Origin of the sequence: Pontibacter populi, from assembly GCF_019336435.1 — a bacterium.
GTDB lineage: Bacteria > Bacteroidota > Bacteroidia > Cytophagales > Hymenobacteraceae > Pontibacter > Pontibacter humidus.
Genome location: NZ_JAHWXQ010000001.1, coordinates 173,015 through 403,700 on the forward strand (window position 1 = coordinate 173,015; position 230,686 = coordinate 403,700).

A 230,686-nucleotide genomic window follows, 5' to 3' on the forward strand; every position below is an offset into this window, starting at 1 on the left:
CCTACTCTCGCTCATAACAGACGGGCAACCGGAGTTGGTGGTAGAATTGAATGCCGAAGATCCATACATGCCCTTCCCTGTGAAAGACCTGCTGGCACCTGCGGCTGTATACCTGGCCACAGGCGGCGATATTGAGGTGCTGGGCGAGCGCACGTTCAACATCCGGCAGTTGCTTAATCGCCAGTTGCGCCTCAACGACCATTCCATTACCGGCCATGTCATACACGTGGACCGCTACGGAAACCTTATTACAAACATAACCCGCGACAGCGTAGATACCATCGCCCATGGCAGAACTTTTACTATACATTTTGGCCGCGAAACAATAGGCCGCATCCACCCCAACTATAGCCACATCGACGATGGCGAATGCTGCTGTATTTTTAACTCGCTGAACCAACTCTGCATCGGCATTAACAAAGGCCACGCCGCAGAGCTGTTAGGTCTGGGCTTCGACTCGCAGATAGACGTGCGCTTTTACCCGGGGAGTTAATTAGTTTTGAATTTTGATTGAGTGAATGAGTGAATAAAATTTAGCATTTTTGAGAGTTTCCCTTTCTGAAATATAAATTCCTAATTTTACCATTCACTCAATCACTCATACACTCATTCAAAATTATGTTAATTCGCATCGTCAGGATGACATTTCATCCGGAGAAGACCGGGGGATTTTTAGAGATATTCCGTACTTCTAAAGACAAGATCCGTGCTTTTGAAGGCTGCAACCACGTAGAGCTTCTGCAGGACCTGAACCACCCCAACGTGTACAGTACTTATAGTTTGTGGGATTCCGAAGAACACCTGAATAATTATCGCGACTCCGAGCTTTTCGGGCAGGTCTGGAAAGCCACAAAAGCGCTTTTTGCTGATAAGCCACAGGCCTGGTCGAATGTACAGGTAGCACTATAATCCTAAAAGACCTGGCAGTGTGCGCAGCTCCTGCTAGTGTTATGGGTTGATAGTATTGTTCTGTCATTTCGAACGAAGAGAGAAATCTATCTCAGCTTATAGTTTGTTACTCCTCTACTTGAACCAAGCCTTACTTTCAAATATCCTCTACTCCTGGGAGCTCTACTCACTTATCGATCTATAGTTTTCTTTGGTGCCCTCACGGCCGGGAGGCCTCGTCTTCGGGCATCGCGCTGCTGCTTTCTTGCTATCCTCGTGCCTCGGATTGCCTGGCGGCACCGCAACAAAGCAAAGGCGCTCAACCCAAAGACTGAGATAAACTTGATAGCTATAGTTTTAACTGGCAAGCTTCGAGTTTGATCGTGGTGATAGTTCCGTAGGGACAGGTAAACCTGTCCTGCTCTTAGCCTATAACTGTAGAACAATAGTTTAGAAATTGATAAAAGCAGTAATTGTCCCTTTGAGGGAACTACAGGGGCGTTAAAACTGCAACTATAAAACTATAATCCTAGCTATAGTAGCAGCCAAAATTCCCCTCTTGGGAGGGGCAGGGGTGGGTTAAAACGTCAACAATGAAAATGTTTACAGGACTATAGTAAAGGCCTTACCTCCCTTCTACCAAGATCCTTTCAGGATGACAGATGGAAGAGCAAGAAAAAACTCCACGCCTTAGATAAGAAGGAGCTAGGGGTGGTTTGATCAACAGTAACTATAGAACTATAACACCAACTAGCAGGGCCTGCCCACACTTGACGATCTCAGACATCGAATTAAACAAACTATAGCCTTTTGCTGTACCTTTGTACAGACAAGCCACATGCTTTTATCTCTGTAGATAAAGGCTAACTAAAACCTGACGCATGAATTACTTCGAGTTTTATAACATACCGGAAAGCTTTATGGCTGATGAGAAAGCGATAAAAGCAAAATATTATCAGCTAAGCCGCGAGTATCACCCGGACTTTTACGCAAACGAAACACCTGAAAAACAACAGGAAATTCTGCAGCTCTCTACCCAGAACACCAACGCTTACCGCACCCTCTCTGACCAGGACTTACGCATGCAGTACATTTTAAAAGAGCATGGCCTGTTGGAAGAAGGTGGTAAGAACGAGCTTCCGGGCGGATTCCTGATGGAAATGATGGAGATAAACGAAGAGCTGATGGAACTGGAATTCGATTTTGATGCAGCTAAGTTTCACCAGATAAGCGAACAAACCATAGGTATAGTTGCCCAACTCGACAACGACATTTTGCCGGTGCTGCAGCGCTACCCTGAACTACACGGCATTACCAAAGACGAGGCCCTGGATGAAGTGAAAACCTACTATCTAAAGAAAAAATATTTGTTGCGTATTCAGGAAACATTATCTAAGTTTGCAACCCGTTCCTGATAGAGGAATGGCCATTTTAGTTCGACCCTAGCTCTGGGCATTACCAAACCAAAGCTAAGAACTAACAAGCCCAGATGGCGGAATTGGTAGACGCGTTGGTCTCAAACACCAATAACTTCGGTTGTGCCGGTTCGACCCCGGCTCTGGGTACTCTTAAACTATAAAAAGCCTTGCAGATGAATATTTGCAAGGCTTTTTTGTTTTAGGGGAACGGTGTAATGGACGGAATTCTACTTTGAAACTGTAACGGAGGGCATGAACTAAATTAGTTTTATAAAAGATATTCTGACACATAAAGCTATTTTAATGCACAACCTTATATTTTGATTCTGCTAGATGATTGAAGCTTCCATAAAAAATAAAGTTCATTTTCTTGTGCAGAGGGTTTTGCTATTAATTTGATGATATCATCACTAATAGACTTTGCAAACCCGAATCCACCAATAGAAGCAACAACTGCATCTATGTTCGATGGTAAAATACCGGAATAAAGACTAGCAGATACATAAGTTGATGCCAGAAGAACATTTGACTTGATATTACCCCACAATAACTTCTTATTATGCTTAAGAGTCATATTTATCCTATTAAGCTCAGGTCGTATCTCATCATTATATATGTCCTTTGCTTCAACTTCACTTAAGGCTATATTCTTTGTTAGTTTGTTAACCTTGTCTCTATAAACTTCAAATGCCTCTCCCTCATTCTGCCTGAGTTGAAGCAATTTAGTCAGACTCACATCATTAATAAATGGAACAAGATGATTTATGCTTTGTAAAACCCTAGACCTTTGAGAAGTTTCACTGGAAGCATGGAATCTATCATTCAAGAGACTCGACATTTCAATATCAAATTCTCTGTTAGTTAAAATATTAGCAGAATAGTACCTTGAGTAAAAGTTTTGAATGTACAGGTTATCTGATAAGGGAACAAGAAAATCATATAACACCCCCGACTCTTTAATAACATCCGGTGTCAATTTTATTTTTTCACCTATTATTTTGATTCTTTTTAATGGGTTTGGAATGTAGTGTACAAAAGAAATAACTATAGGGTGATCTAAAAAATCAGTCTTACTAGAAATTTCAATGCATTTTTCACCACTTCTACTTAAGAATAAAGAGAAGTCAAGGTTTTCCAAAACATAGTCTACAATTATATCTTCAATTGCTTGACTGTTGTATTCGACAACATCTAAGTACTGTTTTTGAAATTTCTTATAGCAGTCTTGGCAGTGATGTACAGTAGACTTTGTGAACTCAAAAATACCTGATCTAAAAAGAGGCATTAGAGCATATATGGTTAAGAAACTATTACAAATATTGTCTCTGGACTTTAGATCAAATGATTTATAGTGAACATATCGGATGAATGGATTCTGGATGTAAACAGTATCAGCGTAAAGAATAGCGTTCCTAGCTAAATTATGTACAGCCTGAAAACTGCATTCAAAACTCGAACAAGGAAAAGCAACCCCACTAAGAGTTGAGTTTGCTACAAAGTTGAATCCTGTGTTTTGTTTTTCTATAGGATCTGAGTTGTTTACCGCAAGATTAAAAGTTTCAATTAGCTTACATAAGAAATCATCCTCCGCATCCATTATTAAACTGTAGAACTCTTTACTATAAACATTAAGACTATCAATGATTTCCTCTAAATACCTCATGGTGCTTTGCCAATTTCTTGATGACTGCTCATCATTATAAGTTGATATATTGGCAATAATATATGCAAAAGTACCGGGATTAGCCGGTTCTTTTTATTAAGATTCCTCTATCATAAATCGAGCGGAATATTTCTCGCAGTTTGACAGTAAAGAAAGTAGTCAATTTGATTTAATACTCATGATCCTGCTCAATAAGTTTGCTGCTCATCTGAAAATTCAATTCTCAAGCTATTCCAGCCATTGTTGGTGTTATCACCAATAATCCATCTACTCTGCTGATTTCACTTGCTGGTGAAAACAGCAAGGTCAATAACAAATTCCGAGCGGAACTAAGGCTTTTGTTGCAGCACACCCAAACACGAACAACCTATAAACATAAGAGCCACTGAATTTCAGTGGCTCTTATGTTTATAGGTTGGTATTTCTTTATAGTTCTAGATTCGACTCTGTACGCTAACTATACAACCTAATTCGCCTTTGCAGGCAACATCAACTCAAACTCCTTGCCTTGAGCTATGGTTAGGGCATAGTCTTTTATCCAGGGGTTGTAGAGGCGCAGGGTTTTATAGTTGGTGCCTTGCTGCAGCGCGTAGGCAGGCAGGTCAGTAATAGTGGAGGTAACTTTAACTGTGCGTGTTGGCAGTGGCTGGTAGCCCTCCCCTGCCGGCAGTTCAAACCTATATTTCTGCGGGTTGCCCAATACTTCTTTTAAGGCCAGAATGCGGAACATGTACCGTGAGGTCTCGTCGTTCAGGTAGAGATCATAGTAATTCTCTACGCCCTGTTGTTGCAGTGCGCGGTCCAGGCCGCCCATGCCCCGGTTATAAGAGGCCGCTGCGTTGGTCCAGGAACCAAAGCGGTTCTTCGCACTTTTCAGGTATTTAACCGCTGCCAGGGTGGCTTTACGCACATGGAAGCGCTCGTCCACTTCACTGTTAACGATAAGGCCGTAGCCACGGGCAGTATCGGGCATAAGCTGCCAGAAACCTGCTGCCCCAGCCGGTGAGGTTACCTGACCAAACAAGCTTTCGGCAAGCGCCAGGTAAATAAAGTCTTCGGGGATGTCGTTTTCTTTCAGGAGCGTTTTTATCTCAGGCTCGTAGCGCTGCATGCGCTTCAGGCCGAGCAAGGTGGTAGCGTGCAGGTAAGAGTTCACCAGAAGCTCACGATCCAGTCGTTCTGCCACATCGGGCACGTGCAATGGTACCGGTTCGCCGGCAAAACTTAGTGTGGTAGGCACAACCGGAGACCTGATCACAGTTGTATTATTAACCTCCTCTGCCGAAGCCAGCTTATTGCTACCAGCCGTAATTAGCTGCTGCTGACTAAACAGCTGCAGTCCAACCACTATAATAAGTGTGATAGCAATATATTTCCACTTCTGTTGTACCATAGCTTCCTCCTTCTCTCTTCAGACTATTTGTTAAAACGCCCTCCTTAAATTAGTAAAAATTGCAGACCAATCAAAGAGACAACGTCAGAACGAGCTCAACAGTACTTTTATAACTTAAGTTGCCTGATTCAATTTAAGGGTTTCGATTTCGCAGCTTAAACTTACCCAAAACCCCACTCTGGTAGAGCTGTATACTTTTCTTTGCTGTAACTATTTGCTAGCGCGGGTTTGTAACCCGTGTTTTTAGTATGGAGTCGGATTTGTAATCCTACTGGGCCAGAGGCCCTGACTATAGTTCGACACGAGCGAGGACGCTCGCGCCATAAACGATAATTCAAAAGAGTAAAACAGCCCTGCTCTCAAAAGGGGGAGTCTAATACTTATGCTCCTATCCCTGCAACTTTTCAGTTATTTCCTCAATCAGCTCATCGCTCCACTTGCCGGCTATAGTTTCAAATTCAGCAGGTGTCCAGCGTTGCAGGTATTCTTTCTCGAGCCAGGTAGTATTCTTATCATGGCCTATAGTATAACTGTTGTGTTCCAGCTTAAAAAGCAGATCTTTGGTAATATCAAACGGTTCTGCGCCCGGTTTATTAAAACCTTCTAGCCTGATCTTTAAACCCAGGTTCTGGATATTCCCGTTCTCTACCGATACCTCCTTCTCATTATCTGAGGGGTCTTTGGTCCAGGTATCGAGCAGGCGTTCCAGGGTAAAGTTTTCGAACAGCTCTATAACAGGCGCAATATTATTATGGATGTGCTGCCCCAGTGCAGGAAGTACATCATTGTATAGTTGCTGAATTGCTTTTTTATCGCGGGTAGGGCGTTCTTCCATGGCTTTGATCTGATGTTTTAGTAGAATTAAATAAGCTTATACGCGCTCTACCACTATGTAACGAGCCGAGTAACCATTGCTTTTGTACAGTAACTGCAGTGCCGAAACAAACGACCTGTCAGCGGGAAAGTAGGATGAGGAGTGATGCATGGGCTCAAGGTAATTTTTATACCCGCCCGGGTTATTACGTTGCAGGTAAGTGCGTACTTCTTTTTCCTGCACTTCGGTCAGCGCTTTTGCCAGCACCACACGCTGTAAATACCGCCTCCCGGTCTGCATACTCTGGTAATCCGGGAACGCATAAAGCTTATAGTAAGCGCTAAGTTTTACGGAGTTCATAGCAACTGAAACGGCAGCACCCGGTTTTGCCGGGCAAGTATAGTTGGGGTGTTTACTTTAAATAAATGCGGAAAACAGAACCTTTGCCCAGTTCGCTCTCAAATTCTATACGCCCGTCGCAGTTATCTACAATGCGCTTTACAATGGCCAGGCCCACGCCGGTCCCATCTACATGCGAGTGCAGGCGCTTGAACATATCAAATATTTTACCCTGATCTTCTTTTTTAAGGCCGAGGCCGTTATCCTGTACCGTCAGCAATACACCTTCTTCAGTAGGCGAAGTAGATATCTTTACCTCGGGTTTACGGTTCGGGGAGCTATACTTTATAGAATTTGAAACCAGGTTATAGATGATGCTGCGCAGGTTCTTCTTGGAAAACAACATTTCCGGTGCCTCCGAAAAATCGTCAACTATAGTTGCTTCATACCCTTTTATCAGGTCTTTGATGTTCAGCTTTACATCATCCAGTATTTCTTTAAAGTGGGCCTTGTCTTTTCCGTCGGCCTCTTCATACTGCACTTTGGCAACTTCTGTCAGGTCCAGCAAGGTGTTTTTAAAGCGACGCACCGAGTCATTGATCATGTTCAGGATCGGTGTCACATCCGATAGTTCAAGGCTCTTTTCCTGCAGCGTTTCGTGCAGCGCTTTCATCAGGCCTTCTATGTTATTGATAGGTGCTTTCAGGTCGTGTGAGGCGGTGTAAACAAAGTTATCAAGGTCTTTATTTACACGGGTAAGCTCCTTGGTACGCTCTTTCACGCGCTCTTCCAGTTCCTGGTTTATCTCTAGGGTACGCTTATTTACTTTTTCAAGCTCTTTCTTCTGCAGGTAAAACTTCACGAAGGTAGATACCTTGGCTTTTGTAATGTACGGGTGCAGCGGCTTGAAAAGGAAATCGACAGCACCAGCTTCAAAGCCTTCAATTACGTGCGCATCCTGCTCGTTTATGGCCGTTACAAATATGATCGGAATATCCCTTGTTTTGGAAATATCACGCAGGAAACGTGCTACTTCATACCCGTTCATGCCGGGCATCTGTACGTCCAGCAGTATCAGGGCCAGTTCTTCCTGTAACGCAATTTTCAGGGCCTCTTCGCCGGAGTTGGCAAAAAGGTAAGTGATATGCTCATCTTCCTTAGAAAGTAAACTCTCCAGGCTAACCAGGTTTTCCGCCTTGTCATCCACTAACAGAATCTTTACCTGATGCAAGCCAGATTCTAAAGCCAGAGGAGTAAGATGTTCGTCAGTGATCATGTAAGGAAAGTAAAAATGCTTGTATTTGCTCTAAGTTCATGACAGTGCAGCCGGGTATACTTTCAATAGCTGCTAAAGGCATGATTTTAATTTCGGCCTCGTTAGGATCCTGCGCAATAGTTTTACCTTGTTTTTCAAAGATATACTTTAATCCTGAACTTCCGTCTTTACTGGCGCCACTTAATAGGATACCTATTGTGTTATGGGCAAACACATCGGCAGCACTTGTAAAGGTAACATCTATCGACGGCCGTGAATAATTCTCCAGTTCAGAGTCGTCCAGCGAAAAGGTATGGTCTTTTTCCAGCAGTACATGGTAGTTGGAGGGTGCCAGGTATACATGGCCCGGTTGTAGCATTTCCTTCTCCTCTACCTCTACTGCTTTCAGGGCAATTTTATGCTTAAATACATCCTGCAGGTTGCCATCATGGTTCCGTAACCGGTGCAGCACCAGTACTATGGGTATGCTGTAGTTGGCCGGCAGCGCCTTCAGTATAGTTACAGAAGCCTGAATTCCGCCCCAGGAGCCGCCTATTACAATAACTTTAGACGATGTTTCCATCAGTTGATCTTGCGGTAAATCCGGTTATTCTTGTCTACAAAATTATAGTTGCTGCTGATCTCCGACATGGCCAGGGTCTCTTTTTTACCAAGCGCCAGGTAGCCTAAGCTCACCATGCTCTCATCAAAAAGTTTGAACACCCGCTCCTGCAGTTCCCGGTTAAAGTATATCAGCACGTTGCGGCAAAGGATCAGGTGAAATTCATTAAAAGAGAAATCAGTGGCCAGGTTATGCGGGTAGATGATCACATTTTTCACCAGTGATGAGTCGAACTTTACACTGCCATAGTTGCTGCTATAGTAGCTCGAAAACTCCTGCCTGCCACCGGCTGCATAGTAACCCGACGTATAAGCTGGCATGTTGGCTGCCGAAAATATACCTGCTTTTGCCTGTTTCAGCACTTTCTGGTTTATATCGGTCGCGTAGATTTTGGTGCGTTCCAGCAGCCCTTCTTCTTTTAAAAGTATAGCCAGCGAGAAAAGCTCCTCACCGGTAGAGCAGCCCGCATCCCAGATCTTAATAAACGGATACGTTGAAAGTATGGGCAAAACGTTTTCGCGCAACGACAGGAAGAACGACGGGTCGCGGAACATTTCAGTCACGTTCACAGTGATCTCCTGCAAAAAATTCTCAAAGAAATAGCTATCCAAAAACAGCTCTTTCCGCAGGGCTTCCATCGAGGTCAAGTGCTTATGGCTCAGAAAACGTTTTATCCTGCGATACACCGATGCCCGCGCATATCCATTGAAATCATACCCGTACTGCGTATGTATCTCTTTGATAAGCTCTTCTACGTCCTGCTCAAAACGCGCTTCGTTCTCAAGCTTCATACAGCCATACCCGCATTAAGGTGAGTAACTTGTCGGTATCTACTGGTTTTGGTATGTAATCGGAGGCGCCTGCTTCCAGGCACTTCTCTTTGTCTTCTTTCATGGCTTTCGCGGTAAGCGCAATTATTGGCAGCTGCTTAAAACGAGAGATCGCCCTGATTCGTTTTGTTGCTTCTATACCGTCCATTTCCGGCATCATCACATCCATCAGTACCATGTCAATCCCTTTCTCTGCTTCCAGTTTCTCGATAGCCTCTTTGCCATCGTAGGCCACCACTACCTCCATGCCGTGTAGTTCCAGCAGGCTGCTCAGCGAGTAAATGTTACGTACATCGTCATCTACTACCAGCACTTTTTTATCGCGCAGCACCTCTTCCGGCACGTGCAGCTTCATCTTAAACTCCTTGCCCGACGGCAGCTTCTGGTTCACCTTGTGCAGGAACAGCTGTACTTCATCCAGCAAACGCAGGTAAGAGTATTCGTTTTTAATGATGATCGTGTTGGCGAACTCCTTCAGGGCGGTTTCCTCTTCCTCGTTCAGGTCTTTGCCCGAATAAATGATGATCGGAATATCAGAAAGACCAGTTTGCGATTTGATCTTCTTCATCCAGTCATAGCCTTTCATGCCCGGCAGGTTCAGGTCAAGTATAATACAGTCCACTTTCTGCTTGGCCAGTATCTGTTCTGCCTCTTCCGCCGAGTAAGCTGAAGTAGATTTAAGGCCATGCGCCAGCAACAGTTCAGATACAGCCCGGTTCTCTATCTCGTTATCTTCCACGATCAGGATATTCTCGATAGATGCTCCGGATGTAGACGAAATGGTGGTGAACGCCTTGTTAAGCATTTCCAGCGTTACCGGCTTTGGCAGATACTCTTCGTTGTTGCCATGTTCGCCTATCACTTCTTTGTCGTAAGCCGACATGACGTGCACGTTTATGTGGCGCAGCTCCTTATCTTCCCGCACCTGTCGCAGCACATCCCAACCATTTATATCCGGCAACTGAATGTCGAGCAGCATGGCATCAGGCTTTGCCTGGCGGGCCAGTTTCAGGCCATCGTTTCCGGTATAAGCCTGGTGCACTTTAAAGTTCTTGGCCACCGCAAAGTCAGCCAGAATATCGCTGAAGCCTTTGTCGTCTTCCACGATCAGTACCGAGATCTCTTTGTTGTCTTTCTGGTCTATTTTATGGAACATCTGGCTGATGCCGCCTATTCTGCCATCCGGTTTTTGTGACGGTGCATTTATTTCCGGCTGCCTGCTTGTAGTTTGTTGTTTTGCATCTGTGCCTACCGGTGTTTTAGGAAGGTATAGCGTAAAGGTGCTGCCTTTGCCCGGCTCACTTTCAAGTATAACTTCGCCGCCAAGTAAGGTTGCCAGCTCTTTGCTTATAGTTAGTCCCAGACCAGTTCCACCATACTTGCGTGTAGTAGATGTATCAGCCTGCTGGAATGCCTCGAACACGACATCCTGTTTCTCTTTTGCTATGCCTATCCCTGTATCGCGTACCGCAAAGGCTACAATATCAGTTTGCTCGCGCAGGTACTCCGACCTGAATTTAGGCCTGCTTGTAACCGGGTAAATGGCCAGTTCCACTTCGCCACCCTGTTCGGTAAATTTCATGGCATTGCCGATGAAATTCTTCAGGATCTGCTCTAACCGGAAACGGTCTGTAACTATAGTTTCAAAGCTGCCTGGTGTAAAGGTCTCTTTAAAATGGATCTTCTTTTTGGCAGCCATTTCGCGGAAAAGTGGCTCCATCGAGATATTTTCCAGTTTCACCTCATCCGTTTCCAGCTTAATCATACCCGACTCGATCTTAGACAGGTCCAGTATCTCGTTTATCAGTTTCAGCAGGTCGTTACCGGAACGGTGAATGATCTGTGCATGGTCGATCTGCTTGGTAGATAAGGTATTCTCGGTATTATCGGCAAGCAGCCTGGAAAGTATAAGTATACTGTTTAGCGGCGTACGTAATTCATGGCTCATGTTGGCCAGGAAATCGCTCTTATACTTACTCACCGTTTCTACCTGCTGTATTTTCAGCTCTATTGCTTCACGAGCGTCTTCCAGGGCTTTGTTTTTTGCGGCAAGAGATTCGTACTGTTCTTCCAGCAATTGTGCCTTCTCTTCCAGTTCGGCATTCTTTTCCTGCAGCTCTTCCTGGTTCACACGCAGCTCTTCTTCCGACGCTTTGAGTTCGGCATTCAGCTGGCGTAGTTCTTCCTGCTGTGTTTCCAGTTCTTCGGCCTGGTTTTGTGTTTCGTAAAGCAGTTCCTGGGTTTGCAGGTGGGCTTTCAAAGTAAAGATCAGTACTGAAATGCGCTCGGAGGCAGAGTCCAGCAGGCGACGTTTCACCTCGTTGTAAGCCTGACGGGAGGCAAGCTCCAATGCTCCGACCAGGGTATTGCCAAAGTAGAGCGGTAGAATTATTACCGTAGCCGGTTCGATGTCTGAAAGGCCAGTTCGGATGCGCAGGTATTCCTCCGGCACCTGCTCCAGCACTTTTACTTTTCGCTCCTTAACTGCCTGCCCTACTTTGCCAATGCCAATCTCGAAAGATGGAAGCTGGTCTTTGTGCTGCTGCACTCCATACCCGGCAACCGGCTGTAGTTTGCCTGCATCGTTGTGCAGGTATAGTACACCCGCGTCAGAATCGGTATAGTTGCAGAGATAGGACAGCGCAAGCGATGACACTCTTTCCAGGGAATCCTCGCCACCCATCAGGTTACTAAGCTCGGCTACACCGGTCAGTACCCAGTTACGGTTGGCATTTTCGGTGGTAAAGCGTTGCAGGTTATCCTTCATGTCTCTGATGGCATAACTCAGCACATCCTCCTCGCTCTGCACGGCTACTTCCACATCGTACCTGCCTTGCCCGATGGCCTGCGCCACCTGCGATAGCGAAACCGTTTTATTCAGTACACCCCGGAAAGACGAAGCGACACTTCCGATCTCATCCTTGCTGTGAATATCTATAGTTACATCAGTAGCGCCGAGCTTAATGCGGTCGGCAGCGGTTTTAAGTACAGAGAGCGCGTTTGAAATAAGATTGATGATGTAAAAAGAAAGAAATCCTGTAAGACCGAGTATAAGCAGCATCCCGATTACCAGCAAGGTCATGGTTCGCTCTCTCTGAACGATTTCCTGATTTACCTGTTCCTTAATCCTGCTAATGAGCTGCATCTCTGCTACCCTAAGATCTTCTATGCTTCGGGTAAATAAATTGAAGGTGGCTGTGTTGCTATAGTTCGCCAGGTCAAGATCAGGAGTCTCTTCGATATCCTGCACTATTCCTAACACTTTTTTATAGTTCTCAGAAGCCATAATCTTTTGCACATCAGCTAAAGAAGTTGCATCCGCATACCTTGCAAATTCTTCCAGAGACGTTTCATAAAATGTGTACTGGCTGTGCAATTGTGCAAAGTTCTTGTAAGAAAATCCATTCTCCTGAATAGCCATCATCAAAAGGCTTCTGATCCGGGCCAGTTGTATCTTGGCCTCCGCCAAATCCCTGAAGCTTGTCAGCTGCTTACCGATCGCAACATTACGCACCCCTCCTGCATTCGCATCCATCCTGCTCAGAAAGTCGAAGATCAAACTGGTAGAGTACTGCCTGAAATCTGCAACATCCAGTGTCTTTTGATCCAGGTCATTACGGTATTTTCTGATATCATCCAGTTTAGACAGCTCGGGCAGCATTAAGCCTGAAGCCAGTAAAAACTCTTTCAGGTCGCGTTCTGCTGCATCTGTTAACTGTCGTTGTGACTTTGCCTCAACCAGGAAGGCAGCATCGCCACTGGCTGCTACCAGAATGCGCGCCCGCTCCTTCTGAAAAGCATGTATCAGTGTCGATATTTTTTCAGACTTCTCCAGCTGTATGGCTTCCTGCTTCAGCTGTTCATTCTCATCTATTTCAGTGCGAATGGTAGTAACGACAAAGTATATAAGCGGAAATAACAACAGGGAAAGCAGCAGCAACAGCTTATCTCTGATCTTTAAATTTCTAAGGATGTTCATCTAATAAGATTATGTTCAGGCTTAAGGGAGTAACGGACCTGCAAATTAGGAAAATGTACTCATAAACTTTCAATATTTAGATTTATAGCATTTGAAATGACAGGATAAAGTAATTTAAAACCTTTGCCGAAGGCAACTTGCTATATAGTGCTGTTAATGCCTTTAATGTAGCCTTAACCGTTGTTGTAGGTTTTTAGGGAAAGTACCTACTATAAATTAGCCTGAACTTTCCTTGTGCATAAGTTACAAAGCTGTTGATCTATAGATTCTGGTTTTTTGTTTCTGAAGTCAGCCCATTTTTGTTCTCCAAGAATAGTATAAGTCATTTTAGTTTACTCCCCATAGGTTTTAATACGCTTACCTACAGGCAACTCTCCTATACCAATTTTTATTTTTATAATACAATTTTTTAAATCACACCCTTTTCTAAAGCGTATTCTACTATAAGCGCTTAAGAGCTAAACACCTCATTATCAGTCGATAATCCACCAGGCTTAACTGCAGCACCGGCAGGAGCAACACGTTTGATCACTTTAATAACCAAAAACAGTTTACAGCTATGAATAAAAAATTACCTTTTTGGCTAGGGCTTTTACTTTGTTTTAGTAGCCTTACAGTATCGGCACAACAAGTTACCGAAGAATGGGCAAAGCTCTATGACAGGCAGGACAGCCTCCTTGACAATGCAGTTGATATCGCAGTGGACGCAGCTGGCAACAGCTACGTTATTGGTACAAGCAACAGTTCCGGTTCTGAAAGACGCAACATTGTCACGATCAAGTATTCCCCAACCGGTGAGGAACTATGGGTACAAGCATACGAAGATGACAGTTTAAATCAGACAGAAGCCTTAGCTATCGCTATTGACAATTCCGGTGGCGTCTACGTCATTGGGTACACATATCAGGAAGCCGGCTACGTCAACTACAACTATATTACTATACGCTACGATGCTTCTACAGGGAAGCAGACCTGGGTTCGAATTTTAGATACCCGAGGCAATGATGAAGACATAATCATGCCTGGAGCAGACATTGCCATAGATAATAAAGGGAGCGTCTACGTTAGTTATTCAGTGATGAAAACCTATGGCGAGGATTACGATTACGCTACCGCACACCTTGAAGCTGCAACAGGTAAAGAAATCTGGACTAGCTATTATGATTTGAATAAAGGCTTTGATTCACCAACAGCTATAGTTGTAGACAATGCTGGTGGAGTATATGTTACAGGCAATAGTTGGAGTGAAGATGAAGAGGCCGTTATAAGCACAGTCCGCTACAATGCAGTCTCAGGAAAAGAGGATTGGACAACACAATTAGACAAAAGCTTTCAGTATACAACAGGCAAGTCCATTGCTATCGACAATAATGGCAATGTATATGTTACAGGCAATAGCGGTGGACGATTGGTTCTTGCTCGTTATGAGGCAACAACAGGCGAAGAGAAATGGGTCAGATTCTATGAAGGCGCTCTTCCCAATGCGATCGCTGTAGATGATCAGGGTGGCATCTATGTAACTGGTTATGGAAACGCCGGACACTCAAGCGAAAGCTATGTTACTATTCGATTCGACATGGGTTCGGGCGAAAAGGAATGGGTCAGCTACTTTGAGAATAGTAATGGGTATGGTGAAGCAGTTGATATTGCAGTTGACAATGCCGGAGGTGTATATGTTACTGGCTTTACGAAGGGCGACTATAACTATTTTAATGATTATGATTATACGACTGTTCGCTACGCAGCTGCTACAGGCGAAGAGATCTGGGCTAAACAATACAAAGAAGGCAATAGATCAGACATACCAGTAGCCCTTGGCATCGACAATCTTAGAGGGGTGTTCGTTGCTGGTACCAGTGATAAAGGATACGCCACTATACGTTACAATGCTACTACTGGAGAGCAAGCATGGGTTGCACGGCACAGCACTATAGGTAGCCAAAATGATGCAGCTATAGCTGTTACCATAGATAATGAAGGCAACAGCTACATTACAGGTACTAGCTCAGAAACTATTGTTACGGTTAAGTACTCTCCGGAGGGTGAGCAATTATGGGCAAAAGTTTATGATAAAGGCTTTATTAACATTGCTCATGCTATAGCCGTTGACAACAAAGGCGGCGTTTATGTCACGGGTTATATGAATGACTGGACCAGCATAGATGACTCTAACTTCATTACTATCCGGTACGACGCAGAGACTGGCAATGAGAGCTGGGCAAATCGCTACAATGGCTTGGTAGGAAGCTTCGCAAGTGACGAAGCCATAGCTGTAGCCGTTGATACCAGTGGTGGCGTTTACATATTAGGCAATAGCACAAGTGGAGATAATTCTAATTCAGAGTTCGCTGCTATCCGGTATGATGCAATCTCAGGAGAGCAGGTATGGGTCAAACGCTATAACAATGCTGTAGCCGCAGACATTGTAGCTAACAATAAAGGAGGTGTCTTCGTGACTGGCTATAGCTATGCTGATGCCGGGACAGATTATGTCACTGTACGCTACAATGCCTCAGACGGTACCCAGAATTGGGCAAGCCGCTACAATGGAGCAAATAGCTATAGCGATAACAAGGCTGTTGCTATTTCAACTGATAAGCAGGGCAATATCTTTGTTACCGGTAGCAGTGGAAACGTGAACAGCGAAGATGATTACGCAACCATTCGCTATGCCGCAACAAATGGCAAAGAGGTATGGGTTAGCAGATATAAAGGAGAAGATAACAGCAGCTACAATGCCATAGGCATAGCTGTAGACGATCAAGGCGGCGTGTACGTTACCGGTAACAGTTTTGAGTTGCTGCCTGATTATGACACAGATTATGTTACTGTACGGTATAATGCTGCCACCGGGGAGCAGGATTGGGTAAGGAACTTTGAAGGGGAAAGCAACAGCTATGTAAAAGCAATTGCTGTTGATAACCGAGGTGGGGTGTATGTTACTGGTTTCAGTTTTGTTGAGAACTATAGCAGCAGAGTATTTACTACCCTTAAATATAATGCTTACGATGGCACCCAACTCTGGAACGCACAAACAGAGGGTCCTGAAGACGAAGCAAGAGACCTGGCTCTCGATCCGGCAGGCAATGTCATTGTTACAGGCTACAGTTACGACACAAAAACCGGAACCGGTGGGGATTTCCTAACCATCAAGTACAGCCAGAGCCCCTGTCCTGCTTTAGTGGACGCAGCCATTCAGGGCACAACTACAGTTGCCGTGAAGACCAAAGGTTCCACTTATTCCCTTTCAGATTCCAATGACACTTCCTTTGCCTGGCTCATCACCAGTTCCGATGGCTCTGATTACACGAGCTTTACCGGCCAGGGTACTAACACCATCAAAGTCAACTGGTCTTCTGATCCTGATATGTATAAGCTGAGCGTGGCTTATGGAGGTGAGGCGCGTTGTCCTGCTAAAGATACTACGCTTTACGTGCACGTGTATGATCCGGCCGCAGGTTTTGTCACCGGAGGAGGCTGGATTAAATCACCGACCAACATCGATTACGAATTTATGCAGAAAGGCACCAAGGCCTACTTTGGCCTGATGACTAAGTACAAGAAAGGGGAAGCCAATGCGCTGCAGGGCGAAACGCAGCTACTGCTTGAGAATGGCTCATTCTATTTCAGGAGCATTTCCCAGCAGGCCCGTACATTGGTCATCTCCGGCAATCAGGCCTTTTACCGCGGAACCGGCCTAGTGACTTACCTGAAAGAGAATGGTGAGACGGTGACTGATCCGAGGAAGTTCATGTTCCTGGTAGCAGCCACCGACGGGCAGCTCGACAATTCCAAAGAGCCGGACCGGTTGCGCATACTCGTGTGTGAAATACAGCAAGACGGCACCCGGGGTAAAGTAGTGTATGACAATCAATCTGCCTGTGGATCAGGTGACCTGGATGAAAACGAGGAAGCCTGCTCTACGATCGGCGGGGGCAACATCATCATTCACCGCAATGGCGTGAAAAACGTGAACAGCCAGGCGGCTCTTACAGCTGCTATGCCAGAGCAGGTGGGATTGCAGGCATACCCTACTGCCTTCAGTGACCGCACTACCCTGGCCTTTACCAGCGGAGAGGATGGTGAATATACGCTCGAACTTTACGATATGAAAGGAGCACTGATCAAAGGTATTGCTGCTGGATCTTCCCAAACAGGACAGCACTACCAGCACGAGCTTCACGCAGCAGAACTGCCAAAAGGTATGTACTTAGTGCGCCTTACCAGTGGCAGCACCCTACAGACGGTAAAGCTGGTAGTTCAGAAATAAATAAGTTTATAAGCGAAAGCCAACTAACAAAAACAGGGGCCGCTAAAAATAGCGGCCCCTGTTTTTGTTAGTGCAATACTGGACAGACTACCTGCCAAAATCGTCCTGTACGCGTACAATATCATCTTCATCTGATGGGTTTGTTCCATCCGTGTGCTGCCAGATCTCGGCCAGCACGCCCCAGCCATTCAGGCCAACCAGGCGGTGGCGTTCGCCTTGTTTCAGTTTTATCTGGTCGCCGGTTTGCAGAGTTCTCAGTTCGCCTTCTTCATCGGTCTGGCTGGTTACAACACCTACAGTTCCCTGCGTTACTTTCCATATCTCAGCTCTGCGGTGATGGTACTGCCACGATAATCTTTTCTCAGGAGCTACAACCAGCATCTTAGGGCTCAGTTTACCCGAGATTCGCAGCTCATCCACAGACATTCCATCAAAGTAGGTATCTGCAAATCGTTGTGCCTGGCTTTCATCAATTACAAAAAATCCACCCCATGGGCGGGTTTGGTCTTCTTTATCTATTGTAAAGCCTTTATCCTTAAGTTCTTGCTGTATTTTACTAAACACGTTTGACTTATCCTCTTCTTCCGTCACCATGAAGTCTATATTATTAATCTCGCGCGTATCCATAGTTATTAAGTTAGAAATATATGAATACTGTGATACCAAAGAAATGTTACTGCAAAATTCTTATAATAAATTTATATAGTAACTACAAAAATAAGCAATAAACAGGTTTTGCCAATCCTAAATCACACCTTCTCCAGCGCTGCCTTGCCAGATAACTGATGAACCAGCAGAACAGAAACAGAAAAGAGGGCAACTGCTACTACCTGGTGTAGCACTCCTAAGGAAACCGGCACAGCTAAAATCAATGTGGCAATGCCCAAACCCATCTGTACCAAAATAGCCAGGACTAATATGTTCATTAGTTGTTTTGATTTTTGCTGCAGCTTTTCAGCCCGGCTGCGATACCAGAAGTAAATTACACTTAAGAGCACAACTATAGCTACCCACCGGTGTATGAACTGTACCGTAACACCATTATCCAGAAAATTGAAAAACGTAAGCTCACCTTTTAAATAAGACGGGAAGAACTCCCCGCCCATAAGCGGATAGGTGTTAAACGAAAAACCAGCTTTCAGGCCTGCCACAAAAGCACCCAACACAATTTGGATAAGAACTGCTGCCAACACTACTTTGGCAACTATAGTCAGGTTGCCGGGAACATAGCGCCTTTTGTCCATCGTAAGATCTGCTATGGTCCAGAGGATGACACCTATTAAAGTTAGGGCCAGTAACAGGTGTGCAGCCAGGCGGTAGTGGCTTACATGCGGATTTTCGCTCAGACCACTTTTTACCATTACCCAGCCCATCAGTCCCTGGGCCATGCCAAGCAATAAAATAAACAGCAGCCTCCCGAACAACCACCCGGTGAGTTGCTTTTTGGCGAAGAAATAGAGGAACGGAACTATAAATACCAGCCCTGTAGTACGCCCCAGCAAGCGGTGCACATACTCCCACCAGAAAATATTTTTAAACCCTGCCAGGTCCATGTTATAGTTTAATTTCTGGTACTCAGGAAATTGCTTGTACTTTTCGAAAGCCACCAGCCAGGCCTGTTCGTTTAGGGGTGGCAGCGTACCCGATATTACATTCCACTCCACTATAGATAAGCCCGAACCGGTTAGCCGGGTAATGCCACCGATAACCACCATGGCCAGTATCAGGAGCACGCCGCTCATCAGCCACCAAACTATAGCCGGATTGTATTTTGTCTGTTGCATAGGTCTTGAATAAATCGGGTAAAGGTGTTTAAATATTTTCCCCTCACATATGACGTAAGTCATTCCTGAAATAAATTTAATAGCTGGTAACCGTGCTCCGCCTATAGTTCATTGTTACACATACATGCTGATGACGAAACAATTCTGCGCGTTTTTTGTAACTTGTGCTGAATTACAGAGTACCTGCGGGTGCTCGGCTACACTTACTTTCTACTATTTATGACTAACAAGATATTGAGAACCGGAAAGGTAACCGGTCTGGCGGCTGTGCTCGCCCTGGCAAGCTGCACCTCTACCACCACGCAGCAATCGCAGCAAAACACTACTGCTATGGAACAGAAGAAAGCGGAAACCAACCCACTTTTAAAGGAGTGGACAGGACCTTACGGTGGCGTACCAGCCTTCGATAAGATGAGCCTGGCAGACCTGAAGCCGGCAATGGAAAAAGGCATGGCCCTTAACCTGGCTGAGATAGAGGCAATTGCCAACAACCCCGCTCCTGCTACTTTCGAGAATACGATCGAAGCCATGGAACGTGCCGGCGAAGAACTGAACAGAGCTTTTACCTACTATGGCATCTGGAGCAGCAACGTATCGTCTCCGGAGTTCAGAGCAATACAGGCTGAAATGGCGCCTAAAATATCAGAGTTTAGCTCTAAGATATCTCAGAACGAAAAACTGTTTCAGCGCATAAAAACAGTTTACGATAACGCCCAGAAAAACCCATTACCGGCAGACCAGCAGCGTGTAGTACAGTTAGTGTATGAGAACTTTGCCATGGAAGGTGCCGACCTGAGCCCGGAAGCAAAGAAGCGTTATGCTGAGATCAACAAAGAGCTTTCGTCGCTGTATACTGCCTTCGGAAATAACACCCTGGCCGATGAAGAGAACTATGTAACCTACCTTACCAAAGACCAGCTGAAAGGCTTACCGGAGTCGTTTGTAAAATCGGCAGCTAAAGCTGCGGCTGACCGCGGACAGGAAGGCAAATATGCCGTGCTGAATACCCGTTCATCTATGGACCAGTTCCTGACCTATTCGGATGAGCGTGCCCTGCGTGAAAAAGTATGGAATACCTACTACTCGCGTGGCGATAACGGTGATGCAACTGACAACAACCAGAACATAGCCAAAATACTGAAGCTGCGTAATGAACGCGTGAAGCTGATGGGCTACGACAACTATGCGGAATGGCGCCTGCAAAACCGTATGGCAAAAAACCCTGAAAACGCTATGGCCCTGATGAATGCCGTTTGGCCTGCTGCCATTGCCCGCGTGAAGGAAGAAGTAGCTGATATGCAGAAAGTAGCCAACGCTACCAGCAAAACCAAGATAACGATAGCTCCCTGGGATTACCGCTACTACGCCGAGAAAGTGCGCAAGCAGAAGTATGACCTGAACTCTGACGAAGTAAAGCAGTACCTGGAACTGGGCAACCTGACGCAAGCGATGTTCTTTACAGCAGGCGAGTTGTTCAACTTTAAATTTACCCCAGTAGAGGAAGGAAAAGTTCCTGTTTTCCAGGAGGATGTGAAAGTATGGGAAGTAACCGATAAAACGACCGGCGAGCATATCGGGCTTTGGTATTTAGATCCGTTTGCACGCCAGGGCAAGCGCTCAGGTGCCTGGGCGACAACTTACCGTGCACACACAACTTTTGATGGCAAGAAAACAGTATTGGCATCAAACAACTCAAACTTTGTAAAGCCTGCACCGGGCGAGCCTGTGCTGGTATCATGGGATGATGCGACTACGTTCTTCCACGAGTTTGGCCATGCGCTGCACTTCCTGTCTGCTAACGTAAAATACCCGACCCTTAACAGTGGCGTAAGAGATTACACCGAGTTCCAGTCGCAGTTACTGGAGCGTTGGTTATCTACTGATAAGGTGATCAACCAGTTCCTGAAGCACCACGAAACAGGCAAGCCGATGCCTGCCGACCTGGTAGCTAAGATCAAGAAAGCAGCTACATTTAACCAGGGTTTTGAAACGACAGAGTACCTGGCTTCTGCTATCATGGACATGAAACTGCACCTGGCTGACCCGAACGGCTTAGACCCTGATAAGTTTGAACGTGAAACACTTGCTGCCATGAAGATGCCGAAAGAAGTAGTGATGCGTCACCGTACGCCACACTTCGGACACGTATTCTCTGGCGAAGGTTATGCAACTGGCTACTATGGTTACCTGTGGGCTGATGTGTTGACTTCTGATGCTTCTGAAGCCTTTGAAGAAGCACCAGGCGGATTCTATGATAAAGAAGTGGCTGCAAAACTGGTGAAATACCTGTTTGCCCCACGCAACTCTATGGACCCTGCCGAGGCGTACAGATTATTCCGTGGCCGTGATGCTAAAATTGATGCCCTGATGCGTGACCGTGGTTTCCCGGTTCCTTCGGAGAGCTCAAAGAAATAGCAAACCTAACCTATAAAAAGGCCCTGCAGACTGACGTTTGCAGGGCCTTTTGCTTATAAACAGCAACTATAGTTTTGCTTTTATATGATCTAGAGTTATGACCTGAGCCAGACCAAAGCAGTATCGTAGTCGGTAAAGACTTCGTGTTGTGTTACACCCAAGCGTTCATAATGAGATTGTGCACGTTCGGTAAAATCAGTTAAGGTAAGCTGTGTGCTACTGAAATCTTCGGGTAAATACACCGCTATTTTCTTTATGTCGGCTTCCGCCGCCAATGGAGGCCAACTGTTCTCCACCCATTCCCGCTCCTGCGAGGTGATAATATAGATTTCCTCATCATCTATGAGCCAGTTTTTTACATTATTCCCGACAGAATATTTTAACCCCCACAGGAATATTTCTTTACGCTCTTCAAAGTCTATTTGCCGTTCCCATTTGATGATCAGGATATTAGAGTCATCCAGCAGAATAGTGACAAAATCGTTCTTTAATACCTCAGTAACTATTCTTGTATTTTTTGATGCACCCATAGGTAATTGACTACGTTTACCATGAAATTACAAGGATTAACCTAAAACAAAACAAATTACCATCTTTAATTTCTGCAAATTATTTTTCTAACGCTTTTGCGGTTAAGTACTATTCTTTACAAAGTATGCTTAAGCTGATATAGGGGCATATAATTACTGCTACAGTGCAGATGCGCTGATTTCAAAAGTTGGACGAATATTGAATTGAAGGTAGTGCTCGGCAATTAAAATTACAGGTCAAACATTTCTACCAGATTTATCTGGGAGATATAAGGCTCCAGTGCTCTTTTGCTTTCGTAGCCACGCACCAGGCTTATGTATTCTGTTTTGGGATTATACCAGATCTCTGCAAAAAAACTACCTACATCGTAAAGCGCAATCCGGTACCCTCGCCTGCCACGGAAAGCCAGGAAATTGCCGAGCTCCCAGATAATTTCAAGCCTTGCTGCTGAAGAGTGTGTATTGAATTGGCTAAGGGTCATATAGGTATCATACGTAAGGCGCAAGAAAGCTATTGCTCTATATAGCTATAGTTTCTGGTTAAACTCTAAAAATCAGCCAAAACCCACGATTCCGGGCTGTTTAAGCTATGTCCGGAGCAAGGCAGTACGTGCTTTGTTAGCAGGCTATAGTTTGAGGCATACCTGGTAGCTGCTACCGCTAAACATGATAGGCAAAGTTAAGACAGCAGGATTTACATTAAGTAAACAAACCCTCTGCTGAAAACGGGAAAGGCCTTATCTTTGCACTCCGATAAACTATAACCAATGGCGCTTACCAAGATCTGCAAACACTTCACCGACCTGACCAACACCGAACTATACGACATGCTACGTTTGCGCAGCGATGTATTTGTAGTAGAACAAAACTGCGTTTTCTTGGATTTGGATGACAAGGACCAGCAATGTTACCATTTGTTATTTTACGATGACCAAACTATAGTTGCCTGTTCGCGCCTGGTGCCTCCCGGCATTAGTTACCCTGAAATATCGATAGGCCGGATAGTAACCAGTATGGCAGTGCGTGGCACGGGTATGGGCAAACTGTTGGTAGATTTTTCGATTGAAGAATGCCGCAGGCTTTTCGGGAACGGACCGATAAAAATTGGGGCGCAACTATACGCTAAAAAGTTTTACGAGAGCTTCGGTTTTGTGCAGAGCAGCGATGTATACGACGAGGATGGCATTGACCACATTAAAATGATCCTGGCATAACTATAGTTCTATAGCTACCGGCTTATCTAAAAAATATCTACTGCGTAATAACGCTCTTTCGGACTTCCAAGTCCGAAAGCTACCTGCCGGGGATTTCCTAATCTCCGAGATGCGGAAAACGCGGACCAAGAAGTCCGCATCAGACTAAACTTCGGACACAGATGTTCGAAACAGCAATTTAGCAGCTTTTGCATGACTCCCGCCGTTGTTGGTGTCTTCGCCAACAACTATACTTTCACCGAAGGTGCTTGCTGGTGAAAACACGCGGCAAGGGCATCCTCTTCGGTTTTAAAACCCTAAACAGGTTCGTTCTATAGTTACCGGTTTATCTAAAACTCGGCTGATGCGTAAATCTACATCTCTAAACTACTTAATTATGGATGTAAAGATCGTACACGAAGAAAAATACCAGCAGTTTACAGCAACCCTGGAAGGCGACGAAGAAGCAGAACTGGCGTACGCCAAACCATCAGAGAAAGAAATAGATTTTACCCATACCTACGTACCCGAGTCGGCGCGTGGGAAAGGCATTGCCCAGCAACTGATAGAGGAAGGGCTTTGCTTTGCCCGGGACAATGGGCTGCTGGTAACTGCCACCTGCCCGGTTGTGGCGAAGTATATTTCTAAAAATGAACAACATAAAGACCTGCTGAAGAAGCAACTATAGTTTTGTATTACTATTTAGAAAAGGCTATATTTCAAGGGTAATGCCAGTTCATAACTCCCTATGAAAACTTCTTTGCTTTGCCTTCTGGCTTTGATTGCACTCTTATTAAGCAGTTGCCATACTCAAACCGACGATTTTATCAGTAAAAATTGCCCCGGCTCTTGCACTGTCATCAAAGGCACCCTTACTACCGATGGCCGAACCAAACCACTGGCTGGTGTAAAACTGGAGGTACAATGGCACGAAGGCGACATGTTTTCCAGCATCAGACGTCGTAAAGCTATAACCACAACCGATGCCAGCGGCAATTATGAGCTCCGCTTTTTGCTGCGCGATGATGAATTGCCCAGTACTTATCCAGATAATGGCTCTTTTACAGTAAAGGCGCATATTAACCTCGAAAACTACCTTAACTGCTCAGGGGGCAATATTTTGCTGAGAACATACGACCTGAAACGCGACACAACTATAACTTTTGACTATTTACTTCCGCAGAAAGCATTTGTAGAGATCCAGGCAAATAACCTGCAGGCCAAACAACAAGATGACTTTATGTGGACAGAATTTTTATCTGATGCTCCCTGCACTACTGTTGTATCCTGGTACACCTCAGATACAAAACAAATCATTCCTATAGCTGCGAACCAGCCGGTTATCATCCGGACCACTAAACGAAAAAGCGGAGTTGAGACTGTAACCGAGGAGGTGATTACATTGGCTCCGGGCAAGACCTTTAACTATGAGTATACCTTCTGATGCTGCTCCGTATGAAAACAACATTTCTTTACCTGCTGCTCTTTTTTATAGTTTTTAAGGCAACGGCACAATCAGATTCTTCTGCTCACACTTCTCAAATAAGAGTTTATTTTGGGGGTGCCTTTCCAAAAGGTGATTTCCAGAGTTCTGATTTTGAAGACACCTATACACCTTTCGCTATGTCGGGCCCACTGATGCAGGTTAGTTACGCAAAAGCTATAGGCAGAAATTTATATGGCGGAGCTACTTTAGGCCTGCGCATAAATGCCATGGACCTTGACAAATTTGCTGAGGAGAATGACGAACTGGTATTAAGTAAAAAGAGCAGACCATGGCAATCCGTGTTTACGCTCGCAGATGCGGAATACCGGTTTAATTTAACGGATGGTTACTTTTTTGTAAAAGGCTCGGCGGGTGCCGCCTTGAATCGCTCAGCCTCTTTACACGTCGAAACTACGTATGGAACTATAGCCCAAGCTGCCGATAAAAATACTGCTTTTGCATATGGGGCAAGCACCGGCCTTTTTGCCAATTTTGATAAGTTTGAACTGGGTTTCGAAACCGGTATCCTTTCCACCAGGCCTGAATTTAAATTTACAGACGCGCAAGGCAGATCAACCAACTATAAACTGTCGATGACAACTATAAACCTCGGCATTTTCGGGGCTTTTAGCTTTTAACCATCCTTTACTCCGATTTCTCTACTTTGTGGCCTCCAAACTCGTTGCGCAAAGCTGCTACCACTTTCCCGGAGAATGTATCTGCTTCGTAAGAGCGGTAGCGCATTAACACTGAAAGAGCAATGACCGGCGTCGGCACCTGCATATCCAGGGCAGTTTCTAACGTCCACTTTCCTTCCCCGGACGAGTGCATGATGCCTTTTATAGTTGACAGGTCGGGGTCTTTGCTGAAAGCATTCTCTACCAGTTCCATCAGCCAGCTGCGCAACACTGAGCCATGGTTCCAGACACGCGCCACTTCTTTATAATCCAGCCCGAAATCGCTTTTATGAAGTACTTCGAAGCCTTCGGCAATGGCCTGCATCATGCCATATTCTACCCCGTTGTGCACCATCTTCACAAAATGCCCGCTCCCCGATTTGCCTGTATACAAATAACCTTTCTCCACCGAAATATCCCTGAAAATCTGCTCTACATAGGCAAAAGCATCCGGGTCGCCGCCTACCATGGTACAGGCTCCGTTTCGTGCACCACTTAGTCCGCCGCTGGTGCCGCAGTCCAGTAAATGTATCTGCTGATTTTTAAGTTGCTCTGCCCGAACTATAGTTTGTTTAAAGTTGGAGTTACCGCCATCAATAATAATGTCGTTGGGTTGCAGATGGGGCAGCAGTTGCGTTATCACAGCATCTACAGGCTCGCCGGCGGGCACCATTATCCAGATCGCCTTCCGACCTGTCAGTTTCTGAGCAACTTCGGGTATGGTGTAGGCCGGTAGTATTCCTTCAGCCTCCGCTTTATCCATCGTTTCAGGATTAATGTCGTAAGCAACAACCTGGTGTTGGTGGTCACGGAGATTCAGGGCCAGGTTATAGCCCATTTTACCTAACCCGATCAGTCCTATCTGCATACTATTTCAATTTAAATTCAACTATAAATCTTACTCGCAATACGGTGCTATGGTTCATTTCTCAGGTCATCCAGCTGGCTGAAAGTACTTTTCAGTGTCGGATACAGGTCCTCGAAAACTCTATAACTTTTCTGATAGCGCAGGTGGTTGTTAGTGTTGGGTGTGTAGGTTTTGGTTATAGTTACAAGTTGGGCCGCATCTTCCAGCTTTTCTATTTTACCTAAAGCATATAAGCCAACTATAGCTGCGCCAAAAGCAGAACTTTCGTAGGTTTCGGTCAGGCAAACTTCTTTGTTAAAAACATCGGCTAGCATCTGCACCCATAGCTCTGACCGGGATAAACCACCGTTGGCAAATACCTTACTAACAGAACCTGTTACCTGCTCGAGCGCTTTAGTTACACTATACATGTTAAATGTAATGCCTTCCAGTAGTGCCCGAACGAAATGCGCCCGCGTGTGGCCAGGCCGAATGCCAATAAAACAGGCGCTTGCACTGGCATCCCAAACCGGTGCTCGTTCGCCCAGCAAGTAAGGCAGGAATAACAAGCCATCGGCACCAGCAGGTACCGTGGCAGCTTCGTTGCAGAGCAATGCATATGGATCTTTGTTGTGACTTTTAGCAGTAGCCGTTTCAGAACTGTAAAAGGTATCCCGGAACCATTGCAGCACCACTCCCCCATTATTTACAGCGCCGCCCAGCACATAATGTTCCGGGGTGAGTATGTAACTGAAAATGCGTTGCAGTTTGTCGGTGGCAGGTTGTTTGGCCATAACACGCACAGCTCCACTTGTACCTATTGTAATGGTGATGTGCCCGTCATCCATAGCGTTAGATCCTAAATTTGCCAGGCAGCCATCGTTCGCACCAACAATAAACGGAATATTGTCGGGCAGATTTAGCCGGGTTTTGTAGACTGGTCTGAGTTTATAGTTGCTGTGTGTAACAGGTACCGGATCTGATAATTGCTGGGGTGATATGCCGGCAACCTGCAGCGAAGGCTGGTGCCATGTCAGGTCGAAAATATTAAAAAGCCCCGTTGCAGAAGCCACCGAATAATCAACTATAAACTCCCCGAAAAGCTTGTACCATACATACTCTTTTATGCCTATAAAACGGGTCGCTCTGGCAAACAGCTCCGGCCTTTGTTCGCGGAGCCAAACTAGTTTGGGCAACACCGACATCGGGTGAATAGGCGTACCAGTGTGCAGGTAAATTTCATAGCCGGCTTCGCTTTGCTTTAATTTTTCTGCCTGTATTTTGCTGCGGGTATCGGCCCAGGTAATGCTATTGGTAAGCAGGTTATTTTCCGCATCCAGCACAATTAAACTATGCATGGCGCTACTAAAACTTACGCCGGTCAAACTATAACCTGCCAGCCTCAGCTTCTCCACTATAACCTGGAGGGTTTGCAGCACCACCTCAAAAATCTGCTCCGGGTCCTGCTCGGCATAACTTGGTTGTGAACTATAGATCGGATACTCCACGGCATACTGAAACAGCAGCTTGCCATCTATACCAAAAGCAACTGCCTTGGTGCTGGTTGTTCCAATATCAACTCCGATTATAGTTTCCTGCTGCATATAGCGGTGCGTGTTAAGCTTGGTCTACGCAGTTGCTGCTATAAGTTATAGGTTACTTTCCGCCAGCTCCGGAAAAATATTTTCGAATTTGCTTTACTATTTATTTCTATCATCGTAATATTACAATAAGAAAGAGATGCAATGGGAATAACTAAGACTGAAGCCTTTAAAGCAGCAGACCTAACGCTGGCAGCCTACGCCAAAGCACTGGCTCACCCGGCACGGGTGGCCATTCTGCGCATTTTGCTGGAGCGCAGTTCATGCATCTGCGGCGATATAGTGGATGAGCTTCCGCTGTCGCAGTCTACAGTATCGCAGCATTTAAAAGAACTGAAAGAAGCTGGGCTGATAAAAGGCGACATTGACGGCAAAAAAGTGTGCTACTGTATTGATGAGAACGCCTGGAAACACGCCCAGTTGCTGATGCAGAAAATGTTTGCCAGCTATACTTCATGCGGCACCAGCTGCTGTTAAAAAATTTGATCTGATTGATCGTAAAATACCGATAAAACTTAATTTTGAAGACCATGAATAACGCAGAAGAATTAAAGAAAATAGTAAAGGACAAGTACAGTGAGATTGCCCTACAAAGCAAAGAGCAAAACGAAGCATCGTGTTGTGGCGCCACTGGCTGCGGCACCGTAGACTACGCCATTTTTGCTGATAACTATACCGAGCTCGAAGGCTATAACCCGGATGCTGATTTGGGTTTAGGATGCGGCGTACCTACCGAGTTTGCACAGATCAAAAAAGGCGATGTGGTGCTGGATTTAGGTTCGGGTGCCGGTAACGACTGCTTTGTAGCCCGCGCTATAGTTGGCGAAACCGGTAAGGTGATCGGGGTAGATATGACGGAAGCCATGATCGCCAAAGCCCGCGACAATGCCGAAAAGCTGAACTTTAATAACGTGGAGTTCCGCCAGGGCGAGATTGAGGACCTGCCTTTAGCTGCCAATCGCGTTGATGTGGTGATCAGTAACTGTGTATTAAACCTGGTACCGAATAAGCAGAAAGCCTTTGCCGAAACGTATCGTGTATTGAAGCCGGGTGGCCATTTCAGCATTTCGGATGTGGTATTGGCAGGCGACTTGCCAGCCGGCCTGGTGAATGATGCTGAGATGTATGCCGGTTGTGTTTCAGGCGCTATTCAGAAAGAAGAATACCTGGACATTATCCGCAAAGCTGGTTTTGAGAACGTGGTTGTGCAGAAAGAGAAAGCGATACAGTTGCCAGATGAGATCCTGAAAGATTACCTGAGTGAGGAGGGCATAAAGCAGTTCAGAGAGAGCAATACCGGCATTTTCAGCATCACAGTTTACGGCGACAAACCTGCTGAAGCTGCCTGCTGCGCTCCGGGCTCTGGGTGCTGCTAATAGTTTTATAAGTTGCTGGCGCGAGCTTGCAGCTCGTGCTAAACTATAGTTGGGCCACTGGCCCGGTTGAATTCAAACTCAACACCATAAAAAGACACGAGCTGCAAGCTCGCGCCAGCAAATTACGTGACCAAAACCTAAACTATAATACACCTTTACACCCAACGATGGAACACTGCGCACCAGCCCATAACCGGAAAAAACTAGGCTTTTTAGACCGCTACCTTACGCTCTGGATCTTTTTAGCGATGCTGATCGGTGTGGCGATGGGTTATTTTTTACCTGATAGTTCCTACTACATTAACTCACTCTCCAGCGGTACAACCAACATCCCGATCGCCGTTGGTCTGATCTTGATGATGTACCCCCCGCTCGCCAAGGTAAACTATAGGTTGCTGCCAAAAGTGTTCGGGAATGTAAAAGTGATCGGGTTGTCGCTGCTGCTGAACTGGGTGATCGGGCCACTGCTGATGTTTGTTTTGGCCATTACCTTTCTGCGCGACTACCCGGAGTACATGACAGGCCTTATTCTTATTGGCCTGGCACGTTGCATTGCCATGGTTTTGGTCTGGAATGACCTGGCCGACGGCAGTCGCGAATATGCTGCCGGACTGGTTGCGCTTAACAGTATTTTTCAGGTGTTCCTGTATAGCTTCTATGCATGGTTGTTCATTACCATACTGCCACCGTTTTTTGGTTTCGAAGGCGCTATAGTTGATATCTCGATTGCGGTTATTGCCGAAAGCGTCGCCATCTACTTAGGTATTCCTTTTCTGTTGGGTATGATGAGTCGCGTTATACTAGTGCCCCTGAAAGGACAGGAATGGTATCAAACTAAATTCTTACCTGCCATCTCCCCTATCACCCTTATCGCGCTGTTGTTTACTATAGTGGTAATGTTCAGTTTAAAAGGTGAGCTGATTGTAACAATTCCGTTTGATGTGCTGCGCATTGCGGTGCCGCTGGTGATCTACTTTGCCGTCATGTTTTTGGTAAGTTTTATAGTTGGGAAGGCTGCCGGCGCCAATTACTCAGAGAATGCTTCGGTAGCTTTTACGGCAGCCGGCAACAACTTTGAGCTGGCTATTGCGGTGGCTATCGCGGTGTTTGGGCTTAACTCCGGCCAGGCATTTGCTGGTGTGGTAGGCCCGTTAGTGGAAGTACCGGCACTTATTGCCCTAGTAAATGTGGCTTTCTGGCTGCGCCGAAAATTATACACAAAAAACCTTACCAAAGAAACCGCATGAGCCTGCTACCAAAACTTGCCGAAACCACTAAAACCCTTGAAGCCACCTTTTCAGAAATCCCGGCAGAACGAAAAGAGGTTTTAAAGCAGTTGGCAAACTATATCAAAGCGAAAAAAGAAGCCGCACAAACTATAAGCTTAGTGTTCATCTGTACCCATAACTCACGCCGTAGCCACATGGCGCAACTATGGGCACAGGCCGCTGCTGCCAACTATAACATCAACAATATAACTACTTTTTCCGGAGGCACTGAGGCAACGGCTTTTTACCCAGCTGCCGTACAGGCCATGCAGGAAATTGGTTTTGAGATAGAGAAATCCGAAGCTACTGTAAATCCAAAGTATAAAGTAAACTATAGTTTTGATGAACCAACTATAGAAGCCTGGTCGAAACGGTTTGATGATGCAGCTAACCCGGCATCGAATTTCTGCGCGATCATGACCTGCTCTGATGCTGACGAGAATTGCCCGTTTGTGCCAGGTGTGGGAAAACGCATTGCTATTACTTACAACGACCCAAAAGCATCAGATAACACAGCACAGCAAGCCGAAATCTACAGGGAACGTGCCCTGCAGATCGGCCTCGAAATGCTGTTTTCTTTCAGCCAGGTATCAGCAAAATAAACGTTTAGTCGATTTCTTTAATGATGATCTTGCCATCCGGCGAGCGCTTCTCTATTTCGTCGGGGTTACCGGTACGGAAAGTGGCGATGGCTTGCTTATCTTCATAAAGGGTTAAAATTCTGTCTGATAAACTATAAGAGGTCACACGCTCCAGCATCCGCATAAATTCGGTTTCCTGCTCCATGTCCGGGCACATCATCCGTGTAGATCCCAGGTTCGAGAACGTTAGCGAACTTCCGGAAAGCGTATACTTCCCGAAAAAATTATTACAGCCACTAAAGCCTTTTACATCATTCTCGTTTTCCTGTAACCTAAGGTAGGCTGTATGGGTGTTATTGGGCGCCTGCGGGCTCTCCCCATCCATTGATAGCAACATCCAGTAAGCATCCAGTATGGTTTCTGTTTCGGTCTGCGGATCGGCGGGGCTGGCTGTTTTGCAACCATACAGCCACATTAAAATCAGCAAAATCAGGTAGTAGATTTTTTTCATCGCATCTGGTTTAGATTTTCAAACAAATAGAAATACGCCCGCAACTCAATTGCGGGCGTATTTAGTAGTTCATCTTATTTAAAGGCCAAAGCTTTCGTTGCTATATCCAGTGATCGGCGACGACTTGGAATAGTCGGGCCCGGAACGTCGGCTGCGGTTTGAACGGGTATTAAAGCGATCACTGTCACTCTCGGAATGGTCGCTTACATATGCCCGGTTTGAAGAATACAGGCCACTGGCATAAGTATCACGGTCTGAACCGGCATCTACTATACGGCCGCTGTAACGGAAGTCTTCCTTGTCTTCATCAAAATCGTACGCATTCGATGGTCTGATGTCGCCTCTGTAATCGTTCTCTGAGCTATCAGGAATTCTGCCACGGTCGTGATGGATATCGGTTAGTTCATGGCTATAGTTGCGGCGCTCGTCCTGTCCGAATTCGCTGTAGCGTCTGCCGTGTCCCGGGTTCTGGTAGCTGTTTTCCTGGCGGGCATAGCGGCGGTTTCCGGCTACATCGTAATTAGAACTATAAGGGAGTCCGCTTCTGTAATCCTGCCCTTCATTGCTGCGGTTTCGGTAGTCCTTGTTCCGGTATTCTTCACTTCTATAGTCGTTGGTGCGGTAGGTGTCTCCGCTGCTGTAGCCGTGGCTTTGCTTAAAGTGGCTATCATCGCCGTAGCGGTAATGGTCGTCGCGGTTACGGTGTGTGCGGTTATAATTATCGTTATAGTTTCCGGCTCCGTACCCACCTACTGGCCCCTGGCTGAAATCGTTAAAGTCAGGGCGTTGCTGCATGCGTACATTGCCATGTCCATAGTTACTATCGTGTATGCCGTAATAGTTTCCGCGCTGGCTGTAACTTTCGTTACCTCTGCCCTGGCTACCATAATCATCAAACTGGTTATAGTTTCGGTCGTTATAATGCTCGTTTCTTTCCATAGTATTATGCTAGTTTAGTTTTACTTCCTTTATAAACGAGCTACAGCCGGCAGTGTTAGGTTTCCGGCAACAATCCATTCAGTATACATGCTTTTTCAGGGGTTAAGGCCTATCAAATTTTGACACTGTCTGTTAGTTTATGCTTTGGTTTATAGTTGCGGTTTTAACCTGCTCTTGCGGGGAGAGGGGTTTTGGCTGTTACTATAGTTGAAGTTGTCGTTTTATAGTTGGCGTGGCCCAACCACCCCTAACCCCTCCTTGTCTAAGGCGGGGAGCTTTAAGCCTTTGCTATAGTTTGATATGCTGTTTCATTGGCAGTGTTTTGACCCACCCCTCCCGAGAGGGGAATTGCTGCTATAGCTATAGTTGGTACCTATAGTTTTATAGTTAGGGTCTTAACACCCCTGTAGTCCCCTCAAGGGGACAATTCTGCTAAAGCGATAGTTTACGCTAAAGTTCTATAGTGCATGATAAGGGCAGGTTTACCTGTCCCTACGGAACTATAGCCACGATAAATCTCGAAGCTTACCGATTCAAATCAACAATAACTTGAGCTATGAGAAACTTCTCAGTCTTTGGGTTGAGCGCCTTTGATTTGTTGCGGTGGCACAGCCAGCCCGAGGCATGAGGATAGCAAGAAAGCAGCAGCACGATGCCCAAAGACGAGGCCTCCCGGCCGTGAGGGCACCAAAGCTGGATTGAAACGATAGGCTCTTAGAGCTCCCAGAATTAGAAGTAACTATGAAAGAAAAGCTTGTTTCGAATTGTAAAAGACTTCAACTATAAGCCAAGATAGATTTCTCACGATGTTCGAAATGACAAAAGAGAAGTTATAGAACATATAAGTTCCCTCGGCTTCACCCGAAACTCATCATTAAAAACCAATAGAAATCAACTCATTGCAGTTTAAATCGCTTTTTTTCTGCTAAAACACCACCTGCTTATAAGTAGTAACGTAAAAGCCGAAACTGCATACCTCAATATCGTTAATTCTTACACGAATCCTTACACGCACTTATGGAAATTGCTCTTGTGCTATCACTTCTGGTACTAGCTATCGTGCTGTTTGCTACGGAAAAACTCTCCGTTGAAATCGTAACGCTGCTTCTCTTGATTGTGCTGGCAAGTGCACGCGTTATTACTCCCGAAGAGGCTTTTGCCGGCTTCAGCAGTGATTTTATCATCATCATCGCCTCCGTTTTTATTATAAGTGCTGCCCTCGAAGAGACCGGTATCCTGGATTTCACAATTGTACGGATGGCGGAGCTGGCCAAGAAAAGTAGAGGCCTGATGCTGTTTACGATCATGTTCATAACAGGACTGGTTTCAGCATTTATGAATAACACCACCGTTACTGCCATGTTTATTACCCCGCTGGTAGGCCTGAGCAAACGGATAAATGTAAATGCCTCTAAATTGCTAATGCCCTTGGCGTATGCAGCAATACTTGGCGGAACCTGTACCCTCATAGGCACTTCAACCAACATAGCAGTAAGTGGTTACATAGCCAAAGCCGGTTTGGACCCAATCGGGATGTTCGAGATCACTGGTATCGGGTTGGTTATTTTTATAGTTGGTATAATATATATGATGACCATCGGCCAACGCATGTTACCTGATAACTCCGACCAGGAGCTGACCGAAGAATATAAACTGCAGAAATACCTCACCGAGATCATTGTAATGAAGGATTCGCCACTGGTTGGCCAACTGGTCTTCGCCTCGGACCTTACCGCCCTTCATTTCAGAATTCTGAATATTATCCGTTATAATGAGAACTTTCTGCCCGATTTCAGGACGCGTATTGAGGAAAAAGATGTACTGTTGGTAGAGGGAGATCTGGACAACCTGATGAAGGTAAAGGAGACGAAAGGCATTGAAATAATGGCAGATGTGATCCTTGAAAAAGACCTTCAGACTGAAAGCATTCGCCTGGCCGAGCTTATGATTCCGCGGCAGTCTAACCTGATCAACAAGACGGTGAAAGAAGTTAACTTTCTGCAGCGGTTTGGACTGGTTGTAATTGCTATTTCGCGCCATGGTGAAACCTTGCGTTCTAAAATAGGAAGCATAAGCCTGCAACTCGGCGACATACTGCTGGTGCAGGGCGCGGCCGAACGCTTAAATCAGCTCCGGTCATCAAGCAACGTTGCGCTCCTCGACGAATTTGAACCATTGCTGTTCAAGAAACGGAAAGGCTCACTTGTCATTACCGTCTTTTTACTGGCCATCCTTCTAGGGACAACCAAAATACTTCCGCTCTCCATCGCATTTCTGATGGCAGCCATAGCCTGTATTGTGTTTCGTTGCATCAGTACCGAAAAAGCATACGGTGCTATTGACTGGCGCCTGCTGATACTGATAGGTGGCATGACAGCCTTTGGTACAGCCATGGAAAATTCGGGTGCTGCCGACCTGCTTGCCAAAGGTATAGTTGATATAATGGGTCCGATCGGAAAAATGGCGGTGCTGGCAGGCTTTGTTGTATTAACGGTTATTCTTACACAACCTATGTCTAACGCGGCTGCAGCCCTGGTTATAGTTCCGGTTGCTCTGCGGGCAGCTATCGAGCTGCAATCAGACCCGAGAACGTTTGCCATTGCCATTATGCTGTCAGCTTCCATATCGCTGGTTACGCCTTTTGAGCCGGCGTGTATACTTGTTTACAGCCCCGGCAAATACCGCTTTATGGATTTTATAAAGATAGGTTCGCCGCTTACCTTACTGCTTCTGGCTGTTATACTTTTACTTGTACCGGTTTTCTGGCCTTTGTAACTGCTGCCAGGCATCTAATTGAACATATAGCGTGATGAAAACGATAACAAAAGCTTTGCCACTGGTGCTGCTGCTTGCCAGCAGTTGCGGCCCTAAAAACGAAGAAGTTACCCAGGAACAGGTAGAGACCCAACAACCCCACGAAGCACTGGATACGATAGCCAATACCCGTAAAGATGGGGTTAAAACAGACGGAACCGACAGCGCAGAGGCTTTCCCGCTTCCTTAGCAGGTTATAGCGTTATTGGTTTGCAGAATACTTTAGGGGAGAAACAGAAAACTGCCTGGCGCAAACTCCAATGCAAAAACGCTGAGCAGCAGAACTAAACTATAGTTAGAGGTAGAAATATTCAGGGTATCTCCTGAAAAGGAAAATGAGGAGTGATACGCCGGATACTCCAGCCACACCCAGCCAGAACGTTAGAAATCCAGCCCGCCTTGCCAGCGCTTTGTCGCGCTCTTTAAGCAACAGGTAACTACAGCTCAGCTGCAGCAGGTACAAAATCAAGGCAATCATCAGGCTAACAAACCAGAATGCAGAAATCCTGATCAGGAACAGGAAGGGCACTTTATTTTCGAGCAGATGCGGCAGGCGATGCTCCCTTATAACAAAATAAGAAGCAAGGCACAGCAAAAGGCAAGCATATACCAACAGAAGCAACCTGTTACTTTCAATCAGTCTCCGCATGTACGGGTAAGTCTAGTAGTTCAGAAATGCTTGGGCATCTTTTTTGATATGATCCCGGGTAAGGCCATCTTTCACGCCTGTCGATATTTTACGGACCAGCACGCCGACCACAGCCTTCTTAAAACCGAGCCTCGTAGCCATGTGTATACAAAAATCCATCTCCGCCTCATCAACTATACCATCGGCCAGCATCATCTCCACCATGTCGTAAATCTGGTCGAAACGTTCGGAGTCGTTGCTGGGTAGTTGCGGCAAAACTTTAGAGCTGTCTGCCAGCAGATTTTTCACTTCGCTGGCACGCATGCCATGTTTGGTACCAATAGCAATAATAAAGTTTATTTCAGCCGGATCTATGTGACCATCTATTTTGGCCAGCGCTCCCAGGTTTGTGATGTGGCTTTTTAACTTTTTTGTTTCTTCACTTTCAAAAAAACCAAACATAGATTGCCTATTTATTAAAATTATTAAGTTGCCCGATCTGGGGTTCTTTTGTACTTTTTTTCACAGTTACACTGCTTTTCTACAGCCCGGACCACCATGTGGATTTGCATGCCGCTATTACATACGGTTTTCTATATTTAACAGATAAAGTTTTTTATTTTTTTTAATTTCCTGCACTTCTGTGTTACTTGCTTATTCCTATACGGGTATAGCAATTATTACCCCGCAGGATCAAAATTTTATATTCTCATAGTACATTTCAATGAAAAAGATAGCAGTATTTACCTCCGGAGGCGACTCACCAGGCATGAACGCCTGCGTGCGTGCAGTGGTGCGCTCAGCAATTTATCACGGTCTGGAAATTTACGGCATCAGGCGCGGTTACAACGGTATGATCAAAGGAGATATCTTTAAAATGGAGTCATCTACCGTTAGTAACATTATTCAGCGTGGCGGTACCATCTTAAAATCGGCCCGTAGTAAAGATTTTCCGACCAAAGAAGGCAGACAACAGGCTTACGAGCAGTTACAGAAATTTGGCATAGAGGGCTTAATAGCCATAGGCGGCGACGGTACTTTTACCGGTGCCAATACTTTTTATGAAGAGTACGGCATACCAACTATAGGCGCCCCGGGAACGATAGATAACGACCTGTACGGCACTGATTATACCATTGGTTATGACACAGCCGTAAACACAGCCATATACGCCATAGATAAAATACGCGACACGGCAGATAGCCACGAACGTGTGTTTTTTGTGGAGGTGATGGGCCGCGACTCTGGTTATATTGCCATACCATGCGCTGTTGGCGGAGGTGCTGAAATTGTGATGATTCCTGAGACCAAAACAACTATAGAGAAAGTGGTAGATGCCCTGCAAACAGGCTGGAGCAGGTCTAAAACGTCTTTTATAGTTATAGTTGCTGAAGGCGATGAAGAAGGAACTGCCGTTGAAATAGCTGCAAAAGTACAAAAAGCATTACCTCAGATGGACGCCCGTGTAACGATACTGGGACACGTACAGCGTGGTGGCGCCCCAACTGCTGCCGACAGAATGCTGGCCAGCCAGTTAGGCATTGCCTGCGTTGAGGGGTTATTGCAGGGCCGCGCCTGTGAGATGGCCGGCATCATGAATTCAGAACTGGTTTATACCCCCTTTATAGATACTATCACCAAAACAAAAGCTCTTAACCCCAACTTTAGCCGTATGATCGACATATTGTCAGTTTAGGAGTTAAAGAGTTTATGAGTTAGAAAGTTAGAAAGTTAGAAAAGTATAAGTTAGAAAGTTGAAAGTCCTCACAGCGTTTTGCAGACCTGTGAGGACTTTCTTTTTTTATGGATTGAAGTATACAGTTTCTCTCTGCAAAATGGAAAGCTAACGCAAGAACTTAGCCCAAAATCTTAAATCGTTACCCCTGTAACTCTCTAACTCCTAAACTCCCAAACTCTTCAACTTCTTAACTTTCCAACTATAAAGCTAACTATCTCTTCCCACTGTTGCGGATGGAACCAGGTATATTCGTCCGGATGCTTGGTAAACCAGGTGAGCTGACGTTTGGCGTAGCGCCGGCTGTTGCGTTTTAGTAATCTTACAGCTTCCTCCCAGTCATATTTACCTTCCAGGCAATCGAATATCTCTTTGTAGCCTACCGTTTGCAAGGCATTATGTGTACGGAAAGGGTACAGGGCTTTAGCTTCCTCCAGTAAACCTTGCTGCAACATCTGGTCCATGCGTTGGTCTATGCGGTCGTATAGTTCCTGCCGGTCGCGGGTAAGACCAATTTTTATAATTTTAAATGGCCGTGTAGTTTTGTCCCATTTACGGAACGACGAATAAGGCTGCCCGCTCGACAGGCAAACTTCCAGTGCCCGGACCACACGTTGCGGATTTGCTTTATCCACCTGGTTATAGTACTCAGGATCAAGTGATTTTAGGTGATTTACTAATGGCTCCAACCCTTCTGATTCCAGTTTAGCCGTTAGTTTTGCCCGTATGGCCGGGTCGGTTTCCGGCATTTCGTCCATTCCTTCGCACAGGGCCCGCACATACAAACCGGAGCCACCTGTAACTATAACTACATCGTGTTCCTTAAAAAGAGTATTCAATAACTGTAACGCATCCTGTTCATAAGCACCGGCATTGTATTCTTCGGCTATCGAGTGCGAGTTTACAAAATGGTGTGGTACGCCTTGCTGCTCTTCTATAGTTGGTTTGGCCGTACCAATTTGCATCTCCTTGTAAAACTGCCGCGAGTCCGCGGACACAACTTCTGTACTGAAATGAGCAGCCAGGTTTACGCACAGGTCTGTTTTACCTACTGCCGTTGGTCCCACTACTACAACTACAAACTTATCTTTACCCATACTTAGCATTTTGCTCTGTGCCCAGAATTTTATAATTTCACTTATTTAGCTAAGCCATGTATCAGGGCAGGCCAAACTATAGCTTGGAACAGAAATACGCAATTGTTCTGTTTCTTTTGTAAAATTATCGCTAAAATCGTAAAATGTGTAAAGGAGTATTTTTAGTACTTAAGTTCTTACTCCCGTACTTTACAAAATTGTTATAATGCCATATATCCCTAACAGGCAATTATCTGAACACCTGCCATTACAGGCTAATTCGCTTTTACAGCTGCTGGTGCAACTAACCAGGCCCACACATGGCGTGTTGATAGCCTCACCGGACGGGTTGGTGCTGGCTGCTAATGCCGCAGCTTCGCTTTTCTCCCCGGCATCCGATGCTTATAAAGCAAGCCGGAACCTTTCAGATCTGTTAGGCATACCATCAAAAAAGCTTACAACACAAACTTCGGGCAAAGTTGCTACCAGTAGCCAAAGATATACTTACACTATAAAGCAGGTTCAGTTCGAGCGGGCAAAGTTCGTTTATGCTGAGCTTGTCCCTTATGAAGAAGAAGTATCGCGGGTAGAGATAGATGACGACAGCTACCATAACGTGTTTGAAAACAGTACCGAACCGCTTTTTATTTTAGATGAAGAAGGCACTTTTGTGGATATCAACAACAAGGGCCTGAGCATAATAGATCAACAAAAAAGTAATTTAGTTGGCCAGACAGTTTACAGCAGTTTTAAGCTTAACCTGTTTGAACGCGTGGCCCTAAAAGGACAACTGCAGCAAACTATGGCCGGCGAGCCACAAAAGTTTGAGTGGTGGATACAGGACAAAACCCATGAACTGTTGCCCATCGAAATTTCCCTTCGCAAAGGCTTGTTCAAAGGCCAGGAAATGATCTTCGGTTCAGCTAAGAACCTGTATGAAGTAGTTGGTACGGAGCAGGACGTTCGCTTCCGTAACCACCAGCTGGAATTTGTAAACAACCTGATCACAAACCTTTCGAATACGGGCAGCCAGCAGGATGTGCTGAAATATACGCTGGATGAACTGCTGGAGAAAAGCGATATAACCTACGGCTGCGTTTATACCTATAACCAGGCAACAGGTACTGCAGAACTGGTATATTCGGCAGGTAGCATGGAGCATACGCCCCTGCACCCTACCCTGCCAATTAGCCCCGAACTGGCAGCACAGCTTACCACTGACAGACGCAGAACGATAGCTGAACTTACCAGAACTCTTTCGAAGCAGTTTGACCATGAAATGACAATTGTACCGGTCACTACTGACGAAAGATTACTTGCACTCTTAATGGTATGGCCGGAAGGCGGTTCAAACATAACACAATCTTTCCTGTCGTTGTTAGACTTTGTTGGCACCGCTATCGGCAACTATATATCCAGGCACGAGCTCATATTACAGCTCTCGCACAGCGAAGACAAATACAAAATGCTGTTCGATTCTGCATACGATGCCATTCTGTTGTTTAAGGACGGGAATGTTGTGGACTGTAATGAAAAGGCGCTTCAGTTTTTCAGGTGCAGGCGCGAAGACCTGGTAAGTGCTACCCCAATGGATTTCTCTCCCGAGTACCAGCCGGATGGCAGCCACTCCGGCGAAAAAACCGCCCGGCTCATGGAACAGGTTTTAACCACGGGAACGCCTATTACTTTTGAATGGAGAAACATACGCAAAGACGGCACACCGGCAGACGCTGAGATAAACCTGAACCGCATACTAATAGACGGTGAATACTATGTTCAGGCATTTAAGCGCGATATAACCCAGCGTAAGCAGGCCTTACAGGCCAAACGCCGGGAAGAAGTAGCAGAGGAGTCGATGGCTCAATTCCGGGACTTCCTGGAAAAAGTAAACATGATTTACTATAGCCTGGATGTGAACGGTAACATTGTTTTTGCCAACGATTTTTTCCTGAAATATGTGGAATATGAACGTGAAGAGCTGTTTGGTCAGAACTTTTACGAGCTATTAGTCCCAAAACCGGAACAAAAACAACGCATTCAGGATTTTAAAAACTCGCTTTCCACCCGCCATTTAAACGCTTATTACGAGCGTAACCTGGTTACCAAATCCGGGCAGCTGAAGACCATCCGCTGGAACTGCATGCTGGAATACGGCCCAGACGGCGAAGTAACCGGCATAACCAGCGTTGGCAAAGACATGACCGACAAGCGTATTGCAATGGAGGCCCTGAAGGATAACAAAATACGCCTGCAGGACCTTTTCGACAACGCGCACGACCTTATCCAGAATACATCCGTCGACAATAAATTCATCTTTGTTAACAAAGCCTGGAAAGAACGGCTGGGTTACAACGATGAAGATATTGAATCGCTGACGCTGAACGACATAGTGCACCCTTACTATAAGGCAAAGCTAATTTACCAGCTGCGCAATTTGTATAAGGGAGAAAATGTAAACAAAATAGAAACCGTTTTCCTGACAAAGGCAGGTAAGCCGGTGCACCTTATTGGTAGTATTACCTGTAGCTGGCAGGACGACCGGCCAGTGGCCACGCGCGCCATTCTGCACGACATTACCGATCGTATAAAAGCTGAGCGCTTACAGAAAGTGTACTATAGTATAGCTAACCTGGCTATCAGCAGTAAAGACTTAAACTCGCTTTATAGTGCCATTCACCGGGAGCTGAGCAAGATCATCGAAACGCGGAATATCTATATTGCGCTCTGCGATCAGGATTACCGCTTCCTGAACTTTGTCTACCTCGTTGACCAGTATATTGATAAGACGTCTCAATCGCATCCACGCCGTCCGTTCTCAAGAGGCTTGTCAGAATACATTATTGAGACCGGTAAGCCGCTTTACATGCAGCAACAGGAACTGCTTGACCTGGCGCAGCGTGAAAACCTTAGTATACAAGGTGCTATTCCTGAAGTAATACTTTGTTCTCCGCTGGCAATCGGCGATCGTATTATTGGTGTTATTACCCTGCAGGATTACCAGAACCCGGATGCTTATGTGCATACTGACATCGAAATTCTGCACTTTATATCGAACCAGGTAGCCCTTGCCATTGAGCGTAAGCGCAACGAGGAACAGATAAATAACCAGAACGCCAAGTTAAATGCAATTTTCGAGAGTGGCACCCACCACATGTGGACCCTTAACAAGAATTTCGAACTGACATCCTTCAACCGCAATTTTGCCGCTACTTTTGAGAAAAGAACAGACAGAACGCTCGGGCTTTTCGACAGTTTGGGCGAAAGCCATCTCATAGACCATCACGAGTTTAGCTTCGGGTTCTGGCAGGAAAAGTATACAAAAGCATTTGCAGGAAATCCGCAGCATTTTGAAGTGCATCTACGCGATCCTGAATCGTGGCGAGAAGTGTTCCTGAACCCGATTTACCTGGAAGACGGCACTTTTGAAGAGGTATCGGCGATAGCGCTTGATATAACAGACAAGAAAAAGTCTCAGTTGGCGCTTGTACAAAACGAAGAGAAATTCCGACACATTTTCGAATCTTTCCAGGATATCTACTACCGCACTTCGCTGAACGGGCCGCTGGAACTTGTGAGCCCATCGGTTAAACAGGTGCTGGGATATACTGAAGAAGAAGTGCTGGGCAAAGACATTACGTTCCTCTATGTGTACCCTGAAGAAAGGCAGCGCATGCAGCAGTTTGTCAAGGACCAGAAAATTATCCGGGACTACGAGATACAAATGTTCCGGAAAGATGGAACACAGATAACAGTGCTGGCCGATGCCCGCCTGATGTATGATAAGGATAATAAACCTGTTGCACTGGAGGGTGTGATACGCGACGTAACAGAACTGAAACGTACACAGCTGGAATTACTGCAGGCCAAAGAAGAAGCCGAAAACCTCCTAAAAGCTAAAACACAATTCCTGGCCAACATGAGCCACGAGTTGCGCACACCTATGAATGGTATCATAGGCATGATAGACCTGCTTACTCACATCAATACCGATCCGGAACAGCAGGAATACATTGACACGTTGCGCAAGTCCTCGGATGCGCTGCTGGCCATTCTTAACGATATACTGGACCTGAGCAAGATACAGGCAGGTAAACTGGTATTACATGAGAGTAGTGTGGATCTGCATGATACACTGGGTAAAATACACTCGCTGTTTGCAAACAGGGCGCAGCAAAAAGACCTTTACTTTACCTATAACATTTCGCCGGAAACGCCACGTTACGTTTTAACCGACGAAACCAGGTTACTGCAGGTATTATCGAACCTTACATCTAATGCCATTAAGTTTACAAATGCAGGTGAGGTAAGCATAACTGTCGACAGCCAGCTTTTAGACAAAAAGACACAGGAATACATGCTGCACGTGCGCGTGAAAGATTCGGGTATAGGCATTAGCCCGGAAGATCAGGCTCTACTTTTCACTGACTTTACGCAGCTCGATAACTCCTCTACCAAAACATTTGGCGGCACTGGCCTGGGGCTTGCCATATCACGGCAGCTAACCAGTATTATGGGTGGCGAGATCGGGGTTGAGTCAAAAGCGAATGATGGCAGTACCTTCTGGTTTAAGATACGGGTACACAAAGCAGGTGAGGCCGCTGTGGCGGAGCAGCAGCTGCGCCTGAAAGAGCTGAACGCAGAGGTTGAAGTACTCAAGAACAGCCCGTATGTGCTGCTGGTGGATGATAACCAGATTAACCAGAAAGTGGCCCAGAAACAACTGGAGCGCCTGAATTGCCGCACCGACATTGCCTCTAATGGTTATGAAGCAATAGAGCTGGCTACCTCTAACAACTATAACATCATCTTTATGGATATACAAATGCCGGAGATGGATGGTGTGACAGCAACAAAACATATAAAAGGTATCCTGGAAGATGACTGCCCTCCTATTATTGCCATGACGGCTTACTCTATGAAAGATGATGCCGATAAGTTTATGGGACAGGGTATGGATGATTATGTATCGAAGCCGGTTAAGAGCAAGGACCTGCTAACGGTAATAAACAAATGGGAACGCTCTGATTGGTATGCTGCAGAAACTATAGAAGAGCCGCCGGTAACCACCGAAACTATAGCATCTGAAGAGGAAGCAACGGATGTAGACGTACAAGATATTATAAATAAAGAGGTTGCAGAGCAGCTGAAGCAAATAGGTGGCGAAGCCTTTACCATACAATTGTATGAGGAGTTTGAACAGGAAGCCGCTGAATTGCTGGAGGAAGCCAAAAAAGACCTGCATGCACAACATTACAAGAGTATTTTAAGTACATTGCATCAGCTAAAAGGTACCGGCTTTACGCTTGGCATAAATAAGCTTGCCGAACTGGCCAAACTACTGGAGCACGATATAAAGCAGGAGAAGTTTGAAAGCGTGGCCGAAAACTTCGAAAAGCTGCTCGAACAATACGAAAACTATCGAAAATCATATAAAGAAATCATCATCTAACCCACTATGGCAGAGACCAAAACAATCTTGATAGCAGAGGATAGCTCTGTTATTCTGAACCTGACAAAAAAGATCCTGGAACTGCAGAACTATAAGATCCTGACCGCGAAGAACGGTGGCGAAGTGATCAAAACCGTAGAAAACAACAAGATCGACGCGATCCTGATGGACCTTAACATTCCGATCAAAAATGGTATGGAATGTACCCGTGAGATCCGCGCCAGCAAGAATAAAGATATCGCTACTATTCCGATTATAGCAGTTACCGGTAACGCCAACAACTATAGCATGGAAGACTTTAAGGAAGCTGGCATAAATGCCTACCTGCCTAAGCCACTGGACTTTGATATGCTGGTACAAACCGTAAAAGAGTACACTGCCAAGTAAATGGAGCTGAAGTACACGCGGCCTTTTTTAAACAAGCTGGAGGATATTTTTGCAGAGTCGGACTTTGTGCTGCGTTATGAGAAAGGCAATTTTAAAGCCGGCTATTGTGTGCTGAAGGATATGAAAGTAGCTGTGGTAAATAAATACTATAGCCTGGAGGGCAAAGTAAACTGCCTTTATGATATTCTGCGCGCTATTGCTTTGGATGAGACCCGCCTGAGCGATAAGAACCGGCAACTATATCACGATATCCGAAATCACGACAAAAGTAATTGAAAGTAACACTGTTAGGTACGGGAACCTCGCAGGGTGTACCTGTGATCGGGTGCCACTGCGAGGTTTGCCGTTCTGTAGATTACCGCGATAACCGCCTGCGGGTATCGGTACACCTGCAGGTAAACGGCAAAAGCTTTATCATCGATTCCGGGCCCGACTTCCGGCAGCAGGCCTTGCGCGAACGTATCCGCACCTTAGATGCCCTTATCTTTACCCACGAACACAAAGACCATACCGCCGGCCTCGACGATATTCGTGCCTATAATTTCAGTCAGCACAAAGACATGCCGCTATATGGCGAGGAGCGTGTATTGGAGCAACTGAAGCGGGAGTTCGCCTATATCTTTTCAGGAGTTCAGTATCCGGGCATTCCAAGAGTGCAGCTTAATCCAATCTCAGAAGAGCCTTTCGAGATAGAAGGCGTCGAGTTTATCCCGATTCGGGTAAAGCATTACAAACTGCCTGTACTTGGTTTTAGAGTAGGCGATTTCACCTACATTACCGATGCCAATTTTATTTCGGAAGAAGAAATGGATAAGGTACGGGGCTCAAAAGTTATAGTACTGGGCGCGCTGCGTAAAGAACCACATATCTCCCACTTCTCGCTGCAGGAAGCCATCGATGTACTGACCGAACTAAAGCCTGAGAGAGCATACCTCACCCACATCAGTCACCTGATGGGTCTGCACCACGAAGTAGAACTGGAACTCCCTGACTTTATACGCCTCGGCTACGATGGCCTTCAGATTGAGCTATAGTTTATAGTTAATTTTAGACTATTTGATTTTTTGACAAAAGACAAAAGACATTTAGCGTAAGAAATTCAAACTATAAATTCCGTCCTTTGTCTTTGGTCTACATCTCCTTTGTCACAACTACATGCATCAGAACTACCACTTTTTACAGCATCTATCAGTACGGCTTCGTCAGGAGTTGATCGGGAAAGAGATCGTGACCTGTTTCAGCCAGAACAAAGACGAGCTGGTAATTGGTTTTGCTAATGGAAGCAAGGAATTTTATATACGCGCCGGCTTAATGGCACACTTTTCAGCACTTTCTTTTCCGGATGATTTTAAGCGGGCGCGGGCCAACAGTGTGAACCTGTTTAAGCAGATGATCGGGCAAAAGGTGTTGGATGTGGTACAGCACCTGAATGAACGTAGCTTTTATTTAAAGCTAACAGATGATATGCTGCTGCTTTTTAAGCTTTTTGGTAATCGGTCTAATATCGTTTTGTACCAGCATGGCGAGTCGCTGCACCTGTTTCATAAAAAGTTTGCCGCCGATGCGGAGCTAAACCCACTGGAAATGGATCGCCAGTTGCCTCAAAACTTTGCAGCTTTTACAGAAGCACAGGGCAACCTGCGCAAACTATACCCAACTTTCGGAGAATTACCAACCGATTATTTAGAACAGCAAAACTATAGTTTGGCCACCTTAGATGAAAAATGGGAACTGGTACAACAGGTGTTGGAACAACTCGATAACCCGGAAGCGTTTTACATTATTCGCTACAAAGGCAAGCTCAGGCTATCACTTTTGGAATTAGGCGAAGTGGTTTATAGTTACCCTGACCCGCTGGAAGCCCTGAACAACTATAGCCGCCTCTATTTATCAGAGACCGGTTTTTCGCAGCAGTATGAACAGGCCAAACAGCAACTCACCAAAAAGCTGAACGGATCGCAAACAGTGCTGGAACAAGCTACGCAGCAATTACAGGAAATGCGCCATAACCGCTCATATTCCCAGACGGCTGATATCTTAATGGCCAACCTGACTAACATTCCGCCACAGGCCGAAGAAGTTACGCTTTATGATTTTTATACCGACCAGCAGCGCACGTTTAAGTTAAAGCGAAACGAATCACCACAAAAGCACGCTGAGAAACTATACCGCAAAGCCAAAAACCAGCACCTCGAAATTCAGCAACTCGAAGAGAAAGCCGAGCGCAAAATGGAAGAGATCATCCTGCTGGAATCTGCCCTGCAAGCCTTAGCCGAAGTAGAGAACTATAAGGCACTGAAACTATACCTGCGCGACCACGCGCACCTGCTATCTTCGAAACAACAGGCCCAGCAGCAATCGCCGTTCCGGGTTTTCGAGACGGAAGGTTACAAGATACTGGTAGGCAAAAGCTCGCAGAACAACGACGAATTAACGCAGCGCCATACTTATAAAGATGATTTATGGCTGCATGCCAAAGATGTGTCGGGCTCGCACGTTGTTATAAAGCACCAGGCTGGTAAAACTATACCAACTACGGTTCTGGAGAAAGCCGCACAATTGGCAGCTTATTACTCTAAACGCAAGCAGGATTCGCTTTGCCCGGTGATCTATACACCTAAGAAATGGGTTCGGAAAGCGAAAGGTGCTCCGGCTGGTTCGGTTATAGTTGAGCGTGAAAAAGTGTTGCTGGTAAAACCCGAAAACCCTTTCGAGAAAAGAAAATAGCCGTAACTCGTTAAAGCTACGGCTATTGTAAAGTGCGCGCGGGGAGATTCGAACTCCCACACCCGAAGGCACCACCCCCTCAAGATGGCGTGTCTACCAATTTCACCACGTGCGCAGGTAAAAGGTGGATGCAAAAGTAAACACCTGCCCTCATATATGCAAATCGCATTATAAGATAAATCAACAGCTTTTTCACACTCCTTTATAAAAACTTCAACCTCCAACCGGAAACTAATTCTATAGTTTAAATCCTATTTAAACACTTCTTAAAAGCCTATTTGTGTTTGCTTTTTTAAAACCTCTCAGTAATGTCTGAATTTTAGAACTATTTTGTTCTGAACGGTTGTTGCAAATCAAGCACACAGTTTATCAGGGTGTTTCATAAATAAAAGTTCGGCAGCAACACGTCGTAATGTTAGGACTTTTCAGAGGCAGTACGTAACTTTAAAGCGGAACCATTGCACGGATCTCCGAAGTAGCACAAAGGTAAAAGTACAAAAGAACATATGAGTATAGCGATAAAAGGATTAACTAAAGCATTTGGCAAGAAGCAGGTGCTGCAGGAACTGGACCTGACTATAGAGAGCGGTCAATGCTATTGTTTGTTAGGCAAAAACGGGGTTGGTAAAAGTACTTTCCTGAATGCTATACTCGATCTGATTCAGCCGGATAAAGGCTCGGTTGAACTATACGGCAAAGGCTACAGCGATAATCACCTGGCTGTAAAGCAAAACCTGGGCGCTTTGTGCGAAGATAACCCGCTGATAGAAGAATTTACCGGCCTCGAATACCTGAACTTTGTATCTAAACTATACAACCTGCCAACCGCAGAGGCTGAAGAGCGCATAAAAAGCCTGACCAACTATTTCTTTACAGACCAGGAGTCGCTGCACAAAAACATTGCGGGCTACTCTACTGGCATGAAGAAAAAGATTGGCATTGTGGCTGCCATCCTGCACAAACCACAGGTTTTAATACTGGACGAACCATTTACCGGCCTCGACCCTATTGCAGCGCAATTGCTGGTAAAACTGATCCGCAGCTATTCTACTCCTAACCGCGTAGTGCTGATCTCATCGCATGACCTGAACTATGTAGAGCGCATTGCCACACACATTGGCGTATTAAACGACGGCCAGCTGATGTACAACGGCTCGCTGCAGGAGTTTACCATGAACGGCGAAAACCTGATAGACCAGGCGCTTTTCCAGTTGCTTACCCCGCACCACCAAACCGCCGAAGCCGACTTCGAGTGGATGTTGAATTAAGTTAGAAAGTTTAGAAGTTAAAAGTTAGAAAGTAAATTATACTTCTAACTCGTAATTCGAGACTCGTAACTCATAACTCAAATAAATGGATTTAGTACTGTTCTCGCTTAGGGCAAGGCTTAACGGATTTTTCAGACAGAATAAACTACAGCGTGTACTGCTGCTGGGCGGTGGCATTGTGTTGTCAGGTTTTTATGGCTGGTTGTTTTCGTACATGCTGGAGCAGGCGCAGAACGGTGGCGACACAAGCGTTACTGAAGTAATCCGGTATATTAACCTGTTTGTGCTGGGCATTACAATTATCCGTGGCTTTTTTCCGGCGTATGTACCTAAACTGGACCTTATCCCGCGTCTTTATCCTATAAAACCACTAAAACGTTTCTGGGTAGAATTACCGGTCGAGCTTTTCTCTCCGTTTAACTTTGTGCTGGTTAACTTCCTGTTTTTACTCTTTATCCTGTCGCCGAGCTATACGTTTATGTATCTGTTGCAGAGCATAATTGTGTTACTGACAGCGCATGTTACCAAGCGGTCGTTACAGGTGTTGGTAGAACGTAAAATGCGCTGGCTGCACCTGAATTTTATTTCTGCGGCTGTGCTGGCTGCTGCTTTTGTGGCGCTGCAGGCAAGGTTACCAATGTATATCCCCGCAAATGGCTGGATGGAGCTGGTTGTGCATTTAGCATCTTTAGGTGCTTTCCTGGGGGCCAACTATTTCCTGGAACTGGCTGCCATGGAGCCTAAACGCAAGGTAGTAAACTATAGCCACAACAAACATCGCAGCCTGAGCTGGCGCTTATTTAAAAACTCGAAGCAGGCCCGTCAGCTATTACTTTTCGGCATTGCGCTTAAGCTTATCATTCTAGCTGCCGATGCTGCTGTATTTACGGCAAAAGGCATTCATATATACGACAAGAACTTAACGATCTGGATCTTTTTTGGCCCGGCCATCATCTACAGTTATGTATTTAATAATGTGTGGGGATTTTACAAGAACCTGTGGTTAACGGTAGAGCGCACAAGTGGCAGCGCTAAAGATTTCTTTAAAGCCAGCCTTATTCCGTTGCGTGTCCCGTTGCTGATAGATGCTGCGCTGCTAGCTGCTTATATCGCTTTCTTTAACCACGAAGATGCTGTTTTCCTGGTGTTGATGTATGCTGCTTCGGTATTGGTACTTACACCGCTTGGTATACTTGCTTCGTTTGTTAGCCCTAAGGTTGTTAAGGGCAGCATGATGAGCTTCAGTGCTAAAACATCATACCTGTATAACATGCTGTCGCTGCTGCTGGTAGGCTTACTACTGTTGCCATTGTTGCATCCGTTGCTGTATATATTATACCCTGTGTTGATAGCTGTTGCTGTATTTGCCATGATAGCTGTGCTACGGGAAAGCCGACGGTATAAATATGAGCTTTTCGGTAAGCTGTTTAAGGTAGACGCCTAACTATAAATTATAAAAAGAGCCCCTGCAGAAACAGCAGGGGCTCTTTTCGTTTACAGCTAACTGTGTTTAAACTATAGCATAACCCCAAACTATAGTTGGCGGATTATTCTATCCATCTATCCTGAAAATCTTATTTATCTTTGCAACTATAGCCAGAGCATAGAATTAAAATGAAAGATAAAGTAGTATTGATCACGGGTGGTACTTCGGGTATTGGCAAGGCATGTGCATTTGCATTTGGCAAAGCCGGTGCTAAAGTAGCTGTATCGGGCCGTAACCAACAGAACCTGGACCAGACAAGCCAGGAACTGAGCGCAGCCGGAATTAAAAATGTAGCCATTAACGCCGATGTAAGCAAAGAAGCTGACTGCCTGCGCATGGTACAGGAAACGGTAGATCGCTTTGGTAAACTGGATGTGTTGATCAATAATGCCGGTATTTCGATGCGCGCTCTTTTTGAGGACCTGGACCTGGACGTGATCCGCAAGGTGATGGACATTAACTTCTGGGGTACGGTGTATACGACCAAGTTTGCTCTGCCTTACATTATGGCTGCCAGAGGCTCTGTTATCGGTATTTCATCTATAGCCGGTTACCGTGGATTGCCTGCCCGTACCGGTTACTCAGCCTCTAAATTTGCCATGCACGGCTTCCTGGAAACACTTCGCACCGAGATGCTGCACAAAGGAGTTCATGTGCTAATTGCCTGCCCTGGTTTTACAGCGTCAAATATCCGCAATACGGCATTGGCAGCGAACGGCCAGCAACAAGGCGAATCGCCGCGCGACGAAGGAAATATGATGACAGCTGAAGAAGTAGCAGACCAGATACTGAAAGCAACTATAAAGCGCAAACGTGACCTTGTGATGACGTTCCAGGGCAAACTTACTGTATTCCTTAACAAGTGGCTGCCCGGCCTTACAGATAAGCTTGTATACAATGTAATGGCTAAAGAGAAGGATTCGCCACTGAAATAGATTGCGACGAAAGACAGTTTGACAAAGGACAAAAGATGTGGTTTTAAATCAACGTCTTTTGTCCTTTGTCATTAAGTCCTTCATCATAAATCAAGGCAACTGGAGTAGGTTATTCTTACGGATATAGGCGGTCTCCCCTTTCCATTTTATCTCGTACCAGATATCCTTTTCGCCGGTAACGGGCACTTTGTGGCCCTGCGAAACGGTGGCAACCCAGTTTGCGCCCGCCGAAGGTGCCGACATAATGGCGACCTGGTCGTTTTTAATGATTCCCCCGCGGCCCAGGTTCAGGAAATTGATGTAGTAGAGTATGAACAGCAGGTACAGCACAAAGCCGGTTTTGAAGGTACCGGTAAACTTATGCCCTTTCCGCCAGCTTACCACCATAACGGTTACGGTTACCACGGCAGCAAGCAGCATCAGCTCCAGAATACGCATATAGTACTTGCTGAATTGGGTTTTGAAGAACTGCAGGTCGTTGTATTCATAGCCACTCAGGCGATGTGCCTGTGCCAGTTCCTCCATCTTTTTAAGTACCGACCGGCTGGGTTGCTTGGTATAGAACAGGTGCAGGTAATACATAGCGCCGGTGTAATCGCGCAGGCCTTCTTTAATATAGGCCATCTTCAACAACATTTGCGGAGAGTAACGCTGCTCTTTTTCCAGGATTTGCTCGTATAAAGTTAGCGCTTCGGTATAATGCTGCCGCTGAAACAAAGAATCTGCTTTGGCATATGTAATTTTATGTTCCTGACTATAAGCTGGTTTAAAAAACGAGAGCAAAAAAACGACTAAAAAGACAGATATTTTAAAACAAAGATTTTGCATTTAACCAGATTGCTGTTACTTTTGCATCGCAATTAAGGGGAACGTCCCTTAGCAATGCAAGTTAATAAAAAGATTCTGTAGCTCAGCTGGTAGAGCAATACACTTTTAATGTATGGGTCCTGGGTTCGAATCCCAGCGGGATCACAAAAAATGCGAGAGCCTTTTCTGAACGAGAAGGCTTTTCGTTTCTAATACATCAGCAGGATGTGTTAAAATAAAAATATAGAATTTAGTTTGATATTCTAAACTAAGATTCTAATTTTGCACTCCCATTTAAGGGAAACAAGTAGTACCGATTCTGTAGCTCAGCTGGTAGAGCAATACACTTTTAATGTATGGGTCCTGGGTTCGAATCCCAGCGGGATCACAAGATAGAAAGCCACTCCTAACCGAGTGGCTTTTTTGTTTTTAACTGTTTGTATTCTCTGGTTAGGTTGACCTACACATTCTCCTCTCAAAAGACTTTCTGTTGGTGCTATAGTGGGAGGTAAAGTTTTATAATTGGTGTAATCCAATCACCCTAGCCCCATCCTTATCTAAGGCGGGGAGCTTTTCACTACTCTACTTTCCGTTATCGTTTTATAGTTGCAGTATTAACCCACCCCTACCCCTCCCAAGAGGGGAGTTTCGGCTATTGCTTAGTTTGAGCTACAGTTGTATAGTCCGCGTGATAACACCACAGTAACCCCCTCAAGGGGACAATTGCTGCTACTGCCTTTACGTTCTGTCATTTCGACTAGCGGGAGAAATCTGAATTAGCTAAAATACAGCCCACGAGCAGGACAGGTTTACCTGCCCCTTAGAAACTATAAACAAGATAAGGCTACAGAACTATAGCTTATCAAGTAAGCTATAGTTTTGCTATCGAATTGATCTCAGTCTTTGGGTTGAGCGCCTTTTGATTTGTTGCGGTGCCGTCAGGCAATCCGAGGCACGAGGATAGCAAGAAAGCAGCAGCGCGATGCCCGAAGACGGGCCTCCCGGCCATGAGGGCACCAAAGTCAACTATAGAACAGTAGGTGAGTAAAGCTCCCAGGATTAAAGTAACTGTAAAAGAAAAGGCTCGGTTAGAGTAGTAGAAAAGTAAACTATCAGCTGAGATAGATTTCTCACTGCGTTCGAAATGACAAAGAAGCACTTTAAGATTCGTAAGATCTCTCGATCGACGCTTGGCATGATAACTATAGATAACTGTAGCTCAAACGCTAGCAGGAGCTGCGCACACTGCTAGGTCTACTGCATCAATAACTCCCATTATACTTCCTTACAAACCACTCTACAGTAATCAAAACCAACAATACAAAGAACAGCCACTTCATATCTACAATATCCCGGATATCTTCAGTGCTGTCGATAATTGGTTTATAATTGGCTTTTAGAATATCCTGCTCCAGCTGATCTAGTGTACCGGGGAAGTATAGGTTAGATCCGGTATTGCTGGCGAGTTGGTAAAGCAGGTTATGGTCGGCTACAGCGTGTAAAGCTTCGAGTTGCAGTTCTTCCACTATAAACTCACCCTTATCCTGCTGCAATGCTCCATTTATGCGGGCAGTAGCTGAGTAGGTATAGCGCCCGCCGGGTAAGGTTCCGATATTTACGCCCGCCTGGTTCTCTCCGTTAGCAAACGTGAACGACTTTGTCTGCCCTGCTTCGTCTGTTATCTTCAAAGTAATGTTCTGCCCGTAGATCGGCTCTAAGGCTTCGTTGTAGGCTTCGGCTTCAAAACTGATTTCATCGTTGCTGGTGTAGTCGTTTTGGGAAGGGTAAACGTTCAGGCGCTTCTTGTTGCGTGGCGCACTTAGCAGCTGTACCAGGTTTGTGATGAGCTTATCATACACAACAGGATTCTGGTTATTGGCCGCCTCAGCAATGCGCCATTGCCAGGTTCCGGAAGCAAGCAAGGTAGCATTACGGGTGTTGCCGGCTGTTTGTATGGTTAGTAATGGTTTAGTAGTTTTTACGCGGCCAACCTGCTGGTATAGTACGGTCTCAGTGTTTGGTGCCAGTTGGTAATCCCCGAAAGGTACAGAGGCAGGCGGGTATTGCTGCAACCGCTCTGATGCTTCGTCAGCCACTTTAAACGTGCTGAAATTCGGGTTGATAGCGGTAGTTACTTCGTCTGCTTGTCCGGTTGTACTAACTCTTACACCGGCATTTAATTTATTGAAATCCTGTATATCGCTTTGCGGGCCCAGAATATAAAGGCTCGGAATATTTTTCTGCCGCACTAATCGCAGCGCAGCGTCACCACCGGCTGTTCTGCCTGGCAACTGGTGCAGAATAGCTACATCATAATCCAGCTGTTTCAGCTGCGTTAAACCGGGTATAAACAGTTCGGTTTCGTAGTTCTCGTTGGTTTCGATGGCGGCTCGCAGGGCATTAATATCCGGGTGTGGAGCAGCGGCGGCAATCAGTATTTTTATCTTGCCTTTTACTACATCAATATAAGCATGTTTGGTGTTGTTGATAGCTGTAAACTCCCCTTGCTGCGGCATCACCTCCACTTCGTAATGGCGTTTACCCAAGCCACCCGCCATCACCTGGAACGGCACCTGCTGTACAGCCTGCCCTTTTTTTAGAGCTATAGTTTTATGGTCAATGGGTTTGCCATTTTCTTTCAACGTAACTGCTACTGTCTGACCATCAAAACCGCGTTGTTCCAACTCCGCTTCCAGCGGAAAACGATTGCCACTATAGGTTACTTTATTGTAACGCAACGATGCCAGCACAATATCCTTTTTAGTAACGGTATCGCCGACTGCTACTGGGTAAATGCTATAGTTATAGTTGGCGTAAGTTGGTGAGATTCCCTGGTTTACAATACCGTCGGAGAGCAACACGACACCTGCCAGGTTCTGGTTACTATAGTCGTTGCGGATGTTTTGCAACAGCTGACTCAGGTTGGTTACTGGTGATGTAAACTGTAGTTGTTCGAGTGTTTGCGGTTTGGTGGTATCGCTAAGGGTTCGTATTTCAGTTTCGTAGCCGGCGTCCTGAAGTTTGGAAACTATAGTTTGCAGTTTCGCCTGTGCCTGCTGCAGTTGCGCAGAGTCAGAGAATAACTTTACGGACTGCGAGTTATCCATCGCAAAAACTATAGTTGGCTTTATAGTTGTGTTGGATATATAACGCACCATCGGCCCCAGCAACAGGAAGCACAAAAAGCTCACTACCAGGAACCGTACCGCCGCTAAACTATAGTTGATCTGCTTAGGCCACGGCGCACGCTTGCTATACAGTAGCCACGCATACAGCGCGCCCACAGCCAGACAGGCAACTATAAGCCAGGGAGAATAAGTGGTTATAAGTCGGAAACTGTTCAAATTGATAACTATGAATTATGAATGCTGAGTTAGGAATGCTTGTACGGCTGCTCGTTAAAATCAACGCGCCCGAATTTAATTTTTGTACCAATAATATCAACAGATTTAATAGACCCGGTTATTGTTACGCTGCTCGAGTTATAGTTTACAGTGGTCAGGCCCGGGCCAAACCAAATAGCAAACCACTTTAAATACCAATTAGTGGATTCAAGCATTACTTCTTCAACTTGCTCTGCAACTATACGCATGCCGTTCTTTTGCAGCACCGCAACAACCCAACCTGCTACCAGCGCCGGATCATCAATAGCCGTAATGGTAAACGTTTGCTTACGGGCAGTGTAGGTACCAACAATAGCATTTATACTTGGATAAAGCGCAAATAGCAACCCAACTGACTGCAGGTAATCTTTCACCGGGGATCCGAAATCAAAGATCAGGTAACAAGCCACCACTGGAATCAGCATCAACCCGAGGTTAAAACCAAATAATTTAATGAAAGTCTTTAGCCTAGGGTGATCAGTATAAGTCTGGATCTTCATGAGCTGATATAGTTATGTTGGTCGCATAATTCCAACTCAATATAAAACAAAAAGACCAATGCTGCTAACGATGACGTTAGCAGCATTGGTCTTTCTATAGTTATCACGAATCAGAAATTAATTCAGAATTCGTAATTCATCATTCCTAATTCTTAGGTCAGCATACCGCCATCTACCTGCAACACCTGGCCGGTAATGTAGGATGATTGGTCAGAAGCCAGGAACACAGCACAGTTTGCTACATCTTCCGGGGTACCGCCACGCTTTAACGGAATTGCCTTTCTCCACTCATCTACTACTTTCTGGTCCAGCTCGCCGGTCATTTCGGTTTCGATAAAGCCTGGAGCAATAGCGTTGCAGCGAATATTACGTGAGCCCAGCTCCAGCGCAACTGATTTTGTAAAGCCAATGCTACCAGCTTTAGAAGCCGCATAGTTTGCTTGGCCCGCGTTGCCTTTAATACCTACCACCGATGTAATATTGATGATAGAGCCATACTTGGCGCGCATCATGTGCTTGGTGGCACCCTTGGTCAGGTTAAAAACAGACTTCAGATTGGTGTTGATCACCGCATCCCACTGGTCCTCGGTCATGCGCATCAGCAATCCGTCGCGGGTAATACCTGCGTTGTTTACCAGGATATCGATCTTGCCGAAATCAGCTACCACATCTTCGATCAGTTTATCAGCCTGCGCGATGTCAGAAGCATCGGAGCGATAGCCTTTTGCTTTTCCACCGTTGGCAGTCAGCTCCTGCTCCAGGGCCTGGCCTTTTTCAACACTTGATAAATAGGTAAATGCTACCTGCGCGCCTTCTTCCACAAATTTCTGTGCAATGGCACGACCTATTCCTTTTGATGCCCCGGTTACCAGAGCTATTTTTCCTTCTAATGCTTTCATAAGCTCCAAAGTTATAAAAGATTTTTTAATGGAATGTCACCACTTCCGAGAAGGCCTTTAAAAGAACCTTAAATTACTGAACTATAGCTACATAGCAAAACAACTACATAAGTATAGTGCAATCAGACTTTACAACAAGTACAACTTAAATACCATATCTACTATATAAAAATTCATTGTAACTCATTTATAATCTGATTATTGTATTGCCAGTAATTTTTATTTCTATGGTTTAAGCCATATTTTCGTATCGATTTTTCAACCAAAGGCCACAGTAATGTTCAAACGTAGTATCGGATTAGCTATCTTGGTAGCTGTATCCCTGCTCGTGTTTTTCACGGTAGTTCAAAACCTGACTTTCGAGAAAGCCAGTGCTCACAGTAAACCAAACCCGGTAGCCAAGTCTGCCCCGGAACCCAACGTAAAAGCGCCTGCTCCCATCGTTTACGGCATTCCAACCGACTCCCTGGAGATTGTAGAAGCTACTGTCAAGCGTGGCGAAAACCTCTCGGAAATACTTGACAACTATAACGTTTCGCTGACTACCATTTCGGACCTGGCTAAAAAATCGAAACCTGTATTTAATGTGCGTCGCATTAGTGCCAACCGCAACTATACCATTCTGCACCTGCCCGACTCCGGCAAAACCGCCCAGTATTTTATTTATGAGCCCAGCGAAACCGAGTATGTGATCTATGACCTTCGGAAAGAACTGAATGTAACGCTGGAGAAACGCAAAATTGATACCGTTGAAAGAGCCATTGCAGGCATTATACAGAACTCATTGTTTGTGGCACTAACCGAGGCGGGTGGTTCAGCGCAACTGGTAAACCACTTTGCCGACATTTATGCCTGGCGACTTGATCTGAATCGCCTGCAGCCCGGCGATAAGTTTAAACTGATCTATGACGAACATGTGGTGAATGGCAAAACGATCGGTTTCGGGAAGATAAAGTCAGCTTATTTCGAGCACGAAGGCAAGGAACTATACGCCATCGGTTTTGACCAAGGCAAAGGCATGGGCTATTACGACCAGGAAGGAAAAAGCCTGAAGAGAGCTTTCCTGCGTGAGCCACTGGAGTTTAGCCGTATCAGTTCCCGTTTCACGAAAAGCCGTTTCCACCCGGTGCAAAAACGCTACAAACCACACCTGGGTACCGACTTTGCAGCCCGTTCCGGCACCCCGATCCGTACGGTTGGCGATGGTGTGGTTTTAGAAGCAAAATATACCCGTGGTAATGGCTACTATGTAAAGATCAAACACAATAAAACTTACACCACGCAATACCTGCACATGTCGAGGTTCGCGAAAGGCATGCGCGCGGGCAAACGTGTAAAACAAGGCCAGACGATTGGCTATGTTGGCAGCACCGGCCTTGCAACAGGTCCGCACCTATGTTACCGCTTCTGGAAAAATGGCAAACAGGTAGATGCGCTGAGAGTTAAATTACCATCTGCCGACCCGGTTAAAAAAAGCAAGCTGGATGAGTTTGAACAACTGAAAGAAGCAACTATAAACCAGATGCAGGCCATTAATTTTGATGGCAGCCAGCAACAGGAACTACTGGCCTCGGACAAACAGGAACTTCAAAAAGGAGCTTAGTTAAGATTGTTATAGTGAAACACAGGAAGGGCGCAGCTTATAGTTGCGCTTTTCCTGTTTTAACTATAGTGCGAGCGTCCTCGCTCGTGATGAACTATAGTTGGGTCCTGCCCTACTTGAATTACCAACTCAGCTTTATAGTAAGACACGGGTTGTAAAGCTATACCAGCAATTTGAAAATGAAACAGCCCTACACGTAACGGCACAGTTTCTTACTTATATTTCGTAATTTTGCAGCCAATCCATTTAAGATAGAACTATGAGCGAACTAACCCCACTAAGCGAAGTAGGCGAGTTTGGACTGATCAGACGCATAAAAGAGCATGTGGTTTTGCAACATGCCTCAACTATAAAAGGTATCGGCGACGATGCTGCAGTGTTAGAGCCGGAAGAAAAGCAGTTGGTCGTTACTAGCGATATGCTGCTGGAAGGCGTACATTTCGACCTTACATTCTGCCCGTTAAAACACTTGGGTTATAAAGCTGTAGCCGTTAACGTGTCGGATATTGCTGCCATGAACGCCAAGCCTACCCAGATTACGGTGAATATTGCCGTTGGTGCACGCTACACTGTGGAAGCTATAGATGAACTATACGAAGGCATCAGGCTGGCCTGCGAGAACTATAAAGTTGATCTGGTTGGCGGTGACACAACCTCATCCAGAGCCGGATTGGTAATAAGCATTACAGCCATTGGCGAAGTAGCGAAAGGCGAAGCAGTATTACGCAGCGGTGCCAAAGTAAACGACCTGATCTGTTTAACCGGCGACATTGGCGCTGCTTACATGGGTCTGCAGATACTCGAACGCGAAAAGCAAGCGTTCATGGCTGACCCTGAGATGCAACCTGAACTGGAAAAACATGAATACATAGTTGGCCGTCAGCTGCGTCCGGAAGCCCGCATGGATGTGATTCACGAACTGAAAGAGCTTAATATTAAACCAACTTCCATGATTGATGTGTCGGATGGGTTGGCTTCGGAGTTGATGCATATTTGTTCGCAGTCTGGGGTAGGTGCTACCATTTACCGCGAAAACCTGCCTGCCGACGAACAGATGCTGGAAGCTGCCATGGAGTTTAACCTGGACCCGGTTATGTGTATGCTGAATGGCGGCGAGGACTATGAATTGCTCTTTACTGTTCCGCTTTCAGATTACGACAAATTAAAGAACCACCCGGATATCAGCATCATCGGTAAAATAACTGAAGCCGGCGATGGCATTAATATGGCTAACAAGCACGGCCAGTCATTCCCGTTAAAAGCCCAGGGCTGGTCACATTTTTAAATCTTTAGGCTTGTTCGACTTACGACAAAAGAGAGGAGTTATTTTAGCTTCTCTCTTTTGTGTTTTATAGTTGCCGTGCATCCAACCACCCCTATCCCTCCTTATCCAAGGAGGGGAGTTTACTTTTTACTCTTCTCTCATGTTTTCGTTAAGGTTAATTGTTCATTAACTAATCAACTAAATGGAGATACATAACCGAAAATATTTAAAGGCGAAAAGACAGAAATTAAGAGGAAATCTGACACCAGCAGAAGCTGAGTTATGGAAGTATTTAAAAGACGGAAAACTAGATTGTCGCAAATTCAGACGGCAACATAGCATAGACAACTTTATTGTTGACTTTTATTGCCCTTCAGAGAATTTAGTAATTGAGTTAGACGGACAAGTTCACAATCAGCCTACTATAAATGAAGCAGATTTTGAACGAGACAAGAAATTATCTGAATTAGGATTAACAGTTCTTAGATTTGAAAATAAAGAAGTCTTTCAAAATCTTCAGGCAGTCCTTCATGAAATCAGCAGTAACTTCAGTAAATAAAGACTCCCCTCCTTGGATAAGGAGGGGTAGGGGTGGTTGGCCTACAGCAACTATAAAACAAGAAAGGAGAAACTACTATAGCCTCTCCTTTCCTATTTAATTATAAAAACCTTAATCTTCCGGGTAAGGAATGAACACGAAATTCTGAAAATCGCCGTCTACAACGAACAGACAACAGAATTCATCAGGGTCTTTGTAAGCGGCTTTAAAGTCTTCTATACGATCTTCCAAGACCAGCTGGCGATGCATAAAATCTTCCAGGTACGATGCGTTAATGTTCCACTCTAAAGCCAGTTCTTCTTTAGCCAGAAAGTTAGAGCCAACCGGCACTTGAGTACGGCTAAACACAAAGATCGGGTACTTGGAAATCTGGCGTTTGCGCACCTGGTAAGATGCTTCTCTCAACGTCTCGGACACCACTACAAAATCCTTCGAGATGGTACCCAGGTATTTACCGTTTAATTCCGGATCGTTTTCCATGGTTGCTTATTTTGCAGTTAGTAAAACTATATTTTCGACGTGGTGCGTCTGCGGGAACATGTCCACAGGCTGCACACGCGTTACATCATATTTTTCTGATAATAGCTCCAGGTCGCGGGCCTGGGTTGCCGGGTTACAGCTTACATAAACTATACGGTCAGCATGTACCTGCAGTAATTTCTCAATCACATCAGGGTGCATACCAGCACGCGGCGGGTCAGTGATCACTACTTCCGGCCTGCCATGTTGAGCGATCAGCTCATCCGACAGTATGTCTTTCATATCACCAGCATAGAAGGTAGTATTCGTAATATTGTTTAGCTCCGAGTTGATTTTGGCATCCTCAATAGCACTTGGCACATACTCGATACCAATTACTTCGCGGGCCTGGCGGGCAACAAAGTTAGCTATAGTTCCGGCACCAGTGTAAAGGTCATAAACCAGCTCGTTGCCGGTTAAGCCTGCAAACTCGCGGGTAAGGCGGTATAGTTCGTATGCCTGGTCGGCATTGGTCTGGTAAAATGACTTGGGCCCCACCTGGAAACGAATATCTTCCATCTGCTCGTAAATATAAGGCTGGCCCTTGTAGCAGATCACTTCCTGATCGTGGAAAGTATCGTTCATTTTAGGGTTTACCACATATTGCAGGGAGGTTATCTCCGGGAACTTCGCATACAGATCGTCCAGTATCCCGAAAATAGCTTCTTCATCGTTATGTTTCACCAAAAGGATTACCATCAGATCGCCGGTATTGGCTGTACGAACGATAAGATTGCGCAGAAAACCGGTTTGCTTTACCGCATCGTAATATTCATATCCTTTTGCACGGGTATAATCGCGCACAGCCAGGCGAACAGCATTAGATGGATCGGGCTGCAGGTAACAGTGCTGTATGTCAAGTATCTTATCGAAACGGCCTGGCATGTGGAAGCCTAACGCATTACGGTTATAGTTCTCACCGGACTTTATCTGCTCGTTGGTAAGCCAACCGAAGCTCGAGAACGTAAACTCCAGCTTATTCCGGTAAAATTTGTCCTGCTTAGAACCAAGTATCGGGTCGAATTTTGGAAGTACAACTTTACCAATCCGCTCCAGGTTATCTTTTACCTGTTTCTCTTTATAGTATAGTTGCGTATCATAGCCGATGTGCTGCCATTTGCAACCACCGCAAATCCCGAAATGCTCACAAAATGGCTGCACACGCAAATCAGAATATTCTCTGAATTGCACAGGAACGGCTTCCATAAAGCTTTTCTTCTTTTTGGTTATGCGCAGGTCTACAACGTCGCCGGGAGCCACGCCGCCCACAAAAATAACCATGTTGTTATGGCGCGCCAGGCATTTGCCTTCGGCCACCATCTCCTCTATCCGTATATTTTCGAGTATCTCGAATGTCTTTTGCTTCTTATTTCTCACGATGCTGCAAAATTAGCTATTTTTTGGGATTTAGCTTTTGGATTCTCAAAACCGTTGAATTCATAGTTTTTTTTATTGTAGGCTGTGAATTATCATTCTGAATATTTTTTATGCTAGTCGAAAAGACACAGCGTCGCTATGAGGGATCTTATATGTCTTATAGTTTCTCTTTTGTCATTTCGACCTTAGGAGAAATCTGGATTCTATAGTTGTCTATAGTGCAATCGGAACCAAGCCTTTCTTTCAAATTTTCCCTAATCCTGGGAGCTCTACATATCTATAGTTTCAATCTAGCTTTGGTGCACTCATGGCCGGGAGGCCTCGTCTTCGGGCATCGCGCTGCTGCTTTCTTGCTATCCTCGTGCCTCGGATTGCCTGACGGCAACGCAACAAAGCAAAGGCGCTCCACCCAAAGACTGTGATCAGTTCGATAGCTATAGTTCTTCTATAGTTTGAACCTGCTCGCTCCGAGATTTATCGTGGTGATAGTTCCGAGGGGACAGGTAAACCTGTCCAGATCATGGACTATAACTATAGAACTATAGTTTGGAAATTGGCAATAGCAGCAATTGTCCCCTTGAGGGGACAACATGGGTATTAAAACGGCAACTATAGAACTACACCTCAAACTATAGCACCAGCCTAAATTCCCCTCTTGGGAGGGGGTAGGGGTGGATTAATTACGTCAACTATAGCACAATAGCCACCACCACTACTTTTACCTGTCCCTGCCGGGCCAGTTGAGTTACAAACTCAACAACATAGTAAGACACGGGTTACAAACCCGCGCCAGCTGAAAAACAAATGCTATAAAACTATAGCAAGAAACTCAATCCTTAAAATCCTTTAATCCTGTAAATCCTGATTCAGACAAAACAAAAAAAGACAGCTACCTCAGCAGCTGTCTTTATCTATTCTTAACTTAAAACCTTACTAGTAAGCCTCCAGCAGGAAAGTAATATCATCAGACGGAGCAAATTCCATTGGTTTCTGACCTTGCAGAAAAACACGTGCTGTTAGTGGGCCCAATAACCTAATTTTATCGCTTTCTACTCGTAACATGCTGCCTTCGCGCAAACCAACTACCGGCTGACGGTTATGGCCATGAAATTCCAGGATGCGGGTTTCGCGGCTCTCGCCCATGTGTGTGGAATCCGGAAGCGGATCCAGGTAATGCGGGTTGATGTTGAAAGGCACCAGTTCCAGGGCATCCAGCGTTTTAGGGTGCACAATTGGCATATCGTTAGTGGTACCTATCGTTTTGCCGGCTACGTTTGTTCCGGCACTGGTTCCGATATAAGGCATTCCTTTGCGGGCTCTCTCCTTCAGCGGATCTACCAGTTTGTTGGCGTATAGTTGCTTTAGCAGCAGGAACGTATTGCCGCCACCTATAAATACAGCCTCCGCTTCTTGCACAGCTTTTACCGGGTTGTCATATTCATGCACGCCGGTTACGCTTATCCCCCACTTCTCAAAAGCTTCGCGGGCTTTGGCAGTATAATCTTTGTGAGATATACCATTAGGGCGGGCATAAGGAATAAACAGGATGCTGCTCTTTCCTTTCAATAACTCTTTTATCTCTGTTTCGGCATGTTCCAGGTAACCGGTGCCGTGTGTAGTTGATGTGCTGATCAATAATAAATTTCTGCTCATACTTCAAAAGTATAGAATTTGCATGAGCTATAGTATACTTCCCCCAACTTTTGGCAGATCGCTACTTGTTGATTGCTGAAGGTTATATTGTTAAATGGCTGGTTCAGCTAATATATAAGACGAAAAATATTGCGTCTCTACAAAACGCATTAACTTTCTAACTTCTAAACTTTTTAACTTTTTAACTCTCTAACTCCTAAACTCATTAACTTCCAAACTAATCCCTCTCTTTATTGATTGAAAGCTTCAGTTTTATAGTTTCGGCATATGGGTCGAGGGCGTGATAAGTGGTGAGAGCGCGTACCAGGCCAATACTTTTAAGGTCGTAGAAAAACCATAGCTCCACGTAAAAATCGTAAATCCAGTACAGGTCTATTTTACACCAGCCTCTGATGCGGTGATGCAGGTAGTGCCCTTCAGTGAGGGCTATTTCTGCCTGCAGGTGCGGGGGCAGTTCATTGAATTGTTCGGGGCTGATCATAACTCAATCCGGGTACTACACAAACTAACTAAGATAAAAAAAGGCTGCTCATGGCAGCCTTTCTCATTAACGTAATTAGTAACTGAAAGATTTTAATTCAGAAATAAAGTATACAGCTCGAAGCGGTGCGAAGCAAAACTCCAGTGCGAAGAAGACGGGTGAATTTCAACACCATCTTCATCCATTAACGTGATTGCAAAGCCATCACCTTGGTTCATGGGCTCTGTAAAGTGCTTCACCGGATATATTCTGCCTTCTTCAACCCACTCTTCCGGCTCAAATGCCGGCATCGATGCATCTATACATTTGGCATATACTGCCATATAGCTCGGAGGTACAAATAAATTAACCATGTTATTCTAACTTCAATATCAGAGAAATAATTCCGCTGCTACATCTTGGCAGTTGCTGCAGCTAAATACAAAATTACAAAAAGCGTGCCTGTATGTTAACTCAAATCTGTGCAATTAATTGCCTGCAAATCTGGCCGACTCTATAGTTATTGCGTCATTTCTGGCAGATATATGCTTTCGGTAGTGGTAATATAAATCATAAACTCATACAATGCAACCCTCCACCCTTGTTCCTATAGTTATATTTTGATTGTTTTTACCCTTATAACCAAGTATATTCATATAGTAATTTTTGATTACAAGCCTGATCACCCCCTTTAAAAATTTAGTCTTATAGTTGCCAGCCACTTTGGCCGGAGGTGCGTAGTTATCTATTGCTGTACTTATAGTTACCAATCACTTTACTACACTAGCCTATGGAAACTAATGAAATCAATAACCGGTACAAGCACACCTTTCCGGTAGCACCCGGCGTATGGGGCTTGAAAACCGTATTTGTGAACCTGTACTTTGTAACCGAGCAAGACGGAAGCTGGACCCTGGTTGATACAGGTGTTTATGGCTCTGCCAGCAAAATAAAAGCTGCAGCCGAAGAACTATTCGGGCAAAACATCCCACCCCGCTCTATTTTGCTTACCCACGGACATTTTGACCATATTGGGGCCGTAAAAGAACTGGCAAACGAATGGGAAGTACCCGTTTATGCACACCCGCTGGAGCTGCCTTACCTGACCGGCCAATCCAGCTACCCGCCACCAGATGCAAGTGTTGGCGGCGGCGGCATGGCGTATATGGCCTTCCTGTACCCAAAAAAACCGATAAATATTACCAAGCACATAGAACTGTTGCCACAAGACGGTTCTGTGCCAGGTCTGCGCGACTGGAAATGGCTGCACACACCCGGGCATACTGCAGGGCACGTTTCTTTTTTCAGGGAAAGCGACAAAGTATTACTGGCAGGCGATGCCTTTATAACGCGCCACGGCGAATCGATGATGGCCGTAATGACGCAGAAAAAACATGTTTACGGACCACCTAAATACTATACAACCAACTGGGCCGAAGCACAACAATCAGTCGAGAAACTGGCGTACCTTAACCCGGCTGTAGCAGCAACCGGCCATGGCATGCCTATGCGCGGACCAAAACTACAATGGCAACTCGAAGAACTGGTGCGCGATTTCTGGACAATTGCAGTACCGGAACATGGACGTTATGTACAGGAACCTGCTATCACTGATGAAATGGGTGTGGTTTCAGTACCTCCTGCAGTTAGCAACCCGGCAAACAAGATGTTGCTGGCGGCTGGGTTAGTAACGCTTGCCGGGGCAGCCTTCCTGACGATGCGCAACAGAAACGGTAAAAAAAAAGCGGAGAAGATCTATACTTCCGAACGGCCATTTTCTCATAACAGGCCACTAACAGATGTTCCGCTAACTATAGACCAGGAAGATCCGCTGGCACATACCAATAATTATCCGTAATTAGAAAAGGCCGGTAGTTTGCACTACCGGCCTTTTTTTATTGCTACACTTTATTGTTACGATTTGCCTCTGCCAGAGCCGCTTTTCTTGCCGCCTCCGTCGTGTTTATTTACAGTTGCCCATGCTCTTTTTTCGGCTTCTTCATCACTTACGCCTCGTTTCTCATAGCTTTCCTCAATATGCTGCGCCTGGCGCTTCTGCTTATCGGTGTAAGCCGATTTATCTCCTTGTGCCATAATCTGCTTAGTTTAATGATACATTAATTTACAGCCCGAAGGCTACTTATAATGTACGTTACTAAGCTCTAAATGGTACAAATTTTTAAACCATCAGAAACAGCAGCAAGGCTATAGTTACACTTTAAAGAAGACCTGAAACGTAGAGCCTTTTCCTTCTTCGCTTTGCACTTCTATGCGGTCGCCGTTGTTTTCAAGCATCCTTTTAACAATGTACAATCCAAGCCCGGAACCTTCTACATGCGTATGCATCCGTCTGTACATCTGAAACACCTTCAACCTTTGTGACTCACTCATTCCCAGGCCGTTATCAGTCACACTCAGCACTAGCTGATCGGGCAGAATCTTCTCCAGTTTCACGGCTATTTCCGGCGCCCTGCCCGGCGTTGTATATTTAATTGCGTTGGAAAGCAGGTTATATAAGATACTGCGCAGGTTATTTCGTGGGTATTTAGATAAACTATAGTCTTTAAAGTCTGATACGATGTTCGCTTTACTTTTAGCAATAGCAAACTCCAGGTCTTTTTTAACTTCTTCAAAAAGCTCGCCTACCAGCACCTCCTCTTTTCCGGCACTGGCATCCTGAAGCCTGGCTACATCTGTCAGGTCGTTTATTACATTCTTCAGCCTGTTAATAGAAGACGCTATACGATTCAGGATATCTTCGTGCTTATTTTCTCCCAGGTCCTCTTTCAGCGCTTCTATCAGACCTTCCAGGTTTACAACAGGCGCTTTTAAGTCGTGAGAAGCGGTATAGACAAAATTATCAAGGTCGGTATTGATGCGGAGCAGCTCTTTGTTCTTAAGCATCAGTTCCTCATTTTTCCGGCGCTCAGAGAGGTCTCTGGTAACTTTAGAAAAACCGATGTGCTTCCCCTGTTTATTGTAAACTGCAGTAATGATTACGTTGGCCCATATATGTGTACCATCTTTCCGTATACGCCAGCCCTCGTCCTCAAACTTGCCTTCAGCCAGCGCTTTGGTAAGCTCAAACTGAGGGTAATTCATTTCTTTAGCCTCACTCGGATAAAATATAGAGAAGTGCTTCCCGATGATCTCATCTGCTTTATAGCCTTTAATTTGTTCTGCGCCCTTGTTCCATGTTATAATATGCCCTCTTTTATCCAGCATAAATATAGCATAGTCCCCTACGCCCTCAATCAGCAAACGGTATAGTTCCTCTTTTCCAAGGCTGCGATTCTCTAACGTATTCGTTTTTCCCTGTTGGTCAGACAAAGGGTTTTGTAATTTACTCATATGTGCGGCAGTACGAGTTTTAGTAATAATAAAAGAAACTGAACCTCTAATTTATAAAGAACTATGTTACAACACCAACTATAACTGTTCAATTAAATACCAGTCAACTGTAAACCATGCTATACTTTTAGTTTGTAGTTTAGTTGTGCTATATAGCAATTTACTATCTATTGTTTATAGTTGCCACCCAAAAAGTCACTACATACGGAGGGTAATCTGTACTATTATAGTTGATGCGTTGCAGCTACAGGAAAGCATTCCAACAAAAAAGCCCGGCCTCACCGGCCGGGCTTTTGTTTTACTTTCCTAGTTCAGCTCCAGCCTGGAAACCAACTGGTTATACCCGGCAAAAACGCCGAGTCCGCCTTCTATGTTGGTATAAATCAGGGCGGGTTCGGCAAACGGATTTCCGTTAGATCCCTGTTGTTTGTTCAGATCACGGTGGTACAGGTAATAATTCCTGTCAGATACTACCAGCACAGCATAAATGTAAAAAGGCTTGTCCATTGCTGCATAATTGTACTCATGATAAGAAATCGGCTCCGAAGACATCATTCCGTTCCGGGTTTCTTCATCGGTCTGTATTTCACGATCGTTGTTGAAGCTGCCATACAGCCCTTCTTTCTGAACGCGCTTGGTGCCATAATATGAATCAGTGTAGGTATACATTTTATAAGCCAGCGTGCGGTAGTAGTTTTTCTTATCGGGTGCATCGCTCCATTTATAGCTTACGGTGTACCTGCGCACATCCTGGCCAAAGTAATCCTGGACTATAGTATAAGGCGCTTCCAGTTCTGTAATGGCTATGCCCTCTGTAAAAGGTATGGTACAGGTTGCTTCGGCGTTACCTACAGCTGACATTACTTTTAAACTATATGTTTTACCTGCCTCAACTGGCCATGCCCGGGCATCAGCCTCATACTGAAAAGTTTCGTGGTTATAGTTCAGGGCTACTGTTGAGGTTCCGTTTGAAATTGTAACTATAGCATCCTTTACTTTTAACTGCTCACTTGTCAGTTTTCGCCCGATGGCAGGCTGTGTTTTCTGCACCCCTACTACCAGCATGGTATCTTGTGGCGAGATATAGGAAATCACCACCAGCTTAGACTTGCCTTCAAAAGAATCTATATCCTTTACATCGCTTTCGCAACCTGATAGACCAACTATAGTGCTAAGCAATAGCAGCGAGAAAATGCGTATTATTTTCATATCAGCTAAATTCATATAAATCAGAATTTGAAACCATAACTAACCGATGGGATGATCGGGAAAAGTGCCACCTGCTTAAGCTTCGTCTCCGAATGATCTTCGTTGTAGTATTCTTCCTCCATGTAATAAAAGAACGGGTTCTTGCGATTGTAGGCATTGTAAAAGCTGATCTCCCAGGTGCGTTCTCCCCACTTCTTCTTTTTATGGAATTGTATCCCCACATCCATGCGGTGGTAGGCGGCCATACGACTGCTGTTGCGCTCACCATAATCGACTACCGTGTTGCTATAGTAGGAATACCACTGCATGTCGTACTTCGAGGGTTTGTTGGGGCTGTCCATGTACGTGCCTATAGGCATGGTTATAGCGTTTCCGGTTCCATATACCCATGTTCCGGATAAAGTAATGTTATCACGCAGTTCGTAGATACCTACCAGTGAAATATCGTGACGGCGGTCGTAACGGGCATAAAACTTTTTGCCATAGTTAAGCGAGTCAAACTGCAACTGCGTCCACGACAAGGTATAGCCAGCCCAACCCGAGAAACGCCCTACTTTTTTCTGTAACAGAAATTCTAACCCATAAGACCAGCCCTGCCCTGTAGTTATATTATCTTCCCAGCTTACCTGTTCGGCACTTTCAGGGTCTTCTATAATCAGGAAGCTGGCGCCTTCTTTATACCCGATAATATTATCCGACTTCTTATAGTAACCTTCTATAGTTAGTGCCAGGTCTTTCTCCAGAAAATCTTTTGCAACGCCCAGTGCTACCTGCTGCGATTTTTGCGGGGCTAAACGGTCTGTAGTTGGTACCCAAAGGTCAGTTGGCAGGCCTATACCGGTGTTACTGATCAGGTGCACGTATTGGTTCATGCGGGCATAAGAGGCTTTCACGGCCAGGTCGTCGCGCAGGTTATAGGCTGCCGATAAGCGTGGCTCGGGCATAAAGTAGCTTTTGTTTTTAGCTGCAAAATGGCTTAAACGCAAGCCCGCATTAATTCTTAAATCAGGGGTTGGCTTGTAAGTATCTTCCACATACACCGACGACTCCACGCTATTCAGCAATTGCTTATTTTCTTTGTCCTTGCCCATCTCCGGATCTTTTACAACCAGTGCACTTGGCGTAAACATATGGAACGTAGACTGTAGACCAGCTTTAACAGAGTTCTTCGGACCTGGCAGGTAATCCACATCAAACTTAAGGGCTGCATCCTGTATCCCCGAAAAGTAGTTCAACTCATACCGGCTTTCGTCTTTATCCTTTTCTTCTGCTAAAATGTTGAACTTATAGCGGCTAAAGACAAGGGACGTGTTGGAGAAAAGTTGCTCGTTAAAAAGATGGTTCCAACGGAGCGTGCCGGTTGCATTTCCCCAGTTCACGCCACCGTAGGATTCACTTTTCTCGTCTTTATCTTTATAATAAAAGCGGTCCTGCCCAAAATAGCCACTCAGGTATAGTTTGTTTTTGCGCCCGAAGTCGTAGTTAACTTTTGTGTTGAGGTCATAAAAATAATATCCCACCTTGGCATCGTTCGGCATAAACGGGCGGGCCAGCACATCAGCATAGGTTCTGCGGCCAGAGATAAGGAACGAAGATTTTCCCTGCTTAAGCGGCCCTTCTACCATCAGCCGGGATGAGATAAGCCCGATCCCACCTTCTCCGTGCAGTTCCTCCTTATTGCCTTCTTTCATGTTCAGCTCTATCACCGACGACAGCCTGCCACCATAACGCGCCGGAAAACCACCTTTCGTCAGCTCCACACTTTTAAGTGCATCGCCGTTAAAAAGCGAGAAGAAACCAAACAGGTGCGATGCGTTGTAAACCGTGGCGTCATCGAGAATGATCAGGTTCTGGTCCGGGCCGCCGCCCCGCACATAAATACCACTGTTTCCTTCGCTGCCTTTCTGTACACCCGGCATTAGCTGCAATACTTTCATCACATCTTTCTCGCCCAGCAGCATCGGTATATTCTTGATCTGAGAAACAGGCACATCGATCTTGCTCATTTCCACCGACCGGCTTACTTTCTCTACCCGCTCAGCCACCACTTCCACTTCTTTTAAAGAAGTTTCGATGCGTTGCAGATCTATATTAAGCTCTATATTCTGACTCAATGCTATAGTTCTAACCTCCTGTTTATAGCCCAGATACCCAAATGTGAGGGTTATGGAGTCGGTGGCGGGTAATGTTAAAGAATAGAACCCGTAGGTATTGGTGCTTGTGCTGATGACCGTGTCCGGCTGGAAAATACTGACCCCGATCAGTTGCTCTCCACTGCCTTTTTCGCGCACATAACCGCTTATGGTATGTTTACTTTGGGCAAAAGTGATACTAACGCTGCACGAGAGCAGCAGGAGCGTAAAAAGTTGTTTCATAGCTGATCAAAAATTAACCAATCCATTAAATTATATAATTTTCAATAGCTATAATAATGCCAAGTATTAAATTTTTTAAATATTTAGTGAATGAATTATAGGCTTTCTTAAAAACTAATATCCGCTTATAGTTTATGAACTATGGCTGACTTAAAAAGCTTAGGATCTGAGGCATTGAACTAGCTTTCAACTATAAATCAAACTATAACTTACCCCCGGAAACCATACAGAAACTATAGCTTTCGGCTACAATTGCCTACCTTTGCACCATGATTTCGATGAGGCAGTTATTTTTGAAGCACCAGGCACAAACATCAGATTTTCCGCTGATGATTGAGGTAGAGAAGGCTGAAGGGGTGTATATGTATGGTGCAAATGGCGAGCGATACCTTGACCTGATCTCGGGGATTGGCGTGAGCAATGTAGGTCACCGCCACCCGCGCGTAGTAAATGCTATAAAAGAGCAACTGGATAAATACATGCACCTGATGGTGTATGGCGAATTTGTGCAGGCGCCACAGGCCAAACTATCCGAAGCACTTACAAGTACTTTACCGGCTCGCCTGAACAATGTGTACCTGCTTAACTCCGGAACAGAAGCTGTTGAAGGCGCTTTAAAATTAGCCAAACGTTATACCGGCCGCACCGAGCTTATCTCGTGCCGCAATGCCTATCATGGTTCCACCCAAGGCGCCTTGTCTGTAAATGGCAGCGAGAGTTTTAAAAATGCATTCCGGCCGTTATTGCCCGATGTACGCCATATCCGCTACAATAACCTCCCCGACCTGCAGGATATTACCACACGCACAGCAGCTGTTATAGTGGAGACTATACAGGGTGAAGCAGGCGTGCGCGTGCCTGAAAACGACTACCTGAAACACTTGCGAGCGCGCTGTACTGAAGTTGGCGCATTGCTGATTTTAGATGAAATACAATGTGGTTTTGGCCGCACCGGTACGTTCTGGGCATTCGAGCAGTTTGGTATTGAGCCTGATATTTTACTGTGTGCCAAAGGCATGGGCGGCGGCATGCCGATCGGTGCTTTTATTGCGCCGCAGGAAATAATGGCTGCCTTCAAAACGGATCCTATTCTTGGTCATTGCACTACGTTCGGCGGTCACCCGGTTTCCTGTGCTGCATCGCTGGCTACGCTGCAAACGATACAGCAAGAAAATCTTCTGGAAGGTGTTGTTGCCAAAGCTGAATTGTTCAAGAAACTGTTAGTTCATCCACGCATCAAAGAGATCCGAAATTGCGGACTAATGATGGCTGCCGAGTTTGAGTCGTTTGACGTGCTGAAAGCTGTAATTGACAAGGCTATTGAAAATGGCGTGCTCACCGACTGGTTCCTGTTCTGCGACAATTCCATGCGTATTGCACCTCCGCTAACTATAACTGAGACACAAATTCAGGAAGCTTGTGTTGTTATTCTTCAGTCTATTGATGAGGCAGTTGGAGTGTAGGTTATTGTCTGAGTCAGCAGGATTTTCAGGATTAGTGGTTTGGTAGGATATCTTGATCTGGCAGCATGCGCGGCTTCCGCTAGTGTCTGGGTGTAGTTTATAGTTAATGTTTTAACCCACCCCTACCCCTCCCGAGACGGGAATTTTGGCTGTTGCTGTAGTTAGGGCTATAGTTTTATAGTTGCCGTTTTAACACCGCTGTAATCCCCTCAAGGGGACAATTCTGACTTTACCAATTTCCAAACTATAGTTCTATAGTCTAAGTCCACGAGAAGGACAGGTTTACCTGTCCCTTTGGAATTACTAACACGATCAATCTCGAAGCGAGAAGTTTCAAACTATAGATAAGCTATAGCTATGAGGAACGTATCAGTCTTTGGGTTAAGCGCCTTTGATTTGTTGCGGTGCCGCCAGGCAGCCCGAGGAACGAAGGAAGCAAGAAAGCAGCAGCGCGATGCCCGAAGACGGGGCCTCCCGGCCGTGAGGGCACCAAAGCTTGAAATGAAACGATAGGTTCCTAGAGCTCCCAGGATTAGAAGTAGCTATAAAAGAAAATGCTTGGCTCAAAGAGTAGAGTCTCAAACTATAGAACTGTAGCTTCTTCAACTATAAGCTGAGATAGATTTCTCACTTTGTTCTAAATGACAATAAAGTGTAAGGCTCTTAAGATGACTTGACTGACGCTGGAAACAACAATAACAGCATATGACAAAAAAACCGGACTGACAGAAAACTGCCAGCCCGGTTAAACTATAGTTCGAACTATAAATTACTTACCAGTTGAAGTGGTAGCACCCGCAGGTTGCTGCTTCTTCTGATCCTTGTACTTACCATCAAACTTCTTATACAAGTAAAGTTGCTTGTCATTCAGGTCTACTTTGCGGCCTGCTATAAAAGCGTGTGTTACATTGTTAGTACGCATATCCAGCAGATCGCCAGACGATACAACGATAGTGGCATCTTTGCCCACTTCCACAGAACCCGCTTGCTTGTCAATCCCTAAAATCTTAGCCGTGTTCAACGTTACAGAAGACAGCGCCTGTTCTTTATCTAAGCCAAACGCAGCAGCTGTACCGGCAATGAAAGGCAGGTTACGTGTGCCATGAATGCTCAGGTCGTAATCCAACGCGAACTGGATACCGGCTTTGTGCAACAGGTAAGGCGTTTTGTAAGGTTGCCATACATCTTCTTCAGCTCGTGATGGCAGGGCATGCACACCAGAGTAAATTACCGGGATGTTATTTGCCTTCAGGAAATCAGCTACAGCCAGGGCATCTCCTGCACCAACTATAACAATATCCTTCACACCATGCTGCTTCACAAAATTTACTGACTCGATGATCTCTTTACCATAGTTGGTGTGGATGTATAGCTTTTTAGAGCCATCAAACAGACCAGCCATAGCGCTTAGCTTCAGGTTTTCGGTACCATTTTTAGCAGCTTTAAACACAGCGGCATCGCTTAACAACTGGCCAAGTTCGCGAAGTGTTTCTTCACGGCGGTCTTTCATGCGGTTCAGGCGGTCGTCGTACTCTTTGTTACCGGTCGGGATAAGCATGGCAGGCCAGTTCAGGTGTATGCCTTCATCAGCTTTTACCACGGCATCTTCCCAGTTCCAGGCATCCAGCTGCACCACCGACGAAGAACCAGCTACAGTTCCACCAATTGGGGTTAGCTGGGTCATCAGTACGCCATTAGCACGAACAGTGGGGATGATATCAGAGTCAGTGTTATAGGCTACAACAGAACGCACGTTGGGGTTAAAATCACCTACTTCGCGCCAGTCAATGGTAGCACGCACGCTTTCTATCTCATTTAAGCCAAGGCTGGAATTTGGCTGAATAAGGCCCGGGTAAATGTGTTGCCCGGTTACGTCTACCACTTCGTAGCCACTCAGGTTAGCGCCACTCTGCGGACCAGCATAAGTGATCTTGCCATTCTCGAAACCTACAGCAGCATTCTCTACTACGGTGCCGTTGCCTACGTGCAGGGTAGCACCTTTCAGCAGCACAGGTTTGCTTTGTTTAACAGCCGGAGCAGGCACCTGCGCAAACGCAGCGGTGCTCAGCAACAAAGCTGCAAAAGCGGATATATATCTTTTTTGAATCTTCATTTTTTTAATTGTTGCATTGGTTTGATTGCTGATTGCCTATTGTTGATTGCTAAAACTATAGTCAACAATTAACAATCATCAATTAACAATTTTTAGTACGCCAGGTAGCTCTCTTCTTCGTGATGCTCAACATCTTCGCAGTGCATTACGCTTGCCTTCTTTATAGTTGGGTTTTGCGTTTTAGCACCACCAGCTTTGGCAGTCAGCATTTTCTGGATCAGGCGCATACGCTCTTTTTCCATGTCCTGCTGCAGCTGCGCGTCGCGCTCAGCATCGAAATAAGCCACACCATCAACAAAGGTCTTCTCAGGTCTTGCATAGATAGAAAGCGGGTGGTTGTTCCATAGTACCACGTCGGCATCTTTACCGGCTTTCAGGCTTCCCATTCTATCGTCTAAGTGCAGAAGTTTGGCTGGGTTAAGTGTTACCATTTTCAGGGCATCTTCTTCGCTTACACCGGCATACTTCACGCTTTTGGCAGCTTCCTGGTTCAGGCGGCGGGCCATTTCAGCGTCATCAGAGTTGATGGCTGTAACAACACCCAGGTTGTGCATAATGCCTGCATTCTGCGGTATCGCATCTTTCACCTCCATTTTGTAAGCCCACCAGTCAGAGAAAGTAGAGCCTCCGGCGCCGTGTTCTTTCATTTTGTCAGCTACTTTATAGCCTTCCAGGATGTGCGTGAATGTGTTCACTTTAAAGCCCATCTGGTCAGCCACTTTCATCATCATGTTAATCTCAGACTGCACGTAAGAGTGGCAGGTGATAAAGCGTTTGCCGTTCAGGATCTCAACCAGTGTTTCCAGTTCCAGGTCGCGGCGGGGAGTTCCCGCTTTTGCCTGCTGCTTTTTAGAAAGCTTGTTATAGCTCTTCCAGGCTTGTTCGTATTCTTTTGCTCTTGTAAAAGCATCTACATAGGTTTGCTCTACGCCCATTCGCGATTGCGGGAAGCGCTCGCTGGCGTTGCTGCGGTTAGATTGTTTTACGTTCTCGCCCAGTGCAAATTTGATAAAGCCATCTGCACCATCCACCATCAGGTCCTGTGGGCTTTTGCCCCAGCGTAGTTTAATGATAGCCGACTGACCACCAACCGGGTTAGCCGAACCGTGCAGCAATTGTGAGGTTGTAACACCACCAGCCAGCTGTCGGTAAATATTGATGTCGTCAGAGTTCACCACGTCAGCCATACGCACTTCGGCGGTTACGGACTGGCTGCCTTCGTTCACGGCATTCAGGGCGATGTGCGAGTGTTCATCTATAATACCAGGGGTTACGTGCTTGCCCGTACCATCAATTACCTTAGCACCGGATTCGCTCAGGTTTTTGCCTACTTTAGCAATTTTGCCATTCTTCAGCAGTACATCAGTATTCTCCAGCTTGCCATCTTTCTCGTTCGTCCAGACGGTAGCGTTTTTGATAAGGATCGTCTCCTGTTTTGGTAACTCGGCCTGCCCGTAAGCGCGGAACGGATAGATCATTTGGCCTACTTCTACCAGCTCAGCTTTTTTAGCAGAATCCTTTTTATCCTGCTGCGTCATGGCTTCTGAGAAAGTAGCCGACCATTTTACCGCACTTGCATCCGGTAACTGGCCTTCGCCCTGCAGGTTTTTATCGGCCAGCCAGCCGCTCAGACGGATCGTTTCGTTGCTCTTTTTGCTATCTGTAAACGATAGCGTAACCAGGTTGCCACTGAAAGATATCTTGCCTTTTACCGTATCAGTGCCGATTACAGAAAGCTCCGGTTTATCAGGTGTACCGGCAATTTTCAGTTTTTTGGATGTGTTGTTGCCGATCTTTAAGGTGTAAACGCCTCTATAGTCTGATGGCACTTCTGTGATCTTGTAGCGGTCGCCCTGTACCCAGTTCTCGAGTATCAGGTTGTCGTTGGCGAACAGGTTACCGGATGTAACTATAAAGTTGGCCAGTTTACCTTCGCTCAGGCTACCAACCAGGTTCTCGGCATTCAATAACTTAGCCGGTGTAGCGGTCAGGGCTTTCAGGGCTTCTTCTTCCGACAAGCCATAGTTTATCGCTTTGCGCACGTTCGGCAAAAAGTCTTTTTTATCTTTCAAGTCCGATGCGGTGAAGGCAAACGTGATCCCGGCTTTTTGCAGCAGGCCTGCATTAGAGGCAGCCATTTCCCAATGCTTCATAGCTTCGAGTGGCACGCGACGCGCATCATATGGATCTTCTACGTTGTAAGCATCCGGATAATTTACCGAAACTATCAGCGGGGCATTGGTTGCCTTCACTTCTTTCAGCATCTGGTATTCATCACCTTTGGTTTTAATAATGTATTGGGTCTTGAACTCATCCCCTACTTTATCGGCACGCAGCACACCCAATTTATCATCGGCTTCGAAGATCTGCGGAAATCTGCTGGCATCGGTAAAGGTTTTAAGCGAGATGTTCTGCTCACGGCCCGGGTTCTGTGCATTCCATTTTGCATCCAGGTACGTCTGGCGCAACAAGGCAATAGAACCCATCAGCGAGCTTGGATAATCCTGTGCTGATGAACCTTTATCAAACGACAAGGCAGCGGCAGCTTTATCCAGCACAATAACTTCGTTTTCGCGTTTGTCAGCCAGTGTTACCAATGCAGCTGTACCACGTGCAATACCATCCTGGTGTATGGCCAGCACCGTTCCAAAACCCTGCTTGCGCAGTTCTTCAGCTTGTTTTTTATCAGCTTTAAAAAGCTCTACAGCATTGGTTTCCGGGCGAATAGCCTGGTTCCAGTTGTAAGCTCCCTGCTTGTTCGATTCCATTTGGGGAGGAGAGCCCCAGTTTCGCTGGGCACGCTTTACCTCCGGCAAACCGTAGCTTGAGTACATATCCACGAAGCCCGGGTAAATGTGTTTACCCTTCGCATCGACCACTACAGCGCCCGCAGGCACTTTTACGTTGGTGCCTACCGCTTCTACTTTACCATTGCGGATAACGAGTGTGGCGTTGTTCAGCGTGGTTTTATAGTCGGTGTGGATGGTGGCGTTTGTAAGCGCTACCAGGCCTGGGCGCTCGTCGTACACGCCATTGCGCGGAAAAGTCTCCTGCGCCATCGCACTGCCTGCTCCAAAAGCCAGGCAGGCTGCAATGGTAAAGATTTTCTTCATGGGTTAGAGTAAAAGTGAAAGTATAGTTTTTCAGTTAGTTTAGGTTAACCAAATATAACAATACAGTTGTTAAAACTTCGAACTATCCCTAAAAAATATCAATCCGTAGCGAGCGTTGGATTTTATCAGAAATAGATAGTACCTTACTCTGAGCTAAGCCATTTGAAAGTAGCAAAACCGTGCGAGGCAGCCCCAACCTATAACCATATATTTATGCGCTTCCGAAATACCCTGCTGCCTGCGCTGTTGCTATTCCTGTGCTCTGCACTCTGGACTTCAACTATAGCACAAACCCCGGACTCCGTTGCCGTATCTAAAGTAAAAACAAGAGGCCTGATTCCTATTCCGGTGCTCTACTATACGCCAGATACAAGGCTTGGCTTTGGCGCTGCCCTGATCGGGTTTATGAAACTGCAAAGCAAAACTGACAGCAGCTATACCCGCCTATCTACTGCCAGGCTTATAGCAGACTATACCCTGAACAAGCAAATGGACCAGTGGCTGGAGTGGAATATCTTTACCCGTGATGAGAGATATCTGCTTCGTGGCGAATTGCGTCACCGCGTGTATACGGACAGGTTCTATGGCACCGGCAACAACAGCTCGCTGGATAATGAAGAAAAATACGAATACGACCTGATCGGCACGAAACTGGCCGGGCTGAAAAACCTGGGCAACCGCATATTCCTGGGCCCTGATCTGCAGCTCACCAAATACTATCACCTCAAAACCAATCCGATTGCCGAAGACCGGCCAAGCCAGCTGGAAGAGCAAATGATAAGCGGCTACCAGGGCGGCCTGAATAATGGACTGGGACTAATGTTTCTGGTTGATAGCCGGGACAATGTGTCGTATGCGGGCAGTGGCATATTGCTGGAGGTTTCGGGGTACAGGTTTGGCAGTTGGCTGGGCGGTGATTTTGATTACAGCAACTATAACGTAAACTTCAGTAAGTACTTTACCCTCAAACCGGGCCATATTTTAGCCAGCAACACGGTACTTACTGTCAATACCGACGAAGTGCCTTTTATGCGGATGGCAACTATAGGCGGCGACCGTTTGCTGCGTGGGTATGCCCGCAGCCGTTACCTGGCCAGAAATGTGGTGGCCACGCAGGCAGAATATCGTTTCCCGGTGTGGAGGCGGTTTAGCATGGTCGCTTTTACGGGTGTGGGCGACGTGTTTGACAAAACTGCTGACCTGGAAGTGAACAAATTAAAATATACGGTAGGTACCGGCCTGCGCTTTGCCCTGAACCCCGAAGAAAAAATAAACATAAGAGTAGATGCAGGTTATGGAAGAGAAGGAATAAACTTTTTTGTGGTGTTAGGCGAAGCTTTTTAGGTTTGCACCGTAAAGCCTACTTTTGCAAAACAGCTACTCTGAAACTATAATGTCCTTTCCCCTGCTCCATAAATTCCCGTTACTGCAAAAGATCATCCTGACGGGGTTTGTGCTGGCCATTGTTTTTATACCTGCTTTTTCGGCGCCACTGGCTTTGTTGGCCGGGCTTATAGTTGGCTTGCTGCTGGGTAACCCGTGGCAGAAATACACCGCTGTTGCTTCTAAATATGCGCTGCAGGTAGCGGTGGTAGGGCTAGGCTTTGGCATTAACCTTTACCAGGTAAGCGAGACCGGCCTGATGGGTATCGTTTACACGGCTACCTCACTCACATTAACCCTGACAGCAGGTTATTTTATCGGCAAAACTTTCGGAATTGCACCAAGACTATCACATCTGATTGGAGTTGGCACGGCTATTTGCGGCGGCAGCGCCATAGCCGCCGTGGCCCCAACTATAAAAGCCGATCCCCAGGAAATATCCGTTTCGCTTGCCATCGTTTTTATATTGAATGCAGTGGCGCTTTTTGTGTTTCCGGTTGCCGGTCATTGGTTTGGTTTATCGCAGGAGCAGTTTGGCATGTGGGCCGCTATTGCCATACACGATACCAGTTCGGTGGTAGGAGCAGCCAGCAAATTTGGCAACGAAGCCCTACAGATCGCCACCACCCTGAAACTTACCCGTGCCCTCTGGATCGTGCCGATGGTATTGCTATCCGCTTTCCTGTTCAAGAGCAAAGAAACCAAGCTGAAACTGCCGCTTTTCATTCCGCTATTTTTGCTGGCTTCGGTGCTTTTCACCTTTGTAGGACCAGTGGCAACCATAGCGCCTGTATTTGTAACTATAGCTAAAAAGTTACTGGTACTCAGCCTTTTCCTGATCGGGGTTAACGTAAACCTGGCTACTCTTAAAACGATAAGTGCCCGTCCGTTCTGGCAGGGTTTGCTGCTGTGGCTGCTGGTGGCAACAGTGTCTTTGCTTGCCATTCTTTACCTCATCTAACTATAGCTCCCTCCTTTTCTCTTTGCTCTAGTAATTAAACCGCACAGCATATTTCTGTTTATCAGGAACTTGAAGCCTTAAAAAATTGTACTGTTTTGTATGCATGAATATATGTTCATGTAATCAATACTTGCTTAACTACATTTACTATGAACAGCTTACAGATAAGGTTAGATAAGAAGAAGTTGGAACGAGCTGCCTATGTGTTAAAAAGCGTAGCCCACCCGATTCGCATCAGTATCATAGATCTGCTGGAGCAGCGCGAACGCCTTAGCGTGAGCGAGTTGCAGGAGGCGTTGCAAATCGAGCAATCGTTACTATCGCACCACCTTACCAACATGCGCGACAAAGGCGTGCTGGATACCAAACGCGAAGGTAAGAACGTGTATTATTTCCTTACCGATACCACCATCAGTCATATTATTGACTGCATAAACGGCTGCCGAAACTTTTAATATAGTTGCCGGTTTTTGATGCAATGCAGCCGTTATTCTACGGTCTTTTTTAAGAGAAATACAGCAGCATTAACTATCTTTATCTCCTCCACACAAATCAGTAAAACGTATGAAGTTGATCCTCGGAATTTTACTGGCCGGCTTTTTCAGCTGCAGCCAGCCACAGCAGGATGGCACCGCCATTAAAACCATAACTGCCACCGAATATAAAGAACAGGCTAAAAAAGAAGGCATTTTGGTGGATGTGCGCACCACGGAGGAATACGCAGCCGGGCATTTAGCTGGAGCTTCCAACGCCGATTACCTGGATGGGACCTTTGCTAAAAGCATAAAAGACTGGGATAAAGAAAAGACCTATTATCTTTACTGCAAAAGCGGAAACCGCAGCTCCAAAGCAGCTCAACTGATGCAGGAAGCCGGTTTTAAGAACATTTACAACATTGGCGGTTACCAGGATCTGAAAAGTGTCGGCCTGCCGACAAAAGAGTAACTACGACCCGCTACTAACTATAAAGTTTAACATCCGACCATAATGAAGATCGAGCAATTTTATGATAAAGGCCTGGCACACGCCAGTTACGCCATTATAAGTGAAGGTAAAATGGCCCTCGTGGACCCCGCCCGCGACCCGCATCCTTACTATGATTTTGCAAAAGAAAATAATGCCGAGATCGTAGCTGTTTTCGAAACGCATCCACATGCCGACTTTGTAAGCTCTCATGTAGAAATAGCTAAGAAAACCGGCGCTACCATTTATGTAAGCCAGTTACTCGGAGCCGATTATGACCACAAAAGCTTTGACGACGGCGATGAACTGAAATTGGGCAAATTAACGCTGCGTGCCCTGAACACACCAGGCCACTCTCCTGACAGTGTAACCATACTTTTGCTTGATGAAAACGGAAAACAGCATGCGGCCTTTACCGGCGATGCCCTTTTTGTAGGCGACGTTGGCCGCCCGGACCTGCGTGAGAATGTTGGCAACCTGACTGCCAAACGCGAAGAACTGGCAAAGCAGATGTACCAAACCACCAACAACGTTTTTAAAAAGCTGGACGAAGAAGTGTTGGTTTACCCGGCGCACGGCGCCGGCTCACTTTGCGGTAAAAGCCTGAGCTCCGATACGTATTCCACTATTGGTCGCGAAAAAAGCACCAACTATGCCCTGCAGGATATGAGCGAAGATGAGTTCATAAAAACCCTGCTGCAGGATCAGCCCTTTATTCCAAAGTATTTCGGGCACGACGTGAGCATGAACAAAGCCGGTGCCATCAGTTTTGAGGATGGCATTAAAGCCGTACCACGCCTGGATAAGGATGCGAAGCTGGAAGCTGGTGCACTTATAGTTGATACGCGCCCGCAGGATCAGTTTAAAAAAGGCCATTTACCAAACAGCATAAACATACAGGAAGGCGGCAAATTTGAGACCTGGCTTGGTTCTATAGTTGGTCCTACTGAGAAATTCTACCTGATCGCAGAAAACGAAGAAGTGCTTAATTCGGTGATCCGCAAATCGGCTAAAATCGGTTATGAAGGCAACATTAAAGGCGCCCTGCTTACCCCAACTACACTTCCTGAAAAAAGCGTGATAACGGATGTAGCAGAATTCCGGACTAACCCGGATAAGTACACCATAGTTGATATCCGTAACACAGGAGAAGTAAAGGACGGCAAGATATTCGAAAGCGCTGTAACTATACCCTTACCGGAGCTACGCGAGCGTCTAAATGAGATCCCGAAAGATAAACCGTTGATGGTACATTGTGCTGCCGGTTACCGATCCGCTGCCGGGCAAAGTATTCTGGAGCAAGCACTCGATATTCCGGTTTACGACCTGAGCGATGCGATAAACTCATTCAAGACTATAACACACTAACTATAATATAGTTATACTCAAAAGCCTGCTGGTAGCAGTAGGCTTTTTTCTTTTATTCCGGTCCTATCTTATAAAGTATAATCTGTGCAAACTATAGCTTAATTATAGTTTGCACAGGCATCAAAAATTCGTGCCTCGGCATACACAATTATCCGCTTTTTTGTCTTATTTTTGATGGTTTTTAGCACTAAGCCTGTTAAATTAACACCTCCATTATCACAACAACAGCTATGCCTTTCAACACCGTTTATGAATCTGACTTCTACAAAATAGAGGTTAACCCGGAAGGCAAAGTGCTTTACTCCGAATGGCTACGCCATGTAACTGAAGAGGAACTGATCACCGGCGCAACAAAACTCTACGAAGTACTCCGCGATACCAGGATAGAACGAGCACTGGCAAACGGGCAGATGATTGGCTCTATTACCCCTAAAGCCAAAGAATGGATGTCTGTTAAATTTTATGAACTGCTTTCCCAGACTAACCTCAAGAAACTTGCCCGCATTCTGCCTGTTAATGTTTTTCATCAGCTTGCGTTGGAGTCAGTTATTACCCGCGCCGAGGGTTTAGGAAAAACACGCTTCCAGGTAAAGAATTTCTCTGATAAAGAGGAAGGGATGAAGTGGCTCCTGGAGTCTTAAGCGGCCAATATTTTAGCATACTCCTTCTCTTTCTTTAATACTTCGTTCATAATTATCCTTATCTAAGAGTTGCAATATACCGATATACTTATGTATCTTGAGTGCGGATTTGGAGATGAAGAATTATGCGCGTATTACACACATCAGACTGGCACCTGGGCCAGCGCCTTGTTACCCTCGAACGTACCGAAGAACACCAGCATTTCCTGGACTGGCTGCTGCAAACCATTGAGCAGGAGCAGGTAGAGGTATTGCTGATGGCAGGCGATGTGTTTGATACCGGAGCTCCTTCCAACACTGCCTTCAAACTATACTATGACTTTCTGCAGAAGGTATGCGATACCTGCTGCCGCCACATTGTATTTATAGGCGGAAACCACGATTCGGTGTCTACGCTCAACGCGCCCAAAGACCTGCTTGCCTGCATGAACATCCGGGTAATTGGTGGCGCCACACCTGATCCGCTGGATGAACTTATCGTTCTGAATGATGCTGCCGGTAAGCCTGAGCTTATAGTTTGCGCCGTGCCTTTCCTGCGCGATCGTGACATCCGGTTATCTGTTCCCGGCGAAAGCTACGAAGAGCGCGAAGCCCGCTTAAAACAAGGCATAGCCGACCATTACGCCCAGTTTGTACCGCACGTACAGCCATACAAATCTGCTGGCGTACCAGTTGTGGCAATGGGGCATTTATTTGCAGCCGGCGGCACTGCTTCCGAAAGTGAAAAAGAAATACACGTGGGTAACCTGGGACAGATAGGTGCAGACCAGTTTCCGAAGGAGTTTGATTATGTAGCCTTGGGTCACTTGCACCGTCCGCAGCAAGTAAACAAAGCGCACCATATCCGCTATTCCGGCTCCCCTATTCCGTTAAGTTTTAGCGAAGTAACCGATAACAAAGTAGTTTTTATTCTTGATTTTGAAGCCGGTAAACTGGCTGATCTGCGTGAACTGGCTATACCGGTTTGCCGCAAACTGGTGCGCTTTAAAGGCGACCTGGAGAAAGTAAAACAGCAAATAGCCGTTTACGACAACAGCAACTATAGTTTACCTGCCTGGGCAGAGATCCAATTAGAACTGGACGCTCCCCTACCCGACCTGAACCAGCAACTGGAAGAAGTACTGCAACTCAAAAAAGACGAATTGCACCTGCTCATCCATCGTCCGCCGATCATCAAAAGAGAACGCCAGACACTGGAGCAACAGGTACAGGAAGAAGCCGACCTGCACACACTAAAAGAGAACGAAGTCTTCCTGAAACGCTGCCAAAGCGCCTTCCCGGAAAGTGATCATTCTGAATTAGTAGCCAGCTTCAGCGAGTTGTTGGAACTGATGCGGCAGGAGGTTGAAAGCTAACTATAGTTTAGGAGTTAGAGAGTTTAAGAATTTAAGAATGAAATGTAGAGACGCAATATTTTGCGTCCTAAACTGCATCAGACCTCGTAGCGTGTGCAGTTCCTACGAGCGTCTTTCCACCTACAAAGTGTAGTACAAAAAGAAAGTTATATTACCCCATGAAAATCCTGTCTGTCCGTTTCCAGAACCTGAACTCGCTGAAAGGTGAGCACGAGATCCGCTTTGACCAGAGCCCTTTGGTTGACGCCGGATTGTTTGCGATTACCGGACCAACAGGAGCCGGCAAAACCACTATTTTGGATGCGATTACTGTGGGGCTTTACGGCATGGTGCACCGCCATAACAACGACAAACCCCTTGATCTGATGACACGCCATACGTCGGAAAGCACATCGGAAGTGGAGTTTGAAGCGGATGGCAAACGTTACCGCAGCAAGTGGCAGATCCGCAGAAGCCGGGGCAAACTGGATGGCAAGATACAGGCCGTGCATATGGAGCTTTGCGACCTGGAAGATGACAAACCATTCGACCTGAAACCAAGTCAGGTGCCGGATAAGGTGGCTGAGATCTCGGGTTTAGACTATAGCCAGTTCTTGCGTTCGGTGATGTTGTCGCAGGGCGATTTTGCACGTTTCCTGAAAGCTAACCCGAATGAGCGCAGCAGCCTTTTAGAGAAGATCACAGACACCGGCATTTATTCCGACATCTCGAAATTTGCTTACGAAAAAGCGAAAACCGAACGGGCTAAAAGAGATGAATTAGAAGCGAAACTAAAAGACAGCAAACTGCTGCCCGAAGAACAGCGCCTGGGCTACGAAGCAACTATAGCCGAACTAACTGACACGGAGGCAATACTAACCACCGAAACCAGGGAACTACAGGAAAAAACCAACTGGCTCAAACAACTGCAACAGCTTCGCGAGCGTGCCGAAAAGTATAAAATAGAATTGCAAGTACAGGAAAGCAAACTGGCTAACCTTCAACCCGATTTTATAAAATTACAGCAGCACGAACAGGCAAACCAGTTTGTGGGCGAGCTTACGCAGATAAAAGCAGCAAATGGCAGGTTAACCGAAGTGCAGGAGCAACTGGTGCTCCTCGAAAAGCAGATACCTGTGCTGGAAGCTGAACTGGAACAAGCAGGCCATATTGCCCTGGAGGCAACCAAAGCACATCAACAGCAGCAGGAAGTTATACAGAAGTTAGAGCCGCTTTTAGGGCAGGTACAGCAACTGGACCATCAGCTGGAAACAATTAGAGAACAGTTTAAAACGGACAGGGAAGCGTACGTGCAGTTCGACAATGCGCTGCAACAGGAGAAAACCACCCTTGCCCAAAAGGATACGGAGCTGGGTACTCTAAAGCAAAATGCAACTGCCCTGAAAAAATGGTTGCAGGAAAACGCAAAGCTGAAAGACATGCGCGAGCACCTGCATGAGTTCCGCCAAACCATAAAAGACCTGACCGAAACCGAACGAACTATAGCTACCCTGATGCAGGAGCAGCAAACTATAAACCAGCAACTACAAACTGAAGCCAGACAACTGGCAACTATAGATTCTGCCCAAAAAGAACAGCAGCAAAAGCAAACTATGCTGGATGCGCAGAAGCAGGAAAAACTGGCCCAGTTACAAACTATACTTGCTGCCAAAAGCATGGATGAGCTGGAAAAACTGGCCCAGGAACAACCGTTGCTGTTGGCGCGTTTAGAGCGATTGCTAGAGTTATCAAAGAACTATAGTTTACAGCAACAAAAGTCTGCTCAGTTTACTGACCAGCTACATCAGCTGGAACAAACTATAGTTACTAAACAGGAAGAGCTTTCATCTACAGAAACAGACTATAACTCCGCCGCTGAGCGCCTGCAGGACCTACAGAAGCTGGTCACTCTGCAACAGCGCATACAGGAGCTGGAACAGCACCGCCATAGTTTGCAGCCGGAACAGCCCTGTCCGCTTTGCGGCTCCGAAGAGCACCCGTTTGTGGAGGGCAACTATACCAGCACGTTATCGGAGGAAGAGCAGCGACGCGATGCACAACAGGCTTTAGTTAAAGAACTTGATGCAACTAAAAATGCACTGCAACTACAACTGAACACGCTTCAGAACCAACACGATAGCGCTACAAAAGCCAAAACAGAAACAGATACTGAACTTGCCCGACTACTGCAAAACTATAAGCTGCAAGGCGAAGGTGTAACCATAGCTATAACCAACACCGAAGCGCTTCAGCAGCAACTACACCTACAGCACGTAGCACTGGGTAACCTGACTCAGACGCTGACTATAGCTCGTTCCCTGAGTCGTGAAACTGAAACTATAAACCAGCATTTACAGCAACTCCGCGAAGCACAACTACAGGCGCAGGCGCAGGTAAGTAAGCTGCAAAATTCAGAAGAAATGCTTCGCAGACAGCTGGGCCGGTTTACTGCGCAATTACAGGATTTACAGGAACAGCAACAGGTTTTCACGGAAACCGCACAGTCGTTTGCAGCCAGCTATAGTTTAGAATTTACTCCAGAAACACGTTTTGATTTGCTGAAGCACTTGGAGGCTCAAACCACTACCTATCAGCAGCAGCACGATGCTTACGAGGCCATGCGCGATCCGTTCCTGAAACTACAGGAGCAGGTAGCTAATCTAACTGAGAAAGTAGCAGAAAAAGAGCAGGCGCTGAAAGATAAAAAAGCAATTCTGGAACGGGTGCACATCCAGTTAACAGAACTGAAGGAAAAACGATACCAGCTTTTCGGGGATAAAAAACCAGAGCAGGAACGCCAGCATACAAATACTGAACTTGCCAACCTTGCCCGCCAAGCCGAGAACGCACGGGCAGCCCAGCAGAAAAAACAGCACGAATTACAGGAGCAACGCCAGCGCCAGAACGAGTATACCACAACACACAACCATAAAAAATCAGAGCTGGATACTTTGCGGGACGGATTATTACACGTGCTTCGCGAGAAAGGAATCGAAACGATAGAAGCACTCAGCCAAATGTTGCTTGACCGTGACGAAGCCGACCGCCTCGCCAACCAGAAAGCGTTGGTTGAAAAACAACTGACCGAAATCCGTAAGTCGCTGAGCGATGTACAGCAGGATCTGACACAATCCGAGACACAAAGCCTGACCTCCGAAACAATAGAGCAACTGCAGCAGCAGCTTGCTCTTAAAACCGAAGAGCAGCGCAACGTAATTGCCCAAAAAGCACGCCTGGAACAGTTACTGGAGCAAGACAAACAGCAACGTGAAAAGAACCTGGAACTGGCCAGCCAACTACAGATTCAGCAACAGGAATGCAACCGCTGGAGCCAGCTCGCTGACCTGATCGGTTCGGCAGACGGCAATAAGTTCAGTCGCTTTGCGCAGGGTCTTACGTTGGCAAAATTAGTAGAGCTGGCTAACCGTCACCTGCAGAAACTAAACGACCGTTACCGCATCCAGAAAACGGAGGGCGAGGACTTAGAATTAGCTATCGTTGACACTTACCAGGCCGAAGCAGTGCGCCCGATGAATACACTTTCCGGCGGCGAGAGCTTCCTGGTTAGTTTAGCGTTAGCGCTTGGCTTATCTGACCTGGCAGGCCGCCGCACCCAGATCAACTCGTTGTTCATAGACGAGGGCTTCGGCACACTGGACGCTGATACTTTGGACTCCGCTATTTCCACGTTGGAAAATCTACAGGCCAGCGGTAAAATGATCGGCATCATCTCGCACGTAGAAGCCCTGAAAGAACGCATCAGCACCCAGATCAAAATTCAGAAATTAGCAGGTGGGGTTAGTAAGGTTGAGGTTGTTGGGTGGTAAATGGCATTGTCATTTCGAACAAAGTGAGGAATCTATTTCAGCTTAAAGTTGCAGGACCTAGCAGTGTGCGCAGCTCCTGCTAGTGTCTAGGCTATAGCTCTTCTTTTGTCATTTCGAACATTCCTGAGACGCGAGTCGAAAAGAGCCAGCGCAGCTGTGAGAAATCTATCTCAGCTTTTTGCTAACTATAGTTGCAACCCGAACCAAGCTATCCTTTCATAGCCACTTCCAATCCTGGGAGCTTTACTCACCTATTGTTTCAATCCAGCTTTGGTGCCCTCACGGCCGGGAGGCCCCGTCTTCGGGCATCGCGCTGCTGCTTTCTTGCTTCCCTCGCTCTGCTCGGGCTGCCTAAAGGCACCGCAACAAAGCAAAGGCGCTCAACCCAAAGACTGTGATCTTTCGCATAGCAACTGCTTATCTATAGTTTTAAAAGATAAGCTTCGAGATTTATCGTGGTCATAGTTTCGAAGGGACAGGTAAAACTGTCCTGTTCTGTTGCTAAACTATAGCAAACTCAGATTTATCCCTTTAGCCGAAATGACAGATTGAAAAGTAACTGCAGAAAGTCCCCCTTGGAAGGGGGCAGGGGATGACAAACGGAAACTATAGAACTATAGCCACGAACAATAGCAACAACAGAAAAGCTCCCCGACTTGGATAAGGAGGGGATAAAGGGGTGATTGGATCACGTTACCTATAAAACTTTACCTCCAACTATAGCAGTAGCTTTATCCTGCCAATCCTTTAATCTTGTAAATCCAGATTCAGACAATTCCTATCCCTGCAGGGCCAGTTGAGTTGAAAACCCAACATCATAGGTAGACACGGGTTGCAAACCCGCGCCAGCATTATTGGTCGTAGAACTATAGGTCAAACCACAACAAATTCCTAAACCCTAAAAATCAACCAAATCCCATTAACCCCTGCTCAGATAAAAAACTTTTTAACACAGCGAATCACCTGCTCCTGTTCGGCTTCTGTTATCCCCGGGAAAAGTGGCAGACTTAAACAGGTATCGGCAAGTGATTCTGTAACCGGAAAGTCGCTTGTTTTATAGTTCAGGTAATTATAAGCCAGTTGCAGATGGATAGGAATTGGATAATGTATTGCCGTTTGTATGCCTTGTTGTTGCAGGTAACTTTTCAGCTCGTCGCGGCGCGATGTACGGATATTAAAGATATGATACACATGTCCGCAATGGTCTGCCGTAACAGGTAAAGTAAGATCAGCTATAGATTGAAGTTCCTGCAAATAAACATCTGCCAATCGCTGTCGTTCCTGGTTTTGCCGGTGCAGGTATTTAAGTTTTATAGTTAGAACAGCAGCCTGCAGGGTGTCGAGGCGGGAATTTACACCTATAAGTTCGTTGTGATATTTTTCCTGCTGCCCATAGTTGCGGTAACTATACATAAAAGCGGCCAGCTCCGGGTTTGAAGTAACAACGGCACCACCATCGCCCAAGGCTCCTAAATTTTTAGTGGGGTAAAAACTAAAAGCAGCGGCATCTCCGAATGTACCTGCAAACTGGTTTTTGTATTTCGTCCCGTGTGCCTGCGCAGCGTCTTCTACCAACTTCAAACTATAGCTTCGGCATAGACCCTGAAGTCTTTCCATCTCACAGGTCTGCCCGTACAAATGCACAGCAACTATAGCTTTGGTTTTAGGAGTGATATGTTTTTCGGCGGTTGCAGCAGTCAGGTTGTAGGTTTGTATATCAGGCTCAGCAAGCACAGGCACAGCGCCCAGGTGCACGACTGCATTGGCGGTGGCTATGAAGGTATTGGCCGGAACTATAACTTCATCTCCCGGGCTAATGCCCACCGCTTTTAAAGCAAGTACCAGCGCATCGAAGCCATTTCCCACTCCTATCGCAAAATCAGCGCCTAAAAACTTTGCAAAGGCATCTTCAAAAGCTTTCACCTCAGGGCCAAGAATAAACTGCTGCTCACGCATAACCCGTAAAACTTCCTGCTCTACCTGTTGCGTTATTCCTGCCGGCCAATCTCGGAATGCCATATATGGTACCTGCATAACTATAGTTCCCCGATCAGCTTTTTATAGTTGTCATAATCCCGCAGATAGTCCGTTTCATCATAATCGGTACTGGCCAGGCACAGCGCTATAGTTCCTTCGGTAAAAGTTAATTCAGTCCAGCACAGGGCTGGAATGTATAATCCGCTGTCGGATGATGAAAGTGTGAACTCACTAATGTTGTCTTCAGTTTCTGCTTTCACTTTTATAGTTCCGGTCAGGGCTACCAGTACTTCCTTGGTGGTTTTATTGGCATGATGACCACGTGTTATCCCGGCTGGCGTACCTTGTATCCAGAATACGCGCTTTACTGCAAAAGGCAGTTTATCGGCAAATTGTGTAGATGTAAGCAACCCTTCGGCGGCACTGCCAACCTGCTTAAAAGAAATCAAGTAAGGAGAATCTGACAACGTGATATGGGTTAAGTATAACTGCAAATAAATCTAATTTAGGCAATTTTGCTAATACTTGCAGTGCGTGCTTTACCTTGCTTCTTCTACATTTGTACTTAACCCGTTTTAAAGCCGACTATGCTCTACCTGCTGCTTAATATAATTGCCAGTACATCACTGGTCTTCATCTTTAAATTATTTCAGCGGTTCGGGGTACCAACGTTCCAGGCAATAGTTGTAAACTACCTGACTTGTGTAGTAGTTGGCTTTTTATTTTCGGGTAGCAGCAGTGTTGTGCAGGGAAGTTTGCTGCAACAAAGCTGGGTCGTTTACGCGCTGGCGCTGGGCACAATTTTTATCGGCACGTTTTACCTCATAGCCCTTACTACACACAAAGTTGGTATTACAGCAGCTTCGGTGGCAACTAAAATTTCGTTGGTAATTCCGGTGCTGTTTAGTCTGCTGGTACTCGAAAACAGCCTGAAAAACTATACTATATTAAACTATGCGGGCATGTTTGTAGCCTTGGTAGCTATCGTGCTTTCGTCTATCAGGCCGCGTAACCACGAAGATGGCGAAGAAACTACTTCTCCTTTTCTTGCCTTACTGCTGCCGTTCATCATCTTCCTGAACAGTGGTATCGCCGATTCGCTCATCAACTATACCAACCATTTTCATCTGCAGCAAAACGAAGTCAGCCAGTTTACAATGGTCACCTTTACTGGTTCGGCTATTGTTGGGTTAATAGTGCTGCTTTATTTGCTGATTTCAGGGAAAACTATTTTCTACAGCAAAAGCATTGCAGCTGGCATTCTGCTGGGCATCCCGAATTATTTTTCTATTTATTTCCTGATAAAGGCCCTTTATGCTTTTGGTAACGATGGCGCTTTTCTGTACCCGGTCCATAACATCGGTATCATACTGGCTGGTGCGATGGGGGCGGTTTTGTTCTTCGGCGAAAAGCTTACAAAAGTTAATTTAACCGGCCTTGCTATGGCAGTAGTGGCACTAGTGCTTATTTCATATCAGGAAATTGTTGCAAATTTGTTCTGATGATACAGGATACGTACCGAACTATAGCTGAACCAACCGAAAGCATTTACAAAGAAAAAGGAAGCAAGTTTCTGGCTTTTGCTTACCCGGTTTATTCTGAAGAGGATATAAAAGAGCAGCTGGCAGAATTACGTAAAAAGTATTTCGATGCCCGCCACCATTGCTACGCCTATAGTTTAGGAGCCGACAAAAGCCGCTACCGCGCCAACGATGACGGCGAACCCAACCACTCTGCCGGCGACCCCATACTGGGCCAGATCCGGTCTGCTGATCTGAGTAATGTGTTGGTGGTTGTAGTGCGTTATTTTGGCGGAACTAAGTTGGGTGTCAGCGGCCTGATAAATGCCTACAAAACTGCTACTGCCGACGCCATCGCCGAAGCCACCATCATCGAAAAGCACGAAACCTCACTGCTGCAGGTACACTTCGAATACCCTCAAATGAATGACGTAATGAGCCTTGTAAAAGAATATAACCTGGACGTGCGCAACCAGCAATTCGAACTCGCTTGTGTTTTGACTATAGAAGTAAGGAAGCAGTTGCAGCAGGAAGTAACCTCCAAACTGGAAGATATAGAGGGTGTTCGTGTGGTGGTCAGGAGCTAGCGAGTTTCCAGTTTAACTTTCCTTTTTGTCATTTCGAACGCAGAGAGAAATCTATCTCAACTTATAGTGCTATAGCTAACTATAGTTGCAACTTAAACCAAGCCTTTTCTTCCATAGTTTCCTCTAATCCTGGTAGCTCTAATCACCTATCGTTCTATAGATAGCTTTGGTGCCCTCTCGGGAGGGGCAGGGGTGGGTTAAAACTGCAACTATAGAACTATAGCTAGCACTATTACCAAGCCTGTCCCTATCGGGCCAGTTGAGTCAGGAGACTCAACCCCATAATAAGTCACGAGCGTGGACGCTCGCACCAGCAGTAAGCAATATAGAACTATAGCTAAACAACCTCAACTACAATCTACCGCTTTAACCTGAAGTTTATCTTCTGTAATTCTCTGCGGTAAACTTTATAAAGCGAGAAGCTGTTTTCTGCTTCGTTGTGGTAAATGGTAACCGGCTCACTGCTGTCCAGGGCATTGCCACCGATTAAACGGCCGGTTGCATCGTAAAGGTATGTTTTCTGAGGGCCTGTTTCTGTAATTGCGTATATAATATTGTCGCCTCCGAAGTTATAGTACTGCACCAGTTTTGGGGCTGATGTCACAAAGCGCTTCTCGAACAACAACTTCTGTTCCTGATTAAAAATCGCCACTTTGCCCTGCTCCTGCCTTGCAAATACAAATGCTTTATCATCATTGCCAGCCTGCACCATTTCAAACATAGCACGTTTGCTTGGCCTTGGTAGTTTATCGCGGCGCAGCACACGGCCCTGCAGGTTAAAGGTAATTACCTCCCCGTAGCGGGTTACAGTTTTCAGTTCGGTTTTGCGCAGGTCTGCGCCAACTTTAGCTACAGCCCCACTTGTCACCGGCGACTTTAAACTGAACGGAAATCCCTGGTAAGTATCGCCATTTTTATTTAACGCATATACATAGCCGTTTTCGAGCATCACCAGTATCACATCGCGGGTACCAATACGCAGGTGCTGCGGGTCGGCAGCCAGTTTATGGTCTAGGCGGCGCGGTTGCCAGCCTTGTATGGCATTTCCCCTGATGTCGTACATGTACAGGTTACCGAGGTTATCATCTACCAGCAAATTATAGTTGCCGCTACGGTCGTAATCCAGTATGGTCAGGCGCTGTATATTCAGGGAGTCGGCCAGGTTAAACGGAAAGTTCTCTAACGACTCGCCCTGGTTGTTGATGGCGTGGATGCGGTTGGATGTGGCAAAAAGGTAACGCAGCCTGTTCTCCGGCCCAATTGGCAGTTGCTTTATAGTTCCGCGCACAGAACTTCCTAAACTATCGGTCCAGGTTCGTTTGCCGTCGGCGGTAATGTTGTAAAGTGTATAAGCAGAATCCTGCACTACCACTTCGTAGCTTTTATCAACCACATTCTGCACCGGGTAAGGGCGCGAAACAAGCCTGCTGTCGAAAGGTATTGAGAACGCTGTATTATAGTTGCTTTCGGTTACATTGCTGCTTTCCTGTTTCCGGATAACGATGCTGGTATAATACTGGCTTTCAACTTTGGCATACTGCACACTTACCTGGTTAAATTTCTTGATGAACGACGATGCCTGCAACAGGCTTTCACGTTCTTCTTCGGAGGTATAGCGGCTTAAGATATACCAGGCATTTATTGTATTGATGTAAAAGCTAAAATTGGCTTCCTGTAATAGTTCACCCTGCAAGGCCTGTTGTACCGGCGATTTGCTCCACACCTTTTCAGCCAGAATATCATCAATCAGCGCGTGTGCCGTGCTCAGTTCATCCGTAAAAAGGATATAGTTATCCAGTTCTACTATGTAAACCTGCTCAAAGCCAGAAAACATCTCCCCAAACAGCTTTTCGGGCAACTCCGGAACAGCCATCTCCTGAATTTTATAGCCACCATACACACCAGTATACAGCCTGTTTTTCTGAACCTGATCTGTATTTAATTTCTGCAGCAGTTGCAGTGTTTGGCGCTTGTTACCAGATAAGGCATAAAGTACTTTCTCGGGACTGTTGCGGGTGGTATTGGTCTCGAGGTAAGCCAGTACAAGTTCCTGCTTAAACGTACTTGCCAAGCTATCTATAGTTGCATCGTTTGCAGCTGGCTTGGCTTTGGTGTTTAGCTGCTTTACACGTGCAATTTGCTGTACCCCAAAGTGCAGCATCACCGCAGTGCGGGTTGGCAGATACTTTTTTACGAGAATTGGTTTGGGTTTTACAGCCAGCAGGTTGTTATGCATCGAGCCCTTCAGAAGCTCCGGGTTAGAGAAACCATTCAGGGATATCTTGTTTTCATCGAGCTTCAGCTGCAACATGCCATTACGGCAAAGGCTGCTCAGGTATTGCACCTGCGGCATTATCTCATCCTTCAGAAACAGGTTGAGCAACGCAGGTATCTGCCGGTTGTTAATGTATACGTTGGCGTACACATCGGGCTGCTCCAGGTAATTCGCGTTTTTATATTCGGCTGCAACAGATGTAGGGTTATCTAATGCAGCGCGGCGTACCACTTCTTCTATCAGAGTCGAAGAAGCACTCAGGATCATGTTGTTATGGTACGAGAAGTAGGTATAGTGCAGGTCAAGCGGTTTATAGTATACTTCGGTTAGCAACACGCCATTATACTTCCGCGAGGTTTGCTCAAAATCAGGGTTGCGGGCAATGTTTTCGGTTATAGTTCTCAGGAAGCGGTGCTCGCCAACAGAATTTACCGGGATGTAGAAAACAAAGTTGAGAGAGGTTTTGCTGGTAACATGTACCGAGGTAAGAATAGTCTTTTCGTTGAAAAAGCGGTTCAGGCGCAGTTTACTTGGCGAAACACTATCCAGTACAGCCATGTTCTCCTCAAACTCCTGCATAACCGGCAGTACCTCCAGCTGCTGCCAGAGCTCGGTTTTATGCAGGTGGTTGCCCAGTGCCTGATGGTTATTGCTTTCGATTACAAGCGCAGCACTTTCCGGCACAATCGCCCAAAGGTCTACCTTCTCCTTGGAGGCCTGCCAGCGGCTAAAGCCATAGTATGCCAGCGATGCCAGCACCACAAACCCGATAAAGTAGAAAAAAAAGCGTTTCAGCATGAAAAGCGTTATATGTGCACAAAAATAACCGAATTTTTTAAACCATAGGATTTTCCAGATTTATGTTGCCAACTATAGCCTGCCATACAACTTATCCGGAGGCAGCGTACGTATACTTTAAGCCGAACTCAAACACGCAACCTATGTTTAAAATACTGGTACCAGTCGATCTTACGGATAGCGCTTACAAAGCCTGTAACTTTGCCCTCACATTTGCCAACCAGGCACCCGAAGCAACCGTGGTTATACTCCATTGTTACCAGGATTACCTGGAAGAGCCAAACGGCGAAGGCATGTTTTCGGAAAGCAACGCCACCTCAGAAATCATAACAGACCATGTGCTGCGCCGCAACCAGACCGATGCCCAGGAAAAGCTCGATGAACTATACCAGTCGCTGAAAGCCGTAAATAAAAATCCATACCTGCAGCTTGAGCGCGTGTTCATGTACGGCATGCCCGAAGACCTGGTACCGGAAGAAGTGCAGCGTTTTAAACCGGATCTGCTGGTAATGGCTACGAAAGGCGAATCTAACCTGGCCCGTACATTTTTCGGAACCATCTCTACCAATATAGCCCAGGACGTTAAAGTACCCATGCTGACCGTACCCGAAACTTACGAAGGCACTACCCTTAAACGTGTGCTGTATGCCACTGATTTTGATAAGGAGGATGCCCAAACATTAGAGGCGCTACAGCAGCTTTTACTGCCTTTTAGCCCCGTTATAGAATGCGTGCACGTAGCCGACGAGCCAACCCGAAGCGATAATAAAAAGCTTGAAGCACTACGCAGCAAATTACAGCAAACCGCTAAAACCAATATCAGCTACACCTTACTGGATGGAGATGATGTGGCTGATGCGCTGCAGAAATTTGTATCCGAACAGGCTATTGATATGGTGGCCTTAACCAGCCGCTCCCGTACCTTGCTCGGTTCCCTGCTAAACCCCAGCCTAACCAAACGGTTAATGCTGGAGTCGCAGGTTCCGTTACTTATTTTTCATGCCTCAGCAGATGAATAGTTACTGAAGTTGGGCCATTAACGCCTGGTAATAACGCTCTAAACTACCTCCTGAAGTGCTCAGAAACAGGAAAGGCTCAATTAACTCCAGCTCCATCAGTACCAGTTCATTGTTAAGCGCTACGCCATCTACGCGGGCATACAGGCAGTCTTTCGCAAATTTATCAACTATAGTTTGTGCTGTGGCCAGTAAGGCAGCCGGAGGCGTTGGGGTGTGTATAGTTCCGCCGAAAAAGTGCTGTACTCTAAAGTCGCCGGGCTTGGCTGTTTTAAGCACCGTGTGACTATAGTTCCCGCCAAAGAAAATAAACGACCACTCGCCATCGGTTTTAATTTCTTCGATAAACGGTTGCGCCAGGAACGGCTCCTGCTGCAGTAGTTGGTTTATTTCAGAAGTTTTGGCTTCGGCTTCTTCTATAGTTAAGGCAAATGTATTTTTGGCACCGCCGCTTACCCGTGGCTTCACTATAATTTTTTCGCTGCCGAGTTCTGCAAAAGCTGCCTGCGCATTAAATGTACTGTTCTGCTCCAGCCAAACCGTCGGAACTATAGTTACGCCAGCGGCTTCCATAGCCTTAAAATAAACCTTGTCAGCGTTCCAGCGTAGTGTTTTTACCGGGTTCAGCACCTTACAGCCTGCAGCTTCTACCTTATCCAGCCAACTATAAAAAGCAGCAATCTTGTCAAAATAATCCCACGGCGATTTAATGATCAGGGCATCAAATTGACTCCAGTTTACGTTTTCATTATCCCAGACCTGCCATGTAACCGGCAAGCCTTTTCCCGTCAGAAACTGGTATAAACGCTCATCTTCTGAGTCGGCGTTTGCGGTATAGTTGCCAAGGCTTTCACAAGTTATCAGCGCTATTTGTTGTATTTGCATAATTGTATCATATTTGCTGCGAATTTATACTTTGGGCAGCGCAGAAACTATAGACGAAGGCACATTTAAACAAAACTTTAAAGTGCGTGGTTCTCGTATGTGAGGTATAAGACTTACCCTTTTCCCCGACACCATGTTTACCCTGCTCTGCAACAGTTTCAACTATAGGTATGCCCTACGCGTACGGCTGCTTGCGCTGTTGTTTTTTGTGCATTCTGTAGCTGTAGCCTGCACCTCAGAGCCACCCAGCGAAGAAAGCACATCACCCGTTTCACGCGAAACCATAGACACAGCTGCCGTTCGTGCCCCCCGCCGCGCACCTGCCACTATTGATTTTTTAGGCAATCCATTTATCGCCAATGTGGTTCAAAGCAACTCGTTGAGCGCTTATTTTGATAAAATTCAGGATGATTTTTCGGTAGATGCGGATGCGATCGAGAACATGCACCGCCCTAACATTACGGACACGATCTACACGATCCGCTTCGGAAATTCTATGCTGGAACTATACGCCCCAACTCAATCAGGCAAATTACTCCTGCAAGTTGCTGATATTAGGAACAGTACAATTAAGCTCCGTAACAACCTGCGTGTGGGCATGCCCCAGGAGGAACTAACCGGAAAACTGAAAGCCCAGAACATCCAGTTACAACAGTCTCCGGACAAGATCATCGCCTCCACCAAAGACGGCGCTCCTATCCACTTATACTTCTTCCTGAAGAACGGCAAAGTTTCGCGGATTTTTTATGAAGGGTATGTTGATTAAGGTAGTGAGGTATTAAGAAGATAGAGAGTTTCATAATCTGCTGACTTGGCAGTGTGCGTAGCTCCTGCTAGTGTCTGAGCTATAGTTCAACACATCTCTATTTTGTCATCCCGAGCGGCAGCCGAGGGATCTTATATGTCTTTTAGCTTCTCTTTTGTCATTTCGACATCAGGAGAAATCTATCTCAGCTTAAATTTTGATTCTCTACTAGTTTACGTCTCTACAACCCGAACCAAGCCTTTTCTTTCAAATTTCCTTTCATCCTGGGAGCTCTACTTACCTATCGTTTCATCTTTAGCTTTGGTGCCCTCACGGCCGGGAGGCCCCGTCTTCGGGCATCGCGCGGTGTACATTTCTTTTGTTCGTTCCTCACAATGCCTGGCGGCACCAGAAATCTACAAGGCGCTCAACCCGAGGACTGAGAAGCTTCTCATAGATAGTATTATCTATATTTTGAACCGGTAAGCTTCGAGATTGATCTTGGTAATAATTTCGTAGGGACAGGTGAACCTGCCCTGCTCGTGGACGGTAACTATAAAACGATAACCTCAACTAACAACTATAGCAGAAATCCCCTCTCGGGAGGGGCAGGGGTGGGTCAAAATCGCAACTATAGAACATTACTTCTAATTATAGCAGCAGCCAAAAAGCTCCCGCCTTAGAAAAGGAGGGGTTGGGGGTGGCTGGACCATGCCAACTATAAATCCCAAGCTCAGCTAACTTCTTCCAAACACACTTTTCAATTTTTGAAAATTTAACATCTATCTTTGCCTTGCAACCAATAATATCACTTGAAATGCGTGTAGTCATTCAGCGGGTAACACAGGCTTCGGTAACTATAGATAAGCAGGTGAAAGGCGAAATAGGCCTGGGCTTGCTGGTACTCGCCGGCTTCTGCCCTACCGATACCGAGGAAGACCTGAAATGGACAGCATCTAAAATTGCACAGCTCCGCATTTTCAGCGACACTGATGATAAAATGAACCTGAGTGTGCAGGATGTGAATGGTGATATATTGGTTATCAGCCAGTTTACATTATTTGCTAACACTAAAAAAGGAAATCGCCCTTCTTACATCAACGCTGCTCCCCCAACTATAGCCATACCATTATATGAGAAGTTTATAGTTTACCTGGAAACTGCTCTGGGCAAAAAAGTACAGACCGGTGAATTTGGTGCCGACATGAAAGTAGCTTTGCTAAATGATGGCCCGGTTACGATAACAATAGATTCTCAGAACAAAGAATAAACTTATGACCATACAGGAAGCACAGCAGGTAGTAGATAATTGGATAAAAGAAAATGGCGTACGTTACTTCAGCGAGCTTACCAATATGGCCATCCTCACCGAAGAAGTTGGCGAAGTAGCCCGCATCATTTCCCGCCAATACGGGGAGCAATCGTTTAAACAAAGCGACACCGGCAAAGACTTGGGCGACGAGCTGGCCGATGTACTATTCGTGCTCATCTGCCTTGCTAACCAGACCGGCATTAACCTTACCGAAGCCCTGCAAAAGAACCTCGACAAAAAAACAAAACGCGACAGCGAGCGCCACAAGCAGAACCCAAAACTGCAATAACCCTCCCCAACTATACCCATAGTTTCCGACCATTAATAACATCTTGCACACTTAACTGGGGTTCTGCTAAATATTCTGTAAAAGTCTGACGCCCTGCGACTTTCTAAACGTATACAGGCATAAGATTTGCTGCATTTTATTGACTTCGATCTTCCTTCCATAGTAAAATAAATCAGGGTGCCAGCCTGAGCCGAAACGGCTGTGCCCATCGGTCATTTTATTTATAGAAGCTATGTATCGCAAGTGCTTATCTTATCAGATCGCTGCGCTTTTGCTGCTGTTCCCGCTGCTGGCACAGGCGCAATACTTTGGCAGAAACAAGCCTGCCTATACTAAGTTTGAGTTCCAGGTACTCCACAGTCCGCACTTTGAGTTCTACCACTATTTTAACGATCCGCAGGATGCAGTAAAACTGGTGCAGGACGCCGAGAAATGGTATTCCATGCACCAGGCCGTTCTGAAAGACACCTTCAGCACGCGCAATCCCATCATCATGTATAAAAACCACGCTGATTTTCAGCAGACCACCGCTATAAGCGGCGAAATTGGTGTGGGTACAGGTGGTGTTACCGAAGGCCTCAAAAACAGGGTGGTGATGCCTGTAACACTATCTAACCGGCAAACTGACCACGTGCTTGGCCACGAACTGGTGCACGCGTTTCAGTACCATATGATGCGCACCGGCGACTCCACTAACCTGTATTCTATCCAAAACCTGCCCCTCTGGATGGTGGAAGGCCTGGCTGAATACATGTCTCTCGGGAGCGTGGACCCCAACACGGCCATGTGGATGCGCGATGCGGTGATTAAAGATGATATTCCGACAATTAAGGACCTGACCCGGAAACCGCGCTACTTCCCATACCGGTGGGGGGAGGCACTTTGGTCGTTTATAGGCGGTTCTTTTGGAGATGATAAAATAGCTCCCTTATTTGAAGCAACCGGCAAAAACGGCTTTGAACGCGCAACAGAAACTATACTGGGTGTAGACGCCGAGACCCTGGGCAATATGTGGAAGACCAGCCTTCAGAACTATTACAAACCCTACATTGCACAAACTGACACCATAGCGACCGGCACCAAACTACTCCACCCCGAAAATGCCGGCACCATGAACATCAGCCCTGTAATAAGCCCGAATGGCCGCTACATTGCCTACTTGTCGGAGCAAAATGTATTGTCGCTGGATTTGTTTTTAGCGGATGCCCGCACAGGTAAAGTAATCAAACAACTGGCCAACACCATCCGCTACGAGCACCTCGATAACTTCAATTTCCTGGAATCGGCTGGCACGTGGTCGCCAGGAGGTAATAAGTTTGCCTTTGTTGTTTTCTCGAGAGGCCGAAACCGGCTGGCTATAGTTGATGTAGCTCGTTCACATGTTCTGGAAGTGCTGGATGTACCCGGTGTTGTGGCTTTTAGTTACCCGGCCTGGTCGCCGGATGGCAGCAGCATTGTGGTAGCCGGCCTGGTGGAAGGAAGATCGGATTTATATCTGTATAACCTCAAAACAAAGAAAACAACGCAACTTACCAAAGATAACTATAGTGATGTAATGCCTTATTGGTCAGCGGATGGCAGCAGGATCATTTTCTCTACTGACCGGCCAGCTCCCGGCCAAGGCAACTCCAACAAGGGTCGTTTTAACCTCGCCGAGTTAACAATAGCAACCGGGCACATTCAGTTATTTGATGTTTTCGCCGGTGCCGATAACCTGAACCCGGTGTATGCCCCTAACTCAGATGATATACTTTTCCTTTCGGACCGGGATGGCTACCGCAACATGTACCGCCTGAACAGGGCAGATAACACAGTGCAGCGCCTCACAAACTATGCAACAGGTATCAGCGGCATTACAGCACTTTCGCCGGCTATGAGTGTGGCCAGAGATGAAGCGACTGTGGTATACTCGCATTACCAGCGGGGTAACTATAGTATCTATAGTTCACCGCTGGCAGCATTTAAAGCCCAAACCGTACCTTCCGATTCTATCGATTTCAGGGCTGCCGTTCTACCACCACAGAGCCGTGTAAAACCGCTGGTAGACCAGCAGCTTGCCCAGATGTACAACACCGCTTCGCCGGTAAAACCAGATCAGATAAATGCTGTAGCCTACAGACCCCAGTTTAAGCTCGACATGATCAATGGTTCGGCTGGTGTGGGAGTTCAGACAGCAGGGCCGATCCGTTCAGGGCTGCAGGGTGGCGTAAACATGCTCTTCAACGATATAGTTGGCAATAACCAGATATTTGGTGCCGTAAGTTTAAATGGCGAGATCTACGACTTTGGTGCCATGGCAGCCTACCTGCGGCAAACGGGCAAAATACAATGGGGAGCTTCCCTGAGCCATATCCCCTATTTATCTGCCCGGATTGGATCCAGAAGCGATACGCTGCAGACTGCTGAAGGTGGCGTTCCCGTCGATAACCTGATCCTACAGCAGATACGCACCTACCAGGACCAGATTGCTTTAATGGGGAACTACATCCTCAACACAACACACCGTTTTGAGTTTGGCGGAGGTATCTCCCACTATAGTTACCGCATCGACCAGTTTAACAACTACTATACCAACGGCTTTTACATCCGCACCGACCGTGAGAAGATCGATGCGCCCGATGGTTTTATGTTTGAGCAACTGTATGCCGCTTACGTAGGCGATAATTCCCGTTTCGGATTAACCTCACCTCTGGCTGGCAGGCGCTATAGGCTGCATGTGGAGCGCTATTTTGGAGAGTTCAAGGTATATAACCTGTTGGCAGATTACAGGCAGTACGTCCGTGTTAAGCCCTTTACATTGGCTTTCCGGGCCCTGCACCACGCACGCTACGGCCCAGATGCTGAAAGCGGCAGACTAGCCCCTTTAACTATCATCTACCCGTTTTATATCCGGGGTTTCGGGAATGAATACTTTATCAGAAGCCAGGAACAGGGCAACCCAATCTCTTTTAACAACCTGTATGGCACCCGGATTGCGGTAGCTAACATGGAAATAAGACTGCCTTTTACCGGCCCGGAACGGCTTACCCAGATCAAATCCGGCTTTCTGTTTTCGGACCTGAACCTGTTTGTAGATGGTGGCCTGGCCTGGAGCGAGCATCGCCTTTTTAATGAAACAGAATTTAGCGGGCAGTTTGGTAGAGAGATAGAATACAGGCCACTGATAAGCACTGGTGTTTCGGCACGTATTAACCTGTTTGGAGCCATTATAGTTGAACCTTTTTATGCCATACCTCTGGAGAAGAATGGTATGAAGCTCGCGAACTTTGGGATAAATATTGGCCCGGGCTGGTAAACTATAGTTTAAGTTACAGGAAGGGTTTATAAACTATAAAGGCCGGTACTTATACAGGCCTTTATAGTTTAGGCAGTTATAGTTTGCCTGGCATACAGATCAATCAACCGGTCTTCTTTCCAGACAGGTAGCACGTTATACTTATCATGCAGCAGGCAGAATTCTACATCTTTATGAATCTCCAGGTTCTCCAGGCGACGCACATGCGATGATTGTCTTAAAAAGCCAGCAAGGTCATTCTTAGCGGCATGGTACAAGTGTAGCGAAGCCAACGTCGCATCGTTCTCAAAGGTAAAGCTATCCTGTAATCTCTCAGCCAGGGCCCCGGCAAAGAGCGTATCTTCCAGGTTAAACTTCCCTTTCCAACCGGCGCAAACTACCAGCACATCCAGTTGTAGTTCCTTTAGATGATCAGCCACAGCCTGTAAATTCAGGAAGGCCCCAACTATAATTTCATCCGCCTCCATGGATAAATGGATAGCACGCGTACCGTTGGTGGTGGTGATGGCTATAGTTCGGCCCTGCACGTTGCCATCCATGTACGCAAACGGCGAGTTACCCAGGTCAAAACCTTCAGCTTTTACGCCATCGCGTTCGGCGGCAATCAGGCAACCTTTTTCGGCAAAGGCCTGGCACTCCTCCAGCTTCATTACCGGAATTATATCCGTAGCACCATGCGCAAATGCAGCCACCATGGTAGAAGTAGCCCGAAGTATATCCACAGCCACAACGGCTTTTCCCTTCAGCTCATACAAGTGCAACAGCTCCGGGCTGAAACACACATCTATACTTGGCATTAATTAATGGTTAAATTGTTGGATTGCTAAATTGTTAAATGGTTAAACCGTCAGAATAAAGTCTTCCAACAATTTAACCATTTAGCCCTTTAACAATGTAATTCTATTTCTTCAGGATCGGCAATTTAACGATCTGGCCTTTCATATCTTTGTTACGCACGCGGATGAAGATCTCAGTGCCTGGCTTGCTGAATTCTGTTTTAACGTAACCCAAACCAACACCTTTGCCCATGGATGGCGACATCGTACCAGATGTTACTTCACCGATCTGCTCGCCTTCCGCGTTCACGATCTCATAATGTGCTCTCGGGATCGCTTTTTCCAGCATCTCGAAACCAACCAGCTTGCGCTGCACACCCGCTTCTTTCTGAGCTTTCAGGTTCTCGGAGTTCACAAACTCTTTGTCAAACTTCGTGATCCAGCCAAGGCCGGCTTCCAGCGGAGAAGTAGTATCGTTGATATCGTTACCGTACAGACAGAAACCCATCTCCAGGCGAAGCGTGTCGCGGGCACCTAAACCGATCGGCTTAATGCCATGCTCCTTACCAGCTTCCATTATCGCATCAAAAACACGCTTGGCATCTTCGTTCTTCACATAGATCTCGAATCCGCCTGAACCAGTGTAACCTGTAGCTGAAACGATAACATCAGGCACGCCTGCAAACTCACCTTTATCAAACGTATAGTAGGTCATGTTAGCCAGGTCCAGCTTTGTAAGCGACTGCAATGCATCAACCGTTTTCGGTCCCTGCACCGCAAAAAGCGACATCTCATCAGAAATATTCGTCAGCTTCGCGCCACCTGTATTATACTTATTGATCCACTCCCAGTCTTTATCGATGTTAGAGGCATTAACCACCAGCAGATAGTCCTCATCGCCCATGCAATAAACAAGCAGGTCGTCTACAATACCACCTTGCTCGTTCGGGAAGCACGAATACTGAATTTTACCCGGCGTTAGTTTAGAAGCATCGTTGGTTGTTACACGCTGAATCAGGTCCAGCGCGGCCGGTCCCTGCACCAGGAACTCGCCCATGTGCGACACATCAAAAATACCAACGGCGTTACGCACCGTGTTATGCTCTTCTAAATCTGAAGAGTAGCGAACAGGCATATTATAACCGGCAAAAGGCACCATTTTAGCGCCAAGTGCTTCGTGTACATCGTTTAATGCTATTTTCTTTAATTCCATGATCTTATTCTTTACTCAAGGGGTTCTATAGCAAAAGTAACTAAACTTTTTAATTGCTGTTGGCTGAATTATTAAATTGTTGATGTCTTATGGGTTGGGATATTTATAGTTAACTGCCTTTGTTATTATGTAGGATGTGGAAGTTTGGTTAACTATCGTAGTCTTCATTTATAATTTATCCCAAGCGTTCGCCGAGCGATCTTAACCGTCCTATAGTTCTTCTCTTGTCATTTCGACGTTAGGAGAAATCTATCTCAGCTTATAGTTTGTTACTCTACACTTTGAACCAAGCTATACTTTCAATTAAACACTTATCCTGGGAGCTTAATTAACCTATCGTTTTATAGTTTACTTTGGTGCCCTCACGGCCGGGAGGCCCCGTCTTCGGGCATCGCGCGGCTGCTTTCTTGCTACACTCGTTCCTCGTGTTGCCTAAAGGCACCGCAACAAAGCAAAGGCGCTCAACCCAAAGACTGTGATCAGTTCAATAGCTAAGCTATAGTTGCCATAGCTTGATTGTGGTAGTAGTTTCAAGGGGACAGGTGAACCTGTCCTGCTCGTGGTGTGTAAATATAGCAAACCCAGATTTCTCCCTTTAGTCGAAATGACAGGTGAGAGGTAGTAGCGGGAAAGTCCCCCTTTGAAGGGGGCAGGGGGATGACAAACAGAAAATATAGAACTCTATACCTTACTTTACCAATAGTCGCAATTCCCCTCTCGGGAGGGGCAGGGGTGGGTTAAAACCGTAACTATAAAACTACACCTTAAACTATAGTAGCACAAAAGCTCCCCACCTTAGATAAGGAGGGGATCAAGGGGTGGTTGGATTACACCGACTATAGCACAAAAACCGTTTCAACACAACCCAACCATTCAGCCAGAAACTACACTTTCATCAACTCATTCTGTTTCTTCCCGATCAAACGCTGCAGTATAAGTCCAAACAGGATGACAGCTACACAGCCGATTACGTTGAACCACAGGAAAGCAATATCGGTGAAGTAGAAGCAGTACAGCACCACTCCTTCTGCTAGTAAAGCGGCGAAGAAAACCGCGTTGCCTTTGATGCGCTTAAAGTAGAAAGCCACCAGGAAAATACCGAGTATAGTTCCGTAGAAAATAGATCCGATGATATTTACGGCCTGAATCAGGTTATCAAGCAGCGAGGCGAATGTGGCAAACAGGATCGCGATAATACCCCAGGCAACCGTAAATAGTTTGGAGGCATTCAGGTAATGCGTGTCGCTGCCGTTGGGATTAACTGAGCGCTTGTAAATATCTACTACCGTAGTGGAAGCTAAAGCATTCAGTTCCGAGGCTACAGACGACATCGCAGCCGAAAAGATTACCGCCAGCAGCAAACCCACCAACCCGGCAGGCAGGTATTTCATCACAAAAGAGATAAAAACATAGTCGGTGTCCCGGGTCTCCGCATCCGGAACGGCTGTTTTGATTAGGGTCTTTACTTCCTCGCGCACTTCCTTACCGGCGGCGCTTAGGTTCTCTACCTGCGCCTCGGCGGTGGCAATGGCAGCAGCATCGTCTGTTTTCAGGGCAGATACAAGCCCCTGCATGGCCTGCTGTTTCTCTTCAAAAATAGAACTATAGTTTGCCTCCAGCGTGCGGAGTTCTTCGGCATGTTCGGTGGCATATACTTTGGTTTTGGTGCCCTCGTTAAAGAACACTGGTGGCTGGTTGAACTGGTAAAACACAAACACCATTACGCCTATAAACAGGATCAGAAACTGCATCGGTATCTTCAGCAAGCCATTAAATAACAAACCTAATCGGCTTTCAGCAATCGATTTACCACCCAAATAGCGGGCTACCTGGCTTTGGTCGGTTCCGAAATACGACAGCGCCAGAAACAAACCACCCGTCATCCCCGACCAGAAATTGTAGCGGTCGTCCCAGCTTGTTTTCCAGTCCCAGGAAAAATCTACAACGTTCATTTTACCAAGCTTCCCGGCTACCGCCACTGCATCCCCAAAGCCCACATTATCCGGCAGGTAGCGCACCACCATTATGCCGGCGATGATCATCCCGCCCATCATCACGGCCATTTGCTGCTTCTGGGTAACGCTTACCGCTTTTGTACCACCCGACATAGTATAGATGATCACCACTACACCAATAATTAAATTGGTTATAGTCAGGCTCCAGCCCAGCATGGTAGACAGGATAATAGCAGGCGCATAAATGGTAATGCCAGCTGCCAACCCGCGCTGAATCAGAAACAACAGCGCGGCCAAAGAGCGGGTTTTCAGGTCGAAGCGGTTCTCCAGGAACTCGTAGGCCGTGTAAACCTTTAGTTTATAAAAGATAGGAATAACTGTAATGGATATGATCACCATCGCGATAGGCAGACCGAAGTAGAACTGTACAAAACGCATTCCGTCTTCGTAAGCCTGCCCCGGGGTAGAAAGAAAAGTGATCGCGCTGGCCTGCGTCGCCATAATGGAGAGCCCGATGGTCCACCACTTCATGGAGTTGTCGCCTTTCAGATAGCCTTCTATGTCTTTACTGCCGCGGGTTTTCCAGATGCCGTAAATCACAATAAAGCCCATAGTGCCCAGCAGCACGATCCAGTCTAAAGGTCTCATTCGTAGTATTTAGTGATGGCGTAGAACAGAACGATCATAAAAGCGAGGTTGCCCAGCACCAGCCAGTACATCCCCTTCCAGCTTTTAAAAAACGGCGGCTTTTCCAGTGCCGGTTCTTCGTCTACAGGGTGATTTTCTTGCATTTCTCTTGATGATGGACTATTTGACAAAAGACAAAGGACACAATTATAACTATAGTCTTTTGTCCTTAGTCAAATAGTCTATTGTCTAACTTCCTTCATACTTCATTTACCAGTGTTTCCAGTGCCGTTGTGCTTGCCCAGCGAGATTAGGTTTACGAACAAACGGTAAGCTCCCGGAACACCAGCTGGTAATTCCCGGAACCATGAATAACCGGTGTATATATAGTTGCCTTTGCCATATTTGGCTACCAGCAAACCGCCATCACGGGCAGGCTCACCGGGGTCGTTTGATGACAGGATGGCTTCGTATTCCGCGCTCCACTCGTTCGGGAAGTACAGGCCTCGCTCCTGCACCCAACCTTCAAAATCTTTCTTCGTGATCTTGTTCGGCTCGTTAAGCACCGGGTGGTTTGGTTTCAGAAAACGGACTTCAGCCTCTTCCACAGTCACTCTGTCGCGGGATAACTTAAGCGGATACGGTCCTACATTTGGCAGCACTAACGCATGGTTGGTATTGTACTGCACAATCAGGTTGCCGCCGTTCTTTACGTACTCCAGTAAGGTTGACTGATGATGCTTTAAACGATCCACGGTATTGTAGGCACGCACTCCTAATATAACAGCATCGAACTGTTGCAGGTAGTTCAGGCGCATGTCTGTGTCGCGGAGCATAGTTACATCGTAGCCAATCTGGTGCAGGCTGGTCGGGATGTCGTCGCCGGCGCCCATTATGTAGCCTATTTTTTCGCCGTTCTTTTTCAGGTCGAGCTTTACAATTTTAGCCGTAGCTTGCGGGAAGGTAGTTTGAGCTGGTATGTGGCTATAGGTGATCTCATCCAGACTATAGCTGTAATTCTTACCATCTATAGTTGCGATGGCTTTGAGCTCTGCTTCGCTCTGGCCTTTAGGTGGTGTAACGGTAAATATCACGTTTTGCTCTGCTCCTTTAGCCTGTAAGTTAAACGCTATAGTTGCAGGTTCTGCTTTCCAGCCTTTCGGCAGATCTAGACTTACTTTACCGGCCACATTTGCTTTACCAGCCTTTATGCGCACATTCACCTGCTTCGGTTCCTGGTCGGCAAACATGTAAACCCCTTCGGCCACGTTTACAAAAACCGGCGGCGTAACAACAAACGGTTGGTACACTTCCCCTTCCACCGGGTCGGTGCGTTTATAAACTACGGGCACTGTTACAGCTAAAGGCTCACCAGCTATAGTTAAATTAAAAGTTACCTCCGCAGACGGATCATTTTCCGGTTTACCGATGTCATTATACCCTTCTACAGCAAACATACCCAGCGTGCCCGGCTTGCGCAGCCAGTAAGGTTGCGCGTAAGCCATTGTTGCCGGCAGTTTTAAAGTGGTACTATACTTTACTGGTTCATTATCCGTCAGCTGTTTTTGCAGCGTGGTGTCTTTTTTGGCAAAACTATAGTTGATGGCGTTTATAGTTACCGGTGTAGCTGAGCGGCTAACCGCTTCAATGTTAAATTCTAAAGCCTGTCCGGGCGCAGCAGAAAAATCGGTTGCAGTCACCTCCAGGTATAAGCCCATGGCATCCTTGATCAGCTCATTTATTGCTTCTGTTTTGAGTTGCTTCCAGTAACTGTCAGGTAATTTTTGAAGTTCCTTTCGGGCAGCCAGCAAGGTCGGAACTATAGTAGCGGGCTCGGTTGGCTTATAGGTATCAATCGCTTTCCGGATCAGCTTTTCAACTTTTTCGCCGCCTTTTACACGCGACCAGGTGGTATTTACGCCTTCCAGTAGTTCCTTCTCCGCTCTATCGCCTTTGGTGTGTTGCAGGTATTCCAACGAGGTGCCCCGCGAAGCAGCAGCGCCAAACCCCTGGCTTTTGTGCATGCTGCGGCTGGCAGCGGCAATTTCGCCGTACGACTGGCCCAACAACGGATTGTAACCGCCCACATCTACTTTCAGGAGCTTATCTACATACTTATCAAACTCGGCCTGGCTGCCAAACGACCATACGCCCGTGTTCCATAAGAGCCTTTTCGGCTGCCACACTTTCACGTGCTTCAGTTGCTCCGGAAAACGTTTTGGGTCGCCCGCAGCGGTAAAGGCTTCTTCGGCTAAAATAGCGGAGGCGGTATGTTGCCCGTGACCGGCGCGCTCGTCCGGCGGAAAGCGGGTGATCATCACATCAGGTCTGAACTTTCGAATCACCCAAACCATATCGGCCAGCACCTGCTCTTTGTCCCAGATGTTAAAGGTCTCATCAGCGTTTTTAGAGTAGCCAAAGTCGTTGGCGCGGGTAAAGAACTGCACTCCTCCATCCCTACGGCGGGCCTGTAACAATTCCTGCGTTCTTATAATGCCCAGTTCTTCGCGTATTTCCGGACCGATCAGGTTCTGGCCGCCATCGCCGCGGGTAATGGAAAGGTAACCGGTATTGTATAGTTTCTCGTTGCTGAGGTGTGTTATCAGGCGGGTATTCTCATCGTCGGGGTGGGCGGCAATGTAGAGCACCGAGCCCAGTGTGTTTAATTTCCTGAGCTTCTGTAGTATTTCTGCTGACGATGGATTTTCGGGTGCCTGGGCATATACTGCCGGAATTGAAAACAAGAAAAAGTTAACTGCCAGAATCAGGTGCGATACGAAAGGCCGGAGTTTCATAGTTTATAGAGTGTGCTATGTTTTAAAAAAGACAGTACTTTAGGCTGCCAGTAAGGTAAAACTAATCATTTTGAATGAGTTTTGGTGAAACAGCGTTAAAGCAACAGATAAAATGCATTTTTTTGAAGACATACAGCACTGTGAATAATGCAGAATCAACTATATCATATGCAAAGACGCTGCTTATCATACATTAAATATTACAATTCTATACTAATTTAGTATACAAACAGAATCATAACACAGGCTTTAGTAGAAGTATTTAATCAAAAAATAAAAGAATAAAGACACTTGCTTCTATATATTTCCTATGCTATGTTTGTAGTACACGAAGAACTTTTTGATTTTTTCTGTTAAAAAATCTCTGAATTACTTTAAGAACCAGGCTCCCTTAAAGCCGTATTTAAGCTAGTTTGAAACGTTTTACCTGCTGGCCGGTACCGCTTAATTCTGTTTCTTACCTTAACAGACCAACATGGCAAACCAAGTAGAAAGCAAGATTGAGGACTTTGCGTTCGATTATCTGAAAAATTATTATTCTCAACAGTATGCAACCGGCAATATACTTGTTGGGCAGAATGAGAAGACGAAGCGCGGCAATACGGCTGATGGCATGTTGGCATTTAAAAAGCCCACCGGCGAAGCTTTTTTAGCAAATATCAGTATGCAGCAATCCAGTAGCCTGGTTGGTATGCTCATCAACTATAAAAAGAACGGCCTGGGTAAGCTAAGATTATTAACCCCTCTGGTTCTGGCAATGCTTTGCTTTGCACTGGGCAAAACAACCGGCAACGTGTTGGTAATGCTGATCGCTCCTATAGTTGTAGCTCCGCTCGGCTTTATGCTGCACACCTACCTGCTTAAAAAGTACCGTTACCGCCAGCTCGAAACACTGCTTAATACTGTAAAACAGGCCCCGGCCGATGAGCAGTGGATCGGTTTATCGATCAGTAGCCTGGTGCTTCGGAACAACACGCTTGCGAAAACTTTGCTTGAGATGTGTCAGCAGAAAGGGCTGGGCCTGATAACAGTTGGTAAAAGAAGTAAAATTGTACTCTTACAACGCCCTCAAAATAAGGTATCCCGCCGAAGCGATTATTTATCTTATTATACATCAGAAGCTACTATCCGCAGAGCCTTAAACGAAGACCATGTACTGCGTGTAGCATAACAGGAAATCAAAGCTAAAAAGGCCCGTGTTTCATTCAGTTGAAACACGGGCCTTTTTATTTTACTAACACATTCCCTGATTCTTCTTCCCTGCAATTGTATCCTTTTCCAAAACAGAAATATCAAAATCGCCACTTTACCGTAGATAGCCTGTACTTACTATAATTATTTATTACCCTAGTAATCTTACCGTGAACATACTCTTTAAAATACTGGCTTATAGTTTTGTTATAGTTTCTATAGTTAGCTGCCGTGGCGATGAACCCAAACGCATGCCGGATACAATCCCTGATATAAAGGGCAGCATAACCAGCCTTACTGAGACTGGTACAACTCAGAAAAACAGCAGGTTACAGTTAATGGTGGAAGCTGAGAAAGGTAATAAAGGAATTTACCCGCAGGCGAGTGTTAAAGTAGACGAAAATACACTGATAGAAGATAATAACGGTAAACGGTTAAAAGCCGGGCAGTTAAGGCAAGGGCAACTGGTAGAAATCTGGTTTGATGGTGCCGTTATGGAATCGATGCCGGTACAGGGTACAGCTATTGCCATCAGAGCAAGCACGCAGCCCGATAAACTATAGTTCTGAATAGCTAAAGCGTAGCTGCCCCGGTGCAAGTGAAAATTAAAAACTACTATAGCCTGGGTAAAACGCCACTTATACCAGATCTCATTCTTGTCGTATACTGAAAAGTCACCAACCAGCTCTGGTGCTCAAGGCTATACCTATCCCTCTTATAACAGGCTCTCCTGTAACACCCTGCTCTCTACAGCGCAAACTTATTTCAGCTAATCTGTTTTACATGAAAGAAGCTCAAATCGGTCAGTTAAATATAGTGAACAGGCAGGGTGAAAGTTATCTTACCATAACCTGGCACAGACATTACACTTTAGCCAAATGGCATAACCACATTGTGGCTGATGATGTTATAAAAGGTGCAAAAGCCTTTCTCGATTTTATACGGGAACATCCCTGCCCTAAATTACTCAATGATAAATCTGAAGCAACCGGCGATTGGCTGGAAGCGAACGACTGGCTGGAGTTTGAGTGGCTGCCTGCAGTTTACAAAGCGGGTTTACGGTGCATGGCCCATGTGTACTCTCATAGTATGTTTAGCCAGCTTTCTGCCCGCGACCTGCGCGGGCGTGTAGCACCGCCTTTACACATGAAGAATTTTCTGGACTTTAGGACCGCAGAAAAGTGGGTACTCAGCTGCAATCCCTAAACCATAAACCACTCGCCTGTTAAAGGCAAACTATAGTTTAGCGGTCTACTCCGGCAAGAGCAGGTGGCGTTACATAAACAACTTCTATGGTATCTAAGGCTATAGTTGCAACCGGCTCTTCATAGGCATTGTAAGAAATAGTGGTTGAAGCTGGTTTTGGCAGGCTTGCAGTTTCTTTGCACATAAGACCGAAACCAAATAAAGATGCAGAAAGTAGGATCAGGATTTTCATAATTTTAAGTGTTATAAGTGTTTTACAATTATTTATGTTACAAATATATTATACAGTACTATGCAATGCAAGCTACTGTTACATACTTTACTACCAAACTATACCAACAACCTAAATTTATCCGTGAACAGCCATTTGAAGCAGATGAAAAAATTCAGAAAAAAAGCGCCATAGTACCACCTGAGCAATACTAAAAAACAACTGATTTTTCATCCCGGCCCAGCTATTACACGTGGCAGCTTCTCCGCTTCTGCATAATCCGCTATATTTGCAGGCATTTTAAATTATATGGAGCAGCAAAAACAACACACCATGGAGGCAGCGCAACAAAGCACTGGTTTCAAGCGCGAGATCACTTTATTCGATGCGATCATGATCGTAACTGGCGGCATGATCGGATCGGGTATCTTTATCGTTACCGCTGATATTTCGAGGGCCGTGGTTTCGCCGGGCAATATGCTGCTCGTGTGGGCGGTTTCCGGCTTTTTAACTATAGTTGGCGCTATCAGCTATGGCGAGCTCTCCTCTATGTTCCCGAAAGTAGGTGGCCAATACGTGTACCTGAAAGAGGCATATAACAAGCTGGTGGCGTTCCTGTATGGCTGGACCTTATTTTTAGTGATACAAACCGGTGTAATTGCTGCAGTCTGTGTGGCTTTCGCCAAGTTTACCGGTGTACTCTTTCCGTGGTTTTCTGATAATAACGTGCTGTTTAGTATAGGCGGCTTCGATTTCAGTACGGTGCAGTTGCTGGCTATAGTTAGTATTGTGGGCCTTACTTACATTAACACCAGGGGTGTTGATAGCGGCAAGTTCATCCAGAACATTTTCAGCAGCACCAAACTGATCGCGCTTTTCGGCCTTATTCTTTTAGGCTTGCTTTTTGGCGTAAACGAGACCGCCATCCAGGCCAACTTCTCAGATTTCTGGGGAGCACAAACAGCTACAGACGGCACATCGCTGCTACCGCCAACAAGTGTTGCGCTTATAACCGCTATTGGTATGGCTATGGTAGGCGCACTTTTCTCTTCTGATGCCTGGAACAACATTGGCTTTTCAGGTGATGAGATCGTGAACCCGAAACGCACCATTGTTTTAAGTATGGTGATCGGGTCGGCGATAGTTACCGGTATTTACCTGCTCATTAACCTGGTTTACCTGCTGGTACTGCCCATGCACGGAAGCGCTGCCGCCACCGACATTATGGGCCAGGGAATCACATATGCCAACAACGACCGCGTAGGTACTGCCGTAGCCGAAATTATTGGGGGTTACAAAGCAACTATAGCCATTGCCTTACTCATCATGATTTCCACGTTTGGCTGCAGCAACGGCGCTATTCTTTCCGGGGCAAGGGTATACTATGCCATTGCCAAAGACGGCTTGTTCTTCAAAAACATGGGCCGCCTGAACAAGAACGGCGTGCCGGAAGTAGCGCTTTGGTTCCAGTGTATATGGGCCTGCCTTCTTTGCCTGTCGGGCTCCTACAACCAGCTGCTCGACTATGTAATTTTTGCAGTGATGCTGTTTTATATCCTGACCATAATCGGGGTATTTGTTCTTCGGGTAAAGCGGCCGGACCTGCCACGCCCTTACAGGGCATTTGGCTACCCAATACTCCCGGCGCTGTATGTTCTGCTGGCTTCTGCTATCTGCGTTATCCTGCTCATCTATAAACCAACCTATACCTGGCCGGGGCTTATTATAGTGGCGCTGGGTATACCGGTCTATTATTACTTCGGCAAAAAATTCTCCGACCAACATACAGAGGAATAACATCAACTTATGAACTATAAAAAATGCCTGCTCCCATTAAAAAGAGCAGGCATTTTTTATAGCATCCAAACCAGTCGACACAAGTTAGCCCCGAACACCTTCCTTAGGCTCACGTAGTTAGGTACATTATAAACCGAACGCTCATGAGCCACACCAACGATGCTATTCCGCCGGGATGGAACTATAACCCCGCTACTTGGGGAGAACGTCTGCCCATTGTAGGGCTGGCGCTGCTTGGCCTGGCAATCGCTACTTACCTGGGTCTTTTTCAGCTTAAGATTGTGCCAACTGTGTGGGAGCCGTTCTTCGGGAACGATAGCAAAAAAATCCTGACATCCGGTGTTTCTCAAATCTTACCTATTCCGGATGCCTTGTTAGGGGCGTTGGGATATGCAGCCGATGCGACCGCCGGGATTATAGGTGGCACGCGTCGTTGGCGAACCATGCCCTGGATCGTGATTCTGTTTGGTGTGATGGTGGGTCCGCTTGGGATGATAAGTGTGCTGCTGGTGGTGGTACAACCGGTGTTGTATGATGCCTGGTGCACGTTGTGTCTGGCTTCGGCGGTTATTTCGGTAGTGATGATCGGCCCTGCGATGGATGAGATGCTGGCTAGTTTGCAATACCTGAAACGGGTAAAAGAGGCTAACGAATCGCTCTGGAAAGCATTCTGGGGATATAAGGAAGTACAAGGTAAGATAATATAGCTATGTGGGCACAGATCATAAACGCACTCCTGGGAATCTGGCTGATGGCCTCCCCTGCTGTCTTCGGTTTTGCAGATGACAGAACCATTTCGAATAATGCGCATATAGTTGGCCCCGTCATTGCCTCGTTTGGCATTATAGCCTGCTGGGAGGCAACGCGTGTAGTCCGCTACTATAACCTGCTACCGGGTGCATGGCTGCTGCTGACTCCCTGGGTATTGGGTTATGACACTACTACCGCTATTGTCAACGACTTGGTAATTGGAGCGGCTGTAATCGGTTTGAGCCTGGTAAAAGGAAAAGTTAGCGGCACTTATGGCGGCGGCTGGTCAGCTATCTGGAAAAAAGACTCGTTGCACGCTACCGAAGCCCGTCGGCAACCAAGAGTTTAGACAGTTTGGGAGTTAATGAGTTTGGGAGTTTAAGAGTTAGTAAGTTATAGTTGCGGTGCATGGCAGCTCTATTTTTGGATTGATAGAGAGGTATGCTAAACTATAAATACCTATATTAGAACTGCTTATTATCGCTGCCTCACCTTAAAACTATGAAACGTAAAGCCAAACACATCGGGCTTGCTGTTGCCGGCATTGTTATAGTTGCTACAGCCCTGCTCATCCATAAAGATATTCCTGCCGAAGAACTCAAAGCAAAGTATACTGCACCCAATTCGCGTTTTGTAACTATAGCCGGAGCCAATTTGCATTACCGCGACGAAGGACAAGGTACGCCGATTATACTGCTGCACGGCACTGCCGCCTCCCTGAATACCTGGGATGGCTGGGCCTTTGAACTGAGCAAAAATTACCGCGTGCTCCGCATCGATCTTCCCGGCTTCGGGCTCACGGGGCGCAACCAATCCGATACTTATACTATAGAGTACTACACCCAATTACTGCTTGCCTTTCTGGATAGCCACGGAATAGAGAAAGCACATTTGGCCGGCAGCTCGCTTGGCGGACAGATCGCCTATGATTTTGCTGCGATGTACCCGGATCGGGTTCATAAATTAATTCTGGTATCGCCGACAGGTGTAACCAATGCCAACGACAAAAGCATCTCCATGCCCTTTCTACTGGCGCAGACGCCTATAGTAAAGCACTCGCTCCGCTACATCACGCCCCGGTTTATAGTTGAGAAAAGCCTGAAAGAAGTATATGGCGACGACAGCAAACTCACAGAACAAACTATAACCCTGAGCCACGACATGCTGCTGCGCGAAGGAAACCGGGAAGCGTTTATTGCCCGCATGAATACTCAAGATGCGGATAACCTGCACAAGCTGGCACAGGTACAGGCACCAACCTTACTACTTTGGGGCGAAGCCGATGCCTGGGTGCCTGTCACGGATGCCGCACATTTCCAGAAAAACATAAAAGGCGCTCAGCTTAAACTATACCCCGGTGCGGGCCACATTCCGATGGAAGAACTACCGCAGGAAACCGTGCAGGATGCCCTTCATTTTCTCAATACTGAACTGGCCTTGCATAACCAGTAAAATATAGCGCAGAGTAACTAAACTATGGACATTTACCAAACTATAGGCTAGCTTTATTGGTTACTTAACCGAATCACGGGCAGCATCGCATGAGCAAAATATATTTCATTAGTGGGTTAGGCGCTGATTGGCGTATGTTCCAGTTTCTGAAGCTGCCGGAGTTTTTACCGCAGCATCAGGTAACCTGGATCGAACCGCTTTCCCTAGATGAATCGCTGCAATCGTATGTTACCCGGCTACAGGAGCAGATCACAGATCCTGAGCCTATCCTGGTTGGGTTGTCTTTCGGCGGATTGGTAGCGATAGAATTAAGCAAACTTGTGCAGCCAAAGGCAACTATCATCATATCCAGCCTGGCCACGCGCCATGATCTGCCCTGGCATTACAGGCAACTCGGGAAAACGCGTCTGCACAGATGGCTGCCTTTCCCGATGATGAAAGCTATCCACCCCATTGCCCCTTTCTTTTTCGGGGCGCATACCAAACCGGAACGCAGGTTACTTAAAGAGGTGATTCTGGAGATAGATGAAAAGTTTCTGCGCTGGTCACTCAGTCGCCTCCTCGACTGGGATCAGCAGGAGCCCATCCCCGGCCTGATACAAATTCATGGCACCTCTGACCTGATCCTTCCGTTCCGCGACCGGCCCGGCATCATCTCCGTTCCGAAAGGCGAACATTTAATGGTGATGCATTTCGCGGATGAAATTAGTGTTATCTTGAGCAAAATTTTAGAAGCACAATGGACAAAAGCAGATACATTGCCAGAACAGCAGACGGCCAGGAAATAGAGCTTACGCAGGCAACCATTATCAGAAGCAACAACCTTTACCCGTTTGGCAGGCACAATTACGCCATTTACGAAGCACCGGACGGTCACTTTGTGAAAGGCATGAACAACGGCGAGCGCGAAATTATGCTTACCTCTTATGAGCTCATCACAGAAGAAGAAGCACGCAACTATAGCCACCCGTATTACCGCAAAGACTAGTTTTTATGCAGTTCAGTTTCTGGGAGCAGGATACGTATTTCAGTAATATTGATGTGCTGATCGTGGGCAGCGGTATAGTTGGCCTGAATGCTGCGTTGCACCTGAAGACCACACAACCCAACCTAAAAGTTATAGTTGCCGAACGGGGATTATTGCCCACAGGAGCCAGCTCTAAAAATGCTGGATTTGCCTGTTTTGGTAGCCCTACCGAACTGATAGAAGACCTTGCCCACCACACCGAAGATGAGGTTTTTGGTTTGGTGGAACGCCGATGGAAAGGGTTGCAGCGCCTGCGACGTAACCTGGGAGACGTCACGATAGATTATCACCGCTGGGGAGGCTATGAATTGTTTGACCAAAGCCAGCGCGAACTATACGAACAAAGCATAAGCCAGCTGCCTTACCTGAACAAACACCTGCAAACTATAGTTGGCGAACCTGACATTTACCGCACCGCCGACGAAAAGATCAAAACTTTCGGATTCAGGAAGGTGGAGCATTTGGTTGAAAGCACTGCCGAAGGCCAGATCGACACCGGGAAAATGATCCTGGCGCTAACGCAAAAAGTGCAGGCCCTGGGGGTAATCATTCTCAACAACCTGGAAATACAACACCTTCACGACGATGGCAAAACTATAGTTGCCACTACCGATAAAGGCATCACCCTGAAAGCCCGTGCTGCTCTGGTAGCTACCAATGGTTTTGCAAAACAGCTTTTGCCACAACTGCAGGTAATACCTGCTCGTGCGCAGGTGCTCATTACCAAGCCTATAGCTGGCCTGAAACTGAAAGGCACTTTCCATTACGATAAGGGTTACTATTACTTCCGTAACATTGGCGATCGCGTGCTTTTCGGCGGCGCCCGCAACCTCGATTTCAAAACCGAAGAAACCACAGAAGCCGGCCTGACTGAACTGGTACAGCATAAACTGGAAGAACTCCTGCAGCAGGTTATTCTACCGGATATACCATTTGAAGTGGAGCAGCGCTGGAGTGGGATTATGGGCATGGGCCCTGCCAAAACAACTATAGTTCAGCCGGTATCAGAAAGAATAAGCTGTGCCGTACGGATGGGCGGAATGGGTGTGGCAATCGGCTCACTTGTTGGTGAAGAAGGCGGTGAGTTGGTGCTTCAGCAACTATAAAAGCAATAATTTATTATCGCTATTCGATAAATATTTATTACTTTTATAAAAACAGCTGTTATATTTGTTTAGACATATATAACAGCTATGGAAAAGAACAGACTACTCACTATTGCTTTAGTTACAGGCAATATTACAAAAGCTTTTTTTCTACTCCTGATTGCGGCAATGTCCGTGGTGCTGGTACACTGGCATATATCCCCCGAAACCTACAAGGATGTGGTTATAACCATAGATAGTTCGAACGAGGTTAGATATGTCTTTAAACACAGTGATAACCTCGCCGTACCGGAAAATAGCACCTCAATAGCAGACACTGGAGCAGCACTCTCCCAGATAAGCAACGTCTCTTTATATTTTCATTTTCTCCAGACAGTGGGGCATTTTATTATCTTAATCCTGATCGTGAATCAGGTTACCAGGATTATCCGGTCTGTAAAGGCGCTTGAAACATTCAGAAGTGATAACAGCCAGGCCTTCCGGAAAATCGGTATCTATTGCGTGGCAATGGCTTTACTTGGGTGCATTAAATGGTTTGAAGTGGGCAATCATGAACGTATGAGCTTTTCTTTCGGGGTTGTTCCACTTGCCTTTGCCTTAGGCGCTTTTATACTTGCCGAGATATTTAAAGAAGGAAACAAACTATACGAAGCGGAGCAACTAACTATATAATGCCTATAATAGTAAACCTGGATGTGATGATGGCTCGCCGGAAGATGTCGTTATCAGAACTGTCGGAGCGGGTGGGGTTAACACTGGCGAATCTGTCTATCCTTAAAACCGGCAAAGCCAAAGCGATACGTTTCTCTACTCTTCAAGCCATCTGTGAAGCACTAAATTGCCAGCCCGGTGATATTCTGGAATTTCAACCAGATACTGGTGTAGATCTCAACCTATAAACCATAAAAAAAGGGAAGCTACTTTAAATGGCTTCCCTTTAGTGTTTCTGTTTAATTCGCTCTAGGCTGTTATCCATTGTTGTTTCGGGTTTTGGTTTTGGTGCATGTATTTCTGAGAAATCTCTTTCTCTGCTTTGTAAAATTGCTGGTACTCTTCCTCGTTCAATTCTTCTCGTAACGCTATATGGAAACTGGCCAGCTCAGGATATAACCTGTTCCTTTCAGAGCGCTCTTCCGGACTGTTGGTGTTAAAGTCATAAAAGCTTTTCATTGTTTGATTCGGGTTTAATAAGCTGATTTATAAATGATTGAAAGACTTAATACTCCATAGTCAGTTGTTTTGTTTTATATATAGTTGCGATTAAGGTATCAATTGCAAATCATCCTTTTTATAGTTATAAAAAGAGGAGCGACTACGCACATCATGCATAGCCGCTCCTCAAAATCCATAGTTCAGTTTTTTAATTTTTATAGGAAACGTTCCTGTTTATAGTTTGCCAATCTTACTGGAATACAATGTTACTGGTTTAGTTGCTATCAAGCGCCCCGTGCGTTACGCTGCATTCTATAGGTTGGCTATCTGTGTTTTTAGGTAGTGTATTGGCGCTCGCAGCTATAGAACCCAACAGGAAAACAGCCACCAGCAGGTATGCGATCAATGATTTAATATTTTTCATAACAGTTAATTCAAGTAAATGTCCGGCTGCTTTCGACTAATGCTACAACTTCACAAGCACCCGGCAATTCCTTTGTTTCAACTGTTATGCCAACTTTATAAAATCAGCCATTAATTATTTTTTTTATCCGGCTGGTTCACAGCTATCAACCGGTCTTAAAAACAGCTTTCATAGATTACCACAGAACTATAGTCAACAAAAAAGCCCAACCTTACGATCGGGCTTTTTTGTTGGGGCAGCTATAGTTTAACTACCGAATACGTTGCGGACAAAGATTGGAATAAAGATAATGATCAGGATAGCGGCCTGGTGCTCTGCCACCGATTTCAGGTAAAGGCTGGTACTCACTAGCACCTCCCTGGTAAGGTCTGGCAACTCTTCCGAAACGATAATATCTCCTTTACCGAAACTGAAGGCTGGCTGCTTAAAACTGATCAGTGTTTCACCGGATTCATCCTGCACTTCGCGGTTATAACTAAAAGGCTTGCTTTTTAGCAGATATGTTTCGCCGGAGTTGAATAGTACCTTCGTTTTACCAAATAACGAAGCGGTAGCTTTACCGATCTCTTCACCGTTATAAGTTATAGTCACCTCCTGATCAAACCATCCTTTGTTTGTAAAAGAGATGGTAGCAGTACCGGACGTATATACAGCATCGTAACCCGACCAACCGGTAAAAGTGATGTTACCCAGCGGTTGGTCTGTGGTTCGTAAGGCAAACTCCCGACCCGACCAGTCTTTCTGTTTCCAATGCAGGATGTTCATCAACTATAGCTTTTTATTTCAGACCAAGTACTTCTACACCTTGCTCAAACACCACGTCCACCGGGATATTGGCTTTGCTCAAACGGTCGAGGTCAGCCTGTAGTTTGGCATCTACCTGGCCTTGTTCGTTCAGTAAGTTGCCTACACCCGCATAATCGCCGTTGCCCTGTAGTGTCAGTATCTTTTCAGATAGCTTGTTCATGGCCTCGCGCATTTTAGCATAGTTCACCCTGTACTTTCCGGTTTCCTCGTCGCGCTCAAAAGCGCCGTTCTCTTTAAAGAAGTTGAAACGAACCATGTTGGCCTTGCCATGTGCACTAGCCGCACCAAATCTTACCGAGCGGAAAATACCAGCCAGGAATGTGGTATAATAATCTTCCAGGCTTCCTTTCACTTCGCCTTTTTCATGCAGTTGGGTGATCATGTACAGGCCAAGAATATCGGCTTTACCTTCTTCCAAGGCAGATGCATGTTCTTTCAGGGCTTCGCGAACGGTGCCTTTGCCATTAATTGTATTTTTGATACCTAAGCCGTGCGCCACTTCGTGAAACATGGTATTGGCAAAAAATGCATCGAAGGTTACGTGTCTCTGCTGCTCATCGGCAATCAGTTCGTCGGCAATCGGCATCATAATCTTATCGAATTTAGCACGCATGGCGTTTTTGAGCTGCAGGCGACGTGTGCCACGTTTCAATTGCACTTCTTCGTCGTTTGGCAGGTTTATAGCTATGGTTTTGCTGCCTGCATTGCTGTCGCCGCCATAAAATACTACATCGTAAGCGTTCAGGTCAGAATCAGTGCCGGGAGTTTCTTTTTTATAGTTGGCAGCCACTGGCAGGCCGCGCTGCAGTTCAGGCAGAAAAGCAGCATATTTAGCCAGTCGTTCGCTCCACTCCTGGTCCTTTATCAACACATAAGCCTCGTGTGCAGCTTTGTAACCAAACAGGGCATCTTCGTAGGTTTCTATCGGGCCGATCACCATATCAAGCGTGTTGTTTTTCATGTCCATCCAGGCCAGGTCACTTGGCTGGTAGTTGTCTGTTAGCAGGGCTTCGGCGCGCAGGGTCAGGTATTTTTTAAGGCCGGCATCTTCGGCAAGCGTGGCAGCTTTTTTCAGCAGGTCTGATGCTTTTTTAACGTCATCCTTAAACTGCACATGGTAAGGCACGGTAATTAATTTGCCATTGTCATCGCGGCGCACAAAGGTATACAGGCTGGCTTTGTCTTTCAGGTTGGCTTTCTCAAACTCTTCCTTGGTCATGTCAGCAGGGTAAAAGTTAGATCCAGCTGGTTTCGGGCCAACACCTGGTAAAAATGGTTCGTTGTTATTCAGCCTGTCCCAGGGGCCATAGTTTATCTTTACAAACTGTTTGGCAGCATCACTTTCTAAAGCGGCCAGTAAAGAATCGCCTTTACCGTAGGCTTCGTACCAGAATAGCTTATCCATAATTTTACCGGCCTCTATCAGCAACGGCAGCATCTGGCGCTCTTTTTCAGTCAACTTGCTTATGTCAGTATTAAGGCGCACCGTAGTATACATATCCAGTTTCTGCTGAAGGCTGTCAACGGCCTGCGCTTTATCTGTTTCAGTGCCGGCGCTGCCTTCTTCCGCAGTTTTACTTGTACAACCAACTGTAGCAACAGCCAGTGCAGTGGCAAATATTAAATGGCGTGGTTTCATTCTAGTTTTATTAGTTCAGATATTGAAGATAGTAAATTTAAAGTATTCGTTAAAATCAGCCGCTACTACGCTTCCGGAAACTATAGTTTAGCCTGTAACTATAAACTATACGCGGTAGCCCGGATTACTTCATAAAAAAAGAGATGAAGCGTATTGCCTCATCTCTTCCAACTATAAATCAGGTTAGATTTTACTCTCCATCTTCACACTTGATATTATCCCCGATGTATCCGGCAGCTGCTTTGGCTGCGGCATTACCAGTAGGCATATCGTCCATAGTGTAAGTAGACATTTTATTCAGAGTGCTCAGGTAGGCATCTATAGTTGCCAGCTCAGCTGCATAAGCCGTAGCCGAAATATAGCCCATCTGTCTGTTCAGTAATACGGTGGCACCTTGCGAGAAAGCAGCTCTTGAATCTTTAAGGCCACCAGCACTGTTTCCGTTAGGAGTCATCATGTTAAGAGCTTCAGCTTCTGTATAGGTATAACCACCCAATGTAACAGTGTTACCATTCCAGCTACCTGCTTTATGAAAATAACCCTGGCCTTCTCCGCAAAGATCCATCACGTCGCAGCCCGGTCCGGCTACAGACGTGCTATAGCACGCATTGCTAATTCTCGCCCAAACGGTAGCCGACTTAACCTGGATGGCTTCGCTCAGTGTAAACTGAACAGTATAAACGCTGCCATCAGTCAGTTTTTCCTGGAAATCGGATAATCTCAGGTAGCCTGTAACAGCAGACATATCGCAGGCACTGCCGTTTCCTTCTTTATAGGACGGAGTTAATGCTTGTACTATAGAGCCTGTAACGGACGCTGAAACGACATTTGCACCTGATAAAGCAATCTGCTGATCATCACAGCCTGTAAGCGTAAGCAAAAGTGAACCGATGTTCGGCACATTTCCAGCTACCGTTTTCTGGACAGTAAACATCCACGTTTTGCCATCGGTGGTACTCAAACCGGAAATAGTAACAGGACTGACAGTACTTGCAACTTTGGCAGCATCGGCAGAGGTACTGTTAAAGTCAGACGAAGGGTTAACATTTTCCATGTCTTTAGAACATGAGAACATAAGCAACAGGGCACCTAGGCCAATGCTTAACTTTGAGAGTGCTTTTAGCATTTTTCTTTTAAATAACATAAGTTATTGATTAAGCAATATTACTAAAAACAAAACAAATAGTTTCAATTAAATATTTAAATATTTATAATAATTAAGATTGTAGTTAATAAGTTGCCTTAAAGCACTGCAAACTATAAAGCCGCTGCTCTTCCCGGGAGAAAAGCAGCGGCTTTATAGTTTGGTTGGTATGCTATAGTTTAAAAGAGCCCGAATAGTTCTGCCTGAATTTTCTCGATTATGCCACCCAGGTCTTCCGGGTTTGCTACAAAGTCCAGGTTGTTTACGTCTATTACTAAAAGTTTGCCCTGCTTATAGTTTGCCATCCACTCGTTGTAATGGTCGTTCAGGTTACGCAGGTAATTTATGCTGATGCTGCTTTCGTAATCGCGGTTACGTTTCTCGATCTGGCCAATCAGTTTTGGCAGGTCGGCTTTCAGGTAAATCATCAGGTCCGGTGCTTTTACCATACTGATCATAGACTGGAACAGTGCAAAGTAGTTCTCGTAATCGCGGGTGCTCATCAGCCCGGACTGGTGCAGGTTTTTGGCAAAGATGTGCGCATCTTCGTAAATAGTGCGGTCCTGAATTACGCTGCGATCAGTAGCCTGTATCTGCTGCACCTGCCCAAAGCGGCTGTTCAGGAAAAATACCTGTAAATGGAAGGCCCAACGCTCCATGTCCTCATAAAAATCCTTCAGGTACGGGTTGTTTTCTACTGCCTCCAGGTAAAGGTCCCACTTAAAATGCTGAGACAGTTTAGTGGCAAGTGTAGTTTTGCCGGCGCCTATGTTACCGACGATCGCAATGTGCATATAAAACTATAATTTTGGTAAAAGCTGATGACAAAAGTAAGGGTTTTTGCTTACATGCACGCTGTATAATATAGTTGTTTTATTGTATAATTAACACAATATTATAGTTGTTGTTAATTACGGATTTTAAACTGCTCTTTGCTTTAGGCGTACATGTTATTACATCAAATACAGAAAGCTATGACGAAAGGACACAACCAAAGCCACCATAAGCAGAGCGGGCAAACACCAGCTAACTCCGCCAACTCCAACCAGAACAGCCAGTCCAAAGATCAGCAGAAAGATAAAAGCCCGGATCAGGGCCGGAATAAAAACAGGGATCAGTCAGGTGGCACCAAGGGAAAGAACGCGATTTAAAAACAAAGCCCCGGAAATAGTTATTTCCGGGGCTCTTTACTTACAAACAACTAAACAATCAACTATCTTTTCTCGCGCATATCCTGGTATAGTTCCTGGGCTTCGCGACTCTTTTTAAGGGTGGCAAACTCTACCTGCAGGGCTGCTATTTTTATCTTGTCGCCGTTGTTCAGCTTATCCAGTACCTCGGCTTTACGGGTGTTCAGCTCTCCAAAAACAAACTCGGCATAGTCCCAGTCGCGCAGGTTCCAGTTGCGGCGGTAGGTTCGGGTATAGTCTGTCAGGCGGATGTAGGCTTCACGCAGGTCTTGCGGCCTGATGTTGGCAATGCGGGTAGTGCCGGTCATCTGTTTTTCCCAGCGTTCCAGTTCCTGGCCCTCCAGGTTCACAGCTTTTCTTATCTCGTTTCGTTCTTCCCACTCGCCATAGCGGCTTTTGTACTGGCTGTATTCCGCCTTCGATTCATCCGATAGCTTTTGGGTATTCTTATCCAGGGAGGAGGTAAGGCTTTTGAATTCCTGTTTTATAGTTGGCCACTCGGCACGTGTCACACTGTCGGCCTGCACTGACTTTTTGCGCATCCAGCTCCGCAGGTTGTCCATGTCCTGCTCCAGTTGCGATTTTGTTTGTGCCTGCACCCCAACTATAGTTCCGGTAAATAAAACAGCAAGCAAGTATTTTTTCAAAGTTCTCATGTATCGATACATTATCTTATCTTATAACACCGGATTCCCTGTAAATATTATGCCAAAACTATATTATGGAGCAAAATACTATACCTACAGCGCTTTCAGCATTTCGCAAAAATTGCACTATCCTTTACAAGTAGAATACGTTAAATGATATGAAACTATAGAATTCTTTGCCTGTCTACACCAACTTTTCGGCTGCCAGGCCTTCTAAATCAAAATCGCCCTATGAGTAACCCAAGGAGCAGCTTCCACGAAACTGTTGTATCTATCACCAATAAAGATGAGATTATTCTGAGTACGGACAAGTTTCCGTTCAGAACTACGCTTAGTCTGTCTCCCCTTGTTGCCTACTGGGAAAACAAAGTAAAAACCGACCCTAGCTGCAACATTTCGCGTGTGAAGGAACTGGCTGACCTGTTGCGGAAGACTCCCAACCTGCTGAAACCTTTAGACGATACGTCGCTTATTGACGAACACATCAGTACCATAGATATACTGATGGAAGACATTTTCCCGAGTGCGCTGTGGGAAAACGACCTGCGCGCAACGGTGCTGCCTTTCCATTTCGAAAGTTTTTATGCTACTCCGCGCCTGGAAGAACTGCAGCTGCTGGGTGGCGGTAACTATACCGGAAAACTGAACCTGGACCTGAAAACGCTCCTATTCCGGCTTACGCTTTCGGCTTATACCATTATTCTGGAGAAATTCTATAAAGCAAACTTTGTAGTAGACCAGCCTTTTATTTTTGTTATAAAAGATAAGTTCACCCAACTCGAGCGCCACTATAAACTGAGCATAGACCTTAAGTTTATGGATGTAAAACTGACCGGTGAGCTCAAACAACTGAAACCACAGGAAATTAACTTCCTGATAAACCGCTACAACAACCTGGATCTGTGGATGAAGTGGCTGCCTCCGGAAAACTTTGAGTTTACAGGATTTGCCATTTACGACTTTACGGATGTAACCATGGAGGAAACCATTTCTTCGTTGCGTTACGACCTGCTGGAGCAGGATGCCGTTACCTCAGAAGGCAGTATCAGGAGTCTGCAACAGAAGCTGCGTGTGCTGTTTGGCCTGCCGGGTATAAAATTCGGGCTTGCCTCCTGCCCCGCCATGCAGGAGTTTGACACAACATATGCCCGTAAAATATGGAACGGCCTTGTGTTCACGCAGAATAGCGACCTTAAAATGGATGACCTGCGCGGCTCTATTTATGAGCCAGTTATAAAGCATGGCCATACCATTATAGTAGAGGACCTGAAACTGTTCTCCAGCCCGACCCGGATAGAAAAGATTTTACTTGAAGATGGCATTCGCAACCTGATCATCGCGCCGCTGCAGTACGAAGGGCATATTATTGGTTTACTGGAAGTAGCCTCCCCGATACCTGGCGAACTCAATGCGCTTTCCATGATTCGACTGAAGGAAATACTGCCGCTTTTTGCCCTGGCTATGCACCGTGGCCTGGAAGAACTCCGAAGCAGTATCCAGAACGTCATCAAAGAAAAATATACTGCTATACACCCTGTAGTGGAATGGCGGTTTACCCAGGCTGCCATCAACTTCCTGGATAAAATGGAGCGCAACGCCACCGCCGAAATCGAGCCAATTGTGTTCCGTGATATTTACCCGCTTTATGGTGTATCGGATGTGCGCAGCTCTGCCATAGAACGAAATAAAGCGATACAGGGCGACTTGCTGGACCAGCTGGTACTTGCCAAAGAGGTATTGCTTTCAGCTAAAGATAATCTGCCACTGCCTATTCTGGACGAGCTTACATTTAAGATAGATAAATTCTCGCAAAATATTATGGCGGAACTTGCCCCTGACGATGAAGCGCAAGTGCTGGAGTTTCTGAGATCAGAGGTAGAGGCGCTGTTTAATTACTTCCTGAAAACTAACCCGCAAACAGAGCAAACTATAAAGCGGTATAAAAATGCGATTACCAACCCACACCACGTGGTATATAACAAGCGCCGTGCGTACGAAGAAAGCCTGTACCTGATCAACGAAACCATTTCCTCGTTCCTGGACCGGGAAGAAGAAAAGGCACAGCAAATATTCCCGCATTATTTCGAGAAGTACAAAACTGACGGGCTGGAGTATAACATTTACATTGGCGCATCGCTACTGAATAGCGGCAACTTTGAGAAGATCTACCTGAAAAACATGCGCCTGTGGCAACTGATGCTTACCTGCGAAATTGCCCGACGCATACAAAACCTGCGCGCTACGCTAAAACTACCGTTAGAGATTGCGCAGCTTATACTCGTGCACAGCGATCCGATCTCTATTAAGTTCAGGCTGGATGAGAAGAAATTTGATGTGGAAGGCGCCAGTAATATACGGTACGAAATTATTAAAAAGCGCCTGGATAAAGCCACCGTACAAGATGCCGCAGAGCGCCTTACCCAGCCGGGCAAAATTGCTATAGTTTATACCCAGCAAAAAGAAGCGGTTGAATACATGCGCTACATCGAGTTTCTGCAATCGGAGGGATATATAGAGAAGGATGTGGAAATGCTTGAAATAGATGAGATGCAGGGTGTGCAGGGCTTACGGGCTATTCGCGTATCGGTAAGCTTTAAAGAACAGCTGCGCCATGACATAGACTCCGGCGACGAACTACTCGCAATAGCGCAAAGTGCAAGTCTTAATTAAATAAACCCAAACCTGTTAAATAGGTAAAATTATATATTGATTGTATTTTATAAATTTATACAACCTTTTTCAATTTTACCTATTCAACAACAAATAACCTTTTAATCAATTAGTTACAACTCTAAAAATACCTGGCTATATACAATACAATGAATTTATTTTATTGTTTTTTCTTACCAAGTGCAATTATTTTTAATCTTGTACCGTTCTAAACCCAACACCAGCTTAGGTAACTGGTGAAATTTAGTTTTCACGTTTTCAACTTTTAGCCAAATGAAATTGAAAAACAGAATTATGCCTGCCATGCTATTTTTCGGCGTGGTAGCCTTCTCATCTTGCGATGACAGGGAAAAAGATACACTTCAGCCAACCTTTGAGCAGGGTGCTATCTCTCATGTAATGGTAGACTCTTCGGAGGTAACCTCTTACAACTATGCTGGTAAATCGCTTACCCAGATAAACTACTACGACAAGGAAACCGGTGACCTGGAGTCTTTCGAGAAGTTTATCCGCGATTCAAAAGGCAACGTTATCAAATCTTCTTCACATGCAGGTGCTAACCACGCTATGCTATCGGAGCAGGATTACAAGTACAACAACAAGAACCAACTGACACAAACCACCACTTCTTACTACAATGGTAGCAAACTGGAGTACAACGCTGTTACCACGTTCGCTTACAACTCTAAAAAAGAGTTAGAGAAGAAAACAGTTTATGAAGGCAAAGATGTTGCTTCTGCAGAACTGAAGTCTTACACCACGTACGAAGTGCTTCCGAATGGCAACTTTGGCCAGGAAAAGCAATATGTAGTTGATAGCAAAGGCACAGGCAAACTGTTCTCTACCACTACGTACTCATACGACTCTAACCAGAATCCATTTTTTGCACACGGTGAGCCGGGTGCAGCAGCCAGCCCAAACAACATGACGGTGGCTTCTACCCTAGTACACGCCAGCAAAAAGTCTTACCGTTATACGTACACATACAAGTATGATGAGCGCGGCTACCCAACCAGCCAGACGGTGACTTCGCCAAACGGCCAGGCACAGACCTTTAGCTATTTGTATAGCAATTAGGCAAACAGGCACATTAGTTTAAGCCGAAGCGGCTGCGGGATTAGTCTTGCAGCCGCTTCGGTTTTTATACGGCCTGTAGTGCACCAGATACAACTATAAATAGCTATATTTGCTTTATACCTCACATTTAACTGATGTCAAAAACTAAAATAACCGTAAACAATAACGGATCGCTTCGCATTGAAGGTGACTTTGAAATAGTAGATAAGGATGGAAACTTATATGGCTTAGGTGGCCGCACGCTGGTTTCTGTTTGTCGTTGTGGTCTGTCTAAAAACAAACCGTTCTGCGACGGCTCTCACAAAGGCCACTTTGAGCACGATGCCCAGGCATTTGACTTGCCTGAAAAGAAAGCTTAACTATAAACTATAGTTGATACACTAATATACACCATGGCTGAACGCTTTGTAACTATAGCCGCTTTTAACGAACCCACCGAAGCCCATATTATGAAAGGCCGGCTGGAGGCAGAAGGCATACTTTGCTTTCTGAGCGATGAGCATATAGTTGGTGCCCAGCCTTTTTACTCTGTGGCTGTTGGTGGTGTAAAACTTAAAGTTACCGAACAGGACGAGGAAGAGGCTCGTGCCGTGCTGGCTCGTATACAGGGCGGCAGCAGTGAGTTTTTGTTGGATGACAACATTGAGCTTGCACCGCCTATGCAGGAACACGTAATAGCTACTACCTGCCCCGAGTGCGGCTCTGATCGTATTGCCGAGGAGAAGTACAACAAAACAGTATTTTCACTGAGTTACCTCCTTTTTGGTTTTCCGTTGCCTTTCCTGAGTCATAAATACAGGTGCTATAATTGTGGCCATACCTGGAAGCTAAAATAAAAAAGGGAGCCTTACACGGCTCCCTTTATATTTCCAGCCTCGCTATTTAAAAAGCCTGCTCTATAAACGGTTTCGGGAAAGAGGTCCAGACATCGTCTCCCGGACGATCGATAGGTAACTCATCCAGGCGGTTGTAACGGCGCAAATCTACCCAGCGGTGCCCTTCAAAATATAAAGAATAGCGTCGCTGGTACAGCATTTCATCTATAAGCGCTTCTTTTGTAACCAGCCCCACGTATGGTCCTACCCCATGCCCCTGCCTGATGATGTTCAGCGCCTTTACAGCTTCCAGAGTGTTTCCGGTCTGTATGTTTGCCTCTGCATAGATCAGAATCAGCTCTTCGTTGCGGATAATCGGGATCGGGTCTGTGTTTGACTTATAAACTGCTACATCGTACTTGCCCGTCAGATTATCCAAGGAAGCAGCTTCATCCCGTAACAATACTTTCGAGATCCGGTCATCGTTTGGTGCAATGTCGCTGATATAGCTTGGATGTGCAATGCGTATTTCTCCGGAAGAGTTTGGTGCCACAAACACCGGATTCAGTAAGTCGCCGGAAGAAGCACTGAATGTATAGTACACCCCTTTATTGAAATCGGTACTCAAGTCTAAAAATGATCCTTCCAATAACGTTAAGGCCTCTCCAAATTCTTCACGGTAAACGGCTACACGCGCAGCAAGTGCCCGGTTAAACTGCAGAAAACCCGCCGGATCGTTAAAGCCTTCAAATCCTTCTGACAACGTAAACGGAAACTCTTCACCGGCCGCCGCAATATGCCCTGCTCCTTCATCCAGCAGCAACGCAATCGAATCGAGGGCTGCTTCACGTTCCACAAATGGTCCGAGATTGTCAGGGTCATCCACATCTAATCGAATGCCCGGCTCATACATCATGGTCAGGTTTAGGAGCAGCTGATGTGCTTTTATAGTTTCGGCAAATCCAAGGTAGCCCTCCCGTTCTTCATCAGAGATCAAGGTCGTATTATTGGCCGATGCGATCAGAATATTTGTATTTTTTACCACTCTGTAGCGGCCTGCCCAGGGGTTTGTAGTATAAAACGTGTTATCATCCAGCACAGAACTACCTTTCCCTAACAGATCGGCAGTAAAACGTGGGTCAGCACTGGAAAAACGATAGTGTTCACGGCCAATCACGCCCATGTCATCATAGTAAGTAGCTAAGAATGTGCGCATACCAGCTTCAGTACCTACTACCAGGTTATTCAGGTCGTCTACTGTCGCGTTTACCAGCACCGATTCAACGGTTGGGTTATTGGGATCCGGAATATCATCAATTTCGCAGGCTGGCAACATGAGTATTATTGCCAGAAACGCCATTACCGGTTTAAATTTTAATGTACTTATATACCTTTTCATATTGATCATTTTTAAAATTAGAAACCGATAGAGAGATGCAGGAAATACCTTTTAGAAGAAGGGAAAGGAGTAACATCCACCCCGGTAGATAACCCGTTGCCACCAAAGTTGGAGACTTCCGGATCGTAGCTGTCATAATCGGTTATGGTAAACAGGTTATTGGCCGATACCCCGATCTTAGCCTGTCGAACTATACCACTGAAAACACCTTCCAGTAAACTGGTGGGCAGCGTATAATACAACCCGATCTCACGCAATCGCAGGTAAGATGCATCCTGCACAAAGGGCTCTGCCGTTACTCCCAGGGCATCGGTACGCTCTTTGGCATTGGGTATGCCATCTCCATCATCGTCATCGTCGTAATCAAAAGAAGTACCGCCGAGGTCTGTCAGTAATTGGGTCAGGTTAATGTTATCGCCGCCTTCTTTCCAGTGCAAAAGGAAGGAGAAAGTCAGGTTCTGTTTGATGGTAAAGAAGTTGTGAAAGTTCATCTGAAAATCCGGGGCAGCATCGCCAAGAACAACCACACCTTCATCCCCTTTTATACCTTTAATCTGAGTGGCTGATTTACCCTCTTCTATAAAGAATGTACCCAGGGTGTTACCAAATCCCCCCAATGGAAAAGCAGGCACATTCAGTTCTGTTATTTCAGAGTTGTTCACCCAATAGCTGATCCTGGAATCCCATTTAAAGCCGGCAACATCGAAAGGAGTTGAGCTAAGTGCCAGTTCTACGCCACGGTTTCGCAGCTCGCCGGCATTTACTATTCTGGTAGTAAAACCGGTTGAGCTTGGCACGTTCTGCACCAAGATAAGATCCGAAACTGTTTTCACGTAGTAAGTCGCTTCCAGAACAGCCTTATCTCCCAGTATACCAATGTCTACTCCGGTTTCAAATTCTTTCTGACGCTCCTGTTTAATGTCTGCGTTACCGCGCTGCAGCGGAACTATAATACCCGGATTGCCACCAATGTTGAAGGGTGAAAATGACGTATACTTAGAGCCAAATGGTGGGAAACCGCCAGCCTCGCCGTATGCTGCCCGAAGCTTGAGCATATTTATACTTTCCTGCGTCCAGAAGCCGAAGTTGGCAAGGTTCAGAGCCAGCGAGAACTTAGGGAAAGCCACGAACTCGTTAACATCAGCGTTATTGGATGACTTGTCCAGGCGCAAACCAGCAGTAGCAATAATGCGGTCACTGAAGTTAACTTCTTCCTGGAAGAACAAACCTTTGTTTCTGACCGGCAGCTGGGTCTGATCCACAGTTACAGCACTCGACTGGTCCAGGTTTGTCTGGGAGCCGATAAGCTGCGTGGCTATAGTTAGTACCTGGTCCTGGTTAAAGTTTTCGCGTGTGGCGCCAATGGTGGTTGTAAAGTCAAGGGTGTTATCTGCCACCGACAGGTTGTTTACAACAAAGGCAGCAAAGTTGGTGTTCAGGTTATAGTTGTTGCCCTGTATTGAGGTGCCCTGGTTCCCGTTCTGTTCGAACTGTAGTATTCTCGGGAAGATGGCGATCGTTTTAAGGTTGTAAAAGTCCAGGCCTGCACGCAATACTAGTTTGGTGCTGCTTAAGTCAGTGGTATACAGATTGGTATTTAAGGTGAAACCACCCAGGAAACGGTCTGTATTCTCTTCGTTCGTCATCAGGTCGCGGGTTTGCAGAAAGTTGGAAGCCGCGAACGGGTTATCCGGATACAAACCGCTATCATCCCTGAATAAATCTACAAAGCTCGGCGTACTGGATAAAGCAACACCAAAAGAAACACCGGCGTTATCGTTATTGGTAAGGCCGCGTTTTGCTATTGAATTGATATAGTTGGTGCTTAAGCTAAAATTAAATCGTTTGGAGAGCTCATGATCCAGGTTAAAGCGCAGTGACTTTTTTTCGTAGCCAGTTCGTTCAATAATACCTTCTTCATCCTGCACCAGGCCACCTACATAAAACTGTGTTTTTTCATTTCCACCGCTTATGTTCAGGCGGGTATTATACAGCATCCCCTTATTACCGTATAGTTCATCTTCGTAATCAATCAGACGGCCGGCATCACGTGCCTCGATAAACTGTTCAACAAGTTCAGGTCGGTCGAGGTAAGTGGAGGCTACCCGTTCTTCCGTAAAATTGCGCATACCTAATAAGTGTGCCGCCTCGGTAAAGCCCACATCCTGCGAAACATCAACTAAGGTTTTGCCAACTGTTCCGCGTTTTGTTGTGATGATGACTACGCCTGCTGCTGCCAGCGAACCATAAATGGCAGCTGCGGAGGCACCTTTCAATACTTCTATCGTTTCAATGTCGTCGGGGTTAATGTCTGCGATGCGGTTAGACGCGTTATCCTGGTTCGATGCATTTCCCTGGTTGGCAGCAGCTGTTACTACATTCAGGCCACCTGAAATACTGGAGTTGTCCACGATTATCCCATCTATAACATAGAGTGGTTGCGCATTACCAAAAATAGAGGTTACCCCGCGCAGCTTCATGGCAATACCGCCACCCGGCGCACCCGAGTTCTGAACTACGTTTGCACCTACCAGTTTGCCACTTATGGCAGCATCCATAGTTTGGGGCGTTGTGATGCCTGTTATCTCACGGGTATTGATAGTGGAGACTGCGTTAGCGGCATTTGTCCTTTTCACTGTGGTAGCAAGACCCGTTACCACAACTTCGTTGAGGCTGGTGGCTTTTTGAACAAGCCGGATGTTAAGTTCTGTTACAGCCGGAGTAATACTTACTGTTTGCGACACATACCCCAGAAACGAGAAGGTGATTCTGCCATTTTCAGAAGGCAGGGTGATGGAATAATTACCGTTTACATCGGTGCTGGTGCCTGTAGTGGTACCAACCACCACAACTGCTACGCCTGGCAGCGCACTACCTGATCCGGAATCAGTAACCTTGCCACTAACAGTAGTTTGCCCCTGCACTATAAACGGCAAAAGCCAGCATAGCAAAGCCAGCAGCTTAAGCGTGTAATGCTTTTTCATAAAGAATATCTAATATGGTAAATAAATAGAGGGCGTTGGAGGAGCTACTGGTTGAGTAGCTGTGTATCATTATACGGTTTGCATTAATTAAAGTATAATTTTACCAATAGCAATACAGTTTAAAGCATCTATTTATATAACCATTATAATATATATAAATACATACATCCTCTGTTATATTGTTTAGGGTCCAGGCTTAGATAAAGAGCGAACAGTAACATCCAACCGCAACAGGCACAAAAAAACCGTAGCCTCACAGGCTACGGTTTTTACCTTTTCCGGGTAAGGCAGCTTATTTGGAAGTCAGTTCATTTACAAACTGCACATATTCCGCACGGGCTTCTTCCTGGCTTTTACCTTCCTGTCTTTTCCAGGCATCCCATTTGGCAATATTTTTAAAGTCGAAACCGCCAGGACGTTCTGTGTTTACATCTCCTTCGGAGCCCTGCTTATACAAGGCATATAGTTTAAGCAGCACATCATTCGATGGGCGTTCGGTTAACGTTTTGGAGCGCTCAACTGCGCTTTCAAATTCCTGTTGAGTAGCCATAGTTCAGTTTATAGTTTGAGAGGACTCCAAATTAATAAAAAGTAGTATGCAAGCATAACATTATCGCATTTTATTTTTTTACAAAAACCGCGTATATTTAGTTGCCGCCACACAGGCTGCAGCTCATCACTTAAACCCAAGCACAAATTATGAAGAAACTGAAACCCGCAGCAGCCTATGTTGGTACGCTGCTTTCGGCTTCGCTTGTAGTAGGTACAGGCTGCTCTACGAGCAATACTACTACTGCCACAAATACCACCACCGAACAAATGGAAAGCACTACCACAGCGGAGCCAAAACCTCCGGTTGCTAAAAAAGTACCTAAAGAGCTTACGGCCCATGGCCACACCCGCACCGATAATTACTACTGGCTGAACGAGCGCGAAAATCCGGAAGTAATTGCTTATCTGAACGCTGAAAACGACTATACCAAGAAGGTAATGGCCGATACAGAGCAGTTACAGGAAAAGCTTTTCGACGAGATCGTGGGTCGTATCAAGCAAACTGACGAATCGGTACCTTATAAGAAGAACGGTTACTTTTACTACACACGTTTCGAAGCTGGTAAAGAGTACCCAATTTATGCCCGTAAAAAAGGCACTATGGAAGCTGCCGAGGAGGTAATGCTGAATGCGAACCAGCGGGCCGAAGGCCAGAGTTACTACGCCGCTGCCGGCATGAACGTAAGCCCGAACAACAACCTGTTGGCTTTTGGCGAAGATACCGTGAGCCGCCGCCAGTATACCATCCGTTTCAAGAACCTGCAGACCGGTGAGCTACTACCTGATCGTATTCTGAATACAACCGGCGCAGCTGTGTGGGCTAACGATAACAAAACGGTATTTTACACCATGAAAGATCCGTCGCTACGCTCATTCAAGATCTTCCGTCATACGCTTGGCACGCCATCTTCTCAGGATAAAGAAGTGTACCATGAAACCGATGAGACCTTCAGCACTTTTGTATACAAGACCAAATCTGACAAGTACATCATTATCGGTTCAAGCAGTACCATGGCACAGGAGTATCGCTTTATAGATGCCTCTAACCCAACGGCTGCCCTTAAAGTAATACAGCCGCGTGAGCGTGGTTTGGAGTATGACGTAGACCATTTCGGCGACAGCTTTTACATCAGAACAAACAAAGATGGTGCAACCAACTTTAAGCTGATGAAGACTCCGGTTGGCAAAACCACCAAGGAGAACTGGAAAGAGGTTATTGCCCACCGTCCGGACACTTACCTGGAAGGGACTGAGATATTTAAAGATTACCTGGTGCTGCAGGAGCGCAAAAACGGCCTTACACAGCTGCGCATCAAAAAGTGGAACGATCCGAAAACCGACTACTATGTTGACTTTGGAGAAGAAGCCTACACCGCCGGCATCAGTATAAACCCGGATTTTGACAGCAAAGTGTTGCGCTATAGTTATAGTTCGCTTACTACGCCAAGCTCTACCTACGACTATAACATGGTGACAAAGGAGAAAACGTTACTGAAGGAACAGGAAGTAGTAGGTGATTTTGACAAGAATAACTATGAGTCGAAGCGCGTTTATGCTACAGCTGATGATGGTACTAAAATTCCGATATCGCTGGTGTACCGCAAAGGCATGAAACTGGATGGTAACAACCCTACCCTGCTTTATGCTTATGGTTCGTATGGTATCAGCATGAATCCGGGCTTTAACTCCAGCCGACTAAGCCTGCTGGATCGTGGTTTTGTATATGCTATTGCGCACATCAGGGGTGGCCAGGAAATGGGTCGTCAGTGGTATGAGGATGGCAAAATGATGAAGAAGAAAAATACCTTCACCGACTTTATAGATGCTTCAGAGTACCTGATCGATCAGAAATATACTAACCCGGACAAACTGTTTGCACAAGGTGGCAGCGCCGGTGGTTTGCTGATGGGTGCCGTAGTTAACATGCGTCCTGAACTATATAAAGGCGTGCACGCAGCCGTACCGTTTGTGGATGTGGTAACTACTATGCTGGACACCAGCATTCCGTTAACTACGGGTGAGTTTGATGAGTGGGGTAACCCGGCAGAGAAGGCAGCTTACGATTATATGCTTTCTTACTCGCCATACGACAACGTAGAAGCGAAAGCATACCCGAACATGCTGGTAACTACAGGCTTACATGACTCACAGGTACAGTATTTTGAACCAGCTAAATGGGTAGCGAAACTGCGTGAGATGAAAACCGACGACAACCTGCTGTTACTGCAAACCAACATGGAAGCAGGCCACGGCGGTGCCTCCGGCCGTTTCCGTCCGTACCGCGAAACTGCGCTTCAATATGCCTTCTTCCTGAAACTGGCAGGAATTAATGAGTAATTATTATTGATTAAAGGGATTCTCTGATTTAAAGATTATCTCCTGAACTATAAAAAGTCCCGCTGCTAAACTATAGCAGCGGGACTTTTTGTTTCCTACTATGTCATTTCGAGTGCAGCGAGAAATCTCTTTAGAATTCGAGAAAGGTCTCTCCTATCGTAGAGATGACATTTAGATTAGCTAACGCTTACCACAATCTTCCCGAACTGCTTACCGGCTTCCATGTAGCGCATCGCTTCTTCGGTTTTCTCCAGCGGGAAGATGCTGTCAACTATAGGTTTTATTTTCTTGTCGCGCACAAAGGCTACCATTTCGGCGAAGTCCTGGTTTGTGCCCATGGTGCTGCCGTGTATAGCCAGTTGTTTCCAGAATATTTCAGCCGGATTTATCTGCCCGATCATGCCGGTTGTGCCGCCATACATCCCGATCCTGCCACCGGATTTTGCCAGTTTTACCAGTTGCACAAAGCCTTCGCCGGCTGCGCCATCTATGGCTACATCAAAGCCACCAACTATAGTTTTAAGCTCTTTTCCCCAGTTTTCATTTTTATAGTTGATACCACCGGTAGCACCCAGTTTTTTTGCGGCTTCAATTTTCTCATCAGAACCGGACGTAACCCAAACCTCTGCTCCTGCTGCTACGGCAAACTGAACAGCAAACAAGGCCACTCCTCCACCTGCACCGGTTATCAGCACTCTTTCGCCTGCTTTAAGACCGCATTTAGTAAACATAGCACGGTAAGCCGTTACGCCAGCCAACGGTAAGGCAGCAGCTTCTTCCCAACTCAGGTGTTCAGGTTTTTCGTGCAGGTTGGTGGCTCGTACTTTTACAAATTCGGCAAAAGCACCATCTTCAGGCATTCCGAGCACCTTATAGTTCTTCCCATGCGCGCGAAGGTCATCGCCCCAATCCGTTGATGGGTCAATGATCACTTCTTTTCCTATCCAGCTTTTGTCAACACCTTCGCCTACTTCTGTAACTATGCCGGCGCCATCAGAGCCCAGTATAGTAGGGTACTCTTTCGTAAAGTAACGGCCATATTGTATATACACGTCGCGGTGATTCAGGGCAGCGGATTTTACCTGCACTATCGCTTCGCCGGGGCCGGCAACGGGTTTCTCTTTATCTATCAGTACAAACGGTGAATTTATAGCTTCGAGGTATATGGCTTTCATGTATCAGGTTATAGTTTGATGTTATACAAAGATATGATTTCTGGCAAAAGGCCAGGATACTTTAGGGTTTGCATTTATAGTTACAGCGCTTAACTTGCAACTATAGCCACAGCATTTATGAGTAACTATAGCATACGCACCGCCACTACATCCGATATCCCAACTTTAGAATCACTGGCCCAAGCTACCTGGGAGCCAACCTATAAACCTATTCTATCAAAAGAGCAGATAGATTATATGTTTGATCTCATCTATAATAAAGAAGCACTGGAGCAGCAAATGGATGAAGGGCAAACTTTTTTACTGCTTTTTGGCGATGATAAGCCGCTGGGGTTTGCAAGCTATAGTTTAAGAGATGCTGGAGAGCAACTTTACAAACTTAACAAGATATACCTGTTACCTGAATGCCACGGCAAAGGGCTGGGCAGAAAGCTGATCACTTACGTTGAGGACGAAACCCGTAAACTGGGGGCAAAACAAATAGACCTGAACGTGAACAGGTACAACAAGGCAAAGCTGTTTTATGAATCGTGCGGCTATTATGTGCACCACGAAGAAGACCTGGCCATAGGCCCTTACTGGATGAACGACTACGTGATGCGGAAGCAACTATAAATAAAAAAGGGCAGCCAAATGGCTGCCCTTTTTTCAAACTTTAAACTTAAGCAAACAAAACTTTAGCTTTATTACATGTGTGCGATCGGATCCGCATTACCATCCGGATCGTTAGACACATATCCATCAGTGCTGATGTTACCTAACAACAACAGACCAGCTACGTGTGGCGATGCCATTGAAGTACCGCTGATCGTGTTGTAAGCACCACCTTTCCAGGTAGATTTGATGCTCACACCAGGTGCGCAGAAATCTACAGGAGGGTTGCCATAGTTAGAGAATGATGCGAAACGGTTATTTACATCCATCGCAGACACAGTGTACACATTAGAGTGGTTTACACGCGCAGGAGATGAATTGTTAGCGTGTGTGCTTTCGTTACCGGCAGCCAACGCAAACTTAATACCTTTACCGGCAGCTCTAAGAATTGCCTGGTCAAGCGCATCAGAAGTAGGGCCACCTAAGCTCATGTTAGCAGCATCGCCAGACTTAGCATTTGCAGCTACATAATCCACACCGGCGATTACACCAGAGTAAGAACCACTACCACGTGAGTCAAGCACTTTTACAGCCACTACAGTTGCGCCATAAGCTACACCCACTACACCGATACCGTTACCTTTAATAGCACCAATTGTACCAGCGACGTGTGTTCCGTGTCCGTTACCATCATCAGCACTACCGGCATCTTTACCGGACGTAAACATTGTTACGCTTCTTGCAACGTCAACATTCAGGTCTGGGTGATCCAGGTCTATACCAGTATCTATAACCCAGGCAGTTTTACCGGCACCGCTGGCAGAACCAACACGCGTAATACCATAAGGTATCTCCTCGCCTGTAGAGCCACCGCCACCAGTTCCTGGCTTGGCAAGCGCTACAATTCTGTCCTGCTCAATATAATCTATACGCTCATCACCACGAAGTCTCTCCACATCAGCCGGTGATAGTTTTGCAACTACACCTACCAGTGCTTTGCCATAAGATCTTTCAATAGCGAAGTCAGAGATATTGTTCTCATTAAAAACCTCCACACCAAACTGGCGGGCACTTTCAACACTCTGCGCATATGTAGCAGTTTCGCCCATACGCAGATTACCTTGTTTAAATACAACTATGTATTGTCCACTGATCGGAGCTCCATTTTCTCCGTTCTGCTGAATTGCATCTTCTGTAGCTACCGCATCGACAGTTTCGCTGTCGCAGGCTGTAAACGTACATGATACTGCTACTACAGCAGTTCCCAGCAGTAAAGACCGCATAGTGTTTCGAATTTGTAAGGTGTTTTTCATTTGTTTTTAAGGTGTTAAAGTTAAAATAATAGGTATTAAATAAATCCGGATTTTATGTAAGATATTGAATCATCGATACATATACAAATATAAATATATAAAAGGCTTAATTGATCACTAAAAACAGGCCTCAATATGCCTGAACAGGCGATATTTTTTTCAGACCAGGACAACTTCCCTTTCATCTCACTTTAACATCCACCAAAAACCACTTTTACCGGTCTCTCACTCCAGCGCCACTACCTTACAGATGTAGCAACGTATACCTGTTTTACTATAGAAGTAGTTACATTCAAAATACATATTATTAATATAGTTCAATTTACAGATTTACCACGTAGTTAGAGATTGGCATAAATGATATGAATTTTGTAGCTTGAACCTGAACAAAAAAGCAATTCCCGTGAAAAACCTGTCTCTTAAATTTTCTTTAAATAATATATTCCTGATTCTCAATATTTTATTTATAGTTGCATGTGGCCAGAAGCAGGAATCGATTGTCAGCGAAACGGACCTATCTACAGAGGTTTCTCCAAGCTCTGATACCATTCCTTTATCTTCTGACAATGTAAGAGACGTTTTAACTGATTATGCGAAAAATCACCCGGATAGCATTGCTGTTATCAGCACACGGCATGGCAATATAAAGGTGCGCCTGTATAAGGATACACCCTTGCACCGCGCTAATTTTGTTCGGCTCACCAAATCAGGTTTTTACAACCAGGGCGAGTTTTACAGGGTTGTTAAAGGATTTGCCATACAGGGCGGCGACTCCGATAACCGAACTATGAAACAGACGGTCTATAAAATTCCACAGGAGTTTAATCGCACGCATATACATAAGAAAGGCGCCCTGGCCATGGCCCGCTACGGCGACGAACAAAACCCGGATAAAGAGTCATCCTCACACAACTTTTACATCGTGCAGGGCGAGCCAGTACCGCTTCATGAAATCCGGGCCTGGGAAGAGAAACATGGTATTAAGTATACCCCGGCAGAGGTAAAACTTTACCAGACTATTGGCGGAGAACCATCTTTAGATACAGAGTACACGGTCTTTGGAGAAGTAATAGAAGGCCTGGATGTAGTAGATAAAATTGCCAACGAACCCGTTGATGCCAGCAGTTGGCCAAGACAATCGGTACTGCATACTATAAAAATGATAGAGTAGCGATCTACTTCAATGTTCTTCAATCCCTTCAAGATTTATAGTTTCCCCTGAAAAAGTAAAGGCGCTGCATTGCTGCAGCGCCTTTACCTATAGTTTGTAATTTATAGTTTACCAGATCTTCACACGGTTGTTCTCGGCACGGAACATATTATCGCCCTGCTCGCAACCAAAAGCTTCGTAGAACTGCGGCATGTTAGACACCGGGCCATTTGTTCTGAAACGACCTGGTGAATGCGGATCAGTTAATATCTGCTGGTTCTGTGCTTCGTCGCGCATGTTCACACGCCAGATCTGGGCCCATGCCAGGAAGAAACGTTGCTCTGGCGTAAAGCCCGCAATCAATCCCGGATTCTTTTTCTCCAATGCTTTTTGCAGCGCAGTGTAGGCAATGTTTAACCCACCAATATCGGCAATGTTCTCACCCATCGTTAGCTTTCCATTTACAGGCATGTTATTTAAAACCGTGTAGCCACTGTATTGTTTGTCCACCATCGCAGCGCGGGTGTTAAACTTCTCCAGGTCTTCTTTGCTCCACCAGTCTTTCAGGTTACCTTCAAAGTCGTATTTGGCGCCCTGATCATCGAAACCGTGAGTAAGTTCGTGGCCAATTACAGCACCCATACCGCCATAGTTAACAGCGTCATCCGCATTCGGATCAAAGAACGGAGGTTGTAAAATACCTGCCGGGAACACGATCTCGTTCATGCTCGGGTTATAGTAGGCATTTACAGTTGGTGGCGACATAAACCATTCGGTACGGTCTACTGGCTGACCAATTTTACCAATGTTTTTACGGAACGCAAACTGGCTGGCGCGCATCACATTTTCAGCATAAGAACCACGGCTAATATCGAGTCCTTTATAGTTCTCCCACTTATCAGGATAACCGATTTTAACGGCAAATGCATTCAATTTCTCAAGGGCGCGGGTTTTAGTATCTTCGCTCATCCAGTCCAGTTCACGCACGTGTTCCTTAAAAGCCTCCTGCAGGTTGTTAACCATTTCAAGGGCTTTCTGCTTGGCCTCCGGCGAGAATGTTTTCTGTACATATAACTGGCCTAACGCCTCGCCCATGGCGCCATCAGTTGCACGTAACACACGTTTCCAGCGGGGCTGCATTTCTTTAGCTCCATTCAGTACCTTGCCATAAAAGTTGAAGTTTTCCTGCACAAATTCCTGGCTCAGGTAAGGTGCGGATGTGCGGGCCAGATGCCAGCGCGTGTATGTTTTCCAGTCGGCTAGTGGTATAGTCTTCAGCATACCATTCAGCTCTTTAAAAAAGGCAGGCTGACCAACTATAAGTTCTTTTGACGACTGTGCTCCCATATTTGTCAGGAGCTGGGTAATTTTCAGGTTCGGATTCTGTTTGGCAAATTCCTGGATGGTCATTTTGTTATAGTTGGCATACGGGTCGCGCAGTTCCACGCGGGTTCTGGATGCCTTTGCCAGCCTGGTTTCAATGTCCATTACGGTTCTGGCTTTTTTCTGAGCAGATGTAGCATCATCGCCAATCAGCTGGAACATGTTTTGCAGGTGCTTCAGGTATTCGGTGCGGATGGTTTTAGAACGGTCATCCTCTTTCAGGTAATAGTCACGATCTGGCAAGCCCAAGCCGCCCTGCATTGCCCATAACGCATATTGTGTACTTATTTTATCGTCCTGGGTAACATACATGGTAAAGTAGCCACTTACGCCTTTGGTTTTCAGGTCAGCAACTTTCTTTAAAAGTTCGTCGGTGGTTTTAGCAGCGGCAATTTGTTCCAATTCCGGTTTAATGGGCGTCATGCCGGCTTTGTTAACAGCTGCAGAGTCCATGCCGGCGGCATAAAAGTCGCCGACCAGTTGTGCCGGTGAACCTTTTGTAACGGTAGTGTTCGAGGATGCTTCTGCCAGGAGTTCGCGCAGGATGGCGTTGTTCTTTTCAGCTAGTTCGTTAAAAGAGCCCCAGCTACTTTCCGATGCCGGTATCGGGTTGTTTTTTACCCAGCCGCCATTGGCATACTGGTAAAAATCTTCGCAGGGATTAACCGTGGTATCCATATTGGCAAGGTCCAGGCCGGTGCCCATATTCATTTCTGTTGTACTGGCAGAGGCTGTATTAGCAGCATCGTCGGTAGTGGTGGTGGAAGAACTACAACCCGAAAGCAATAAGCCGGCAAGTGCAGCCGAAGAGAGAAACAGATATCTATTTTTCATAAGGCTATTATTTTTATTTTATGTTACAGGTACGAAATATAGCAACGAGCAATTCATCAAAATAAATACTGTATTTATAGTTTATAGTTGCTTTAGGCCGTTAGCTGTAGACCACTAACAGAGCTGACGTAATACTCCGGGCAAAAAAAACGCCCCGGCTATAGTTTAACCGGGGCGTTTTTTATGATTAGATCAGACTTATTGTACTGGTCGGTGCTTCACGTAAGTGTTCAACCATGTATCCATTTCCCAAAGCATGTGCAGGATAGATTCTTTAGCTGCATAGCCGTGGCTTTCGTGCGGCAGGAACACTAAACGCGTGGTAGCTCCATGGCCTTTCAGTGCATTGTAAAAACGCTCGCTCTGGATCGGGAAAGTACCGGAGTTGTTATCAGCCTCACCGTGAATGAGCAGGATCGGAGTTTTTACTTTATCTGCAAAAGAGAACGGTGACATTCTGTGGTATACTTCCGGAGCCTCCCAGTAAGAACGTTCCTCCTGCTGGAAACCAAATGGCGTTAAGGTACGGTTGTAAGCGCCGCTACGGGCAATACCAGCAGCAAACAGGTTAGAGTGTGCCAACAGGTTAGCTGTCATGAAGGCGCCATACGAGTGACCGCCAACTGCTACACGCTTCGGATCAACTACACCCATACTTACTACTTTATCGATAGCAGCTTTGGCGCTTGCTACCAGCTGCTCGTTATACGTGTCGTTTGGTTGCGCATTGCCTTCTCCTACAATCGGAATATCGGTTCTGTCCAGCACAGCGTAACCTTGTGTTACCCAGAACAACGGCGAGCCGGAGCTGATACGGGTAAACTCGTAAGGAGAGCTTTTCACCTGGCCGGCTGTTGCTGCATTCTTAAACTCGCGCGGGTAAGCCCACATCAGCATTGGAAGCGGTGCGTCGCCTTTCTTGTAATCTTTTGGCAAGTATAAAACAGCGTTCAGCTTAACGCCATCGTTACGCTCGTACTGCAGCATTTCTTTCTGCACACCTTCCAGTTGCGGAGTCGGGTGCGGGAAGGTAGTTACCTGCGTCAGTTGCTTTTTGCCCAGGTCACGCACAAAGTAGTTTGGTGCATCTTTCTCAGATTCTCTTCTGGTGATAATCTGTTTTTTATCCAGGTTAATGATATCAACCGGGCGCTCGTAATAAGGTGCTTCCGAACGGAAAAGAATTTTCGCCTTCTTAGATTTCAGGTTAAATTCACTCAGGAACGGACGGTTACCTTCCGGCGATCCACCTTCCGAGATCATGTAAATATGCTGGCCTTTTTTATCGGTTAACAGCACGCTGCGGCCAAACTTATTTTTAGTGAACACAGGCGAACCCGGATCATTGTAGCCATCTTCGTAAGAGCGTTCTATCAGTACAGTTGCTTTACCTGGTTTTGCAGGATCAACTGAACTTACACGCTCCGCACGGGTTTTCCACCAACGTTCGTTTACCAGCGCCAGGTTTTCGCCCCATTGTATGCCTCTGTATCTGTATTTGGTTGTAGCCAGCTTAGTTGGTTTTGCAGCAAAAGGTGCATCCAGGGTATAAACTATATCACGAACGGCTACTTCTTTATTTGCATCGCCGCCATCCTGCGCTTCTGCCCAGTACAATGTAGCAGCCTTATCAGGGCGCCAGCTATAGTTGCGTGGCCCTTTGGCTACGGCATCAAACGCGATCGGAATATCTTCTGCCAACGGCAGTTGCGCCAGCTGCTTTACTACTTTACCATCGCGGCTCCAAACTTCTACACTGTAAGGGAAGTTGTAAGACGGCACCAGGTAAGAGTAAGGTTTCTGTATCATTTCAACCAACAGGTACTGACCATCCGGCGATACTTCAAAACCTTTTACCACACCAGCTTTTCCTATAGTTTGCTGCTGTCCGTCTACTGTTACCAGCTTCAGCTGCGTTTGCATATAGTAGTCAAACAGCTGCTCGTCGTAGCGGTTTTTAAGCAAGTCCTGGTACGTGCGCGATGGTTTTACTTTGCCTATGTTTTGCTGAATGGTAGGCCCGGCCGGAGCCAGGACAGGCTCTGGCATTTCGCCGCGGTTTTCATCCACAAACTTTACTACCAGTGTTTTGCTATCTGAAGTCCACTCGAAAGGGCTACCTCTGTGGGCATCGTTTACAGTTGCATTCGTTAGCTTTTTCGCCTGTTTTGTGCTGATATCGGCAATCCATAGTTCGATACCGTTGGCAACAGTGTTTGTAAAGGCAATATACTTTTCATCCGGTGACCAGGTGATGTAAGACAGACGCGCGTTTTGAGGCAAACCTTTGATCTGGCTTTCCTGGCCTCCGTTTACCTGTTTTACTTTAATGTTACTGATAGAAGAAGCGCGGCTCTGCCCGTTGGTAGCAGGGTTAATGCGCAGGCCGGCAAGGCGGCTTTCCGGTTGTGCCAGCTCTTCAATGCTCGGGTAGCCCGGGCGCTCAAGCAGCAACATCAGGTCGCCTTTTGAGTTGATGCTTACCGATGGTGTGGCCGGTGCATCGATGATGTCAGCTATAGTTTGCGGTGGTCGTTGGTACGAGATGTTCAGGTCCTGGCCACCCTGCGCAAAGGCAACGGGCGCAGGAGAACCACCCAACAGCAACAGACCCAGCAGAGCCAGGCCAGCGGTTTTGGTTTTGTAAAGGTTCATATCAGATAAAGTGTAAGATTAGTTAGTAGTGCTTAGATGTAATTTAGGGAGAATAGTTTAATCTAAGGAACCCTCCCTCATCAATATTTCATATATTTAATTTTGGCAATATTATTGCTTGGAATATTGCTACACTTAAGCCATATCCTTATGAAATTTACAAACTTACTCCTCACCCTGATCATTCTGTTGCTGGCTATCGAAGCTAACGCCCAAACCAATAATAGCAGGAAACTCGAAATACACCCTTATGAAATATTTTTTGTAGGACCTGAGAACGAACTCGACCTTGACACACTGATCATGCACAACAACTCCATTCTCAGATTTGACTCCGCTAAACCCGGGAAACTGGTAGCCAGAGCTGTTTTTATAGGCCGCAAATGCAAAATAACTGCTAAAGGCGCAGATGGCATAAAAGGGAACAATTTTACACCTGGCGAAGATGGCAAAGATGGTGGGAAACTGGATGTATTTCTCAACTTTGAGAGTTTAGGATGGCTGACCATAGATGTAAGAGGTGGAGATGGTGGCAGAGGTGCAAGTGGAGAATCCGGATTACGAGGCAAGCCCACTAAAACAGAGACGCGCTCATATATTGATGCAAAAGGAAAATTGCAGACTACAACTATAGTAGAACTGGGAGACCCCGGTACCAACGGCACAGATGCTACAAGAGGTGGCAGCGGTGGAAATGGCGGGCAACTTAAATTAGCCTATGACTCAAAATCATTCACACCCACTTTCAATCAAAGTAAGAGAAAAGCGCATAGCGTAAATATACTTTATGCCGGTGGTGTAAAAGGAAAGGATGGTGCGCCTGGAAGTGGTGGCATAGGGAGCAAAAATGGGATAGTTAAATACACGCCCACCAAAGCCAGCAACGAAGGACAAATTGAGGTTAAAAGACAAGAAGTTACTTCAAATTAATTCCTGACTGAAACAAACAAATTTACTCTCTTATACCAACCCACATGAAAAACAACTACCTTCTTACCTGCCTGATGCTGCTCCCGGTCTGGTGCAGCGCTCAATCTGATCAAACGCATTATGCTAAACTGGAAATAAAAGAAAAAGAAGTGTTTATAGTTGGGCCGGGTAATATGCTTACTGTGGATACTCTCATCATGCACGACAGATCAACTATAAAATTCTCTTCTGATACACCCGGCGTTTTAAAAGCTAACGTTGCTTTAGTTGGCAGTAAATGTGAGATTTCATCGAGAGGTGTAAATGGCCTGGATTCTGAACTTAAAAAGCGCGGCACACGCGGCGGGAACGGTGGCGACCTGGATATTACGATGCATTTCGACAAACTTAAAAGCCTGACAATTGATACGCGCGGCGGAACTGGGGGCGATGGCCTGGATGGTAAAAACGGGAAGAATGGCATAAAGGACCGTCAGGAAAAGAAGATAATAAAAGGCCCTAAAGGGGAAGACATAGTTACCTATGAGCTCATACCCGGTACCCGCGGAACCGACGGAACCAATGCAACTACAGGCCTGCCAGGCGGCAACGGAGGCAACATCATCTTCACATACTCCACCAAAAAGTTTATCCCGGTTTTCAATCACGCTAAAGCACGGAACAGCATAACCCTGCTGCACACCGTAGGCGATGCCGGCAGAGACGGCACCCCAGGCAAAGGTGGCTTTCAGAGTGCTGACGGTGTATTAGAACATATAAAGAAAGTAGATTCTGTAGATGGGCAGATCAGGTTATACAATGCGAATATGGCTTCGGCTCATGATTAACACATAAGGTTCTCATACATAACTTATACGTTCGCAACTATAGACTATTACTATGCTCAGAGCCTTATCAATATCGTTGTTTCTGCTACTCAATCTTTTAGGTACAGTAAAGGGGCAATCCGTTTCGAAGCTTGAAATAAAAGCGGGGCAGGTATATGTTGTAGGTTCAGATAACAGGCTTATAGTAGATACACTTGTGCTACATGATAAAGCAGAAATTAAGTTTGTCGCGAACAAAACGGGAACTATGGTTGTGAAAGCGGCTTACGTTGGAGATGACTGTACTATAACTTCCAGAGGGAGTGACGGTGAACATGGGAAAAGCAATGTGCCCGCAACAAATGGCGAAAACGGAGGTAACCTCGAGTTAAACCTACATTTTATAAAGCTGGGTAGCCTGGCAATAGACACCCGGGGTGGGGCCGGAGGAAAAGGTTATACAGGAAAAAACGGAAGCAAACCTGTTACCCAAAAAGTAGCGACTAAAGTGATGGGAACAGACGGCAACTATTCTACTGTTTACCAAACAACTATAGTTAAAACGGGCTCTGAAGGCGAAAGTGGAACGGCAGCCGGAGCGGGAGGTAGCGGCGGCGATTTAACGCTGACTTATAGTTCCGATGGGTTTGTTATTAACTTTAACCGTAATGCACGCTATAGTCAGAAAGCAACCCGGCACATCAACATCATGACCCAGGCAGGCAAAACCGGAATTCCTGGAAAAGACGGCCGGTCATATGTAGGGTTTCAGGAAGCGGGCTCAGCTGTTATAACCGGTGCTCCTATTCCGGCACCGCACCAGAAGCAAACCGATGGACAGCTGAAACTAATCAATTCCAGCCCGAACTAAGCTCAATGAATAAGGCCGACCGAGCCCCTCTCCATCTTCCCTACTTTCATCCTGTCTGAAACAAATTAGTGTGTTTTGCACTTAAAGGATCAGCAACCCGTTTATTTTACATGAGCAAAAACTTCCAGACACCCGAGAAAGTAATTTATGTTTGCACCGGCAGCAAATGCAAAAAGAAAGGCGGCAAAGAAAACGGTAAGGCATTGCGGGAACTGATTAAACTCATGGGCCTGAAAGGACGCGTAGAAGTAGTGAAGACCGAATGTACCGACCGCTGCGACTTCGCTCCTGTTATGTGTTTTCAGCCGGATAACTACTGGATGCACCACACAACCGAACAACAGGCTTTGCAGGCATTTAAAGATCACGTACTGGATAAGCCGGATACACCCAACGCATAACCAACTATAAAACAAAAAGCCTCCGGAGTTAACCAGAGGCTTTTTGTTTTATAGTTATAAGGTGCTGTTAGTACGTATCTTCGTACTTTATCTTCGGCACACGCTTATCAATTTCATAAAGGCCGGTACCTTCTTCACCGATCACTTCAAATAGTTCGAGGGCACGACGCGCTACGTATTCTTCTTCGATCTGCTCTTTCAGGAACCACTGCAGGAACGTAAATGTAACGTAGTCCTTTGATTTCTGGCAACGGTCTGCCATGCGGTTAAACGACTGGGTTACGGCTATTTCCTGCTGCAACGCCTGCTCAAAAACACTTCTCAGCGACTCGAACTCAATCTGTATATTAGTTACATCCGGCGATACAGCACGGCCACCCATATCAGACACATACTTAAATAAACGTAGCATGTGCTCCCGCTCTTCATCTGATTGTTCTTTAAAATAACCGGCACTAAAATCAAAGCCATTGCGGTCGCACCACGCGCTCATCGACAGGTACATCGCCGAGGCGTCTGCTTCCATCTTTATCTGTTCGTTCAGTACTCTTTCAATTTCCTCTGTAAGGGATGTTCTAAGTCTCAATAAGTCCTTCATAAAAGTATAGTGCTTTTTGGAGTGTTGATGGATGCTTTACAGGTATAAAACATCCTTTATTCTTACTTAAATTAAAGGAATATGTTCAGATTTGAAAGGCACTTAGGCAAATATGGAAGCAGTCTAAATAAAGAAAGCACAGTGTTAGCTGTGCTTTCGGATATTGTTTAACGTCTTGTGTTATGCCGGTTGCGCGAAAAGGCGTTCGTGCAGCATACTATTTAGTTGCAGCACAAATTTTGCTCCGCCCAGAAGTTCTTTAAAACTATAGATTTCCGGAAGGGTGAGCACATATAGTTTTTCACATCCAAATACAGTAATTAGTTCGTAATCTGAGCAACGCCCGGTATTTACAGCCATTGTACTCAGGTCGATGCTATCAACTGCTTTTTTAAGACGAAGGAAGGTTTCTACTTTAAGTTTAGCAACAGAGCCTGCAAAGTTAACTAACAACCTGTTTTGTTTATCGCATTGGTAAACTGCCCCGGCATCAGTTACAAATATCTCCTGCAAATCTGCTGAAAATTGTATCGCTTCCCCTAACTTCACTTCTGGCTGATTCATAATACTACAAATGTAAAGGCTATTTAGAATAAGTCCAAATAAAATTAAGTGATCTTCATCATCCTTCCACGAATATGATAGAAAAGATAAACCTCTCAGACAAGTTTAAGCAAATACCAGACTTCTGGAATCCACGCATTGCCGGAGAACTAAACGGGCAGCAGGTAAAACTGGCAAAGTTTAAAGGCGAATTTGACTGGCACCATCACGAGCACGAAGACGAGTTTTTCTTGGTTATAGGTGGCAGTTTTGAAATGCACCTCCGCGATAAGGTTATTACCCTAAACCCGGGAGAGTTTATAGTTATACCCCGCGGCATAGAACATAAACCTGTTGCGCCAATAGAAGCCGAAGTCTTATTGTTTGAGCCAGCCTCTACTATAAACACCGGCAATTTAGAGAACAGCGACCGCACCCGAAGAGATTTGGAAAGGTTATAGTTTTATAGTTGCTGTGGTCCCCAGCTACTCCTTGTTTAAGGCGGGGAGCTTCTATGGCCACTTCTCCATTTGACATTCTGGAGAGATCTTGGGAGAAGGGAGGTAAGGCTTTTGCTATAGTCCAGCAAACAGTTTTATAGTTCGCGTTTCAACCCACCCCTACCCCTCCCGAGAGGGGAATTTCGGCCTTTTTATAGTCAGTGCTTATAGTTCTATAGTTGCTGTTTCAACACCCCTGTAGTCCCCTCAAGGGGACAATTCTGCTTTTACCAATATCTAAGCTATAGTTCCATAGTTGTATTCCAAGATTAAGGACAGGTTCACCTGTCCCCTCGGAACTATCACCACGATAAATCTCAAAGCGAGCAGGTTCAACCTATAGTTACAGGTAACTATGCGAAAGATATCAGTCTTTGGGTTGAGCGCCTTTGATTTGTTGCGGTGCCTTTAGGCAACACGAGGGACGAGTGTAGCAAGAAAGCAGCCGCGCGATGCCCGAAGACGGGGCCTCCCGGCCGTGAGGGCACCAAAGCTACATTGAAACAATAGGCAAGTAGAGCTCCCAGGATAGGATCTGATTTGAAAGAAAAGGCTTGGTTCAAAGAGTAGAACAGCAAACTATAGAATTGTAGCTTCTCGAACTATAAACTTCAGATTTCTCCTAACGTCGAAATGACAATAGAGAAGTAAATCAACTATAGCCCCAGACACTAGCAGGAGCTACGCACGCTGCTAGGTCTTCCAATTTTTCGAATTCTTCAATTTTTAAAATCCCGGCTCAGACACTTTCAACAAAACTATAACCTACACTTTACCAGCAGAAACAGCAGATGTTTTAACGAGGAGGGTTTTAAGATTTAACCTTACCAGATCCCCCATACAATTGCATTTTAGGAACTCATCCGATTTATGGTGCTCGGCAAGTTCTTTTCTGAGCTGGGCAATTTTTTCAGGAGTAGAGATCGTGTCTTTGCGCATGCAGTCGATCAGGTCTTTGAGGCGGTAGCGGGCAGACTTTAAGCGACGGAACATGAGCGTACGTTCTTCGTTCTGGTACTGCTTTACGGTTTCGGGTTTCAGCAGCTTCAGTACCAGGTCTACGATCACGTTGTTGTCTTTAAAGAACTGCGGCAGGTACATCGACTTACGGCCTTCGTAAGATTGCTGGTCAAAGTCGATAGGGCGCACGCGGTACTGCTCGTCTTCAAAATCAGGGGTAATATCTACCACATAGTTGTAGGAGCGCATATCGCCGAGCAGGCGGATGAAGCAGCGTTCGTTAAACTTTACAAACTCCTTTGCCAGACGTACCTTGTTGGTTCCGGGCCTGTCTACATAATCTTTTATAAAAGCATCGCCAGGTATTCCGGCAATGTGTTCTTCAATTAGAGTATCGGTGTGCACAAAGTAGTTAATTCGACTCGGCGACAGAATGTGCTCCAGTTCCAGGCCATAAATCCGCGAGGCATCAGCGCGCTTTACATAAAAATAATCGTAGTTATCGTTCAGCTGGTTCATGATCTGTACCCGGAACGGATTGGAGTTCCCGAACGTGCAGTAATCTATCCTGGACACATATAAATGCTCCATCACCGACATATCCCCATCGGTTTTCAGCAAGGCGTAGATCATGGTCAGGCCGTGGTTCAGCTCAGCCTGCGACTGCTGTTCGTACATTACCGTTTCCCAAAGCGTGTCTACTCCCTTTTTATCGAAATATGGAAAAGCGTCGGAATAATGCAGCAGATCTTCGTAGTGTACCGGCAGTTTTGAGCTTCGCCCATAGGTATACAGGTACTTGCGCAATTCTTTGTTTACCGGGTAAAACAGCTTCTTTTTAGAGATAGAATTCACGGGCGAATGAGAAATTGAGATGATGTTTGCAGGAAACTATACTTCAGAACACAAACTATAGTTTAGCTTACACTTCATAAGTTAAGAAAACTATAGTTGAGTTTAAACTATAGTTTATACTTACAAGCCTGAGCACAGAATCGACGGCAAAAAGAAAGGGGCCAGAGGCCCCGCTATAGTTCGACATAGTTCGACACGAGCGAAGACGCCCGCGCCATACACACTTCTAATTACTCATTACTAATTCTAAAAGCTACGCCTCCAGCAGGTTATTTTTGCCCAGTATCTGCAGCACTTCGTTTTTGTAGAGGCGGCCAATTGGTATTTCTGTCTTGCCAAGGTCTACAGTAGTGGCCGAAAAAGCCTGTACTTTATCTAAAGCGATGATGAAGGAACGATGGATGCGCAGGAACTTGTCGGCAGGAAGCTTTTCTTCTAGGAAACTGATCTTCTGGTATGATATAATCTCTTTTGTCTCGGTCTTTACCCGGATATAATCTTTCAGGCTTTCGATGTACAGGATATCGGCCAGCATTACCTTCACCATTTTCTTGTCGGCTTTCAGGTAAATAAAAGCGTCTTTATAGTCTGGTTCAGCTGCATTTATAGTTGCTGCGGGCTTCGGTTCCTGCGGTGTTATTTTAGCAATTGCTTTCAGGAAACGGTCGAAAGAGATCGGCTTTAACAGGTAATCGACAGCGTTCAGTTCATACCCTTCCACTGCATAGTCGCGGTAAGCAGTTGTAAAAATTACCTTTGGCGGGTTGGGCAGAGACTTCAGAAAATCGATACCTGTTAGCTTGGGCATCTGTATATCCAGGAACATGAGGTCTACCTGCGTAGTTTGCAGGCAGTTGTAGGCCTCTACAGCGTTGTTGCAACGGCACACCAGTTCCAGGTTATCTAGCCGACCAATGTAAGTTTCCAGCACGTCCAGGGCCAAGGGCTCGTCGTCCACTATCAGGCATTTAATCTTCATAGGTTCTATCGCTAAGGTCTAATTCCAGGTGCACGGCATATACATCCGGTTCGTCTTCAATCTCTAAACTATACGCATCTTTATAAAGCAGTTCTAAGCGACGCTGCACATTTTTCAGGCCGATGCCGGATGCCATTTCTTTCGCTGTTCGTTCGGCTTTTTCACCTTGTTTGCAGTTCTCTACGCGCAGGCTTAGTTTGCTATGCTGCACTTTTACATCTATGCGCACCCATGCGTTTTCGGTTTCAGTACTTACGCCATGTTTAAATGCATTTTCTACAAAAGGTAACAGCATCATGGGCGCAATGTTTGTACCTGCTATAGTTCCGGTTTCGGTAAAGCTGATATCCACCCGGCTGCCATAACGCATCTTCTCCAGGTCGATATAATTATGGATATAGTTGAGCTCTTTCTCGAGAGGCACTTTGGCAGCATTGGCATCATAAAGCATATAATCCATCAAACCTGATAGCTTTAAAACCATTTCAGGAGCGTTATCAGATTTTTTAAGCGTGAGCGAATACAGGCTGTTAAGCGTGTTGAACAGGAAGTGCGGGTGTATCTGCCCCTTCAGAAATTTAAGCTCGGCTTCCAGCTTATCCTGCGACAGGGTACGCGTCGATTGCTGGTGCTGGTACCAGTTGCGCAGCAAAACCACCGTTGCCGAAATAACAACCAGGTAGTTTATGTTTACAATATTCTTTATAAACCGGTAAAGGGTCAGGTTATCCAGGGTACAGGTGGTCGGGCAAAAAACCGGGTGTATCAGGAAAGGCAGCAACACGTATTGCATCAGTCCGGCAATAGCGCCGGTCAGCAGCAGCAGGTACACACCAAACTCCAGGTAGCGTTTTTTGAGGAGAAACTTAGGCATCAGGTAATACATGTTAAAGTATACCAGCCCCATTTTAAACGGAAGCTCCACCAGCTCCACCATAAAGGCGTTGTAGTAATCATCGATGTAGCTGCCGTACAGCAACCCGAAAAACACTACATAGATCACCCAGAACATAAGGTGCAACAAAAACTGGTGCTGAATAAGGCTCCTGAAATCAGGCAGGTTCCAGGCTCCGGCACTTGCTACACTTTCTGTACTCAACTTTACTTCCATTTTACAAAGATATGCTTTATCCTGCACGGCTGTACCTGGCACTCAGGGCTTTTAGACGACCGGCTAAACTATAAACATCAGCGGTAAACTATACCTGCCCAACAGCTTTTAAGGCAAAAAGATTTAAACACAACCGGTTGCTTTAATAAGTTCTATTCAAAAGGCATATATTTGTTCTAAATACATTTACCTCTCCGGATTATCTGACCAATGAAACTGACAAACTTACTGCTTGCCCTACTTGTAGTTACTTTTGCCACCACTCCCCTGCTCGCACAGGACAAGAACCAGGCAGATGTTTTGTACGATGAAGGGGTTACCCTTTATGGCCAAAACCAACTAACAGAAGCAGTAGCAAAGTTTGAAGAAACCCTAACTATAAATCCAAAACACAAAAACGCGCTGTTTAATCTTGGTGTTATAAACCTTGAAAACGGAAATAGAGCAAAGGGTCTGGAGTACCTGCAGACCTGCGTAAAACTTGGCGACCGTGATGCCGCCAGCATGTTACGGGATAAACTGAACGTGCAAATTGCTTATGCCGATACGATGCATTTCGAAGATATAGAAACCGGTCCAAAGATGATGGTAAAAGGTATGCCTGAGGACATTTTCGTACCCGGCGATGTGAACAATTCTTTTAAGTATGAACTTACCAAATGCATGAAAAGCTCTAAGCTGCTGGAGAAAGATGCTGGTAAAGGAAAATTATACGTTTTGCAGTTATATATTACAAAAGAGGGCGTAATTGATGCAGCGGTTATAAATAATGACAGTAAAATGGTGCAACGTGAAGTATCCCGCTTACTACGGGCTATACCAGACATTATAGCCGCTAAACACGCTGGTAAAGCAGTAACAATGATGGGCTTTACAATACCCGTAAGAATTTCAAATTACAGATAAACTTCAGTGCAGATCAGCGCTTTCATTTATTAATCAGACACTGCTATAAACTTAAGTTACAGGCATTAACTATAGCCTACCTATCTTAGCTTTTAATTTCTTTTTATAAAGCAGTTTCGGGCTATCATGCTCTTACTTTTCCAGAAAGACAGCGTTGGTTTCCTTCCTTATCATAACTTCTCCAGCTTTCTTTTCTCATAAGATTGCGATGAAGTTAATGCGCTCTAGGTTAAAATAATGTAAACGCACCTAAACAACTATAGCTCCGTACTAAAACACAACCTGTTATAACACCTGAACTATAACAACCATGGCGAAAGGAAACTATAGTAAGTTTTTACTGATGCTGCTGGTATCGTTCGGAATAATGTATGGGGTTATGTTTTTGTATAGCAGTTTATGGAGTCCATGATCCCGCACCACTCTCCGGCTACTATGGTGAACCGGCAGCCTAACCTTACTGACCCGGAAGTGAAAGAGCTGGCCCGGCAGATCATCGAATCGCAGGAAAAGGAAATTGCTCAGATGAAAAGATACTGCAGCGAATGAAATAGTTACCATTTTGAAGTACATCACAAAGGCCATCTGGATCTTATCTATAGTCAGCCTGCTCACCGACACGGCCAGTGAAATGCTATACCCTGTTATGCCCATTTACCTAAAGGCAATTGGCTTTTCGGTGGTGCTGATTGGTGTGCTGGAAGGTGTAGCGGAAGCAACAGCAGGGCTCAGCAAAGGTTATTTTGGCAAACTATCGGATGTAATGGGCAAGCGGGTTCCGTTTGTGCAGTTAGGTTATACGTTAAGTGCTGTATCCAAACCACTGCTGGCCCTGTACGCCTTCCCGCTCTGGATCTTTTTTGCACGCACCCTGGACCGCTTTGGCAAAGGTATCCGTACAGGTGCCCGGGATGCTATCCTTTCAGACGAAGCTACGCCTGCCACTAAGGGCAAAGTTTTCGGTTTTCATAGAGCCATGGACACATTGGGAGCTGTAATAGGCCCCGGCCTGGCGCTGCTATATCTCTACATTTACCCACAAGACTATAGAACACTTTTCCTGATCGCTTTCATACCGGGGTTACTGGCAATACTGGCATCGCTGCTGCTGCATAAGGAGCAAGCAGGGTTTTCTACTCCAAAAGCCAAAATAAACTTCTTTTCGTTTTTTGGTTACTGGAAATACAGTCCGCCAGCGTACCGCAGGCTTGTAGCCGGGCTACTGGTATTTGCCTTATTTAACAGTTCTGATGTGTTTCTGCTACTCAAAATAAAACAGGCAGGCCTCTCCGATACTGCTGTTATTGGCATCTACATTTTTTATAACCTGGTGTATGCCTTGTTTGCATTTCCGGCGGGTATAGTAGCAGATAAAATCGGGCTGAAGAAGATGTTTATATTTGGCCTGGCACTTTTTGCAGGTGTGTATTTCGGGATGTCGGCAAACAACAGCCTGTACGTTTACCTGCTCCTGTTCCTGCTATATGGCATGTATGCTGCAGCTACTGAAGGCATTTCCAAAGCCTGGATCAGCAACATTACCAACAAACAGGACACTGCCACAGCTATCGGGACCTATGCCGGTTTCCAGAGCATCTGCACAATGGTGGCAAGTTCGCTGGCTGGGCTGGTGTGGTATAGCTTTGGCGCTTCGGCTACATTTATATTTACCGGAGTGGCCACGCTGCTCGTTATAGTTTACTTGCTGTTATTCGTAACCTACAACCCTGACACTAGCATGCAGCAAGTATAACTTTAATCGTTATGGTATTTTTCGCCACGCAGTATGGTGAAGCCGCGGTATAGTTGTTCGGTAAAGAAAAGGCGTATCATCTGGTGTGTGAATGTCATTTTAGAAAGTGCCATTTTATCGTTTGCCCGACTATAAACAGCCTCCGAGAAACCGAATGCTCCGCCAATTACAAATATCAGGTTAGTAGTTACGGTATTCAGTTTTTTCTGCAAAAAGGTCGCATACTCCCCGGACGTAAACATCTTTCCTTTTTCATCAAGCAGAATCAGAAAATCCCCTTCCTGCACTTTCTGTAGTATCAGCTTGCCTTCTTCTTCCTTCAGTTTATCAGCACTATACTTGCCGCCCTGCTTTATATCAGGTATAACTATAAACTCAAACGGGTGGTAATGCTTCAGCCTTTTCAGGTACTTGTCTATCCCCTCTTCCAGAAACTTCTCGTCGGTTTTGCCTATCGCTATCAGCTTTATTTTCATGTGCGGTATCGGTTTCTGCGAAGGTCGGAGGATTGGCGGGATTTTACAAAGACTGAGGCACTAACAAGTATAAACAAATCAGTATATTTGATAAGCAGGCATTTCGTTTAGCCCCCGTATTTGGGTGTGTAAACGAATGTTATGTTGTTTATACAGTAGTTGTGTATCATGTAAATAGAAATATGGATAAATCAATATCATTTTTATTAGGAGCAGGCTTTTCTGCACCAAAGGGATATCCAGTAGGAAACTCCTTAAGTAATCTACTTCTTAATTGCAGAGATGATTTTTTTGGTTTTTCTACTGATGGACGGCTCTGTATTTCGAGAGATGGTAAAAAACCAGATTTTGGATTCAAAACCAGCTATGACTTTGAGTTCGATTTCTGTTGTGATTTGATACAGTATTTTAATGAATTAAAAGGTTACTTCGATTATGAAGAATTTTATGATTTCTTTAATCAAGAAGCCAAGGTAAACACAGGAGTAAAGGAATTATTTAATACAAAAAGTTATGGAGATCAAAAGGATTTTGACCAAATGATCTTCTCCTTAAAAAACATATATACTCAGTTAGTAAGCCACTACTTAGTTGATGGAGATGGAGAATCATGGTATGACAATGAAGGTCATATGGGTGGGTCATGGTGGCCTGGCTATACAGGTATATTGAATTATTTCAAAACTTTACAAAAAGAATATTTAATTAATATTCACACTTTAAACCATGATTTATTATTTGAGAGGTTAACTATTTCAGATTGGTTCAAAGATGATTTAACTGATGGTTTTGAAGAATTAGGTTCCCCCTATTATGGAGATATATTAATAAATAACAGAAATTACAGATGTAGATTACAGCATTATACAGGTAAATATGCTTCGAATATTAGGTTATATAAACTTCATGGAAGTAAAAACTATGGTGTTTACTATAGGCCACAAGGCTCAAGTTTAATTCCAGAGACATATTTAAAGACAAGATGGGGTATTGGTTTTACCGAATTGTTAAAGGAAGTAAATGACGGTAATGGAAATTTGAAGTATGAAAATTGTTGGGTGAATTATCATGCAGATTTCTTAACTGGTACCACATCTAAAATTGAGAGGTATCAAGAGCCCCTTCTTTATAAAACTCTATTTGAGCACATGAAGAATAATCTTGAAGAAGCAGAAAGGCTTGTTATTATCGGTTATGGGGGTAGAGATTCTGAAGTAAATAGAATGCTACTATCTCATTTTGACTTTAGGAAAAAGCCTAGTTACATAATTGACCCTTACCCAGGTAAAAATATTAAAGAATTGAAAGACCAATTAGGTGCCAGGCTAATAACAAAACACCTTGAAGATGTTAGCTTAGACGATTTTTTATAAAAACACGCACACACAACAGCACCTAAAAAGCATTGAAACGCTTTTTTAGCCTAGTCCCGTTATCCTAAATTTTTATAAAACAAAATTTTCAAAGCTAGCATGAACTTTATTCTGACTAGGTATATATTTCCTATAAATGAACCTCTTATTCTTTCTAATAGATTTAACTTTTGTTTAGACAATCCGAGAACTGAAGAAGAGATAGCTATAATTAAAGAATACTTAGATGTTTCTCTAAACAGTCCGGATCTTGTTTACAAGCATTACCACGAAAATAGGATTCCAATTAAATCAACTAAAGAAACTACCAACTTATTAACTGTTGAAAGTGCTCTTGAAGGTTTAAATAAGAATTATTCAAGCTTGGATTTATCTGTACATGATTTCTTTACAAAGTATAGAGAACTTGAACCACTTGAAAAGCTTGCAAGGATGTGGGTTATCGCTAGATATAACGATGAAGGGGAATATCAAAGACTACAGGAAATTGCACTCGAGGAAAGTAGTAATGGTAGAACAGGCTTCTTTTTATTAGATAAGGGTAATCCTATTATTGATAACTCAGATAACTTAGTAGGCTTCACTTATTTTTTATCACTACTAGTTCATACCGATAAAGAGTTTTATAATGGACAATCGTTTATTCTCCATAACGATTCCTTTACTATTCAACATCCTAAAGTAGACAGGTTTTTCAACCTGTCTGTAATGTATTTTGGCTTCATGTCTTATTCTCATGAGATTAAAAATTTAGAAGACCATTGGAAATCTTTTTATCACATAAGAGATGAGTTAGCTAGTGTAAGTAAAAAGTTAGATGGTATAATAGATGATGCAAACCAGGAGAAAATTCTATTTATAGCAAATTTATTAAAAGTTGTAGGGAATAATCTTAAGGATGAGTGTGCAAAGCTGGTGACGTTAGTTAGTATAATAGAATTACTATTGACCCACAGTCCAGACTACAATAGATTCAATATTGAGGATTCAATAAGCAAGCAATTCAGACTTAAAGCAAGCCTTTTAGTATATCAAAACGACAAAAGCAAAGACATTGAAAAGGTGAAAATTAGATTGAAAGAGATTTATTCTCAAAGGTCAAATATCGCGCATGGGAATTTTAAATCTCTTAAAGATTATTTAAGAAAAGAGGTGAAAAAGTCTAAAGAGGAAGATATTAGTGAAGACATAGTTCTTGAAAGGTTAAGTAATGATTTATTTAATTTTATAAGAGCCATCATTGAGGAATACATTAAAGACAGAAAATTAGTAGATTTCCTAAAAGAGAATTAAACACTACAGGATAACACAGCACATGATGAAAGCAGCGGCTGCGCCTCGCTCACCTCAGATACGAACCCGTTAAAATCTAAACAATAACCCAACATTTCTATCAAAACCACATCATTACAATGCCAGATCAGAAAGAATTGCTGCCAGAACAATCCGAAGAACTACTGAAAACTTTAAAAACCCGGTTTGAGAAGAACATGAGCCGCCATAAAGGTATTGAGTGGCCAAATGTACTCGCAAGGTTTCAGGCAAACCCTGACAAACTATGGTCGCTGAATGAGATGGAAAGAACCGGTGGAGAACCCGATGTGGTAGGATATGATGCCGGCACGGGCGAATACATTTTTTATGATTGTGCAGCAGAAAGCCCGAAAGGACGCCGTAGTCTTTGCTACGATCGGCAGGCACTGGAAGAACGAAAAGAGCACAGACCAGAAAACAACGCCATAGATATGGCCACGGACATGGGCATTGAGATTCTTACAGAAAACCAGTACCGTGAACTGCAGCAGCTTGGCAAATTCGATCTTAAAACATCCAGTTGGATAGCTACACCTACTGAGATCAGGAAACTTGGTGGTGCCTTATTCTGTGACCGTCGTTACGACACGGTGTTTCTGTATCATAACGGCGCACAATCATATTATGCTGCCCGGGGATTCAGGGGGTCTTTAAAAATATAAGACCAGATTTATGAAGAGTATCAGGAGGTAGCACCGATAATCTCTGAAACCTGGCTGAAGTGCTACAAACTATAGTTCAACGACATCACAAAGAACCACTTATGGAAATTATTCCGCTAACCCCAAGACCCGAAATTGAGCAGAACGAAAAGCTGATCAAAAATTACATTCAGTTCGAAAACCTCCTAAACGAGCTGAAAACCAGACAGCTGCCCGATGAGATCATAACACACATCAACAACGAGATCAGCCTTATCAACACGACATCAGCGTCGGAAAAAGATTTGGCAAAACAGATCAGTAAGAGCCAGTCCGGAATTTTAAAGCTTATCGAGAAGGAGCTAAAACTGGTACCTAAAAACCACTACCGCAACCTTTGGCTGCCATTGGGCATGAGTACTTTTGGCTTACCTCTTGGGGTAGCATTCGGGTTAAGTTTAGATAACATGGCTTTTTTAGGAATAGGACTGCCTATAGGTATGGCATTTGGCGTTGCCCTCGGAACTGCCCTGGATAACAAAGCCGAGAAAAATGGCACGCAGCTGAACCTGGAAATGAAGCACTAAACCTTAAAACTATAGTTTGCACCAGCGCTTATAGTTAACTATAGCTCACAGGTTACAGCAGTTCCTTAGCCGGGTCCCAGAATAGTTTCCCAAAATCAACTACCTGGTCATTTTCCACTTTTACACCTTCCTGCTCCAGGCGCTCCTGCATGGCATTGCCGGCCTCAAAGTGCTGCTTGCCGGTAAGCATGCCTACCCGGTTCACTACCCGGTGGGCCGGTATTCTGGTAAATGGCTGCGACGCAATTAGCGCCCAACCCACCATGCGCGCAGAACCCTTAGCACCTAAATAACTGGCTATTGCACCATAACTGGTTACCCGGCCCTCCGGAATCAGTTTTACCACTTCGTAAACATTCTCAAAAAAATTCTCCTTCTTATTGCTCATTGTTTTTTACCTGCTACTGATGTTTAACCCGATAAATTTACTGTTCAGCTATCTAATTTATATTTATGTAGATAAAACCGCAATCTGTTTCTGTTTCAGTATTTAAGGTTTTAACTTTAAATTTCAAACTACTGTGTTGCCGGCAATTATGGCAGTTTTTTGGGCGGCCGGATTAAACCTTTAGCAGGACAGATTGTCAAATTGACGGCTAACCGGCCTGGTGCCCTGCTCCTGCCCTACCGGCAAAGAATGCACTTATACGATTTCATTCAAAACTAAACTATACTTCACTAATCTAACCACCTCTGCAAGAGGAAACTAAATTCACCTATGAAGATTAAGTACATCGTTTACACCTTGCTTATACTTGGGTTTGGCTCCCTGGTAGCGTACCGTATTATGCAAAACAAGAGCGAAGGTGGCGGACCCAAAGGCCCGGGCGGACCAGGTGGCGCAGGCATGCCGGCAATGCGGGTAAATGGCGTAGTGGTACAGCCGCAGCATTTTTCCAATACGCTTTCAGTTACAGGTTCCATCGAGGCCAACGAGCAGATCCAGATCCGTCCGCAGGTATCGGGTGTGGTACAGTCTATCTCGTTTAACGAAGGCAGCAAGGTTAGCAAAGGCCAGGTTCTGGTAAAAGTAGATGACTCAGAATTACGCGCCCAGCTGGCACAGGCTCAGACCCGCCAAAGCCTGGCAGCAGAAAATGAGCGTCGCGCCGAACTGCTCCTGAAGAAAGAAGCCATCAGCCGCGAAGAATACGATGTAGCCCGCGCCGACCTGAAATCAGCCCAGGCACAGAGCCAACTGATACAGGCACAACTTGCCAAGACAACTATACGGGCACCTTTTTCAGGTCGTATCGGTCTGCGAAACATTTCCGAGGGAAGCTTTATTTCTCCTGAGACTGTAATTGCAAACCTGGTAAACACCGACCCAGTGAAAATCACGTTCTCGGTACCTGAGAAATATGCAGGTCAGGTTAAAGAAAACTCGACCTTAAACTTTACAGTAGCCGGATCATCCAAAAAATATAACGCAACCGTTTATGCTATAGAGCCCGGTATTGAGGCCAGCAGCCGCACCTTGCAACTACGTGCCCGTGCTTCGAACGGAGACGGCTCCCTGATGCCTGGTTCCTTTGCAAATATTGAGCTGCCGTTAACCGTGATCGAGGATGCCTTGCTGGTACCAACCGAAGCTGTTATACCTGTTCAGAATGGTAAAAAGGTATTTGTAGCCAAAGATGGCAAAGCCAAGGAAACCATGATTGAAACCGAAACGCGTACCGAAAAAGATGTACTGGTTACGTCTGGATTGCAGCCCGGCGATACTGTACTGACCACCGGGATAATGATGTTAAAAGAAGGAAGCCCTGTTAAAGTAGCTGTTGGTAATAAATAAGAGCGCAAACGTATGAGTTTATCCACCACAAGTATAAAACGCCCGGTTTTTACAATTGTAATTAACCTGATGCTGATCCTTTTCGGCTTGATCGGGTACAGTTTCCTGGGCGTGCGCGAGTACCCGTCTATCGACCCGGCTATAGTTTCGGTAAGCACCAGCTACTCAGGCGCCAACGCCGATATTATTGAGTCGCAGATAACTGAACCGCTCGAGAAAGCCATTAACTCTATTGATGGTATCCGGAACATTTCCTCCTCCAGTAACCAGGGCCGTAGCAACATCAACATCGAATTTAACCTCGATAAAGATCTTGAAGAAGCAGCCAACGACGTGCGCGATAAAGTTTCGCAGGCGGTAAGAAGCTTGCCGCAGGATATTGATGCGCCGCCGGTAGTTTCCAAAGCCGATGCGGACTCGGAGCCTATTATTACCATGACGGTGCAAAGCGCTACCCGCGACCAGTTGCAGCTGAGTGATTATGCTGAAAATGTGATCTCGCAGCGCATTCAAACTATACCGGGCGTTAGTAGCGTGCAGATCTGGGGACAAAAGCGGTATGCGATGCGCCTTTGGATAGACCCGATGAAACTGGCCTCTTACGGCCTGACCGTTGGCGATGTGCGCACTGCCCTGAACCGCGAAAACGTGGAGTTACCCTCCGGTAAAATCAGCGGTGATAATACAGAACTTATAGTTAAAACACTGGGTAACCTGTCATCAGCAGAGCAGTTCAATAACCTTATTGTAAAATCGGATGGCAACAAGATCATCCGTTTCAGCGACCTGGGAACAGCAGAGCTTGGCCCGGAAAACCTGGAAACAAAAATGAGCAACTCCGGCCAGCCAATGGTTGGTATGGCTATTATCCCGCAGCCAGGTACTAACTACCTCGATATCTCTGACAAGTTCTATGAGCAGTTCGAAAAGTTGAAGCAGGATCTGCCGGAAGATATAAAGCTGGATATCGCGATGGACAACACGATATTCATTAAGCAATCGGTAACAGAAGTGGCTGAAACGATCATGATTTCGCTGGTTCTGGTTATCCTGATTATCTACCTGTTCTTCCGTGATTGGAGCATTGCTTTCCGTCCGCTTATCGATATTCCGGTTTCCCTGATTGCGACGTTCTTTATCATGTATCTGTGCGGGTTCTCGGTAAACGTGCTGACGCTGCTGGCGGTGGTACTGGCAACGGGCCTGGTGGTGGATGATGGTATTGTGGTAACGGAAAACATATTTAAGAAAGTTGAAGAAGGCATGTCGCCGATAGAGGCTGCGATTAAAGGTTCGAACGAGATCTTTATGGCGGTTATTTCCATCTCTATCACGCTGGCTGCTGTGTTCCTGCCTGTTATCTTCCTCGAAGGTTTCGTCGGGCGTCTCTTCCGGGAGTTTGGTGTAGTGATCGGGGCGGCGGTGCTGATATCGGCCTTCGTGTCGCTTACGCTTACGCCAATGCTGAACGCGTACCTGATGAAAGGCGGACACCAGGAGAAAACAAAATTCTACAACTTTACGGAGCCTTACTTCCAGAAAATGAATGCCGGTTATGCCAGTGCGCTGTCCGGGTTTATGAAACGTAAATGGCTCAGTTTCCCGATCATCCTATTATGTATCGGCCTGATTGGTTTATTCTATACTATACTCCAGAAAGAGACGGCTCCTTACGACGACCGAAGCATGCTACGCGTGCAGGTAAGTGCGCCAGAAGGTGCATCTTATGAGTACACCGACCGCTTTATGCAGGAACTGACACAGCTGGTAAACGATTCTGTTCCTGAAAAAGCTGTAAACCTGGTAATTACCTCTCCGGGTTGGGGTGGCGCAGGCTCCGTGAACAACGGTATGATGCGTGTTGCGCTGAAACAACCTACTGACCGGGAGCGCTCTCAGAAAGAAGTAGCCGATTACCTGACCGCCCAGACCCGTAAATATTCGGAAGGCAGGATTATGGTAACGCAACAGCCAACCATTTCAGTGAACCGCCGCGGAGGCCAGCCAATCCAGTACATCATTCAGGCGCCTAACTTCCAGAAGCTGGAAGAAAAGATTCCTGAGTTTATGGAAGAGGCCAGCAAAGACCCTACCTTCTCGAACGTAGATGTGAACCTGAAATTTAATAAGCCGGAAATCAACATAACTATAGACCGCGAGAAAGCGCAGAGCTTAGGCGTATCGGTGATCGATGTGGCACAAACCCTGCAGTTATCCCTGAGCGGGCAGCGTTTTGGTTACTTTTTAATGAATGGCAGACAGTACCAGGTAATGGGCCAGTTCGACCGCCCTGATCGTAACGATCCGCTGGACCTGACCTCCCTGTTTGTACGCAGCAAAGACGGACAACTGGTGCAGTTAGACAACCTTGTTACGATGCAGGAACGCAGCAGCCCGCCGCAATTATACCACAACAACCGTTACATGTCAGCTACCATTTCGGCTGGTTTGTCGCCGGGCATGAGTATAGGCGATGGTATCGATGCGATGGACCGCATCAAAGAAAAAGTACTGGACGATACGTTTACCACAGACCTTGGCGGCGAGTCACGTGACTTTGTAGAAAGTGGTTCGAACACGATGTTTGCCTTCGGCCTGGCGCTGTTACTCATCTACCTGATTCTGGCAGCTCAGTTCGAAAGCTTTGTAGATCCGCTCATCATTATTCTTACTGTTCCGATGGCGGTAGCCGGTGCCATGCTTTCGTTGTGGTTGTTCGGCCAGACCTGGAACATCTTCAGCCAGATCGGTACCATCATGCTGATAGGGCTCGTCACGAAGAACGGTATTCTGATAGTCGAATTTGCGAACCAGCTCCGGGAACAGGGCAAGCCTAAGATGGAGGCCATCCTGGAAGCTTCGGAGGCTCGTCTGCGCCCAATCCTGATGACGAGTCTGGCCATTGCCCTGGGTGCCTTGCCAATTGCCCTGGCATTGGGAGCTGCAGCGCAAAGCCGCATGGGTATGGGTGTTGTAATTGTAGGTGGTACCTTGTTCTCACTTATACTTACTTTATTCGTTATCCCGGCTATCTATGCTATGTGGTCCAGAGAGCGTAAGCACCATCCGGAATTTGATCAAATAGAAGAGTTCGAAAAAGCGACTGTTTAATTTTTTAACCTGATCTATCTTACCAATACTTATATGAAGTATAAAATTGCTGTTCTGTTTGCCTTTGCCCTGATACTGCTGAGTGGCAGGGCAAAGGCCCAGGAAGTTCTCACCCTGGAAGAAGCCATCCGGATTACGCTGGAGCGCAACTATGACATAAAGCTTGTTGCCAATGACCTGGAGATAAGCAGGAACAATGTAAGCACAGGAAACGCCGGCATGTTACCGGTAGTAGAAGGCAACCTGGTCCAGAACAACACTATTCAGAATAGCTCCCAGACCCGTGAAAGCGGGCAGGAAGTGGAGCGGAATGGTGCCAAAGGCTCTACGCTGAACTATGGCGTCGGCCTGAACTGGACTGTTTTTGACGGTTTCGGGATGTTTGCCCGTTACGACCAGCTGAAAGAGTTACGCAAACTCGGCGAAGCTAATCTGCAGCAAACTATACTTACGCGCGTAGCCGACGTTACCAGCGTATACTATGATCTGGTGCAGCAGCAGCAGCAACTTAAAGCACTGGATACGGCCATGGTTATCTCCCGTGAGCGTGTGCAAACGGCTCAGAACCGTTTCGAGATCGGTAAAGCTGCCCGCCTAGAGGTACTGAATGCACAGGTCGATTTTAATACCGATACTACCAACATTCTGCGCCAGCGCGAACTATACCAGAATACCCAAACACAGCTTAACGAGCTGATGGCCCGCGACGCAAACACGCGTTTCCGGGTGGAAGAAACTATAACAATTGATGATCAGCTGAACTTCTCGGAGTTATCCGCGAAAGCCATTCAGCAGAACCCCTCTTTACAGGCAGCTCTTATCAGTAAACGGGTAGCTGAACTGGACCTGAAGCAGGTAAGAGCGAACCGGTTACCGACTATATCGCTTAACTCCGGGTATAACCTGAGCCGTTCCGAATCTGCACTTGGTTTTACAACCTTATCTACGGGCAAGGGCTTTAACTATGGCGTAAGTGCTTCAGTTCCTATTTTCAACGGATTTCAGCAGCGTCGTAACCAGCAGAACGCCAGCATCAACATCAGCAGTGCAGAACTGGAGTACGAGCGCCTGAACCAAACTATAACTACACAGCTTACAACGGCCTACAATACCTACCAAACCAGTTTATCGCTGGTAAACCTGGAAGAGAAAAACCAGGAGATCGCTAAACGCAACCTGGAAATAACCATGGAAAAATTCCGCATCGGCAGCATTACTCCTATCGAGTTCCGGGAGGCGCAGCTAAATTATGTAAACGCTACGGTACGCTACAGCAACGCACAGTATTTAGCGAAACTGGCAGAGGTATCACTTAAGGAAATAGCAGGTACGCTGACCTTTTAATACCTGGGCCGCAGTATCTGTTACTGCCTCCTAAACTATAAAAGTATAGCAAAGCGCTATACTTTTATAGTTTAGGAGGCATATCTTCGGTTTGTAAAGAAACTTGGCGTATGCCCCACCTAGAACTTTTCCAGACACTGGCAATCTCACTGGCGCTTGGCCTGTTGGTTGGTTTGCAGCGGCAACACCAGAACGCCCGCATTGCCGGTATCCGCACCTTCCCGCTAATTACCTTATTCGGAACTGTTTGTGCGTTGCTGGCCCAGGACTTTGGTGGCTGGATTTTAGGGGCCGGTGCGCTTGGCACTACAGCACTGTTGGTAGCTGCAAACCTGATGCAACGGCTGGATAAAAAAGTAGATATCGGTCAGACTACCGAAGCGGCGCTTTTACTGATGTTTGCTGTAGGCGCTTACCTGGTAACCGGAAAAACGGCAGTATGCGTGGCGCTTGGCGGAGCGGTGGCTGTCTTGTTGCATCTGAAAGAAACACTACACCAGGCTGTCGCCCGCTTAGGTGAGAAAGACCTGCATGCTATCATGCAGTTTGTAGTGATCTCACTGGTTATCCTCCCGGTACTCCCGAACCAGGCTTACGGACCATATCAGGTACTGAACCCATACAATATCTGGCTGATGGTGGTGCTTATAGTTGGCATCGGCCTGGCAGGATATTTTGCTTATAAGATCTTCGGAGACAAGGCAGGTACTTTGCTCGGTGGCATACTGGGCGGCCTTATTTCGAGTACTGCAACTACCGTTAGTTATGCCAAGCGCTCTAAGGAAGGAGTTGAGAGAGAAACCAACTATAACCTTATTGCGCTGGTGATCTTTATTGCCACCGCCATATCTTTGGTGCGCATTATAGTAGAGGTAGCCGTAGTGGCACCAGGTACGCTGGCTATAGTTGCTCCGCCGCTTGCTACCCTGGTCCTGCTCATGGCGGTGCTTATAGTGCTGGGGTTCTTTTTTAAGAAAGAAAACGCAGGCCGGATGCCGGAACAGGAAAACCCCGCCCAGCTCAAAACTGCGCTCGTATTCGGGGCTATTTATGCGATTGTTATAGTTGCTACCTCTGCTGCAAAAGACCACTTCGGCAATAGCGGACTGTACATTGTAGCCATTATTTCCGGCCTTACCGATGTGGACGCCATTACACTTTCCACCTCCAGGTTAATGACAGCTGAAACTATAGATCAGCAAACAGGCTGGAAAGTAATCATGATTGCCGCACTTTCTAATATCGCTTTTAAAGGCGCTATGGTAGCTGTATTGGCTAACCGTGCATTGGTTATTAGGGTGGCATCACTTTTTGGCCTTTCGCTTGTAGCAGGTTTACTTATAGTTTGGCTGTGGCCCGAAGGCTTCGTGTTGGATTGGTTCGGGGAGTAAAAGTAGCTTGCGGACCATCAGATCTATTATGCTGATTTTTCCCTTCTGTAAGTATGCAGAAGTCCCTTATTACTAATCTCCTCCGTAAGGTTAATTTTGCTTGCTACTCCTTTGCTGTTTTACTAATTGAATCTAATTGCCTGAAAGCATTTGAGACTGCCTGGTGCATGATCGTAGCATGGTCTTCCTGTGGCAGATAGTCAAATAACACATTCACGTTTTTGCTTTTTGTGGCTCTAATCTTGTCTGCCAACAGGTTTGCATCTACTTCCATAACCCGGGGAATAGCAGTTGGTGTAAGCCCCTCCTTGCCTACGCCTATATAAACGTCTGTTTGTTGCTTAAAAGCAGCATTCAGTATGTTTGAATCCTTATTTAATAAGGATCCGTTGTCCCACCACAAACTTGGACTTACGATAATGTACTTACTAAAAAGAGTTGGTTTCTTTAATAAAATTTCTGTTGCTACAAGCCCGCCAAGCGATTGACCGATAAGGGTTTTGGCCTGCGTTGTTTTAAACTTTTGATTTATATAGGGTTGAAGTTCTGTTCCCAAGAAGTCAATAAACTTGTCTGAATGCCCTGTTGTTGGATACTGCTTTTTGTCTGCTTCTATAGTTGTAGGAAAAGTAAAGTCTCTTCTTCTGTCTACTGTTGCAATTCCGACCACAATCGATTTTGGCACCCTGTTTATCCACTCAAAACTGTTGTACTGCACAAGCCCCACGATATGAATAAAATCCTCATCAGCCGAACCGTCGAGTAAATAGATGACCGGGTATTTTATGGTATCATTCGGATTGTAACCGTCCGGGAGATAAATATTCAGAATTCTTTTTTCACCTAATACTTTTGATTGAAGCGTGTGGATTTCTCCGAGCACAAAGGGACTACTTTTTTGTTGCTTAGCTTTTTGACCGCAGACTGAGAATGCATAAAAAGTAAGAATTAAAAGCGGCAGTAGTTTTTTCATTTTTCTTAATCTATGTAGTGTCGTTTTTATTAACTGTTTACTTTCAGGATTTGCATTCGGGCAGGTTCCGGAGCATGGCACCAAACTCAAATAGAGGTTAAAACCTAAGTTTGCATGTTACCCAGCCTGAGACAAAGGCATGCAACCAGTTGGCAGTTCCTTTAGTTATTTGCTTCTTCAACGTGAAGTATATGCAGCAGTCTGTGAATTATTGGTGCAAAGATAACCGCAGTAATACTCAGAAATGCAACTCCACTGTATAGCGCATATAGTGATGAAAATATTTTTGCCGTAGGCGAGGTCATTTCCACAACTGGTCCCATTCCGGTTAGGATCATACAAGCCATATAAAAACTATCGAGCCAGGATATTCCCCCAAATTTATGATAGCCAATAACCCCGATTAAAACTGAAACTATAATTAAACCTAACGCAACCAGCCCGTAACGTCCAAGTCTGAACACGAAGCTGGATAGCGGGGCCACTTTTTGTCTGCGGTTTTCTAATTTCATTTCTTTTTGAGCTTTTCCAATACACCTTTCAGATACGCAAACTATGCAAAAAGCCAGCAAACGCTACTCCATAATAAGGGGAAGTGCACCGGCGAGCAGTTCTCCTAAATTAAAAGCAAGCACCGTTCCCCGGTGAAAGAATATACCGGGCGATAAAAACCAGTTTTCCCTAATATGAGCTTGGTATAGGCATTGCCCAAAAGCTGTATATTACTGTTATGTATAGCCAGTTTACTGCCTAACGACTTACTACAAATGGAATAACTGCGCTTGCTGCCGCAGGAAATACATACTAGTAAACATGTAGCAACAAACACGCTAAGAGTTTCCTAATAAAAGCCTAAGGGCTAAACTTTGCAGCAATGAATCAATTTATAAACCTTAAAAACCTACCACTGCATCATCACCCCTCGGGTCAGCGCCTGCTTCTAATTTTCCGTTCGGCAATACAAGTATAGCATCCACTCTGCCATATCGATTGCGCTGCTCCAGCTTGTACCCTTTACTCTCAAGTATAGTTCTCACATTTGGGCTAATGGCGTCAGGCTCGTGCTGGATTACATCTGGTAACCACTGATGATGAAACCGCGGGGCTGCTACTGCCTGCTGCATCGTCATGTCATGCTCTACTACATTTAGTATGGCCTGGAAAACTGATGTAATAATTGTAGAACCGCCAGGAGTACCCACCACCATAAATAACTTCCCATCCTTTTCCAGTATGGTTGGCGTCATAGAACTTAGCATGCGCTTACCGGGTGCAATGGCATTGGCCTCCCCTCCCACTAAACCGAACATGTTCGGCACACCTGGCTTCACACTGAAATCGTCCATCTCATTGTTAAGTAAGAAACCTGCACCATTAACTACTACTTTAGAGCCATAAGCGCCATTCAATGTTGTAGTGGTCGAGACTGCATTACCTGCCGGATCTATTATACTGAAATGGGTTGTCTGGTCTGACTCTAGAAACATCAGGTTACCAGCTTTTACTTCTGAAGATGGCGTTGCTTTTTCCATACTAAACGTGCTAAGCCTTTCTTCCAGGTAAGATCTGTTGAGTAATTCCTGTACAGGTACTTTTACAAAATCAGGGTCACCCAGGTAGGTAGCACGGTCTGCATACACACGACGCTCGGCTTCTGTCATAAGCTGAATCACCTCCGCACTTTGCCACTTATACTTACTTAAGGTGCGCGGCTCTACCATAGCCAGTAGTTGCAGTAGCGCAATACCTCCGCTTGATGGCGGCGCCATTGAAATAACTTTATAGCCTTTATAGGTGCCTTCCAAAGGCTTTCGCCATACTGAAGTATAGTTTGCAAGATCCTCTTTTGAGATTATACCTTTCCCCTGCTGCATCTCCTGCACAAGCAAATCAGCTGTTTTGCCGGCGTAAAAACCATCACGTCCTTTATCCCGAATCCGTTCCAGTGTTAGTGCCAGATCTTTATGAAAGATCGTATCACCGGCTTGCCACTTCTGTTTTTGAGTAAGGTAAGGCGTATGCTTGTTGATCTTCAGAAATTCTTCCCGTGTATTATTTAAGCCTTCTGCTTCTCTTGGGGTCAACACAACACCATTACGCGCAAGGTCAATTGCAGGCTGCACCAGTTCAGCCCACGGAAGCACACCAAGTTTCTGATGCAGTTTAACCATGCCATCTACAGTGCCAGGTATACCCACTGCTAAATGTCCGTCTGTACTCAGGCCTGCAATTACATTAGCAGCACTATCCTGGTACATCGTAGCAAAGGCTGCGGCGGGTGCGGTCTCGCGATAATCAATAGATCCGGTTTCACCATTTGAGGAACGATACACAGTAAAACCACCGCCACCAATATTGCCGGCCACCGGGAAAACCACCGCCAGGGCAAACTGCGTTGCAACTGTTGCATCAAAGGCATTCCCTCCCTTTCTCATTATCTCTAATCCTACCCGGGAGGCTTCAGGATGCGCAGACACAACCATTGCTTTATCTGCAAGCACACCCCTGTTCTGGGATCCATCTATCGTATTAACTAAGCTAACACAACCATTAACAATAAAACTTAATGATGTGATGACCAGCAAGGCTTTTAAACCAGCTGTTTTAAGTAAAGAGCTATACATGTGCAAAAAGATAGAGGTGACAGGAATTAACTTACGAACTATAGATGATCTGCTTCACAAGCCAAGTATATCTGGTTCGAAAGCAGGGGTCTTATAAATGTAATTAAACTTTTAAATATACCGACATATTAGCATCAGGCACTGTTAAAGTTAAAGCCTTTTAAAGATACCTCCCCGGAGTAAAATCTGATACGTTTTATAAATGATACAGCTGTGACGCACTAATAAATTAAAGCACCAGACAAACCAGATAAAACAACTCTACTTGTCTAGCACTGCGGTTTTAACTATACCTGTGAGCCTGAATAGTGCTTGAACAATTAAGCGAAGTTATTTCAGCCAAATCAATTTTGTAGGCATTGCGCGTTTAAGTCTATACTGATGTCAGCGTATTTTTGACCTATCTACTCTACATTTTCACATCCTGGGTATTATCCTTTAACTCCCAATCTACGAGCAGGTAGTTCGGATCTATACCTGCTTTTGCAGGTCTGCCCGGAACCAGTATGGTAACAGTTTGATTTGGTGAATTTATTAAGTGTTTTTTCAGGTATAGAGGCTTTCCTCTCTCCTCACCTTTGTGAGCCGGGCCAAAGATACCTACCTCCACCCAGTCCTTTATAGGAGCCTTAGTTTCTACGCCAATGCTATCTACCACAAATTTCCGTGTCTACAGGTTAAGCGTTACTTGCCAGGCTCCTGTTTTGGTTTGCTTTGCTGTGGCTTGCTCTGTTTTAAGTTCCCAGAAAGTGTTAGTTGCAAACAGGTCATGTAGCAGCGGTTGGAGCGAGTCTGGCGTTACTACTTTGAACTCGTGGTACAGGTTTGCTTATAGTTTGGCTATAGTAGGAGAGTTTTGTGCCGGATTGGTTGAGCAGGTAAAATAGCTCTAAAGACGCTACATATTGCATCTCCGTGCATAGCAGTTTCCAAAAGGTTCTTCCACAACTATAGAAAAGTTTATAATAAAGATTCATGCAGCTCTAAGCCTATAAAACAAAAAAGCCTGAGCTGTGTAGCTCAGGCTTTGCAGAGAGTGAGGGATTCGAACCCCCGGACCTGTTACAGTCAACGGTTTTCAAGACCGCCGCGTTCGACCACTCCGCCAACTCTCTGTAATTAATCGTGCACAAAAGTATGGTGCTGTGCTCAATTTTCAAAACTATACGGTAATATTTTTTGCTTGTTTTACCGCTTAAACTATAAACCCCTGATTCAGAAGAACAAAATTTTATAGTTCACCAGCCTTTTCGCTACACCGTTTCTTCTGCAACCAGCTTTTTGCGGCGAACCAGGCGTTTAGTCACCGAATCAATACTCACATTTATCTCGAAACCCAGTATCAGGATCATCGAAATAAAGTCCAGCCAGATCATCAAACCTATCAGCGCCCCAATGGAGCCGTAGAATTTGTTATAAGTATCGAAAGCACTGATGTACATTGAAAAGATCATCGACACCAGGAAGATCAGACCCGTAGCTACTACAGCCCCTGCCGAAAAGAAAGGCCATTTATCTTCGATAGCCGGAACGTAATAATAGATAAGGGAAGTAGCCAGCAAGAACAACAAGACGATAGCCACATACTTCAGGATTACGATCAAAGTATAAGTATAACTTTCTGTTACCACTTCATAAAACACCAGCGCATCCAGTATCCATTGGCCGAAGAAGATAGCAGCCACTGCCGTGAAAAGAATAAGCGACAAAGCCACAGTAAGTATAGTTGCAATCAGGCGTTTCCTGACATAGGTGCGCTTGTAGAATGTGTGGTATTTTTTGTCAAAAGCATCCATCAACGACATAATGCCATTCGTGGAAAGTACCAGCGCAAACAGAAAACCGAATGATAATAGCCCCCCACGCGGTTTGTTTACGATATCTTCTATAGTTCCGTAAGCAACCGTATACATTTCAGTTGGTAGAAAATCTGTAAGAAAGCTCAGAATGTTCTCGCTCAGGTCCATTTGCAGCACACTCGGTATGTAGGGAATGAGCGTGAAGAGGAAGATGATGCTCGGAAAAATTGCCAGCGTAAAGTTGAAGGCCATGTAAGAGGCGCGCTTGGTGATGGAGTCCAGGCGTAGCTCGCCCAGCAGCACATCGGCCACCTCATACACCGACGACTGCCCGTTGTTAAACCGCCACCTTTTCAAGAAAACGATAAACTTACGGTAAGCCCTGCGGCGCTTCAGGTATTGCTGGTTATACTTCATTCGCTAAAATACGAATCCAGTTTCTGGTGTATCAACTCAGGCACTGCTGTTGGCCTGCCGGTCTGCATATCTACAAAAACCATGGTAGTTTCGCCTATATTCAGTAGTGTTTGCTCCTCGTTATACACTTCGTATTCAAACTTTATACGTGTACCGAGTGGCTTATGCTTTACAAACAGCTTAATGGTTAGCAGGTCATCGTACTTAGCCGGGCGTATATACTTGCATTTCAGCTCCAGTACGGGCATCATAGTTCCGGTGGCTTCCATCTCTTTGTAATGAATGCCCAGCCTGCGAAACACTTCGGTACGTGCTACTTCGTAATAAGCGCCATAGTTGCCATAGTAAACATAACCCATCTGGTCGGTTTCGGCATAGCGCACACGTATCTGTACTTCTGATTCGAACATAGTTTTTATTCTGACAAAGGATTTTTTGACTTAAGACAAAGGACAGTAATTATAAACTTCTCTTTTGTCCTTTGTCAAACAGTCTTTCGTCCAAGTGTTATTTTAAGATCCTGCGCTCGTTCAGGGCCTTCTGGTAGCGGCGGGCGTTAGCCTGGTGCTCAGCTACTGTTACCGCAAAACTATGGTAACCTGAGAAGTCTTCTTTAGCGCAGAAATAAATATAATCGTGTTTCTCCGGGTTTAGCACCGCATCTATACTGGAAATGTTTGGCACATTTATCGGGCCCGGTGGTAAGCCTTTATAGCGGTAAGTATTGTAAGGCGAATCGTGACGAAGGTGCACGTTAAGTACACGGCGGATGCTAAAATCACCCACACCAAAAACTACAGTCGGGTCAGCCTGAAGCAGCATTCCTTTTTCCAGACGGTTCAGGTAAACACCGGCAACGCGTGGCTTTTCGTCGTTCTTTATAGTTTCAGCCTGAACTATAGATGCCAGCGTAGAAACCTGCTGCTGTGTTAAATTCAGCTTTTCGGCTTTCTCAAGGCGCTCTTCTGTCCAGAACTTATCATACTCCGACTTCATACGTTCCATCAGCTCTTTAGCAGTAATGGTCCAGTAAACTTCGTAGGTATTCGGGATAAACATGCTTACCACATTGGTCGTGTCGAAGTCCAGGGTTCCCAGGTATTCCGGATCGCTCAGCAGTGCGTCTATTTCCTCTTCGGATGGTTCTACCTCGGCAGCAAGTTTCTCGGCGAGCTGGTTGCGTAGACGCACATTCGTAAAGGTTAGTTTTACCGGCGTCTGTTGCCCGGTACGCAGCACACCAATTAACTGGCGGTTGCCCCACCCACTTTCCAGCTTATAACGGCCCGGCTTTACCAGTTCGTCATAGTCCATCAGCTTGGCCATAAAGCGCAGCGACAGCGGATCGATGATTACACCACTTGCTTCCACGGAGTCCATGGCCTGTTCGTAGGTGGCACCGGTCGGGATGTATACGTAAGTATCCTGATCTTTTGTGTCTACATTGGTGGTATACACGATCTGGTACGCATAATAAGAGAAGGAGACAAACAGCAGTACAAACAGCACCGACAAGGCAGGTATTACCTTACTCTTTTCTTTTTTCTTTCTTTTGGTTGTAGTGACTTTCTTAGCCATAATAGTAATAAAGGCGCAAAGGAGGTTTATAGTTTCTGCGCCTGTTGTTATATCGGGGTCAAAAATAACACTTATGTTGCTAATTGCGAATGAGTAGCTATGCGAATGAATGAATTATATTTGCGCAACTGCACCAGCGGCCTTAAAACAAACTATAGCACAAGCGGCACTGCCTTAAACTATAGCAAAACGTTTGGCCCCTGAAAAGAGTATGCCTATAAAACTATACTTTAAAGATATTCTATACTATAAACTATGAGCAACGCTATCTTCCTACAGATACATCCGGACAATCCGCAGGATAAAAAAATTCGTGAAGCTGTAGAAGTGCTGCGTAACGGCGGCGTGATCATTTACCCTACCGATACTATTTATGGCATGGGCTGCGACATACACAATGCGCGCGCCATAGAACGTGTATGCCAGATAAAGGGCGTAAAACCCGACAAGGTAAACCTCTCTTTTATTTGCTCCGATTTAACCCACATTTCGGATTACGCTAAAATAGATACACCTACTTATAAGGTGATGAAGAAAGCGTTGCCGGGACCATTTACGTTTATTTTAGATGCAACCAGCCATGTACCTAAATATGCTGCCGCTAAGAAGAAAACCGTAGGCATACGGGTGCCTGATAATAATATTGCGCTGGCCCTGGTACGTGAATTGGGTAATCCTATAGTTTCTACTTCTATTCGTGATGAAGACGAAGTGCTGGAATATAGCACCGACCCCGAATTGATCTATGAGAAATACAGAAACCTGGTAGATATGGTAATTGACGGTGGCCCGGGAAACAACATTGCCTCTACGGTAGTGGATGCTGCTAACGATTTTGAAGTACTACGCCAGGGCGCCGGTGATATTGAAGAGTTTTTATAGTTAGAAAGTTAGAAAAGGGTAAGTTAGAAAGTTAACTCACGAATAGCATTATTCGCTCAACTTTCTAACTTACGGCGGCCTCTGGCCGCCTGTGTTTCCAGCGTTTGTGGGTCCAGAGGTAATTGGCGGGAGCGTGACGAATGGCAGCTTCCAGCTTTTGTGCGAAAATCTCTGTGATCGGAACCGCATCAGAAGTGCCGTCCGAAATCAGCTCGAATGTTAAGGTATAAAAACCACGTTGTGTTCGCTTAACATCCAGGAACATAACAGGGTATTTAAACTTTTTGGCCAGCTTTTCTGCCCCTTCATAGAAAGGTGTATCCTGGTTCAGGAAAGTAGTCCAGAAAGTTATTTCGCTTCTTAGCGGAGTCTGGTCTGAGAGCATTGCTATAACACGTGGCACATGGCGGTTCGCCGCAAAATCGCGCAACGTGTCTTTCATCTTTATCAGCCTTGCGCCTAACCTGCTCCGCGTCCTTAGCATAAAGTCTTCGAAGTAAGGGTTATTGAGCGGCTTATAAACTCCTTCGGCCGGAAAATCGAACTGTACAGCTCCGGCAGAAAGCACCCATTCCCAGTTACAGGAATGCGAACCCATTGTAATAACGGGCGTTCCACTTTTCACAAAGTCGTCCAGCAGCTCCTGGTTTGCAAAAACTATACGGCGTTCCATCTCTTCCTTATTCATAGAGCGCAGTTTCAGTATTTCTACAACCACGTCCGTAAGCTGGTTGTAAAATGCTTTGGCAATCGTTTTTATTTCGGCTTCCGATTTTTCAGGAAAGGAACTGCAGAGGTTATTCAGCACTACTTTTTTGCGATAACCAACTATATGGTAAACTATAAAATACAGCAGGTCTGCCAGCAGATATAAAACCGGAAGCGGAAGTAAGGATAAACCTTTGAGCAGCAGCTCAAGCGGGTAATAATAAATTGGTATCTCTTGTTTTTTGCTCATAGCGCATTAAGGCTGCGTAAAGGTACAACCTAATCAGAATTATGAGTTAGAAATTATGAATTAGAAATGAGAGCTGGAGAGAAGTAACGTTATAGTTGTGCAATGCTACAAGCAACTATAGAATAAACCTGTAATGCATACAAAGTATAACAAAGGCTTTTCCCTTTGGTTTATTTCAATTTTATTAGCGACAGCAATTCATAATTCATAATTCATAATTCATAATTCATAATTCATAATTCATAATTCATAATTCATAATTCATAATTCATAATTTGATATTACTTACCGAACTTATGTATAATCCGCCGGTTGAGTACTTCCGGCAAGTGCTTCAGTCTGATGGTTTGCTTATTGAGCAGCATGAGAATTATGTGAAGCAAAGTTACCGCAACCGCTGCCATGTACTTACCGCCCAGGGCGTAGTGCCGCTCAGCATCCCGGTACTGAAAGGAAACAGCAAAGACAAAACTGTAATAACCGAAATTGAGATAGACTATAGCCAGAAATGGTATAACGTGCACTGGCGAACAATACAGGCAGCCTATGGCCGGGCACCTTATTTTGAATTTTACAGTGACTATATACAACAGGTTTATGAGCGACAGCCAAAATATTTGTTTGAGCTTAACGTTGAACTGTTGCGGCTTTATCTTAAATTACTTAGATTAAATAAGCCACTTAATTTCACAGATTCGTATCAGTCAGAAGCGCCGGCAAAAGTGCTGGACCTGCGAAACAGGATACATCCAAAAATCATTCCTGACAATTTGCACGTAAACCCCTATACGCAAGTATTTGGCAAACAATTTGTACCAGAGTTAAGTATAATTGACTTATTGTTTACACAAGGGCCGGCATCACTTACTTATCTTACATAAAGCTTGGCAAGTTAGCTGAACAATTAAGCTGTCTGGCGTGTTTAGAAGTAGGCTAATCCTGTCAGCCTCAATTAATTATCTGTTTTAGACTTTTTTTAGATTAATAATTATACATGGAAGCTAAATTCTCAAACCGAGTGAAAGAGGTTATCTCACTCAGCCGTGAGGAAGCTATTCGTCTCGGACACGACTACATCGGCACTGAACACCTGGTGCTGGGTATGATCCGGGAAGGAGAAGGAACTGCCATCGCCCTGCTTAAGAAGCTGGGTGTTTCGATAGATGAACTGAAGTACGCTTTAGAACAGGCTACACGTAACACTGCTTCGCAAAACAGCAATATTACCGGCAGCATCCCGCTTACAAAACAAACTGAGAAGGTACTCAAGATCACTTACTTGGAGGCAAAGATCTTCAAAAGTGACATTATAGGAACCGAGCACCTCCTACTGTCCATCCTTCGGGACGAGGACAACATTTCTTCTCAAATCTTAGCGAAATTTAACGTGAACTACGAAGCAATAAGAGACTCTCTGGATTATCATAGCAATAATCCACTTGCGTCGTCAGATACGGATGATTCTGACGATTCTGATAAATTATTTGGCAGCTCATCTTCTTCCCGTGCCGGCAGTGCCAGCAAAAAACCGGGCGAGAAATCGCGCACGCCGGTACTCGACAACTTTGGCCGCGACTTAACGAAACTGGCCGAAGACGACAAGCTGGACCCTATAGTTGGCCGTGAGAAAGAGATCGAGCGTGTGGCCCAGGTACTGAGCCGCCGTAAAAAGAACAACCCGATCCTGATAGGTGAGCCTGGTGTTGGTAAAACAGCTATAGCTGAAGGCCTTGCGCTGCGCATTATCCAGAAAAAGGTAAGCCGTGTGCTTTTCAATAAGCGTGTGGTAACGCTGGATCTGGCCTCTTTAGTGGCAGGTACCAAGTACCGTGGCCAGTTTGAAGAGCGTATGAAAGCGGTGATGAATGAGCTGGAAAAATCTCCGGATGTGATCCTGTTCATTGATGAGTTGCATACTATAGTTGGAGCCGGTGGCGCTTCTGGCTCACTGGATGCCTCTAACATGTTTAAGCCGGCACTTGCCCGTGGCGAGATTCAATGCATCGGTGCAACTACGCTGGATGAATACCGCCAGTACATCGAGAAAGATGGTGCGTTAGCCCGTCGTTTCCAGATTGTAATGGTAGACCCGACTACTCCTGAGGAAACTGTTGAGATCCTGAACAACATTAAAGACAAGTACCAGGATCACCACCACGTAAACTATACAGATAAAGCCATTGAGGCCTGTGTGAAGCTATCGGACCGCTACATGAGCGACCGCTTCCTGCCAGACAAAGCAATTGACGTATTGGATGAGGCTGGTGCGCGCGTGCACATCAACAACATCATTGTACCTGAAGATATCCTGAAGCTGGAAGAGCAGATAGAGAACATTAAGGTAGAGAAGAACCGGGTAGTGAAGAGCCAGAAGTACGAAGAGGCTGCGCAACTACGTGATAAAGAGAAAAAACTCATTGACCAGCTTGACACCGCGAAAAAGAACTGGGAAGAAGAGACCAAGAAGAAGCGTTACACGGTAAAAGAGGAAAATGTGGCAGAAGTTATTGCCATGATGACAGGTATACCAGTGAAGCGTATTGCACAGAACGAAGGCCAGAAGCTATTGAACATGGCCGATGAACTGAGCGGTAAAGTAATTGGTCAGGAAAAAGCGATCAAGCAATTGGTGAAAGCGATCCAACGTACCCGCGTTGGTCTGAAAGATCCGAAAAAGCCGATTGGTTCGTTCGTATTCCTGGGCCCGACTGGTGTTGGTAAAACAGAGCTTGCGAAAGTGCTGGCTACTTACCTGTTCGATAAAGAAGATTCGCTTGTAAGAATAGACATGAGTGAGTACATGGAGAAATTCAGTGTATCTCGCTTGGTGGGAGCGCCTCCGGGCTACGTTGGTTACGAAGAAGGTGGCCAGCTGACCGAAAAGATCCGTCGTAAGCCATACTCTGTAGTGTTGCTGGATGAAATTGAGAAAGCGCACCCGGATGTATACAACCTGTTGCTGCAGGTGCTGGATGATGGTATTTTAACCGATGGTTTAGGCCGCAAGGTTGACTTCCGTAACACGATCATCATCATGACCTCTAACATTGGTGCCCGTGATCTTCAGGACTTTGGTGCCGGTATCGGTTTTATGTCGAAGACCAAGCAGGACAACGTGGACGAGATCATGAAAGGAACTATAGCCAGTGCGCTGAAGAAAACCTTCTCGCCTGAGTTCCTGAACCGTTTGGACGACGTGATCGTGTTTAACTCACTTGGTCGTGAGGATATGCACAAGATCATCGAGCTATCGCTTGGCAAGTTGTTTAAGCGTGTTGAAGCATTGGGTTACAAGATCGAACTTACAGCTAAAGCTAAGGACTTTGTTGCTGAAAAAGGCTACGATCCGAAGTACGGTGCCCGTCCGTTGAACCGTGCTATTCAGAAGTATATCGAAGACCCGATTGCGGAAGAGATACTGAAAGCCGAAGTAAACCAGGGTGATGTAATCCAGGTAGAACACGAAGAAGGCAAGGAACAGCTTACTTTCACATCTAAGAAAAGTGGCAAAAAAGCGAAAAGCAATTTAGCTTCTGATGAAATAGATGAAGACAAGGAACCAACCAAGTCTACTGACGGCGATAAGTCGAAAGAATAATGAATTTTAAACTATAGAGAAAGGCCATCCAAGTTGGATGGCCTTTTTGTTTTGCATGAGGTTTGTGTCCTCGCTCGCGTCCCGCGAGTGTGAGCTATTTTACGGCCTTTGGCCGCAATATCAGGTAGAGTAGAACTATAGTTTCATAACGTGGCGGGACGCCACCAATAATTCACACTCGCGGGACGCGAGCGAGGGCATGAGATTACCAATCGGAAAGAACACGCAGGAACTAAACTATAGCATATACTTCACCTATATATCCAAAAAAGTATAGAACTATACCTGAAATCGAACTATAGTTTTTAAATTTGGGGAACAGATAGACTGAACATTATAAATTAGTTATACTACAATTTACATGGCTGGAGAAATCAGAGAGTCCCAACTGGCAACGCTGGAGCGCAAAACGCGGAAGCATTACTTGGTGGCGGACAAGACCGTATAGATGCACAACATAAAAAAGGCAAACTAACCGCACGCGAACGTATCCATTTACTGATGGACGAAGGCTCTTTTGAGGAGATCGGCAAGTTTGTAATGCACCGCTCCAAAGACTTTGGCCTGGACAAACAATATTACCTGGGTGATGGTGTAGTTACCGGTTATGGTACAGTGCACGGTCGTTTGGTATATGTTTTCTCTCAGGATTTTACCGTGCTGGGTGGCTCTCTATCTGAAACCCATGCCGAGAAGATCGTTAAGATCATGGAGCTGGCTATGAAAAACGGTGCTCCGGTTATCGGCCTGAACGACTCTGGTGGGGCACGTATCCAGGAAGGTGTGGTATCGCTGGGTGGATATGCGGATATTTTCTACCGTAACACACTGGCTTCCGGCGTTATCCCTCAGATCTCAGCTATTATGGGACCATGCGCAGGTGGCGCGGTTTACTCTCCTGCCATCACCGACTTTATTATGATGGTGGAAGACACTTCGTACATGTTCGTGACCGGTCCTAACGTGGTGAAAACGGTTACGCATGAAAACGTAACGTCTGAAGAACTGGGTGGTGCCAGCACGCACAGCACCAAAAGCGGTGTAACGCACTTCTCTTGCGCCAACGAAGTAGAGTGCATCAACCACATCAAAAAACTGCTTAGCTACATACCGCAGAACTGCGAAGAGCTACCTCCTGCCCTGCCATACGAGTCTACTGGTGACGAAACACGTCCTGTGCTCGATACGATAGTTCCGGAAAACCCGAACCAGCCTTACGATATCCGCGAAATAATTGAGGGCATCATTGATGCAGATTCGTTCTTTGAAGTACACAAGAACTTTGGCGATAACATTGTTGTCGGATTTGCCCGTTTGGGTGGCCGTAGCATTGGAATAGTTGGCAATCAGCCTGCTGTACTGGCCGGCGTACTTGATATTAACGCCAGCACCAAAGCTGCCCGTTTCGTTCGTTTCTGCGACTGCTTTAACGTTCCGCTTTTAGTGCTGGAAGATGTTCCGGGTTTCCTGCCAGGCACTGACCAGGAGTGGCGTGGTATTATTACCAATGGTGCCAAGTTGCTTTATGCCTTCTGCGAGGCTACTGTGCCGCGCATCACGGTTATTACCCGCAAAGCATACGGCGGCGCTTACGATGTTATGAACTCCAAGCACATCGGCGCCGACATGAACTATGCCTGGCCAACTGCCGAGATTGCAGTAATGGGTGCGCAGGGTGCCGCTGAGATTATCTTTAAACGCGAAATTGCAGAATCCGAAGACCCTGCAGCTAAACTTGCCGAGAAAGTACAGGAATACAAAGAGAAATTTGCAACGCCTTACCGTGCCGCGCACCGTGGTTTTATAGATGAAGTTATACTCCCATCAGAAACCAGAGCCAAGCTTATAAAAGCATTTAAGATGCTGGAAAACAAGGCTGTAACATTACCACGCAAAAAGCACGGTAATATTCCGTTGTAAATAAGTTGCAGGAAACCAGTTATAACTTATAGCTATTCGTAGAAAATTTTTATACTTTGGTTTCACCTACAACAAACAACTAACAAGAATAATTTAGTCCAAGCATGAGACAAGAATCTTTCGACTTCCTGCAGAAATACCTGAACAACTCCTCTCCTACTGGTTTTGAGTCGGAAGGGCAGAAACTATGGCTGGAATATATAAAACCATACATTGACGATTACTTTGTAGATACCTATGGCACCGTAGTGGGTGTTATCAATCCGGAAGCGGAATATAAAGTAGTAATAGAAGCGCATGCTGATGAGATCAGCTGGTTTGTGAACTACATTACGCCGGAAGGCTATATTTACCTGAAACGCAACGGTGGTTCTGATGCCCTGATCGCGCCTTCAAAAAGAGTAAATATTTATACTGCCAAAGGCATCGTGAAAGCTGTTTTCGGGTGGCCGGCCATTCACGTTCGTAAGGTAGAGCAGGACAAAGCTCCAACTATAGAAACCGTATTTTTAGACTGTGGCGCTGCCAACCGCGAGGAAGTTGAAAAGATGGGCATACACGTGGGTTGCGTCGCTACTTTCGAGGACGAGTTCACTGTAATGAACGAGAAATTCTATGTAGGCCGTGCCTTGGATAACCGTGTAGGTGGTTTTATGATCGCTGAAGTGGCCCGCCTGATACATGAGCGCAAGCACAAGCTGCCTTTTGGCTTATACATTGTTAATGCCGTGCAGGAAGAGATCGGTCTTCGTGGCGCTGAGATGATTGCACACCGCATAAACCCGGATGTTGCCATTATTACTGACGTAACCCATGACACGCAGTCGCCGATGTATGAGAAGAAAACCAGCGGCGATATTCACTGTGGTAAAGGTCCGGTGATAGCCTATGGTCCGGCCGTGCAGAACAACCTGCGCGACCTGATCATCAATACAGCACAGGAGAAAGAAATTCCGTTCCAGCGTTCGGCTGTTTCACGTGCTACCGGCACCGACACCGATGCTTTTGCTTATTCCAACGCAGGTGTGGCTTCTGCTTTGATCTCGCTTGCCCTGAAGTACATGCACACTACCGTGGAAACCGTGCACAAGGATGACGTAGAAAACGTGATCAAACTGATCTACGAAACAATTCTGAAGATAGAAGACAAGCAGGATTTCCGTTATCTGAAATAGTAGCTATAGTTACCTGTCAGAAAGCCTCTTAAGCAAAAGTGTTTAAGAGGCTTTTTTGTTTTTAGGCAGAATAGTGTAACTTAATAGTATAAACCCCGCACCCTATGAAACGCTATCAATTCTGGCTCCTGTTCTGGCTACCCTGGCTGGCTCTTATAGTTACTGTTATTGTTCGTAAAGATGCTCCGTTCCCGTGGGTATTTGCCATTAACACTATAGTACTTAACCTGATAGCTACAAACATGCGCCGCAAGCAGGTAGGATTAAGTTTTCCGGCAACTATAAAAGCCATGGTTCCGGGATTAGGCTACCACGAATGGAAACGCTTATACTTTGCTAAACCGTAAGCGTTCACTGGATTAATTACCACTGGAATTTTCACATTATTCATTCATTATTACTCACTATTCATTAATCCTTGACCTTCACCGACCAGATGGGCCACCAGCTTACGCTGTCGCAATTACCGCAGCGCATTATTTCGTTGGTGCCATCTCAAACCGAGTTACTTTTTGATTTAGGTCTGGGTGACCGTATAGTTGGTCTTACCAAATTCTGTATCCACCCGAAAGAGCAGGTGAAGGGGAAAACTATAGTGGGCGGCACCAAGAATTTTAAACTCGATGTGATTGAGCAGCTCCAGCCGGATTTGATCATCGGAAATAAAGAAGAAAACTATAAAGAAGGAATAGAACAGTTACAGCAGCAGTACCCGGTTTGGATGAGCGACATCTATACACTGGAAGATTCACTGGAAATGATGCAGCTGATTGGTGAAATAACAGGAACAGGAACAGAAACTAGAGCACACCAGCTGACCCAAACTATACGTTCTGGATTTGAACAACTGCAGCTGCCAGCGCAACAACCTATCAAAACGGCCTACTTTATCTGGCGGAATCCCTATATGGCGGTAGGCGGTAACAACTTCATAGATAATATCCTGCAGCATTGCGGTTTTATAAATGCCTTCGCTGATCTGGAGCGTTACCCGGAGATCTCAACGGAACTCTTACAGCAGATAAATCCGCAACTGATACTTCTTTCTTCCGAGCCTTATCCTTTCAGTGAAAAACATATAGCTGAATTTCAGGCACTATGCCCGCTTGCAACTATAAAAGTGGTAGATGGAGAGATGTTCAGCTGGTATGGCAGCAGGTTAACGTTGGCTCCAGAGTACTTGCAGGGGCTGATTGAGGAAGTGCAGGCCGCTGCTAGTGCGAGCTTGTAGCTCGTACTAATATTGCACTCTTAAAAAGTACGAGCTACAAGCTCGCACCAGCGAAAGAGTTAGATATTAATAATCTGCTTATTGGTTATTCTTTATTCCTGATTACCTCAAACCCTACTTTCTCCAGATCCTCCCAAAAACGCGGATAGGATTTACGAACTACACTAGGTTCCTGAATCTGAACAGGTTCTAGCAGGGCAATTGGTGCAAAAGCCATGGCCATACGGTGGTCCTGGTAAGTTCTGAAAGTAAGCTCACTTTTGGTGAGAATAGCCGGCTCCATCCTGAAAACGCCGGGTGTCATTTCATCCAGCGATGCACCCATACTTAGCACTTCAATCTGAAGCGCCTGAATACGGTCCGTTTCTTTTATTCGCAGACTTTCTAAACCGGTCATTTCCAGTGTTACCCCCAAAGCTGCACATAAGGCAACTATAGTTTGGGCAAGATCCGGGCAGTTAGTAAAGTCGAAAGCTACTTTCTTCTCGCAGTGTTTTTTGGTTAGCCTGATGCCTGTTTCAGTGAATTCGGTGTAAACACCCAACCGGCTCATTATATCAACTATAGCCCTGTCGCCCTGGTAAGAATTTTCTCTTAAGCCGGGCAGCGTAATATCTGCTTCTTTGGCAAGCGCCACCATACTATACCAATAACTGGCCGCCGACCAGTCTGGCTCAACAGCGAAGGTGGCGGGATTATAGTTCTGGTTGGCAACAACTATCATATTATTTTCAAAAGTGGCTGATACGCCAAAATGCTGCATCAGCGAAAGCGTCATCTCAATATATGGCCGGCTTCCAATCTTTCCTTCCAGTTCCAGTATCAACCCATCCGGCAGCAAGGGCGCAATCATTAGCAAAGCAGAAATATACTGACTGCTGATATCGCTGCGCACTTTCAGGTGATTATTACCAATTCCTTTAAAGCCGCTGATCTTGAGTGGCGGATAGCCTTCTTGCTGTAAGTAGTCTATCGTTGCGCCTAACTCTCGAAGTGCCTCAACCAGAATTTTTATTGGCCGCTGGCACATACGATCGGTGCCGGTCAACGTTTTTTGCTGGCCTGTAATGACATAATAAGCCGTCAGGAAACGCATTACAGTTCCGGCATCTTCCGCATCTATCGTTGCAGCATCACTTTTGAGCAGGCGCTGCAGCAGTTGTGTGTCGTTTGCTTCAGAGAGATTCTGGATATCAGAGTTACCGCCAGCCAGCGCTGCGATGATTAAAGCACGGTTAGCCTCGCTTTTGGAAGCAGGCAGGTTTATAGTTCCGGAAAGTACACCTGTCGGGTGAGAGAGCGTAACGGTTTTTATCATAGTAAGGCGTAATAGCGCAGTGCTTCCTGTATTTCGGGTAAAGTAATGGGTTGGTCGTATACGGCACTACCTATACGCTGCAGCAAGGTACAATTTATAGTTGCACCGGTATTCTTTTTATCCTGTAACGCAAATTGGCTTATAGTTTGAATCTCGTCTTCGGTAAGCGGTACCTTTTCGTACACCGAAATGAGGAATATTTCAATCTTGTCCAGCGATTCTTTTGAAAGCAGTTCCTTTTTTACGGATAGGTATGCTTCGCAGAGCATTCCGACAGCAATCGCTTCACCGTGCAGCAGCTCGCGGCCCGGTTTATCCATCAAAAAACTTTCAACAGCGTGCCCGATCGTGTGGCCGAAGTTCAGCACTTTGCGGTAACCGCCTTCTAACGGATCAGCTTCTACAACCGCAGACTTTATGGCTACCGAATGCCTGATAAGCTCATCCCAGTTCTCCGTAAAAAGCCCGATGTGGCGTTGTGTTTCAAACATCTCCCCATCAGCAATCAGCCAGTGTTTTATAATTTCGGCGTACCCGGATTTTATTTCGCGCTGCGGTAGTGTTTGCAAAAAAACAGGGTTAATGAATACAGCAACTGGTTCTTTATAAACTCCGATATGATTTTTAAGTCCATGGAAATCGACACCTGTTTTACCGCCTACGCTGGCATCAACCTGGGCCAGCATAGTAGTTGGCACCTGCACAAAATACAGCCCGCGCTTAAACAAAGCCGTACAAAAACCACCCATATCCCCTATCACACCGCCGCCTAAATTTACCAGCACCGACCAGCGATCCAGGTTCAGTTCGGTCATGCGTTGCCAGATGTACTCGCAGGTTTGCAGGGTTTTATGCGCTTCGCCACTTTGTATCTGAATAAGATGATGCTCCGGCAAATATGGCTTCACCAACGGGTAACAGTGCACCAGCGTATTTTCATCAACCAGCACCGCTACTTTACTGAATGCACGGTTCAGCAACATATCTTTCAACTGCTGCAGTGCATCGGAGCCTATAGTTATCGTTTCATTCAAAATCAGTTTGAGAGTTTAGGAGTTAAAGAGTTTATGAGTGATTTATAGTTTAGTAGTCAAATAATTGTTCAGTGGTAAAACGTAAGTAATACAATTTCAGAAATTGTAGATATTAAGAATGTATAAAAAACACTCTCTAACTCCCTAACTCCCAAACTCTATAACTCTTTAACTATCACCGTTCAGAATTCGGGTCTGTATCCGGATAGATTCCGTGTGGATCAGGCGGTATAGTTCTGCTACAAAGTCGGGGTTCATGCCCAGTTCTTTTGCCCAATCAGGTCGGCTTCTGAAGATCTCTTTCCAGCGGCTTATCTGTAATATCTGTACGTTGTTTTGTTTCTTATAGTGCCCGATCTGCTCTACTAACTCCATACGCCTGGTAAGTGCTCTTAAAATCTGCTGGTCGGCTTCGTCAATCTGCAAACGTAATTTCTCGGCACGGTTTATAAGTTCCTGGTCGTCGTAGGTGGTTTTGCGAACCTGTAGTTTTGCTAATATTTCCTTTAAGCCAGCGGGAGTCACCTGTTGTTCCGGATCGCTGAGTGCGTTGGCCGGGTCCGGGTGCGATTCCAGCATAATGCCATCATAGCCTAAATCCAGTGCTTTCTGGGCAACAGGCAGTAACAACTCGCGGTTGCCGGCAATGTGGCTTGGGTCAACAATAAGCGGCAAACTTCTGAACTTCGATTTAAGCTCAATTGGTATCTGCCAGAATGGTACATTTCTATACTTTGATCTTTCATAATTGGAGAAACCACGGTGTATGGCAGCCACATCGGTAATACCCGCATTATACACGCGTTCCAATGCTCCTATCCACAAAGCCAGGTCCGGGTTTACCGGGTTCTTTACCATCACAGGTACGTTGGCGCCTTTCAGCGCATCGGCAATTTCCTGTACGGCAAAAGGATTTACGGTTGTACGGGCACCAATCCACAGCACATCAATCTCCTGCTTCAGCGCTTCTTCAACGTGGCGGGCGGTAGCCACTTCTGTGCTCACGCGCATACCCAGCTCACGCTTTACCCGACCCAGCCACTGTAACCCCTGCAAGCCAATGCCCTCGAAAGAGTTTGGTCGCGAACGCGGTTTCCAGATACCAGCCCGGAACATATCTACCCGCTGCTCATGCAAAGCCAATGCCGTCTGCATCACCTGTTCTTCGCTCTCGGCGCTGCATGGTCCGGCAATAATGATCGGTCTTGGCTGACCGGCAGTTATTTGCCTGAAAAAATTATCTTCTCCCTTAAATTCCATTTATGAAGTATGCTTGCTGCAAAGGTAGTGCAAATTGAAAAGTAAACTATAACTAGCCCCAGGTTTAAAAGCCCCATGCTGTGCAGGTTGTAACTATAAATCTTACACAAAAACAAATGGATAACTGTAGATGATGCACTATCTTTGCGCTTCTATACAATACAATTTATGAATCCTGTTTCAAACGTATCATTCGATAATACTGCCGTTGCATTTTCATCCAAGTCTGATACTGAGCTGTACAAAATGTACCTGCTTTTCAAGACAATGAACAATAATATGCTGGTAAAGTTTGGCGGTAAACTTTTAAATACGGCCATTAACCTGCACCTGCCGGTTAAATTCATTATTAAGCCAACAGTGTTCAGCCATTTTTGCGGTGGCGAAACAATAGAAGAATCAGAGCGGGCCATTAAGGAACTGAGTACCTATAACATCGGAACTATACTGGACTACTCTGTAGAAGGCGAAGGCAACGAGAAGAGCTTTGATGCTACCATGAACGAGCTTTTAAGAACCGTAGAGAAGGCCCGTGGCAACAAGGCGATCCCATTTTCGGTGTTTAAAGTTACCGGCCTTATCGATGTAAAACTACTGGAGAAAGTACAGGCTGGAACTACCTTAACAGCAGCTGAAAAAACTGCTTTTGAACGTGGCCGTGAGCGCGTAAATACCATCTGCAAAAGATGCTACGAAGCCGATGTTCGCGTGTTTGTAGATGCCGAAGAAAGCTGGATTCAGGAACCTATCGATAACCTGACCTACGAAATGATGGAGCTCTACAACAAAGAGAAAGCCATCGTTTACAACACCTACCAACTATACCGCCACGACCGCCTTGCTGTGCTGAAGCGCGATTACGAAAATGCCATGGCTAAAAACTACTACCTGGGTGGCAAACTGGTACGCGGTGCTTACATGGAAAAAGAAGCCAAACGTGCCGCCGAAATTGGCTACTCAAACCCGATAAACCCTAGTAAGCAGGCTACCGATGATCTGTTTAACAAGGCACTTCAGTTTTGTGTTGAAAACATTGATCGTATTGCTTTCTGCAACGGCACGCATAACGAGGCAAGCTGTTACCTGCTGATGGAGCTGATGGACAAACATAACATTGCCCGTAACGACGAGCGTGTATACTTTGCCCAGCTATTTGGCATGAGTGATAACTTGTCGTATAACCTGGCCAATGCAGGTTACAATGTAGCGAAGTATGTGCCTTATGGCCCTGTAAGAGAAGTTATGCCTTACCTGCTGCGCCGTGCCAACGAAAATACCGCTATTGCCGGGCAGAGCAGCCGCGAGTTTACACTCATCAATAAAGAAATGCAGCGACGTAAAGCCGCTAAATAAAAAAACTATAAAAAATGCCTGTTATAGTTAGCGGGCTTTTTATAGTTGCTTTAAAAATAAGAAGTCCTCTGCACCAACGTACAGAGGACTTCTTATGTGTTTTTAGAACTATAAGTGTTATCCTAAAGTTCTGAGTTAAATTACTGAACTACAGTAGAGTCAGTAGTAGTAGTTGTAGTAGAAGTAGTATCTACAGTAGTACCGGTTGTATCTACAGTAGTTTCTTCAACAGTAGTTTCTTCGATTGTAGTGTCTTCACCTTCAGTAGTAGCTGGCTCAGTGTTGCAAGCTGTGAAAGATACAAGAGCGAAAGCTACAACGGCGAATTTGAATAAATTTTTCATTTTGTGTTTGTAATTAAGTGTTTTGGTTTCGATTTTGAAGTTCATACCAGAAAAGCACAGAGGTAACCCGCCTCAGAGAAAAAAATTAAAAATATTTTTTACTGGGTTACATTAACAACAAAACAGTATTAAAATCAGAGCGGAATGAAGAAAGGTTTGTATGAGACGGATGAGGCGATTATAGAGGGGATCCGGTTTGGAGACGACCGGGCACTGGCCCACCTGTACAAACTCCACTTCCCGATGATATCTCATTTTATACTTAGCAACAGCGGAACCGACGACGAAGCCAAAGACATTTACCAGGAAGGCGTAATTGTTTTCTACGAAAAGGTAAAGTCTGACAGCCTGGAGCTTACCTGCCAGATAAAGACATACCTCTACTCGGTATGCCGCAGGCTCTGGCTAAAAAAACTTGCTGAGAAAGGCCGGTTCGCCACTAAGATGGACGATGCTGAGAACTACCTGATGCTGGAGGATGATGTGCCCCAGCAGGAAGAAAATGAACGACGATTCGGGGTGATGGAAGATGCCATGAACCAACTGGGCGAGCCCTGCAAAACACTGCTGGAAGATTACTACATCCGGATGCAGAACATGCAGGACATAACCGACAGATTTGGATATACCAACACCGACACCGCCAAAAACCAGAAATATAAATGCCTGCAGCGGCTCAAGAAATTATTCTTTACCGCTTACCAGGCAACAGTATAACCTGGTTTAGATCGAAATTAATACGCCTGTGAAGGCATAAGTATAGCGCAGAGATGGAATACCTGATGTACGAACAAATGGAGCGGTACCTGGCCGGAAAAATGGTAGCTGATGAAAAAGCTGCCTTTGAGGCATTACTGCAAACTGACTTAAGGTTAGCCGAGCGGTTGAAAGAACACCGTACCCTGCTGAACACCATGCAGCAATATGGCCAGCGCCAAGAACTCCGCGGCAAACTGAACGCCTTCCATACAGAGATGGAAACAGAAAATTCATCTCAGCAAACTCCAAAGTGGCAGATATTCTGGAAACGCCATGCGCAAACTATGGCCGTGGCCGCAAGCGTATCGTTATTATCAGTTTTCGGAACATTGTGGAGTGTGCAACAGATGAAAGAACCTGTAAAGCAACAGACTGCACATTATGTTGAGCTTCGCCGGGAACTGGACAAACTGAAGCGGGCACAAACAGCAATTATAAAAGACATTAACAATACGACGAAGCCTGCTCCCCGCCCTGCAAGTGTAAGCGGAACGGGTTTTGCTCTCAGCGCTAATGGTTACCTGGTTACGAGTTCGCACGTTGTAGAAGGTGCCGACTCTATTATGATCGAGAATACATCCGGCGCGAAATACAAAGTAAGCGAAGTTTACCGCGACCAGGTGCACGATCTGTCAATACTTAAGGTGGAAGATGCGGGATTTGCAGGCTTCAGCAAGCTGCCTTATACGTTTAAAACCACAGAATCTGACCTTGGCGAAATGGTTTATACCCTGGGTTACCCGCGCGAGGATATCGTTTTTGGTGAGGGTTCATTAAGCTCTACTTCAGGTTTCCAGGGAGATACTACCGCTTACCAGATTTCTATTCCGCTTAACCCGGGTAATAGTGGCGGCCCATTATTAGATGATAAAGGCAACCTGATTGGGGTAATTAGTGGCAAGCAGGCAGGCCAGGAAGGCGCAGCATTCGCTATTAAGTCGGCGTACCTGTTACAACTAATCAGTGAACTGCCTTTAGCGACAACCCTCTCCCCTGTTTCGTTACCAAAAGCAAATACGCTGGCTGGCAACAGCCGGCCACAGCAGCTCAAAAAGTTAAAAGATTTTGTATTCGTGGTTAAGGTTTATAATTAACAGGCGAACCACCTATATTACTTAGCGAAGGGCCCATACAATGTATTTTGTATAGGCCCTTCGCTTTTCCAGGCCTAACATTTTACCCTAACTACAGTTAAAGAAGTACTGTAAACATCAGAAATCGGGATTTAAAATATGTGAGGCTATGAAAAATAAGATGTTAAGCCAGGTTTCAGCTGTTATAGTTACATCGGTACTGTTACTAGGCTGTGCCAGTTCTGATAAGGTAGATGAGACCACGGGTACAACTATAAGCGAGACCCAGACCATGGAAGGTGATGCTGCAGAAGCCGGGCGCAGCGCAGAAATCAACTATAACGAAATGTTTGAAGAACTGGGCAACACCAGGCAGTTCGACATCATGGCGCTTGCAAACTCAAACCAAAACCTGACCACTTTTGTAACGCTTACCGAGAAGGCTGAGATAACCGATGTTCTGAAATCAAAAGGCCCGTTCACAGTTTTTATTCCCACAAATGCCGCCTTCCAACATCTGAGCAAAAATGAACTAGATGAGCTGCTTGCACCTGAAAATAAGGTTAAACTGATAAAAGTTCTGCAGGCCCATATTCTCCCGAATAAAGTTTACGTTACGGAGTTCAGAGACGCACAGCGTATAAAAACAGCCGACAACAAAGTAATTAACGTGCAGGTAAGCCCTGACAAAACTGTAACTATAGGCGGCGCAAAAATCGTAAAACCTAATGTTGAAGTTTCGAATGGCGTAGTACATATTGTTGATGATGTAATTACAGCCATCGCAATCGGCGGTTAAACCCGTGGATGCCATCGCAAACTATAAGGTAAGCAACTGCTTATTTATCCATACAAGCTGATCTCCTCTGCATCAGCACCACAACCTAAGCCTGACGGCTACGACCACCCTTGAACGTACTAATAATTAATTTGCTACTCAGGCAGATGATTAGTAACACACCGGCTATAAAGACCGGTAGAAAATGAATGTTCAATTAAATTAATGACAAACTATGAAAATGATAAAAGCAACGTCTTTTGCAGCTGTAGTGCTCGCATCGGCAGTATTCTATGGCTGTGCCAGCTCTAACGACAAAATGGATGACACCACTGCCAGTGATGTAAACATGAGCGAGACGCAAACTATGGCAGGAGACACAGAAGCAGATGATGCGGATGACGCAGATGCAGTTGTTGTTACAGAAGAGGTAGTAGCTGTAACGCCAATTGCAGCACTTTCTCTTGAAAATACTGAAGAGGTGGGCGACATGTTCAAGAATATCGCAGATACTAAAACGCAGAGTTTAATGGATCTGGCGAAACAAAGTCCTAACCTGTCAACTTTTGTGCAGTTAATGGAAACAGCCGGCCTGACCGATGATCTTCAGGCAGATGGATCTTATACTTTATTTGCTCCTACAAACGAAGCATTCTCTAAACTATCGAAGGAACAATTAGAGACCCTGCTGCTGCCACAGAACAAAAATAAACTCTCTGAAATACTGATGGCGCATATCCTCCCAAACGAGGTAGCATCTACTTCTTTTAAAGAAACACAGCGTATTACGCTGGACAATAACAGGTATATCCCAATAAGCACAGCAACCGGAAACCAGGTTACCATTGGGGGCGCTCATATCATCGTTCCGGATGTTGAAGCATCGAACGGCGTAATTCATGTAGTTGACAATGTAATTATGGCAACCAATGATTCTATGAATGGCGGCCAACGCTAAACTATAGGCTATCACATATTAAAAAGCTCTTCGCCTACGAAGAGCTTTTTTGTTTTTATAGCATTTTGATCAACTATAGTTTTAACCTCTGCCTTTCAGTTCATGAAAACTATAGTTGGCTGCCGGAATAATAACCTTGATGCAGAGCTCTTTACTGGTAAAAGCTGTTTAAAGTAAGGTGCTTATTTCACTTAAGAACTTCCTTCCTGTTTTGCGGGTCTTGTACTTCTAAAAGATCACGGCACGGGTGCTTCCGTAACCAAAAAAGACTTAACCCGTTATTATAATCCACAGCAAAAAGGAATTTTTACCTGATGCTGCAATATAAAACTGAATAAAAAACTAATAAAGCTATGATGAACAGAACAGAAAACACGGGCATGATGACAGCCATGTTCCGTGACAGAGACAGTGCAGAACGTGCATTTAACGAATTACGCGCACGTGGTTATGATAAAGATGATATTAACGTGGTAATGTCTGATGACGCCAGAAAGAAACACTTCAGAGGCGAAGACTCAGACCATACTACGGAGTTAGGTAATAAATCTCTGGAAGGTGCTGGCGCAGGTTCTGCCATAGGTGGTACGCTTGGTGCTATCGTTGGAGCAATTGCTGCCATCGGTACGTCAGTAGCTATTCCGGGCTTAGGCCTGGTGGTGGCTGGTCCGTTAGCTGCTGGTCTGGCTGGTGCTGGAGCTGGTGGTTTAACAGGTGGCCTTTTAGGTGCTTTAGTTGGCGCAGGTATACCTGAAGAACGCGCTAAAGTTTACGAAACTGGTATAAAAGAAGGTAATATTGTGCTTGGCTTTAAACCCCACAGCTCAGAAGATGCCCGCTATTTTGAGGAGCATTTCCAGAAGCATCGTGGTGAGCACATATATTATTAACAGTTAGTCATATAACTGGTAATTGAAAACGCCCGGCCTGTGCCGGGCGTTTTTGTTTTATACTAAAACTGGAGTTTTATAGTTAGAACATAGTTGGTTATCCTTTATTTTAAAAAGCACTACCCACTTCAATTCGTAAATTTTTTATCAGATTACCACAAAACTTAACTTGGCTGTTATAGATTTCTGCTTTATATTGCAATTCCAGATTAATACTCCCTTTTCCTTTTGGCCCTGATACCTATGTATAAACTCGAGCATATTCTTATAATAGATGACGATCAGATCAATAACCTGTTCTCACAGATCATTCTGGAAGATGCTAATGTTTGCAATATGGTTTCGGTGTGCCAGAGCACTATAGAGGCGCTGGAATTATTACGAAGCATGAACGGTAACCCGGACGCTACTTTCCCCGACCTGATACTATTGGATATTAACATGCCGGAACTTGATGGGTTCGATTTTCTGGAGCGCTACCACATGCTGGGCTACAACAACCTCTACAACACAGCCATTTCCATGTTCAGCACCTCAAACGACCCGTCGCATAAGGAACGTGTAAAGCATTTTAGTTCTGTGATCGGTTTTATTGAGAAACCGCTTTCCATGGCTTCGCTTCAGAACATACTGGCGCAGCAGATATAACACCTTAGTAAACAATTTGCTATAGTTTCGTATGCACTTAGGTAAACACTATATTTTACCTAACGCATAAACTATGAAACGCATTTTTACCGCCGCCTTCTTAATGGCCGCCACTACTTTAGTATCCTGCACACCTGACAAGAAAACAGAAGAAACAGAAATCGCAGAAGCAGGCTCTGACGGCCAAGGAGAAACTACAGCCTCAGACTCTACCTTAACCGATAATAAAAAGGAGCTACTGCAAACTATAGCCAGGCACACCAAACTGCAGCAGGAAATGAGTAAACTGGCTGCTCAGAAAGCGACGACTGATGAGGTAAAGCAATACGCCCAGCAAATGCAGCAACTAACTGCCACCAAGCAGACCGAACTACAGGAACTGGCGCAAACTTACAACGTACCCCTGGATACTACCCTGCAGGATGATCAGCAAAAGTACCTCACTAACTTAAACGAGAAACAAAAAGTTGATTTTGACAAAGCTTACTGGGAAAAAGTAACCGATGCACAGAAAGAAACTATAAAGGAATATGAAGATGTGCTGAAGGACGTTACGCAAGCCGACGCTACCGCTTTCGGAATCTGGGCACGTACCTCGGAGAAAGAACTCAGAGCACAGTACGAGGAAGCACTTAGACTACAATTAGCGTTAAAGAACCGAACCTAACACTTTAGTTGAATAATTTAAAGGAGATCTTTCAGGACGGCCCAGGTATGTTTTGCCAGTAGCTTCTGCCCTTCCCCATTAGGGTGTACGCCATCCGGCAGGTTTAAATGCCGCATACCGGCCACTCCTTCCAGTAAAAAAGGCACAAAAGACACATTATTTTTAATAGCCAGTTCCCGGAACAAGGCCCTGAACTCAGCTGCATAGCGCCCCGGCACTATAGCCGGTATCTCCATTCCTGACAGTATGATTTTTACATCGGGCCAGGTGCGCTTGGCTTTATCCAGCATTTCCTGCAGGTTTATAGTTGTCTCGCGGGTAGGTATGCCACGTAACCCGTCGTTTGCTCCTAGTGCCAGTACAAAAATGGCTACATCCTGGTTCAGCCATCTGTCCAGCCGGTGCACACCGCTGGCTGTTGTGTCGCCGCTTAGCCCGGCATTAATAACGTTGTAATCTGTATAGTTCTCTTCTTTTAGTTTCTCTTTTATCAGGTTTGGGTAGGCCTGCGAGGCTGGTAAACCATAACCGGCAGTTAAACTATCTCCAAAAAACAGGATATTCTTCATGCGTCGCCTTTGCTATAGTTATAGTATTGTACTTTAAAAACAGCAAAGGGCTACCGAACCGGCAACCCTTCGCTGTTTAAGGTATAGTTTGTAAATTAATCTGCTTTGGTTTTCATCTGCTTCAGGTGCTCGCAGGTAGTTAAGCTTGCCTGCTTTTGTTTTTCCACCATCTGTACTACTTCCTGCGGCAACTCTGCTTTGTGTTCAAGCGCATCGTTATAGGCTTTTTGTGCCCATTCTTCCCCATATAAATTCGAGTCGATGATGGCTTTTTCGTCTTTACCGGTAATGCCCGATTTCACATCCATCCAGCCTCTGTAAAGTTTACCTTTTATAGTTGTATCGTGCTGCATGTCGCCGCCTACACGGCTCAGCGTACTGTTCAGCTCGTTCGAGAACTGCTGACTCTGGCCAACCAGTTCATTATAGTATGCCTTGTGCGCTGGGTCCCGGGTTTCTTTTGCTGCAGTTTTGTATCCTTCAATTCTATCGTTTACAAACTGCGTCAGCTCATTTATAACTTCCGAGGTTCTTTCATTCATGTTTTTCATAGCTTTCATATTGATTATTTCATTCAAAACGAAAAAAAAGAGGATTCAGTTATAAGAAACATCTGCGAGCTACGTATGTTACCTGATAAACTACACCAACTTTACGTACAGGCAGGAACTCATTTGTGAAAAGATAACTTTTTATAGTACATTACATTCCGTAGGCTCCAACCTGACACTATAAGTTGCGGCACTACTTTTGTATAGATTTTGAAGTACAACTAACTTAACTAAATGCTATCCTTGACAACCAGACTAAAAATAATGTTATCGGTATTTGCAGTTATACTGCTGACGGCATCATTTATTTTTTACCGCTCCAACTCAACACCAGAGGGTAAAGAAGAGATACTGTTAAAAGTACTGATGCAGGGCCTTAATACCGGCCACTTCCAACCCGAAAAGGTAGATGATGACTTTTCTAAAAAAGCATTTAAACTATACCTCGAGCGTCTTGACTATAACAAGAAGTTCTTACTAAGCTCTGATGTAGCCAAGCTTCGCAAATACGAAACCGCTATAGATGACCAGTTACGCCAGGGCAGTTACGAATTCTTTAACCTTTCTGCTAACCTGATTGATCAGCGTACGAAAGAATCGCAGGCTTACTATAAAGAGATTCTTGCCAAGCCTTTCGATTTTACCAAAGACGAAACAATAGAACTTGACGGTGAGAAGCTGGCCTACGCTAAAGATAAGAACGAACTGAAAGAAGCATGGCGCAAGCAACTGAAGTATCAGACGCTGGTGCGCCTGGCAGACATGCAGAAAGAGCAGGAAAAAGCATCACAGAAAGGTGAGAAAAAAGAGACCAAAACTATGGAGCAGATGGAGACAGAAGCCCGCAAAAAGATTTTGGATCTGTATAATGACCTGTATACACGTCTTAACCGTGTAACTCTGGATGATCGCCGCGCAACGTATATCAACGCTATTGCTAATGTTTACGATCCGCATACAGGTTACTTCCCTCCTAAAGCCAAATCTGATTTCGATATAGAGTTTACCGGCCGGTTAGAGGGCATAGGTGCATCGCTACAGGAGAAAGATGGTCAGATAAAAGTAGCTGAAATTGTACCGGGTAGCCCATCGTATCTGCAAGGCGATTTGAAACCCGGCGATGCGATACAAAAAGTAGCGCAAGGCGATAAAGAACCGGTAATTGTAGAAGGCATGCGCCTGGATGATGCCATTCAGCTGATTCGCGGTAAAAAAGGTACAGAAGTCCGCCTTACCGTAAAAAAACCGAATGGTTCTACCAAAATTATCCCGATCATCCGCGATGTGATCGTATTTGAAGAAACGTATGCCCAGTCGGCCATGATTGATGGCAAAGACAAGATAGGTTACATTAAGCTACCTGGTTTTTATGCTGACTTTGAAAACAAAGGCGGCCCTAACAGCGGCGAAGATGTAAAACGTGAAGTAGAAAAACTGAAAGCCGCCGGTATGCAGGGCCTTGTGCTTGATTTACGTAACAACGGTGGTGGTTCGCTTAGCGATGCTGTAGAAATGGCAGGTCTGTTTATTCCGCAGGGCCCTATCGTTCAGGTTAAAGATGCGCGTGGCAAATCTATAGTTCTGGATGACCGTGATCCACAGGTGCAGTATGCAGGTCCGCTGGTTATACTGGTGAATGCTAACAGCGCATCTGCCTCCGAGATTCTGGCAGCTGCTATGCAGGACTATAAGCGTGCCGTAATTGTTGGTAGCCCAACGTATGGTAAAGGCACTGTGCAACAGTTTTTTGAACTAGACCAGGCCTTACCAGCACAGTTTGATGCTTACAAACCGTTTGGTGCCCTTAAGCTTACAACCCAGAAGTTCTACCGTGTAAATGGTGGTACTACACAGCTACGTGGTGTTACCCCTGACGTTATTCTGCCAGATGTATATGCTTACCTGGAATTCGGAGAGAAAGAGCAGGATTACCCGCTTCCGTTCGATGAAATTAAGCCGGCAAACTACAAGCCATGGACTAACTCTAAAGTAAGCCTGAGTTCAGTAAAAAGTAACAGCAAGGAGCGCATTAGCAAAAATGAAAGCTTCAAACTGATCGAAGAAAGTGCAGAACGCCTTAAAAAGCAGTCTGACAATACTGTTCGTTCATTAGCACTTACTAAGTACATGGAGGAAGAAAAACGTGCTGAAGCCGAAGCAAAACGCTACGAAGCAGCTCAGAAACAAGTACCTCTGCTTACTGTGAACAGGTTAGCAGAAGACCTGAAAGCACTTGGCACCGACACTGCTAAAGTTGCCCGTAACAAGGAGTTCTTAAAGAGCCTGAAGCAGGATATTTACCTGGAAGAAGCTGTTGAGATCATCACGAAGGATATGAAGTCATAGAAAACTGAATTTGTTAAACAAAAGAGCCGGTTAGCATTAGCCGGCTCTTTTTGTTTTTACGTCTTGTTTGTCATTCTGAATGATGTTAAGAAATCTGAGTTTACTATAGTTACTTCTCTATTGTCATTTCGACGTAAGGAGAAATCTATCTCGACTTAAGTTCGAGCAGCTACAGTTCTATAGTTTGATCCTCCACAACCTGAACCAAGCTATCCCTTCAAATTCCTTCTGATCCTGGGAGCTCTACATACCTATCGTTTCAAATTAGCATTGGTGCCCTCACGGCCGGGAGGCCTCGTCTTCGGGCATCGCGCGGTGTACATTTGCTTTGCTCCTGCGTCGCAATGCTTTCAGCACCACAAATCTACAAGGCGCTCAACCCAAAGACTGAAAAGTTTCTTATAGCTCTAGTCCTTTTATAGTTTGAACAGGTAAGCTTCGACTTTTACCGTGGCTATAGTTTCGAAGGGACAGGTAAACCTGTCCTACTCGCGGTGTGTAACTATAGCCAAGCTCCTTCCCCTGTTTTTAGGGGAAGGTTGGGAAGGGGTAAAGCTGTAACTATAGAACTATAGCAGTAACAGCAATAGTCCCCTCGAGGGGACTATAGGGGTGTTAAGGCAGTAACTATACAACAATACTTCTAGCTATAGCAATAGCAGAAATTCCCCTCGCGGGAGGGGCAGGAGTGGGTTAAAACTTCAACTATAGAATTGTGCCACTAACTATAGCAAAGGTCCAACCTCCCTTCTACCAAGATCCTTTCAGGATGACAAAGTGAGAAGGAAGTAAAAAAGAAAATTCCCCGCCTTCGACAAGGAGGGGCTGGTGGTGGTTGGATCACACCAACTACAGTACTATAGCTTAGCATTTCTAACAATGTCCAGCATTATAATCCCTTAGTCAAATTCAGTAATGCCATAAAACAAAGCGGCCTGCCGGAAATACCGGCAGGCCGCTTAAGCAAGGAGTTTTAAACCTTATTTCTTCACCATCTTCGTCTGGAAGAATTCTTTTCCAGTTTCGATAAGGATCATGTAGATACCAGAAGATAAGTTAGAAACCTGGTTATTCAGTTTTGTCTGAACTTCAGACTGAGTACCAGTAACGTTCATTACTTTTCTACCTTCAGTTGAGTAAACAACCATCGTAACTTTAGCAGTTGACGCTACACGCTCTGGCAGCAGCAGCCTTACATTACCACCGTTAACTATAGTTGGATATACACTAAACTGACCTTTTGTACCATCGGCAATACCAGTTGGTGTGTCGTTGGCCTCAATAGTGAATGTGTAGGTTTTAGCAGTTCCGATCGCCAGGCCATTGCTTACTGAAGCAATGTTGAATGAAACCTGCTCAGCACCTTCAGTGTCAGTATCATCGTTCACTGTAACATTAAACTTAACAGACGTAGCACCTGCTGGTACAGTTACTACCAGGTTACCGTTAGCAACCTCCGGAGATGTTATATAATCACCTGTTGTGCCATACGTTACCCCAGTTCCATTGGTAACTGCAATTGTAATCTGCTGCGCTACTACCGGTGCTTTATCAAGCGACAGGGTTACTTCTGTAGTACCGGCATCCTCTTTTACTTCTTTCGTCGCAACGGCAAAAGTAACGGTAGACTTGTCGTTGTCAGTGATGGTTAACACATAAGTGTTTGCTTCACCAACTATAACATTTGCATTAGCGTCTGTGATCTTGAAAGTTATCTGCTCATTAGCTTCTACTTCAGAATCATCATTTACAGAAACATCGAACTTAACAGAGGTAGCACCAGCCGGTACTGTTAAAACAATATTGCCATCAGCTGTTGCAGGGGCAGTCGCGTAGTCAGCTGTAGCGCCATAAGTAACACCTGTTCCGTTAGTCACTGCAACTGTAATTTGCTGATCAGCAATAGGTGCCTGATCAACAGTCAGCGTAACTTCAGTTACACCAGCGTTTTCACTTACTTCCTTAGCAGCTGCAGCAAAAGTAACAGTAGGTTTGTCGTTATCGGTAATTGTTAATGCGTAAGTTTTCGCTTCACCAATTACAAACCCGTTGCTCACATTCGTGATTTCAAATTCAACCTGTTCTGCTTTTTCGATTTCAGTATCATCGTTTACTGTAACATCGAACTTAACAGTAGTAGCACCGGCAGGAACTGTTAGTACAAGCTTACCATCAGCAACTTCTGGTGTTGTAGTGTAATCTTTAGTAGTTCCATAAACTATACCTGTACCATTTGTAACAGACACAGTGATTTGCTGCTCTGCAACTGGTGCCTGATCAAGGTTTAAAGTAACCTCAGTTTTACCTGCGTTCTCATTTACCTCTTTGGTAGCAGCAGCAAAAGAAACTACAGATTTATCGTTGTCTGTGATGGTTACTGTATAAGTACTAGTCGCACCTAAAGCAAGGTTTGCACTCTTGTCAGTGATCTGGAAAGTTACCTGCTCATTTGTTTCAACCAGGTTATCATCCGTTATCTCTAACTCAAAGGCCGCTGTAGTAGCGTTGGCAGGAACAGTTACTGTAACTACACCATTTGTGGCACCAGTTACAGTATAGTCTGCTGAAGATGCTGTTGCACCATTTGCCACACTTACAGTTACTGTTTGCTCAGTAGCCTGTGGAGCTGATAGCGTTAAATTCACATTGTACTTCTCTGATCCTTCAGCCTTTGTAGCAATAGCTTCTGTGAAAGCTACCGTTGGTGTAGCTGATAAGTTGAAGCGAGCCGAAACAGGCATGTGGTCAGAAGTTGTGTTTCTGAAGTTACTAATGCTATTCAGGAACTGGTTTTCGATTGAAATCGAACCATCAATATAGTCATCAGACAGTGTAGACGATACAGTGATATGATCCAGGAAGCTCTTGAATGAACCTGCCTCATATGTGTAGGCGCCCGTCTTGCTTAACTCAAGTGTCAGGGCTTTATAGTTGGCATCGGTCACAAATGCTTCAAAAGTAGATGGCAGATTATTAACTACAGATACATCTACATCATCATTATAGTCACCAAGGATCATGATGTTTTTACCAGTATAATGCGCATCCAGTGAGTCTTTTAGCATTTCTACATCGAACTTACGCTGAGTGTGTTTGCTTACATCTGTTCCGCTGTTCGCTCTTGTGTGCAGGTTAACCAGGTTGATGCTCTGCTTTACGTTATTTATAGTTGTCTCGAACTCAACCATAAATGGCAGACGACCACTTGCCCAGAACTTAGCACCACCTTCCGGATAGTTTGTAAATACCTCAGCATACTGTCCGTTTCTCACATCTTCGTAAAACTTGTTAAGCAGTACTTTCTGGCTTTTAACTTTTGCTACTTCCGGCTTGTACAGGAAGTATAGTTTTTGTGGCACCAGGTTTCTGGTTGCATCCCATGAGTAGGAGTAAGCATCTGAAACAACAAAGTTGTAACCTAACTCAGTTGCCAGACGCTGGATCTCTGTGTCATTTGAAACTTCCTGCAGGGCAAGAATATCAGCATTCAGGTCTGTGAAAACTTTTTTAGCATTGGCATATTGTACTGCTTCATCAGCTGGCCCAAGTTCAGCGCCTCTTTCATCTTTATCAGCACCAAACCATTCCATGTTCCAGGTAACGATATCAAGAGTTAAGCTCTTAAGTACTGAACTTCCAGTTACAGTGCCTAGTACCGCTTCAAATCCGCTAGCTGTAGTAGCTTTAATTGTACCTTCGAAACGCAGGGCAGTAGATTTAGGGAAGAAACGTATGAAAAGTTCTCCCGCTGCTGCCTCTGCTGCTGTGTAAGTTACAGACTGAGCAAAATTCACATTGTCTTTAGAAACCTCAAAGTCAACAAGGTTACTGGCAATAACAATGTCTTCAGTAAAGCCTAAAGCCTTAAAAGTAACATACTTTTCAGCCGTGTAAACTCCTTCGGCGAATGCACCAAAATCAAATGAGGCATTATCTGCAATAAATTTGCGTGGCTCATCTGTTACAGAGAAATCATCTAACGTCCAGCGGGAAGCACCATTTGCTTCCTCTATAGAAGTATAAACAAAAGCGATGTGTACTGAAGCTTGTTTGTATTGGTCAAGCAGGAATTCAGACTGTGTCCAAACTTCAGATCCAACAGCAGGTAAAGAAACATTTAGTTCTTTCCAGGTTGCTGTGGAAGGTGCACTTGTACCATCATAGTTTGTAGAAACCATTACTTTTAAAGCAGGACCATTAAATGCAGAGATAGTCCAGAAAGAAAGTACCGGGATGTTTAAGCCTGTTAAGTCAAGGGCTGAAGAAATAAGCCAGTCTTCGTTGTTGTTAGACTTGTTGTTAGCATAACCATTAAGCTGAACAGCATTACCGGTTCTTCCGAAGGTAGTACATCCCCAAACCTGATCACCTGTTACGCTCTGAGAAGTCCAGCCACCAGGTAGTGTAGTTCCGCAGTTATCAAAATTCTGAGCAAAAGGGCTTGCAACGGTAGCCTTAAGAGCAACAATTACATCCGTAGCATCTTTAGCTGAATGTGTTATGTTTCCTGTTACTTCACCTAAAGTTGCAGGCTTTACACGCACATAAATACGTGTATCCACAGCAAGGTCAGCACCTGAGAAAGTGAGTGTGTTTGTATAACCGTCAGTTTCTGATTTTGAGATTGTGAAAGGAGCATCAGCTGTAACAGTTACATTCTCACCTTCTGCAATATTCTTGGCAGATAGTAAGTAAGACCCTTGGAAAGTTGTGTTTACTGATTGCTCACCTAGGTTTAAAGTTGTTACGTCTGTTTTAAGGGTTCGTGTGGTTGGGCCAGCTGGTTCAAAAACAAGCTTAATGTTATCTATAGAAAGTGCCTGAGCGTTTGAAGAGCCCGTACCAGATGTCGCCGAATAATTCCAAGCAAAATATAGGTTACCAGTAACCGGTATATTAACATCTAATTTCTTCTCTGTAACACTTTGGGTTACCCCTGGTGCTACTGCGTAACCATTATTATCAGCATCCCCCGCGAAACTAACTTTGAAATCAGCGCCTGCGGAAGTCCAAGTTGTTCCATCATATGAATAATATAGTTCAATAGAAAATCCTTCAGTTCTTGTACCTTTTCTATATTTCTCAACATCGTAGGAAACTTCTATGGTATTTATGGTCTGTGAACCTGAATTAACGAAGTGAGCATACAAATTCCCGCTTTTTGTAGCAGTACTTGAAGATAGAAAACCTATTGCTCTGTCCTCGGATGAGCTTGATGCGCCGAAGTTGTAGATACCATTACCAGCGTTGTTGGCCATATTTGTACCGTCTGCACGTTCTGTTGCCGTAGCAGCACTTGAGTAGGGAGTAACTTCTCTCAAGTTCACACTTTTAGAGGCTTTCCAGTTCGCAGGCAGTGCAGCAGCAGCTACATTACCAATAGTGTTGAACTCTTGAGAAATTGTACTTCCCTTTTGGATACTTACCTGCCCCCAAGCCGTACTACTGCCCAAAAAGGCACAGCATACCAGCACAAGAGCGAATAGCTTTTGTAAATGTTTACTCATAATAAAGTTTGTATAGGTTGATTGATTACTTGTTGAGGGGCACGCAGCCAGGACCCATAAAAAGAGCCTTTACAAGAGCTTAGATCTGTGTGGAGCTGCCGCATAACACAAATCTAATAATTAAGCAGTTACTATATGTTATGGATATATAACATTATTATATGAATATGTAAATTCATTAATAAAGTACACGAATAATCAAAAAATTGCAAAAACAGAATATTTACAAACTCCTATAGTTTCACCTTTACTTATACTTTACGTAGTGCCTGCTCCAGGTCTTTAATGAGGTAATCCGGGTCTTCAAGACCGATAAAGAAACGAATCATGTTAAAAGGCAGGCTCGACTTATAGTTGCCAGTGTTATAAGATGCGGCGACCGGGTAAATCAGCGACTCGTGCCCTCCCCATGAAGCCGCCATTAAAAAATGTTTCAGGCTGTCGCAGAACAAATCTATTTTGGCGATGTCGTCAGTTTTAAGGGTAATAGTAAACTGGCCTGTGTTGCTGCGCATCTGCTTTTGCGCAAGCTCGTACTGCGGGTTATTTTCTATGAATGGCGAAAGTATCTGTTCTACCTTAGGATGTTGGCTCAGGTACTCCACTACTTTTCGGGTAGAGGCAGCTATACGGTCCATACGTACCGGTAGGGTACGCAGACCACGTATCAGCAGCCAGGCTGCGTGCGGATCGAGTACGGCACCCAGCGTCATATACTCCTGCACAAATATTTTATTTATCGTCTCGTACTTCCCGCAAATTATGCCACCCATCACATCAGAATGACCACCTATGTATTTTGTGCAGGAATGTACCACTAAATCTACGCCCATGGCCAGGGGGTTCTGGTAAAGCGGTGTTGCAAAGCTGTTATCTATAATGGTACTGCAGTTATGAGCACGGGCAATGGCAACTATAGCTTCAATATCCTGCAGTTCAAAGGTAAACGAGTTAGGACTTTCAAGGTACAGCAGTGTAGTATTTGGCTTCAGCGCATTCTTATAGTTGCTGGCATCCGTTCCGTCCACCATGGTTACTTCAACACCAAAGCGTGGCAGAAAAGACTTCATTAGGGTATTGGTCCAAGAGTAAGGCTTTTTAACACAAACCACATGGTCGCCGGCCTTAACCTGCGAGAGTACCGCTGCCGATACTGCCGCAATGCCACTGCCAAAAGCAATGGCATGCTCTGCCCCTTCCAGCGCTGCCATCTTTTTTTCGAGTATGGTTATGGTTGGGTTATTGCCCCGCGTGTAGAAGTATACATCCGATTCATTCTTCAGCATTTCGCGCATTTCAGCCACCGTTTTGCAGGCAAAATTGCTGGTTTGAATAATGGGCGGCGCTACAGCATTAAAGTATAGTTCGCGGTCTTCGCCAAGTTCGTTCAGGATGTAGGAAAGCTCCATAATTTATAGTTTGTCTTGCTCCTTCCCTAATACTATCATGCAGTTTTTATAGTTGCTTACAAGCTCAAATTCAGGCATTTACACATTCATCAAAAATAATTTTAACAATCATATAACTCATTGATTGACAGTGTTTTAATTTCATTATTTAGCACCAAAAACCTGCACTTTTTGCAACTGATACAGGCTCTGAAATGTTGAGTATACATGAAAGAGAAAGAAGAAGAAAACGTGGTAGCCTTATATGCCGGAGAGCAGCAACCCGACGTTCAGGAGTGGCAAAAATCCATCCCTGCGCAAGTGTTTCTGAATTACTTTTTTGCAATAAATTACCATATAAAAAACACAGCAGGTAACGGCCTGGATCAGCTCTCGTTTTTTAAAGAAGCTAAACCAGAACTTACTGAAAAAGATACTGAAGCTATAAAACGGCTGTTGCTTAATAGCTGGAGTACAGAGTATGCCTTGCGCGCTACTGCTGAGCTTGGCGATGAAGCTTATATGCGCAATGCCCTGCACTGGACTTTCCCGCAGGCGTACTACACCGTGTTTGCCGGGCTGCAGGCTTTTATGCGTACGTGTGGTATTAATACCAACAGCGATGCACTTGTATTGCGCGAGGCGGGACGCCTGGTAGTTAAAAACGCTTATCCGCATGCCATCAGCTTTTATGCGTCCGGTCATTTCGACGATTTTAATGTGCACCGTTTGCCGCTGGCGCATTATAAGCCGGGCTTGCAGATTGCAGGCAAAGAGCTGGAGGCACAGGCACAGATCGGGCAGTTTCTGCGCACTACCCGCCGCATGAAAGCGAAGGCTGTTCGTCAGTTCGTGCAGGGTAATACTAATACAGCTATCCGAAGTGGAAAGACAGGTGAGATATTGCAGAAATTTGGGCCACAGCATTGGCAGCAGCTAACCTGGCGTATTGGGTACACTACCTTGTTCGATCTGATGGCAAGATTGCGTATTTCCAGCTCTCACCGTGAGATTGAGCGTTTTGTGCAGGCTGAGATCGATTTCAAGTTATTCCATGAGTCGCTGTTGGAAATTGTGAGCTACCTGAATGGTATACACGAAGCGTATATTGCACAGGCTCTGGGTATTGAACAGTACGAAGCCTTTGTTAAGGAATTACCAAAGCATCTGCAGGAATCTTTTGTGGCAGCCAGGTTGCAGCAAACTATAAACCCACTACTCCGCCCCGACGAAGATTACCAACTCGGAGCAGCAGCATAAGCTTTTCCATTTTACTTATATTCCCCGGAACTCCTGCAGGTTTATACTTGCAGGAGTTTTTTTTGTCCAGTGGGTAAGTTGGGTTGGCAAGAGTAACCCACCCCTACCCCTCCCGAGAAGGGTTTTTCTGCCTTAGCTATAGTTTGGCTTTTTAGCCCTATAGTCAGCCTATTCTACCGCAAGTTTTCAACTTGTGGTTTTGTATGGCGTTGAGTTTTCAACTCAACTGGCACGGCAGGGACAAGAATTGTCTGAATCAGGATTTACAGAATTAATGGATGTACAGGATGAAAACATTGCTATAGTTGGAGGAAAAGTTTTATAGTTTCGGTGGTCCAACCACCCCTTTACCCCTCCTTGTCTAAGGCAGGAAGCTTTTAGGTTACTGCTATAGTTGAGGCTATAGTTCTATAGTTAGTGTTTCAACACCCCTATAGTCCCCTCAAAGGGACTATTGCTTCAATTGCTATAGTTTAGGCTATAGTTCTAAAGTTATAGTTGGTCATCCCCTACCCCCTTCCAAGGGGACTTTGCTGTAATGCTATAGTTGGCAACTATAGTTTTATAGCTAACCATCCAGCTATTTAACAATTAACTATCAGCAATTAACTTTTTAAAGCTGCCGATTATTTAGCAATTTTGCAGCTTGATTTTTAGACATCAATTTTAGTATAGAATCGCATGCAACTAAGCGAACAGGAACTGCGCCGCCGCCATGAGCGCGAAGAGCTGGAGAAAATGGGCATCAACCCATATCCATCTGAAACATTTGACGTTACGGCAACAGCCAAAGAGATAAAGGAGAACTTTGACAAGGAAAAGAACAATTACCAGGAAGTAACGCTGGCCGGCCGACTGATGAGCCGCCGCATTATGGGTAAAGCTTCTTTTGCTGAGCTAATGGACAGCACCGGTCGTATCCAGATCTATGTATCGAGAGATGACATTGCACCAGGCGAAGACAAAGAGATGTATAACACCGTGTTCAAGAAAATGCTGGACATCGGTGACTTTATCGGCGTGAAAGGCTATGCTTTTATAACGCAGGTGGGTGAGATTTCGGTGCATGTGACTGAGCTTACTGTGCTTACCAAATCGCTGCGCCCATTGCCTATAGTTAAGCGCGAAGTAGATGAGAACGGTGTAGAGCACGTGTACGATGCCTTCAGCGATCCTGAACTGCGCTACCGCCAGCGCTATGTGGACCTTATCGTTAACCCGCATGTGCGTGAGACATTTAAGAAGCGTACGCAACTGGTAAGTACCATGCGTAACTTCCTGTCAGAGAAAGGTTACCTGGAAGTAGAAACGCCAATTCTGCAGCCTATCCATGGTGGCGCGGCGGCCCGTCCGTTTAAAACGCACCACAATACCCTGGACATGACTCTGTACCTGCGTATTGCTAACGAACTATACCTGAAGCGCCTTATAGTTGGTGGTTTTGATGGAGTATTCGAGTTTGCAAAAGACTTCCGTAACGAAGGCATGAGCCGTTTCCATAACCCGGAGTTTACGGTAATGGAGCTTTACGTTACCTACAAAGACTATAACTGGATGATGGAGCTGGTAGAGGAAATGGTAGAGAAAGTTGCCCTTGCCCTGCACGGTAAAACTGAAGTTCAGGTGGGTGAGAACCTGATCAACTTTGCCCGCCCTTGGAAGCGCTACACGATGTACGAAGCCATCGAGCACTTCACCAAGATCGATATCTCGAACATGGAAGAGCCGGAACTACGCCAGGCTGCTCAGCAACTTGGTATCCATGTAGATCCAACGATGGGTAAAGCCAAGATCATTGATGAGATATTCGGTGAAACTGCAGAGCCTTATTTAATACAGCCGACCTTTATCACAGATTACCCTGTAGAAATGAGCCCGCTGGCTAAGAAGCACCGCAGCAAGCCAGGTCTGGTAGAGCGTTTCGAGGCGATCTGTAACGGTAAAGAAATTTGCAACGCCTTCTCTGAACTGAACGACCCTGTAGACCAGCGCGCCCGCTTTGAGGAGCAACTGGAACTGGCAAAACGCGGTGACGTAGAGGCGATGGCCCTTGACGAAGATTTCCTGCGTGCACTGGAGTATGGTATGCCGCCAACTGCCGGTTTAGGAGTAGGTATAGATCGCCTTTCTATGATCATGACCAACTCTAACTCTATTCAGGATGTGCTGTTCTTCCCGCAGATGAAGCCGGAGAAAAAAGACGAGTAGCTATAGTTGAACTATAAAACAAAAAGTCCCTGCTAAACTATAGCAGGGACTTTTTTATGAAGTTAGGTTTTACTTATAAGCAGCGTTGCATGTTAGTACCACCTGTTGGTCCTAAAGCAGGATCATTGTACATGGTATTAACTTCTGAGCTACTCTGGCTGGTTAAATTATTATAATCGCTGCTTGTGTGGCTCTTACTCTTACTCGTCCAGGATGTAACTTTTCCTTTTGTACTTCTAAAGCTCTTGCTTACTTTATTACTTAATGTAGTAGCTGAATTCCGAACCTGCTTACGGAGGTCTTTTCCTTTTTCGGGAGCAAGCAGGATGCCCGCTAAAACGCCAACACTTGCACCGGCAAGTACACCTGCCACTACCTGACCACCGGAAACTCCTTTACGCTTCGAGGTATGAGAAACAGATTTACCGGTTCTACTGGTTTCAGTTGACCTTCCGCCAAGCCCTTGGCCTTCATGTCCCCAATCATCATTATAAGGAGTACGGGATGTATGACTTCCGGTATTTGCAGTTGATGTTACATCAGATTGTCTCATCTGCCGCACATTGGCATTTGTATAGTTGGTTTTATTTTCTCCAAGGCTTCTGCATTCCAGGGTTGTTTTCATAGTTATGGGGTTTAAAGTTGTGTTAAAATGAGTAAACGCATCGTGCTGCTTAATTAGTATAAACGTAGCCCTTTACCCTAAAGTTAGAAACGCATAAAAACAAAGCGCCCGCTCCGGATAGAGCAGGCGCTTTATAAGTGTGCAACACTAAATGCGGTTACCTCAGCGAGCTGGTAAGCTCCAGCAACAATCTTTACCGGTGCACAGAGTTAGATGTATTAAGCATTTCCGCCAGTAGCAGAACCACCGGTTGAGCTGTTGCCACCAGTTGTGCCGGATTTCTGAGAACCTGAAGTAGTAGAGCCAGATCCTGACATACCAGACTTCATTTCACCAAATTTATCCATAGCACCGGCGCTCATGTTCTTGATCTCATCCAGCCCAGTCTGAAGATTTTTCTCCAAGTCTTTGCTCATTTTAGAAGCCCATTTCTTAACACTTGTTCTTGTAACTTCACCAGTGTCTGGGGCCATCATTAAACCAGCAATAACACCAGCGCTGGCACCAGCCAGAAGTGCTAATATTATTTTACCGCTATTGTCCTTCATAGTCGTATTTTTATTTAAGATTAATATAGTTTTTAACTATTAATTGTTCGTGCCTTGATAACGTCTAAATATAGTATTTAGTTATATCTTTAGTATAGAATATACTTATAATTCTAATAAAGGCACAAAAATCTTATGCAGTTATGCTTAAACGACTATTTTAAACTGTTACGGATGTTATCAATCATGCTAACGATGTCTTCTTTCGTTTTACCTAACTTGATCTGAAGGCGGCCAAACAGTTCATCTTCTTTGCCCTCCGCATAGGTCAGATCCTCTTCGGTAAGCTCAGCATAATTCTGCTTTAACTGTCCTTTTACATCGTCCCAGGTGCCGTGCATAACCAGACTGCTGCCTGCACCAGTTGTGCCGGATTTCTCCAGTTTGCTCATCCAGTTTTTCATGGTTCTTTCCATGTCTTCGCCAGCTTTTGTAAGGCTGCGCTTAACGCTGTCGCGTGTTGTTTGTCCGTTGTCCGGGGCTAGCAGAATACCTGCAACAATGCCCGCACCAATACCTGATAGTGTCGCTAAAAGGATCTTTCCGTTCTTATCCATTTTTTATTTTTGTGAGGTTTTAAGTATATGTGAAGGTGCCGGACGAGCCAGCCAACTCCTACTTGAATTTAATGGCGTATACTCCTACAATTAGTTGTAATTTCGCGCTTCAGTTTACATACGGCAACCTTACTTGTTAGTTAGCTTAAGTATAAACACCAGCGTTACTGAACCCGATAAATACTTACTCTTAAACCTTAGTACTATGAAAAAATCTGTAGCAACACTCGCTATATTCTGCCTGGGCGCCTTTTTCGCATGCAAAACCACCGAAGAACAAACCGCCTGTATCGACCCCACAAAAATTAACCCCGATGGCATCTGCACCATGCAGTACGACCCTGTTTGCGGCTGCGACAACAAAACGTACGGCAATGCCTGCGTTGCCAACAACGCCGGCGTTATATCTTACACAAAAGGCGAATGCCCAACCCAGAACTAGGTCAAACTATAGCAGCTGAAAGATGAGCGAGAAAAAATACATCAAGCAGACCAAACCGTTCCGGGTGCCTACCACTGATGGCAAACTTATAGAAGAACACTTCGGGCACGCCTCTACCCGCACCGATGCCTTTAGTGTTGCCCACATGATTGCACCACCGCACTGGAGCGAACCGCACCAAACCCCGGATTTTGACGAGATAACTATAGTTACCCGCGGCCGGAAACTTATTGAGATAGATGGTGAGGAAGTAGAAGTAAAAGCCGGAGAAACGATCCTTATAAAAGCAGGTACCCGCATCCGTTACGCTAACCCGTACGACGAAGAAACCGAATACTGGTCTGTCTGCATTCCAGCCTTCGATATCAGTGCTGTGCACCGCGAGGATGCTTGATTTGAAGCAGTAGAGATTTGGGAATGTGAGGTTGCTCCGGACAACTATAGAATACAAAAAAGCCGCTGCTATAGTTTAGCAGCGGCTTTTTTCGATATTATTCTGCCGCCAATTTGAGCGCAGCGCTAACTGGTGGTCAAATATGGCAGCTAGTTTGTAACTGGTTTTGCTTTGGAAAAGCAAGGACAACTATGACCCCAACTATAGAACTATAGATCCAGATTCCAACTATAAATCAAAGTCCTCTTTTGAGAGGGGCTGAGGACGACAAACTGCTACTATGAAACTATAATCTCAGCTATTGCTGTAACTATAAATCTACTCCACTATACTTTTCTGGTCACGCAGAACGCCAGTTACAAACTGGCTCTAAGCAAAACCACAAGTTACGCTAACGCTAAACTTGCGGTATCTAAGAACAACTATAAAACAAAAATGCCCGGCTAAACTATAGCCGGGCATTTTTATATTTCAGGGTGCAAAGATCATTTGCTAACCTTCACACTCCAGATTTTCAAATTACTTAGAGATCATCTCCACGATATCTTCTGAGATACCCATCGTAGAGAAGCCACCGTCGTGCATCAGGTTCTGCATGGTAACGTAACGGGTTAGGTCAGAGAACAGCGTAACGCAATAGTCAGCGCAGGCATCAGCCGGGGCGTTACCAAGCGGCGACATTTTATCAGCATACTCGAAGAACGCATCGAAACCACCTACACCAGTACCGGCTGTAGTTTTAGTCGGTGACTGCGACACCGTGTTTACACGTACTTTTTTGGCACGGCCTAAACGGTAGCCATAGTTACGGGCAATAGATTCCAGCACTGCCTTGGCATGCGACATGTCGGTATAATCAGGGAATACACGCTGCGCTGCAATGTATGACAGGGCAACTATAGAACCCCACTCGCTCATGGCATCCTGCTTTTCAGCTACGTGCATTACTTTGTGGAAAGAGATAGCCGAAATGTCCAGCGTTTTCAGGAACCACTCGTAGTTCAGGTCGCCATAAGACTTACCTTTACGGATGTTCGGGCTCATACCAATTGAGTGCAATACAAAGTCGATCTTGCCACCCAGAATTTCCTGTGCCTGTGTAAACAGGTTCTCCAGGTCCTCTACCGAAGTAGCATCAGCCGGAATGATCTGCGCGTTGCAGTGTTCCGCCAATTTATTGATCTCGCCCATACGCATTGCAATAGGTGCGTTCGTTAATACAAACTCCGCTCCTTCTTCATGCGCACGCATTGCTACTTTCCATGCGATAGATTTTTCATCCAGTGCACCGAATATGATTCCTCTTTTTCCTTTTAAAAGATTATATGACATTTCTTTATCAAGTTAATATTGTTCCTTTTTCAGAATCCCCGCTAAAATAAGCAGTAGCAGGAATTACGTGGCAATATAGTAATATCTTATTACAGTGAAAGCAACTCCTTTGCACTTTGATATGCATTGGCGCTCGGGTTTGCACCGGCTATCATGTGGGCGATCTCGTTCACACGCTCTTCTTCGTTCAGTTGCTTAATGCGGCTTATCGTTCTGTCTTCGCGGTCCTCTTTGTAAACAAAGTAATGGTAATCGCCTTGCGCGGCAATTTGCGGCAAGTGCGAAATAGCGATAATTTGGTGTTTCTGCGCCATTTGCTGCATCATACGACCAACTTTTACGGCCACTTCACCTGATATACCTGTATCGATCTCATCGAAAACTATAGTTGGCAACGCCGTTTTATCGGCCAGCATATATTTCACGCTCAGCATTAACCTGGAGAATTCACCACCTGAGGCAGCTTTTACCAGCGTTTGCGGCTGGGCGCCTTTGTTGGCACTGAACAGAATACTGATCTCATCGGTACCCGTGGCGGTAGGTTGTGCTTCTTTGTGCTGAATAACAATGCGCGCATTCGGCATGCCCAGGTCAGCTACCAGATTGTGAAGTTCCTGCTCAAACTTGGCAAAGGATGACTGTCTTCTGTCAGATAACTCTTTCGCTTTTTTCAGAACATCCTGGTACGCAGCGTCCATTTCCTTTTTGGTTTTGGCAATGGCGTTATCCAGGTTCAGCACATTCCCAACTTTGTTTGCCAGCTCATCCTGAATAGCCAACAACTCGGCTATAGTTTGCACCTGGTGCTTGCGCTGCAAAGTATAGATCATGTTCAGGCGCTCCTGTACTTCCAGGGTGCGCTGAGGATCAGCTTCGGTTCTGCGCTCAGCATCTTCCAGCTCACCGGCAATATCGTTTAGCTCAATCAGGGCACTTTCGGCGCGGGTACGCAGCTCATCATATTTAGACGAGAACTGCGAAAGCTGACCAATTAAATAAGCTGTATCTTTTAACGCAGAGGTAATATTAAAGTCAGATTCTGTGAGGCTTTGCACAGCCTGCGTCAGTTTCAGTTTAATATCTTCGGCATTTTCCAGTTGCTTCAGTTCTTCTTCCAGAGTTTCCTGCTCGTCTGCTTCCAGTTTCGCCTCATCAAATTCATTCAGCAAAAAGGTATTGTAATCGAGCTCTTTCTGCGACTGGGCCAACTGGTCCTCCAGCTTTTTGTACTCTGACTCCAGCTTTTTATAGCCTCGGTAGGTTTCGCTATAAGCCTTCAGGTACGATAGGTTGCCGGCATAAATATCCAGCGAGGTATTGCCTGCATAAATATCCAGGATGTTCAGCTGATAGCTGGTGTCTCCTAACTGCAACGTATCGTGCTGCGAGTGCACGTCCATCAGGTTTTCCCCGATTTTACGGATCACATCCAAGGTAACAGGTGTGTCGTTCACAAAGGCTCGGCTCTTACCACTTGGGCTTATCTCGCGGCGCAGGATGCAGGTATTGTCAAAATCCAGGTCTTCGGCAGAAAAAACTTCCTGCAGGTTGTACTGCGAGATATCAAAAACGCCTTCTATTACACATTTCTGTTCCTGGTTAAAAAGCAGTTTGGTATCGGCACGGTTACCCAGCAGCAAGCCAATGGCTCCCAGCATGATAGATTTACCTGCACCGGTCTCACCGGTAATAATGTTCAGCACCGGAGACGGATGCATTTCCAGCTGCTCAATTAAGGCGTAATTTTTTATTTTAAGGTCAATCAGCATACACTAAAAGGCCGCTTCTAAGTCGTAAATAATTTCTTGAATCTGATCTGTGGGCAATACATGTTTGCTTCTGCGCATATCCAGCACGGTAATGTTTTCAGGAGAAATCTGTAAAACCTTACCAGCCAGTACTACCCTGCTGCGCAACACTACTTGCACTGCCGGTCGTTCCAACAGCTCTAAAGTATGTTGGTCAAGCTTGGTTCCGGAAATACGAATCTGGCGTTTGCCCATGTAAGTAAGTTGGCGAAACTATAGTTTATCGCCTCCGTGAAGATACGTGGTTTATCCGAGATTTAGAACAAGTTGAAAAGTTAGCGCTTGAGTAATTGGTCGTACTTGGAGCGGTTGGTGGGGTCTGTTTCGGTAAGTAAAGTATAAGCTGCCTGTTTATCAGCCGGAGCAGCCATTTTAAACATATTCAGCAATTCATCAGACTTGGCCTCGAAGAACGAACGAACTATAGCAGCGCCCGGTTTCTGCTTATTCAGCTTACTTACCTCCTGCAGCACTTCGAGCACTGTTTTGCGCGCCTTCTCCGGGTTCTCGGCCATCATATCCAATCCCTGTCGGTGCATTTTATAGATACCCTCCCGGAAACCTGCGAATTGCGGATCCTGCAGGTTATCAACCAGCCAGTAGCGGTTACGGTTGCTATCGAAGGCTTTCCAGCCCGGGTAGTTAGCGCCTTGCGATGCCGCCAGGTTTACCACACTTCTGGCTTTATCAAAGGCCTGACCGCCACCCATTTTACCAAAGCTGTCGTTATCCATCCCGATGATCAGGTAGGCATAAAAAGCCAGCATCGAGGTCAGGTTAGAACTATAGTTGTTATCGGCGTATTGCAGCAACTGGGCATTGTTGTACTCAAACATCCAGTCCTTATCTATAAAAGTGAACAGCGTGGATTCGTAACCTGTACCATACGCCGGCCTTACTGATACTACCTGCACATTTGCCCTGAAAATACCAATTTGTGGCATCTCGGTCAGGTTGATAAGCAGACGACACTTAATGCGTTCTTCAGCTCCGTAGGATTGGTTGCCCCAGCGCTGCGTATTCATCAGCTCTTCGATGCGGGTCTGCATTTCGGTAAACAGCTGCTTGTCCGTCGACTGTATCTGGTCGCTGTTCACGACTACATCGCATAGCAATTCCTGGGCCTTCGCGCCAAGCGTAGCTATCGTTAGCATCACCAGCAAAAGTAGTTTCTTAGCCATGTAGTCTTTCCCAAACAAGGTTTACGAGATCCTGTGCCACTTCAGTCTTTTGCTTTAATTCAAAAGCAGTGGTTTTGCCAGGTTCTATAATAGTAATTTTATTGGTATCGTGTTTAAAACCGGCGCCTTCATCACGCAGCGAATTCAGCACGATCATATCCAGGTTCTTTTTCTTTAGCTTTTCCGCAGCGTTGGCACTTTCGTTATCCGTTTCCAAAGCAAACCCTACTGAGAATTGCCCCGGCTTTTTCTGTTTGCCTACGGTCGCCGCTATATCAACGTTCTTAACAAGCTCTATCGTGAGTTCGTTGCCTGCTTTCTTTATTTTTTTATCTGCAACTACCTTTGGCTTATAGTCTGCTACGGCGGCAGCATAAACTAAAATATCTGCTGCATCAGCATGGGCCAGCACGGCTGCATACATTTCATCAGCACTTGTTACCGGTAATACTTTTATAGTTGGGGTAGTTGTTTTCTGGTTGGTCGGGCCCGATACTAAGATTACATCAGCACCCTTTCCCGCAAATTCCTCCGCAATCGCAAAACCCATTTTGCCAGTTGAGTGATTCCCGATAAACCGTACCGGGTCAATGGCTTCGTAGGTTGGGCCTGCAGTAAGCAGTACGGTTTTGCCTTTAAACGATCTTTCCTTCACGGGCAAAAAAGTTCTGAAGTACCTCCATTATTTCTTCGGGTTCTGCCAGTCGGCCCTGCCCTATTAGTCCGCTCGCCAGTTCGCCGTAGCCAGCTTCTATAATATAGTTGCCGTAGCCGCGCAGCTTCGTAAAATTGCTCTGCACAGCCGGGTGCTGGTACATATCCAGGTCCATGGCCGGCGCCACAAAAACAGGGCAACGTGCTGATAAATAAGTGGCTGAAAGCAGGTTATCGCAGAAGCCGTTGGCAAATTTGGCAACGGTGTTGGCACTGGCCGGGGCTACAACTATAGCATCGGCCCAAAGGCCAAGTTCCACGTGGTTGTTCCAGAGGCCGCCTTCTTCTTTTACAAAATGGGTAAGCACGGGCCGTTTAGAAAGTGTGGCCAGTGTGAGCGGGGTTATAAACTCAGAAGCAGAAGTGGTCAGGATAACCTGTACTTCTGCTTCTGCTTTTACGAGTTGGCGGACCAGCAAAGCTGCTTTATACGCAGCAATACTTCCGCAAACTCCCAGTATGATTTTCTTATGCCGGAGCATGGGCCGCTATTACAGCGTTTCTTCTGTAGCTTCGTCTTCTTCCGGGTTACGCAGGTACACTTTACCTTCCAGAAACTCCTCAATAGCAAGGCTGGTTGGCTTTGGCATACGCTCATAATATTTAGATATCTCGATCTGCTCACGGTTCTCGAACACTTCTTCCAGGTTATCTACAGTTGTAGCAAACTCGGCAAGCTTAGAATTCAATTCCTCTTTCAGCTTCACAGATATCTGGTTAGCTCTTTTAGAGATAACTGACACAGACATGTATACGTTACCGGTCTGCTCTGCAAAGTCGGCCATGTTGCGTGTTACGATTGATGATGGAACTGATGCCATATGTATAGTTACTTAAGAATTTGCTTGAGTTGATTTTTCTGATTTGATTCTTTCGAGTTCTGCCAGTGTGTTGTCGTAAAACTGATTGGCACTACGCATAAACTCACTTTCAGGATACTGGTCTGCAAAGGTCTGGTAAAAATCTACTACTTCGTAGTAACGTTCTTCCTGCTTTGACGGTACGCTCTCCTTTGCATACTCGTACTGCGACTCTATCTTCATGTAAGCGGCTTCTTCAGCGTAAGGCGAAGACGGATATTCTTTAATGAAGTTGTCAAGTGCCACTACAGCTGCTTTATAATAGCGGATCTTATAGTATAGTTTCGCGCTGTCGAATGCTTTCCTATCTAATTTAATGCTCAGGTTTTCCAGTATCTTATTTGCCTCTTCGGTGTATTCACTCTCCGGGTAACGGATCATAAATTCCTGAACTGACTCCATCGCTATTAACGTGCTCGCCTGGTCCTGCTCATAGTCCGGCGACTGGTTATACGACGACTTTACCTGCATAAACATTGCCTTTTCAGCTTTCGGGCTACGCGGGTACGTGGTATAGAAGTTACGGAAATACGTTTCGCTAAGCAGGTAGTTGCCTAACTCAAAGTTGGAGCTTGCCTGGTAAAAAAGGGCATCTTCAGCCTGTTCAGTACCTGTCAGTAAAGGTGCAACAGCATCCAGCAACTCACTTGCGCGGTAGTAATCGCCTTTTTCGTAATATTTTACAGCGGCGGCATACTTTTGCTGTACATCGTTGCTTTTCAGGAGCTTTTGATAATTGCTACAGCTGGCAGCCGTAAGCAACAGGGCCAAAAGCACAACGATATGGGAAAGTCTTTTCTTCATGAACGGGCAAAATTATACAATATCCATATGATTTACAACTATGAATCGGGCCAACTTAAATAAACCTGCGTCAGGTCGGCTATAGTTTTTCCAAACCTCACCCCTGCCTGGGGCTGGCTTACTTTTTAGCAGGCTTTTCGCGTTTTTTTTGCTGCGCTTTTGTCTGCTTTTTAGTTTTAGATTTACTTTTTGCTGCCGGTTTTGGCGCTACAGCTGCCCTTGGAGCAAAAATCTGCGGCTTGGTTGGCCGTAATTCCTGGTACCAGGTAAAGCCTTCCAGTTGTTTTTCTGTATCAGTCAGCTCATGCGGTGGTATGAAGCTGGCATCCGGATTTACGAGAAACGAGATTCTGTCCAGTTTATTTTCTGCAAACTTTAATACCATGTCACTACAGATGGCTTTGTTCATACCGGTGAGTGTGGTATCACCTTCCAGCGCAAAATAAATACTCTCCCCGTTCCCGTTCACATTAACGCGCTTCAGGTCGCCGTCTGTAAAATACGCTACCATATTGCGCCCTTTCACCTGGTTATAGTTCTTCAGGGTGTCTTCGGAGGCCATAAACGCATTGCTGTACATGTACATGCGATCGATGGTCTTGTTGCGGAGGTAAATATGAATGGTATCTGAAACCAGCTGGTTGTTTTCGCTCCAGAGCACCGGCTTCACGTTCATATGCATCACCGAGTCGGTACGGTTAAAGCTCAGCGAGTCGCATTTGCCCTGCAGGTCGTTCTTAAATATCTTTACATTGTTGTAAGCAAACAGCATACTTTTTGTACCAGGCCCCTTTGCTTCTCTGGATATCAGCGAATCAGCAGACAGGTATAAAGTATCGTTTTTCATGATGCTCTCCATCACCGGGCTGCCCGAAACTTTCGCCACGCCGCGGTCGCGCCAGTAGCGGCCTACCTGCCCCCGTATTGTAACATCATCTTTCAGCGACCTGAGCGAGACATTTTTCCGGGCTACACCATATCCTGTATTTTGGTCATAGTATAGTTCATCGCCTCCTAATCTGTACTCAGGCGTCAGGATGTAAGCATTTTTACCAAAGTTAGAGACCTTGGTCAGGGTGTTATAGCTTCCTTCTTCAGCATACAAATCACCCTTCTGCCCTTTAATCACCGTTGGCCCCAGGAAGTACACGATTTTACTATGGGTGTTATAGCGCATGTTCTCAGCCGTGATATTATAGTCTGCGGTAGTAACTTTAACGTTCTGCTGAAAGGTAAACTCTTTGGTGTTGGTATTGTAAGTTCCACGCCGGCTTTCCAGTCGGTTCTCCGGGTCTATGATAATACCACCTTCGGTATAGACAGCCGTTTTGTTGTTAAGGTTATAATCCAGGCTTGGCGTGGTGAGGTTCATGCGCGGGTCCTGCATCACCACATTGCCGGTCATGCGGGCAGTACGTTTGGTACCGTCATAAGTCGCATGGTCGCCGGTTATAGTCAGGGTATCCCCCTGTACAATGCGCACATTACTAAAGGCTTCCAGCACCTGCGTATTTCCGCCATACTGGTACACAGAGTCGGCGTACAGATATGTTTCGCGTTGCTTAAAGCGTACATTCCCGATCAGTTTATCTACACGTTGCCCGTTTATCAGGGTTCCGACAAGGTTATCAGCCCCGATCAGTTCTACCTTACCATTTTGCTGCTGATTAGCAGGTTGCTGACGTGCAGGAGTTTGCTGTTGCCTTACCGGTTGCTGCTTTGCTGGCTGTTGTTTTGGCGCCTGCGGATCACGCTTAAGCGGCTGTTGCCCGAAAACTGTCAGCGTCAGGAAGGTAAAGACAATAGAAAACAGTAATTTTGTGTACTTCATGTATTTCTTCTGACAAAAGACAAAAGATATATTGATAAAGGATAGTGTAATCATTTGTCTATCGTCTAACAATCTTCTGTCTGAACTATACTTCAAAATTAGGAAAAATTTACCAGCCGCTGCTTATGCTACAGAAAGTTTCAGGTTTTATACAATCTCATACGCTTTGCCAGCCAGAGAGTAGAATATTAGCAGCCGTTAGTGGCGGAATAGACTCCGTAGTGCTTTGCGAAGTACTACACAAGCTTAAATACGATTTTGCCATAGCGCATTGTAATTTCGGGTTACGCCCCGAAGACGCAGAAGCGGACCAGGTATTCGTTAAGAAACTGGCTAAAAAATACGAGGTGCCCTTCTTTACCGAAAACTTTAACACGAAAGCTTTTGCCGAGCAGGAAAAACTTTCGATACAAATGGCTGCCCGCACGTTGCGATACCAGTGGTTTGAGCAGGTGCGCCAGCAGGAAGGCTACGACTACGTTGCCACCGCCCACCATAGCAACGACACAACCGAAACCATATTGCTGCACCTCACCAAAGGTACCGGCATTGCAGGTTTGCACGGTATTCCGCCTAAAAATGGCTACATCATCCGCCCGATGCTTTCAGTTACCAAAGATGATATTTTTGAACTGGTAACCGAACGTAAACTGATCTGGCGCGAGGACGTATCGAATGAAACTACCAAGTACCAGCGCAACAAGATCCGTCACGAAGTTATTCCGGTGCTGAAAGAGATCAACCCGAACCTGGAAGAAACCATGCAGCACACGGCCGAGCGCGTAAGCCACGCCGAAACTATAGTTGCCGCTTATATTGAAAACCTGCGTGAGCAAAGTGTGAAAGAAGCTGAGGATGCCTGGTATATTTCGCTGGTGCCGCTGCAAAACGCTACTGGCCTACCGGTTGTGCTACACGAATTGCTCCGCCCGTTCAACTATAGTTATAGCGTGGTGCTGGAGTTAGTAGATGCGCTGGAGGGTATTTCAGGTAAGCAATTCGACTCACCAACCCATACGCTGGTAAAAGACCGCGACCAACTGGTAATTACGCCGCGCAACCTGAGCAGCTTCGGCAGCATACTTATACAGGAGGGCGACACAACCGTGGAGGCCGGCAATCAGACTTTTAACATAAAGTATATAGATGCTGCCAACTATAAACTGAACACCAAACCCTTTGTAGCAGCACTGGATGCGGAGCAACTCAGATTTCCGCTGAAGCTGCGTAGCTGGCAGGAAGGCGACTGGTTTGTGCCGCTGGGCATGAACGGAAAGAAAAAGATAAGCGATTTCCTGATCGACAGGAAAGTACCGGCCAACCTTAAATCTCAAACCCTAGTATTAGTATCCGACCAGTCTATCGCCTGGATCGTGAACCAGCGCCTGGATAACCGCTTTAAGGTAACAGATAAGACCGAAAAAGTGGTAGAGATAAGCCTGGCCCCACGATAGAAAGTATGCATAAAGAATAACTATACTTTACGGGCTTTTAACAATAGATTTTTCTAATTTTACCGGAAGTAACCGAATTCTCAAACTAACATAAAGTATATCCGATAATGAAAGTAACTGTAGTTGGAGCTGGTAACGTTGGTGCAACTTGCGCTGATGTTTTGGCTTACCGCGAAATCGCGAACGAAGTAGTTTTAGTGGATATTAAAGAAGGTTTTGCTGAGGGCAAAGCGCTTGATATCTGGCAGAAAGCCCCTATCAACCTTTACGACACACGCACTGTTGGCGTAACAAACGATTACAGCAAAACTGCTGGTTCTGATGTAGTGGTTATTACATCTGGTTTGCCACGTAAGCCAGGTATGACGCGCGACGACCTGATCTCTACGAACGCAGGCATCGTGCAGTCAGTAACTGAAAATATTGTTAAGCATTCACCGGATGCAATCATCATTGTGGTTTCTAACCCACTTGACGTGATGACTTATGCTGCTCACATTACCTCTAAGCTGCCACGTACACGCGTAATGGGTATGGCCGGTATCCTGGACACTGCCCGTTACAGAGCATTCCTGGCTGAGGCCCTGAATGTATCTCCAAAAGACATCCAGGCGGTATTAATGGGTGGCCACGGCGACACCATGGTTCCGCTTCCGCGTTACACTACAGTTGGTGGTATCCCGGTAACAGAGCTGATCGGCGAAGAAGAACTGAATGCTATAGTTGAACGCACCAAGAACGGTGGTGGTGAACTTGTGAAACTCATGGGTACTTCTGCCTGGTATGCACCGGGTTCAGCAGCTGCACAGATGGTAGAAGCCATCGTACGTGACCAGCGCCGTGTATTCCCAGTTTGCGTGAAGCTGGAAGGTGAGTACGGTATTGATGGTGTTTATTTAGGTGTACCGGTTATCTTAGGTAAGAACGGTATCGAGAAGATCATTGAACTGCAACTGAACGAAGACGAGAAGCAACTGCTTGAGACGTCTCGCGGACACGTGAAAGAAGTAATGGAAGCGCTTGACAACATCAACGCAGCCAAAGCTTAATTATAAAATTGCTTATTGATAAAGAAAGCGCCGCTTCTGAAAAGGAGCGGCGCTTTTGATTTATAGTTTAGGTTAGGGTTTACTCCTTAATACGAATTGCTTCAGGTACAGGAATAGTTACCTTCTCATTTTGGTGGATTACACTTTTCAAATACCGATCCGCAGCTTCCACATTTTCTTTGAAGGTAAGAATCACAATTCCATCTTTCATCTCTTCAGTCAAATTTTCGACACCTTCCAATTCTTTTATTACCTGCACTTCATTTATCCAATCCGGGTTGATCTCTTTTAAAGCCATTTCAGGTAATTTATAGTCAACGCCATTCGTCCTGAGAACAAACAAAGGCTTCTTAGAAACAGTATTATTTGTTTCAACTATTTGAGTAGGGGAAATCTGCACAACTACATTACCAGAAATGAGAGCTAGTATTAAGGTAATACCTAAAAGAATGTATTTCATAAGGAGTTAGTTTATTTGATAGTTGAACTATAAGGTAGGGAAAAATCGGAATATTCCGGCACTTTCTAATTTGAGCTTCTCATAGCAGCTTTTCAAGGAAGTGAGAGAGTTTTGTTATTGCTATCTTATTGTTTCGTAGTTAGGTTGGTCCAACCACCCCCAGCCCCTACTTGTCTAAGGCAGGGAGAATTATGTGCGACTTCTCTGTCTGTCATCCTGAAAGGATCTTGGGAGAAGGGAAGTAAGACCTTTCCCAAGAGGGGAATTTCTGCTTTTGCTATAGTTGGTGGCTACAGCTCTATAGTTATAGTTTCAACACCCCTGTAGTCTCCTCAAGGGGACAATTTTGCTATTACCAATTTCAGTTCTATAGTTATTGTTTGTCATCCCCCGCCCCCTTCAAAGGGGGACTTTCTGCTACTGCTTTCCATCTGTCATTTCGACGTCAGGACAAATCTGAATTAACTATAGTTACATACCGTAATTACGCCAGGTTCACCTGTCCCTTTGAAACTACAACCACGATAAATCTCGAAGCTTATAATTTCAAACTAGGGCGAGTGGTTGCTATGAGAAATGTATCAGTCTTTGGGTGGAGCGCCTTGTAGATTTGCGGTACCGTAGGTATTGCGACGCAGGAGCAAAGCAAATGTACACCGCGCGATGCCCGAAGACGGGGCCTCCCGGCCGTGAGGGCACCAAAGCCAACTATAGAACTGTAGATTTGTAGAGCTCCCAGGATTAGAGGAGATTTGAAAGAAAAGGCTTGATTCCGATTGTAGAGTAGCTACCTATAGAACTTTAGCTTCTCGAACTATAAGCTGAGATAGATTTCTCACTTCGTTCGAAATGACAAAAGATCAAACAAAAAAGGGATTGCAACTATAGTTGCAATCCCTTTTCAGAAATCTCTTAATCTAGTTTAAACTCTACCGTAAGCAGTTCTTTCCACGATACTTCGGCCTAAGGTAATTTCATCAGTATATTCCAGTTCACCACCAACTGGTATGCCTCGTGCAATCGATGTAATCTTCAGATTCTGATGGTCGCGCAGTTTGCGGGTGAGGTAAAAAGCAGTAGTATCGCCTTCCATAGTCGGGCTTATTGCCATCAGCACTTCTCTTACTTCTGTTGAAGGCAACAGGCGCTCCAGCAAACTATCGATATGCAGGTCTGATGGGCCAACGCCTTCCAGAGGCGAAATAACACCACCTAATACATGATACAAGCCTTTGTACTGCGCCGTATTTTCAATCGCGATCACATCACGGATATCACTTACTACACACAGCAGACTACGGTCACGGAGCGGGTTGGCGCAGATGCCACAAACTTCGGTATCTGAAATGTTATGGCAGGTGGTGCAGTGTTTTACTTCTGTCCGCATTTTCACCAATGCCTCAGCCAGCGAAAAGGTATCTTCCGATTCGTTTTTGAGCAGGTGCAACGCTAAGCGAAGGGCCGTTTTTTTTCCTACACCGGGCAGCTTGGCCAGCTCTTCCACGGCATTTTCTATTAGCTTCGACGGAAACTCCATTTAACCTCCTTACTGAATATCCGCAGAAAGCGATTTGTTGTGCAACGAGGTACACATACCAGACAACTCCTCGTAAGAGCCCATTTTAACGGTACACTTGCCTTTGTAATGGATAAGCAATGTGCATTGCTCTGCCTGTTCTGCAGTGTGGCCGCATACTTTAATCAGCGTCTCGATCACGTGGTCAAAAGTATTTACGTCATCATTAAAAACGATAAGCTGGCGCAGGTCGGTATTCTCTTCCAGCACAGCAACATCTTCCTGATGTAAAATTTCTCTCTCAGTATTCATGGTACAAATTTACGTAATTTACAGGACTTTAGGAAGCAGCTACTTAACTATAACACAGCTCGGCTGCTGCCCGAAGTATAGTTTTTAACAATCCGGAGTAGCTTATAATTCCTGTACACAAAACATACTGAACTATAGTTTTTGCAGCTTGTCACGCATAAAAGGCGCTATTTTTGCTCTTTAACCGGAATACTGTTTTCTTGCAGTTAATTACACTTTCAACAACCACCAATTTAATCTATAATGATCTTTTCGAACCGATTGAAAGGGCTGGCATTTACGTTTTTGCTTGCTGTTGCCGCGTTGCAACTACAGGCCCAGGACAAAATGCTGACCATGGAAGATGCCATCATTAACCCGGCACTTCAACCAGAAAACCTGCGCCAGCTTAACTGGGTAGCAGGTTCCGACGACTTCACCTATGTTAAAGACAATGCACTTATCCGTGGTAGCGCGAAATCAACCAAGCACAAAACCATACTTACAGTAGATAAGCTGAGTGCTGCGTTGCAGGCTGCCGGCGCTAAAGAAGTAAAAAGCTTCCCGGCTGTGTTGTGGCAGGATGCGCACACAATGGTACTGAACCTGCAGGGCAAGATATTTAACTACAACCTGAAAAACGGAAAAGCAACTATAGTTACTTCTTATGCTGCCGATGCCGAGAATGCAGAACTGGACCCAACCAAACAGCGCATAGCCTATACCAAAGGCAACAACCTGTATGTTTCTGCCCCGGGTGCTGCCGATGTAGCAGTTACCAATGAGCAAAACGAAGCTATCGTTAACGGACAAGCGGCGCACCGCTCTGAGTTCGGAATCAGCAAAGGCACATTCTGGTCACCAACTGGTAAGAACCTGGCGTTTTACCGCATGGACCAGACCATGGTTACTGATTATCCACTGGTTGATATAGCCCCGCTTCCGGCAAAACTGAATAACATTAAATACCCGATGGCTGGCGGCAAGAGCCACCACGTTACGGTGGGTGTTTACAACACTGCTACCAAGCAGACTACTTTCCTGAAAACCGGCGAACCTGCCGAGCAATACCTGACCAACATTACCTGGAGCCCGGACGAAAAACACATCTACATTGCTGTAGTTAACCGCGACCAGAACCACATGAAACTGAACCAGTACGATGCTGCTACCGGTGAATTTGTAAAAACGCTGCTGGAAGAAAAACACGCCAAGTATGTAGAGCCTGAGAAAGGGTTATACTTTGTACCTGGTAAAAACAACCAGTTCGTAAGAGTGAGCGAGCGCACCTGTTTCGACCATTTATACCTGTATGATACCAACGGCAAAGAGATCAGAACCCTGACTAAAGGTGATTGGATGATAACTGATGTACTTGGTTTCAGCAAGGATGGCAAGAAACTATACTATAGCGCAACTGCTGAGAGCCCGCTGGAGCGCCACTTTTATAGTGTAGACTTAAGTAATGGCAAGAGCACTCGTTTGTCGCAGGGCGGCGGTACGCACAGCGCCAAACTTAGCCCGAACGGCAATTACATCATCGACACTTACAGCAGCCAGGTAACGCCACGCAAGATCTGGGTGATCAACAATAAAGACGGTAAAGTAGCGCAAACACTGCTTACTTCTAAAAACCCTGTAGCTGATTATACACTTGGCGAAGTAACCATCTTCCCTATTAAAGCGGATGATGGAACGGATCTTTACACCCGCATGATCACGCCTCCGAACTTTGATAAGAACAAGAAATACCCGGTGGTAGTGTACGTGTATGGTGGCCCGCACCTGCAACTGATAACAAATAGCTGGCTGGGTGGCGCTAATCTTTGGATGCAGTTAATGGCCCAGAAAGGCTATATCGTATTTACTTTAGATCCACGTGGTACTTCAGGCCGTGGGCTTGAGTTTGAGCAGGAAACGTTCCGCCAGTTAGGTACAGTTGAGATGGCAGACCAGCTGCGTGGTGTAGAATACCTGAAATCGTTACCTTATGTAGATGCTGACCGCATGGGTATTCATGGCTGGAGCTTTGGTGGATTTATGACAACATCCATGATGCTTAAATCGCCTGACACCTTTAAAGTTGGCGTGGCCGGCGGTCCGGTTATCGACTGGAATTACTACGAAATTATGTACACCGAGCGCTACATGGACTCTCCGGAGCAGAACCCGGAAGGCTATAAAAATGCCAACCTGCTGAACTACGTAAAGGACCTGAAAGGCAAATTGCTCATGATACATGGCACTGTAGACGATGTAGTTGTTTGGCAGCATAGCCTGGCGTTCATCAAAAAAGCGGTAGACGAAGGCATATTGCTGGATTACTTTGTGTACCCGGGCCATCCGCATAACGTGATCGGCAAAGACCGCGTGCACCTGATGCGAAAAGTAACGCAGTACCTGGATGATAACCTGAAAGCTACTCCACAACAATAACAACTATAAAAAAGGCGC

199 protein-coding genes, 5 tRNA genes and 1 pseudogene (1 of these 205 only partly in view) are annotated in these 230,686 nt (G+C 45.5%); 107 read left to right on the forward strand and 98 right to left on the reverse strand.

From position 1 onward, the window contains the following. The 4 genes from KYK27_RS00695 to KYK27_RS00710 all read left to right on the forward strand — a co-directional run. Nucleotides 1-493, forward strand: the 3' portion of a protein-coding gene (locus KYK27_RS00695) for an S-adenosyl-l-methionine hydroxide adenosyltransferase family protein (protein ID WP_199108155.1). It extends 284 nt beyond the left edge of the window; the window shows 493 of its 777 coding nt (coding positions 285-777); the start codon falls outside the window, past its left edge; its stop codon occupies nt 491-493. Between the two features lie 125 nt (nt 494-618). Next, nucleotides 619-909, forward strand: coding sequence for a putative quinol monooxygenase (locus KYK27_RS00700; protein WP_199108156.1), 291 nt, complete (start codon nt 619-621; stop codon nt 907-909). A gap of 860 nt (nt 910-1,769) precedes the next feature. Continuing rightward, entirely contained in the window at nt 1,770-2,303 is a 534-nt protein-coding gene (locus KYK27_RS00705; RefSeq protein WP_199108157.1) for an iron-sulfur cluster co-chaperone HscB C-terminal domain-containing protein, read from the forward strand. 68 nt (nt 2,304-2,371) lie between these two features. After that, a tRNA-Leu gene (locus KYK27_RS00710) sits at nt 2,372-2,453 on the forward strand. A gap of 166 nt (nt 2,454-2,619) precedes the next feature. On the opposite strand, the gene KYK27_RS00715 is transcribed toward KYK27_RS00710, so the two are convergent. The 8 genes from KYK27_RS00715 to KYK27_RS00750 all read right to left on the reverse strand — a co-directional run bounded on the left by KYK27_RS00715 (nt 2,620) and on the right by KYK27_RS00750 (nt 13,201). Next, nucleotides 2,620-3,969 (reverse strand): hypothetical protein, encoded by a 1,350-nt coding sequence (locus KYK27_RS00715; protein WP_199108158.1) that lies wholly within the window; start codon nt 3,967-3,969, stop codon nt 2,620-2,622. A 466-nt stretch (nt 3,970-4,435) separates the two neighbouring features. Then, nucleotides 4,436-5,362 carry a lytic transglycosylase domain-containing protein gene (locus KYK27_RS00720; RefSeq protein WP_199108159.1) on the reverse strand — a complete coding sequence of 309 codons (927 nt, stop codon included), beginning with the start codon at nt 5,360-5,362 and terminating at the stop codon, nt 4,436-4,438. Between the two features lie 388 nt (nt 5,363-5,750). Beyond that, complete coding sequence (locus KYK27_RS00725) at nt 5,751-6,197, reverse strand: hypothetical protein (RefSeq protein WP_199108160.1); 447 nt, start codon at nt 6,195-6,197, stop codon at nt 5,751-5,753. 36 nt (nt 6,198-6,233) lie between these two features. Beyond that, nucleotides 6,234-6,536, reverse strand: coding sequence for a hypothetical protein (locus KYK27_RS00730; protein WP_199108161.1), 303 nt, complete (start codon nt 6,534-6,536; stop codon nt 6,234-6,236). A gap of 52 nt (nt 6,537-6,588) precedes the next feature. Next, complete coding sequence (locus KYK27_RS00735) at nt 6,589-7,791, reverse strand: sensor histidine kinase (RefSeq protein ID WP_199108162.1); 1,203 nt, start codon at nt 7,789-7,791, stop codon at nt 6,589-6,591. Beyond that, on the reverse strand, nt 7,781-8,353 hold the full coding sequence (locus tag KYK27_RS00740; RefSeq protein WP_199108163.1) for a chemotaxis protein CheB: 573 nt from the start codon (nt 8,351-8,353) through the stop codon (nt 7,781-7,783). Before KYK27_RS00740 ends, KYK27_RS00735 begins: the two co-directional genes overlap by 11 nt. Continuing rightward, nucleotides 8,353-9,183, reverse strand: coding sequence for a CheR family methyltransferase (locus KYK27_RS00745; protein ID WP_199108164.1), 831 nt, complete (start codon nt 9,181-9,183; stop codon nt 8,353-8,355). The genes KYK27_RS00740 and KYK27_RS00745 overlap by 1 nt, the downstream gene beginning before the upstream one ends. Continuing rightward, a complete protein-coding gene (locus KYK27_RS00750) occupies nt 9,173-13,201 on the reverse strand; it encodes a response regulator (protein ID WP_199108165.1) in 4,029 nt (1,342 codons plus the stop codon). Before KYK27_RS00750 ends, KYK27_RS00745 begins: the two co-directional genes overlap by 11 nt. Before the next feature lie 559 nt (nt 13,202-13,760). On the opposite strand from KYK27_RS00750, the gene KYK27_RS00755 reads away from it, so the two are divergent. Continuing rightward, a complete protein-coding gene (locus KYK27_RS00755; protein WP_199108166.1) occupies nt 13,761-17,471 on the forward strand; it encodes an SBBP repeat-containing protein in 3,711 nt (1,236 codons plus the stop codon). 87 nt (nt 17,472-17,558) lie between these two features. Here the strand turns inward: KYK27_RS00755 and KYK27_RS00760 are convergent, their stop codons facing one another. Both KYK27_RS00760 and KYK27_RS00765 read right to left on the reverse strand, forming a co-directional pair. Continuing rightward, nucleotides 17,559-18,065, reverse strand: coding sequence for a phosphoheptose isomerase (locus KYK27_RS00760; RefSeq protein ID WP_199109175.1), 507 nt, complete (start codon nt 18,063-18,065; stop codon nt 17,559-17,561). Between the two features lie 155 nt (nt 18,066-18,220). Then, complete coding sequence (locus KYK27_RS00765) at nt 18,221-19,255, reverse strand: COX15/CtaA family protein (RefSeq protein ID WP_199108167.1); 1,035 nt, start codon at nt 19,253-19,255, stop codon at nt 18,221-18,223. A gap of 219 nt (nt 19,256-19,474) precedes the next feature. Between KYK27_RS00765 and KYK27_RS00770 the strand changes: the two genes are divergently transcribed. After that, nucleotides 19,475-21,670, forward strand: coding sequence for a M3 family metallopeptidase (locus KYK27_RS00770; protein WP_199108168.1), 2,196 nt, complete (start codon nt 19,475-19,477; stop codon nt 21,668-21,670). Between the two features lie 95 nt (nt 21,671-21,765). Here the strand turns inward: KYK27_RS00770 and KYK27_RS00775 are convergent, their stop codons facing one another. Both KYK27_RS00775 and KYK27_RS00780 read right to left on the reverse strand, forming a co-directional pair. Continuing rightward, on the reverse strand, nt 21,766-22,200 hold the full coding sequence (locus KYK27_RS00775; protein WP_199108169.1) for a hypothetical protein: 435 nt from the start codon (nt 22,198-22,200) through the stop codon (nt 21,766-21,768). Between the two features lie 230 nt (nt 22,201-22,430). Continuing rightward, nucleotides 22,431-22,682 carry a hypothetical protein gene (locus KYK27_RS00780; RefSeq protein WP_199108170.1) on the reverse strand — a complete coding sequence of 84 codons (252 nt, stop codon included), beginning with the start codon at nt 22,680-22,682 and terminating at the stop codon, nt 22,431-22,433. A 285-nt stretch (nt 22,683-22,967) separates the two neighbouring features. Here KYK27_RS00780 and KYK27_RS00785 point away from each other — a divergent pair, with 285 nt between their 5' ends. From KYK27_RS00785 to KYK27_RS00800, 4 genes are all read left to right on the forward strand, one after another. Beyond that, entirely contained in the window at nt 22,968-23,414 is a 447-nt protein-coding gene (locus KYK27_RS00785) for a GNAT family N-acetyltransferase (protein ID WP_199108171.1), read from the forward strand. A gap of 376 nt (nt 23,415-23,790) precedes the next feature. Next, on the forward strand, nt 23,791-24,081 hold the full coding sequence (locus tag KYK27_RS00790) for a GNAT family N-acetyltransferase (RefSeq protein ID WP_199108172.1): 291 nt from the start codon (nt 23,791-23,793) through the stop codon (nt 24,079-24,081). A 60-nt stretch (nt 24,082-24,141) separates the two neighbouring features. After that, nucleotides 24,142-24,837 carry a hypothetical protein gene (locus KYK27_RS00795; RefSeq protein WP_199108173.1) on the forward strand — a complete coding sequence of 232 codons (696 nt, stop codon included), beginning with the start codon at nt 24,142-24,144 and terminating at the stop codon, nt 24,835-24,837. Nucleotides 24,838-24,848: 11 nt separating this feature from the next. Then, complete coding sequence (locus tag KYK27_RS00800; protein WP_199108174.1) at nt 24,849-25,517, forward strand: hypothetical protein; 669 nt, start codon at nt 24,849-24,851, stop codon at nt 25,515-25,517. Between the two features lie 7 nt (nt 25,518-25,524). Here the strand turns inward: KYK27_RS00800 and gnd are convergent, their stop codons facing one another. Next, complete coding sequence (gene gnd, locus KYK27_RS00805; protein ID WP_199108175.1) at nt 25,525-26,424, reverse strand: phosphogluconate dehydrogenase (NAD(+)-dependent, decarboxylating); 900 nt, start codon at nt 26,422-26,424, stop codon at nt 25,525-25,527. Between the two features lie 47 nt (nt 26,425-26,471). Beyond that, complete coding sequence (locus KYK27_RS00810) at nt 26,472-28,007, reverse strand: gluconokinase (protein WP_199108176.1); 1,536 nt, start codon at nt 28,005-28,007, stop codon at nt 26,472-26,474. Nucleotides 28,008-28,148: 141 nt separating this feature from the next. Between KYK27_RS00810 and KYK27_RS00815 the strand changes: the two genes are divergently transcribed. The 4 genes from KYK27_RS00815 to KYK27_RS00830 all read left to right on the forward strand — a co-directional run bounded on the left by KYK27_RS00815 (nt 28,149) and on the right by KYK27_RS00830 (nt 31,250). Beyond that, nucleotides 28,149-28,481 (forward strand): ArsR/SmtB family transcription factor, encoded by a 333-nt coding sequence (locus KYK27_RS00815; protein WP_199108177.1) that lies wholly within the window; start codon nt 28,149-28,151, stop codon nt 28,479-28,481. 53 nt (nt 28,482-28,534) lie between these two features. Next, nucleotides 28,535-29,380 (forward strand): arsenite methyltransferase, encoded by an 846-nt coding sequence (locus tag KYK27_RS00820; protein ID WP_199108178.1) that lies wholly within the window; start codon nt 28,535-28,537, stop codon nt 29,378-29,380. 167 nt (nt 29,381-29,547) lie between these two features. Next, entirely contained in the window at nt 29,548-30,627 is a 1,080-nt protein-coding gene (gene arsB / locus KYK27_RS00825; RefSeq protein WP_199108179.1) for an ACR3 family arsenite efflux transporter, read from the forward strand. Beyond that, nucleotides 30,624-31,250: a protein-tyrosine-phosphatase gene (locus KYK27_RS00830; RefSeq protein WP_199108180.1), complete on the forward strand. Its 627-nt coding sequence runs from the start codon at nt 30,624-30,626 to the stop codon at nt 31,248-31,250. Before arsB ends, KYK27_RS00830 begins: the two co-directional genes overlap by 4 nt. Before the next feature lie 4 nt (nt 31,251-31,254). Here the strand turns inward: KYK27_RS00830 and KYK27_RS00835 are convergent, their stop codons facing one another. Both KYK27_RS00835 and KYK27_RS00840 read right to left on the reverse strand, forming a co-directional pair. Next, nucleotides 31,255-31,740: an META domain-containing protein gene (locus KYK27_RS00835; protein ID WP_199108181.1), complete on the reverse strand. Its 486-nt coding sequence runs from the start codon at nt 31,738-31,740 to the stop codon at nt 31,255-31,257. 78 nt (nt 31,741-31,818) lie between these two features. Further along, complete coding sequence (locus KYK27_RS00840; protein ID WP_199108182.1) at nt 31,819-32,679, reverse strand: hypothetical protein; 861 nt, start codon at nt 32,677-32,679, stop codon at nt 31,819-31,821. Between the two features lie 1,017 nt (nt 32,680-33,696). Between KYK27_RS00840 and KYK27_RS00845 the strand changes: the two genes are divergently transcribed. Beyond that, on the forward strand, nt 33,697-35,454 hold the full coding sequence (locus tag KYK27_RS00845; RefSeq protein WP_199108183.1) for an SLC13 family permease: 1,758 nt from the start codon (nt 33,697-33,699) through the stop codon (nt 35,452-35,454). A gap of 34 nt (nt 35,455-35,488) precedes the next feature. Continuing rightward, nucleotides 35,489-35,683, forward strand: a complete 195-nt coding sequence (locus tag KYK27_RS00850; protein WP_199108184.1) for a hypothetical protein — start codon at nt 35,489-35,491, stop codon at nt 35,681-35,683. Between the two features lie 105 nt (nt 35,684-35,788). Here the strand turns inward: KYK27_RS00850 and KYK27_RS00855 are convergent, their stop codons facing one another. Together KYK27_RS00855 and KYK27_RS00860 are read right to left on the reverse strand one after the other, a co-directional pair. Then, a complete protein-coding gene (locus tag KYK27_RS00855) occupies nt 35,789-36,142 on the reverse strand; it encodes a hypothetical protein (protein ID WP_199108185.1) in 354 nt (117 codons plus the stop codon). Nucleotides 36,143-36,154: 12 nt separating this feature from the next. Beyond that, nucleotides 36,155-36,583: a TerB family tellurite resistance protein gene (locus KYK27_RS00860; protein ID WP_162427252.1), complete on the reverse strand. Its 429-nt coding sequence runs from the start codon at nt 36,581-36,583 to the stop codon at nt 36,155-36,157. Between the two features lie 262 nt (nt 36,584-36,845). Between KYK27_RS00860 and pfkA the strand changes: the two genes are divergently transcribed. Beyond that, nucleotides 36,846-37,817: a 6-phosphofructokinase gene (gene pfkA, locus KYK27_RS00865; RefSeq protein WP_199108186.1), complete on the forward strand. Its 972-nt coding sequence runs from the start codon at nt 36,846-36,848 to the stop codon at nt 37,815-37,817. Nucleotides 37,818-38,038: 221 nt separating this feature from the next. Here the strand turns inward: pfkA and miaA are convergent, their stop codons facing one another. Then, the gene (gene miaA, locus KYK27_RS00870) at nt 38,039-38,953 is read right to left on the reverse strand and encodes a tRNA (adenosine(37)-N6)-dimethylallyltransferase MiaA (protein ID WP_199108187.1); all 915 of its coding nucleotides are present in this window, start codon (nt 38,951-38,953) and stop codon (nt 38,039-38,041) included. Nucleotides 38,954-39,158: 205 nt separating this feature from the next. On the opposite strand from miaA, the gene KYK27_RS00875 reads away from it, so the two are divergent. The 5 genes from KYK27_RS00875 to KYK27_RS00895 all read left to right on the forward strand — a co-directional run bounded on the left by KYK27_RS00875 (nt 39,159) and on the right by KYK27_RS00895 (nt 47,495). Beyond that, a complete protein-coding gene (locus KYK27_RS00875) occupies nt 39,159-44,381 on the forward strand; it encodes a PAS domain S-box protein (protein ID WP_199108188.1) in 5,223 nt (1,740 codons plus the stop codon). Between the two features lie 6 nt (nt 44,382-44,387). Beyond that, complete coding sequence (locus tag KYK27_RS00880) at nt 44,388-44,768, forward strand: response regulator (protein ID WP_199108189.1); 381 nt, start codon at nt 44,388-44,390, stop codon at nt 44,766-44,768. Continuing rightward, nucleotides 44,769-45,044: a hypothetical protein gene (locus tag KYK27_RS00885; RefSeq protein WP_199108190.1), complete on the forward strand. Its 276-nt coding sequence runs from the start codon at nt 44,769-44,771 to the stop codon at nt 45,042-45,044. Continuing rightward, nucleotides 45,041-45,802 (forward strand): MBL fold metallo-hydrolase, encoded by a 762-nt coding sequence (locus tag KYK27_RS00890; RefSeq protein WP_199108191.1) that lies wholly within the window; start codon nt 45,041-45,043, stop codon nt 45,800-45,802. The genes KYK27_RS00885 and KYK27_RS00890 overlap by 4 nt, the downstream gene beginning before the upstream one ends. Before the next feature lie 121 nt (nt 45,803-45,923). Next, nucleotides 45,924-47,495, forward strand: a complete 1,572-nt coding sequence (locus KYK27_RS00895) for an NFACT RNA binding domain-containing protein (RefSeq protein ID WP_199108192.1) — start codon at nt 45,924-45,926, stop codon at nt 47,493-47,495. A gap of 33 nt (nt 47,496-47,528) precedes the next feature. On the opposite strand, the gene KYK27_RS00900 is transcribed toward KYK27_RS00895, so the two are convergent. Beyond that, nucleotides 47,529-47,610 (reverse strand) — tRNA-Leu (locus KYK27_RS00900). Nucleotides 47,611-48,001: 391 nt separating this feature from the next. Here KYK27_RS00900 and KYK27_RS00905 point away from each other — a divergent pair. From KYK27_RS00905 to KYK27_RS00915, 3 genes are all read left to right on the forward strand, one after another. After that, entirely contained in the window at nt 48,002-48,763 is a 762-nt protein-coding gene (locus tag KYK27_RS00905; protein WP_199108193.1) for an ABC transporter ATP-binding protein, read from the forward strand. Between the two features lie 85 nt (nt 48,764-48,848). Beyond that, entirely contained in the window at nt 48,849-50,207 is a 1,359-nt protein-coding gene (locus KYK27_RS00910) for a hypothetical protein (protein ID WP_199108194.1), read from the forward strand. A gap of 170 nt (nt 50,208-50,377) precedes the next feature. Then, the gene (locus KYK27_RS00915) at nt 50,378-51,184 is read left to right on the forward strand and encodes an SDR family oxidoreductase (RefSeq protein WP_199108195.1); all 807 of its coding nucleotides are present in this window, start codon (nt 50,378-50,380) and stop codon (nt 51,182-51,184) included. A gap of 90 nt (nt 51,185-51,274) precedes the next feature. Here KYK27_RS00915 and KYK27_RS00920 read toward each other — a convergent pair whose 3' ends face one another. Continuing rightward, nucleotides 51,275-51,967 carry an SH3 domain-containing protein gene (locus KYK27_RS00920; RefSeq protein WP_233150195.1) on the reverse strand — a complete coding sequence of 231 codons (693 nt, stop codon included), beginning with the start codon at nt 51,965-51,967 and terminating at the stop codon, nt 51,275-51,277. Between the two features lie 116 nt (nt 51,968-52,083). Between KYK27_RS00920 and KYK27_RS00925 the strand changes: the two genes are divergently transcribed. Together KYK27_RS00925 and KYK27_RS00930 are read left to right on the forward strand one after the other, a co-directional pair. Beyond that, nucleotides 52,084-52,156: transfer RNA gene (locus tag KYK27_RS00925), tRNA-Lys, on the forward strand. A 150-nt stretch (nt 52,157-52,306) separates the two neighbouring features. Continuing rightward, nucleotides 52,307-52,379 (forward strand) — tRNA-Lys (locus KYK27_RS00930). An 874-nt stretch (nt 52,380-53,253) separates the two neighbouring features. Here KYK27_RS00930 and KYK27_RS00935 read toward each other — a convergent pair. From KYK27_RS00935 to fabG, 3 genes are all read right to left on the reverse strand, one after another. Continuing rightward, a complete protein-coding gene (locus tag KYK27_RS00935; protein ID WP_199108197.1) occupies nt 53,254-55,335 on the reverse strand; it encodes a VWA domain-containing protein in 2,082 nt (693 codons plus the stop codon). Between the two features lie 29 nt (nt 55,336-55,364). Further along, complete coding sequence (locus KYK27_RS00940; protein WP_199108198.1) at nt 55,365-55,874, reverse strand: hypothetical protein; 510 nt, start codon at nt 55,872-55,874, stop codon at nt 55,365-55,367. 152 nt (nt 55,875-56,026) lie between these two features. Further along, the gene (fabG, locus tag KYK27_RS00945; RefSeq protein WP_199108199.1) at nt 56,027-56,773 is read right to left on the reverse strand and encodes a 3-oxoacyl-[acyl-carrier-protein] reductase; all 747 of its coding nucleotides are present in this window, start codon (nt 56,771-56,773) and stop codon (nt 56,027-56,029) included. Between the two features lie 277 nt (nt 56,774-57,050). Here fabG and KYK27_RS00950 point away from each other — a divergent pair, with 277 nt between their 5' ends. The 3 genes from KYK27_RS00950 (at nt 57,051) to KYK27_RS00960 (ending at nt 60,199) form a co-directional block, all read left to right on the forward strand. Then, a complete protein-coding gene (locus KYK27_RS00950) occupies nt 57,051-58,376 on the forward strand; it encodes a peptidoglycan DD-metalloendopeptidase family protein (RefSeq protein ID WP_199108200.1) in 1,326 nt (441 codons plus the stop codon). A 259-nt stretch (nt 58,377-58,635) separates the two neighbouring features. Further along, a complete protein-coding gene (thiL, locus tag KYK27_RS00955) occupies nt 58,636-59,661 on the forward strand; it encodes a thiamine-phosphate kinase (RefSeq protein ID WP_199108202.1) in 1,026 nt (341 codons plus the stop codon). A 181-nt stretch (nt 59,662-59,842) separates the two neighbouring features. Continuing rightward, complete coding sequence (locus tag KYK27_RS00960; RefSeq protein WP_199108203.1) at nt 59,843-60,199, forward strand: endonuclease domain-containing protein; 357 nt, start codon at nt 59,843-59,845, stop codon at nt 60,197-60,199. Nucleotides 60,200-60,310: 111 nt separating this feature from the next. Here KYK27_RS00960 and KYK27_RS00965 read toward each other — a convergent pair whose 3' ends face one another. From KYK27_RS00965 to KYK27_RS00985, 5 genes are all read right to left on the reverse strand, one after another. Beyond that, nucleotides 60,311-60,679 (reverse strand): hypothetical protein, encoded by a 369-nt coding sequence (locus tag KYK27_RS00965; protein ID WP_199108204.1) that lies wholly within the window; start codon nt 60,677-60,679, stop codon nt 60,311-60,313. 6 nt (nt 60,680-60,685) lie between these two features. Further along, complete coding sequence (gene rlmD / locus KYK27_RS00970; RefSeq protein WP_199109176.1) at nt 60,686-62,098, reverse strand: 23S rRNA (uracil(1939)-C(5))-methyltransferase RlmD; 1,413 nt, start codon at nt 62,096-62,098, stop codon at nt 60,686-60,688. Between the two features lie 930 nt (nt 62,099-63,028). After that, the gene (gene pepE / locus KYK27_RS00975) at nt 63,029-63,748 is read right to left on the reverse strand and encodes a dipeptidase PepE (RefSeq protein ID WP_199108205.1); all 720 of its coding nucleotides are present in this window, start codon (nt 63,746-63,748) and stop codon (nt 63,029-63,031) included. Between the two features lie 217 nt (nt 63,749-63,965). Further along, nucleotides 63,966-64,229, reverse strand: coding sequence for a hypothetical protein (locus KYK27_RS00980; RefSeq protein WP_199108206.1), 264 nt, complete (start codon nt 64,227-64,229; stop codon nt 63,966-63,968). A 92-nt stretch (nt 64,230-64,321) separates the two neighbouring features. Further along, nucleotides 64,322-64,582 carry a hypothetical protein gene (locus KYK27_RS00985; RefSeq protein ID WP_162427291.1) on the reverse strand — a complete coding sequence of 87 codons (261 nt, stop codon included), beginning with the start codon at nt 64,580-64,582 and terminating at the stop codon, nt 64,322-64,324. Nucleotides 64,583-64,998: 416 nt separating this feature from the next. On the opposite strand from KYK27_RS00985, the gene KYK27_RS00990 reads away from it, so the two are divergent. Next, nucleotides 64,999-66,066, forward strand: coding sequence for an MBL fold metallo-hydrolase (locus tag KYK27_RS00990; protein WP_233150196.1), 1,068 nt, complete (start codon nt 64,999-65,001; stop codon nt 66,064-66,066). 56 nt (nt 66,067-66,122) lie between these two features. On the opposite strand, the gene KYK27_RS00995 is transcribed toward KYK27_RS00990, so the two are convergent. The 4 genes from KYK27_RS00995 to KYK27_RS01010 all read right to left on the reverse strand — a co-directional run bounded on the left by KYK27_RS00995 (nt 66,123) and on the right by KYK27_RS01010 (nt 71,143). After that, a complete protein-coding gene (locus KYK27_RS00995; RefSeq protein WP_199108207.1) occupies nt 66,123-66,302 on the reverse strand; it encodes a hypothetical protein in 180 nt (59 codons plus the stop codon). Nucleotides 66,303-66,419: 117 nt separating this feature from the next. Further along, nucleotides 66,420-67,559 carry a sensor histidine kinase gene (locus tag KYK27_RS01000; RefSeq protein ID WP_199108208.1) on the reverse strand — a complete coding sequence of 380 codons (1,140 nt, stop codon included), beginning with the start codon at nt 67,557-67,559 and terminating at the stop codon, nt 66,420-66,422. 306 nt (nt 67,560-67,865) lie between these two features. Next, nucleotides 67,866-68,768, reverse strand: coding sequence for a DUF4249 domain-containing protein (locus KYK27_RS01005; protein WP_199108209.1), 903 nt, complete (start codon nt 68,766-68,768; stop codon nt 67,866-67,868). A gap of 20 nt (nt 68,769-68,788) precedes the next feature. Continuing rightward, a complete protein-coding gene (locus KYK27_RS01010; RefSeq protein WP_199108210.1) occupies nt 68,789-71,143 on the reverse strand; it encodes a TonB-dependent receptor in 2,355 nt (784 codons plus the stop codon). A 269-nt stretch (nt 71,144-71,412) separates the two neighbouring features. On the opposite strand from KYK27_RS01010, the gene KYK27_RS01015 reads away from it, so the two are divergent. Continuing rightward, nucleotides 71,413-72,606, forward strand: a complete 1,194-nt coding sequence (locus KYK27_RS01015) for an aspartate aminotransferase family protein (RefSeq protein WP_233150197.1) — start codon at nt 71,413-71,415, stop codon at nt 72,604-72,606. 769 nt (nt 72,607-73,375) lie between these two features. Here the strand turns inward: KYK27_RS01015 and KYK27_RS01020 are convergent. After that, a complete protein-coding gene (locus KYK27_RS01020; protein WP_199108212.1) occupies nt 73,376-74,719 on the reverse strand; it encodes an amidohydrolase family protein in 1,344 nt (447 codons plus the stop codon). A 92-nt stretch (nt 74,720-74,811) separates the two neighbouring features. Then, nucleotides 74,812-77,832 (reverse strand): amidohydrolase family protein, encoded by a 3,021-nt coding sequence (locus KYK27_RS01025; RefSeq protein WP_199108213.1) that lies wholly within the window; start codon nt 77,830-77,832, stop codon nt 74,812-74,814. A 213-nt stretch (nt 77,833-78,045) separates the two neighbouring features. Between KYK27_RS01025 and KYK27_RS01030 the strand changes: the two genes are divergently transcribed. From KYK27_RS01030 to KYK27_RS01065, 8 genes are all read left to right on the forward strand, one after another. Next, on the forward strand, nt 78,046-79,176 hold the full coding sequence (locus KYK27_RS01030; RefSeq protein ID WP_199108214.1) for a BamA/TamA family outer membrane protein: 1,131 nt from the start codon (nt 78,046-78,048) through the stop codon (nt 79,174-79,176). Nucleotides 79,177-79,225: 49 nt separating this feature from the next. Continuing rightward, nucleotides 79,226-80,176: a YeiH family protein gene (locus KYK27_RS01035; protein ID WP_199108215.1), complete on the forward strand. Its 951-nt coding sequence runs from the start codon at nt 79,226-79,228 to the stop codon at nt 80,174-80,176. 149 nt (nt 80,177-80,325) lie between these two features. After that, the gene (locus KYK27_RS01040) at nt 80,326-80,631 is read left to right on the forward strand and encodes an ArsR/SmtB family transcription factor (RefSeq protein WP_199108216.1); all 306 of its coding nucleotides are present in this window, start codon (nt 80,326-80,328) and stop codon (nt 80,629-80,631) included. A gap of 109 nt (nt 80,632-80,740) precedes the next feature. Beyond that, entirely contained in the window at nt 80,741-81,121 is a 381-nt protein-coding gene (locus tag KYK27_RS01045) for a rhodanese-like domain-containing protein (RefSeq protein ID WP_199108217.1), read from the forward strand. 42 nt (nt 81,122-81,163) lie between these two features. After that, entirely contained in the window at nt 81,164-82,507 is a 1,344-nt protein-coding gene (locus KYK27_RS01050) for an MBL fold metallo-hydrolase (RefSeq protein ID WP_199108218.1), read from the forward strand. Nucleotides 82,508-82,737: 230 nt separating this feature from the next. Further along, nucleotides 82,738-83,148, forward strand: a complete 411-nt coding sequence (locus KYK27_RS01055; RefSeq protein WP_199108219.1) for a hypothetical protein — start codon at nt 82,738-82,740, stop codon at nt 83,146-83,148. Nucleotides 83,149-83,273: 125 nt separating this feature from the next. Continuing rightward, the gene (locus KYK27_RS01060) at nt 83,274-84,503 is read left to right on the forward strand and encodes an exonuclease SbcCD subunit D C-terminal domain-containing protein (RefSeq protein ID WP_199108220.1); all 1,230 of its coding nucleotides are present in this window, start codon (nt 83,274-83,276) and stop codon (nt 84,501-84,503) included. A gap of 158 nt (nt 84,504-84,661) precedes the next feature. Continuing rightward, nucleotides 84,662-88,309: an AAA family ATPase gene (locus KYK27_RS01065; RefSeq protein WP_199108221.1), complete on the forward strand. Its 3,648-nt coding sequence runs from the start codon at nt 84,662-84,664 to the stop codon at nt 88,307-88,309. A 930-nt stretch (nt 88,310-89,239) separates the two neighbouring features. Here the strand turns inward: KYK27_RS01065 and KYK27_RS01070 are convergent. Continuing rightward, nucleotides 89,240-90,328, reverse strand: a complete 1,089-nt coding sequence (locus KYK27_RS01070; protein WP_233150198.1) for a DegT/DnrJ/EryC1/StrS family aminotransferase — start codon at nt 90,326-90,328, stop codon at nt 89,240-89,242. A gap of 17 nt (nt 90,329-90,345) precedes the next feature. Further along, nucleotides 90,346-90,753 (reverse strand): sugar 3,4-ketoisomerase, encoded by a 408-nt coding sequence (locus KYK27_RS01075; RefSeq protein ID WP_199108223.1) that lies wholly within the window; start codon nt 90,751-90,753, stop codon nt 90,346-90,348. Nucleotides 90,754-90,873: 120 nt separating this feature from the next. Here KYK27_RS01075 and KYK27_RS01080 point away from each other — a divergent pair, with 120 nt between their 5' ends. Continuing rightward, nucleotides 90,874-91,788 (forward strand): hypothetical protein, encoded by a 915-nt coding sequence (locus tag KYK27_RS01080; protein ID WP_199108224.1) that lies wholly within the window; start codon nt 90,874-90,876, stop codon nt 91,786-91,788. Continuing rightward, the gene (locus KYK27_RS01085; RefSeq protein ID WP_233150199.1) at nt 91,788-92,393 is read left to right on the forward strand and encodes an IMPACT family protein; all 606 of its coding nucleotides are present in this window, start codon (nt 91,788-91,790) and stop codon (nt 92,391-92,393) included. Before KYK27_RS01080 ends, KYK27_RS01085 begins: the two co-directional genes overlap by 1 nt. 358 nt (nt 92,394-92,751) lie before the next feature. Here KYK27_RS01085 and KYK27_RS01090 read toward each other — a convergent pair whose 3' ends face one another. Next, nucleotides 92,752-95,466, reverse strand: a complete 2,715-nt coding sequence (locus KYK27_RS01090) for a hypothetical protein (RefSeq protein ID WP_199108225.1) — start codon at nt 95,464-95,466, stop codon at nt 92,752-92,754. A 143-nt stretch (nt 95,467-95,609) separates the two neighbouring features. Here KYK27_RS01090 and KYK27_RS01095 point away from each other — a divergent pair, with 143 nt between their 5' ends. Continuing rightward, nucleotides 95,610-96,485 (forward strand): universal stress protein, encoded by an 876-nt coding sequence (locus KYK27_RS01095; RefSeq protein WP_199108226.1) that lies wholly within the window; start codon nt 95,610-95,612, stop codon nt 96,483-96,485. Here the strand turns inward: KYK27_RS01095 and KYK27_RS01100 are convergent, their stop codons facing one another. After that, the gene (locus KYK27_RS01100; protein ID WP_233150200.1) at nt 96,486-97,367 is read right to left on the reverse strand and encodes a RimK family alpha-L-glutamate ligase; all 882 of its coding nucleotides are present in this window, start codon (nt 97,365-97,367) and stop codon (nt 96,486-96,488) included. 133 nt (nt 97,368-97,500) lie between these two features. On the opposite strand from KYK27_RS01100, the gene KYK27_RS01105 reads away from it, so the two are divergent. The 4 genes from KYK27_RS01105 to KYK27_RS01120 all read left to right on the forward strand — a co-directional run bounded on the left by KYK27_RS01105 (nt 97,501) and on the right by KYK27_RS01120 (nt 103,008). Then, nucleotides 97,501-98,133 (forward strand): hypothetical protein, encoded by a 633-nt coding sequence (locus tag KYK27_RS01105; RefSeq protein ID WP_199108227.1) that lies wholly within the window; start codon nt 97,501-97,503, stop codon nt 98,131-98,133. A gap of 796 nt (nt 98,134-98,929) precedes the next feature. Further along, nucleotides 98,930-99,382 (forward strand): D-aminoacyl-tRNA deacylase, encoded by a 453-nt coding sequence (dtd, locus tag KYK27_RS01110; RefSeq protein WP_199108228.1) that lies wholly within the window; start codon nt 98,930-98,932, stop codon nt 99,380-99,382. A 4-nt stretch (nt 99,383-99,386) separates the two neighbouring features. Next, nucleotides 99,387-99,713, forward strand: coding sequence for a nucleotide pyrophosphohydrolase (locus KYK27_RS01115; protein ID WP_199108229.1), 327 nt, complete (start codon nt 99,387-99,389; stop codon nt 99,711-99,713). A 232-nt stretch (nt 99,714-99,945) separates the two neighbouring features. Further along, entirely contained in the window at nt 99,946-103,008 is a 3,063-nt protein-coding gene (locus tag KYK27_RS01120; RefSeq protein ID WP_199108230.1) for a PD40 domain-containing protein, read from the forward strand. Nucleotides 103,009-103,076: 68 nt separating this feature from the next. Here the strand turns inward: KYK27_RS01120 and KYK27_RS01125 are convergent, their stop codons facing one another. From KYK27_RS01125 to KYK27_RS01145, 5 genes are all read right to left on the reverse strand, one after another. Then, nucleotides 103,077-103,805: a 2-phosphosulfolactate phosphatase gene (locus KYK27_RS01125; RefSeq protein WP_199108231.1), complete on the reverse strand. Its 729-nt coding sequence runs from the start codon at nt 103,803-103,805 to the stop codon at nt 103,077-103,079. A gap of 103 nt (nt 103,806-103,908) precedes the next feature. Next, a complete protein-coding gene (gene gcvT, locus KYK27_RS01130; RefSeq protein ID WP_199108232.1) occupies nt 103,909-104,997 on the reverse strand; it encodes a glycine cleavage system aminomethyltransferase GcvT in 1,089 nt (362 codons plus the stop codon). A gap of 884 nt (nt 104,998-105,881) precedes the next feature. After that, nucleotides 105,882-107,600 carry a sodium:solute symporter gene (locus tag KYK27_RS01135; RefSeq protein ID WP_199108233.1) on the reverse strand — a complete coding sequence of 573 codons (1,719 nt, stop codon included), beginning with the start codon at nt 107,598-107,600 and terminating at the stop codon, nt 105,882-105,884. Next, nucleotides 107,597-107,743, reverse strand: coding sequence for a hypothetical protein (locus KYK27_RS01140; protein ID WP_199108234.1), 147 nt, complete (start codon nt 107,741-107,743; stop codon nt 107,597-107,599). Before KYK27_RS01140 ends, KYK27_RS01135 begins: the two co-directional genes overlap by 4 nt. Nucleotides 107,744-107,845: 102 nt before the next feature. Then, nucleotides 107,846-110,374, reverse strand: a complete 2,529-nt coding sequence (locus tag KYK27_RS01145) for a PIG-L family deacetylase (RefSeq protein ID WP_199108235.1) — start codon at nt 110,372-110,374, stop codon at nt 107,846-107,848. A 475-nt stretch (nt 110,375-110,849) separates the two neighbouring features. Here KYK27_RS01145 and KYK27_RS01150 point away from each other — a divergent pair, with 475 nt between their 5' ends. From KYK27_RS01150 to KYK27_RS01160, 3 genes are all read left to right on the forward strand, one after another. Continuing rightward, nucleotides 110,850-111,545, forward strand: coding sequence for a hypothetical protein (locus tag KYK27_RS01150; protein WP_199108236.1), 696 nt, complete (start codon nt 110,850-110,852; stop codon nt 111,543-111,545). Between the two features lie 190 nt (nt 111,546-111,735). Continuing rightward, nucleotides 111,736-112,128, forward strand: coding sequence for a DUF3221 domain-containing protein (locus KYK27_RS18475; protein WP_199108237.1), 393 nt, complete (start codon nt 111,736-111,738; stop codon nt 112,126-112,128). 220 nt (nt 112,129-112,348) lie between these two features. Further along, complete coding sequence (locus KYK27_RS01160; RefSeq protein WP_233150201.1) at nt 112,349-112,771, forward strand: hypothetical protein; 423 nt, start codon at nt 112,349-112,351, stop codon at nt 112,769-112,771. Between the two features lie 37 nt (nt 112,772-112,808). Here KYK27_RS01160 and KYK27_RS01165 read toward each other — a convergent pair whose 3' ends face one another. Beyond that, nucleotides 112,809-113,003 (reverse strand): hypothetical protein, encoded by a 195-nt coding sequence (locus KYK27_RS01165; protein ID WP_199108238.1) that lies wholly within the window; start codon nt 113,001-113,003, stop codon nt 112,809-112,811. Between the two features lie 65 nt (nt 113,004-113,068). On the opposite strand from KYK27_RS01165, the gene KYK27_RS18395 reads away from it, so the two are divergent. From KYK27_RS18395 to KYK27_RS01210, 10 genes are all read left to right on the forward strand, one after another. Beyond that, a complete protein-coding gene (locus KYK27_RS18395) occupies nt 113,069-113,197 on the forward strand; it encodes a hypothetical protein (protein WP_262901875.1) in 129 nt (42 codons plus the stop codon). A gap of 94 nt (nt 113,198-113,291) precedes the next feature. Beyond that, entirely contained in the window at nt 113,292-114,779 is a 1,488-nt protein-coding gene (locus KYK27_RS01170) for an APC family permease (RefSeq protein WP_199108239.1), read from the forward strand. A gap of 143 nt (nt 114,780-114,922) precedes the next feature. Then, nucleotides 114,923-115,486 carry a vitamin K epoxide reductase family protein gene (locus tag KYK27_RS01175; protein WP_199108240.1) on the forward strand — a complete coding sequence of 188 codons (564 nt, stop codon included), beginning with the start codon at nt 114,923-114,925 and terminating at the stop codon, nt 115,484-115,486. A 2-nt stretch (nt 115,487-115,488) separates the two neighbouring features. Further along, nucleotides 115,489-115,878 (forward strand): SPW repeat protein, encoded by a 390-nt coding sequence (locus KYK27_RS01180; protein WP_199108241.1) that lies wholly within the window; start codon nt 115,489-115,491, stop codon nt 115,876-115,878. Between the two features lie 152 nt (nt 115,879-116,030). Continuing rightward, nucleotides 116,031-116,981: an alpha/beta fold hydrolase gene (locus tag KYK27_RS01185; RefSeq protein ID WP_199108242.1), complete on the forward strand. Its 951-nt coding sequence runs from the start codon at nt 116,031-116,033 to the stop codon at nt 116,979-116,981. Nucleotides 116,982-117,070: 89 nt separating this feature from the next. After that, the gene (locus tag KYK27_RS01190) at nt 117,071-117,769 is read left to right on the forward strand and encodes an alpha/beta hydrolase (RefSeq protein ID WP_199108243.1); all 699 of its coding nucleotides are present in this window, start codon (nt 117,071-117,073) and stop codon (nt 117,767-117,769) included. Then, nucleotides 117,721-117,969, forward strand: coding sequence for a hypothetical protein (locus KYK27_RS01195; protein WP_199108244.1), 249 nt, complete (start codon nt 117,721-117,723; stop codon nt 117,967-117,969). Before KYK27_RS01190 ends, KYK27_RS01195 begins: the two co-directional genes overlap by 49 nt. Nucleotides 117,970-117,974: 5 nt before the next feature. Beyond that, nucleotides 117,975-119,114: an NAD(P)/FAD-dependent oxidoreductase gene (locus KYK27_RS01200; protein WP_199108245.1), complete on the forward strand. Its 1,140-nt coding sequence runs from the start codon at nt 117,975-117,977 to the stop codon at nt 119,112-119,114. An 87-nt stretch (nt 119,115-119,201) separates the two neighbouring features. Next, a complete protein-coding gene (locus KYK27_RS01205; RefSeq protein WP_199108246.1) occupies nt 119,202-119,786 on the forward strand; it encodes a DUF2975 domain-containing protein in 585 nt (194 codons plus the stop codon). Further along, nucleotides 119,786-120,013: a helix-turn-helix domain-containing protein gene (locus KYK27_RS01210; RefSeq protein ID WP_199108247.1), complete on the forward strand. Its 228-nt coding sequence runs from the start codon at nt 119,786-119,788 to the stop codon at nt 120,011-120,013. Before KYK27_RS01205 ends, KYK27_RS01210 begins: the two co-directional genes overlap by 1 nt. A gap of 61 nt (nt 120,014-120,074) precedes the next feature. Here KYK27_RS01210 and KYK27_RS01215 read toward each other — a convergent pair whose 3' ends face one another. The 6 genes from KYK27_RS01215 to KYK27_RS01240 form a co-directional block, all read right to left on the reverse strand. After that, nucleotides 120,075-120,284, reverse strand: coding sequence for a hypothetical protein (locus tag KYK27_RS01215; RefSeq protein ID WP_199108248.1), 210 nt, complete (start codon nt 120,282-120,284; stop codon nt 120,075-120,077). A gap of 256 nt (nt 120,285-120,540) precedes the next feature. Further along, complete coding sequence (locus tag KYK27_RS01220; RefSeq protein WP_199108249.1) at nt 120,541-120,690, reverse strand: hypothetical protein; 150 nt, start codon at nt 120,688-120,690, stop codon at nt 120,541-120,543. 246 nt (nt 120,691-120,936) lie between these two features. Further along, nucleotides 120,937-121,455, reverse strand: a complete 519-nt coding sequence (locus tag KYK27_RS01225) for a hypothetical protein (RefSeq protein WP_199108250.1) — start codon at nt 121,453-121,455, stop codon at nt 120,937-120,939. 13 nt (nt 121,456-121,468) lie between these two features. Beyond that, the gene (locus tag KYK27_RS01230; protein WP_199108251.1) at nt 121,469-123,136 is read right to left on the reverse strand and encodes a dipeptidyl-peptidase 3 family protein; all 1,668 of its coding nucleotides are present in this window, start codon (nt 123,134-123,136) and stop codon (nt 121,469-121,471) included. 190 nt (nt 123,137-123,326) lie between these two features. After that, on the reverse strand, nt 123,327-124,280 hold the full coding sequence (locus KYK27_RS01235; protein WP_199108252.1) for a hypothetical protein: 954 nt from the start codon (nt 124,278-124,280) through the stop codon (nt 123,327-123,329). Between the two features lie 179 nt (nt 124,281-124,459). Beyond that, a complete protein-coding gene (locus tag KYK27_RS01240; RefSeq protein ID WP_199108253.1) occupies nt 124,460-125,074 on the reverse strand; it encodes a deoxynucleoside kinase in 615 nt (204 codons plus the stop codon). Nucleotides 125,075-125,227: 153 nt separating this feature from the next. Here KYK27_RS01240 and KYK27_RS01245 point away from each other — a divergent pair, with 153 nt between their 5' ends. Further along, on the forward strand, nt 125,228-125,431 hold the full coding sequence (locus KYK27_RS01245) for a hypothetical protein (RefSeq protein WP_219337356.1): 204 nt from the start codon (nt 125,228-125,230) through the stop codon (nt 125,429-125,431). A 62-nt stretch (nt 125,432-125,493) separates the two neighbouring features. On the opposite strand, the gene KYK27_RS01250 is transcribed toward KYK27_RS01245, so the two are convergent. Further along, nucleotides 125,494-126,126, reverse strand: a complete 633-nt coding sequence (locus KYK27_RS01250) for a hypothetical protein (RefSeq protein WP_219337341.1) — start codon at nt 126,124-126,126, stop codon at nt 125,494-125,496. A gap of 222 nt (nt 126,127-126,348) precedes the next feature. Between KYK27_RS01250 and KYK27_RS01255 the strand changes: the two genes are divergently transcribed. The 4 genes from KYK27_RS01255 to KYK27_RS01270 all read left to right on the forward strand — a co-directional run bounded on the left by KYK27_RS01255 (nt 126,349) and on the right by KYK27_RS01270 (nt 130,700). Next, nucleotides 126,349-128,787: a GAF domain-containing protein gene (locus KYK27_RS01255; protein WP_199108256.1), complete on the forward strand. Its 2,439-nt coding sequence runs from the start codon at nt 126,349-126,351 to the stop codon at nt 128,785-128,787. A 273-nt stretch (nt 128,788-129,060) separates the two neighbouring features. Then, the gene (locus KYK27_RS01260; RefSeq protein WP_199108257.1) at nt 129,061-129,864 is read left to right on the forward strand and encodes a hypothetical protein; all 804 of its coding nucleotides are present in this window, start codon (nt 129,061-129,063) and stop codon (nt 129,862-129,864) included. 134 nt (nt 129,865-129,998) lie between these two features. Then, nucleotides 129,999-130,223, forward strand: coding sequence for a CDGSH iron-sulfur domain-containing protein (locus KYK27_RS01265; RefSeq protein ID WP_199108258.1), 225 nt, complete (start codon nt 129,999-130,001; stop codon nt 130,221-130,223). A 33-nt stretch (nt 130,224-130,256) separates the two neighbouring features. Further along, nucleotides 130,257-130,700: a putative signal transducing protein gene (locus KYK27_RS01270; RefSeq protein ID WP_199108259.1), complete on the forward strand. Its 444-nt coding sequence runs from the start codon at nt 130,257-130,259 to the stop codon at nt 130,698-130,700. 46 nt (nt 130,701-130,746) lie between these two features. Here KYK27_RS01270 and KYK27_RS01275 read toward each other — a convergent pair whose 3' ends face one another. The 3 genes from KYK27_RS01275 to KYK27_RS01285 all read right to left on the reverse strand — a co-directional run bounded on the left by KYK27_RS01275 (nt 130,747) and on the right by KYK27_RS01285 (nt 135,612). Continuing rightward, on the reverse strand, nt 130,747-132,078 hold the full coding sequence (locus KYK27_RS01275) for a RagB/SusD family nutrient uptake outer membrane protein (RefSeq protein ID WP_199108260.1): 1,332 nt from the start codon (nt 132,076-132,078) through the stop codon (nt 130,747-130,749). A gap of 17 nt (nt 132,079-132,095) precedes the next feature. Beyond that, entirely contained in the window at nt 132,096-135,062 is a 2,967-nt protein-coding gene (locus KYK27_RS01280) for a SusC/RagA family TonB-linked outer membrane protein (protein WP_199108261.1), read from the reverse strand. 292 nt (nt 135,063-135,354) lie between these two features. Next, complete coding sequence (locus tag KYK27_RS01285; protein ID WP_199108262.1) at nt 135,355-135,612, reverse strand: acyl-CoA-binding protein; 258 nt, start codon at nt 135,610-135,612, stop codon at nt 135,355-135,357. A 149-nt stretch (nt 135,613-135,761) separates the two neighbouring features. Here KYK27_RS01285 and KYK27_RS01290 point away from each other — a divergent pair, with 149 nt between their 5' ends. Next, nucleotides 135,762-137,951 (forward strand): S9 family peptidase, encoded by a 2,190-nt coding sequence (locus KYK27_RS01290; RefSeq protein ID WP_199108263.1) that lies wholly within the window; start codon nt 135,762-135,764, stop codon nt 137,949-137,951. A gap of 176 nt (nt 137,952-138,127) precedes the next feature. On the opposite strand, the gene KYK27_RS01295 is transcribed toward KYK27_RS01290, so the two are convergent. After that, nucleotides 138,128-139,126 carry a zinc-binding alcohol dehydrogenase family protein gene (locus KYK27_RS01295; RefSeq protein WP_199108264.1) on the reverse strand — a complete coding sequence of 333 codons (999 nt, stop codon included), beginning with the start codon at nt 139,124-139,126 and terminating at the stop codon, nt 138,128-138,130. 117 nt (nt 139,127-139,243) lie between these two features. On the opposite strand from KYK27_RS01295, the gene KYK27_RS01300 reads away from it, so the two are divergent. Then, nucleotides 139,244-139,741 (forward strand): GNAT family N-acetyltransferase, encoded by a 498-nt coding sequence (locus KYK27_RS01300; protein ID WP_199108265.1) that lies wholly within the window; start codon nt 139,244-139,246, stop codon nt 139,739-139,741. 71 nt (nt 139,742-139,812) lie between these two features. Here KYK27_RS01300 and KYK27_RS01305 read toward each other — a convergent pair whose 3' ends face one another. Continuing rightward, complete coding sequence (locus KYK27_RS01305; protein ID WP_233150202.1) at nt 139,813-141,003, reverse strand: S8 family peptidase; 1,191 nt, start codon at nt 141,001-141,003, stop codon at nt 139,813-139,815. Between the two features lie 433 nt (nt 141,004-141,436). On the opposite strand from KYK27_RS01305, the gene KYK27_RS01310 reads away from it, so the two are divergent. Then, on the forward strand, nt 141,437-142,204 hold the full coding sequence (locus KYK27_RS01310; protein WP_317195873.1) for a peptidylprolyl isomerase: 768 nt from the start codon (nt 141,437-141,439) through the stop codon (nt 142,202-142,204). Nucleotides 142,205-142,312: 108 nt separating this feature from the next. On the opposite strand, the gene KYK27_RS01315 is transcribed toward KYK27_RS01310, so the two are convergent. After that, nucleotides 142,313-144,400: a M13 family metallopeptidase gene (locus tag KYK27_RS01315; RefSeq protein WP_199108267.1), complete on the reverse strand. Its 2,088-nt coding sequence runs from the start codon at nt 144,398-144,400 to the stop codon at nt 142,313-142,315. A 198-nt stretch (nt 144,401-144,598) separates the two neighbouring features. Further along, complete coding sequence (locus KYK27_RS01320) at nt 144,599-147,055, reverse strand: alpha/beta hydrolase family protein (protein WP_199108268.1); 2,457 nt, start codon at nt 147,053-147,055, stop codon at nt 144,599-144,601. A gap of 150 nt (nt 147,056-147,205) precedes the next feature. Here KYK27_RS01320 and KYK27_RS01325 point away from each other — a divergent pair, with 150 nt between their 5' ends. From KYK27_RS01325 to KYK27_RS01340, 4 genes are all read left to right on the forward strand, one after another. Then, entirely contained in the window at nt 147,206-147,985 is a 780-nt protein-coding gene (locus tag KYK27_RS01325) for a hypothetical protein (protein ID WP_199108269.1), read from the forward strand. A 44-nt stretch (nt 147,986-148,029) separates the two neighbouring features. Next, entirely contained in the window at nt 148,030-148,812 is a 783-nt protein-coding gene (locus tag KYK27_RS01330; protein ID WP_199108270.1) for a hypothetical protein, read from the forward strand. A gap of 52 nt (nt 148,813-148,864) precedes the next feature. After that, nucleotides 148,865-149,662, forward strand: a complete 798-nt coding sequence (locus tag KYK27_RS01335) for a hypothetical protein (protein WP_199108271.1) — start codon at nt 148,865-148,867, stop codon at nt 149,660-149,662. Nucleotides 149,663-149,772: 110 nt separating this feature from the next. Continuing rightward, on the forward strand, nt 149,773-150,063 hold the full coding sequence (locus KYK27_RS01340) for a (2Fe-2S) ferredoxin domain-containing protein (RefSeq protein WP_199108272.1): 291 nt from the start codon (nt 149,773-149,775) through the stop codon (nt 150,061-150,063). Between the two features lie 67 nt (nt 150,064-150,130). On the opposite strand, the gene KYK27_RS01345 is transcribed toward KYK27_RS01340, so the two are convergent. Continuing rightward, nucleotides 150,131-150,661, reverse strand: a complete 531-nt coding sequence (locus tag KYK27_RS01345) for a ferritin (protein WP_199108273.1) — start codon at nt 150,659-150,661, stop codon at nt 150,131-150,133. 180 nt (nt 150,662-150,841) lie between these two features. Then, nucleotides 150,842-151,225 (reverse strand): hypothetical protein, encoded by a 384-nt coding sequence (locus tag KYK27_RS01350; protein WP_199108274.1) that lies wholly within the window; start codon nt 151,223-151,225, stop codon nt 150,842-150,844. Nucleotides 151,226-151,299: 74 nt separating this feature from the next. On the opposite strand from KYK27_RS01350, the gene KYK27_RS01355 reads away from it, so the two are divergent. Further along, nucleotides 151,300-151,665: a cupin domain-containing protein gene (locus KYK27_RS01355; RefSeq protein WP_199108275.1), complete on the forward strand. Its 366-nt coding sequence runs from the start codon at nt 151,300-151,302 to the stop codon at nt 151,663-151,665. 804 nt (nt 151,666-152,469) lie between these two features. Here the strand turns inward: KYK27_RS01355 and KYK27_RS01360 are convergent. The 3 genes from KYK27_RS01360 to KYK27_RS01370 form a co-directional block, all read right to left on the reverse strand. Then, on the reverse strand, nt 152,470-153,519 hold the full coding sequence (locus KYK27_RS01360) for a hypothetical protein (protein WP_199108276.1): 1,050 nt from the start codon (nt 153,517-153,519) through the stop codon (nt 152,470-152,472). 253 nt (nt 153,520-153,772) lie between these two features. Continuing rightward, nucleotides 153,773-154,498, reverse strand: a complete 726-nt coding sequence (locus tag KYK27_RS01365) for a LytR/AlgR family response regulator transcription factor (RefSeq protein ID WP_199108277.1) — start codon at nt 154,496-154,498, stop codon at nt 153,773-153,775. Continuing rightward, nucleotides 154,488-155,609 carry a sensor histidine kinase gene (locus KYK27_RS01370; RefSeq protein ID WP_199108278.1) on the reverse strand — a complete coding sequence of 374 codons (1,122 nt, stop codon included), beginning with the start codon at nt 155,607-155,609 and terminating at the stop codon, nt 154,488-154,490. Before KYK27_RS01370 ends, KYK27_RS01365 begins: the two co-directional genes overlap by 11 nt. Before the next feature lie 210 nt (nt 155,610-155,819). Here KYK27_RS01370 and KYK27_RS01375 point away from each other — a divergent pair, with 210 nt between their 5' ends. From KYK27_RS01375 to KYK27_RS01385, 3 genes are all read left to right on the forward strand, one after another. After that, entirely contained in the window at nt 155,820-156,515 is a 696-nt protein-coding gene (locus tag KYK27_RS01375; RefSeq protein ID WP_199108279.1) for a tetratricopeptide repeat protein, read from the forward strand. A 399-nt stretch (nt 156,516-156,914) separates the two neighbouring features. Then, nucleotides 156,915-157,064: a DUF305 domain-containing protein gene (locus KYK27_RS01380; protein ID WP_199108280.1), complete on the forward strand. Its 150-nt coding sequence runs from the start codon at nt 156,915-156,917 to the stop codon at nt 157,062-157,064. Nucleotides 157,065-157,077: 13 nt separating this feature from the next. Then, nucleotides 157,078-158,268 carry an MFS transporter gene (locus KYK27_RS01385; RefSeq protein ID WP_199108281.1) on the forward strand — a complete coding sequence of 397 codons (1,191 nt, stop codon included), beginning with the start codon at nt 157,078-157,080 and terminating at the stop codon, nt 158,266-158,268. 2 nt (nt 158,269-158,270) lie between these two features. On the opposite strand, the gene rlmH is transcribed toward KYK27_RS01385, so the two are convergent. After that, on the reverse strand, nt 158,271-158,744 hold the full coding sequence (rlmH, locus tag KYK27_RS01390) for a 23S rRNA (pseudouridine(1915)-N(3))-methyltransferase RlmH (protein WP_199108282.1): 474 nt from the start codon (nt 158,742-158,744) through the stop codon (nt 158,271-158,273). Nucleotides 158,745-158,926: 182 nt separating this feature from the next. Here rlmH and KYK27_RS01395 point away from each other — a divergent pair, with 182 nt between their 5' ends. From KYK27_RS01395 to KYK27_RS01410, 4 genes are all read left to right on the forward strand, one after another. Then, nucleotides 158,927-160,117: a hypothetical protein gene (locus tag KYK27_RS01395; RefSeq protein ID WP_199108283.1), complete on the forward strand. Its 1,191-nt coding sequence runs from the start codon at nt 158,927-158,929 to the stop codon at nt 160,115-160,117. Between the two features lie 99 nt (nt 160,118-160,216). Beyond that, nucleotides 160,217-161,410, forward strand: coding sequence for a HEPN domain-containing protein (locus tag KYK27_RS01400; protein WP_199108284.1), 1,194 nt, complete (start codon nt 160,217-160,219; stop codon nt 161,408-161,410). Nucleotides 161,411-161,529: 119 nt separating this feature from the next. Continuing rightward, nucleotides 161,530-162,093, forward strand: coding sequence for a DUF4256 domain-containing protein (locus KYK27_RS01405; RefSeq protein WP_199108285.1), 564 nt, complete (start codon nt 161,530-161,532; stop codon nt 162,091-162,093). A gap of 101 nt (nt 162,094-162,194) precedes the next feature. Beyond that, nucleotides 162,195-162,659 (forward strand): hypothetical protein, encoded by a 465-nt coding sequence (locus KYK27_RS01410; RefSeq protein ID WP_199108286.1) that lies wholly within the window; start codon nt 162,195-162,197, stop codon nt 162,657-162,659. Between the two features lie 52 nt (nt 162,660-162,711). On the opposite strand, the gene KYK27_RS01415 is transcribed toward KYK27_RS01410, so the two are convergent. Further along, the gene (locus tag KYK27_RS01415) at nt 162,712-163,047 is read right to left on the reverse strand and encodes an MGMT family protein (RefSeq protein ID WP_199108287.1); all 336 of its coding nucleotides are present in this window, start codon (nt 163,045-163,047) and stop codon (nt 162,712-162,714) included. A 330-nt stretch (nt 163,048-163,377) separates the two neighbouring features. Between KYK27_RS01415 and KYK27_RS01420 the strand changes: the two genes are divergently transcribed. From KYK27_RS01420 to KYK27_RS01435, 4 genes are all read left to right on the forward strand, one after another. Beyond that, nucleotides 163,378-164,454 carry an efflux RND transporter periplasmic adaptor subunit gene (locus KYK27_RS01420; protein WP_199108288.1) on the forward strand — a complete coding sequence of 359 codons (1,077 nt, stop codon included), beginning with the start codon at nt 163,378-163,380 and terminating at the stop codon, nt 164,452-164,454. A gap of 12 nt (nt 164,455-164,466) precedes the next feature. Further along, complete coding sequence (locus tag KYK27_RS01425; RefSeq protein WP_199108289.1) at nt 164,467-167,565, forward strand: efflux RND transporter permease subunit; 3,099 nt, start codon at nt 164,467-164,469, stop codon at nt 167,563-167,565. Nucleotides 167,566-167,598: 33 nt separating this feature from the next. After that, complete coding sequence (locus KYK27_RS01430) at nt 167,599-168,909, forward strand: TolC family protein (RefSeq protein ID WP_199108290.1); 1,311 nt, start codon at nt 167,599-167,601, stop codon at nt 168,907-168,909. A 110-nt stretch (nt 168,910-169,019) separates the two neighbouring features. After that, nucleotides 169,020-170,300, forward strand: coding sequence for an MgtC/SapB family protein (locus KYK27_RS01435; RefSeq protein WP_199108291.1), 1,281 nt, complete (start codon nt 169,020-169,022; stop codon nt 170,298-170,300). A gap of 103 nt (nt 170,301-170,403) precedes the next feature. On the opposite strand, the gene KYK27_RS01440 is transcribed toward KYK27_RS01435, so the two are convergent. The 8 genes from KYK27_RS01440 to mltG form a co-directional block, all read right to left on the reverse strand. Beyond that, a complete protein-coding gene (locus KYK27_RS01440) occupies nt 170,404-171,273 on the reverse strand; it encodes an alpha/beta hydrolase (protein ID WP_199108292.1) in 870 nt (289 codons plus the stop codon). A gap of 161 nt (nt 171,274-171,434) precedes the next feature. Then, nucleotides 171,435-171,785: a hypothetical protein gene (locus KYK27_RS01445; RefSeq protein WP_199108293.1), complete on the reverse strand. Its 351-nt coding sequence runs from the start codon at nt 171,783-171,785 to the stop codon at nt 171,435-171,437. Nucleotides 171,786-172,166: 381 nt separating this feature from the next. Next, nucleotides 172,167-173,897, reverse strand: coding sequence for a gamma-glutamyltransferase (ggt, locus tag KYK27_RS01450; RefSeq protein ID WP_370583610.1), 1,731 nt, complete (start codon nt 173,895-173,897; stop codon nt 172,167-172,169). A 409-nt stretch (nt 173,898-174,306) separates the two neighbouring features. Next, complete coding sequence (locus KYK27_RS01455; RefSeq protein WP_199108294.1) at nt 174,307-174,555, reverse strand: hypothetical protein; 249 nt, start codon at nt 174,553-174,555, stop codon at nt 174,307-174,309. A 372-nt stretch (nt 174,556-174,927) separates the two neighbouring features. After that, nucleotides 174,928-175,012: transfer RNA gene (locus KYK27_RS01460), tRNA-Ser, on the reverse strand. 138 nt (nt 175,013-175,150) lie between these two features. Further along, the gene (locus KYK27_RS01465) at nt 175,151-176,113 is read right to left on the reverse strand and encodes a YihY/virulence factor BrkB family protein (RefSeq protein WP_199108295.1); all 963 of its coding nucleotides are present in this window, start codon (nt 176,111-176,113) and stop codon (nt 175,151-175,153) included. Beyond that, a complete protein-coding gene (locus KYK27_RS01470; RefSeq protein WP_199108296.1) occupies nt 176,110-176,523 on the reverse strand; it encodes an acyl-CoA thioesterase in 414 nt (137 codons plus the stop codon). Before KYK27_RS01470 ends, KYK27_RS01465 begins: the two co-directional genes overlap by 4 nt. Before the next feature lie 97 nt (nt 176,524-176,620). Next, nucleotides 176,621-177,691, reverse strand: coding sequence for an endolytic transglycosylase MltG (gene mltG, locus KYK27_RS01475; RefSeq protein ID WP_199108297.1), 1,071 nt, complete (start codon nt 177,689-177,691; stop codon nt 176,621-176,623). A 255-nt stretch (nt 177,692-177,946) separates the two neighbouring features. On the opposite strand from mltG, the gene KYK27_RS01480 reads away from it, so the two are divergent. After that, nucleotides 177,947-178,573 carry an L-threonylcarbamoyladenylate synthase gene (locus KYK27_RS01480; protein ID WP_199108298.1) on the forward strand — a complete coding sequence of 209 codons (627 nt, stop codon included), beginning with the start codon at nt 177,947-177,949 and terminating at the stop codon, nt 178,571-178,573. 64 nt (nt 178,574-178,637) lie between these two features. Here the strand turns inward: KYK27_RS01480 and KYK27_RS01485 are convergent, their stop codons facing one another. Beyond that, the gene (locus tag KYK27_RS01485; protein ID WP_199108299.1) at nt 178,638-179,531 is read right to left on the reverse strand and encodes a lysophospholipid acyltransferase family protein; all 894 of its coding nucleotides are present in this window, start codon (nt 179,529-179,531) and stop codon (nt 178,638-178,640) included. A gap of 296 nt (nt 179,532-179,827) precedes the next feature. On the opposite strand from KYK27_RS01485, the gene KYK27_RS01490 reads away from it, so the two are divergent. The 6 genes and pseudogenes from KYK27_RS01490 to KYK27_RS01515 all read left to right on the forward strand — a co-directional run bounded on the left by KYK27_RS01490 (nt 179,828) and on the right by KYK27_RS01515 (nt 187,455). Next, complete coding sequence (locus tag KYK27_RS01490) at nt 179,828-180,412, forward strand: WbqC family protein (protein WP_199108300.1); 585 nt, start codon at nt 179,828-179,830, stop codon at nt 180,410-180,412. Between the two features lie 113 nt (nt 180,413-180,525). Further along, nucleotides 180,526-183,129 carry an ATP-dependent Clp protease ATP-binding subunit gene (locus tag KYK27_RS01495; protein WP_199108301.1) on the forward strand — a complete coding sequence of 868 codons (2,604 nt, stop codon included), beginning with the start codon at nt 180,526-180,528 and terminating at the stop codon, nt 183,127-183,129. 405 nt (nt 183,130-183,534) lie between these two features. Next, nucleotides 183,535-185,049 (forward strand): annotated as a pseudogene (locus tag KYK27_RS01500) (acyl-CoA carboxylase subunit beta); the annotation flags it as partial. A 104-nt stretch (nt 185,050-185,153) separates the two neighbouring features. Continuing rightward, a complete protein-coding gene (locus KYK27_RS01505; protein ID WP_199108302.1) occupies nt 185,154-186,224 on the forward strand; it encodes a M42 family metallopeptidase in 1,071 nt (356 codons plus the stop codon). 104 nt (nt 186,225-186,328) lie between these two features. Beyond that, nucleotides 186,329-186,571 (forward strand): hypothetical protein, encoded by a 243-nt coding sequence (locus KYK27_RS01510; RefSeq protein ID WP_199108303.1) that lies wholly within the window; start codon nt 186,329-186,331, stop codon nt 186,569-186,571. An 89-nt stretch (nt 186,572-186,660) separates the two neighbouring features. Beyond that, nucleotides 186,661-187,455, forward strand: coding sequence for an ABC transporter substrate-binding protein (locus tag KYK27_RS01515; RefSeq protein WP_199109185.1), 795 nt, complete (start codon nt 186,661-186,663; stop codon nt 187,453-187,455). Nucleotides 187,456-187,540: 85 nt separating this feature from the next. Here the strand turns inward: KYK27_RS01515 and KYK27_RS01520 are convergent, their stop codons facing one another. The 3 genes from KYK27_RS01520 to KYK27_RS01530 all read right to left on the reverse strand — a co-directional run bounded on the left by KYK27_RS01520 (nt 187,541) and on the right by KYK27_RS01530 (nt 191,067). Beyond that, a complete protein-coding gene (locus KYK27_RS01520; protein WP_199108304.1) occupies nt 187,541-188,773 on the reverse strand; it encodes a 3-phosphoshikimate 1-carboxyvinyltransferase in 1,233 nt (410 codons plus the stop codon). Beyond that, complete coding sequence (gene aroB / locus KYK27_RS01525; RefSeq protein WP_199108305.1) at nt 188,770-189,807, reverse strand: 3-dehydroquinate synthase; 1,038 nt, start codon at nt 189,805-189,807, stop codon at nt 188,770-188,772. The genes KYK27_RS01520 and aroB overlap by 4 nt, the downstream gene beginning before the upstream one ends. 168 nt (nt 189,808-189,975) lie before the next feature. Continuing rightward, nucleotides 189,976-191,067, reverse strand: coding sequence for a bifunctional 3-deoxy-7-phosphoheptulonate synthase/chorismate mutase type II (locus KYK27_RS01530; protein ID WP_199108306.1), 1,092 nt, complete (start codon nt 191,065-191,067; stop codon nt 189,976-189,978). Between the two features lie 168 nt (nt 191,068-191,235). Here KYK27_RS01530 and KYK27_RS01535 point away from each other — a divergent pair, with 168 nt between their 5' ends. After that, the gene (locus tag KYK27_RS01535) at nt 191,236-192,420 is read left to right on the forward strand and encodes a proline dehydrogenase family protein (RefSeq protein WP_199108307.1); all 1,185 of its coding nucleotides are present in this window, start codon (nt 191,236-191,238) and stop codon (nt 192,418-192,420) included. 140 nt (nt 192,421-192,560) lie between these two features. On the opposite strand, the gene KYK27_RS01540 is transcribed toward KYK27_RS01535, so the two are convergent. Then, the gene (locus KYK27_RS01540; RefSeq protein ID WP_199108308.1) at nt 192,561-192,764 is read right to left on the reverse strand and encodes a hypothetical protein; all 204 of its coding nucleotides are present in this window, start codon (nt 192,762-192,764) and stop codon (nt 192,561-192,563) included. Nucleotides 192,765-192,908: 144 nt separating this feature from the next. Here KYK27_RS01540 and KYK27_RS01545 point away from each other — a divergent pair, with 144 nt between their 5' ends. The 7 genes from KYK27_RS01545 to KYK27_RS01575 all read left to right on the forward strand — a co-directional run bounded on the left by KYK27_RS01545 (nt 192,909) and on the right by KYK27_RS01575 (nt 198,537). Then, nucleotides 192,909-193,481, forward strand: a complete 573-nt coding sequence (locus KYK27_RS01545) for an RNA polymerase sigma factor (protein WP_199108309.1) — start codon at nt 192,909-192,911, stop codon at nt 193,479-193,481. A 53-nt stretch (nt 193,482-193,534) separates the two neighbouring features. After that, nucleotides 193,535-194,617, forward strand: a complete 1,083-nt coding sequence (locus tag KYK27_RS01550) for a S1C family serine protease (RefSeq protein ID WP_199108310.1) — start codon at nt 193,535-193,537, stop codon at nt 194,615-194,617. Between the two features lie 148 nt (nt 194,618-194,765). Continuing rightward, complete coding sequence (locus KYK27_RS01555; RefSeq protein ID WP_199108311.1) at nt 194,766-195,395, forward strand: fasciclin domain-containing protein; 630 nt, start codon at nt 194,766-194,768, stop codon at nt 195,393-195,395. 214 nt (nt 195,396-195,609) lie between these two features. Continuing rightward, nucleotides 195,610-196,332: a fasciclin domain-containing protein gene (locus tag KYK27_RS01560; RefSeq protein ID WP_199108312.1), complete on the forward strand. Its 723-nt coding sequence runs from the start codon at nt 195,610-195,612 to the stop codon at nt 196,330-196,332. A gap of 356 nt (nt 196,333-196,688) precedes the next feature. Next, nucleotides 196,689-197,222, forward strand: coding sequence for a general stress protein (locus KYK27_RS01565; protein ID WP_199109186.1), 534 nt, complete (start codon nt 196,689-196,691; stop codon nt 197,220-197,222). 243 nt (nt 197,223-197,465) lie between these two features. Next, nucleotides 197,466-197,870, forward strand: a complete 405-nt coding sequence (locus KYK27_RS01570) for a response regulator (RefSeq protein WP_199108313.1) — start codon at nt 197,466-197,468, stop codon at nt 197,868-197,870. 73 nt (nt 197,871-197,943) lie between these two features. Beyond that, nucleotides 197,944-198,537: a DUF4142 domain-containing protein gene (locus KYK27_RS01575; RefSeq protein ID WP_199108314.1), complete on the forward strand. Its 594-nt coding sequence runs from the start codon at nt 197,944-197,946 to the stop codon at nt 198,535-198,537. A 17-nt stretch (nt 198,538-198,554) separates the two neighbouring features. Here KYK27_RS01575 and KYK27_RS01580 read toward each other — a convergent pair whose 3' ends face one another. Further along, complete coding sequence (locus KYK27_RS01580) at nt 198,555-199,106, reverse strand: arylesterase (RefSeq protein ID WP_199108315.1); 552 nt, start codon at nt 199,104-199,106, stop codon at nt 198,555-198,557. A 95-nt stretch (nt 199,107-199,201) separates the two neighbouring features. Continuing rightward, nucleotides 199,202-199,648: a ferritin-like domain-containing protein gene (locus tag KYK27_RS01585; protein ID WP_219337342.1), complete on the reverse strand. Its 447-nt coding sequence runs from the start codon at nt 199,646-199,648 to the stop codon at nt 199,202-199,204. Between the two features lie 273 nt (nt 199,649-199,921). Between KYK27_RS01585 and KYK27_RS01590 the strand changes: the two genes are divergently transcribed. Then, nucleotides 199,922-202,003 carry a carboxy terminal-processing peptidase gene (locus KYK27_RS01590; RefSeq protein ID WP_233150203.1) on the forward strand — a complete coding sequence of 694 codons (2,082 nt, stop codon included), beginning with the start codon at nt 199,922-199,924 and terminating at the stop codon, nt 202,001-202,003. A 980-nt stretch (nt 202,004-202,983) separates the two neighbouring features. Here the strand turns inward: KYK27_RS01590 and KYK27_RS01595 are convergent. Together KYK27_RS01595 and KYK27_RS01600 are read right to left on the reverse strand one after the other, a co-directional pair. Then, a complete protein-coding gene (locus tag KYK27_RS01595; protein ID WP_199108318.1) occupies nt 202,984-207,330 on the reverse strand; it encodes a choice-of-anchor J domain-containing protein in 4,347 nt (1,448 codons plus the stop codon). Nucleotides 207,331-207,761: 431 nt separating this feature from the next. After that, nucleotides 207,762-208,919, reverse strand: a complete 1,158-nt coding sequence (locus KYK27_RS01600; protein ID WP_199108319.1) for an aminotransferase class I/II-fold pyridoxal phosphate-dependent enzyme — start codon at nt 208,917-208,919, stop codon at nt 207,762-207,764. A 207-nt stretch (nt 208,920-209,126) separates the two neighbouring features. Between KYK27_RS01600 and KYK27_RS01605 the strand changes: the two genes are divergently transcribed. After that, on the forward strand, nt 209,127-210,158 hold the full coding sequence (locus KYK27_RS01605; RefSeq protein ID WP_199108320.1) for a hypothetical protein: 1,032 nt from the start codon (nt 209,127-209,129) through the stop codon (nt 210,156-210,158). A 681-nt stretch (nt 210,159-210,839) separates the two neighbouring features. Then, on the forward strand, nt 210,840-212,366 hold the full coding sequence (lysS, locus tag KYK27_RS01610; RefSeq protein WP_199108321.1) for a lysine--tRNA ligase: 1,527 nt from the start codon (nt 210,840-210,842) through the stop codon (nt 212,364-212,366). Nucleotides 212,367-212,439: 73 nt separating this feature from the next. Here the strand turns inward: lysS and KYK27_RS01615 are convergent, their stop codons facing one another. From KYK27_RS01615 to KYK27_RS18480, 3 genes are all read right to left on the reverse strand, one after another. Further along, nucleotides 212,440-212,991 (reverse strand): YtxH domain-containing protein, encoded by a 552-nt coding sequence (locus tag KYK27_RS01615; protein ID WP_199108322.1) that lies wholly within the window; start codon nt 212,989-212,991, stop codon nt 212,440-212,442. Nucleotides 212,992-213,209: 218 nt separating this feature from the next. Beyond that, nucleotides 213,210-213,539: a YtxH domain-containing protein gene (locus tag KYK27_RS01620; protein ID WP_162427431.1), complete on the reverse strand. Its 330-nt coding sequence runs from the start codon at nt 213,537-213,539 to the stop codon at nt 213,210-213,212. Between the two features lie 155 nt (nt 213,540-213,694). Beyond that, on the reverse strand, nt 213,695-214,096 hold the full coding sequence (locus tag KYK27_RS18480) for a CsbD family protein (RefSeq protein ID WP_199108323.1): 402 nt from the start codon (nt 214,094-214,096) through the stop codon (nt 213,695-213,697). Between the two features lie 205 nt (nt 214,097-214,301). On the opposite strand from KYK27_RS18480, the gene KYK27_RS01630 reads away from it, so the two are divergent. Both KYK27_RS01630 and KYK27_RS01635 read left to right on the forward strand, forming a co-directional pair. Continuing rightward, complete coding sequence (locus tag KYK27_RS01630; protein WP_199108324.1) at nt 214,302-214,538, forward strand: kazal domain protein; 237 nt, start codon at nt 214,302-214,304, stop codon at nt 214,536-214,538. A 22-nt stretch (nt 214,539-214,560) separates the two neighbouring features. After that, nucleotides 214,561-214,932, forward strand: a complete 372-nt coding sequence (locus KYK27_RS01635) for a cupin domain-containing protein (RefSeq protein WP_199108325.1) — start codon at nt 214,561-214,563, stop codon at nt 214,930-214,932. Nucleotides 214,933-215,451: 519 nt separating this feature from the next. Here KYK27_RS01635 and KYK27_RS01640 read toward each other — a convergent pair. From KYK27_RS01640 to KYK27_RS01675, 9 genes are all read right to left on the reverse strand, one after another. Next, nucleotides 215,452-216,264: an enoyl-ACP reductase gene (locus KYK27_RS01640; protein WP_162427435.1), complete on the reverse strand. Its 813-nt coding sequence runs from the start codon at nt 216,262-216,264 to the stop codon at nt 215,452-215,454. 89 nt (nt 216,265-216,353) lie between these two features. Beyond that, on the reverse strand, nt 216,354-218,033 hold the full coding sequence (gene recN, locus KYK27_RS01645; protein WP_199108326.1) for a DNA repair protein RecN: 1,680 nt from the start codon (nt 218,031-218,033) through the stop codon (nt 216,354-216,356). A gap of 3 nt (nt 218,034-218,036) precedes the next feature. Then, nucleotides 218,037-218,267 carry a hypothetical protein gene (locus tag KYK27_RS01650; RefSeq protein WP_199108327.1) on the reverse strand — a complete coding sequence of 77 codons (231 nt, stop codon included), beginning with the start codon at nt 218,265-218,267 and terminating at the stop codon, nt 218,037-218,039. 80 nt (nt 218,268-218,347) lie between these two features. Beyond that, on the reverse strand, nt 218,348-219,253 hold the full coding sequence (locus tag KYK27_RS01655; RefSeq protein ID WP_199108328.1) for a DUF4835 family protein: 906 nt from the start codon (nt 219,251-219,253) through the stop codon (nt 218,348-218,350). Continuing rightward, entirely contained in the window at nt 219,246-219,908 is a 663-nt protein-coding gene (coaBC, locus tag KYK27_RS18485) for a bifunctional phosphopantothenoylcysteine decarboxylase/phosphopantothenate--cysteine ligase CoaBC (RefSeq protein ID WP_317195875.1), read from the reverse strand. The genes KYK27_RS01655 and coaBC overlap by 8 nt, the downstream gene beginning before the upstream one ends. After that, nucleotides 219,889-220,449 carry a flavoprotein gene (locus tag KYK27_RS18490; protein ID WP_317195876.1) on the reverse strand — a complete coding sequence of 187 codons (561 nt, stop codon included), beginning with the start codon at nt 220,447-220,449 and terminating at the stop codon, nt 219,889-219,891. Before KYK27_RS18490 ends, coaBC begins: the two co-directional genes overlap by 20 nt. A 9-nt stretch (nt 220,450-220,458) precedes the next feature. Beyond that, a complete protein-coding gene (locus KYK27_RS01665; protein ID WP_162427439.1) occupies nt 220,459-220,788 on the reverse strand; it encodes a DNA-directed RNA polymerase subunit omega in 330 nt (109 codons plus the stop codon). 12 nt (nt 220,789-220,800) lie between these two features. Further along, nucleotides 220,801-221,631, reverse strand: coding sequence for an outer membrane protein assembly factor BamD (locus tag KYK27_RS01670; RefSeq protein WP_199108329.1), 831 nt, complete (start codon nt 221,629-221,631; stop codon nt 220,801-220,803). A 118-nt stretch (nt 221,632-221,749) separates the two neighbouring features. Continuing rightward, nucleotides 221,750-223,462, reverse strand: a complete 1,713-nt coding sequence (locus KYK27_RS01675; protein ID WP_199108330.1) for an OstA-like protein — start codon at nt 223,460-223,462, stop codon at nt 221,750-221,752. 125 nt (nt 223,463-223,587) lie between these two features. Between KYK27_RS01675 and tilS the strand changes: the two genes are divergently transcribed. After that, entirely contained in the window at nt 223,588-224,916 is a 1,329-nt protein-coding gene (gene tilS / locus KYK27_RS01680) for a tRNA lysidine(34) synthetase TilS (protein ID WP_199108331.1), read from the forward strand. A 107-nt stretch (nt 224,917-225,023) separates the two neighbouring features. Then, nucleotides 225,024-225,965 carry a malate dehydrogenase gene (gene mdh, locus KYK27_RS01685; protein WP_162427443.1) on the forward strand — a complete coding sequence of 314 codons (942 nt, stop codon included), beginning with the start codon at nt 225,024-225,026 and terminating at the stop codon, nt 225,963-225,965. Nucleotides 225,966-226,044: 79 nt separating this feature from the next. Here mdh and KYK27_RS01690 read toward each other — a convergent pair whose 3' ends face one another. The 3 genes from KYK27_RS01690 to KYK27_RS01700 all read right to left on the reverse strand — a co-directional run bounded on the left by KYK27_RS01690 (nt 226,045) and on the right by KYK27_RS01700 (nt 228,253). Next, complete coding sequence (locus KYK27_RS01690) at nt 226,045-226,425, reverse strand: hypothetical protein (RefSeq protein WP_199108332.1); 381 nt, start codon at nt 226,423-226,425, stop codon at nt 226,045-226,047. Between the two features lie 922 nt (nt 226,426-227,347). Next, on the reverse strand, nt 227,348-227,962 hold the full coding sequence (gene recR, locus KYK27_RS01695; RefSeq protein WP_199108333.1) for a recombination mediator RecR: 615 nt from the start codon (nt 227,960-227,962) through the stop codon (nt 227,348-227,350). Nucleotides 227,963-227,971: 9 nt separating this feature from the next. Continuing rightward, nucleotides 227,972-228,253, reverse strand: coding sequence for an ATP-dependent Clp protease adaptor ClpS (locus KYK27_RS01700; RefSeq protein WP_199108334.1), 282 nt, complete (start codon nt 228,251-228,253; stop codon nt 227,972-227,974). A 243-nt stretch (nt 228,254-228,496) separates the two neighbouring features. On the opposite strand from KYK27_RS01700, the gene KYK27_RS01705 reads away from it, so the two are divergent. Beyond that, nucleotides 228,497-230,668 (forward strand): S9 family peptidase, encoded by a 2,172-nt coding sequence (locus KYK27_RS01705; protein ID WP_199108335.1) that lies wholly within the window; start codon nt 228,497-228,499, stop codon nt 230,666-230,668. Nucleotides 230,669-230,686 lie beyond the last annotated feature (18 nt).

Excerpts from the sequence above, each read along its gene's own strand:
- KYK27_RS00700 (WP_199108156.1), top strand. The coding sequence starts at position 619 with ATGTTAATTCGCATCGTCAGGATGACATTTCATCCGGAGAAGACCGGG.
- KYK27_RS00705 (WP_199108157.1), top strand. The coding sequence starts at position 1,770 with ATGAATTACTTCGAGTTTTATAACATACCGGAAAGCTTTATGGCTGAT.
- KYK27_RS00715 (WP_199108158.1), bottom strand. The coding sequence starts at position 3,969 with ATGAGGTATTTAGAGGAAATCATTGATAGTCTTAATGTTTATAGTAAA.
- KYK27_RS00720 (WP_199108159.1), bottom strand. The coding sequence starts at position 5,362 with ATGGTACAACAGAAGTGGAAATATATTGCTATCACACTTATTATAGTG.
- KYK27_RS00725 (WP_199108160.1), bottom strand. The coding sequence starts at position 6,197 with ATGGAAGAACGCCCTACCCGCGATAAAAAAGCAATTCAGCAACTATAC.
- KYK27_RS00730 (WP_199108161.1), bottom strand. The coding sequence starts at position 6,536 with ATGAACTCCGTAAAACTTAGCGCTTACTATAAGCTTTATGCGTTCCCG.
- KYK27_RS00735 (WP_199108162.1), bottom strand. The coding sequence starts at position 7,791 with ATGATCACTGACGAACATCTTACTCCTCTGGCTTTAGAATCTGGCTTG.
- KYK27_RS00740 (WP_199108163.1), bottom strand. The coding sequence starts at position 8,353 with ATGGAAACATCGTCTAAAGTTATTGTAATAGGCGGCTCCTGGGGCGGA.
- KYK27_RS00745 (WP_199108164.1), bottom strand. The coding sequence starts at position 9,183 with ATGAAGCTTGAGAACGAAGCGCGTTTTGAGCAGGACGTAGAAGAGCTT.
- KYK27_RS00750 (WP_199108165.1), bottom strand. The coding sequence starts at position 13,201 with ATGAACATCCTTAGAAATTTAAAGATCAGAGATAAGCTGTTGCTGCTG.
- KYK27_RS00755 (WP_199108166.1), top strand. The coding sequence starts at position 13,761 with ATGAATAAAAAATTACCTTTTTGGCTAGGGCTTTTACTTTGTTTTAGT.
- KYK27_RS00760 (WP_199109175.1), bottom strand. The coding sequence starts at position 18,065 with ATGGTGACGGAAGAAGAGGATAAGTCAAACGTGTTTAGTAAAATACAG.
- KYK27_RS00765 (WP_199108167.1), bottom strand. The coding sequence starts at position 19,255 with ATGCAACAGACAAAATACAATCCGGCTATAGTTTGGTGGCTGATGAGC.
- KYK27_RS00770 (WP_199108168.1), top strand. The coding sequence starts at position 19,475 with ATGACTAACAAGATATTGAGAACCGGAAAGGTAACCGGTCTGGCGGCT.
- KYK27_RS00775 (WP_199108169.1), bottom strand. The coding sequence starts at position 22,200 with ATGGGTGCATCAAAAAATACAAGAATAGTTACTGAGGTATTAAAGAAC.
- KYK27_RS00780 (WP_199108170.1), bottom strand. The coding sequence starts at position 22,682 with ATGACCCTTAGCCAATTCAATACACACTCTTCAGCAGCAAGGCTTGAA.
- KYK27_RS00785 (WP_199108171.1), top strand. The coding sequence starts at position 22,968 with ATGGCGCTTACCAAGATCTGCAAACACTTCACCGACCTGACCAACACC.
- KYK27_RS00790 (WP_199108172.1), top strand. The coding sequence starts at position 23,791 with ATGGATGTAAAGATCGTACACGAAGAAAAATACCAGCAGTTTACAGCA.
- KYK27_RS00795 (WP_199108173.1), top strand. The coding sequence starts at position 24,142 with ATGAAAACTTCTTTGCTTTGCCTTCTGGCTTTGATTGCACTCTTATTA.
- KYK27_RS00800 (WP_199108174.1), top strand. The coding sequence starts at position 24,849 with ATGAAAACAACATTTCTTTACCTGCTGCTCTTTTTTATAGTTTTTAAG.
- gnd (WP_199108175.1), bottom strand. The coding sequence starts at position 26,424 with ATGCAGATAGGACTGATCGGGTTAGGTAAAATGGGCTATAACCTGGCC.
- KYK27_RS00810 (WP_199108176.1), bottom strand. The coding sequence starts at position 28,007 with ATGCAGCAGGAAACTATAATCGGAGTTGATATTGGAACAACCAGCACC.
- KYK27_RS00815 (WP_199108177.1), top strand. The coding sequence starts at position 28,149 with ATGGGAATAACTAAGACTGAAGCCTTTAAAGCAGCAGACCTAACGCTG.
- KYK27_RS00820 (WP_199108178.1), top strand. The coding sequence starts at position 28,535 with ATGAATAACGCAGAAGAATTAAAGAAAATAGTAAAGGACAAGTACAGT.
- arsB (WP_199108179.1), top strand. The coding sequence starts at position 29,548 with ATGGAACACTGCGCACCAGCCCATAACCGGAAAAAACTAGGCTTTTTA.
- KYK27_RS00830 (WP_199108180.1), top strand. The coding sequence starts at position 30,624 with ATGAGCCTGCTACCAAAACTTGCCGAAACCACTAAAACCCTTGAAGCC.
- KYK27_RS00835 (WP_199108181.1), bottom strand. The coding sequence starts at position 31,740 with ATGAAAAAAATCTACTACCTGATTTTGCTGATTTTAATGTGGCTGTAT.
- KYK27_RS00840 (WP_199108182.1), bottom strand. The coding sequence starts at position 32,679 with ATGGAAAGAAACGAGCATTATAACGACCGAAACTATAACCAGTTTGAT.
- KYK27_RS00845 (WP_199108183.1), top strand. The coding sequence starts at position 33,697 with ATGGAAATTGCTCTTGTGCTATCACTTCTGGTACTAGCTATCGTGCTG.
- KYK27_RS00850 (WP_199108184.1), top strand. The coding sequence starts at position 35,489 with ATGAAAACGATAACAAAAGCTTTGCCACTGGTGCTGCTGCTTGCCAGC.
- KYK27_RS00855 (WP_199108185.1), bottom strand. The coding sequence starts at position 36,142 with ATGCGGAGACTGATTGAAAGTAACAGGTTGCTTCTGTTGGTATATGCT.
- KYK27_RS00860 (WP_162427252.1), bottom strand. The coding sequence starts at position 36,583 with ATGTTTGGTTTTTTTGAAAGTGAAGAAACAAAAAAGTTAAAAAGCCAC.
- pfkA (WP_199108186.1), top strand. The coding sequence starts at position 36,846 with ATGAAAAAGATAGCAGTATTTACCTCCGGAGGCGACTCACCAGGCATG.
- miaA (WP_199108187.1), bottom strand. The coding sequence starts at position 38,953 with ATGGGTAAAGATAAGTTTGTAGTTGTAGTAGTGGGACCAACGGCAGTA.
- KYK27_RS00875 (WP_199108188.1), top strand. The coding sequence starts at position 39,159 with ATGCCATATATCCCTAACAGGCAATTATCTGAACACCTGCCATTACAG.
- KYK27_RS00880 (WP_199108189.1), top strand. The coding sequence starts at position 44,388 with ATGGCAGAGACCAAAACAATCTTGATAGCAGAGGATAGCTCTGTTATT.
- KYK27_RS00885 (WP_199108190.1), top strand. The coding sequence starts at position 44,769 with ATGGAGCTGAAGTACACGCGGCCTTTTTTAAACAAGCTGGAGGATATT.
- KYK27_RS00895 (WP_199108192.1), top strand. The coding sequence starts at position 45,924 with ATGCATCAGAACTACCACTTTTTACAGCATCTATCAGTACGGCTTCGT.
- KYK27_RS00905 (WP_199108193.1), top strand. The coding sequence starts at position 48,002 with ATGAGTATAGCGATAAAAGGATTAACTAAAGCATTTGGCAAGAAGCAG.
- KYK27_RS00910 (WP_199108194.1), top strand. The coding sequence starts at position 48,849 with ATGGATTTAGTACTGTTCTCGCTTAGGGCAAGGCTTAACGGATTTTTC.
- KYK27_RS00915 (WP_199108195.1), top strand. The coding sequence starts at position 50,378 with ATGAAAGATAAAGTAGTATTGATCACGGGTGGTACTTCGGGTATTGGC.
- KYK27_RS00940 (WP_199108198.1), bottom strand. The coding sequence starts at position 55,874 with ATGAAGATCCAGACTTATACTGATCACCCTAGGCTAAAGACTTTCATT.
- fabG (WP_199108199.1), bottom strand. The coding sequence starts at position 56,773 with ATGAAAGCATTAGAAGGAAAAATAGCTCTGGTAACCGGGGCATCAAAA.
- KYK27_RS00950 (WP_199108200.1), top strand. The coding sequence starts at position 57,051 with ATGTTCAAACGTAGTATCGGATTAGCTATCTTGGTAGCTGTATCCCTG.
- thiL (WP_199108202.1), top strand. The coding sequence starts at position 58,636 with ATGAGCGAACTAACCCCACTAAGCGAAGTAGGCGAGTTTGGACTGATC.
- KYK27_RS00960 (WP_199108203.1), top strand. The coding sequence starts at position 59,843 with ATGGAGATACATAACCGAAAATATTTAAAGGCGAAAAGACAGAAATTA.
- KYK27_RS00965 (WP_199108204.1), bottom strand. The coding sequence starts at position 60,679 with ATGGAAAACGATCCGGAATTAAACGGTAAATACCTGGGTACCATCTCG.
- pepE (WP_199108205.1), bottom strand. The coding sequence starts at position 63,748 with ATGAGCAGAAATTTATTATTGATCAGCACATCAACTACACACGGCACC.
- KYK27_RS00980 (WP_199108206.1), bottom strand. The coding sequence starts at position 64,229 with ATGATCAGCCCCGAACAATTCAATGAACTGCCCCCGCACCTGCAGGCA.
- KYK27_RS00985 (WP_162427291.1), bottom strand. The coding sequence starts at position 64,582 with ATGGTTAATTTATTTGTACCTCCGAGCTATATGGCAGTATATGCCAAA.
- KYK27_RS00990 (WP_233150196.1), top strand. The coding sequence starts at position 64,999 with ATGGAAACTAATGAAATCAATAACCGGTACAAGCACACCTTTCCGGTA.
- KYK27_RS00995 (WP_199108207.1), bottom strand. The coding sequence starts at position 66,302 with ATGGCACAAGGAGATAAATCGGCTTACACCGATAAGCAGAAGCGCCAG.
- KYK27_RS01000 (WP_199108208.1), bottom strand. The coding sequence starts at position 67,559 with ATGAGTAAATTACAAAACCCTTTGTCTGACCAACAGGGAAAAACGAAT.
- KYK27_RS01005 (WP_199108209.1), bottom strand. The coding sequence starts at position 68,768 with ATGAAAATAATACGCATTTTCTCGCTGCTATTGCTTAGCACTATAGTT.
- KYK27_RS01010 (WP_199108210.1), bottom strand. The coding sequence starts at position 71,143 with ATGAAACAACTTTTTACGCTCCTGCTGCTCTCGTGCAGCGTTAGTATC.
- KYK27_RS01015 (WP_233150197.1), top strand. The coding sequence starts at position 71,413 with ATGATTTCGATGAGGCAGTTATTTTTGAAGCACCAGGCACAAACATCA.
- KYK27_RS01020 (WP_199108212.1), bottom strand. The coding sequence starts at position 74,719 with ATGAAGATTCAAAAAAGATATATATCCGCTTTTGCAGCTTTGTTGCTG.
- KYK27_RS01025 (WP_199108213.1), bottom strand. The coding sequence starts at position 77,832 with ATGAAGAAAATCTTTACCATTGCAGCCTGCCTGGCTTTTGGAGCAGGC.
- KYK27_RS01030 (WP_199108214.1), top strand. The coding sequence starts at position 78,046 with ATGCGCTTCCGAAATACCCTGCTGCCTGCGCTGTTGCTATTCCTGTGC.
- KYK27_RS01035 (WP_199108215.1), top strand. The coding sequence starts at position 79,226 with ATGTCCTTTCCCCTGCTCCATAAATTCCCGTTACTGCAAAAGATCATC.
- KYK27_RS01040 (WP_199108216.1), top strand. The coding sequence starts at position 80,326 with ATGAACAGCTTACAGATAAGGTTAGATAAGAAGAAGTTGGAACGAGCT.
- KYK27_RS01045 (WP_199108217.1), top strand. The coding sequence starts at position 80,741 with ATGAAGTTGATCCTCGGAATTTTACTGGCCGGCTTTTTCAGCTGCAGC.
- KYK27_RS01050 (WP_199108218.1), top strand. The coding sequence starts at position 81,164 with ATGAAGATCGAGCAATTTTATGATAAAGGCCTGGCACACGCCAGTTAC.
- KYK27_RS01055 (WP_199108219.1), top strand. The coding sequence starts at position 82,738 with ATGCCTTTCAACACCGTTTATGAATCTGACTTCTACAAAATAGAGGTT.
- KYK27_RS01060 (WP_199108220.1), top strand. The coding sequence starts at position 83,274 with ATGCGCGTATTACACACATCAGACTGGCACCTGGGCCAGCGCCTTGTT.
- KYK27_RS01065 (WP_199108221.1), top strand. The coding sequence starts at position 84,662 with ATGAAAATCCTGTCTGTCCGTTTCCAGAACCTGAACTCGCTGAAAGGT.
- KYK27_RS01070 (WP_233150198.1), bottom strand. The coding sequence starts at position 90,328 with ATGGCATTCCGAGATTGGCCGGCAGGAATAACGCAACAGGTAGAGCAG.
- KYK27_RS01080 (WP_199108224.1), top strand. The coding sequence starts at position 90,874 with ATGCTCTACCTGCTGCTTAATATAATTGCCAGTACATCACTGGTCTTC.
- KYK27_RS01085 (WP_233150199.1), top strand. The coding sequence starts at position 91,788 with ATGATACAGGATACGTACCGAACTATAGCTGAACCAACCGAAAGCATT.
- KYK27_RS01090 (WP_199108225.1), bottom strand. The coding sequence starts at position 95,466 with ATGCTGAAACGCTTTTTTTTCTACTTTATCGGGTTTGTGGTGCTGGCA.
- KYK27_RS01095 (WP_199108226.1), top strand. The coding sequence starts at position 95,610 with ATGTTTAAAATACTGGTACCAGTCGATCTTACGGATAGCGCTTACAAA.
- KYK27_RS01100 (WP_233150200.1), bottom strand. The coding sequence starts at position 97,367 with ATGCAAATACAACAAATAGCGCTGATAACTTGTGAAAGCCTTGGCAAC.
- KYK27_RS01105 (WP_199108227.1), top strand. The coding sequence starts at position 97,501 with ATGTTTACCCTGCTCTGCAACAGTTTCAACTATAGGTATGCCCTACGC.
- dtd (WP_199108228.1), top strand. The coding sequence starts at position 98,930 with ATGCGTGTAGTCATTCAGCGGGTAACACAGGCTTCGGTAACTATAGAT.
- KYK27_RS01115 (WP_199108229.1), top strand. The coding sequence starts at position 99,387 with ATGACCATACAGGAAGCACAGCAGGTAGTAGATAATTGGATAAAAGAA.
- KYK27_RS01120 (WP_199108230.1), top strand. The coding sequence starts at position 99,946 with ATGTATCGCAAGTGCTTATCTTATCAGATCGCTGCGCTTTTGCTGCTG.
- KYK27_RS01125 (WP_199108231.1), bottom strand. The coding sequence starts at position 103,805 with ATGCCAAGTATAGATGTGTGTTTCAGCCCGGAGCTGTTGCACTTGTAT.
- gcvT (WP_199108232.1), bottom strand. The coding sequence starts at position 104,997 with ATGGAATTAAAGAAAATAGCATTAAACGATGTACACGAAGCACTTGGC.
- KYK27_RS01135 (WP_199108233.1), bottom strand. The coding sequence starts at position 107,600 with ATGAGACCTTTAGACTGGATCGTGCTGCTGGGCACTATGGGCTTTATT.
- KYK27_RS01140 (WP_199108234.1), bottom strand. The coding sequence starts at position 107,743 with ATGCAAGAAAATCACCCTGTAGACGAAGAACCGGCACTGGAAAAGCCG.
- KYK27_RS01145 (WP_199108235.1), bottom strand. The coding sequence starts at position 110,374 with ATGAAACTCCGGCCTTTCGTATCGCACCTGATTCTGGCAGTTAACTTT.
- KYK27_RS01150 (WP_199108236.1), top strand. The coding sequence starts at position 110,850 with ATGGCAAACCAAGTAGAAAGCAAGATTGAGGACTTTGCGTTCGATTAT.
- KYK27_RS01160 (WP_233150201.1), top strand. The coding sequence starts at position 112,349 with ATGAAAGAAGCTCAAATCGGTCAGTTAAATATAGTGAACAGGCAGGGT.
- KYK27_RS01165 (WP_199108238.1), bottom strand. The coding sequence starts at position 113,003 with ATGAAAATCCTGATCCTACTTTCTGCATCTTTATTTGGTTTCGGTCTT.
- KYK27_RS18395 (WP_262901875.1), top strand. The coding sequence starts at position 113,069 with ATGCAAGCTACTGTTACATACTTTACTACCAAACTATACCAACAACCT.
- KYK27_RS01170 (WP_199108239.1), top strand. The coding sequence starts at position 113,292 with ATGGAGCAGCAAAAACAACACACCATGGAGGCAGCGCAACAAAGCACT.
- KYK27_RS01175 (WP_199108240.1), top strand. The coding sequence starts at position 114,923 with ATGAGCCACACCAACGATGCTATTCCGCCGGGATGGAACTATAACCCC.
- KYK27_RS01180 (WP_199108241.1), top strand. The coding sequence starts at position 115,489 with ATGTGGGCACAGATCATAAACGCACTCCTGGGAATCTGGCTGATGGCC.
- KYK27_RS01185 (WP_199108242.1), top strand. The coding sequence starts at position 116,031 with ATGAAACGTAAAGCCAAACACATCGGGCTTGCTGTTGCCGGCATTGTT.
- KYK27_RS01190 (WP_199108243.1), top strand. The coding sequence starts at position 117,071 with ATGAGCAAAATATATTTCATTAGTGGGTTAGGCGCTGATTGGCGTATG.
- KYK27_RS01195 (WP_199108244.1), top strand. The coding sequence starts at position 117,721 with ATGGACAAAAGCAGATACATTGCCAGAACAGCAGACGGCCAGGAAATA.
- KYK27_RS01200 (WP_199108245.1), top strand. The coding sequence starts at position 117,975 with ATGCAGTTCAGTTTCTGGGAGCAGGATACGTATTTCAGTAATATTGAT.
- KYK27_RS01205 (WP_199108246.1), top strand. The coding sequence starts at position 119,202 with ATGGAAAAGAACAGACTACTCACTATTGCTTTAGTTACAGGCAATATT.
- KYK27_RS01210 (WP_199108247.1), top strand. The coding sequence starts at position 119,786 with ATGCCTATAATAGTAAACCTGGATGTGATGATGGCTCGCCGGAAGATG.
- KYK27_RS01215 (WP_199108248.1), bottom strand. The coding sequence starts at position 120,284 with ATGAAAAGCTTTTATGACTTTAACACCAACAGTCCGGAAGAGCGCTCT.
- KYK27_RS01220 (WP_199108249.1), bottom strand. The coding sequence starts at position 120,690 with ATGAAAAATATTAAATCATTGATCGCATACCTGCTGGTGGCTGTTTTC.
- KYK27_RS01225 (WP_199108250.1), bottom strand. The coding sequence starts at position 121,455 with ATGAACATCCTGCATTGGAAACAGAAAGACTGGTCGGGTCGGGAGTTT.
- KYK27_RS01230 (WP_199108251.1), bottom strand. The coding sequence starts at position 123,136 with ATGAAACCACGCCATTTAATATTTGCCACTGCACTGGCTGTTGCTACA.
- KYK27_RS01235 (WP_199108252.1), bottom strand. The coding sequence starts at position 124,280 with ATGTTATTTAAAAGAAAAATGCTAAAAGCACTCTCAAAGTTAAGCATT.
- KYK27_RS01240 (WP_199108253.1), bottom strand. The coding sequence starts at position 125,074 with ATGCACATTGCGATCGTCGGTAACATAGGCGCCGGCAAAACTACACTT.
- KYK27_RS01245 (WP_219337356.1), top strand. The coding sequence starts at position 125,228 with ATGTTATTACATCAAATACAGAAAGCTATGACGAAAGGACACAACCAA.
- KYK27_RS01250 (WP_219337341.1), bottom strand. The coding sequence starts at position 126,126 with ATGAGAACTTTGAAAAAATACTTGCTTGCTGTTTTATTTACCGGAACT.
- KYK27_RS01255 (WP_199108256.1), top strand. The coding sequence starts at position 126,349 with ATGAGTAACCCAAGGAGCAGCTTCCACGAAACTGTTGTATCTATCACC.
- KYK27_RS01260 (WP_199108257.1), top strand. The coding sequence starts at position 129,061 with ATGAAATTGAAAAACAGAATTATGCCTGCCATGCTATTTTTCGGCGTG.
- KYK27_RS01265 (WP_199108258.1), top strand. The coding sequence starts at position 129,999 with ATGTCAAAAACTAAAATAACCGTAAACAATAACGGATCGCTTCGCATT.
- KYK27_RS01270 (WP_199108259.1), top strand. The coding sequence starts at position 130,257 with ATGGCTGAACGCTTTGTAACTATAGCCGCTTTTAACGAACCCACCGAA.
- KYK27_RS01275 (WP_199108260.1), bottom strand. The coding sequence starts at position 132,078 with ATGAAAAGGTATATAAGTACATTAAAATTTAAACCGGTAATGGCGTTT.
- KYK27_RS01280 (WP_199108261.1), bottom strand. The coding sequence starts at position 135,062 with ATGAAAAAGCATTACACGCTTAAGCTGCTGGCTTTGCTATGCTGGCTT.
- KYK27_RS01285 (WP_199108262.1), bottom strand. The coding sequence starts at position 135,612 with ATGGCTACTCAACAGGAATTTGAAAGCGCAGTTGAGCGCTCCAAAACG.
- KYK27_RS01290 (WP_199108263.1), top strand. The coding sequence starts at position 135,762 with ATGAAGAAACTGAAACCCGCAGCAGCCTATGTTGGTACGCTGCTTTCG.
- KYK27_RS01295 (WP_199108264.1), bottom strand. The coding sequence starts at position 139,126 with ATGAAAGCCATATACCTCGAAGCTATAAATTCACCGTTTGTACTGATA.
- KYK27_RS01300 (WP_199108265.1), top strand. The coding sequence starts at position 139,244 with ATGAGTAACTATAGCATACGCACCGCCACTACATCCGATATCCCAACT.
- KYK27_RS01305 (WP_233150202.1), bottom strand. The coding sequence starts at position 141,003 with ATGCGGTCTTTACTGCTGGGAACTGCTGTAGTAGCAGTATCATGTACG.
- KYK27_RS01315 (WP_199108267.1), bottom strand. The coding sequence starts at position 144,400 with ATGAAAAATAGATATCTGTTTCTCTCTTCGGCTGCACTTGCCGGCTTA.
- KYK27_RS01320 (WP_199108268.1), bottom strand. The coding sequence starts at position 147,055 with ATGAACCTTTACAAAACCAAAACCGCTGGCCTGGCTCTGCTGGGTCTG.
- KYK27_RS01325 (WP_199108269.1), top strand. The coding sequence starts at position 147,206 with ATGAAATTTACAAACTTACTCCTCACCCTGATCATTCTGTTGCTGGCT.
- KYK27_RS01330 (WP_199108270.1), top strand. The coding sequence starts at position 148,030 with ATGAAAAACAACTACCTTCTTACCTGCCTGATGCTGCTCCCGGTCTGG.
- KYK27_RS01335 (WP_199108271.1), top strand. The coding sequence starts at position 148,865 with ATGCTCAGAGCCTTATCAATATCGTTGTTTCTGCTACTCAATCTTTTA.
- KYK27_RS01340 (WP_199108272.1), top strand. The coding sequence starts at position 149,773 with ATGAGCAAAAACTTCCAGACACCCGAGAAAGTAATTTATGTTTGCACC.
- KYK27_RS01345 (WP_199108273.1), bottom strand. The coding sequence starts at position 150,661 with ATGAAGGACTTATTGAGACTTAGAACATCCCTTACAGAGGAAATTGAA.
- KYK27_RS01350 (WP_199108274.1), bottom strand. The coding sequence starts at position 151,225 with ATGAATCAGCCAGAAGTGAAGTTAGGGGAAGCGATACAATTTTCAGCA.
- KYK27_RS01355 (WP_199108275.1), top strand. The coding sequence starts at position 151,300 with ATGATAGAAAAGATAAACCTCTCAGACAAGTTTAAGCAAATACCAGAC.
- KYK27_RS01365 (WP_199108277.1), bottom strand. The coding sequence starts at position 154,498 with ATGAAGATTAAATGCCTGATAGTGGACGACGAGCCCTTGGCCCTGGAC.
- KYK27_RS01370 (WP_199108278.1), bottom strand. The coding sequence starts at position 155,609 with ATGGAAGTAAAGTTGAGTACAGAAAGTGTAGCAAGTGCCGGAGCCTGG.
- KYK27_RS01375 (WP_199108279.1), top strand. The coding sequence starts at position 155,820 with ATGAAACTGACAAACTTACTGCTTGCCCTACTTGTAGTTACTTTTGCC.
- KYK27_RS01380 (WP_199108280.1), top strand. The coding sequence starts at position 156,915 with ATGGAGTCCATGATCCCGCACCACTCTCCGGCTACTATGGTGAACCGG.
- rlmH (WP_199108282.1), bottom strand. The coding sequence starts at position 158,744 with ATGAAAATAAAGCTGATAGCGATAGGCAAAACCGACGAGAAGTTTCTG.
- KYK27_RS01395 (WP_199108283.1), top strand. The coding sequence starts at position 158,927 with ATGGATAAATCAATATCATTTTTATTAGGAGCAGGCTTTTCTGCACCA.
- KYK27_RS01400 (WP_199108284.1), top strand. The coding sequence starts at position 160,217 with ATGAACTTTATTCTGACTAGGTATATATTTCCTATAAATGAACCTCTT.
- KYK27_RS01405 (WP_199108285.1), top strand. The coding sequence starts at position 161,530 with ATGCCAGATCAGAAAGAATTGCTGCCAGAACAATCCGAAGAACTACTG.
- KYK27_RS01410 (WP_199108286.1), top strand. The coding sequence starts at position 162,195 with ATGGAAATTATTCCGCTAACCCCAAGACCCGAAATTGAGCAGAACGAA.
- KYK27_RS01415 (WP_199108287.1), bottom strand. The coding sequence starts at position 163,047 with ATGAGCAATAAGAAGGAGAATTTTTTTGAGAATGTTTACGAAGTGGTA.
- KYK27_RS01420 (WP_199108288.1), top strand. The coding sequence starts at position 163,378 with ATGAAGATTAAGTACATCGTTTACACCTTGCTTATACTTGGGTTTGGC.
- KYK27_RS01425 (WP_199108289.1), top strand. The coding sequence starts at position 164,467 with ATGAGTTTATCCACCACAAGTATAAAACGCCCGGTTTTTACAATTGTA.
- KYK27_RS01430 (WP_199108290.1), top strand. The coding sequence starts at position 167,599 with ATGAAGTATAAAATTGCTGTTCTGTTTGCCTTTGCCCTGATACTGCTG.
- KYK27_RS01435 (WP_199108291.1), top strand. The coding sequence starts at position 169,020 with ATGCCCCACCTAGAACTTTTCCAGACACTGGCAATCTCACTGGCGCTT.
- KYK27_RS01440 (WP_199108292.1), bottom strand. The coding sequence starts at position 171,273 with ATGAAAAAACTACTGCCGCTTTTAATTCTTACTTTTTATGCATTCTCA.
- KYK27_RS01445 (WP_199108293.1), bottom strand. The coding sequence starts at position 171,785 with ATGAAATTAGAAAACCGCAGACAAAAAGTGGCCCCGCTATCCAGCTTC.
- ggt (WP_370583610.1), bottom strand. The coding sequence starts at position 173,897 with ATGTATAGCTCTTTACTTAAAACAGCTGGTTTAAAAGCCTTGCTGGTC.
- KYK27_RS01465 (WP_199108295.1), bottom strand. The coding sequence starts at position 176,113 with ATGAAGTATAACCAGCAATACCTGAAGCGCCGCAGGGCTTACCGTAAG.
- KYK27_RS01470 (WP_199108296.1), bottom strand. The coding sequence starts at position 176,523 with ATGTTCGAATCAGAAGTACAGATACGTGTGCGCTATGCCGAAACCGAC.
- mltG (WP_199108297.1), bottom strand. The coding sequence starts at position 177,691 with ATGGCTAAGAAAGTCACTACAACCAAAAGAAAGAAAAAAGAAAAGAGT.
- KYK27_RS01480 (WP_199108298.1), top strand. The coding sequence starts at position 177,947 with ATGAGCAACGCTATCTTCCTACAGATACATCCGGACAATCCGCAGGAT.
- KYK27_RS01485 (WP_199108299.1), bottom strand. The coding sequence starts at position 179,531 with ATGAGCAAAAAACAAGAGATACCAATTTATTATTACCCGCTTGAGCTG.
- KYK27_RS01490 (WP_199108300.1), top strand. The coding sequence starts at position 179,828 with ATGTATAATCCGCCGGTTGAGTACTTCCGGCAAGTGCTTCAGTCTGAT.
- KYK27_RS01495 (WP_199108301.1), top strand. The coding sequence starts at position 180,526 with ATGGAAGCTAAATTCTCAAACCGAGTGAAAGAGGTTATCTCACTCAGC.
- KYK27_RS01505 (WP_199108302.1), top strand. The coding sequence starts at position 185,154 with ATGAGACAAGAATCTTTCGACTTCCTGCAGAAATACCTGAACAACTCC.
- KYK27_RS01510 (WP_199108303.1), top strand. The coding sequence starts at position 186,329 with ATGAAACGCTATCAATTCTGGCTCCTGTTCTGGCTACCCTGGCTGGCT.
- KYK27_RS01515 (WP_199109185.1), top strand. The coding sequence starts at position 186,661 with ATGGGCCACCAGCTTACGCTGTCGCAATTACCGCAGCGCATTATTTCG.
- KYK27_RS01520 (WP_199108304.1), bottom strand. The coding sequence starts at position 188,773 with ATGATAAAAACCGTTACGCTCTCTCACCCGACAGGTGTACTTTCCGGA.
- KYK27_RS01530 (WP_199108306.1), bottom strand. The coding sequence starts at position 191,067 with ATGGAATTTAAGGGAGAAGATAATTTTTTCAGGCAAATAACTGCCGGT.
- KYK27_RS01535 (WP_199108307.1), top strand. The coding sequence starts at position 191,236 with ATGAATCCTGTTTCAAACGTATCATTCGATAATACTGCCGTTGCATTT.
- KYK27_RS01540 (WP_199108308.1), bottom strand. The coding sequence starts at position 192,764 with ATGAAAAATTTATTCAAATTCGCCGTTGTAGCTTTCGCTCTTGTATCT.
- KYK27_RS01545 (WP_199108309.1), top strand. The coding sequence starts at position 192,909 with ATGAAGAAAGGTTTGTATGAGACGGATGAGGCGATTATAGAGGGGATC.
- KYK27_RS01550 (WP_199108310.1), top strand. The coding sequence starts at position 193,535 with ATGGAATACCTGATGTACGAACAAATGGAGCGGTACCTGGCCGGAAAA.
- KYK27_RS01555 (WP_199108311.1), top strand. The coding sequence starts at position 194,766 with ATGAAAAATAAGATGTTAAGCCAGGTTTCAGCTGTTATAGTTACATCG.
- KYK27_RS01560 (WP_199108312.1), top strand. The coding sequence starts at position 195,610 with ATGAAAATGATAAAAGCAACGTCTTTTGCAGCTGTAGTGCTCGCATCG.
- KYK27_RS01565 (WP_199109186.1), top strand. The coding sequence starts at position 196,689 with ATGAACAGAACAGAAAACACGGGCATGATGACAGCCATGTTCCGTGAC.
- KYK27_RS01570 (WP_199108313.1), top strand. The coding sequence starts at position 197,466 with ATGTATAAACTCGAGCATATTCTTATAATAGATGACGATCAGATCAAT.
- KYK27_RS01575 (WP_199108314.1), top strand. The coding sequence starts at position 197,944 with ATGAAACGCATTTTTACCGCCGCCTTCTTAATGGCCGCCACTACTTTA.
- KYK27_RS01580 (WP_199108315.1), bottom strand. The coding sequence starts at position 199,106 with ATGAAGAATATCCTGTTTTTTGGAGATAGTTTAACTGCCGGTTATGGT.
- KYK27_RS01585 (WP_219337342.1), bottom strand. The coding sequence starts at position 199,648 with ATGAATGAAAGAACCTCGGAAGTTATAAATGAGCTGACGCAGTTTGTA.
- KYK27_RS01590 (WP_233150203.1), top strand. The coding sequence starts at position 199,922 with ATGTTATCGGTATTTGCAGTTATACTGCTGACGGCATCATTTATTTTT.
- KYK27_RS01600 (WP_199108319.1), bottom strand. The coding sequence starts at position 208,919 with ATGGAGCTTTCCTACATCCTGAACGAACTTGGCGAAGACCGCGAACTA.
- KYK27_RS01605 (WP_199108320.1), top strand. The coding sequence starts at position 209,127 with ATGAAAGAGAAAGAAGAAGAAAACGTGGTAGCCTTATATGCCGGAGAG.
- lysS (WP_199108321.1), top strand. The coding sequence starts at position 210,840 with ATGCAACTAAGCGAACAGGAACTGCGCCGCCGCCATGAGCGCGAAGAG.
- KYK27_RS01615 (WP_199108322.1), bottom strand. The coding sequence starts at position 212,991 with ATGAAAACAACCCTGGAATGCAGAAGCCTTGGAGAAAATAAAACCAAC.
- KYK27_RS01620 (WP_162427431.1), bottom strand. The coding sequence starts at position 213,539 with ATGAAGGACAATAGCGGTAAAATAATATTAGCACTTCTGGCTGGTGCC.
- KYK27_RS18480 (WP_199108323.1), bottom strand. The coding sequence starts at position 214,096 with ATGGATAAGAACGGAAAGATCCTTTTAGCGACACTATCAGGTATTGGT.
- KYK27_RS01630 (WP_199108324.1), top strand. The coding sequence starts at position 214,302 with ATGAAAAAATCTGTAGCAACACTCGCTATATTCTGCCTGGGCGCCTTT.
- KYK27_RS01635 (WP_199108325.1), top strand. The coding sequence starts at position 214,561 with ATGAGCGAGAAAAAATACATCAAGCAGACCAAACCGTTCCGGGTGCCT.
- KYK27_RS01640 (WP_162427435.1), bottom strand. The coding sequence starts at position 216,264 with ATGTCATATAATCTTTTAAAAGGAAAAAGAGGAATCATATTCGGTGCA.
- recN (WP_199108326.1), bottom strand. The coding sequence starts at position 218,033 with ATGCTGATTGACCTTAAAATAAAAAATTACGCCTTAATTGAGCAGCTG.
- KYK27_RS01650 (WP_199108327.1), bottom strand. The coding sequence starts at position 218,267 with ATGGGCAAACGCCAGATTCGTATTTCCGGAACCAAGCTTGACCAACAT.
- KYK27_RS01655 (WP_199108328.1), bottom strand. The coding sequence starts at position 219,253 with ATGGCTAAGAAACTACTTTTGCTGGTGATGCTAACGATAGCTACGCTT.
- KYK27_RS18490 (WP_317195876.1), bottom strand. The coding sequence starts at position 220,449 with ATGCTCCGGCATAAGAAAATCATACTGGGAGTTTGCGGAAGTATTGCT.
- KYK27_RS01665 (WP_162427439.1), bottom strand. The coding sequence starts at position 220,788 with ATGGCATCAGTTCCATCATCAATCGTAACACGCAACATGGCCGACTTT.
- KYK27_RS01670 (WP_199108329.1), bottom strand. The coding sequence starts at position 221,631 with ATGAAGAAAAGACTTTCCCATATCGTTGTGCTTTTGGCCCTGTTGCTT.
- KYK27_RS01675 (WP_199108330.1), bottom strand. The coding sequence starts at position 223,462 with ATGAAGTACACAAAATTACTGTTTTCTATTGTCTTTACCTTCCTGACG.
- tilS (WP_199108331.1), top strand. The coding sequence starts at position 223,588 with ATGCTACAGAAAGTTTCAGGTTTTATACAATCTCATACGCTTTGCCAG.
- mdh (WP_162427443.1), top strand. The coding sequence starts at position 225,024 with ATGAAAGTAACTGTAGTTGGAGCTGGTAACGTTGGTGCAACTTGCGCT.
- KYK27_RS01690 (WP_199108332.1), bottom strand. The coding sequence starts at position 226,425 with ATGAAATACATTCTTTTAGGTATTACCTTAATACTAGCTCTCATTTCT.
- recR (WP_199108333.1), bottom strand. The coding sequence starts at position 227,962 with ATGGAGTTTCCGTCGAAGCTAATAGAAAATGCCGTGGAAGAGCTGGCC.
- KYK27_RS01700 (WP_199108334.1), bottom strand. The coding sequence starts at position 228,253 with ATGAATACTGAGAGAGAAATTTTACATCAGGAAGATGTTGCTGTGCTG.
- KYK27_RS01705 (WP_199108335.1), top strand. The coding sequence starts at position 228,497 with ATGATCTTTTCGAACCGATTGAAAGGGCTGGCATTTACGTTTTTGCTT.